Here is a 182,462-nt window from a genome sequence, read left to right on the forward strand (position 1 = left end):
AGACCGCTGACGGCCGCAAGATCCTGTCGCGTCGCCGCGCCAAGGGCCGCAAAGTCCTCAGCGCTTGATTGCGTTGCCGCCCCGTGCGGCAGATGCAAATCCGATCGTGAGCAGCACCGACCCGCGCAAGCGATTTCCTCGCTCTGCGCGGGTTCGTACGCGTGCCGAATATACAACGGTCTTCAACGGCGCCCGCCGTGTATCCGACCCATTGATGACACTGCACTGGCTGAAAGGGGATATCCCTGCCCGGCTGGGCTTGGCCGTGTCGCGCAAGGTCGATACGCGGTCGGTGGGCCGCAACCGTATCAAGCGTGTGCTGCGTGATGCCACACGTCACCTCCGGGCAGACATGGCCGGGGGCGATTACGTCGTGGTCGCCCGCTCGGCGGCCAAGCTTGCCGGCAACCGGCAGATCCGTGAGGCGTTCGTGCGCCTGCTCCGCCGCGCCGGTGCATTGCCCGCCGTGGTCGCTGACGGCACAATGCCGCCGCGCGAGGGCAACGAACCCTCTTCTTCCTTGAACGCGCCGGGCTCCCCGCCTGGTCGAGCCGAGCCTGCCTGCTGATGAACCAGACCCGTGTATTCCTGATTTTCGCCTGGCTGATGGTGGCGGTGCTGCTGTGGATGGAGTGGGGCCGCGAGAAGAACGCGCCGGATCCGGCCACCGTCGCCACGACCCAGCCGGCGGTGCCGGCCGCCAACGATGCCGACCTGACCCCGCCGTCGGCCGGCAACGTGCCGCAGGCTTCCGTTCCGGGCCAGCCGACGGATGCGGCTGCGCCGACACCCGCCATGGAAGCGGCCACCGCCGCAACGCGCGTCACCGTCACCACCGACGTGCTGAAGCTGGCGCTCGATGGCCGCAGCGTGCTCGACGCCGATCTGCTGCAGTTCCCGCAGACCAAGGCCGCCGGCAGCCCGCCGGTGCAGCTGCTGACCGAGGAAAAGGCGCATCCGTACAGCGCCACCAGCGGTTGGGTAGGCCAGGCCGGTTCTGCCGCGCCTGGCGCCAACGGCTTCCAGCCGGTGCAGGCAGCGCGGGAATACACCTTGGCCGATGGCCAGAGCGAACTGCAGGTTCCGTTCGTCTGGAACGGCCCGGACGGCATCAGCATCCACCGCACCTATACCTTCAAGCGCGGCGACTATGCCATCGGCGTGAAGGATGAAGTGGTCAATGCCGGCGCCACGCCGTGGCAGGGCTATGTGTTCCGCAAGCTCGACCGCGTGCCGGCGATCCTCAGCCGCAGCATGACCAACCCGGATTCCTTCAGCTTCAACGGCGCCACCTGGTACGACAACGACAAGAAGTACCAGCGCCGCGCGTTCGCCGATTACCTGAAGGACGGCAACCTCAACCAGACCGTCAGCGGCGGCTGGGTGGCGATGCTGCAGCACCACTTCTTCACCGCGTGGATTCCGCAGGCCGACCAGGCCTCGTTGTACCTGCTTTCGCAGAACGGTCCGCGCAACGTCATCGAAGCGCGCGGCCCGGGCTTCACCGTGGCCCCGGGTCAGAAGGTGAGCACGCAGGCGCGCCTGTGGGTCGGTCCGAAGCTGGTCAACCAGATCGCCAAGGAAGACGTGCCCGGCCTGGAGCGCGTGGTCGACTACAGCCGCTTCACGCCGATGGCCATCATCGGCCAGGGCCTGTTCTGGGTGATGAACCAGGTCCACAAGCTGGTCGGCAACTGGGGCTGGTCGATCATCGGCCTGGTGATCCTGCTCAAGCTGGCGCTGTTCCCGCTGGCCAACGCGCAGTACAAGTCGCAGGCCAAGATGCGCAGGTTCCAGCCGCGCATCGCCCAGCTCAAGGAACGTTATGGCGACGACCGCCAGAAGTTCCAGACCGCGATGATGGAGCTGTACAAGAAGGAAAAGATCAACCCGATGGGCGGCTGCCTGCCGCTGCTGATCCAGATGCCGATCTTCTTCGCCCTGTACTGGGTGCTGGTGGAATCGGTGGAACTGCGCCAGGCGCCGTGGTTCGCGTGGATCCAGGACCTGACCGCGCGCGATCCGTACTTCATCCTGCCGGTGCTCAACGTGGCCATCATGTGGTTCACGCAGAAGCTGACGCCGGCGCCGGGCATGGACCCGATGCAGCAGAAGATGATGCAGTTCATGCCGCTGGTGTTCGGCGTGATGATGGCCTTCATGCCGTCCGGCCTGGTCCTGTACTGGGTGGTCAATGGCGGCCTGAGCCTGGTCCAGCAGTGGTGGATGACCAAGAAGCACGGCGAGCCCACGCCGCCGGCCAAGGCCGAAGCCAAGTAAGCGCGAAAGCCCGCCGCAAGGCGGGCTTTTCGTATGTCTGCTGCCGCTGGCCCGTAGGAGCGCACTTCAGTGCGCGATGAGACTCCACCGGGAAAGCCCATCGCGCACTGAAGTGCGCTCCTACGGGGGTTCTGTGGATTGCCGGCAACCCAGCGGTACGGGCTCCGCTCCACTAGAATCTTCCGGCCTCCGCCATCTTCGCCTGCCATGTCCCGTCTTCCTGCAATGCGCGGTTTCCTGCTGCCGATCACCCTGGCCGCACTGCTGGCAGGCTGTGGCGACAAACAGGCCGACCCGCAGCAGCCGGGCGCGATGGCATCAGGGCTGGCGACGGCCACGGCGGACGATGCCGCCGCGGCACCCTTGCTGGCGGCACTGCGGAAGCAGCTCGACGGCCACCGCCGCATCATCGTGCTGCTGGCCGACGAGGACGCGCAGAATGCGCGTGACCGCGCCACCTCCACCCGCATCGGCCAGCAACTCTTCCATGACGGCCTGGAGCAGCGCGACGCCATCGCCGCGCAGTTCGATGCGCTGCTGCGCACGGCCAGCCCGCAGCGCTTCGCCACGCTGGGCGCGGTGCTGGACTACATCGAATCGGCGCCGGACCTGTTCGATGCCGACCGCCTGGCCTTCCGTGAGGTACTGCGCGACCTGCACGGGCGCGTCGGCGCCGACTCCTCGCTGCCGGCGGTGAAGCTGCACCAGCGCATCGGCGAGGACCTGGAGGCGCTCGACGAGATCGAGCGCAACTACAACCAGGAAATCACCCGCATCTTCAGTCGCTTCGAGCGCACCCGCGCCATCGCGCTCAAGCGCGAGAAGTGGGAGGATTACGTCGCCCATCTGCGCGGGCAGTACGACCGCGAGGCGATCCTGCGCGACCAGGGCGTGATCGAACCCTATCCGATGTCGATGAAGGACAGCGAGCGCGAGATCTTCGGCCGCGACCTGCCGGCCAAGACCGTGGTGCTGACCTTCGACGACGGCCCGCACAAGGCCTATACCGACGAGATCACCGCCATCCTCAAGCGCTACGACGTGCCGGGGGTGTTCTTCGAGGTCGGCCGCAACATCGGCACGGTCGGCGCCGACGGCAAGGTCGCGCTGGGCGCGATGGCCGGCATCAGCCGCCAGCTGATGGCCGATGGCTATGCGGTGGGCAACCACAGCCTCACCCACGCGCAGCTCTCGCGCACCAGCGGCGACGCGCTGCGCGAGCAGGTGTTGGGCACCGACACGCTGCTGCGCCAGGTCGGCGACAAGCGGGCGCCGCTGTTCCGCTTCCCGTATGGCGCGCGCAATGCCGAAGGCCTGCAGCTGCTCGGCGAAGCCGGATTGAAGTCGATCATGTGGAACATCGATTCGATGGACTGGGCCGATCCGGTGCCGGAGTCCATCGTGCAGCGCGTGCTCGACCAGGTGCAGAAGGAGCAGCGCGGCATCATCCTGTTCCACGATATCCACGACCGCGCGGTGAAGGCGCTGCCGCAGATCCTGGACCGGCTGATCGCCGAGGGCTACCAGTTCGCCGGCTGGAACGGCCGCGATTTCTCCGTCAGCCGCGCGCGCAGGGATGCCGCCAACGACGCCACCGTCACCACCGGCTATGAGAAGTCGTGGGCCATCGTCATCGGCATCGACGACTACGCGAAGTGGCCGAAGCTCGAGTACGCCAGCCGCGATGCGCAGTCCATCGCCGACACCCTGACCGGCCAGTTCGGCTTCCCGTCCTCGCAGGTGATCGTGCTGAAGAACCGCGACGCCACGCGCAACAACATCCTGGCCGCGTTCCATGACCGGCTGGCCGATGGCCGCACGCAGAAGAACGACCGCGTGTTCGTGTTCTTCGCCGGCCACGGCGCCACCCGCCAGCTCGCTTCCGGGCGCGACCTCGGCTACATCATCCCGGTGGATTCGGACCCGAGGGAATTCGCCACCGACGCCATCGCCATGACCGACGTGCAGAACATCGCCGAGAGCCTGCAGGCCAAGCACGTGCTGTTCGTGATGGATGCCTGCTACAGCGGCCTGGGCCTGACCCGTGGCGGCGCTTCGTCCTCCTCGTTCCTGCGCGAGAACGCGCGCCGCACGGCGCGGCAGATGCTCACCGCCGGCGGCGCCGACCAGCAGGTGGCCGACAGCGGCCCCAATGGCCATTCGGTGTTCACCTGGGTGCTGCTGCAGGCGCTGTCCGGCAAGGGCGACCTCAATGGCGATGGCCTGATCACAGGCACCGAACTGGCGGCCTACGTCGCGCCGGCGGTGTCGGCGGTGTCGCGGCAGACGCCGGCGTTCGGCAGCCTGCCCGGTTCGCAGGGCGGCGAGTTCGTGTTCCAGGTACCGGACAGCCAGGAGTTCCTCAACGCCGATACCACCCAGCTCTCGGCCGACGCCATCGCGCTCAACAGCCGCGTCGATGCGGCGCAGGGCGGCAACGAGGCCGCGGTGAAGGTCGCCAATCTGCAGGGCGGCAGCAATACGCTGGTGGTGCCGGCGGCGGTGCCGACCTCCGACCGCCAGCGCGCCCAGCAGGCCAACGACCGAGGCCTGCAGCTGTACCGCGAGAAACGCTACGACGAGGCGGTGGCGCAGTTCACCGAAGCGTTGAAGCTGCGCCCGGATTTCGCCCAGGCCGCCAACAATCTCGGCTTCGTCTACTACCGCCAGCAACGCTACCTGGAAGCGGCGCGCTGGCTGGAGAACACGCTGAAAATCGATCCCTCGCGCGCGGTGGCCTACCTCAACCTCGGCGACGCCTGGTTCCACGCCGGCGACAAGGCCAGGGCGAAGCAGGCCTACACCACCTACCTGGAACTGCAGCCGCAGGGCAGTGGCGCCGCGCAGGCGCGCGCGCAGCTGCAGAAGCTGTAAGCGATGAACGCGACCGCCACTGCCGCCAGCGACACCATCATCGCCATCGCCAGCGGCGCCGCTGCCGGCGGTGTCGGCATCCTGCGTCTTTCAGGCCCACTGTCGGCGTCCATCGCCCGTGGACTCGGCTGCCCGGCGCTGCGGCCACGCCATGCCCACTACGTGCGGTTCCGCGATGCGGCGGGCGAGGTGATCGACGACGGCATCGCGTTGTACTTCCCCGGCCCGCGCAGCTTCACCGGCGAGGAGGTGGTGGAACTGCAGGGCCATGGCAGCCCGGTGGTACTGCGCCAGCTGCTGGCCCGCTGCATCGAACTCGGCGCGCGGCAGGCGCGGGCCGGCGAGTTCAGCGAGCGCGCCTTCCTCAACGGCAAGCTCGACCTGGCCCAGGCCGAAGCCATCGCCGACCTGATCGCCGCCGGCGACGTGCGTGCCGCCCGCGCTGCCCGCCGCTCGCTCGACGGCGTGTTCTCGCGCCGCGTGGAGGAGGTGGCCGAGCAACTGGTACGGCTGCGCATCCACGTCGAGGCCGCCATCGACTTCGCCGACGAACCGCTGGATACGCTGGGCGGCGCGCAGGTACGCGCCGGCGTGGAGCAGGCGCGTGGATCGCTCGCACGCCTGCGCGCCGATGCCGAGCGCGGCCGCAAACTGCGCGACGGCCTGCACGCCGTGCTGATCGGCCCGCCCAATGCAGGCAAGAGTTCGCTGCTCAACGCGCTGGCCGGCAGCGAGCGCGCCATCGTCACCGATATCGCCGGCACCACCCGCGACACCCTGCGCGAAACCATCCGCATCGATGGCCTGGAGCTGGAGCTGGTCGATACCGCCGGCCTGCGCGAAGGCGGCGACGCCATCGAACGCGAGGGCATGCGTCGCGCCCGCGAGGAAATGCAGCGCGCCGACCTGGCCATCGTGGTGCTGGACGCGCGCGACCCGGAAGCCGGTCGGCAGGCAATCGGCGACGCCGCGGCGCAGGCCGCGCGGCAGCTGTGGATATTCAACAAGTGCGACCTGCTGCCGCAGTGGCCGCAGCAGCTGGACGAAGACGCGATCGCGATCTCCGCCGCCAACGGGCAGGGCCTGGAACACCTGCACGCGCGCCTGCGCGAACTCGCCGGCGACGGTGCCGGCGAAGGCCAGCAGGGCGAATTCTCCGCGCGCCTGCGCCATGTGCAGGCCATCGTCCGCGCTGCCGAGCACCTCGACGCCGCCGATGCGCAGCTGCACCACGACCAGCTGGAACTGGCCGCCGAGGAACTGCGTCTGGCGCACGACGCACTGGGCGAAATCACCGGACGCATGACCGCCGACGACCTGCTAGGCCGCATCTTCTCCAGCTTCTGCATCGGCAAGTGACCGGCCGCCGGCATTGAACCGTTCATCCCGCGCCGGTTAGTCTTCGCCCCTGTCGCCACGATGGCGGCCCCGAAGGAGTCCGGTCCAATGCGCCATTGATGCCCGCCCTGCCAGCACGCGCTGGTGAGGCCTCGCGAAGTCCCGCTGCCGCCGGCAGCCGGGTGATCCGGGCATGGATGGAATGCAATGACCACGACTCCCTTCCTGACGCTTGAGAGCGTCTCCTGGCAGCTGCCCGATGGCAGGCTGTTGTTTTCCGATCTGGACGAAACCTTCGACATGCGGCCGACCGGGCTGGTCGGGCGCAACGGCGTGGGCAAGAGCGTGCTGGCGCGGCTGCTGGCCGGCCGCGTGGCGCCCACGCGCGGGCGCTGCCTGCGTTCGGGCCCGGTGGCATGGCTGCCGCAGCAGATCGACACCCCGCCCGGCGCCAGCGTCGCCGACCTCGCCGGCCTGGGCGATGCGCTGGCAGCCCTGCACCGCATTGAACAGGGCAGCAGCGATATCGCCGATTTCGAGGCACTGGGCGAACGCTGGCAGCTGCGCGAACACCTGCAGGCCGAACTGGAGCGGATGCATCTGCACGGCGTATCGGCCGACACGCCGGTGCACCGGCTCAGCGGTGGCCAGCGCATGCGCGTGGCCCTGGCCGGCGCGTTCCTGTCCGACGCCGATTTCCTGGTGCTGGACGAGCCCAGCAACCATCTCGACGCACAAGGCCGGCAACTGCTGCGCGAACAGCTGCGGCGCTGGCCGCGCGGCCTGCTGGTGGTCAGCCACGACCGCGAACTGCTGGGCGACATGCAGCGCATCGTCGAACTGTCCCCGCTCGGCCTGCGCAGCCATGGCGGCAACTACGATTTCTACGCGGCGCGCAGCAGCGAGGAACGGCGCCTGGCAGCGGAAACCCTGCAGCAGCGTCGCCACGAACGCCGCCAGGGCGAACAGGCCCTGCGCCAGCAGCAGGAACAACGCGAGCACCGCGCCGCCCGCGGCAACCGGCAGGCCGCGCATGCCAACCAGGCGCCGATCCTGCTGGGCCGGCAGAAGCAGCGGGCGCAGGCCAGCGCCGGCAAGGCGCATCTGCAACAGCTGCAGCAGCGCGAACGACTGGACGAGCAGGTACGGCAGGCGGCAGCGGAGGTCGAAGCGGCCGCTCCCGTGGTGCTGCTGCCCGTTGCCGGCACCGGCGGCGCGCCCGAGCGCGTGGCGGTACTGGAGGACGTGCTGCTCCCCTTCGTCGATGGCGCTCTTGCCAGGGTCGATCTGCTGCTGCGGCGGGGCGAGCGGCTGGCGCTTACCGGCCGCAACGGTAGCGGCAAGTCGGTGCTGCTCAAAGTGCTGGCCGGGCGGCTGCAACCCCTGCAGGGAGCGGTGCAGGTGAACGCGCCGCACGCCTGGCTGGACCAGCACCTGGCCCTGCCCGTAGCCGCGGCTCCGGCGATGGCCCAGCTGCGTCATGCCAATCCGTCGATGGCCGAGGCCGGACTGCGCACCCGCCTGGCGTTGTTGGGCCTGGATGCCGGGCATGCGCAGCAGCCGGTGGAGGCGCTCAGCGGCGGCGAGCGGATGAAGCTGGCGCTCGCCTGCGCCCTGTATGCGCAATCGCCGGCGCAGCTGCTGCTGCTGGACGAGCCGGCAAACCACCTCGACCTGGATGCGATGCAGGCGCTGGAAACGATGCTGCGCGACTGGCCCGGCACGCTGCTGGTGGCCGCGCACGACGAGGCGTTCCTGCAGGGCATCGGCATCACCGGCCGCCTGCATGCCGGCGCCGAGGGCTGGCAACGGCTGCCACCCTGACGATGCATAGGAGCGCACTTCAGTGCGCGATGGCGCTTTCCCGGCAAGGCCCTGTCGCGCACTGAAGTGCGCTCCTACCGGAGCCTGTCCCATGCCGGTCATATGCGCGCCGCACACTCCCGCTTCTTTCGAAGGCGGAAGCAGGAGCGGGCAGTGTTCGGCAGAACGGTGATGGGTGTGGTGGCGGGCCTGTGCATGGCATCCTCGACGGCGATGGCCGCCGTTCCCGCCCCGCCGTTCGCGCATGTCCCGGTGTACGCGCACCGTGGCGCCAGCGCATTGCTGCCCGAGCACACGCTGGCGGCCTATGCGCAGGCCATCGTCGATGGCGCCGACTACATCGAGCCGGACCTGGTGATGACCCGCGACGGGGTGATGGTGGCGCGCCACGAGAACGAGATCGGCGGCACCACCGACGTTGCCGCGCACCCGGAGTTCGCCGCGCGCCGTACCACCAAAGTGATCGACGGCAAACGCATCGAGGGCTGGTTCACCGAGGATTTCACCCTTGCCGAACTGAAGACCCTGCATGCGCGCGAACGCCTGCCGGAGCTGCGCGGCACCGCCTTCGACGGCGAATTCCGCATCGCCACGCTGGACGAGATCGTCGAATTCCTGGTGCAGCAGGCGCGGCGCAGCGGGCGCGGCATCGGCCTGGCACCGGAGATCAAGCACGGCAGCTACTTCCGCGGCATCGGCCTGCCGATGGAGGAGCGCCTGCTCGATACCCTGCGCGGCAATCCCTACACCAACGTCGCGCCGATCCTGGTGCAGTCGTTCGAGACCGCCAACCTGCGCCAGCTGCGCGCGCGCATCGGCAGGCAGTCGAACATCCGCCTGCTGCAGCTGCTGGACGAAGCCAAGGCCATGCCCGCCGACGTGGCGCTGGCCGGCGGCAACCTGACCTATGCGCGGATGATGACGCCGGCCGGACTGCGCGAGATCGCCGGCTATGCCGACGCGGTCGGCGTCGAACGCCGCGCCCTGGTGCCGGTGGATGCGCAGGGCCGGCTGGCCGCGCCCACGCCGCTGATCGCCGACGCGCATGCCGCCGGCCTGCAGGTGGTGGCCTATACCTTCCGCCCGGAAAATCCCTTCCTGCCCGCGGCCCTGCGCCAGGGAGCGGCGAACGCGCGCAATCCGCAGGGCTCGGTCGCCGAGATCCGCGCCTATCTGCAGGCCGGGGTCGATGCGTTCTTCACCGACGATCCGGCACTGGGCCGACGTGCGGTGGATGGCGGAGATGCGGTGCCCTGATTCCGCCCGCGCTTGCCGCGGGGGTGCGCCAGCGACGAACATCGCCTCCATGAAAGGAGCGATGCTGATCGGCTACAGGTACGAGGAACACGGCGACATCCTGCGCATCCATTCGGCGAACCGGCTGTTGCAGGCCTTGCTGCTGCTGTTCCTGCTGGGGGGCGTTGTGATGCCGCTGCTGCTGCGGGGCGAGCTGGCGGGCAGGAGCGGGGCCGACATGCCGGTCGCGCTGTTGGCATTGATGGTCCTGCCGGCGCTCGGCATGGCCTGCGCCTGGTACTTTCCCGTCCGCGAAACGCTGGAGCTGGACAGGGCAGGCAGGCGGGCGCGGCGCTGCCGTCGCAACCTCTTCGGCGGCCGGGCCCGGCTGGAGGAGGCCTTCGTGCTGGAAAACGGTGACCGACTGCAGCTGCAACGCGCCGGCGCGGCGCCAGCGCCGATCCGGTTGTGGCTGCTCGGCCGCGATGGCGACGCGCACCGGCTCAGCTTCGAGACGGTCGCGGTGCGTCCGGACAGCGCGATGACCGAGGCGTGGCTGCGGCGGATCGCCGCGCATCTGCAACTGGAATTGCCGGGCGAAATTGCCGCATCACCGCCAATGTCGCCACGGCAAGCCCGCTCCCGGCCTTCGCCGCCCGCTCCTGCCGCGGCCACGCATGGCACCCTGCGCGACGATGCCGATGCGATCGCACCGGGCATCCGCGCCGTGCTGGCGCTGCTGGGTTGCTTCCTGGCCGCGCTCGAAGCCAGCCAGGCCTTCGCGCTGCTGCGCGCGGTACTCAGCGGCACCCTGCACGGCAGCTTCTGGCGCGGGCGAACCCAGGCCTATCACTGGGATGGGCAGCCGTGGTCGTTCCTGCTGCAGATGTCGGTGGGGGTGGGCGAAATCCTGGTCGTCGGCCTGCTGGCCTGGGGCTGCCTGCGGCTGGCGCTGGCCGGACGGCTGCGCCAGCTGCCGGACCTGCCGGGGAAATGATACGGGCGACCCCGTCGTCCGCGACTCATCCGTCGCGGCGCGGGTGCGGCCGTAGCTGCACCACCACCTCATAATCGCGGCCTTCGCGCGGCTGCCACAGCACCGGCACCTGGCCGGGCGAGGGCGGCTCCAGCTCGGCATCGGCCAGCGGTGCGGCGTCGTCCTCCTCGTCCTCGTCCTCCCAGCTGTAGCGCTTGCGCGGCGCCAGCGGATCGGCGTGGCGGAACAGCAGGGCGGCGATCACGCCGGCCGCGGCGCCGCCCATGTGCGACTGCCACGACACGCCTGGCTCATGCGGCAGCACGGTCATCACCATGCCGCCGTAGAACAGCACGCCGATCATGCCGGCGGCGATGGCCGCGCGGTCGCGGCGCAGCAGGCCCAGCCCCAGCACCAGGAACATCAGGCCGTGGGTGACGCCGCTGGCGCCGAGGTGATGGCTGCCGGGCTCGCCCAGCATCCACGCACCGATGCCCGAACCCAGCCACAGCAGGGGCAGGGCGCGCAGCGTCGCCTTCGGGTAGACGCCGCCGGCCAGGGTGCCCAGGATCAGCAGCGCCGCCGCGTTGGCGCCCAGGTGTTCGATGGAACCGTGCAGCAGCGGTGCGCCGAGCAGGCCCAGCAGGCCGGCGATGTCGTGCGGGCCCACCGCCCACGGGCGCCAGTCCCAGCCGGTCTGCTGCAGGGCGAACACCGCCACCAGCAGCAGCACGAAGCCCAGGCTCAGGTTGAAGGCACGCAGCACGCGGCGGCGGTCGCTGCGGTCGGTGGCCGGCGTATCGCCGGTGTCGGGCGTGTTGGAAGTGTCCATGGCTATCGGGATTGCGGCGCCCCGCGGTGAATGCAAGGGCGCCGCTTCGGGAAGCCGGTGTACCACCGGCGGGACAATCACGGTGGGGTGGATTCCACCTCAGGCCTTGTGCCTGTCCCTGGGGGGCAGCTTCAGGCTCAGCGCCATCGTCACCACCAGGATCGCCGCGACCACGCCCAGCGACACCGGCACCGGGATCTTGAACACATCGATCAGCAGCATCTTGGCGCCGATGAAGCCCAGGATCACCGCCAGACCGTACGGCAGCAGGTGGAAGCGGTCGGCCATGCCGGCGAGCAGGAAGAACATCGCGCGCAGGCCCAGCACCGCGAACACGTTCGAGGTCAGCACGACGAACGGGTCGGTGGTGATGGCGAAGATCGCCGGGATCGAGTCCACCGCGAAGATCACGTCGGTCACCGCGATCAGGATCAGCACCACGAACATCGGGGTGAACCAGCGCACGCCGTCCTTTTCGGCGAGCAGGCGGTTGCCGTTGTACTCGTGGGTGATGCGCAGGTGCCTGCGCATGAATTTCAGCGCTGGATTGTCGTCCAGGCTCGGTTCCTGGCCGGCGGCGAACCACATCTTCCAGCCGGTGAACAGCAGGAACGCGCCGAACACGTAGAGCAGCCAGTGGAACTGGCTGACCAGCACGGTACCGGCGAAGATCATGACCGTACGCAGCGCGATGGCGCCCAGGATGCCGATGATCAGCACGCGCTGGCGCTGCGTCTCGGGCACTGCGAAGTAGCCCATGATCAGCAGGAACACGAAGATGTTGTCGACCGCCAGCGCCTTCTCGATCAGGTAGCCGGTCAGGAACTGCAGGCCGATCTCATTGGCCACCGCGGTGCCGGCGGTCTCGTTCAGGTAGTACCAGAGGCCGGCATTGAAGGCCAGGGCCAGGGCGACCCAGCCGATCGACCACAGCAGGGCCTCCTTGAAGGTCACCTTGTGCGGGCCGCCATGGCGCATCAGCACCAGGTCGATCAACAGGGCGGCGATGACGACGGCGATGAAGCCGCCCCAAAGCCAGGGATTACCGATTGTCTGGATCATGGGATGTTCCGGTCATGTGGAAGTTCTGGGGACCGCAGGGGCCAGGAACTGGACACGGAATCGGGGGAGACCGGGGACAGAGCTTCGCCATTGCGGCGAAGGTCTTGCTCACAGTTCCGTCGGCCGGAACTGCCGTTGCACCGGAGCCTTGCGGCTCGAACTGACGGCGACAACGTCTGGGAGCTACTCCCCTTCAGGCCCGGATAGTGCGGCCTGGCGCCTTTGCCGTCAATGAACGCGCGGCGGCGGCGGGCCGGCGCCCGCTACAATGGCGCCCATGAATACCCCCCTTCCCGTCGTACGCCTGAAGAACGCGTGGCGCTCCAGCCACCCGTGGATTTTCCAGAAGCTGGTCGAAAAGCCCGTCGCCAAGCCCAAGCCCGGCACCATCGTCGATGTGGTCGGCGTGGACGGGGAGTGGATCGGCCGCGGCTTCTACAACGGCCATTCGCGCATCGCCGTGCGCATCCTGGAAACCCGCCAGGACGTGGACGTGGACCAGGCCTGGTTCACCCGCAGGATCGCCGAGGCGGTGTCGCTGCGCCGCGATGTGCTGAAGCTGGACGCGGTGTCCGACGCCTGGCGCGTGGTGCACAGCGAGGGCGACGGCCTGTCCGGCCTGGTGGTGGACCGCTACGGCGACCTGATCGTGGTCGAGTTCTTCGCCGCGGGCATGTTCCGTCACCGCGAATGGATCTACGAGGCGCTGCGCACCCAGTTCCCGGGCTGCCGCTTCCACAGCTTCGCCGACGAGCACGTGCAGAAGCAGGAGAGCTTCGACTTCCACGGCAACACCACCACCGAACCGGAGGTCATCACCGAGTACGGGGTGAAATTCCGGGCCGACCCGGCCGGCGCGCACAAGACCGGTTTCTTCGCCGACCAGCGCGAGAACCGGCAGTGGCTGAGCCAGCAGGTCGAGGGCAAGAGCGTGCTCGACCTGTGCTGCAACACCGGCGGTTTCGCGGTCTACGCGGCCGCGCGCGGCGCCAGCGAGGTGCTGGGCGTGGACATCGACCAGGACGTGATCCAGATCGCCAAGGGCAACGCGCGGCTCAACAACGCCAAGCCGAAGTTCGTGCAGGCCGACATCTTCCCGTGGCTGCGCGATGCCGCCAACCGCGGCGAGCAGTACGACGTGGTGATCCTGGACCCGGCCAAGATGACCCGCGACCGCGACCAGGTCATCAACGCGCTGAAGAAGTACCTGGACATGAACAAGCTGGCGCTGGGCGTGGTCAAGCCCGGTGGCCTGTTCGCCACGTTCTCCTGCACGGGGCTGGTGTCCGAAGAGCAGTTCCTGGACATGCTGCGCCGCGCCGCGTTCTATTCCGGCCGCACGATCCAGATCCTGAAGGTGGCCGGCGCCGGCCCGGACCACCCGTTCATGGCGCACGTGCAGGAATCGCGCTACCTCAAGGCCGTGTTCTGCCGCGTTGTGGACTGAGCGGAGCGTTCCAGGGGAGCGGCAACGGCCGCCCCCATAGCGTGCGGATCGGGAGCCATGCCCGGCGGCTATGGCCTTGGCAACGGCGGGTACTACCGGTCCGAGCCGCGGTGGCGGTATGGTCGTGGACTTTCCCGATTCCGAGGCCCGCATGTCGCTGCGTCGTCTGTCCCTGCTGCTCGCCCTGGCGCTGGGCGCGCCGCTGTCCGCCCAGGCCGTCGACTTCACCCAGGCCGAACTGGCCCGCGCCAAGGCGCTGCAACAGCGTCTGCTGACCCTGGACAGCCACCTCGACACCCCGGCCAACTTCGCCCGGCCCGGTTTCGACATCCTGCATCGCCACGACCACAACGCGCTGTCGCAGGTGGACTACCCGCGCATGCTGGACGGTGCGCTCGACGGCGGCTTCTGGGCGATCTACACCGACCAGGGCGACCGCAGCGCCGCCGCGCACCTGGCCGAGCGCGACCACGGCCTGATGCGGCTGATGGAGATCCGCGAGATGCTGGCCGCGCACCCGGACAGGTTCCAGCTGGCGCTCACCGCCGACGATGCGGCGCGGATCAAGGCCGCCGGCAAGCGCGTGGTCTACATCAGCATGGAGAACGGCAGCCCGCTGGTGGCCGACCCGTCGCTGCTGGGCTTCTACCAGAAGGCCGGCCTGCGGCTGCTGTCCACCGTGCACTTCGCCAACAACGAGTTCGCTGATTCGGCCACCGATCCCAAGGGCGCGGAGTGGAAGGGCCTGAGCCCGGCCGGCAAGGCGCTGGTCCAGGAAGCGGTGCGGCTGGGCATCGTGATCGACCAGTCGCATGCCTCCGACGCGGTGTTCGACGACCTGGCGGCGATGCTGCCGGTGCCGTTCATCCTCTCGCACAGCGCGTCAAAGGCGGTGTTCGACCACCCGCGCAATCTCGACGACGCGCGCCTGCGCCAGCTCGCCGCCAAGGGCGGGGTGATCCAGGTCAACGCCTATGGCGGCTACCTCGTCGACGAGACCCCAAGCGATGAGCGCAAGCAGGCCGAGGAAGCGCTCGAGAAGCAGCTGGGCGGCTGGGACGACATGCCGATCGAGAAAGGCGTGGAACTGGCGCGGGCGATGGCCGAGCTGGACAAGCGCCTGCCGCGCCGTCGGGCGACGCTGGACGACTTCTTCGTCCACTTCGGCCACATCCTCGACGTGGTCGGCCCCGACCACGTCGGCATCGGCATGGACTGGGACGGCGGCGGCGGCCTGCCGGGCATGGCCGACATCACCGACCTGCCCAAGATCACCGCCTGGCTGCAGCACCGCGGCCTGAGCGAGGCGCAGATCGCCAACATCTGGAGCGGCAACGTGCTGCGGGTGATGCGCCAGGCGCAGGACTACACGGCGAAGAACGGCGCGAAATAAACCCGCAGGAGCGCACCTTGGTGCGCGATGGGGCTCTACCGGGGAAGCCTCTCGCCCAACAAGGTGCGCTCCTACGAGAGGCGCCTCACTTCGGCAGGGTCAGCCGGTAGACCAGCACCCGGTTGTCGTTGTCCAGCGGCGAATCGCAGGCTTCGCCCTGCATCACGCAGCGACGGGCGATGAAATCGTTGTCGTTGCCGACCAGCAGCAGCCAGTCGTCGGGATGCGCCGGGTCGAGCGCCGGCAGCAGGTCCATCGCCTCCCACTTTTCCGACAGCCGTCGCGGATCGTCCTCGGCGATGCCTTCCAGACGCAGGCCGGCGCGTGCCAGCTGCGCCGGGTCCAGCAGGTTCAGCAGTTCGCTCCAGCGTGCCGGCACGATGTCCGGCCTGAGCGCGGTGGCGGCCGGGTCGGCCAGTACGCTTGTGGTGCCGGTTTCGTAGGTGGTGCCGGCCAGGTTGCTGGCGCCGCGGGTATCCACCAGCAGCACGCTCTTGAACACCGGCGCGGCCGCATTGCCGCCCAGGCCGTTGCCATCGCGCGCCAGCAGCAGGAAACGGTGGTCGTCCAATGCGCGCAGTTCGCTCTGTGCGGCGGTGCGGTCGGCCTTGCCGCCATCGCCGGCGAGGGCGTAGGCCGGCAGCTGCACGACATGGTGGCTGATGGGGTGCGTCGGCACCGGCTCGCGGGAAACGTCGTAGACCAGCACACGGGTATTGATGCGGCCACTGGCGTCGCCCCTGGCGCTGTCCTGCACCAGCGCGCTCTGCAGGGCGACGAACAGGCGCGTGCCGTCCGGCGACAGCGCCATGCCTTCCACACCCTGGTTGTTGCGGCGGCCGCTGTGCGGCGCCTTGAGCGAGCCGAAGTACGGCTTGCCGTCGCGCATCGGCCGCAGCGCTGGCGGCGGCACCAGTACGCCCTGCAGGCGGCCGCTGGCATCGAAGTAGTAGACGTGTGCGGCGTACTCGTCGCCGACGTAGAAATGCCCGTCGGCGGTGAACTGCAGCGATTCGGCGTCCAGCGCGATCCTGCCGGCGCCGATGGCGCCTTCGCGCGGTACCGGCAGGGTGATGCCGTGACGGACCGCCACGCCATCGTCCGGGTCGGCGCCGGTGAATGGCTGGCCATCGGCATCGCGTAGTTCCAGCCCGCCATCCACCGCCAGCGTCACCTGCCCCATGGCATCGGCAGTGGCCGGCGCGATGCTCATGCGTAACCGTTCCAGCCGCGCCGGGTAGTCATGGAACAGCCCGGCCTCGGGATCGTTGCGACCACGGTCGGGCAGGGTCCACAGCACGCCTTCGTAGCCGCCGTCGGCGGTGCGCCGCCAACTGCCCGGCGCCAGCGCGAACGAGGAGAACGAACCCAGCGTATCGCCGAGGAAATCGACCGTCGCCGCCGGCAGCATGCCGGCCGCGACCAGGCCGTGGTCGATGTAGCGCCGGCCGTCGATCTCATGCGTGCGCGGCGGGGCATCCGCGACCCGATGCGGCGTGGTCCAGGCCACGCCACCGCCCAGTGCGGTGGCGAGCAGCGCGGTGGCGAGCAGGTTCATCGCAGGTGTCTCCGGCTCAGAAACGCGCGTCCAGCGACAGGAACGCCTGTCGGGGCGCCGAGGCATGGAACACGTACAGCTTGCCGGCCGGGTCGGTCGGGGCGAACACGCTCGAATCCAGGTTGCTGGCGTAGCGCTTGCCGGTCAGGTTGGTCACGTTGAACGACACCTTGAACTTCTGCAACACGCCGAGCTGGCCGAAGTCGTAGCCGGCACCGGCGTCGAACACGGTGAAGCCGCCGAAACCCTGGTCGTTGGTGTAGGTGTAGTAGCGCTTGCCGGTGTACTTGCCGCGCAGGTCCAGCGACCACGGGCCGCTGTGCCATTTCAGTTCGCTGGCGAGCAGGGTCTTGGGCGTATCGGTCTGGGTCTTGCCCTTGGTCGGCACCACCACGCCGTTCTGCATGTAGTCCGAGCCGTAGGTGGAATCGTTGAACGAGGCCGAGTTGTACCAGCTCAGGTGCGCGGTCGGAGTCCACAGCACGGTCAGTTCGGCGCCGCGGCTGTCCACGCTGCCGACGTTGTAGAAGCGGTTGCCGCACTCCGGACCCACCGGCTGGCGCGAGTCGCAGGGGTTGTATTGCAGCAGGCGGTTGTCGAAGCGCACGTCGTAGCCGGCCAGTGACAGCTGCACGCTGTCGCCGATCCAGCGGTAGCCCAGTTCGAAGGTGCGCGACTGCTCGGGCTTGAGTGCGGCCTGGCTGTCCCAGGTGGCCTGGCTCACCGCCTGCGGGCCGAGCTTGAAGCCGCCCTGGAACATGGCGATGTTCCGCGCGTAGCTGGCGAACAGTTCCTGGCGCGGATCGAGCTGGAAGTACACGCCGGCGCTGGGCAGGAACGCATCGCGCGCGCGCAGGTTGCCGGTGGCGAACTGGTTGTTGGAGGTCGGCGGGATGGGGGTCTTGGCGATACCGGGCAGGGCGCGTGCGCGCGACTGCGCGTTGACCGCCTTGAAGCCGCCCTCCAGGCGCAGCCGGTCCTCGAGCAGGTGCACGGTGTCCTGCAGATGGAACTGGCGGGTCTTCCACTCGGTTTCCTGGGCGAACACGCCCACGTCCGGCTGGCCCTTGGCCAGCCCGCTGAAATCACGCGGGCCATCCACCGCGCTCTGGTAGCGCGAGGCACTGCTGGTGTTCTCTTCGTACCAGCCGCCGGCCTGCAGGTGGTGCGCGCCCAGCTGCCATTCCACGCCGACGGTGCCGCCGCGGCGGTCGATGCTGTACAGCGTGTTGCGGAAGATGATCGGCAGCTCCTGCGCGGTGCCCTTGTTCGACCATGCGCCGCTGTTCCAGTTGTGGCCCTCGCCATCGTCCTGGTGGCGGTAGCCGAGTACGCGCAGGGTCAGTGTGTCGGTCGGGAAGAACTCGCCGGACAGGTAGTACAGGTCGTCGTTGCGCAGGATCTGGCCGGCGGTGAAGGCGCCATCGGCATCGGTATCCGGGCCGCTGGCGTCGCAGCGCGCGGCCACGTAGGTGCCCTTGTTGCAGTAGGCCTTGGCCACGGCCCTGGCCCAGTCCGGCGCGTAGCCGCCCCAGTCCCAGCCCAAGCCGCGCGCCATGCTGTCCTTGGACAGGTAGAAGTAGTTGGCCTGGGTGGTGCGCGAGGCATCGGCGAAGCCGGTCAGGCGCATCCACGGGGTCTCGTACACCGCCTTGGTGTTGAACTGGCGGGTGGACGAATCGTTGTAGGCGGTCTGGTCGTTCCACAGGTCCGAACCGGCGTTCATGCCCGACACGTACATCGAGAAGCCGTTGTACTCGCCGGTGTCGAAACGGGCGAAGCTGCGGCGGTTGGCATCGCTGCCGAAGGTCTGCACCACGCGCCCGCCCATCTCCTTCAGCGGGGCGTTGGAGAAATAGGCGATGGCGCCGCCGAGGTTGCTGGTGGACGGCGTGGACAGGTTGCCGATGCCCTGCGCCAGTTCGACCATGCCCAGGTTCTCGGAGAGCAGCGCGCGGTTGATGCTCAGGCCGTTGTAGTTGTTGTAGGCGCTGTCGCCCAGCGGCACGCCGTCCAGGGTGTGGCCGAGCTTGGTGCCGGTGAAGCCGCGCAGGCTCACGGTCATCGACTGCTCGTTGGTGCCCAGCGCGTCGGTGGACTGCGCGTTCACGCCCGGCAGCAGGTTCAGCACCTTCTGCGGGCTGGTGCCCGGCGGCAGGACGGTCAGGTTCTCCGGGGTGATGCGCTGCACCTGGCGCAATTCGCCGCTGCCGATCACGGATACCGCGTCCAGTTCGGTGGCCGAGGCGGGCGCGGCGGTGTCGTCGGCGTATGCGGAAGAAGCCATCGCCATGGCGACGGCCAGGGCAAGCAGGGAATGATTCATCGGGATCGGAGCCTGTCGTGAGGGACAGGCCGTCCCCAAGGTGTCGGCCCGTCCACGGATCGTGGGAGGAACGCGCCAGACGCAAGGGACCGGAACTACGGCGATGCGGCCCCGGCATCATCGTCGCGGCCGGCAGTCTTCCAGCAGGTGATGACAGGCGTATTGCGGAGCGCATTCATCGCCGTCGTTGCGGCGGCGATGCGGTGGATGAGGGCGCGGATCAGGACGGGAGCGCGACGCCCAGTGCGGCGAGCATCGCCGCGACCCGTGCGCGGATGTCGTCGCGCACGCCGCGGTACTGCTCCGGCGCCATGTCGCGCGGGTCGGGCAGGGCCCAGTCCGCGCGCTGGCGGGCAAGGATGAGAGGGCAGGCATCGCCGCAGCCCATGGTCGCCACGAAGTCGAATTCGACGCCTGGTAGCTCATCCAGCGATATGGACGCGTGTGCGGCGAGGTCGTACCCCAGTTCGGCCATCGCAGCGATGGCCCTGGGATTGATGACGCCGGAGGGGCGCGAACCGGCGCGGCAGGCCTCCACGGCCGCGCCTGCGGGCAGGCGCGCGAAGGCTTCGGCCATCGGGCTGCGGTTGGAGTTCTCCGCGCAGACGAAGAGAACCCGCTTCACCGGCGCGGGCATGTCGCCCGCGTCAGGCCGCGCGCTTGCCCAGCACCGCGTTGCGGCGGCTGTACAGCACGTAGACCACCAGGCCGAACACGTTCCACAGCGCGAACCACACCTGGGTGCGCGTGGGCAGGCTGAAGAACAGGTAGATGCAGCCCAGGATCGCGACCGGGCCGACCACCCAGGCCAGCGGCGTGCGGAACGTGCGCGCGCGTCCCGGCTCGCGCTTGCGCAGCACCAGCAGGCACAGGCCGACCGCGGTGAACGCGGCCAGCGTGCCGGCATTGGCCAGTGCGGCGATCTCGTCCAGGCGCGCCACGCCGGCCAGCGCCGCCACCAGCACCGCGGTGAACAGGGTGATGGTCACCGGCGTGCCGGTGCGCTTGTTCACCAGCGACAGCCCGCGCGGCAGCAGGCCGTCGCGCGACATCACGAAGAAGATGCGGCTCTGCCCGTAGAAGAACGCCAGCAGCACGGTCGGCAGGGCGATGATGGCGACGATGCCGATCACCAGCGCGGCGGTGCCGTGGCCCAGTTCGCGCATGATCAGCGCCAGCGGCTCGGCGCTCTTGCCGAACACGGTGTAGCTCATCGCGCCGACCGCGGCCAGCGCCACCAGCAGGTAGATGATGGTGCAGCCGACCATCGAGCCGACGATGCCGATTGACAGGTCGCGCTTGGGATTCTTGGTTTCCTCGGCGGCGGTGGAGATCGCATCGAAGCCGTAGAAGGCGAAGAAGATGATCGCCGCGGCCGCCATCACCCCGCGCTCCACGCCATCGGCGCTGACCGACTTGGGGAAGCCGTAGGGCATGAACGGCTGCAGGTTGGCCGGGTCGAACGCCGGCAGCGCCACCGCCACGAAGATCGCCAGCGCGATCAGCTTGAACACCACCAGTACCGCGTTGACCGTGGCGCTCTCGCGGGTGCCGGCGATCAGCATGCCGGCGACCAGGAAGGTGATGACGATGGCCGGCACGTTGAGGAAACCGCCTTCCACGTGCGGGCCGGCGGAAAGCGCATGCGGCAGCACCACGTTCCAGCCGAACGAGGTGTGCAGCCACTCCAGGAAGCCGGTGAAATAGCCCGACCAGCCTACCGCCACGGTGCTGACCACCAGCGAGTACTCCAGGATCAGGCTCCAGCCCACCACCCAGGCGATGGTCTCGCCCAGCGCGCTGTAGCTGTAGGTATAGGCGCTGCCGGCGGCCGGCATCATCGTCGACAGTTCGGCGTAGGCCAGCGCCGCGCAGGCGCAGACGATGCCGGCGACGATGAAGGAGATCAGAACCGCCGGGCCGGCCTTGTCCGCACCCACGCCGATCAGGGTGTAGATGCCGGTGCCGACGATGGCGCCGATGCCCAGCGCGACCAGATGGGGCCAGCTCAGCGTGGGGATAAGCCGGCGGCCTTCCTCGTGCTGGGTGAGCTGATCGATGGATTTGCGCCGGAGCCAGGACTGCATGCGGACCTCACGGTTCGTAGGTATTCGGGAAAGTAGCCGAGTTTCGCCGAACGCAGCGCAGCAAAGCCAGAAATTCCCGCTGCTTTCATGGGGTTTGGCGATGGGCGGTAGCCGGGATGACGGATTTGGCACAAATCAGCGCGGCCGCGTGACCAGTCCCTGCGGCTGCGATGGCGCGTGGTGTTCCTGGTGGAGCGGTGCGATGCCGATCAATGCGCGCGGCGCGGGTGCGCCAGCAGGTACTCGCGCAGGGCCAAGGCCTGGTTGTGTTCGGTGTCGCGCGCGCCATACACCAGGGTCACCGGCCCGGCCGCCAACGCGTCGCGCAGCGGCGCCAACAACTGCGGCTGTGCGGCCAGCTCCCGCCAGTAGCGTTGCCGGAATTCATCCCAGCGCTCGGCGCGGTGGTCGAACCATTGCCGCAGTTCATTGCTGGGCGCGGCTTCCTTGAGCCACTCCGCCTGCAGCTGCTCATGGCTGACGCCGCGCGGCCACAGACGATCGACCAGGAAACGCTGGCCGTCGTCGGCCGTGGCGGGTTCATAGGCGCGCTTGCAATGGATGAGCATGCCGACCTCCGCAGCGCCGGAGTGTTTCAGCCCTCCAGCCCCAGCCGTATCCCGAACGCGATCAAGCATACGCCCACCGCGCGCCGCAGCCACACGCCCACGCGCGGGTAACCGGCCAGGCGGCGGGCGATGAACTGGCCGCCGAAGATCAGCACCGAGCACCAGCCCACGCTCAGCACGGCGATCAACACCGCCATCAACCCCAGGGTCAGCGCGCCACGCTGCGTGGCCGGGTCGATGAACAGCGGGAAGAAGGCCATGTAGAACAGGATCGCCTTGGGATTGAGCACGCCCACCAGCAGGGCCTGCCGGAACCAGCGCCTGCCCTGTTGCAGAGGCGCGGCGGGACTGCCGGTTGCCGGCTCTCGCAGCAGCTGCACCCCGACCCAGACCAGATAGGCGGCGCCGACATAGCGCAGCCCGGCGAACAGCAGCGGGTGCGCCTTCAGCAGCGCGGCCACGCCGGTGGCGGCGATGGCGATCAGGATCTGGTCGCCCAGCATCAGCCCGGCCAGCGTCGCGTAGCCGGCGCGCACGCCGCCGCGCGCGGTGGCGGTGAGCAGGGTGAAGGTGCCCGGACCGGGCAGCATCAGGAACAGGATGACGGCCACCACGAAGGTGCCCAGGTCGTTGATGCCCATCCACGGCATGGCGATCGTTCCGTCCGGCTCAGCGCGCGCGCTGCAGCGCCAGGCGCTGCTTCACCGCGGCGATCAGCGCCGGCAGGTCGTCATGGCGCGGCACGCCGTAGCGGTCGCCGGTGATGTCCAGGTTGCCCTTGCGCCAGTAGCCGGCCGGCGCGGCTACCAGCAGCTTGCCCGAGCGCGCATACAGGCCGAATTCCAGCAGGGTGACCGGGCTCTGCGTGCCGGGTGCGAAGTACATCAGCACGATGTCGGCCTGCTCCAGCGCCGCCAGTTCCCATTCCACCTGGCGGCGGAACTCCGGCTCGCCGGCCTCGGCGCGCCAGGCCGGGTTCCAGTCGGCGCGGCGTGGGTTGAGCAGCAGCACATCCTCGCCGGCCAGCGCCTGCTGCACCTGCTGTTGCCAGTCGCCGGCCTTGCCCATCTCGATGCTGCCGGCCAGGAACACCCTGGGTCGGGAATCGCCTTGGGGAATGGCGGCGGGCGAGGTGATGGTCTGCGAACCCGCCGCGGCGAACGGCGACAGCAGCAACAGGCAGGACAGCAGCAACGGCTTCATGGCGTGGCGGACAGCGTGGGGACGCACATGATCGCAGAAGCGGCGCAGCCGTTGAGACGCACGGGGCTACACTTCGCCTCATGCAAACCGAAACCCTGATCCTGGCCGGCCTGCTGCTGGTCGTCATCGCGCTGCAACTGGCGCTGCTGCTCCGTCGTGCCGGCAATGCCGCACTGGAAAACGCGCTGCGCGAGGAGCAGCGCAACGGCCGTGGCGAGCTGCGCGAACAGCTGGAAGGCATGTCGCGCCAGCAGGACGCCCGCATGGACGGCTTCAGCCGCAACCTCACCGATCTGTCCACTCGCACCGACCAGCGCCTGGACCTGCTGCGCGACAGCCTCACCGACGATGCGCGCAAGGGCCGCGAGGAAAACGCCCATGCCCGCCAGCAGATGGCGCAGCTGCTGGACGCGCGCCTGCAGGACGTGCGCGGGCAGCTCGACGCCTTCGGCCAGCAGCAGCAGGCGCGCATGGAACTTTTCGCCAAGCAGCTGGCGGCGCTGCAGCAGGCGCTGCTGGAGGAAACGCGCAATGGGCGCCAGGAGAGCGGTGATGCGCAGCAGCGCTTCGGCGAGATGCTGGGCCAGCGCCTGGCCGAGCTGACCCAGCGCAACGAACAGCGCATCGCCGAGATGCGGCAGACGCTGGAGGCGCGGCTGAAGGACCTGCAGGACGGCAACGACGGCAAGCTCGAACTGATGCGCCAGACCGTGGACGAGAAGCTGCAGAGCACGCTCAACACGCGCCTGGACTCGTCCTTCAAGCTGGTCTCCGAGCGGCTGGAGCAGGTGCAGCGCGGGCTGGGCGAGATGCAGCAGCTGGCCACCGGCGTCGGCGACCTCAAGCGCGTGCTGAGCAACGTCAAGAACCGCGGCGGCTGGGGCGAGGTGCAGCTGGACAACATCCTCGAGCAGACACTCACCGCCGAACAGTACGCGCGCGGCGTGAAGCTGCGCCCGGACGGCAACGAGATGGTGGACTTCGCCGTGCGCCTGCCCGGCCGCGGCGGCGACGATGCGCCGGTATGGCTGCCCATCGATTCCAAGTTCCCGCGCGAGGACTACGAGCGCCTGCTCGACGCGCAGGAAGCCGGCGACCAGGAGGCGGTGCGCGCCAGCGGCAACCAGCTCGAACGCGCGCTGCGCGTGCAGGCCCGGTCGATCTGCGACAAATACATCGTGCCGCCGCACACCACCGATTTCGCGGTGATGTTCCTGCCCACCGAAGGGCTGTACGCCGAGGCGATCCGCCGCCCGGGGCTGGTGGACGTCATGCAGCGCGAGCACCGCGTGGTCATCGCCGGTCCCACCACGGTCACTGCCCTGCTCAACAGCCTGCAGATGGGCTTCCGCACCCTGGCCATCGAACAGCGCTCGTCGGAAGTGTGGAGCCTGCTCGGCGCGGTGAAGGGCGAATTCGGCAAATTCGCAGGCATCCTCGAGAAGGCCGAGAAGCAGATCAACACCGTCGGCAAGAGCCTGGGCGACGCCAGCCGCAAGACGCGCACCATCGAACGCAAGCTGCGTGGCGTTGAATCGCTGTCCGCCGACGCTTCGCAGGCGCTGCTCGGCGACCTCGGCGGCGATGACGAGGGCGAGGAACAAGCTATCGAGTCCGGCGACGCCTGACCGGCGCGATGCCGGTTTATGCTGGCGCTCCATTCCCCCTCAGGAACCACCATGACTGCTTCCATGCGCGACATCCCCCTGACCACCATCGACGGCGCTCCGGCCTCGCTCGGCGACCATGCCGGCAAGGTGCTGCTGGTGGTCAACGTCGCCTCCAAGTGCGGCCTCACCCCGCAGTACGAAGGGCTGGAGAAGCTCTACCGCGAAAAGAAGGACGCTGGCCTGGAGGTGCTGGGCTTCCCGGCCAACAACTTCAACGGCCAGGAGCCGGGCAGCGAGGACGAGATCCGGCAGTTCTGCTCGCTTACCTACGATGTCAGCTTCCCGATGTTCTCCAAGATCAGCGTTGCCGGTGCCGATGTGCACCCGCTGTACCAGCAGCTGATCGCCGCGCAGCCGGCCGCCACCGGCGAAGGCCTGATGCGCGAGAAGCTGGTCGGCTTCGGCATCGAGCCCAATCCTGCCCCGGGCATCCTGTGGAACTTCGAGAAATTCCTGGTCGGCAAGGACGGGCAGGTGATCGGCCGGTTCTCGCCGGACACCACGGCCGACGACGCCGGTCTGCGTGCGGCGATCGACGCCGCGTTGGCGGCCTGAGACCCGCGGCGGGTAGAGGTCGAGAATGAAAACCGCTGCTGCCTCGCGGCAGCGGCCGGTTCAAGGGCCCCACATCGGGCAACGGACAGAGAGGTGATCGCAGGATGGCGACAGGCAATTCCGGTGGATTCGCGGTTGGTTGGTTCACGCTGGCGCTCATCAATGCCGGCCTTGCCCAGGGCAAGGGACGCAGCGGCATGAACTGGGGACTGTTGTCGCTGCTGCTGGGGCCGCTCGCGACCTTTCTGCTGGTGGTGCAGAAACCAGGGCGTGCGGACGGCAGTTGAAGTCCCTCCGATTGCCGGTGTGAAACGAAGAAGCCCGGGTTTCCCCGGGCTTCTTCGTGCAGGACTACCGCGCTCAACGCCCCCAGTCGGGCATCGGCATCGCATCGACCGGGATGGTGGTCTGCTCGTCGTCCTCGTGGCGGCGATGGTCGCGGCGCAGGTCCTTCTCGATCTGGTAGTTGCGGCGCTGCAGCCAGGCATCGCGGGTCAGCGCGTACTCGTCCACCGCGCTGTCGCGGATGTCGTCCAGCGACAGCAGCTGCACGCGGGTGTCGACCAGCTGCAGGCCCTGCAGGCCGATGCGCAGCTTGTCCATCTCGATGCGCCGCAGCGGCGACAGCGGCGTGTCGCCGGCCAGGCCGAACACGTCGCGCACGGTGCGCGGGCCGAAGAACGGCAGTTCCACGTAGCGCGACTGGCGCCAGCCCCAGGTACCCAGGGTCTGCCCGAAGTCCTCGCTGCGGCGCGGCACCATCGCCTTGCTGGCCGGGTCGAACAGGCCGCCGATGCCGAGGGTGGAGTTCATCAGGAAGCGGCCCAGGGTGTCCCACGCGTCGTCGGCATGGCCCTGCAGCAGCTGGTTGACCATGGTCAGCGGCGAGCGCAGGTTGCTGAAGAAGTTGCTCACCCCGGTGCGCGCCACGCGCGGGACCACGTGCACGTAGGCGGTGGCCAGCGGACGGGCGATACCGCGGTCCACCGCCAGGTTGAAGCGGTGCATCTGGCGGTTGTACTTCTCCCACGGATCGTAGGCCGGCGCCTTGCCGTCGCCCGTGCCGGCGTCGGCGGTCGGGCCGCCGTACAGCGCGGCGAAGTCGTCTTCGGCGTCGGTGGGCGCGGCGCTGGTGGCGGTGCCGGCGTCCGTTGCCTGCACCGGCGCGGGCGTTGCGGTGGCCGCGTTGCCGACAACCTGCGGCGCTTCCTGTACGGACGCGGCGGGAACGGGCTCCTGCGTGGTCGCGGGCTGTTCGGCGGCGACGCTGACGCTGGCAGGCGGCGCGGTCGCGCGCACGGGTTTGCCGGCGCAGGCGCCAAGCAGGAGCGCGGCGGCCAGGAGCGGGAGGGTGCGGAGGAGGTTCATGTCAGCGTTCCGCCGAGGAGGCGTTGAAATCCAGGTCCGGCGTCAACCGGTAGGCCGCGCGCAGTTCGTCCAGACCCGCGGGCGCGCCGGCGATGGTAACGCCGCCATTGCTACGCATGCGTGCAGACAGTTCGGCCAGCAGCGCCACGCCGGCGCTGTCCACGCGCTCGACGGCATGCAGGTCGAGCCGGCGCAGCCGGCCCGCCTGGCGGACCAGCTGCGGCCACAGCGCTACCGCCGCGGCGCGGTCGAGCGTGCCGGCCAGGTGCAGCGCGTCGCCTTCGACGCGCGCGGTGGCGTCACTTGCCACGGGGTGCCGGGCCAGCGCTGGCCTGCATGCTGCCGCTGCGCAGTTCGGCCGCCACGTCCTTGATCGACTTCTGGCGCAGCGGGGCGTCGAACTGGTTCTTGAAGGTCTGTACGTAGGAGATGCCTTCGATCATCACGTCGAAGATCTTCCACTGGCCACCGACGTCGCGCATCAGGTATTCGACCGGGGTCGGTTCGTTGCCGGCGCGCACCAGTTCGGTGGATACCTTCACGCCGCGGTTGCCCGGCAGTGCGGCCTCGCCCTTGTAGCGGAAGCTCGGCTTGCCCTGGATGTCGAGCAGGGTCGAGCCGTAGCGCGCCATCAGGTTGTCGGCCATCGCATCGGCGAACAGCTTCACGTCGGCGTCCGAAGCGCCGCGGCCGTGCACGCCGAGCACCAGGCGGGCGGCATAGTCGCGGTCGAAGCCGCGGCTCAGTTCGCTGTCGATGAAGCTGCGCAGCGCGGCCGGGTTGGCGCGGAACTCGGCGCGGCGGGTTTCCAGCGCGGACAGGATGCGCGAGCTGGCGTCCAGTACGGTGCGCGCGGCGGCCGAAGGCTGCGCGGCGGTGGCCGCCGGGCGCGCCTGCGCCATGGCCAGCGACGGGGCCGCGGCCAGCAGGGCCGAGGCGAGCACGGTGGTGAGCAGACGGGTCTTCATGATTACTGTTCTTCCTTGTTGGGCGTTTCGTGGGTGCCCGGGGCGGGCGCGGAGGCGTTGTTGCCGCCGCCGCTGAACATGTATTTGCCGACCAGCTGGATCAGGTCCACCGCCGGCTGGGTGAACACGATCTCGTCGCCGGACTTGAGTACGTCCGGATCGCCGCCAGGCTGCAGGCCGATGTAGCTCTCGCCCAGCAGGCCGCTGGTGAAGATGCCGGCCGAGGTGTCGGCAGGCAGGTCCTTGAACTTGCCGTCCAGCGACAGGGTGACGATGGAGTCGTATTTAACGGGGTCCAGCTGAATATCGGCCACTTGGCCGATGGTCACCCCGCCTACCTTCACTGGCGCCTGCTTGCGCAGTTGGCCGATCTGGCTGAAACGCGCCTTGAGCACGTAGTCGCCGCCGCCCATGCCGAAGCGCTGGTTGGTGGAAGCCACCGCCAATACCAGCAGCGAGGCCAGCGCCAGCAGCAGGAAGGCGCCGACGGAGAATTCGAGTCGAGGTCCACGGATGGCCATGTTGATTCCTTACTTGAACATCAAGGCAGAGAGCACGAAGTTGAACATCAGCACCAGCAGGGAGGCGTTCACCACCGCGCGGGTGGTCGCCACCGAGGTGCCTTCGATGGTGGGTTCGGCGTTGAAGCCGACGTAGGCCGCGACCAGCGCCGCGGTGCCGCCGAAGATCGCCGACTTGAGCAGGGCCACGGCGAAGTCGTCCCAGAAATCGACGCTGCCGCGCAGCCCGGACCAGAACGTGCCGTTGTCCTGGCCCAGCACCTGCACGGCCTCGAACCAGCCGCCGGTGATGGCCAGCGAGCAGAAGACGCCGGTCAGCAGCGGCACGGTCAGCACCGCCGCCCAGAAGCGCGGCGCCACTGCCTTGGCCACCGGGTCGATGGCCATCAGTTCCAGCGCCTTGATCTGGTCGGTGGCGCGCATCAGGCCCAGCTCGGCGGCGATGGAGCTGCCGGCGCGGCCGATGAACAGCAGCGCGGTCAGCACCGGCGCCAGTTCGCGGTACAGCGACAGGCCGAGCAGGGTGGACAGCGCATCGGCGGCGCCGAACGTGGTCAGCGTGCGGTAGCCCTGCAGGGTCAGCACCAGGCCGACGAAGGCGCCGCCCACGGCGATGATCGGCAGCGAGCGCGCGCCGATCTTGTAGATCTCGCGGGTCAGCTCGGCGAGGAAGTCGCGGGTCGGCAGCGAGCCGCGCAGCACCGTCAGCGAGAACAGGCCGGCGCGGCCCAGCGAGCGGATCGAGGAAGCGAACGGCATCAGGCAACCCTCGCGCGCGGGGCGGCATCGAACGGGATCGGGCCATCGGGCTGGCCGTGCAGGAACTGCCGCACCAGCGGGTCGGTGCTGGCCTGCAGCTGTTCCGGCGTGCCGGAGAACACGATGCCTTCGTTGGCGATGACCAGTGCCTGGTCGCAGATCGGCAGGGTCTCGTGCACGTGGTGGCTGACGATGATGCTGGTCAGGCCGAGGCTGTCGTTCAGGCGCTTGATCAGGCTCATGATCACGCCCGAGGCGATCGGGTCCAGCCCGGTCAGCGGCTCGTCGTAGATCATCAGCGGCGGGTCCAGCGCCAGCGCGCGGGCCAGCGCCACGCGCCGCGCCATGCCGCCGGACAGCTCGCGCGGCCACGCGTCGGCTGCGGCCAGCAGGCCAACCGCGTGCAGCTTCATCCGCACCAGCCGCTGCAGCACCGGCTCCGGCAGGCGCGTATGGGTGCGCAGCGGCAGGGCGACGTTCTCGGCGACGGTGAGGTCGGTCAGCAGGCCGTTGCCCTGCAGCAGCACGCCGACGTTCCTGCGCATCTCCAGCAGCGCGCGGCTGCCGTGCGGGATGTCATTGCCGAACAGGCGCACGTGACCGGCGACCGGGCGCAGCTCGCCGGTCAACGCCGCCAGCAGCGTTGACTTGCCGGTGCCCGAGGGGCCGAGCACGGCGGTGATGCTGCCGCGCGGCACGTCCAGCGAAACGTCGCGCAGGATCGTGCGCCCGCCGCGGTCGATGCGGACGTCGGACAACTGCACCAGGGGCGTCCGGGGAGGGGACATGGCGGCCTTTAACGGAAAACCAACGTGGCAGGATTATCGGGTCCGGCTGAACAAAAGAGAACTGGACCGTGCAGTATTGTCGCCGGGCGGGCTCCGCGCGTCAGTGCCCATGGGCGGAACGCCCAGTCTCCTGCACGGCGTTGCCGCGCCAGGACCGCCGGTAAACGGCCCTGCTCCGGCACAATGGCGTGGCCATGCCTGATGCCGCCGCGGACTTCCGCCTCTACCACTCCAACGCGCTGGACGTGCTCGCCTCGCTGCTGGCCCACGCGCTGCGGGAGCCCGCGCCGGGGCGGCCGCTGCTGGCCGCCGATACGGTGCTGATCCCGCAGGTGGCGATGCGGCGCTGGCTGCAGTCCACGCTCGCGGCCGAGTACGGCATCGCCGCCAACCTGGAGTTCCTCACCCCCGGTGAGTTCGTCGCGCGCGCGCTGAAGGAAAACGTGCCCGGCGAGCAGGACGACCTCGGCGCCGCTGGCCTGCACTGGCGGCTGTATGCGGCGCTGACCGACGAGGCGTTGATGCGGCTGCCGGCGATGGCGGGGCTGCGGTCGTATTTGAACGGGAACGATGTCGATCGCGACGACCCTCTGCGCGCATGGTCACTGGCCGCCGAGCTGGGCGGCGTGTTCGAGAAGTACCAGGCCTGGCGCCGCGACTGGCTGCTGCGCTGGGAGGCCGGCGCCGATGCCGACGACCCGCAGGCCATCCTCTGGCGCCGCATCGCCGGCGGCCACCAGCACCGCGCGCGCCGCATCAACGACTACCTGGCGCGCTTCGAGGGCGCCGGCCAGCCGCTGCCGCGTGGCCTGCCGTCGCGGCTTTTCGCTTTCGCCGCGCTCAACGTTTCGCCCGACGTGCTGCGGGTGATCGCCACCCAGGCACGGGTCGGCACGCTGCACTTCTATCTGCCGACGCCGACGCGGGCCTGGTGGGGCGACCTGCAGACCCTGTCCGAACGGCTGCGTGGCGGCGTGGACGACCCGTTCGGCAGTGCCGCCGGCGAGAACCCGCTGCTGCAGGCCTGGGGCGCGGCCGGGCGCGACTTCATGGCGGTGCTGGGTAGTTACGAGGTGGTGCATCCGTCCGGCGAGATCGCCGCCTATGCCGACCCGGAACAGCGCACCGGCAGGACGCTGGACGAAGGCGGCCTGCGCGACAGCCTGCTGCACCGCCTGCAGGCCGACCTGTTCCACCGCCGCGCGCTGCCGCCGGCGCCGCTGCGCCCGGCGCTGCGGCTGGACGACCCCAGCGTGCAGATCCACGCCTGCCATACCCGCCTGCGCGAGATGCAGGTACTGCACGACCAGCTGCGCGCGCTGCTGGACGACCCGCGCTTCGACCCGCCGCTGCAGCCGCGCGAGATCGCGGTGCTGGCGCCGGACATCGACCCCTACGTGCCGTACCTGGAATCGGTGTTCGGCGGCCGCGGCGCCGGCGAGGGCCATATCCCGTGGGCCCTGGCCGACGCCAGCCCGCTGCAGGGCGAGCCGCTGGCCGAAGTGTTCGTGCAGTTGCTGGGGCTGCCGGTGTCGCGCTTCGGCCTCAACGAGATCCTCGACCTGCTCGCCAGCCCGCCGCTGGCTGCCGCTGCCGGGCTGGACGCGGCCGCGTTCGAGCGCCTGCACGGCTGGCTGCAGGCCGCCGGCGCGCGCTGGGGGCTGGATGCCGCGCATCGCGGCCAGCACCAGGCGCCGGCCGACGACGCCTGCACCTGGCAGTTCGCGCTGGACCGGCTGCTGCTCGGCCATGCCAGCGGCAGCGACGACGACCTGGCCGGCGTCGCGCCGTGGCCGGAACTGGAAGGCAGCGCGCTGGCCGCGCTCGATGCGCTGATCCGCCTGCTGCGGGTACTCGCCCGCCATCAGAAGACGCTGGCCGAAGCGCTCGCTCCGGCACAGTGGCGCGAACGCCTGCTCGGCCTGCTGGACGCGCTGCTGCCGGAAACCCCGGCCGAACCTTCCACCCAGCGTGCGCTGGACCGCCTGCGCAAACTCATCAACGAATTTGCCGGGGATGCGGACAAGGCCGGCTTCGATGCGGCCGTGCCCGCCGAGGTGGTGCGCGCGCATTTCGCGGCGGCGCTGTCCGAGGCCGACACCCGTGCGCCGCTGCTCACCGGCGGCGTCAGCTTCGGCCGCATGGTGCCGATGCGGCTGCTGCCGTTCCGGGCGATCTGCGTGCTGGGCCTGGACGATGGCGATTTCCCGCGCCGCGACCCGGCTGCAGGCCTGAGCCGGCTCACCGCCGAACTCGGCACCACGCGCCGCCGCCATGGCGACCGCTCGCTGCGCGAGGACGACCGCTTCCTGTTCCTGCAGCTGCTCGCCTCGGCGCAGGACGTGTTCTACCTGAGTTACCTCGGCGCCGATGCGCGCGACGGCAGCGTGCGCGAGCCCTCGGTGCTGGTCAGCGAACTGATCGACGCGGTGGCCGCCTGCCACGCCGATCCGGTGGCCGCGCGCAAGGCCATCGTCGTGCGGCATCCGCTGCAGCCCTTCGCCCCGGCCGCGTTCGGCGGCGACGGCGAGCCGCGCCGTTTCAGCTATCGCCGCCAGTGGCACCCGGCGGCGGGCGCGGTGGGCGGCCAGCGCCAGCCACTGGCACCCTGGTCGGTTGGCGCGGTTGCCGCGCCGTTGCCGGAAGTCCTGCAGGAACCAGCCTTGTCGCTGGATGCGCTGCGTCGCTTCCTGGCCGACCCGGCCGGGCAGTTCCTGGAACAGCGGCTGGGCCTGCGCCTCGGCGGCGAGATCGAGGCCAGCGACGACGTCGAACCGCTGGTGCTGCCGGAACGCGGCCGCGAGCATTCCTCGCTGCAGCAGCAGGTGCTCGCCGCGCTGCTGGAGGGCCGCGGGCAGGGCCTGTACGAGCGCCTGCGCGCGCGCGCGCTGCTGCCGTCCGGCGCGCTCGGCCGGCAGCAGTTCGAGCAGCTGCTGGGGCGCATCCGGCCCTGTGCGGAGACGTTCGCGCACTGGTACGACGGCGCGCCGCTGCAGTCGCAGCGGCTGGAAGTCACGATCGACGGCACCACCGTGCACGGGCGTGTCGCGCAGATTCATCCACAGGGCCTGCCGCGCCTGCAGGCCGGTGCTCCGGGCGTGGCCTGGGTGCTGCGCAGCGGGCTGGACTGGCTGCTGGCCAATGCCGCCGGCATGCAGCAGCCGTTGCTGCAGTTCATTGACGGCGGCGATGGCGGCTTCGGCCCGCATGCCCTGCCGGCACTGCCCGCCGCGCAGGCGAAAGATGCCTTGAAAGCCTTGCTGCAACTGCGTTCGCAGGGACTGCAGGCGCCGCTGCCGTTCGCCCCCTATACCGGCTGGGCGATCTACAACGCAGATCCGGACAAGCGCGAAAAGGCCGCGCGCGAAAAGTGGCACGGCAGCGAACGCAGCTGGGGCGAGCGCGATGGCGAGGCCCTGCAACTGGCCCTGCGGGGCGCCGATCCGTTCGCCGATGCGGCCACTACCAACAGATTTATCCACAACAGCCTGTTGATATTCACCGCGCTGCGCGAGGGCCGCGTACTGGCCGAAACCGAGGTGCAGGCATGAACGCCGCCGTGCCCGCGACCGACCCGTATCTCGACCTGCCGCTGGACGGCCTGCGCCTGATCGAGGCCAGCGCCGGCACCGGCAAGACCTTCACCCTGGCCACCCTGTTCACCCGGCTGGTGGTCGAACAGGGCCTGCGGATGGGCCAGATCCTGGCCGTCACGTTCACCGACGCGGCGACGCAGGAACTGCGCAAGCGCATCCGCGAGCGCCTGGACCTGGCCGCGCGGCTGGCGGACGCCGCGCCGGCCGAAGGCGACAGCCCGGAAGCCGCGCTGACCCGCGCCATCCTGCAGCGCCACCTGCAACACGGCGCGGAAACCGCCACGCAGCTGGCCCGGCGCCTGCGCATCGCCGCGGAGGAAGCCGATCTGGCGGCGATCTTCACCATCCACGGTTTCTGCACCCGCGTACTGGGCGAGCACGCGCTGGAGAGCGGCCACAGCTTCGCCGCGCCGGAACTGCTGACCAATACCCGCCAGCTGCATGCCGGACTGGCCGCCGACCTGTGGCGCCTGCATGCCGGCCGCGGCGAGTCGCTGGAAGCCTTGCTGGGCCTGTGGAAAACCCCCGAGGCGCTGGCGGTCGACCTGCCGGTGCTGGTCGCCGACCTGCCGCTGCTGCCGGCGCGGCCGCAGGCACCGCTGGAAGATGCCCGTCCACTGCGCGATGCGGCCGCCCTGCGCCTGGCCGAAGGCCTGGCCATGCAGGGCGAGGCCTACCTGCAGCAGCTGCGCGCCGCACTGGAGGGCGGCGTGCTCAACAAGGCCAGCTACAAGGCCGACTGGATCGAGCCCCTGTTCCAGCACCTGCTGCACTGGGCCCGCCATCCCGATCCGACCGCCGCGCTGGACGAGCGGCTGGAGCGCCTCACCCTCGACGCGCTCACCGCCAAAACCCTCAAGGCCAAGGCCGGCAGCACCCCGGTATCGCCACTGCAACCGCTGATCGCCGACTACGTGCAGGCGCTGGCGCGTTTCCACGAATGGCGCCGGCAGCAGTCCATTGCATTGCTGCACCGGCTGCGCTTTGAGGCCCGCCAACGCCTGGCGCGGCACAAGCAGCAGTACCGGGTGCAGACCTACGACGACCTGATCGACGGCGTGCACGCCGCGCTCGACGGCGAAGGGGGCGCCACGCTGGCAGGACGGCTGCGCGCGCAATACCGTTTCGCCCTGGTGGACGAATTCCAGGACACCGATCCGCGCCAATGGGACATCTTCCGCCGCGTGTTCGCCGAGCCGGCGGAGCACGCGGCGCTGTTCCTGATCGGCGATCCCAAGCAGGCCATCTATGGTTTCCGCGGCGGCGACGTGCACACCTACCTGCAGGCCCGCGACCGCGCCGCCGAGGCGCCGCGGCTCGCGCACAACTTCCGCTCGCGACCGGCGCTGCTGCGCGCGATCGACGCGCTGTACGCCAACGCCGGCGAACAGGCCTTCCTCGACCCGCGCATCCGCTTCGAGCCGGTGGAACCCGGCAGCAAGCGCAGCGACGCCGACTACCTGCTCGATGGCGCCCCGGCCCCGGCGCTGACCCTGCACCTCATCGGTGCCGACGACGAGGGCAAGCCGCTCAAGGCCGACGACTCGCGCCACGCCGCCACCCTGGCCTGCGTGGCCGACATCCACCGCGTGCTGTCCGCCGCACGCGAGGGCAGGGCGCTGGTCGATGGCCACTCGGTGCGTCCGGGCGACATCGCCGTACTGGTGCGCTCGCATCGCGAAGCCACGCGCATCCAGCAGGCGTTGGCGATGGTCGGCATCCCGGCGGTCGCGGCCGGCAAGCACAGCCTGTTCTCCACCACCGAGGCGCACGAACTGCGCCTGCTGCTGCTGGCGCTGCTGCAACCGGCCGACGAAGGCCGCCTGCGCGCGGCGCTGGCCACCGTGCTGCTGGGCGAAAGCGCCGCCGCCATCGCCGCGATGGAGCATGAAGGCGAACGCCAGCGTCGGCACCAGGAGCGCCTGCTGCAATGGCGCGAGCGCTGGCAGCGCGGCGGCGTGCTGGCGATGCTGTCGGACCTGTGCGCCGGACAGGCCGAACGCCTGCTGGCGCTGGTCGATGGCGAGCGCCGCCTGACCAATTACCTGCAGCTGGGCGAACTGCTGCAGGAAGCCGGCACCCGCAGCATCGGCCTGCATGGCCTGCTCGACTGGCTGCAGGCGCGCATCGCCCATGCCGACGATGGTGACGAGAGCCAGCTGCTGCGCCTGGAATCGGACGCGCACCGGGTGCAGGTCATCACCCTGCACAAGAGCAAGGGCCTGGAATACCCGCTGGTCTACCTGCCCTTCGTCGGCATCGATGGTGGCGCACCCGGCACCGACGCGCACCGGATCGTGCACGACGGCGCGCGGCGCGTGCTGCACTGGAAGATCGACAAGGACGCTGAGGACTGGAAGGCCGTCGGCCAGCAGGCTGCCGCCGAGGACGCGGCCGAGACCGCTCGCCTGCTCTACGTCGGCCTGACCCGCGCCGAGCACGCGCTGTGGATCGCCGGCGGCGCGCTGGCCGGGCTGCCCGGCCAGCGGCTGGGGCCGATGCTCGGCGACATGACGCGTCTGGCCGCGCACGCCGACATCCGCATCGTCGAAGACGGCGTGGACGCGCTGCCGGCACGGCTGCCGCCCGGGCGCGAACAGGCCTTGCCGCCGGTACGCGACGTGCGCCGCACGCTGGCGCAGGACTGGTGGGTCTACAGCTTCACCCAGCTCGCCCATGCCGAGGCCGGCCACGACACCTCGGCCGCCGCCACGCAGGACAATGGCGGCGCCGCAGACGAACCGGTGCAGGCCGAAGAAGACGCCGTGCAGGATACCGCCGCGGCGCAGGAGGCCTTCGATCCGCGCTTCGCCGGCAGCCGTTTCGGCAACGTGCTGCACGCCGCGCTGGAGAACACCGGTTTCGGCGCCTGGGGCGGCTGGCGGCCCGGCGACGGCGCGCCCGAAGGGCAGGCCGACGTGATCGCCACGGCGCTGCGCGCCGAAGGTTATGCCGGGGCCGACATCGACGACGGCGTGGCCCTGCTCACCGCGCTGGTCGGCCAGACCCTGACCGTGACCCTGCCCGAAGGCGGTGCGCTGCATTCGCTGGACGCCGGTGAGCGCCGCGCCGAAATCGAGTTCCACTTCGCCATGCAGCCCACCGCGGTGCCGGCACTGCTGCGCGTGCTGCATGCGCACGGCGTGGTGCGCGGCCGCCACGGTTTCGGCGCGCGCGGCCGCCTGGAAGGGCTGATGACCGGCAAGATCGACCTGACCTACCTGCGCGACGGCCGCTGGTACGTGCTCGACTACAAATCCAACCGCCTGCCCGGCTACGCCCCGGCGCAGCTGGAAGCGGCCATGCGCCACAGCGAATACGACCTGCAGGCGCTGATCTACACCGTGGCGCTGCACCGCTGGCTGCGCTTCCGCCTTGGCGACGGCTACGACTACGCACGTGATTTCGGCGGCATCCGCTACCTGTTCTGCCGAGGCCTGGACGCGACCCGCACGCCGTCGCCCGGCCTGTACGCGCATTGCTTCGCGCCGGAACTGGTGCACGCGGTGGACGCGCTGTTCGCCGGTGGCGATGAAGGGCACGCCGCCATGCTGGCGCGCCTGGGAGGCCGGGCATGAGCCTGCTGGCCGCACTCAACAAGGCCGGCGCGCTGCGCGCGCTCGACCATGCGCTGGCGCAGAGCCTGCGCCGCCTCGACCCGGAAACGCCCGACACCGTACTCGCGGCTGCCGCGCTGGCGTCGCTGGCGGTGGCGCAGGGTCATGCCGGTTTCGACCCGACCCAACCCGCGCGTTTGATCGAAGCCCCGCTCCCTTGGCCCGAGCCGCAGGCGTGGATCGCGCAGCTGCAGGCCTCGCGCTGGGTAGCCGCCCCCGACGACGACAGCCTTGAAGCCACCCAGGCGCCGCTGGCCTGGGAACACGGCCTGCTGTACCTGCGCCGCTACCGCGAGTACGAGCGGCGGCTGGCGCAGGGCCTGCGGCGCATCGGCCAGGCGCCGTTGGACGCAGGCGATCCGGTGGCGCTGGCGCCGTTGTTCGCGCAGCTGTTTCCCGGCAATGCGGACGCCGCGCCACGCACGGCGTCCATGCAGGGCGATCTGTTCGGACAGGCGCCCGCCACTGCAGCCGCGGATGCTTCCGTCGCCGGCGACCAGCAGGCCCGTGCCGCCGCGCTGGCCCTGCGCCACGCGCTGCTGCTGGTCACCGGCGGGCCGGGTACCGGCAAGACCACCACCATCGCGCGCCTGCTGGTGCTGCTGGCCGCGCAGGCCCAGGCTGCCGGCCGCGCGCCGCCGCGCGTGGCGCTGGCCGCGCCCACTGGCCGCGCCGCCGAGCGCATGGCCGAAAGCCTGCGCAACGCCGTGCAGAAGCTGCCGCAGCTGGGCGTGGACGCCACGCTGTGCGCGCAGCTGCCGACCGCCGGCACCACCCTGCATCGCCTGCTGGGCGTGATCCCGGATTCGCCGCGTTTCCGCCACCACGCCGACAACCCGCTGCCATACGACACAATCGTGGTCGACGAGGCGTCGATGATCGACCTGCCGCTGATGGCCAAGCTGGTCGAGGCGGTGGCCAGCGGCACCCGGCTGGTGCTGCTCGGCGACCCGGACCAGTTGCCGTCGGTGGAAGCCGGCGACGTGCTCGGCGCCATCCTGCGCGCCGCTGGCGACGGCACGCGCATCGCGCCCGACGATGCGCAGGCATTGCAGGCGCTGCTGGGCGGGCTGCCGGCGGAAACCATCGCCGCATCGACGACCGGCTTCGCCGGCACCCGCGTGCAGTTGCAGCGCGGCTACCGGCAGAGCGAGGCGCTGCAGCTGGCGCCGCTGGCCGCGGCGATGCGCGAGGGCGACACCCCGCGCGCGCTGTCGCTGCTGCGGGACGGGCAGCTGCCCGGCGTGCATTTCCACGAGAACGAGGACGACCCGCTGCAGGCCTGGCGCGAACCGCTGCAGCGCTACTGGGAAGCCCTGGCCGCCGCGCAGACCCCGGTGCAGGCGCTTGCCCTGGCCGGCCGCCTGCGCCTGCTCACCGCCGTGCGCGAAGGCCCGCAGGGCGCACGCGGGCTCAACGCACGCATCGAGGAGCTGCTCGGCGGCACGACCCCGCGCGGCGGTACACCGGCGCATTTCCACGGCCGCCTGCTGCTGGTCACCGAGAACAGCTACCGCCACCGCCTGTTCAACGGCGATGTCGGCATCTGCCTGCGGCAAGAAGACGGCGGCGCGCGTGGCATCACCGCCTGGTTCCCCGGCGACGACCCCGACGATCCGCGCCCGTTCCATCCGGCGGCCCTGCCTGCGCACGAAAGCGCCTTCGCCATGACCGTGCACAAGGCGCAGGGCTCGGAGTTCGACGAGGTCTGGCTGCAGCTGCCGCGCCGCGACAACCGCGTGCTCAGCCGCGAGCTGCTCTACACCGGCATCACCCGCGCCCGCCACGCCCTGCACGTGGCCGGTGACGCGGCGGTGATCGACGCCGCGCTGTCGCGCCATGCCAGCCGCTGGTCGGGCCTGGCGCAGCGGCTGGGCCAAGCATGGGAATAGTGCCAGCTGTGCTCTGCATGACCGGCGATCAGTACTCTTGTCGATAAGTAGCACAAATGTGCTACTTTGGTCCGGAATCAGCGATCCAACGGAGCAGCTCATGAGCACCACCACCATCCGCCTGCCTGACGAGCTGAAGGCCCGTGTCGCCGAGGTGGCGAAAGAAGCCGGCATAACGCCGCATGGCTTCATCCTGGAAGCGATAGCCGAGAAAGCGGCGCTGGCCGAACGTCGCGCCGACTTCGAAGCCGAGGCGGAACGACGCCATGCCGGCATCGCCGCGTCGGGACAAACCATCCCCTGGGACGAGATGCGCAGCTATCTGGAGCGTCGGGTGACGGGCCAGGCCGCCCGGCGCCCCGCTGCCCGCAAGCTGGCGAAATAGCGGTGACGCGGATCGAACTTGCGCCAGAGGTCGGGGAGGATTTCGAACGCATCCTCCTGCATCTCGAGCAGTACGATGCCGGACAACGCATGGCCCGGCTTGGCGGCATCATCGAAGCCCTCAACGTGCTGGAAAGCAGCCCCCTGATCGGCCGCCCCTGTGGCGAGGACATGCGCGAGCTGGTGATTGGCAGGGATGCACGCGGATACGTGGCGTTGTACCGGTATGTTGCCGGCATCGACACCGTGTTCGTCCTTGCCATCAGGGCGCAGCGCGAGGCCGGGTACCTGCGCTGATCCGCGGCGAGTCCAGAGGGTCTTCAGCCTGCTGGCTCCTACCGCCCCATGTATTGCTCGGCATAAAAGCCGCGCACGAAACCGTCGATCTCCTCCGCGCTCATGCCGTCCCCCTGCTTGCGGGCGGCGGCCACGGCCTCGCGGTACTGCGCGGTCTGTCTGAACGCCTGGAACTTCCGTTCGCGCCAGGCGCCGAACTGGTCGGCATCCATCGACAGTGCCTCGACCACCCGGCCCTGGGCGATGCGGTAGACGCGATAGTGCGCATAGGTGGAGGCGTAGCCCATGTGCACGTAGTCGACCAGGCGCCCGTCGGGGACGATCAGCGCGCCGCTGTACCAGGTGGCGGCCGCCGGCCCTCCTTGTGGAAAGAGTTTGTCCAGCAGGTCGACGCTGCTCGATTCCCCGCTCTGGCGGTCGTACAGGCGCACCTCGATCTTGCGCAGCAGCAGCCGGTCGCCGTCGATCGCCCAGTGCGCCACGTAGCCGCGCCAGTTGGCGCTGCTGCGCGCGACGTTCTCCGGCAGGAAATCGGGGCGGTCGCGCAGCTGGCTTTCCAGTGGATTAGTGTTGAGCGCGTACTCGCGGCCTTCGATGAGGATGCGGTCCGCTACCTGCGCGGTCGCCCCCGCGGTTCCGGCCAGCACCAGCAGCAGGCCCGCCAGCAGCACGCGCATCGCCAGGTCCATCGCTTTCTCCGTGGTCATCGTCATCGTCGAAGTTACCGGTCTGCGTCCGCACCTGTCGCCCACGGCGCGCGTTCGAGGCCCGCGGCCAGGTAGTCGATCAGCGCCTGCACGCGCGCCGGGCGGCGCAGGCCGGGCGGGGTGACGATGTGCAGCGCGATCGGCTCCACCTGCCAGTCGTCCATCGCCGTTTCCAGGCGGCCGGCGCGCAGGTCTTCCCAGACCATGAACTCCGGTTGCAGCGCCAGCCCGAGGCCCTCGCGCAGGGCCGTGGCGAACATCTCGGCGTTGTTGGCCTGCAGCTGGCGCGGCACGGTCTGCGCGAACTCGCCATGGCGGCTGTGGCGGAAGCGCCAGCTGTTGCCGCCGCGGGCATGGCTGTACTGGAAGCCGCGATGGCGGCCGAGGTCGCGCGGATGCTTCGGCCTGCCGTGTTCGGCGAAATAGGCCGGCGCACCCACCAGCAGGATGCGCACCTGGCACAGGCGCCGCGCGCGCAGACTGGAGTCGGCCAGGGTGGAAATGCGCAGCGCCATGTCGAAGCGCTCGGCCACCAGGTCCACCTGCGCGTCGCTGAGCTGGATGTCCAGTTCCACGTCCGGGTGCTGGCGCATGAACGCCGGCAGCAGCGGCGCCAGCTGCGCCACGCCGAACGACATCGGCGCGGCCACCCGTACCAGCCCGCGCAGCGTGGTCGAGCGGTCGGCGACCTCGGCTTCCACTGCCTCGCCCTCGTCGAGGATGCGTGCGGCACGTTCCAGCGCCGCTTCGCCGGCCCCGGTCAGCGACATGCGCCGGGAGGTGCGATGGAAGAGCGTGGTGCCGATCCGCGTTTCCAGCCGGGTGATGGCCTTGGACACGGTGGCCTGCGACAGCCCCAGTGCTTCGGCGGCGCGGGCGAAGGAACCGGCCTCGGCGACCTTGGCGAAGATGGCCCAGGCTTCCAGATCGGGCAGTTGGCTCATGGCGGTGGCCGCAGGGGGACAGGGGAGATCATTGCACAAACGGAAAGGATGTCTTTTCAATCCTTCCATTCCGGATGGGAAAGTGCAGGCCTAGACTGGCCCCCATCGCAACCACCCATGCAGGAGAACGCCATGATCGAGCGTCGCCCGTTTGCAAGCCTTGGCGGAGCCAACCACGGTTGGCTGGATGCCAAGCACCACTTTTCCTTCGCCGAGTACCACGATCCGGCACGCGTCCACTGGGGCGCGCTGCGGGTCTGGAACGACGACACCATCCAGGCGGGTACCGGCTTTCCACCGCACCCGCACGCCGACATGGAGATCGTCACCTATGTCCGCGAAGGCGCCATCAGCCACCAGGACAACCAGGGCAACAAGGGCCGTACCGAGGCCGGCGACGTGCAGGTGATGAGCGCCGGCACCGGCATCCGCCATGCCGAATACAACATGGAACCGGGCGTGACCCGCATCTTCCAGATCTGGATCATTCCCGACGAGCGCGGCGGTGCGCCGGCATGGGGCACCAAGCCCTTCCCCAAGGGCGAGCGCTCAGGCCGTTTCATCGCCCTGGCCAGCGGTATCCCGGGTGACGAGGACGCCCTGCCGATCCGTGCCGATGCCCGCGTGCTGGGCGCGTCTCTGAAGGCTGGCGAGAGCACCGAGTACCACTTCAGCGACACCACCCGCCACGGCTACCTGGTGCCCAACACCGGCAAGGTGGAAGTGAACGGCGTGCTGCTTGATGCCCGCGACGGCGCCGCCATCGCCGGCGAGGGCAGCATCACCGTCCGCGCGCTGGAAGATGCCGAACTGGTGCTGGTGGATACCGCCGCCTGAGCGGCTGGACCGGCTGAAGAGTGAATGACGCAAAGGCGCGGGCGACCGCGCCTTTGTGCCGTGCGGACGGGATGGGACAGGAGCGGCGCAGGTGGCGATGCGACCACGACGGCAGGACCGTGGTCGCCGTTTCCGCCGGCGCGATGGCCGGGTATCCACCCGACACGACGCATGAAATACGGATGGGCCATCTGCATCGATTCGCGAAACCGGGGTAGAGGCCACCCTGCGCCTGCGTGCATGGACTGCACGCAGCGCAAGGGCCGGAAAGAAGCGGACGGCCCTTGCGCCGATATCCGCGCGAATACGACGCGGCATGCGCGGCGGCTCCGGATTGCCGGCATGCCCCGCGCTCACCGCCACGGCACTGCTATCGTGGCCGCATGCGCGACTTCCTCTACTACTCGTCCCTGCTTCTGCTCGGGTTCGCCTGGTACCGGTTCGGACAGAAGCAGCTCCGGAAAGAACCCTTCGACGAGAACGGCGCGCCCACCCAGGGGCTGGTCGGGCCGATAGGTTTCCTGATGACCGCGGGCGTGGCCGGCTATGCCCTGTTCGCCGTCATGCGTGCACTGGTACGCGGCGAAGTACCCTGCGTCGGCAAGGGTTGCGCCGGGCAGCTGTATACCCTGGCCGCCCACGCAGGCGCGTACTGGGCCAACCTCTTCTTCCTGGTGTGGCTCGTGCTGGCGTTGGGCTATGCGCTGTACGTGACCCTGAAGATCTGGTTCCGCCGATGATCCAACGCGTGCCAGGGGCCGCCCGTTCCGCCTGGTGATGCTGTCGCGCGGGCCTGTGGTTGGCGCCGGCACACCCGGGATCGGGCCCCCGGCCACGAAGGCGCCTGGAATGGCGGCGCCCGTGGTCCATGCCTAAACTGCGTACCTTGCCAACCGGGAACATCCGTCATGCAGGCGAAGGGCGAGTTCGACATCACGCGTGTTCCGCAGGAATCACTGGACGCCGGGGGCGGCGCGGTCGTCGGCCATGTCCGTTTCGACAAACGCTTCCACGGGCCGCTGGATGCCACCAGCGTGGTGCACATGCTGGCGATGATGTCGCCGGTGTCCGGTTCCGGCGCCTATGTCGCGCTCGAACGCGTCGAGGGCACGCTCGATGGCCGCCGCGGCAGCTTCCATGCCCAGCACAACGGCGTCATGGACCGCGGAACACCCCGCCTCGACCTCACCGTGGTGCCCGACAGCGGCACCGATGAACTGGCGGGCCTGCATGGCCGCATCGCCATCGACATCGTCGACGGCAGGCACCACTACACCTTCGATTACGGTTTTCGCGAGGATTGAGGCGGAAGCCGAGCCGCCTGCGCAGGAGCGCAGGTAGGAGCGCACTTCAGTGCGCGAAGGGGCTTTGCCGGTAGAGTCCTTCGCGCACTGAAGTGCGCTCCTGTGGCAGATGGATCATTGCGGCTTCCTGCGCCGGGGACTGCGCGCCGGCTTGCGGGCGGCGACCGCGCCATCGGCGTCATTGCCGCCGGCCACGCCGCCGCCGAGCTGCTCCAGCCACGACAGCGCGTCGGTGTAGGCGACGAAGTGCTGCAGGTAGTCGGGGCAGACCTCGCGCATCAAGGCCATCGCGCGGTAGGTGAGCACGCTCGAATGCAGCGGGCCGGCATCCTCGGGCAGACCATCCACGCATTGGCGCAGCAGGCCGTCGATGCGGATGCGGGTCCACAGCTGTTGGAATTCGTCCAGCACCGGCATCGGCGCGGCGATATCGGCAGCGGGTGTCCCGCCGCTGGTTTCGTCAACCAGAACCGCGGTGGCGGGCTGCACGGACGCATCCAGCCGCGGCGTATTGCCGAACTGGTCCAGCAGCTGCTTCAGCGGCGTGCCGCCGGCGCTGCGCGATGATGCCTTTGCGGGTGTGCGGGGCGGCAGCGCGGCATAGGCGTCCGCCAGTTCGTGCAGGCGTGCTTCCAGGCGTTGCCGTACCGCGCCATCGTGGCGCGCCGCACGCTGCGCCAGCGCGCTCATCAGCGCGAAGCGCAGCGGGTCGATGCGGTCGGCGCCCTGCTGGCGCCAGGCGTCGAGCCGCGCATGGACGCTGGCGGCCTCAGTGGGCATCGGCCTTGCCGCCGGGCTTTTCGTTGGGCTTGTGGCGCGGGATCGGCGCGATCTCCACGCGGCGGTTCCTGGCGCGGCCGGCATCGTCGTCGTTGGAGCTCACCGGCTGCTCGGCGCCGAACGCGGCGGCGAATACCGATGACGACGGCACGCCGTCGGCGATCAGGGTGCGGGTGACGGTGAGCGCGCGCGCCGCCGACAGCTCCAGGTTGTCGGCAAAGCGGGCGTTGGCCGCGCGCACCGGCTGGTTGTCGGTGAAGCCACTGACCATCAGGATTTCGTCGCGCGCGGACAGGTAGTCGCGCAGCGGCCCGGCAATGCTCTGCAGCAGCTCGCGGCCCTCCGGCTGCAGCTGGTCGGAGTTGAGCGCGAACAGCACGCTGCCACTGATGCCGATGCGGCCGTCGATCACGGTCACGCGGCCGGCGGCCAACGGCGCGGCCAGCGCCTGTTCCAGCGTCTTCAGCCGCGCGGCTTCGGCCTGGCGCTGCTTCACTTCCTCGTCCAGGCGGTTGTGCAGCAGCAGCTGGATGCCGATGACGCTGGCCAGGATCAGCACGAACGCGCCCAGCAGCACCGACATCAGGTCGCCGAACGCGGCCCAGGTGGTGGCGCTGGATTCGGCGTCGAACTCGATCTCGTCGCTCATGCGCCGGCGGCCCTGTCGCGCGCGCCGGCCAGCTGCTGCAGCTCGCCGATGATCTGCTTCTGCGACAGCATGCTCAGCTCGATCACCTCGCGCGCCTGCGCCACGTAGTAGGCGAGCTGCTCATCGCTGCGCGCCAGCGATTTCTCCAGCGCCGATTCGATGCCCTGCAGGCGTTCGTTCAAGCTCTCGGTGGACTGGCCGAACGACTGCACCGCGCCGCCGAACGCCTCGCCCAGGCTCGCCACTTCCAGCGCGCTGCCGGTGACGTGCGCGGCGGCGCTGTCGAGCTTGCCGGCCTCGCCCTCGACCTGCGCGCTGAAGCGGTTGCCGACGCGCTCCAGCAGTTCGGCCGAGGTGGAGACCAGCGCGTCGATGGCGCCGCGCTGTTCGGTCGAGGCGTGGTTGACCGCATCGAGCAGGGTCTGCACGGTTTCCAGCAGGCGGCCGCGCTCTTCCAGGGTGGCGGTGTCGCGCACCATGCTGTCGGACAGCTTCTGGCGCAGCTCGGCGACCACTTCGGCGGCGGCTCGCGGCGCCTCGGAGGCGGTGGCGACCAGCCGCGAGATCTCGGCCAGGGTGTCGCGCGCCTGTGCCTGTGCCTGCGCGTGGATCGCCTGCGTGGTCTGCGCCAGCGTGTCGCACACCTGCTGCTGCTGCGCGGCCACCTGCGCGCTGTTCTGCTCCCAGCGCTGGCCGAACTCGCCGGTCAGCTGGGCGAAGGCGTCGCGCCACTGCGCCAGGCGCTCGGCGTCGCGCGTCTGCAAGGCATCCTGCAGTTCGCCGTGCGAATGCTGCAGGGCGTCGATCATCGCGTCGCTGCGCTGGGCGAAGGCCGAGGCCGCTTCGGTCAGCGCCTGCGCGTTGCCGGCGATGCCGTCCAGCGCGCCGCCGGCGGCCGCCTGCAGCTGGGCCGAGACCTCGCCGGCGGTGCGGGCCAGCGCGTCGCAGACCTGTTGCTGCTGCTGCGCGACCTGCGTGCCGTTGCGCTGCCAGCTTTCGTCCAGCGTGGCGAGCATTGCCGCCAGCGACTGCGACCACTGCGCCAGCCGCTGTTCGTCGCGTGCGGCCAGCGCCGACTGCAGGTCGCCGTGCGACTGCTGCAGGGCATCGACCAGGGTGCGCGCGTGCTGGTCGAAGCTGGCCGAGGCGGCGACCAGCGCCAGCTCGTTGCGCTGGGCCAGTGCTTCGTGCGTTTCGCGCTGGCGGGCCAGCGCGCTGTTCCAGGCATCGGCGGTGCGGGCGGTGCTGTCCTCCAGCCGCGCCGCCACGCCATCGACCAGTGCGCCAGAGCGCTGCTCGAAGGTGCTGGCGAACTGCTGCAGTGCCTGCTGCAGGCCGTCGGCCAGCGCGGTATTGCCACGCTGCTGTTCGGCGACGGCGGCGTTCCAGCTGTCGCGGGCGGCGCTGGCCGCGCCCTGCACGGCGCTGTCCAGACCGTCGAGCTGCGTGCGCACCGCCTGCTCGATGGCCGCATGCAGTTGCTCGGATTTCCCGGCCAGCCCGGCCATGGTGGTGTCCACCACCGGCTGCAGGGCGGCGCCGACGGCGTTGGCCTGCTGGGCGATGCCCTCGCGCAGCGCCTGCTGCAGCGAGGCGGCCAGCTGCGTCCATGCCGCTTCGCTGCGCTGGTGGAATTCCTGCTGGCTGGATTGCAGGCGTTCGCCGGCATCGTGTTGCTGGCGTTCCAGCGTCCCGGCCAGGGCCTGCAGGCGCTCGACCAGCACCGGCATCAGCGCGTTCTGTTCCTGCAGCAGGCGGAAGGTTTCGCGCTGCTGCACCGATGGCGACAGATGCCCCAGCTGTGCGGCGATGCCCGCATCCAGCTGCTGCACCACCTGCGTGCGCTCGCGCCGCAGCAGCGCGGAGAGAAGGCCCAGCGCCGCCGAGGTGGCGACGCCGGCGATCGAGGTGCCGAAGGCGAAGCTCAGACCCTTGACCGGCGCGGCCAGCGAACTGCGGATGGCGTCCAGGTCGCTGGCGCTTTCCAGCGCCAGGCCGGTGCCGCGCAGGGTCGCCATCATGCCGAGCAGGGTGCCGAGCATGCCCAGCAGCACCAGCAGGCCAACCAGATAGGGCGTCAGCGCGGGCGCGGGCAGGCCGATGCGCTCGCCGGCGATGCGCAGGCGCACGCCATTGCGCAGGCCCGGCTGCAGCCGCGACAGCCAGCCATCGAGGTTGGCGGCGGCTTCGTCCAGCGAGGGCAGCGCCTGTACCAGCGTGGCGGTGGCCTGCCGGTAGCGCAGCAGCTCGAAGGCGCCGGCCAGGTAGCAGGTGGCGATCAGCGCGGCGACGGCGGCGGCCAGCGGGTGGCTGCCGAGGTAGCCGATGCCGATCCAGCACACGGCCAGCAGGCCGGCAAGGAAGACGACGGGGGCGATGAGGTTTCTGGACATGGAGGTGCGGTTACCGGGTGCGCAGCGCGGCGAGCAGGCCGTCGATGGGGTGGAAGCGGACTTCCAGTTCGGCCAGCAGCGCGGTGCGCATGTCCTGGCGGAACCGTGCCAGCCAGGGGCCGGTGGTGGGAGCCGCGGGGGTGTCGTCCGGTGCGTCGGCGCCGGTGGGATCGTTGGTGTTCGGGGCGCCGGCATCGCGCAGGCGCTGGTAGTGCAGGCCGAGCAGGCCGGGGACCACGGCCAGCAGCGCCTGTTCGCGCGGGCTGAGCGTGGCCTCCATCACCGCATCGACCTCGGCCAGCCGCGCCTTGGTGGGCGATTGCAGCGCCAGCATGTCGCGCAGGCGGCCGCGCAGCAGGCCGGTGGCCGCCTGCATCGCGCGCTGCGCGGCCAGGCAGTGCTGGCGGTAGGGCAGGTAGCCGGGATCGATGCCGGCGGCGCTGGCATCCTTGCGCCTGGGCGCGGACAGGTCGATGTCGGCGTCGATGGTGTCCAGCAGCGTCTGCCGCAGGCGCGCGCATTCGGCGTCCTGGGCGTCGTCGAAACCGGCGCCGGCCTCGGCCTCGGGCAGGCGGTTGTCCAGCGCGCGCGACAGGGTGATGGCGCGGTTCCAGTCGAACCACTGCGCCAGCCGCTCGGTCAGCACCGGCGGCGTGCGCGGGAGGTCGGCGTCGCCGAAGCGGGCCAGCAGGCGAATGAACGCCGGGCCCAGCACGGGCGCCCGTGTGGAAGCTTTCGCCATGGTCCTGACCGGAAAATCGGGCATTTTACATGGCAGGGCAGGGGGCGCCCCCTCCTCCGCATTCATGTCCGGCAGCCGCGGGGACAGGCACGGCGCCCTTCAGCGCGCGTGGCGCTTGAGCAGTTCCAGCAGTACTTCGGCCTCGGCAGCCCGCCTGTCGGGATCCTTTTCGGCGACGACATGGTCGCTGAGGTGGCCGGCCATCACCTCCAGCATCAGTCCGTGCATGGCGCCCTTGGCGGCGGCGATCTGCACCAGCACCGCGTCGCAGTCGTCGCCGGCCTCCAGCGCCTGTTCCAGCGCGGCCACCTGGCCGGCGATGCGGCGGACCCGGGTGAGCAGCTTCTTCCTGTCGCGCTGGATATGTGCCATGCCTCGGATCGTATACCCTATGGGGGTATATGAGAAGGCTGCCACGATGAATCTTGAAGTCCTTGCCCGGTCCCGCCAGCACAGCCACGCCTTCAGCGAAGGCAACCCGATGGCGGAGAAGAACACCCGCCGCGCCATGATCCTGACCGTGCTGATGATGGGGGTAGAGATCGCCGGCGGCTGGTGGTTCAACTCGATGGCGGTGCTGGCCGATGGCTGGCACATGAGCTCGCATGCGCTGGCGCTGGGGCTGGCCGCGTTCGCCTACGCCTGCGCGCGGCGCTACCGCGACGATCCACGCTTCGCCTTCGGCACCTGGAAGATCGAAATCCTGGCCGGCTACACCAGCGCGATCCTGCTGCTGGGCGTGGCCGCGATCATGGCCTTCGAATCAATCGCGCGCGTGTTCAGGCCCAGCCCCATCCACTACCCGCAGGCCATCGCCATCGCCGTGGTGGGGCTGGCGGTGAACCTGCTGTGCGCCTGGTGGCTGCGCGACCAGCACGACCATCACCACGGTCACGGTCACGGTCATGGGCATCACCACGACCACGGTCATCACCATCACGACCTCAACCAGCGCTCGGCCTATCTGCACGTGCTGGCCGATGCGGCCACCTCGGTGCTGGCGATCATCGCCCTGCTCGGCGGCCTCTACTTCAACGCGTCCTGGCTGGATCCGCTGATGGGCATCGTCGGTGCCGTGCTGGTGTCGTTGTGGGCCTGGGGCCTGATCCGGCAGACCGGCCGTGTGCTGCTGGACGCGGAGATGGACGCGCCGGTGGTGGCCGAGATCCGCGAAGCGGTCGAGCAGGGCGAGGTGCCGGCCCGCATCAGCGACCTGCACGTCTGGCAGGTCGGCCGTGGCCGCTTCGCCTGTTCGATGGAAGTGGTGACGGTGCCGGGCGTGGACGCCGAGGTGTTCCATCGCGCGCTGTCGATCCACGAGGAGATCGTGCACGTCACCGTGGAGGTGCGCAGTTCAGGCCAGTGACGGCAACGGTGCTCAGATGATGCGCAGCGTGATCGCCTTGAGCACCGCGCGGGTGCGGTCGCGGGTGTCCAGCTTGTCGAGGATGGCCGAGACGTAGTTCTTCACCGTGCCTTCGGCCAGGAACAGGCTGCCGGCGATCTCGCGGTTGCTGTAGCCGCCGGCCATCAGCCGCAGCACGGCTACTTCCTTCTGGCTGAACAGCTCCTTGGGCGCGTCGTCGGCGTGGTAGCGATAGCGCTGCCGCACCGCGTCGGTGCTGACCGGCTGCAGCAGGGTCTGGCCGGCGACGATGCGCACGATGGCATCGCGCAGGTCCTCCGGCGCGGCGTCCTTGAGCAGGAACCCCTGCGCGCCGGCTTCGGCGGCGCGCAGCAGCAGGTCGCTCTCGTCGAAGGTGGTCAGGAACAGGCAGGGCGTGGTGTCGCCGCGCCCGCGCAGCGCCTGCAATGCCTGGATGCCGTCCATGCCGGGCATGCGGATGTCGGAGACGATCAGCTGCACCGGCTGCTGCTGCAGCTGCGCCAGCAGGGCTTCGCCGCTGTCGGCCTCGAACGCGATCTCGATGCCCTGCTGCTGCAGCAGGGCGCGCAGGCCGGCGCGGATCAGTGCCTGGTCGTCGACCAGCGCGATGCTCGGAGCGCCGCTCATGCCGCGAACTCCGCCTGGATGTGCAGTGCACCGGACGCGCTGCGCTGCAGCTGCAGCCTGCCGCCGTGCTCGGCGACACGTTCGCGCATGCCGGTCAGGCCGTTGCCTTCGCGCAGTCCGCCGCGCAGGCGGCCATCGTCCTGCATGTCCAGCAGCAGGTATCCATCCTTCCGCCGCAGGGCGACGTGCAGTACCTGCGCATCGCCGTGGCGCGCGCTGTTGGTCAGGGCTTCCTGCACGCAGCGCAGCAGGGCCTCGGCCACGGCGGTGTCGCGGACGTGCACGTTGTCGTCCAGCTGCAGGTGCAGCCGTGGTCGCGGCAGGGGCGCGGCCAGCGCGTGCAGGGCGGTGGCGATGTCCAGTTCGCCGCTGTCGCGCAGCGACTGCACCACCGCGCGTATGTCGCCGAGCAGCTCGGCGGAAAGCTGTTCGCACAACGCCAGCCCGGCCGGTGCGTCGGCACGTCCTGCCAGCGCGCGCAGCTGCAGGCGCAGCGCGGTGAGTTTGTGCCCGGCGACATCGTGCAGGTCGCGCGACAGCCGCAGGCGCTCGGCGTCGCGCGAGCTTTCCGCGAGCAGCGCGCGGGTGGCGAGCAGGTCGGCATTGACCAGCGCCAGCCGGTCGCGGGCCTGCTCGGCGCTGCGCGCGTAGTGCGTGGTGAGCATGGCGAAAGCCTGGAAACCGGCGAAGATCATCACCACCACGCCGGCATGCTCGTTGACCCCGCGCAGCACGGCGTACATGCCCAGGTTCAAGGCGAAAACAGCCAGCAGGGCGATGCGCAGCGGCCAGGTGGCGGCGACCTGCGCGGCCAGCATCACCAGCAGCGCCGGCGCCACGCCGCTGTAGTGGGCCAGCCGCACCAGCGCCAGCGCCGCGACGGCTTCGGCCAGCAGCAGTGCCGCCCGCTGCCACGACGCCTGCGGCAGTGCCGTTGCCACCAGGAAGGCGGCCAGGAACAGCAGGGCACAGCCCCAGCGCCATGGCAGCAACGCGGCGTCGCCGTAGGACAGGGTGAAGGCCACGGCGTACCAGGTGAGCAGGCCGGCCAGGTTGAGGGGATGAAGTAGTCCGCGCCAGCGCGACTGCGAGCCGATTTCCATGCGCGCATGCTGGTGGCGCGCGGCGTCGCCGGCAAGGGGGCCGACGCAGAAAGTGACTTCCGGCAGGGTCCGAGAGTGACCGCCGCGACTGCCGCGGCCAGCGCCGTTCCGCGAACCTGTGCACAGGCCGCCGCATTCCGCCGGCCGTCACCGGAGGGAGCGTCATGCCTGGATACGCGTTGTTCGTCGCACTGCACATACTGGCTGGCGCGATCGCGCTGGCTGGATTCTGGTCGGCGGCGTTGATGAAGAAGGGTTCGCCGCGCCACCGTGCGCTGGGCAAGGTGTACCTGGTGGCGATGGCGGCGATCGTGGCTACTGCGCTGCCGATCACCGTGCAGTACGCCTTCTTCCGCCAGCAGCCGTTGTCGGCGCTGTTCCTGGCCTACCTGATGGCCATCACCGCCAATGCCACCTGGCTGGCGTGGCGCGCGGTCACCGACAAGCGCGACTGGAAGCGGCTGGTAACGCGCATCGGCTGGAAACTGGCGCTGTGGCCGATGGTGCTGCTGGCGCTGGCCACGCTGGTGGTGGGCGTCCGCCAGGGCCAGATGCTGTTCCTGGGCTTCTCGATGATCGGCCTGTGGGCGGGCTGGCGCATGGCGAAGTTCGCCCGCCGCGGCCCGTCGCGCCCGGACTGGGCGCTGCGCCAGCACTACCAGTCCATGCTGGGCGCGGGCATCGCCACCCACGTCGCCTTCCTCGGCATCGGCATGCGCCCGGTGTGGCAGTGGCTGCAGGCGCACGCCACGGTGCCGCCGCTGCTGGTCGAACTGTTCCCGTGGACGGCGCCGGTGGTGGTCGCGGTGGTCGTCGGCATCCGCCTGGACCGCAGGTACGGTGGCCGGCGGGCGGTGCGGAACACGGCGGCCAGGCCGGCGCAGTGAGCTGCGCCCGCGGACCGCACGAATGAAGAAGCCGCCCGAGGGCGGCTTCTTCGTTTCTACTTCCGGCGATGCGGTGGCTCAGACGTCGCCGCCGTCGGCCCAGCCTTCGCCGCTGCCGCGCTGGAACACCCGGTCGCCGTCCTGCACGTCGCCGGCCGGCAAATGCGCCTGCTCGGCCAGCCGCGCGTAGATCGGGGTGAAGTCCGGCTCGGTCGCCGCCATCAGCTGCTCGAAGCTGTCGATGACGAAGTAGGTCTTCTGGAAGGTGTCGATGCGGTAGCGGGTGCGCATGATCCGCTCCAGGTCGAAGCCGATCCGGTTCGGTGCCCCCGATTCCAGCGAGTACAGCGATTCGCCCTTGGACGAGACGATGCCGGCGCCATAGATGCGCAGGCCCTCGGCGGTGTCGATCAGGCCGAACTCCACCGTGTACCAGTACAGGCGGGTGAGGTTCTGCAGCGCGTCCGGGCCGATGGCGTGTGCCTTGACGCCGCCGCGGCCGTAGGCGGCCATGTAGTCGGCGAACACCGGGTTCATCAGCAGCGGGACATGGCCGAACAGGTCGTGGAACAGGTCCGGCTCGGCGATGTAGTCGATCTGGTCGGGGCGGCGGATCCACCACGTCACCGGGAAGCGCCGGTTGGCCAGGTGCTCGAAGAAGTCCAGTTCCGGCAGCAGGCCTTCCACACCGACCAGGGTCCAGCCGGTGGCCGCACCCAGTACCTCGTTGAGCTGGTCGAAGCGCGGGATCATGTGCTCGCTCATGCCCATCTCGTCCTGGGCATCGAGGAATTCCCGGCACGCGCGGCCGACCAGCAGTTCGCGCTGGCGCCGGTACAGCGTGCTCCAGGTGGCGTGGTCGTCGGCGCTGTAGCCGTCCCACGGCTGCTCCACCACGGCGGTGGTATAGACCGGCACGTATCCCTTGTCGGTCTGTTGGTGCTCTACGCGGCGCGGGGACGTGTCCATGGCGGTGTTCCGGGAAGTCGATCACCCGGATGGTAGAAAGCTGGCCGCGCAACAGGTGTGCGAAATTGCGCCGGACGCATGACATGGCGCAACATTGTTGCGTTGATTCGATGTTGCGAGGCAACAAAATGAATGCCATCTCCCTCGATCGCACGGATCTGCGCCTGCTGGCGGAAATCCAGCAGCACGGCCGCGCCACCAATGCCGAACTGGCCACGCGGGTGAACCTGTCGCCTTCGGCCTGCCTGCGCCGCGTGCAGCGGCTGGAAGCCGAAGGCGTGATCGCCGGTTACGGCGCGCGCCTGGAACCGCGCGCCATCGGCCTGGGTCTGCAGGCCTTCGTGCGCGTGCAGCTGTCCAAGCACGGACAGGCGGCGATCGGCCATTTCGTCGAGGCGGTGCAGCTGTGGGACGAGGTGGTGGCCTGCCATGCGCTCACCGGCGACATGGACTACCTGCTGCACATCTATGTGCGCGACCTGGACCACTTTTCCGCGTTCCTGCTGGACAAGCTGCTCGACGCCGCCGGCGTGGCCGACGTCAATTCCAGCTTCGTGCTGCGCACGGTCAAGGAGTTCCGTGCGCTGCCGCTGTCGCAGCTCGGACGCGGTTGATGCCGCCCGGCGCGGAAGCGGGCGGGGCAGCCGCCTATTGGATCAGGATGCGATCGACGCCGGCTTGATCCGCATCATGGTGGCCGTGGGAGCGGGCGCGGAGGATGGCGCCACCCCACACGAGAGCCCGCCATGTCGATCCGCCTCCTCCATGCCCTGCCGCTGTTGTTGGCCGCTGCCCCGGCGTTGGCGGCCGATACCGGCGGCACGCCACTGCTGGACCTGCGTTACCGCTACGAGCATGCCGGGCAGGACGGTTTCGCCCGCGACGCCGATGCGCATACCCTGCGCGCGCGGCTGGGCTACCGCACCGCGCGCTGGCATGGCTGGTCGGCGCTGGGCGAGGTCGATGGCGTGGCGCATCTGGACGGCGAGCGCTTCAACGACACCCGCAACGGCCGCACCCGGTACCCGACGGTGGCCGACCCGGATTACGTCGAGATCAACCAGGCGCTGCTGCGCTACGACGCCTCGCGCGGCAACGTGCAGTTCGGGCGGCAGCGCATCAACCTCGACAACCAGCGTTTCGTCGGCGGCGTGGGCTGGCGCCAGAACGAGCAGACCTACGACGGCGCGATGGCCGAGTTCAGGCCGGATGCACGGTGGAAACTGACCTATGCCTACGTCGGCAACATCAACACCGTGTTCGGCCCGGACGAACCGCCCGCCCCCAGCCTCACCGCGCCGGCCAACATCCACGGCGACAGCCACCTGCTGCAGGCGCGGTTCGCGCCCGGTGCGGCGCTGGCGCTGACCGGCTACCACTACCGGCTGGATCTGGAGAACGTGGCGGTCACGGCGGGCGCGCCGCGCGGCACGCTGTCCAGCAACACCACCGGCCTGCGCCTGCAGGGCAGCCACGACGCCTTCGGTTACGTGCTGGAACATGCGCGGCAGGTCGATGGCAGCGGCAACCCGTGGTCGCTGGACAGCCGCTACTGGCTGGGCGAGGCCAGCCATGCCGCCGGAAACGTGAAGAGCACGCTCGGCTATGAAGTGCTCGGCGCCGGCCACGGCAGTCCCGGCAACCGCGCCTTCCAGACGCCGCTGGCGACCAAGCACGCGTTCCAGGGCTGGGCCGACCAGTTCCTGACCACCCCGGCCGACGGCCTGCGCGATGCCTATGCGGGCGTGGCGCTGCCGCTGGCCGGCGGCAAGGCGCAGGCGTGGTACCACGACTTCCGCAGCGACCGCGGCAGTCATCGCTACGGGCGCGAGTTCGACCTGTCGTGGGAGCGCGCCATCCCGCAGCTGAAAGGCCTGAGCGTGCTGCTCAAGGCCGCGCGCTACCGCAGCAGCGATGAGCTGCGCACGCGCGATGCCGACAAATTCTGGGTGCAGCTGCAGTACACCCGATCGTAGATGTCGCCTTGCGCGCTGCCCTCCACCTGCAGGGAGGCAACGCCTTGGCCGGATGAAACGCCGGTCGCCGGCTCAGCGCGCCGGCGCGGCGCAATCGCCTTCCTTGCCGCGCAGCTTGTCCAGCCGCGAGCGGCCGTCCAGGCAACGCTGGTAGGCCTCGGCCGCCGCGGCGCCGGCACGCGCATCGGCGTCGCGCGCGCTGGTCGCGTGCGCCTGCTGCAGGCGGGCGATGCCGGCGCGGATCTGCGGCATCGCCGCCATCGCCGCCTTCTCGCCTTCGAGGATGGCGCGGCCGCGCTGTTCGAAATCGGCCGCACCGATGTCCAGCACCTGCGGGCGGATCACCACGTCGGCGCGCGCCAGCTCCTGCTCGCCCAGGCGCTGGCCCATGATGGCGATGGACTGGTTCACCGTGCCCAGCAGGCTGCCCGGGCGCTGGCCGCTGGCCTTGCTGGAGATGTCCACGGCGATGACGAACTCGGCGCCGAGCTGGCGCGCGGCGTCCACCGGCACCGGGCTGACCACGCCGCCGTCGACGAAGGTCTTGCCGCCGATGCTGACCGGTTCGAACACGCCCGGCACCGAACTGGATGCGCGCACCGCCTGGCCGACGTTGCCGCGCACGAACACCGCGCGCTCGCCGGTCTCCAGCTGGGTGGCGACCGCCGCGAACGGCTTTTTCAGCTGCTCGGCCGGCTTGTTGCCGACCTGCGCGTTGACGTAGTCCTGCAGCTTCTGGCCCTGGATCAGGCCGCCGGAGAACAGGCGCACGTCGCGGATGCTGGCCTGGTCCAGCGACACCGCCTTCTGCTGCATGTCGAAGGCGTTCATGCCGCTGGCGTACAGCGCGCCGACCACGCTGCCGGCGCTGGTGCCGGACACCACCACAGGCTCGAAACCGTTGGCCTCCAGCATCTTGATCACGCCGATATGGGCGAAGCCCTTGGCCGCGCCGCCGCCCAGGGCCACGCCGATCTTCACCGGCTTGGCCGGCGTGCCCGGCACCGCCGGCCGTGCCGGTGCGGTCGGTCGCGTGTTCTCGCCACCGCAGGCAGCCAGCAGGCCAAACAGCGACAGGGACAGCAGCAGGCGGGCGTTGCGCGGCTTCATGATGAATGGGTATGCGGGAAAGGGCGCAAGCATAGCGGCAACCGGCCAAACCGCGGGCCAACGGCCGCGGTCGCGATCAGAACCGGTTGTCCCCGTCCAGGATGCGCCCCAGCCCGCCCAGCACCGAGCCTTCGCCGCGGCTCTGGCCGCCGCCCTGCGGTGCGGCCGCGTACATGCGCCCGGCCAGGCGCGAGAACGGCAGCGACTGCAGCCATACCTTGCCGGGGCCGGTGAGGGTGGCCAGGAACACGCCCTCGCCGCCGAAGAACATGCTCTTCAGGCCAGCCACGCGGCGCACGTCCATGTCCACGCCAGCGTGGTAGGCGACAACGCAACCGGTGTCCACGTCGATGCGTTCGCCGGCGGCCAGTTCGCGCTCCACCACGCAGCCGCCGGCATGCACGAACACCCAGCCGTCGCCCTCGAGTTTCTGCATGATGAAGCCCTCGCCGCCGAACAGGCCGGTCATCACCTTGCGCTGGAAATGCACGCCGACCTGCACGCCGCGCGCGCCGGCCAGGAAGCTGTCCTTCTGGCAGATCAGCTGGCCGCCATGCTCGTCGAGCTTCATCGGCAGCACGGTGCCGGGGTAGGGCGCGGCGAAGGCGACCTTGGCCTTGCCCTGGCCGGCATGCGTGTAGAGCGTGGCGAACAGGCTCTCGCCGGTGATGACGCGCTTGCCGGCCGCCAGCAGCTTGTCCATGAGCCCGGCCCCCTGGCCTTCGTGGCGGCCGTCGCCGAACACGGTCTCCATCCGTACCGCCGCGTCCTTGAACATGAGCGCGCCGGCCTCGGCGATGGCGCTCTCGCCGGGGTCCAGCTCGATCTCCACGAACTGCATCTCATGGCCGACGATGCGGAAGTCGATGTCGTCGGCGCGGTTGCGGCGGCCGCCCACCGGCGGCGGCATGGGCGGCGGCGCCGCCTGGCCGCCGAACTCGGGCAGCGACGCGGCCGGCTGCCAGCCCTGCATGCCCTCGCGCCAGGCCAGGGCGTCGCGGTGCAGCTGCGCGTGGCGGCGTGCCGCCTCGTCGTCCAGCGGACCGATGCGGTCGGGTTGTCCGGGGGTGTGGAAGTACCACTGGCTCATCGGCGTGCCTGGCTGGGAAAGAGCCGCCAGTCTATGCGGTGTCGGCGGCGCGCGACGCACGCACCGGCGGTCGTTCCGCACGCCGCCGGCGGGGTGCGGAAGGCCGGCATTCCCATTCATTTTTTTCCTTCGATCTGCCGCTAAAGCGGCGACTGCCAATGCCGATAGTTTTCGCACCGCGAGGAAGGGCTGGAGGCCATGCCGCGCAGTTCTTGGCAATGCCGCCATGCTCGGGTGGCTGCCGCAAGGCAGCCATGAAGGAACCACCCCTCCGCCCCGGGAAAGCGGAGCGGTGGCGACGGAATGAGTCAGGGCGTTCACTCATTCAAGGGGAACTTCCATGTCGATCAAAACGCTGTTCATCAGCCTGTTCGCCGTCACCCTGGTCATCCTCGGCCTGGTGTTCGCTTCCATCTTCGAGGTCAAGGCCACCGCGGCCCAGCTCAAGGCGGCCCAGCAGTCCCGTTACGATTCCTATCTGCTGGCCGACGAGCTCCGGCAGAGTTCGGACGACCTCACCCGGCTCGCGCGCATCTATGTCGTCACCGGCGACGAGCGCAACGAGCAGGCGTATGACGATATCGTCGCCGTCCGCAACGGCAGCAAGGCGCGCGCGGACGGCCAGGCCATCCCCCTGCAGAAGCTGATGGAGAAGGCCGGCTTCACCACCGCCGAATTCGCCAAGCTAAAGCAGGCCGGTGACCTGTCCAACGAGCTGGCCAAGGTTGAAAACGCGGCCATGCACATGGTCAAGGGCCAGTACGACGACGGCAACGGCGGCTTCACCCGGGAAGGCGAGCCCGACCTGGAACGCGCGCGCACCCTGATGCACGACCAGGATTACGAGGCCACCAAGGCCGCGATCATGAAGCCGATCGGCGAATTCTTCGTGCTGCTGGACCAGCGCACCGAAGGCCAGGTGCTGGCGGCGGAGAAGGCCAACGGCCTGTGGACCGGCATCGCGGTGGCCTCGATCGTGGCCGCCCTGGTGGTGCTGCTGGGCGCCCTGCTGTTCGCCTTCAGGCGCATCATCGGCCAGCTCGGCGGCGAGCCGCAGGACGTGGTCAAGGCGGTGGAGCGCATCGCCAATGGCGACCTGCAGACCGCCATCGTGCTGCGCCCGGGCGACACCTCCAGCCTGGTGCATTCGCTGCGTGCCATGCAGGGCAGCCTGAAGTCCATCGTGGCCGACATCCAGTCCATGGCCGAGGCGGCGGTGCGCCGCGGCGACTTCAGCGTCAAGATGGACAGCGCCGGCCGCACCGGTTTCATGAAGGACATCGCCGGCCTGCTCAACGAACTGTCCGACGTGACCGAAGCCGGCCTGCAGGACATCGGCCGCGTGTCCGGCGCGTTGTCGGCCGGCGACCTCTCGCAGAAGATCGGGCAGGACTACCCGGGCCTGTTCGGCCACACCGCCAGCGCCGTCAACCACACGGTCGCGGTACTGGCCGCCCTGGTCGATGAGATACGCACCCTGGCCGACAGCGCCGGGCAGGGCGATTTCAGCCGCCGCATCGGGCTGGATGGCAAGAAGGGCTTCGGCCAGGAGATCGGCCGCCTGCTCAACCAGCTGTCCGTCACCACCGATGCCGGGCTGCGCGATGTCCTGCGGGTCGCCCAGGCGCTGGCCCAGGGCGACCTGACCCAGCGCATCGACGCCGAGTACCCGGGCCTGTTCGGCCAGGTGCGCACCGGCATGAACGCCACTGTCGCCAACCTGCACCGCCTGGTCCAGCAGATCAAGGACGACGCCGACCAGATCGGACTGGCCACCACCGAGATCGCCAACGGCAACCAGGACCTGTCCGCGCGCACCGAAACCCTGGCGGCCAACCTGGAAGAGACCGCCGCCAGCATGGAAGAGCTGACCTCCACCGTGCGCGACAACGAACTGCGCGTGGCCCGCGCCGGCGACATCACCCACTCCGCCACCGACGTGGCCGCCCGCGGTGGCGAGATCGTCAAGGCGTCGATCGTCACCATGGACGAGATCGCACAGAGCTCGCGGCAGGTCGCCGAGATCATCAGCGTCATCGACGGCATCGCCTTCCAGACCAACATCCTGGCGCTCAACGCCGCGGTGGAGGCGGCGCGCGCCAGCGAGCACGGCCGCGGCTTCGCGGTGGTGGCGTCGGAGGTGCGCAGCCTGGCGCAGCGCTCGGCCGAGGCGGCCAAGGACATCAAGAACCTGATCACCGACGCGGTGGCCAAGGCGGAGAACGGCACCGAGCGCGTGCACCGGGTCGGCGATGCGATGGACGAGATCGTCACCGGCATCGGTGGCGTGACCGCGATCATGTCCGAGATCCTGCTGGCCAGTCGCGAGCAGAGCAGCGGCATCAGCCAGGTCGCGCAGTCCACCACGCAGATGGACGAAGTAACCCAGAGCAATGCGGCGCTGGTGGAGGAGGTGGCGGCGGCGGCGACCTCGCTGCGCGACCGCGCGCAGAGCCTGCTGCAGTCGGTGTCGGTGTTCAACCTCGGCGGCAGCCTGCGGCTGGCCGCCTGACTCGCCGGGGCGCGGGGGCTGCGGTACCCACGTAGATGCGGGGCTTGCCCCGCATCTGGCTTCACCGGTAAAGCCCGTGGGGTGCTTTCCAGCGCAGGAGCGCACTTCAGTGCGCGATGGGGCTTTCCCACCAATCCCGCACAGGTCGCGCGGGCTGTTGCAGAAGGATCTGCATGCAGGCCCCATCGCGCACCAGGGTGCGCTCCTACGGGTTTTCGCCGTGTTGGTGCAGCGCCTTGTGCAGCACGTCCAGCAGCTGGCCGTCGTCCAGCCGGTGCTCCCAGTACATGATCCCGCCGAGCTTGTTGCGCCTGACGTATCCGGCCTTGATCGCCAGCGACTGCGGATCGTCGTAGGTGATCATCTGCCGCTCGGTGGGGTTCCACAGCCACGGCACCTGCGCCTGCGCGTCCCAGTGGCGTTCCCAGCCGGGCGCGCCGAGGCGGGTCTGCACGATCTCGCTCCAGGTGATGAAGCCGCCATCGCTGGCGAACCTGCGGTACAGGCCGCTATCGACCGGCTCCACGTCGCCGAAGCGGCGTCCGTAGAACGGTACGCCGACATTGATCTTGTCCGCCGGCACGCCGGCGTCGAGGAAGTAGCGCACGGCGCCCTCGGTGGTGCGTTCGTCCGCCGGCGCCAGCGCCGAGCGCGCCAGCCCGCTCTGGTGGCCGGTGGTCGGGGTCAGGCTGCCGTGGAAGTCGTAGGTCATCAGGTTGATCCAGTCCAGCGACCGGGCGATGCGCGGCAGTTCCAGGCCCTCGGCGAACCGGCCCTCGGCCGCGGCGATGGTCAGCAGGTAGTGGCGCTTGCCGCCTTCGCGGTCCAGGCGTGCGCGCAGCGCTTCCAGCAGCAGGGTGAAGTTGCGGCGGTCGTCCGGGCTGTGGCTGATGTCGGCGTCGCCCAGGGTCGGGTATTCCCAGTCGATGTCCAGGCCGTCGAGGTCGAAGCGCCGCAGCAGGGCTACGCCGCTGTCGATGAAGCGCGCACGCGCCGCCGCGGTGGCGGCGGCCTCGGAGAAATTGCCGGCGCCCCAGCCGCCGACGGACAGCACGATCTTCAGCGCGGGGTTGTCGGCACGGTGGGCGACGAGCGCATGCAGGTTGGCCGGGTCGACCTTGTCGGGCAGGTAGACGCTGCCGTCCGGCGCGACCCTGGCGAAGGCGAAGTTGACCACGTCCAGCTGCGCGGCCGGCAGCCGCAGTGGCGCCGGGCCGTCGGTCACATAGCCGATCAGGCGGAAGGGCTGCGCTTGCGCGGCGGCAGCGAAGGCGAGCAGCGCGGTCGCCAGCAGGGCGCGCAGGCGGCGGTGTGGTGCGGACATGGATTGAAGGCCCCCGGCAGGAAAGAGTGCCCAACTCTAGCCGCAATGGTGGGCGCTGCCGCGCGAGATAACGCCTGAAACCGGTGCAGGCGTGCACGGCAGGAGCACGCTGGAATGTGCTCCTGCGGTACGGATCAGCGCGCTTCGGACAGGTCGGTTGCCAGCACGGCGTCTTCGGCGGCGCAGTCGCGCGGCACCGGCAACGCCTGCGCGCGCGCGGCGGCGATCTCACGCCGCGCCGCGTCCAGGTCGGCGCGGAATTCGGCGTTGTCGTGCAGGCGCGCCACGGCGGCCGCACCCATCGCCTGGCCCTGCTGCACGTCGCTGTACCAGTGCACGTTGCATACCAGCCGGCTGTGGCCGTAGTTGCGGCCGCGTTCGAGCAGCGCGGTGGCGCGTTCCGGGGCGATCTCCGACAGGATCAGCGCCCATGCCCAGCCGATGGCGGTGTGGCCCGACGGATAGGAGCCGCTGCCGCGCAGGTGCGGTTCGTCGTCGGGCGTGCAGGTCGGCTGGCCGTTGACCATGAACGGGCGCGGCCGCTGGTAATGATTCTTGGCGGCGCGGGTCGCCGCACTGGCGTCGATCAGGCTGCGCTGCAACAGGCGGTACAGGGCCGGCGTGTGTCCGCTGTCGACCGGCACCCCGAGCGCGCAGCTGAATTGCCCGGCGCCGGTGGGGAAGCGCAGGTCGGCATCGGCGTGGGCCTGGCGGAAGCGCGCGCTGTCGCGCAGCGCGATGGCCTGGCGGGCGACGGCTTCATCCAGAGCGGCCCAGGCCGAACCCGGCGCCGGTGGCGGCGGGCTCAGCGCCAGGCTGTCGGGAATCGCGGCGCCCTGCAGGTAGCCGGTCGGCGCGGGCGCGGGGATCTCGCCATGGCCGGGGGCGACCGGCGCGGGCGTGCTGGCGCAGGCGCCGAGCGCGGCGGCCAGGACGAAGGCCGCGCCCAAGCGCAGCGGAAACGGGGAACGGGACATCGCGCAGGCATGGATCGGCGGAACAGGCCGGCATCATCGCACCGATGCCGCCGCCTACCTATACGGCGCGGGCCCAGGCGGTCAGCCGGCCGTCTTCTTCCTGTACGTCGATCGGGCCGCCGAACACCTCCGACAGCGGGCCGGCGCGCAGCAGTTCGCCGCGCACACCGTCGGCGAAGATGCGCCCGCCCTTCATCAGCACCACCCGCTGGATTTCCGGGATCACCTCCTCGATGTGGTGGGTGACCAGCACCAAGGTGATGCCCTGCCCGGCGAGATGACGCATGGTGTCGATCAGGTGCTGGCGCGAGATCAGGTCCAGCCCGGTGGACGGCTCGTCCAGCAGCAGTGCGCGCGGCTGATTCACCAGCGCGCGGGCGATCAGCACGCGGCGGGTCTCGCCGGCGGACAGCTCGGCATAGCTGCGGCCCAGCAGCGACGAGGCGCGGGCCAGCTCCAGCGCGTGGCGTGCCCGCTCGCGCATGCTGTCGGTGACATCGCGGTGCGCCGGCACCACGTAGCTGGCGAAAAAACCCGAGATCACCGCGTCTTCCACACCCAGCCCGGGCATGTCGGACAGATTGCTGGACAGGTCGCCGGTGACGATGCCCAGCTGCGAGCGCAGCCGGTCCACCTGCCAGCGGGTCTGGCCCAGCACCTTGACCGGCACATGACCGTCGGCGCGCGCCAGCGGGTACAGCTCGCGCGTGATCAGCTTGATGAAGGAGGACTTGCCGCAGCCGTTGGGGCCGAGGATGGCGGTGTGCTGGCCCTGTTCGATGCACAGGTCGAGCTCGTGCAGGACCCGGACCTGGCCGCGGATGACGCAGGCATGGTCCAGTTCGATCAGGGGGGCCGCGATGGCGGCGGGGGCGGTGGACATCATTCAGGCAAGGTCGGCGGTGGCGGGGCAGCTGAAGGATTGGACCAAAGTTGACGCCCAAGGTGATGAAGTTTGCCGCGGCAGGCCCCATCATGTGTATCCACGGTTTCATCCGTCACCGAAACAGCCTGGAGTTCCGCGATGTCCGACACCCTCCTCGACTTCCTCACCGGCGGCGTCGCCGGCCTGGGCTGGTGGGGCATGCTGGCGGTGCTGCTGGTGTTCACCCAGCTCACCATCTTCGCGGTGACCCTGTACCTGCACCGCAGCCAGGCGCATCGCGGCGTGGACTTCCATCCGCTGGTCTCGCATTTCTTCCGCTTCTGGACCTGGCTGACCACCTCGATGATCACCCGCGAGTGGGTGGCCATCCACCGCAAGCACCACGCCAAGGTGGAAACCGACGAAGACCCGCACAGCCCGGTGACCAAGGGCATCGGCCGCGTGTTCTGGCGCGGCGTGGAGCTGTACCGCGAAGCGCGCACGATGCGCGCGGACATCGAGCAGTACGGCCGCGGCGCACCGGAGGACTGGATCGAGCGCCACCTCTATACCCCGCATGCCAACCTCGGCCCGGTGGTGCTGTTCGCGGTGAACTTCGTGCTGTTCGGCCTGCCGGGCATCGCCCTGTGGGCGATCCAGATGGCATGGATCCCGTTCTGGGCCGCCGGCGTGGTCAATGGCCTGGGCCACTGGTGGGGCTACCGCAACTTCGAATCGGCCGACACCTCGACCAACCTGACGCCGTGGGCGTTCTGGATCGGCGGCGAGGAGCTGCACAACAACCATCACGCCTTCCCCAGCTCGGCGCGCTTCTCCATGCGCCGCTGGGAGTTCGACATCGGCTGGCAGGCGATCCGCCTGCTGCAGATGCTGGGCCTGGCCAAGGTGCTGCGCGTGGCGCCGACCATGGACATCCGCCCCAACATCGCCGTGCCCGACGCCGACACGCTCAAGGCGCTGCTCTCGCACCGTTTCCAGGCGATGACCGACTACCAGCGCAACGTGTTCGCCCCGGCCCTGCGCGAGGAAGCCGCCGCCGCCGGCGCCAAGCTGCGCAAGCTGCTGCCGCGGCGCATGCGCAAGGGTCTGGTCAACGACGGCCGCTGGCTCAAGCCGGACTGCCGCGAACAGCTGCAGCAGTGGGTGAGCCAGCGCCCCAACATCCAGGTGCTGGTCGAGCATCGCGCGCGCCTGGCTGCGTTGCTGGAAGCGCGCACCCACGACGCCGCCGAACGCCTCCGGCACCTGCAGCAGTGGTGCCATGAAGCCGAAGCCAGCGGCGTGGCCGCCCTGCAGGCCTATGCGGCGCGGCTGAAGGGTTATTCGCTCAGCGCGGCATGACCGGCCGCGCATCCGGTTCCGCCCATGGACGCCGCCTCGTGCGGCGTCTGTCGTTCCTGCTGGCGGCGATGCTGCCGTTGGCCGCCCCGGCGCAGGTACAGGACACCCGCGACTACCTGCAGCGCATGGACCTGGATGGCGACGGCCGGATCGGCCCGGACGAATACCTGCAATGGATGCTCTATGCCTTCGACCGCATGGACCGCAACGGCAACGGCGTGCTGGAGCCGGAAGAACAACCCGGTGGCCGCGGCAGGCCGATCGCCCGCGAACAGCAGAAGCAGGTGATCCTCGAGCGCTTCCACAAGCAGGACGCCGATGGCGATGGCTACCTCAGCGCGCGCGAGTTGATGGCACCGCCGCGCTGACTACGCTTCACCAGCTGTAGATGCGGAGGCAGCCGCACCGGGAAAGCCCGAGTACAGAGCACACCCGCCATGTGTCTGGAGGAAAGCCCCCTGAGTCAGGGGGCGCGCCGAAGGCGCGGGGGTGTGGCAAGCGAAAGACGGTGCCCACGGTTTGCAGCGCAAATCGTGGGGCGTCAGCGCGAAGCGCTGGCGTGTCTCCCCTGAGTCAGGGGGCGCGCCGAAGGCGCGGGGGTGTGGCAAGCGAAAGACGGGGCCCACGGTTTGCAGCGCAAATCGTGGGGCGTCAGCGCGAAGCGCTGGCGTGTCCCCGCACTACAATCGCCCCATGCCAGAACTCCCCGAAGTAGAAACCACCCGCCGCGGCCTGGAGCCCCATCTGCAGGGGCGTCGCATCCATGGCGTGATCCTGCGCCGGCCGGACCTGCGCTGGCCGATCCCGCCGGAGATCGAGCGGGAGCTGCCCGGCCAGCGCATCGCCGCGATCCGCCGCCGTGCCAAATACCTGCTGCTGGATACCGATGCCGGCAGTGCGCTGCTGCACCTGGGCATGTCCGGCAGCCTGCGCGTGCTGCCCGGCGATACGCCGGTGCGCGCGCACGACCACGTGGACATCAGCCTCGAGGACGGGCGCCTGCTGCGCTTCAACGACCCGCGCCGGTTCGGATGCCTGCTGTGGCAGGCACCGGGCGAGATCCACGAACTGCTGCGCGGGCTCGGTCCCGAGCCGCTGGACGCGGCATTCGACGGCGACTACCTGTTCGCGCGCAGCCGCGGCCGCAGCGCGTCGGTCAAAACCTTCCTGATGGACCAGGGCATCGTCGTCGGCGTCGGCAACATCTATGCCGCCGAAAGCCTGTTCATGGCCGGCATCAATCCGCTGCGCGAGGCCGGCAAGGTGTCGCGCGAGCGCTATCAGCGCCTGGCCACGGCGGTGAAGGACATTCTCGGCCACGCCATCACCCGCGGCGGCACCACCCTGCGCGACTTCATCAGCCCCGATGGCGCGCCCGGCTATTTCGAGCAGGAACTGTCGGTGTACGGCCGCGAAGGCGAGGCCTGCGTGCGCTGCGGGCGCGCGCTGCGCCATGCCAGCATCGGCCAGCGCGCCACCGTCTGGTGCAGCCACTGCCAGCGGTGACGGATGCGGGTGGGCCTGGCCGGTGAGGAGGCCTCGGCTTTCACCTGCGGCTTACCTCCGTTCACCCGCGCCTGCCTATCATCCGCACACCCCTTTCCGGACGAACGCATGGATCGACGCGACTTCCTCCAGCGCGCCTCGCTGGCCCTGGCCGCCTTCGGCCTGCCGGCGTTGCCGGCCTGCGCCGCCGCGGACCGGCAGCTCGGCCTGCGCCGTATCGGCCAGCCGCAGCCGTTCGACTTCGCCGCGCTGAAGGGACAGGCGCGCGCGCTGGCGCAGGCGCCGTACCGCAGCCACAAGCGCAGCCTGCCGCCGGAAGTGGAAGCGTTGGACTGGGACCAGTACCAGTCCATCCGCTATCGCCAGGACCATGCGCTGTGGGCCGACCAGCCCGGGAAATTCCAGGCAAAGTTCTTCCACCTCGGCCTGTACTTCCACACGCCGGTACGCATGTTCGATGTGGTCGACGGCAAGGCGCAGGAACTGGCCTATGACGCTGCCGCATTCGATTACGGCAAGAGCGGCATCCATGGCGGCCGCCTGCCGGCGGACCTGGGTTTCGCCGGCTTCCGCCTCAACACCCGCACCGATACCGACCGCGACTTCGCCGCGTTCCTCGGCGCCAGCTATTTCCGCGCGGTGGGCAAGGAAGGCCAGTACGGCCAGTCCGCGCGCGGCCTGGCGATCGATACCGGCATGGGCAAACCGGAGGAGTTTCCGGATTTCATCGCCTATTACCTTGAACAGCCCAAGGGCGACTCCAACACGCTGGTCGTCTACGGCCTGCTCGACTCGCCCAGTGTGGCCGGCGCCTACCGCTTCGCCATCACCAACGGCGACGTGCTGCTGATGGACATCGACAGCGCGCTGTATCCGCGCGCGGAAATCGAGCGGCTCGGCATCGCGCCGTGCACCAGCATGTACCAGGTGGGCGAGAACGACCGCCGCATGGACTGGGACTGGCGTCCCGAGATCCACGACACCGATGGCCTGTCGATGTGGAACGGCGCCGGCGAATGGATCTGGCGCCCGCTGTGCAACCCGGCGCAGCTGCGCTTCAACATGTTCGTGGACGACAACCCGCGCGGCTTCGGCCTGCTGCAGCGCGACCGCGACTTCGACCACTACCAGGACGACGGCGTGTTCTACGAGAAGCGCCCGTGCCTGTGGGTGGAACCGAAGGGGCAGTGGGGCGAGGGTTCGGTGCAACTGGTGGAGATTCCTACCGTCGATGAGACTTTCGACAACATCGTCGCGTTCTGGAACCCGAAACGGAAGCCGCAGCCGGGGCAGGAACTGCTGGTCGGCTACCGGCTGTACTGGGGCGCGCAACCGCCGGCGCGTCCGCCGCTGGCGCATTGCGTCGCCAGCCGCACCGGCCTGGGCGGGGTGATCGGCAAGAAGCGCGAGTATTTTTCCTGGCGCTTCGCGGTGGACTTCGAAGGCGGCGAACTGGCCAACCTGATCGACAAGGCCGAGGTCGAGGCCGTGGTGGAAACCAGCCGCGGCCGCGTGGAGATCGTCTCCGCCCGCCCGCTGCGCGAGATCCACGGCTACCGCGCGATGTTCGATCTGGTGCCGCCCGACGACAGTACCCAGCAGATCGACATCCGCCTGTACCTGCGCAGCGGCGGCGAAACCCTCACCGAGACCTGGCTGTACCAGTACAGCCCGCCGCCGGTGGAGCAGCGCACGCTGTATTGATGCCTCCCGCCGGGAGGGCGGAATGGTTCCAGCAGACATGCACACGGCGTGGCGGCGTGCTGCGTCGCAGCGGATCGACCCGCGCCGCGTGGAGCGGACGTGGGGCGACGGATGCATCGGCAAACATCCGTTGACAGCGTTGCCGGATCACGACTAAAACGGCCGATGGTCCGTGCCGCCGGGGATGGCGTGCATGGAACAGGGGGCCATGCACGGGGAAACTCCCCGTACGGGGCGTGGGGGAGCGGGCGCGGCGCGCACGCAGTGACGACGACAACCAGGACCGGAACGCCATGACGCAGAAAACCCGCTGGTCGCAGTTCGGTGTGCTCATCACGGTGTTCTTCTTCTGGGGCTTCGTCGCCGCCAGCAACGACATCCTGATCCCGGTCTTCCAGAAGGCCTTCGATCTCAGCCACACCCAGAGCCAGCTGGTGTCGTTCGCGTTCTACATCGCCTACACCGTCGGCTCGCTCGCCTACTTCGGCATATCCAGGCTCGCCGGCCAGGACCTGCTGAACCGCATCGGCTACCGCAACGGCATCTGCGTGGGCCTGCTGGTCTCCGCGCTGGGCACCCTGCTGTTCTATCCGGCGGCCAACAGCGGCTCGTTCGTGCTGATGCTGTCGGGCCTGTTCATCGTCGGCCTGGGCTTTTCGCTGCAGCAGATCGCGGCCAATCCGCTGGCCATCGTGATGGGCAATCCGGCCACCGGCGCGCAGCGCCTGACCATGGCCGGTGGCGTCAACAACTTCGGCACCACCATCGGCCCGCTGCTGGTCAGCGTGGCGATCTTCGGCAGCGTGGCCAGCGGCAATACCGAGGCCAGCATCGAAAGCGTCAAGATGCCCTATCTGGTGCTGGGCGTGGCATTCGTGCTGGTGGCGCTGTTCCTGAAGTTCTCCTCGGTGCCCAACCACATCGATCTCGAGGACGTGGCGCGCAGCGAAGCGCAGGATGCCGGCAAGCTGTCGCACAAGGCTTCGGCGTTCGCCTATCCGCAGCTGCTGCTGGGCATGGTCGCGATCTTCCTCTACGTCGGCGTGGAGGTTTCCACCGGCGCGCACCTGCCGGCCTACATGCGCGAGCACCTGGGCGTGGACACCTCCGCGGTCGCGCCCTATGTATCGCTGTACTGGGCCAGCCTGATGATCGGCCGCTGGACCGGCGCGGCCGGCGCGTTCGAGATCGGTTCCGGCGCGAAGAAGATGCTGATGCTGGTCCTGCCGTTCGTCGCCTTCGGCGTGTTCCTCGCGGTGAACGCGGCGCTGCGCCATGAGGTGGCGCAGTTCTACGGCTATGCCGGAGTGATCGTGCTGATGATCGTGGCGACCCTGCTCAGCCGCGGCAACCCGGCGCGGATGCTGCTGTACTTCGCGCTGTGCGGCATCGCCGCGCTGCTGGTGGGCATGGCCAGCGACGGCAATACCAGCGCCATGGCCTTCATCAGTTCGGGCCTGTTCTGCAGCACGATGTGGCCCTGCGTGTTCGCACTGGCCATCGCCGGGCTCGGCCGCCACACCAACCAGGGCAGCAGCCTGCTGATCATGATGATCATGGGCGGCGCGCTGGTGCCGCTGCTGCAGGGCGTGCTGGCCGATACCGCCGGCATCCACATGAGCTTCTGGGTGGGCGTGGTCTGCTTCGCCTATCTGGCGTTCTACGCGCTGCGCTCGGCCAGGATCCTGCGCCGGCAGGGTATCGACCTGGACAGGTTGGCGGCCGAAGGCGGGCACTGAGCCGTTCCGCGGTACTCGAGAGGAAGGCCCGGCATGCCGGGCCTTCCGCGTTTCAGGGATGCGGCGTCGTTCCGCCTGGACGCCCCCGCGAAGCACGCCAACGGCCCGGCGTCATGCCGGTCAGGTCGCGGAAGCCGCGGTTGAAATGGGCCTGGTCGGCGAAGCCCGAATCCAGCGCGATCCGGGCCAGCGGGCTGTCTTCCGACATGCCGGCAAGCGCCTTCAGCAGCCGGCTGCGCATGCGGAATTCCACGGCGGTGGTGCCGAAAGCCTGGCGGAATCCGCGGCTGATGGTTTCCGGCCGAAGCCCTGCGCGTTCGGCCCATTCCTTGAGGCCCAGGTCCGGGTCGCGCCGCAGGTCCGCGGCCAACCGGTCCGGCCAGTCGTCCGCGGTCATGGCCGACGGTCGCAGTCCGGCCCCGAGCAGCGTCGATGCCCGGTGGATGTCCCGTTCGGCCAGCCGGGCGATGGCATCGGCATCGTCGACGCTTCCCAGCGGCGAGGCGATGGCACCGGTCCATGGCAGGACGAGGACTTCGGCGCCGCCGCGGGCGACGGTGTTGAGGTGCGATTCGTAGGGCCCGTGCAGGATGACGTCGCCCGCGGCGACACGCATGCGGCCGCGATCGCCGGCCTCGATGTAGCTGCCGCTGAGCACCAGCGCGGCGAAACCGCAGTCGTGGCGATGGCGGCCCAGCGTCTCGCCGGGGCGATGTCGCAGGCGTCCGGCGATCGTTCCGACGGTGCATTCACAGGCCATCCGCGCATGGTGGGAGCCCGCACGGGCCAGGTCAATCGTGTTCAAGCGCGCACGGGGACGGGCGATTAACGTGCCCGGACCCAGGCAATGGTCCGTCGTCCCGATGCTTTCCCGCGCCCGCGCATGCCCCCGTGGATCGACGCCCCGCGCCGTCGTCGCACGGCGATGGTTCCTCGCTTCGCTCCTGTTGTTGTCGATGTCCCCGGTGGGGGCGGCCGGGCAGGCGCCGTCACAGATGAGGCTGGAGGTCGATGCACGCGAAGCCCTGGCCGGCACCCAGCATGCGCACCTCCTCGTTCCGGTCCACCCCGGTCCGCTGGCGCTCGCCTATCCCAAGTGGTTGCCGGGAGAGCACCGGGCCAGCGGTCCGATCACCCAACTGGTCAACCTGCGGATGGAGGCTGGCGGCAGGCCGCTCGCCTGGCAGCGCGATCCGCTCGATCCCTTCGTCTTCCGGGTGGAAGTGCCCGCCGGCGCCGACAGCCTCGATGTCCATTTCGACTATCTGTCGCCCTCGACGCCGTTCGGCAACGGCTTCGGCAAGGCCCCCAACATGACCCCGCATCTGCAATGGGTGCTGTTCAACCACCTGCTGCTGTATCCGGCCGATGCCCGCGCCGGGGAACTGCAGGTCCAGGCCAGCGTGAGGCTGCCTCCGGGATGGAAGGCCGACGGCGCGCTGCCGGCGCGGATGCAGCGCGACGGAGCATTGTCGTTGCCACCCGTGAGCCTGGCCCGGCTTGTCGATTCGCCGATGCTGGCCGGGCAGTTCCTGCACTCCCTGCCGTTGCCGGGCGCAAGCGGCAGGACCGCGCGCATCAGCATCGCCGCCGACAGCCCGGCCGATGCGCGGATCGAGGTGCCGATGGAGGATGCGCTGCAGCGCCTGGTCGACGAGACATTCCATCTGTTCGGCCAGGATGATTTTCCGGGCAACGGCTACGCATGGCTGGTTTCGCTCAGCGACCTGCTGACGCACGACGGGCTGGAGCACCTGGAGTCCGCCGACGTCCGTGCTGCGTCCGGCTTCTTCCGCGACGCGCGCCAGCGCGTGCAATGGAGCGTGCTGTCGCACGAGTTCTTCCATGCATGGAACGGCAAGGCGGTGCGCCCGGCGGAGCAGGTGGGCCGCAATTTCCAGCAGCCCATGCGCGACGGACTGCTGTGGTTCTACGAAGGATTGACCCGCTATTACGGCGACGTGGTCCTGCCGGTCCGCAGCGGCCTGGCGACGCCGGAACAGGCGAGGAATTACCTGGCCTACGTGGCCGCGCAGATCGGCCAGGAACGGCCCGGTCGCGCCTGGCGCAGCCTGGCCGATACTGCCGTCGCCACGCCCGCCTATGGCGAAGCGCCGCTGGAAGGCACCGCGATCCGCCGCGGCAGCGACTACTACAACGAAATGCTGCTGGTCTGGCTGGAGGCCGATCTGCTGATCCGCCAGCGCAGCCATGGCCGACGCTCGCTGGACGATTTCTGTCGCCGGTTCTTCGCAGGCGCGTCGGTCGCCGGCAGCCCGCGGACCTATGTGCGGGAGGACATCGTGCGGTCGCTGCGCGCGGTGGAGGACCTGGACTGGGAGCAGTTCCTGCGGACGCGCATCGACGGGATCCGCCCCGAACCACCGCTGGAAGGCCTGTCTGCAAGCGGTTGGAACGTGGCCTACGACGATCGCCCCAATCCCTTCATCGACGATGTCGAGGCGACGAACGCGTCCTACGATTTCATGACCTCGCTGGGCCTGCGGGTGGATGCCGAAGGCAAGGTGCAGGATGTGCTGCCGGGTTCGCCGGCGGCGTCGCTCCGGATCGGCGCCGGCATGCGCATCACGCGGATCGGCACGGGGCCATGGTCGCTCGCGGCGCTGCGCGATGGCCTGCGCCTGTCGCAGGCGGTGCCGATCGAACTGCAGGTGACGTACGGCGACGTGGTGCGCACGTTGCCGGTTCCCTGGCAGGGCGGGCTGCGGGTTCCGCATCTGCACCGGGATCGGTCGCGCCCGGACCTGCTTGCGCGCGTGCTGGCCGCGCAGGCGCCGTCGCCCGTTACCCGCTCCCGTTCGATTGAGGAAAGACCATCGCCATGACGCTTTCGATGAACAGACGTTCCTTCCTGGCCCAGGCCGTCGCGGCCTCGGCCGCGGGAGCGATGCCCATGGCGATCGCGGCCAGTCCGAAGGCGCCGGCGGATGCGCCGGCCAAGAACGGTGGACTGGATGCACTGATCCGCGACGAGCGCGCGGGAATCGCGGCGGCCATGGCCGCGCACGACATACCGGCCGTGGCGGTCTGCCTGCTCCACGGCGGGCGGACGGCATGGATCGAAGGCTTCGGCACCACCGGCGGGAGCGCTCCGGTACCGGTCGACGAGCGGACGATCTTCAGCATCCAGTCCACGTCCAAGAACTTCACTGCCGTGGGCGTGCTGCTCGCCGTCCAGGAAGGCCTGCTGGACCTGGATGCGCCGGTCACGCGCTACCTGCCTGGCTTTTCGGTGCGCAGCCGCTTCGAGGCGCGGCCGCAGGAGCGGATGACGCTGCGGATGCTGTTGAGCCACCGGGCCGGCTTCACCCACGAGGCGCCCGTCGGCAACAACTACGAAGCGGATTCCCCCGGCTTCCAGGCGCATGTGGACAGCATTTCCGATACCTGGCTGCGCTGTCCCGTCGGCGAGCGCTACCGCTACTCGAACCTGGGCTACGACCTGGCCGCGTCGATCCTGCAGGAGCGGACCGGCATGTCCTATCCGGAATGGCTGCGCAGGAAGCTGTTCGTCCCGCTGGGAATGGGCGACAGCACCGCCGCCGCGGACGATTACACGGTGCGGCGCAACCGTGCGCTGGGCCATGAAGCCGGCCATGACCGCGTGCCTGCGGTGACGCCGCTGGTGGCTTCCGGCGGCGTCTACACCAGCGCACGCGACATGGCCGCGTACGCGGCCTTCCTGCTGGGCCGCGGAAAGCGGGCGGACGCGGCCCTGCTGGATCCGCGCCTCTGGGAAGAAATGCACGGATTCGGCCTTGGCGGCGACTACGGCCTGGGCGTGATCCGCGCCGAACTGCGCCATGGGCAGACACCGCTGCGGATGTACAGCCACCAGGGTGGCGGATTCGGGTTCGGCTGCGTATTCGCCTATTGCCCCGAAGCCGACCTGGCCTGGACCGCGATGTTCAACCGCCCGGTATCGGCGCCTTACCGCTTCGGCAGGCGCCTGCTCGACGGCGCACTGTCGTTGCGGTTCGGCGCGCGGCAGCCACGCCTGTCAGCGCGGGACATCGCACCGATCCGCCCGACGGCCGCACTGCAGCGGCAACTGATCGGCAGCTACGTGGGACGGAACGTGAAGGCGGACATCCGCCTGCAGCCCGACGGCCTGGTGTTCGATGGCGAAGGCAACCAGACCCATGGGCCGCTGCTCGCCGTTTCACCTGACGATTTCCTTGTGCCCGCGGCCGATGGAGAACTGGCCGCCTACCGCTTCCATGCCGCCACCTCTGACCTGCCCGCGCACCTGGAGTGCTTCGAGGGCGAAGCCAGCCTGGATTTCAACGAAGGCCCGGAGGATCCGGAAGGGCCGGATGCCGGCCACTGGAAGCGCTTCGAAGGGCGCTACCGGATCTTCCAGTGGGGACGCCCGGCCCTCGACGTGAAGGTCGAACGGCGGCGCGGCTACCTGTACATCAACGGCATCCGCCTGGTGGTGGAGACGGAGCGCGGGCTGTTCTTCGCCAGCGACGGCGAGGCCGTTGATTTCCGGCTGGAAACACCGACCTGGCGCAGCCTTCGCCTTCAACGGCTGGCGAAGGGCGACGCCTGAGGTTTCTTTCGTTGCCGGCAGGGTGGGGTCCAGCCATCGCCTGCGGCTCGCGGCCATTGGCGGGGACCATCCGCCCCAAGGGGGGCGGGCCTCAGAGCGGCAGCGGCGCCTGCATCGGCTCGATGCGGCCCTCGCCGCGGGTGATCTTCTTGAACTCGGCGCGGCTGACCGACACATAGCGGTCGTTGCCGCCGATCTCCACCTGCGGTCCGTCCTGCACGGCGAAGCCGTTCTCGTCCACGCGCACGGTCATCGTCGCCTTCTTGCCGCTGTGGCAGATGGTCTTGATCTCCTGCATCTCATCGGCCCAGGCCAGCAGGTACTGGCTGCCCTCGAACAGTTCGCCGCGGAAATCGGTGCGCAGGCCGTAGCACAGCACCGGGATGCGCAGCTGGTCGACCACCTCGCTCAGCTGCCACACCTGGGCCTTGGTCAGGAACTGCGCCTCGTCCACCAGCACGCAGCCCAGCCGCCCATGTGCGGTCATGTCGCGTTCGACCAGCTGCTGCAGGTCGGTGTCGTGTTCAAAAGCGGTGGCCTCGGCCTGCAACCCGATCCGCGAGGCGACCACGCCGCTGCCGGCGCGGTGGTCCAGGCGCGGGGTCAGGATCGCCACCCGCATGCCGCGCTCGCGGTAGTTGTGCGCCGACTGCAGCAGGGTGGTGGTCTTCCCGGCGTTCATCGCCGAGTAGTAGAAGTAGAGCTTGGCCATGGGGCTAGGGCTGGGAACCAGTGAATGGGAACGAGGAACGAGTGAAGGCAACGGTGGGCCCTGAGGGGTGACAGAATACCCGCCGCCGGTCTGCTTCGGCTTTCTCCCGTTCCTCGTTCCCATTCACTAGTTCCTAGATGCTGGACTCCCTCAACCCCCCCCAACGCGCGGCGGTGCTGCACACCGAAGGCCCCCTGCTGGTGCTGGCAGGCGCCGGCAGCGGCAAGACCCGCGTGATCGTGGAGAAGATCGCCCATCTGATCGGCAGCGGCCGCTACAGCGCCCGCCGCATCGCCGCGATCACCTTCACCAACAAGTCGGCCAAGGAGATGCGCGAGCGCGTGGGCAAGCGGCTGCGCGGCGGGCAGGCCGAGGAGGTGACCATCTGCACCTTCCATGCGCTGGGGCTGAAGTTCATGCAGATCGAGCACGCCGCGGTGGGCCTGAAGCGCGGTTTCTCGATCTTCGACGCCGACGACGCGGCGGCGCAGGTCAAGGACCTGCTCGGCGGCAGCAATGCCAAGCCCGACGACATCGAGGACATGAAGAACCTGATCTCGCGCGCCAAGAATGCCGGCCTGTCGCCGGAGCAGGCGATGCGCGCGGCGCGCAGCAACCGCGAGAAGGACGCGGCGATGGTCTACGAGCTGTACCAGGCGCGGCTGACCGCTTTCAACGCGGTCGATTTCGACGACCTGATCCGCCTGCCGGTGCAGGTGCTGGAAGAGAACCCGGACATCGCAATGGCCTGGCGCGAACGCATCGGCTACCTGCTGGTGGACGAATGCCAGGACACCAACGACGCGCAGTACCGCCTGCTCAAGCAGCTGGCCGGGCCGGCCGGCAACTTCACCTGCGTGGGCGATGACGACCAGTCGATCTACGCCTGGCGCGGCGCCAACCCGGAAAACCTGCAGAACATGGCGGTGGAATATCCGGCGCTGCAGATCGTCAAGCTGGAGCAGAACTACCGCTGCTCCAACCGTGTGCTGCGCGCGGCGAACGCGCTGATCGCGCACAACCCGCACGAACACCTGAAGACGCTGTGGTCCGACCAGGCCGATGGCGAGCGCATCCGCGTGTGGGAGTGCCGCAACAGCGAGCACGAGGCGGAGAAGGTGGCCGCCGAGATCCAGTTCATCGCCACCAGCCGGCGCGTGCCGTGGAGCGATTTCTGCATCCTGTTCCGTGGCAACTTCCAGAGCCGGCCGCTGGAGAAGGCGATGCAGCTGGTCGGCGTGCCTTACCACCTGACCGGCGGCACGGTGTTCCTGGAGCGGCAGGAAGTGAAGGACACCCTGGCCTGGCTGAGGCTGCTGGTGAACCCGGACGACGACACCGCGTTCATGCGTGCGGTGCAGGCGCCCAAGCGCGATGTCGGTGCCGGAACCCTGGCCAAGCTGGCCGAACTCGCGTCGGAAAAGGGCATGTCGATGGCGCAGGCCGCCGAGGCGATGGGCGCGCTGGCGCAGCTGCCGCCGCGCGCGGCCAACAGCCTGAGCCGGTTCACCGACATCCTGCGCGCGCTGCGCATGGACATGCGGCAGATGTCCTCCGGCGACCTGGTGCGGCGCGTGTCCAGGGACTCGGGGATGCTGGCCGAACTGCGCCACCAGGCCAAGGACACCGCCGGCTACGAACGCCGTGCCGGCAATCTGGAAGAGCTGGCCTCGTGGTTCGAGAACGGCCCGCGCGGCGCCAGCGCCGCCGACATGGCCGCGCAGCTGGCGCTGATCTCGCGCAACGACAGGGACGATGGCGGCAACCAGGTGCGGATGATGACCCTGCACGCCTCCAAGGGCCTGGAGTTCCCGTATGTGTTCATCGTCGGCTGCGAGGATGGCGTGCTGCCGCACCAGGTCAGCCTCGACGAAGGCACGCTGCAGGAAGAGCGCCGCCTGCTGTACGTGGGCATCACCCGCGCCAAGATCCAGCTGTGGATGAGCTACAGCCGCCTGACCCGCAAGTTCGGCGAGCACGTGCGGCTCAAGCCCAGCCGCTTCTTCGAAGAGCTGCCGGCGGCCGAGATCCAGCGCGATGGCGCCGACCCGGTGGCCGACGCGGCGAACAAGCAGGAGCGTGCGAAGGCCGGGCTGGCGGCGATCCAGGCGCTGTTCGACTAGGCGCCATCCCGCGCTTGCGCATGGCCGCGACCGGAGCGACGCTGCAGGGCAACGACCGGGGATATGGGCAGGCGATGCTGATCGAAACCGAACGACTGCGGTTGCGCCTGCTGCGCGATGACGACGGTGATGCCGCGGCGATGCTGGAGCTGCTCAACGAGCCGGGATTCCACCGCTACATCGGCGACCGCGGCATCCGCACGCTGGAGCAGGCGCGCGATTGCGTCCGCGACGGGCCGATGGTGAGCTACGAACGGCATGGCTATGGCATGTACGCGGTCGAGCGGCGCAGCGACGGCGCCTGGCTGGGCAATGCCGGGCTGGTACACCGCGCCGCGCTGCCGCATGCGGATGTCGGCTATGCCCTGCTGGAACGCCATGCCGGTCACGGCTATGCGCTGGAGGCTGCGCGTGCGGTGCTGCGCCATGCGCGGGACACGCTGGGGCTGGGCACACTGTGCGCGATCGTGACGCCAGGCAACGATCGCTCGATCGCGTTGCTGGAAAAGCTCGGCTTCCGGGCTGGCGGCACGACCCGGTTGCCGGGCAAGGACGAGGAACTGCTGTTGTTCTTCAACGAGCCCGACGAGCGCGGCTGAGGGGCGGAAGCTCTACCGGGATGGCCCCGGGCGGGGCATTGCCCCGCTCTACGGGGCAGCCGGATTCTGTAGCGCCGGACAGTGCCCGGCGCTGGCTTTCCCGATGGAGCCCATGCGGGGCAAGCCCCGCATCTGCGGTTGAATGCGCAGGCTCAATCGTTCGGTGAGGCCTGCAGCCGGGCCAGCTGTTCCTGCAGTGCCGCCACGGCGACCTCCAGCTGCTGTACGCGCTCTTCCAGCGCACCGTTGTCCGCGGCCGTGGCGGCGGGCGCACGGTACTGCGCGGCCAGTGCGTCCACGTCCACCGGGCCGCCGAGCAGGTGCATGTAGCGGTCCTCGCGCTGGCCGGCGGCGCGCGGCAGCTGCACCGCCAGGCCGCGCTGGATCAGGCGCCCGAGCTGGTGGCGCAGGTCCTCGGCGTCGGCGAACTTCGCCATCCGCTCGCCGCGCGTGGCCAGCTCGCCAGCGGTCTGCGGGCCGCGCAGCAGCAACAGGCCAAGCAGCGCGACCTGCTGGCGCGGCAGGTCCAGCTTGCCGCCGAGCAGGTGCTCGTAGCGTTCGGCACGCGCGGAGAAGTGCTGGCGCGCCAGCCCCATCGCCTCCAGCTGGCGCATCGCGTGCTGCACGGTACCGGCGTCCAGGTTCATCACCGGGTCGCGCGCGGTCTTCTGGTTGGCGGCGGTCTGGGCGGCGTTGACGGTCAGCGGGTAGGTCTCGGGCGTGGTCGCTTCCTTCTCGACCAGGCAGCCGAGCACCCGCATCTGCGCGGCGTCGAGTACCGGAACGGGCGGAAGGGCGGGGGTATCGGTCATCGTCTGCGTCATTGTCGGCATCGGGTCGCGCGAGGGGGCGCAAGCATAGCCGAGAGGGAAAGAAGGCCGGGCCCGGGCCGGGTTCGCCCGGACCGGCTCCGGGGCCCGGCCTTGTCCATCGGGGCGGGCCGGGCGGGGAGCCGGTAAACTTGCCCGGTTTTCGCTCTATCCGGTAGCCGTGCCCATGTCCCGAATCCCGAACTCCTTCCTGCTCGCCGGCGCGCTGTTGTCGCTGGCCGCCTGCAGCACGTCCCGGCCCCTGGTCCACGGCGAACCCGCCGTACCTGTCCCGGTCGCCGTGGCGTCGGTGGCGGTTGCCGCCGAGGGCGCCAACGACAACCTCAACGCCGTGCTGTGGGTGCAGCGTTCGCAGGAATACCGCGCCAACTCCCTGCAGACCTGGCGTGCCGCCGCAGCGCAGCTGGACCGCGCCCTGGCCGACCGGTCGTGGACCGCGCTGCTGCCGGAAGAAGGCGGCAGCCACCAGTCGGCCAGGCTGAAGCCGGCGGTGGTGGTGGACGTGGACGAGACCGTGCTGGACAACTCGCCCTACCAGGCGCGGCTGGTGCGCAATGGCGGCAGCTACGATGACGCCACCTGGGACGCCTGGGTGTCCGAAGGCAAGGCCGGCGCGGTGCCGGGCGCGGTGGAATTCGCCCAGGCCGCCGCGGCCAAGGGCGTGACCATGATCTACATCACCAACCGCACCGAGCACATGCGGGACGTCACCCTGGCCAACCTGCGCCGGCTCGGCTTCCCGGTGGCCGGCAACGACGTCTACCTGGGCCTGGACAAGTACGTGCCGGGCTGCGAGCAGGAAGGCAGCGAGAAGGCCTGCCGCCGCCAGCTGGTGGCGCAGCAGTACCGCGTGCTGATGCAGTTCGGTGACCAGCTCAGCGACTTCGTCGCGATCGGCGTCAATACCCAGGCCGGCCGCGACGCGCTGCTGCAGGCCCACCAGGGCTGGTTCGGCCAGCGCTGGTGGATGCTGTCCAACCCGACCTACGGCGGCTGGGAGCCGGCGCAGTTCAACAACGCCTGGTCGCTGCCCGAATCCGAGCGCCGCGACGCCAAGCGCGCCGCGCTGGACGTCTCCCAATGAGCCGCGGCCCGCTGCCGCTGCGCACCGACGAGCGCCTGATCTTCGCGCTGGACGTGCCGGGGCGCGCCGAGGCCATCGACTGGGTGGAGCGGCTCGGTGACGCCGTGTCGTTCTACAAGATCGGCATGGAGCTGCTGGCCTCGGGCGAGTACTTCGCGGTGCTCGACGAACTGGCCAGGCGCGACAAACGCGTGTTCGTCGATCTGAAGTTCTTCGACATTCCGGCCACCATTGCTGGCGTCATCCGCCGCCTGTCGCAGTGGCCGGTGAGCTACTGCACGATCCATGGCTGGCACCCGGCGATGATGGAAGCCGCCGCTGCTGCCAACACGTCGGACATGCGCCTGCTGGCGGTGACCGTGCTGACCTCGATGGGCCGCCCCGACCTGGCGCAGATGGGCATCGACCGCGAGCCGGTGGACGTGGTGGTCGAGCGTGCGCTGGCCGCGCAGCGTGCCGGCATCGACGGCGTGATCGCGTCCGGCCAGGAAGCCGCGCCGATCCGCGCCGCCACCGGCGCCGGATTCTCCATCGTCTGCCCGGGCATCCGTCCCGGCGGCCCGGTCGGCGACGACCAGCAGCGCACGGTCGGCGTGGCGCAGGCGTTCAACGATGGCGCCGACGCCATCGTCGTCGGCCGCCCGATCCGGCTGGCGCCGGATCCACGTGCGGCGGCACAGGCCATGCAGCACGAAATCGCAGATTTCTTCAATTGAAAATCAATTACTTACATTGATATTCATGAAGTATTGCATTAACTGAAGTGGGCGCGTAGGCTGTGCGCGTCCCGGCCATGCCGGCGATGTGTCACATGTCCCCGGCCCAGCCGGTTTGAGGAGGTTCGCCACCGGCAACGGGGCGGCCTCTTTTTTTATGCCCGGAAGCCGGGAAGCCGTTTCCACCCCCCGCTTGCCGCTGTCACCGGACAGGCCGCAAGATGCGACCGCCCCGGGGGAGGACCAACGACGCCATGCCACGCCGTTCATCTCACAGCCGTTCGCTTCTGGTGTTCCTGTCCCTGTGCGCCGTCGCCGTGCTCGCCACCGGCTGCCGGCGATCACAGGAACCCCTGCCGGGTGCCGCCACGGAACCGGCCGCGGCCGTGCGCCAGCTGGTCCAGCACCTGCACGACAACGACCTGGCCGGCTATGCCCGTGCGGCGGTGCCGCCGGCGCAGTACGCGGAACTGGAGACGGCCTGGGCCCAGGGCCACAGTCGCTGGCCGCTGGACGAGCTGCCCCTGCACGACAAGCTGCCGGCGCTGCTGGCCACGCTCTCGGCCGCCGACGCGGAAACCCGGCTGCAACGCGCGTTCAAGGCGCAGATCGCCGGGCAGACCGCCAGCGTGCGCCAGGCCGCGCACTCGCTGGGCCTGTTCGGCGAGCAGTACATCAGCCACCAGGGCGACTACAGCGACGACGAGCGCGCCCACTACGTGCAGCTGGTCAAGGCGCTCAGCGCCTGGGCGCAGGCCGCGCCGCTGTCCGATCCCAAGCTGGCCCGCACGACCATCGCCACCCTGACCACCGCCGCGCGCGCCACCGGGCTGGACAGCGACGCCGCCCTGCAGGAAGCGGGCATGACCGGCAGCCTGCAGCGGCTGTCGCCGTTCGCTGCGGCCACCAAACAGGTGCTGGCCGGCTACGGGTTGTCGCTGGACGACAGCGTCGCGCAGTTGCGTACCGGCCTGGCCAGCCAGGATGGCGACCGCGCTGTCGTCCACGTGCAATACCCGTTGGCCGGCAGGGAGATCGACCTGCAGGTGGCGCTGGAGCGCCGCCAGGGACGCTGGTACCTGGCCCGCACCCTGGCCGAAGCGGACGCGGTGCTGGCGGCCGCGCGCGCCGCCACGCCGGCGCCGGAGGAAAGCGCGGCTGCTCCGCCGGATGCCGGTGATGACACCGGGGACAGCCCGGCGGCGGCGGCTAAGCCATAATGTCGCCGATGTCGAAACAGAATTCCCGGCCCGAACAGGGCGAACTCCTGCCGTCGGGCGAGGCCAGCGCCCCGGCCGCCGCCCCCCTGCCGCCGACTCCGGCTGGCCGGCCGCCCGTGCGCCAGGGCCGTCGCCCGCTGTGGGCGCGCCTGCTCGGCCGGCTGATCGAGCCGTGGTTGGGCCTGAAGATCGAGCCCGAACAGCTGCAGCACGACCCGGCGCAGCCGGTGGTCTATGTGCTGGAGGACTATGGCCTGTCCAACGCGCTGATCCTGGACAAGGCCTGCCGCGACGCCGGCCTGCCGTCGCCGCTGGTGCCGCTGGCCGGCGACCCGACCGGCCGCAAGCGTGCCTATGTCGCGCTGTCCCGGCGCTCGAGCAACAACGCGCTGATCCCCGAACAGCGCGGCGCCCGCACCCATTCCGATTCGCTGGCCCGGCTGCTGCAGGCGCACCGCGCCAACCTGGCGCTGGACGTGCAACTGGTGCCGGTGTCGATCTTCGTCGGCCGCGCCCCGGACAAGCAGAGCGGCTGGTTCGCCGTGCTGTTCTCGGAAAACTGGGCGCTGGTCGGCCGCTTCCGCCGCCTGCTGGCGGTGCTGCTCAACGGCCGCGACAGCATCGTGCGCTTCGCCGCGCCGATTTCGCTGCGCGAGACGGTGGAGGAAGGACTGGAGCCGGAGCGCACGGTGCGCAAGCTGCAGCGCGTGCTGCGCGCGCACTTCCGTCGCATCCGCGAATCGATCATCGGTCCGGACCTGTCCACCCGCCGCCTGCTGGTGGACAAGGTGCTGGAAGCGGACACGGTGCGCGAGGCCATCGCGGTCCAGGCCAAGCGCGACAATTCCAAGACCACCGACGCCTGGAAGAAGGCGCAGGCCTATGCCTGGGAGATCGCCGCCGACTACTCCACCCCGGTGGTGCGTTCGGCCAGCTTCCTGCTCAGCCATGTCTGGAACCGCATCTACGCGGGCGTGCTGGTCCACCACCTGGACAAGTTCAAGGAAGCCGCGCCCGGCCACGAAATCGTCTACGTGCCCAGCCACCGCAGCCACATGGACTACCTGCTGCTGAGCTACCTGCTGTACGACCGCGGCATCGTGCCGCCGCACATCTTCGCCGGCATCAACCTCAACCTGCCGGTGGTCGGCACCCTGCTGCGCAAGGGCGGCGCGTTCTTCGCGCGGCGCAGTTTCCGCGGCAATCCGCTGTACTCGGCGGTGTTCTCCGAATACATGGCGCAGCTGGTCTCCGGCGGCTACTCCATCGAGTACTTCGTCGAAGGCGGGCGCTCGCGTACCGGCCGCCTGTTGCAGCCCAAGGGCGGCGTGATCTCGATGACCCTGCGCGCCTTCCTGCGCCAGCCGCGCAAGCCGGTGCTGTTCCAGCCCATCTACATCGGCTACGAGAAGCTGATGGAGGGCAACAGCTACCTGGACGAACTGTCCGGCCGGCCGAAGGAGAAGGAATCGATCTGGGCGCTGCTGTGGGGCATCCCCAAGGTGCTCAAGCAGAACTACGGCCAGGTGGTGGTGAACTTCGGCGAGCCGATCGCGTTGAACGACGTGCTGGCCGAGCATGCGCCCGAATGGGACGGCCAACCGGTGCCCGAGGACGAGAAGCCGACGTGGCTGATGAAGACGGTCGACGCGCTGGCGCAGAACATCAACGTGCACGTCAATGCCGCCGCCGACGTCAACCCGATCAATCTGCTGGCCTTGGCGCTGTTGTCCACGCCCAAGCACGCGATGGGCGAGGCCGACCTGATCGCGCAGATCGAGCTGTGCAAGAAGCTGCTGGTCGAGATGCCTTACTCGGACCGGGTGACGGTCACCCCGCACTCGCCCGAGCGCATCATCGCCCACGCCGAGGAGATCAACGTCCTCACCCGCGTCAAGCATCCGCTGGGCGACGTGCTCAGCGTCAGCGGCGACACCGCGGTACTGCTGAGCTATTTCCGCAACAACGTGCTGCACCTGTTCACCGCGTCCTCGTGGGTGGCGTGCTGCTTCCAGAACAACCGCCGCATGAGCCGCGCCGGCCTGCTGCGGCTTGGCCGCGGGCTGTACCCGTTCCTGCAGCAGGAGCTGTTCCTGCCGTGGAGCGAGGACGAGTTCGCCGCGCGCATCGAGCAGACCATCAACGTCTTCGTGCGCGAAGGCCTGCTGCAGCAGGTGGGCGAGGACGAGGGCGGCATGCTCGCGCGCAGCACCGGCCAGACCGACGAGGTATTCCGCCTGCGCGCCATCGGCCACTCGCTGCAACAGGCGTTCGAGCGCTACTACATCGCCATCTCGGTGCTGGTGAAGAACGGCCCCGGCGTGCTCGGCGCGGCCGAGCTGGAGAGCCTGTGCCAGCAGGCCGCGCAGCGCCTGAGCCTGCTCTACGCCCCGGCCGCGCCGGAGTTCTTCGACAAGACCCTGTTCCGCGGCTTCATCCAGAAGATGCGCGAACTGCGCCTGGTCTGGCCGGACGAGAACAGCAAGCTGCTGTTCGACGAGCGCCTCGATGCCTGGGCCAAGGACGCCAAGTTCATCCTCGGCCGCGAACTGCGCCACACCATCGAGCGCGTGAGCCCGGAGGCGGTGAAGCCGGAGGAGCCGGCGGCGGGCTGATTCCGGGTGATGGAGGCCTACTGGAACCAGGAAAAATTCGAAGGCCTTGAGGCCATCGCCGCGCAGGCCGAAGGCCTGCCGTACCTGCAGGCTTTCGCACGCAGTTGCCGGCTCAAGGCATCGGGCCTGCGCAAGCAAGCCCAGGCGGCGCTGGACGAGTTCATCGCCGAAGCACTCGCTTTGGAACCCGCCAACCGCAGGCAACTGGTCGAATGGCTGCTGGATACCCAGCGCCGCCACCCGCAGGTGCATAACCTCATTCCGCATCCGCTGGCCAAGCGGTTGATGGAGCCGGCGCTGGCCGAATGGCTGCGCGAAGCGCCGGGCGATGCGGCCGTCCATCGCTGGCTGGGCATCCTGCGCAAGGATCGCGCCGCGCTGCGCGCCGCCGTTGCGCTGGATGCAGAGGAACGACTCGCGCGCATTTACCTGTTGCGCAACCTCATCGACAGTGTGGCTTTCGCCACCCATCACCTGCCGGAGGGTGAACTGCTGTACGAAACCGCCTTCGTACAGGGCTGCTTGAATGAAGCCGCGCAACTGCTGGAACAGCTTCCCGATGACGAAGAAAAAATGTTCCTCGCCCGGGTATTTGCGCAGCAGCGTCAACTGGTCGAGGACTTCCTCAGCTGGAGCGGGCAACCGGAAGGGGCCACCTTCGAGCAGTGGTGCGAGCACCGGCAGCGTGATTACACGTGGGGCGTGTATTACGGCTTTGATTAGACCGCAGGCTACGGGTGGGGAGCCGGAGCTGGCACCGTTTCCGGGTCGGTGATGGGCTGGCAGGTGCCACGGACGAGATCTTCGCCACCATTTTCATGGATTACCTGGCGCTCTTCGAACTGTCCGGTTGAACGGTCGTAGCTGAAGTACCGCGTCATAGTCAGCAGCTCGCCACCTTCCGAATACAGGTGCGAAACCTGCGTGTAGCGATCACCATCGAACTGCAAGGGCGTTGGCGTGCGTTGCTGCTCCCACAGATGCGGTTGCCAGTGCCGGCTCTCGCCTGCATGCAGATGCTTGATGTCGCTCCAGAACCACATGCGATGGCCGGCCATCTTGATGACCCAACCGCTGCGTACCTGCTTGCCGGTACCGCCCAGTCCTACCGTGCTGCATTCCAGCACCAGCGGCGGCTCCGGCGGCGGCAGATCGCAGCGACCGCTCTCTGCTTCGCACCACGGCCATTCGCGCTCATCCGCAATGGCGTCCAGTTGCCCGTAAACCGGCACACCGTTTGCTCGGAAAAAGCCTTCCATGAAGCGTGTCGCCTTCAGCGCGTTGTAATCGTGCCAGGCATTCGGGCCGGGCATTGGCCGCACGCCCGGCGCGGTGCAGTTCAGCGTAAAGCGCAGCGGCGTGCCTGCGCCCAGCGTGCCACGGAATTCCCGCAGCACGCTTGCCTCTACCTCACAGTTTCCCAACGTCTGCCGGCGTAGCAGCGTCACCTGCTCCACCCGCACCTGCAGGTGATGCGGCGCCTGCTCGCGTGCCTGCTGGTAATACTCCGGTGCCAGCGCCGCGTGTGCGGTGGGTACGGCCAATGCCGTCATTACCGCCAACAGATTCCTGCGCTTCATGTGCATTTTCCGTTACCCGGTTCGTATTCAACCTTGCCGGTGGCCAGCTCCACGCGCAGGTTGCCGTCGTCGTAGGTATCCACCAGCAGCACGCTGTCATCCCAATTCAACTGCGGCTTGCGGCAGCGCCACCATGTGGAAGATACCGATTGCGGTGCCTTGCCGGCGGTCTCCGCGCCCAACAGTCGCTCAAGGGTGAACTCCAAGCGGGGTTTGCCATCCGCCGCATAGACGGCAAGCACCGTGCCGCGCCCTACTCCAGCCCATTCGTCCAGCGTCACCAACTCACTCCGGCCCGTCAGCAATACCAATACCGGTGCCAACCGATTGCGCAGCTTGAATTGCACCGTGCGGGTGTATTGGCCTTTGCCCGTGTCAAAGGAGTACAGCGCCACCTCCGGCTGCTTGCCCTCGCTGAAACTGCCGGGCGTCACCCGCGCCAGCGCCCGGCCATCCGTGCTGCTCACCACCTGCAGCTTGGGCCGTGCCCACGAATCAGCGTGGCTCAAGCCGGGCAGGGCTAGCAACAAGCCCGTTAGCAGCGAACGGAAAAAGAAGGAGTAGAAAGCCATGAAGATGCTCCTGTGGTAACGAATGCGACCAGCGGGGGCAGCGGGTGGCGGTAGCTGTAAGGCCCCTCTCCCACCGGGGTGAGAAGGCACGGCTTGCGCGCCACTGGTGCGCGTGTCTTGGAACGCCCGCGCCGCTGGCGTGGGCCGGGGAGCGGAACTCGGGTGAACGCAGCTAGTGAAGCCGGAATCACCATCCGCACCAGCAATCAACGCTCAAGATCCTCCAGCGGCTCCCCCAGCCACGCCTCGCAACGCCCCCGGAACTCCAGCATCAACCGTTTGCCACCATCCGGCACATGCTTGCCATCGACGATGCGGCGGTGGTATTTGCCGCTGCGAACCTCCAGCGTTTCCACTCGCCGATAGACCCCGCCGTTGCGCTGGTCGGTGGCGGTATAGGTCAACACATGACGCTGCGGCCCAAACCGGCATTCCCAACGCTCCACCTGATACGCGCTTTGCAACTGCCGGCCACACAGCGGCGGTCCCCATGCGTTTCCTCCCATTCCCGCCAACTCTCGCCGGGGGAAACCTGCATCCAATCGGGGCCGTTGTATTCCATTTCGCAGCGCAAGGTTTGGGCAGTGGCGTGCGGCATCACGAGAAAAAGCAGCATGCCGGCAGTGGTGGTGAATCGGGTTGGCATCGAGCCTCGGTTGGAAGTGTCTCTGGAGCCGTTACCTCTCTCATTTCAAAATCCAGTCCCGGACGTGCTATCGCAACTGGTTCGCAAGAATTCCATGGCGAAGGCAATGCGCGTGGCTAGGGCTTCGGATGCAAAATGGAAGCGGAGTGCGGGGTTGATTCCCCTGATGGTTACATAAGATCCATCTTGCTCGATTTCCGCGGCTTTGCCCCATTCAATTTGGAAGGGGGCTTGCGGAATGTGGTTGAATCGAATCGTCCGGTAATCTTTTCCGCTGGCGTCTGGGTATATGGTGCTGGTCGAACGGGTAGGGGCGTTTACTTGTGTGGTGCAGCGTGTCAGTGCTGCCATCAATGTCAGTTTGTATGCGTCGATCACATACGTGCTTTCCCTGAAGTCAGAGCAGCGATGTTCGCTGGCATCGAGTCCCGTAGATGTGTATTGCCTGTGATATCTGCAGTAAGAAGACTGGACATTTATTTCATTCCACTCGCTGTTTCCTGTCCCGATCGTGAAAATGGTGGAGCCTTGCTCGGAGACCTTTTGCAGGAATAGCTGTGCGCCCTCAACGGTCTGCTCTTGGGCATGCGTTGGAAACGATGCCGTTGCAAGAAGTGATGCAGCAAGAAGGTGGGTGTATGTTTTCATGGGACTCAGTGATTGATGGTTATGTGGTGCTGATGCTGGGTGCTGGAGTTACTGGGCGCTGCCTCTTCCTGATTTGCTGGGGCATTTGACGACGGGTTCAGTGCAGACATAATTGGCGGTGCATCCCCAGCTGTCGAAGGGTTTTCCAGATATAACGCCAATGACACGGGCTGATCTGCATTGCATGCTTCCGCTAATGGTATAACCTCCTTGGGAGCATGCACGTCTTATGTCACCAAGCAGCCTTTCTTCTGCTGCTTTTCGTGTTTCTATGGGAAGGCCGGGGCCGAATCCTTCTTGGCCTCGCTTTTGTTCGGTTTTGCACTGTTTGTCTGCTGGTGTGCCGGCAGCAGGTGTGCCGAGGGAGTTGCTGGCTGGCACCATGCCATTACCCCTGCGCGCAGCATCCGCCCGCTCGCGCATCTCCACCAGCCGCCGCGCCTCGGCTTCACGATGGCTGCCGAGGCGCTGGGTTTCGTGGGCGATTTCGGCTTGCTTCCGTTCGGCTGCCAACTTCTCCCGCCGGGCCCTTTCTTCACGCTCGCGCTTTTCCTGCTCGGCACGAGCAATATCCGCGGCACTAGGGGCTTTGCAGTAATGGTCTCCGTCGATCCAGCAGCTTTTCATCTGCACGCCGTTTGGCAAATAATGACATGGTGCGCTGATTATGAGTCCGGCATTTGGATTCGGAGGCGGTGTGGGCTTTTCTCTATACCCGCAGATTTCGTCACTTGCTATGCATCGCGGATACTCCTCTCCATTTGGGCATTTGACGAAGCGGATTGCCTGCGTGTAAGCGGTGTTGCTGATCGATGAAAATACCAGGATCAGAAAAATATTTGACATTCCATGATTTTTCTCGAATATTTTTTTCATGCATCGAGATGTCATTTCGATTTTCCCTTCTCCTGATCAGATGCAGGCCCGCTTGAATTTCCTCCACTCTTCTTGCTGGGTGAAGTTTCCATCTGGTTGTTTTCGCGGTTCTCCCCCGGTGCGCTGGGGGATTCGACTTTCATGTTGACAATGGCTTTGAACAGATCGACATATTTATCGGCCATGATCTCCGGTTCGTTGAAGAGCGCTTCGTTCAGGCGATAGGTCAAGTGACGTTTTATGTCGCTTTCCGCGGCCAGCGTGACTTGCAGCAAGGTGGTGCTGGCATCAATCTGCCCTCCCGGTTTTCCGGTGGAGTTCGCATCAAGCTTCAACAGGAATTTCAGCGATTCGGCCATGTCCGGGGGCGGTTCGGCCAGAATGCGGGGGCGTGACCAGCCACGCATCAACATTCGGATTTCCTTCTCTAGAACCTCGATCTCACCGATAAGGAGAGATGGTTCGTGTTCACCGGGCTTTCCAGCGGGACGAATCGCCAAAGCACGCCTCTTTTCTGCCAATTGCTTGCGCAGCGATGTGAGCTTGTCGTAATGAGCATCCGGAATATTTGGATTGGTTTCGAAGAAGACAGTGGAGGCGCGCAGCGTTGCCGGATAGGACATGCTGTACAGCTCCGCGTCCGCCGCGTTGTGTGGCGAAAAGAGCACGCGCTTCTGTGGCAGGGTGCCGCACCCGGTCGCGGTGATAACCAATGCAATGACGGCCATGAAGCGAGTAACACCCATAGACGTATCCTCAGTTCGTTTTTGTGATGCGCGGGTACCCAGAAGTGCAGCCGATCCCTTCATGGGAAAGCTGCCGCCACCGTGTTGCTTGCCACAGTTGACCGCACCCACAAAACCCAAAGACACTCCCAGCCGGGGCTTGACAACAGGGGGAAGGCCTTGGATCAGGGACGTCGGTTGGCGGCGGTGCTGGAGCCGCTGTATGCGGCTGCGCTGCAGCCGGAGCGCATGGCCGAGTTCAGCGCGGCGCTGTGCGCGGCCACCGGCAGCCATACAGGGGCGGTGATGGTGCACGACAGTGGGCATGGCCGTGGCCGGCTGGACCTGCTGTTCGGGGCCGATCCGGCGGAGGCGGCGGTCTACGAGACGGAGTACGCCGCGGACAATCTCTGGATGCTGCGCGCCCAGCACCGCATGGTGGCGGGCGGCTTCATGGACAGCGATACGGTGGCTACCCGCGCCGAGCTCAAGCGCACCCGCTACTACAACGAATACCTGCGGCGGGGCGATGTGGAGCAGTCGCTGGCGTTATGCGCCAAGGCCGATGCCGAGGGCGTCGTTGTCGCGACCCTGTGCCGTTCGGGTCGTCTGCCACCCTATACCGCGCAGCATCTGGCACTGGTACGCCAGGTGGCGCCGCACTGGGCCAACGCCTATGCGATCCAGCGTCGGCTGAGCCGGCTGGAGCGGCAGGTCGAAACGCTGGAGACGGCGGTGGAGCTTGCGCCGCTGGCAATGGCGATGCTGGATGGAACCCTGCGCGTGAGCCGGATGAATCCGGTGGCCGAGCAGTTGTTCCGGCAGGGACAGGTGGTGCGTTTGAACCAGGGGCGACCGGAGGCGCTGGTCGATGCCCCGCTGCTGCGGCAGGTATTGCAGGAAGCGGTGCTGGGCCAGCATGTGGATGGCCGCCAGGTGCGTCATGCGGGCAAGGCGATGGTGAAGGACGCGAGTGGTCGCAGCGCCCTGGTCGCATCGGTCCATCCGTTGGCGGCGGCGGGCCAGGCGGACGGCCAGGCGGCGGTGCTGTTTCTGCAGCCCTTGGGGGCGGGCAGGGCGTTGGCCACCGATCTGCGCCAGCTCTTCGGCCTGACGACCGCCGAGGCCACGCTGGCCTGCGCACTGCACCAGCATGCCGACCTGGTCTTGGCCGCGCAGGAATGCGGTATCGCGCTTTCCACCGCGCAGACCCGCATCAAGCTGATGTACGACAAGACCGGCGAACGGGGGCTGCCGGCGTTGATGCGCCTGCTGGCGGCGGTAGCGCGGGTGGGCGAATGAGGCACGTGCGATCGCGGATGACACGGCCCGCATCGGGGGAGGCCTGCCATGTTTGACAGGCGCACGCTGGGCGAACTGCTGGAGCCGTTGTATGCCTCGGTGCTGGACTTCTCCGCGCTGGACACCTTCAACCGGCGATTGGCGGAAGCGACGGACAGCCACATCACAGGTGTGCTGATCCACGACGTGGCTGCCGGCCGGGGAAGTGTCAGCCGCATGCATGGTGTCGATACCCGGCTGATGGACACCTTGCTGCCCGAGCTGGACTTGAATGACGATCCGATGATGCAGCGCGTAACGCCGCAACTGGGTACTGGCAAGATACTCAACACCGAGGATTTCCTGCCCCGTGCCGAATTCCAGCGCAGCGATTTCTACAACGCCTACTACCGCAGGCTCGGCATCGTGCAGCAGGTGGCGTCGGTGGGGCTGTTCGATGGCGCCAATTCGGTAACGCTCTCGCTGTGCCACGGCGACCAGAAACGGAAATATGACGAGGCCGAGCTCGGCCTGCTGCGGGCGCTGACGCCGCACTGGATCAATGTCTACGCGATGCTGCGGCGCATGCACGGGCTGGAGCGGCAGGTGGAGACCCTGGAGCAGGCCATGGCGCTTTCGCCGGTGGCGATGTTCGTGCTGGGCGAGGATCTGCGCATCGTACGCGGCAATGCCGCGGGCGAGGCCCTGCTGCATGGCGGCCTGCTGAGGTGGGAGGCGGGCACTCTGGCCGCAAGAGGCGCGGCCGGCCTGGAACTGCATGGCCTGCTGCAGCGCGCGCTGCGCGGCAACGGCCGGCTGCTCGGTGGAGATGTGGAAAGACTTGTCCTGCGCGACACCGACGAACACCATGGCCTGATACTGACTGCGCACCGGCTGGTGGAATGGTCGCCACGGGAACAGGGCGCGTTGCTGGTGTTCGTGCGCGAGGTCCGGCGCGCGCCGCCATCGCTGAAGTCGGTGCTGCAGACCCTGTTCGGCCTGACCGAAGCGGAAGCGCGCCTGGCATTGTCTCTCTACCGCAATGCCGATGCCGCGCTGGCCGCCAGGGAGTGCGGCATCACGTCGGGAACGGCGCAGGGCCGGCTGAAAATGATCTACGACAAGACCGGCGAACGTGGGCAGGCGAGCCTGGTGCGGCTGGTGGCGGCGGTGGCTGGCACCTGCGGCGGATGATCCGCGGCGTTCCGGCGTCGCGCCAACGCGGATGGGCCGAAGCGCACCGCGCATGCGCCTTGCCGGCGCCGTTTCAGGCCGGCTCGTCCGGAATCAGCATGCTTTCCAGCCGGGCGATGCAGTCCTTGAGTTGCAGCTTGCGCTTCTTCAGGCGCTTGGCTTCCAGGTCGTCGTCCGGATTGGCCGCCAGCTTGGCGATGCGCTCGTCCAGGCTGCGATGTTCGGCCCGCAGTTCGGCGGTGCGCTGGCTGATCTCGGCGGGCGTCATGGCGGTCTCCATGGACATCGAGCATACAGGCTGCCGGGGCAGGCGCGAGGGCGCGCCGCCATGCCGGTAGAATGCCCACGATGAGTGCCGTCATTCCCCTTCCCGATCCCGCGCCGCGCGCACGCGATCCGCGCGTGGCCGAGCGCGAGCACCACAAGCTCGCCAAGCGCCTGCGCCGCCAGGTGGGCGAGGCCATCGCCGACTTCGGCATGATTGAGGCCGGCGACAAGGTCATGGTCTGCCTGTCCGGCGGCAAGGACAGCTACACCCTGCTGGACATCCTGCTGCAGCTGCAGAAGAAGGCGCCGGTGCCGTTCGAACTGGTGGCGGTGAACCTGGACCAGAAGCAGCCTGGTTTTCCCGGGCACATCCTGCCGGAGTACCTGGCAGGGCTGGGCGTGCCGTTCCACATCATCGAGCAGGACACTTATTCGGTGGTCAGCCGGGTGATCCCGGAAGGCAAGACCATGTGTTCGCTGTGCTCGCGCATGCGCCGCGGCGCGCTGTACCAATACGCCGAGCAGAACGGCTTCACCAAGATCGCGCTGGGTCACCACCGCGACGACATGGTGGCCACGTTCTTCATGAACCTGTTCCACCACGCCAAGATCTCCGGCATGCCGCCCAAGCTGCGCAGCGACGACGGCAGGCACGTGGTGATCCGCCCGCTGGCCTACGTGCGCGAAAGCGACATCATCGACTACGCGGCGGCGCGCCAGTTCCCGATCATCCCGTGCAACCTGTGCGGCAGCCAGGAGAACCTGCAGCGCAGGCAGGTCGGGCTGATGATGAAGCAGTGGGAGAAGGAGCACCCCGGCCGCATCGAGCAGGTCTCGCGCGCCATGGGCGACATCCGCCCCTCGCAGATGGCCGATCCGAACCTGTTCGATTTCCTGGCGCTGGGCCGCCGCGACGGCGCGCCGCTGCCCGATGCGCATGCCTGGCTGGCCGGCGGCGAGAAGCAGGAAGAACCAGAAGCCCCTCTCCCACCGGGAGAGGGGTGAGGGCGATGGAGTCCTGATGCCTCCGGCATCAATGGTTTCGTCCACCCCTCATCCGCCCTTCGGGCACCTTCTCCCGGCGGGAGAATGGAAAAACCCGCACCCCCTTTCACAGTTTCCGGATCCCCGATGTTTTTCAAGAATCTCACCCTGTTCCGCTTCCCCACCTCCGTCGATTTTTCCGAAGTCGATACCCTGCTGCCGCATGTCGTGCTCAAGCCGGTCGGCGCGCTGGAAATGAGCTCGCGCGGCTTCATCTCGCCGTTCGGGCGCGAGGAGAAGGCGCAGTTTTCGCACCGCATCGGCGATGCGCTGTGGCTCACCGTCGGCGGCGAGGAGAAGATCCTGCCCGGCGCGGTGGTCAACGACCTGCTGGCGCGAAAGCTCGAGGAAATCGAGGAGAAGGAAGGCCGCAAGCCGGGCGGACGCGAACGCAAGCGGTTGAAGGACGATCTGCTGCATGAACTGCTGCCGCGCGCCTTCGTCAAGAGCTCGCGCACCGACGCCTTCCTCGACCTGCAGCACGGCTACGTCGCGGTGGACAGTTCCAGCCGCAAGACCGGCGAGAACGTGATGAGCGACATCCGCGGCATGCTCGGCAGCTTCCCGGCGATGCCGCTGAACGCCGAAGTCGCGCCGCGCGCGATCCTGACCGCGTGGATCGCCGGCGAGCCGCTGCCCGAAGGCCTGAGCCTGGGCGAAGAGTGCGAGATGAAGGACCCGGTGGAAGGCGGCGCGGTGGTCAAGTGCCAGCACCAGGAACTGCGTTGCGATGAGATCGACAAGCACCTGGACGCCGGCAAGCAGGTCACCAAGCTGGCGCTGGTGTTCGAGGACAACCTGTCCTTCGTGCTCGGCGACGACCTGATCGTGCGCAAGCTCAAGTTCCTCGATGGCGCGCTGGACCAGCTCGAGCACATCGACGAGGAAGGCCGCCGCGCCGAGCTCGACGCGCGTTTCGCCCTGCAGAGCGGCGAGATCCGGCGCCTGTTCCTGCTGCTGGAGCAGGCGTTCAAGCTGAGCAAGGCCGACAGCTGAACAGGCAAACCACCTACCTGCCCGGCGACCGGGCAGGGACTATGCTGGACGCATGGCCAACCTGTTCCGCCGCCTGATCGCACCCGCCGCGCCCACCATCCAGCGCGACACGGTGCGGCTGCGCCTGGACGATGCCGAGATCGACGTGCTGCGCGTGCGCGACCCGCGCGCGCGCCGGCTCAAGCTCAGCGTCGATGAACGCGGTGCGCGGCTGACGCTGCCGCTGCGCGCCAGCCTGGTGTCCGGCGAGCGTTTCCTGCAGGCCAACCGGCAATGGCTGCAGCAGCAGCTGGCACGTTTCGACGGCGATGGCCTGCTGGCGCCGGCACTGTCGTTGCGCGAACCCGGCCTGCTGCCGCTGCGCGGTGCGCTGCTACCGGTACGCTGGCAGGAGGGCCGCTTCACCCGCATCGAGGTGGATGCCGGAGGCGCCTGCATCCAGCTGCCGGCACGGGCCGGCGACGCCTCGCTGCGCCGCGTGCTGCGCGAGTTCTACGAAGCACAGATGCGTGCCGACGTCGGGCGCTGGTTGCCGGCCTACCTGCCGGGGCTGCCGCGCGCGCCTGCGCGGCTGCGGTTGAAGGTGATGTCCTCGCAGTGGGGCTCTCTGGCGCCGGACGGCTCGATGGCGCTGGACCTGGCCTTGGCGCTGGCGCGGCCCCCGGCATTCGAATACGTGCTGGTCCACGAGTTGTGCCATCTGATGCAGGCCAACCATTCGCCGGAATTCTGGGCCGAGGTGGAAGCGCGCTTCCCGCATTGGCGGCAGGAGCGCGACTACCTGCGCGAGGACGGCCGTCGGCTCAAGGCGAGCCTGCGGCAGCTGCTCGGCAGCCCGTAGGAGCGGCTTCAGCCGCGACGGGCTTTCCCGGCAAAGTCCTATCGCGGCTGAAGCCGCTCCCACAAAAGAGTGGCATCGGCGGGGGGCTTGCGGGTGCTGCAGGGGAGGGTACGGTCGCGGATCACGGCCGCTACCGCTATCGCGTCGGGCCGATCCCATGTACGAGGCGGCCATGCGGCAGCTTTACCGCAAACGGCAGGAGCAGCTTCAGCTGCGGAGGAGATGCCCCGGGAAGGCTTCATCGCGGCTGAAGCCGCTCCTGCCAAAGCCGATAGCAGCGGGAATGCCTGCCCGGTGCTACAGGCAGCGGATGAAGTCGCGGACCACCGCCGCCACCGCTTCGGGCTGGTCCATGTGCAGGTGATGATGGCCGGGCAGGGTATGCAGTCGGCCATGCGGCAGCAGCGCCGCGCGCTGGCTGCGTTCTGGTTCGGGGAAATAGGCCTGCGCCGGCGTTGCGTAGATCACCTGCGCCGGACATTGGATGGCGGCGAGCACGTCGCGCACCTGGTCTTCGGTCATGCGCACGGCAGTGGGCAGCATCAGTCGCGGATCGCTGCGCCAGCTCCAGCCGCCTTCGACCGGCCGCACGCCGCGTTCGACCAGCAGGCGCGCCGAGGCCTCGTCGAGCTGGTTGGCCAGCATGCGTGCGCGTACCGGCGCGGCCAGGTCGGCGAACACGCGCAGCTGCTTGTCGCCGAGCGCAGCCAGTGCCGCCACGTGCGCGCGCAGGCGGTCGACGGTTTCCTCCGCCGGGGCGGCGAGTCCGCCGAGCGCCTCGATGGCGACCAGCGCCTGCGCCCGCTGCGGTACCACCGCCGCCGCCAGGCTGGCGATGGCCGCGCCCATCGAATGGCCCAGCAGCACGCAGCGCTCCCAGCCCAGCGCATCCATGATCGCCAGCACCTGCACGATCGCCTGTGGCGTGGTGTAGGCCGCATCGGCGGGCAGGTGGTCGCTCAGGCCGTGGCCGGGCAGGTCGACCAGCGCCCAGTCCAGTTCCGGCAGCTGCGCCGCCAGCGGAACGAAGCTGGCCGCGTTGTCGAGCCAGCCGTGCAGGGCCAGCACCGGCAGTCCTCCGCGGGTGCCGGTGCGGAGCCCGGCGATCCGCAGGCCGCCCGCATCCATCTCGAACGGCATGGTCATGCGATCTGCGCGGCGGCCAGCGCGGCCAGCGCGCGGGCGTGGGCGGGCGTGTCGTTCAGGCAGGGGATGTAGCGCATGCTGGCGCCGCGTTCGGCGACGGTGGCGGTGAAGCCCATCGCCACTTCCTCCAGCGTTTCCAGGCAGTCGGTGGCGAAGCCGGGGCAGACCACGTCGAGTGTCTTCGCGCCGGCCTCGGCCAGCGCCCACAGTGTGGGTTCGGCATAGGGCTGCAGCCAGCGCTCGCGGCCGAAGCGCGACTGGTAGGCCAGCTGCCAATCGCCGTCGCCCAGCTCCAGCGCCGTGGCGATCGCGCGCGCACTGGCCTCGCAGCGCTGCGGATACGGATCGCCGGCATCGGCCAGCCGCTGCGGGATGCCATGGAAGGAGAACACCAGCCTGTCGCCGCGGCCGTGCCTGTGCCAGTAGTCGCGGATCGAATCCGCCACCGCGGCCACCCACAGCGGGTCGTCGGCGTAGTCGCGGATGGTGCGGACTTCCACGTCGCGGTGACGTGCCTGCCACTGCTGCACCCTGTCCTCGACCGAGGCGGTGGTGGTGGTCGAATACTGTGGGTACAGCGGCAGCACCACGATGCGCGTGGCGCCCGCGGCGGTCAGCGCGTCCAGGGCCGGCTGCAGTGCCGGCTGGCCGTAACGCATGGCCTCGCGTACCTGCCAGTGCGGCAGTTCGCGGGCGATGTTCGCGGTCAGGCGGCGGGTGTGGACCGCCAGCGGCGAGCCCTCCGGCAGCCAGACCTGCGCGTACTTGTGCGCCGAGCGGCCGCCGCGCAGCGGCAGGATCAGCCCGTGCAGGAGCGGCTTCCACAGCAGGGGCGGGATCGAGACCACGCGCGGGTCGCCGAGGAACTCGGCCAGATAGCGACGTACCGCCGGGGCGGTGGGTGTCTCGGGCGTGCCTAGGTTTACCGCGAGCAGCGCGGTGTTGGGGGCGTCGGACATGCGCGCATTGTGGCTGAAGTGCAGGAGCGAGTGGAGGGGGCGGGAGCAGGGGACAGGCAGGGAAGGAGAAGCGGATGAAGGCAGGAGCCAGGGGCGGGCCCTCATCGCCGCGTGGGCGTGATTGCTTTGCATCCCATCACGGGAAGGCGAAAGCCGGCGAGGTGACCGGACATGCTCCATTGAAGAGCGTCGGGCTGTTGGAGAGCACCCGCGCCCGCGTGGAAGGAGCCCAGTGGCTGACGAATCGCGGACGAATCAAGGTGGACCGGCGAATCGAGGCGGACGGTCGTCCTTCTTTCGTTCCTCGCCCGTTCATCGCCCCACTTCCAATCTCGGCACCTTGCCGTATCTTTCCGTGCATCGACCTGTGGAGTCCGCCATGCGCCGCCTGCCGTATCTCGCCCTGCTGCTGTCCGCCAGCCTGTTGTCCGCCACTGCCGTGGCCGGGCCGCAGGAGGACCAGCGCGCCCGCAATGCCGTGCGCGTGCTGGGCGAAATCCAGGAAATTCCCGAACAGGCCATTCCCGACAAGCTGCTCGACGAGGGCCGCGCGATCATCGTCATCCCCGACACGATCAAGGCCGGCCTGGTGATCGGCGGCCGTCGGGGCCATGGCCTGATGTCGGTCAAGACCGCGGACGGCAGCTGGTCCAACCCGGTGTTCGTCAAGCTCACCGGCGGCAGCATCGGCTTCCAGGCCGGCGTGCAGTCCTCCGACGTGATCCTGGTGTTCCGCAACAACCGCAGCCTGGACAATATCGTCAACGGCAAGTTCACTCTGGGCGCCGATGCCGGCGTGGCTGCCGGCCCGGTCGGGCGCAGTGCCGCCGCCGCCACCGATGGCCAGCTCAAGGCCGAGATCTGGTCGTGGTCGCGCGCGCGCGGCCTGTTCGCCGGCGTGGCGCTGGATGGCGCGGTGCTGTCCATCGACGATGCCGCCAACCTCGACGCCTACGGCCAGGGCACCACGCCGCGGATGATCCTGGAGGGCCGCCTGAATGCGGCGCCGTCCAGCGACGTGGTCGCCTTCCGCGACCGCCTGGAGGAATCCACCTACGCCGCGCGCGAGAAGCGCGGCACCCAGGGCAGCGCCGCGCCGGTAGCCTCGTCGGCGCCGCGCGCGCAGGCGGTCACCGTGTCCGGCAACGCGCAGCAGGGCGCCGAGGCCACCACCCAGCCGCTGCAGCCGGCCACCGCCGAGCCCGCGCCGCAGCAGGGTTTCCAGCCGGTATCCGAAGGCGAGATCCGCACTGAGTCGCTGGACGGCAACAACTGACCTTCGGCACGGGCGTCCGGCAGGGCCGGGTGCGCTATGCTCATCGGCCTCCACACCGAATAACGCGAGCGGATCATGGGCAGTTTCAGCATCTGGCATTGGTTGATCGTGCTGGTCATCGTCGTGCTGGTGTTCGGCACCAAGCGGCTGACGAGTGGCGCCAAGGATCTGGGTAGCGCGGTCAAGGAATTCAAGAAAGGCATGCGCGAGGAAGACACCCCGCCGGCACGCCTGAACGACGAGTCGCGCGAGCGCGAATCCAGCCGCGACACGCAGGCCGAGCACGACCGCGAAGCGCGCTGATCCACGGGTTCCAGGCGTGTTCGATATCGGCTTCGGCGAACTGCTGCTGATCGCGGTGGTGGCGCTGGTGGTGCTGGGCCCGGAACGGCTGCCCAAGGCGGCGCGTTTTGCCGGGCTGTGGGTGCGCCGTGCCCGCAACCAATGGGATTCGGTCAAGCAGGAGCTTGAGCGCGAGCTGCAGGCCGAAGAGCTGCAGCGCAACCTGCGCAGCGTGCGCCAGTCGGTGCAGCAGACCGGACACGAACTGCAGGACGGCGCCACGCAGCTGCAGGGCGAGGTGGATGCGCTGCGCCGCGAGGTCGATGCGCCGGCCGTGCCTGTGCCGGCGGCCAGCGATGCCGAAACGGCACCGGAAGCCCTGCCGGCACCGGCCGCCGATGCGGCCGGGCTGCAGGAAGCGCCGGTGCCGGAACAGCGGGAACGCGCGCCATGAGCGACGACTTCAACGAGAGCCCGTTGATCGAGCACCTGATCGAGCTGCGCGCGCGCCTGGTGCGCGGCCTGCTGGGGCTGGGCGTGGTGCTGTTGGCCCTGCTGCCGTTCGCGCGCACGCTCTACAACCACCTGGCAACGCCGCTGGTCTCGCAGCTGCCCGCCGGGCAGACGATGATCGCGACCAACCCGGCCGGCGCGTTCTTCGCCCCGCTCAAGCTGACCTTCTTCACTGCCGTGTTCATCGCCGTGCCCTGGCTGCTGTACCAGGCTTGGGCATTCGTGGCGCCGGGCCTGTACGCGCGCGAGAAACGCCTGGCCCTGCCGCTGCTGGGGTCGGCCGTGGCGCTGTTCTACATCGGCTGCGCGTTCGCCTACTTCCTGGTGCTGCCGGCGGTGTTCCATTTCCTGACCACCTTCCGCCCGGATGTCATCGCGATCACCCCGGACGCCACAGCCTATCTGGACTTCGTGCTGGCGATCTTCTTCGCCTTCGGCGCCAGCTTCGAGCTGCCGGTGGCAATGGTGATCCTGGTGCTGCTGGGCTGGGTGACGCCGCAGCAGCTGCGCGAGGGGCGCGGCTATGCCATCGTCGGCATCTTCGTGCTGGCGGCGGTGCTGACCCCGCCGGACGTGGTCTCGCAGCTGATGCTGGCCATCCCGATGTGCGTACTCTACGAACTGGGCATCCACGCCGCGCGCTGGCTGCTGCCGCGCGACCGTGAAAGGGACGTCACGTCCTGACCCGCATCATGAACGGGGTATGCCGGAAAACTCCGGCTACCTTTGACGTCCACTGAAGTCCGAAGCGCCACCGGGGGCGGTGGCCAGGCTGCATCCGGGGGGAGCCGAGTGAGCGACAGGAAGGAACGCTGGATCAACAATGTGCCGCTGCTGGGCAAGATGCTGGCGGCATTCGGGCTGGTGTTCCTGTGCTTCCTGGCCACCAGCGTGGTCAGCTACCGTACCTCTGGGCAGGACGATGAAGCGCGCAGGCGCGAAGGCCGCCAGATCGAGGTGATCCGCCACGTCGAGGAAGCCATCCAGGCGGTGCGCCTGCAGCAGCTGGCGATCCGCGACCACCTGCTCGGCGACGGCGACCAGGCCCTGCAGACCCTGCGTGCGCAGCGCGAGCGCCGCGACCAGGCGCTGGCCGCGGCACTGAAGGTGGGCAGCGACATCCAGAACGAGCGTCTCCGCCGCGCCTCGGTGCAGGCCGCCGCCTGGGATGCGCAGGTGCAGGCCGGCCTGGTACCGGGTGCGGCACCACAGGAAGGTGGCGACTCCCTGGCGGCCGCGCGGCGGCAGTTCCATGCGGTCAGCACCGGCCAGGGCGATGCGCTGGCGGTCGACCTGGCCGAGATCTACAACATCGAGGTCAACACCCTGCTCGAAGAGCGCGGCGCGATGAGCGACTGGATCGCCCGCGCGCATGGCATCTCGCTGGTCCTGCTGGTGGCCGGGCTGCTGATCATCGTCGGTGCGCTGTGGATGCTCTCGCGCCTGGTGGTATCGCCGATCAACCGCCTCACCGGGAAGATGACGCGCCTGGCCGACGGCGACCTGGACGTGGACATCAACGGCCTGGAGCGCGGCGACGAGATCGGCGCGATCGCCCGCGCGCTGGAAGTATTCCGCCGCAACTCGCTGGCCTCGCGCGAGGCCAACTGGGTCAAGCTCAGCGTCGGCGAGGTCGGTGCCGCGCTGCAGTCGGCGCAGAATCCCGGCGACTATGCGCAGGCGCTGGTGTCGGAGATCGCCCCGCGCATCGGCGCCGGCATCGGCGTGCTGTTCCTGTGGGACGAGGATGCCGGCGAACTGCGCCTGCAGGGCAGCTATGGCTTCCAGCGGCGCAAGCACCTGGGCCTGCGCTATGGCCTGGGCGATGGCCTGATCGGGCAGGCGGCGCTGGAGCGCAAGCGCATCGGCGTGCAGCAGGTGCCGGACGAATTCTTCGGCATCCATTCGGCGCTGGGCGAGGCGCAGCCGCGGCACCTGGTCGCGGTGCCGCTGCTGCTGAAGGAGCGCCTGCTGGGCGTGTTCGAGTTCGGTGCGTTCCAGCATTTCACCCCGAGCCAGGAAGCCTTCATCGACGCCGTGCTGCCGACCGTGGCGCTGGGCCTGGACAACATCCGCCGCGCCGAGGAGACACAGCAGCTGCTGGAGCACACCCGCGCACAGGCCGAGGAACTGCAGCGCTCGCAGGTGGCGTTGCAGGCGCAGGAAGAAGAGCTGCGCGCCACCAACGAGGAACTGCAGGGCAAGACCGTCGAGCTGGAGGAGCAGGCGCAGCGGCTGTCCGCTTCGGAAGAGGAACTGCGCGTGCAGGCCGAGGAACTGCAGGCGTCCAACGAGGAGCTGCGGCAGAAGACCGAGGTGCTCAACGAACAGAAGGACGTGCTGCAGGTGCTGCAGCGCGAGACCGAGTTCAAGGCGCAGGAGCTGGCGCGCGCCAGCCAGTACAAGACCGATTTCCTGGCCAACATGTCGCATGAGCTGCGCACGCCGCTCAACAGCCTGCTGATCCTGTCCAAGGAGCTGGCCGAGAACGAGAGCGGCCATCTCGACGCCGAGGAAGTGGAAGCGGCGGCGGTCATCCACGATTCCGGTTCCAACCTGCTGCGCCTGATCAACGACATCCTCGACCTGTCCAAGATCGAAGCCGGCAAGATGGACGTGCACCGCGAGGAGGTGCGCGTGGACGCCATCACCCGCGAGGTGACGCGCCACTTCCGCCACATGGCGATGGAGAGCCGGCTCGAGTTCGCCATCGACGTCGATCCGCAGGTGCCCGAGGCGCTGGTGACCGACCGCTCCAAGCTGCAGCAGATCCTCAACAACCTGCTCGGCAATGCCTTCAAATTCACCCGGGAGGGCAAGGTCACGCTGCGCCTGTCCATGGCCGACGAGGCGCTGCTGGCCCGTACCGGCGCATCCGCCGGCCGCGCGCACGTGGCGCTGGCGGTGCAGGACACCGGTATCGGCATTCCCAGCGAACGCCTGGATTCGATCTTCGAGGCATTCGAGCAGGTCGATTCCAGCACCAGCCGCCACTACGGCGGCAGCGGGCTGGGTCTGGCCATCGCGCGCCGCCTGGCGCAGCTGCTGGACGGCCACCTGGTGGTGGACAGCGAGCCGGGCAAGGGCAGCAGCTTCGCGCTGGTGCTGCCGTTGCTGGCATTGCCGGCGGGCGGCGGCAGCCAGGCCGCGCCGCAGGTGGATCGGGCAGCGCGGACGCCGCCGGCGCGGACGATCGCCGCACCGCTGATCGACTGGATACCCGACGACCGCCACGCCGTCGCGGCTGGCGACACCGTCATCCTCACCATCGAGGACGACCCCGCGTTCGCGCGCATCCTGGTCGACCTGATCCGCCGCAAGGGCCACCGCGCGCTGGCCGCGGCCGACGGCGAGAGCGGCCTGGAGCTGGCGCGCCGCTACCGTCCCACCGGCATCCTGCTCGACGTGATGCTGCCGGGCATGGATGGCTGGTCGGTGATGCAGCATCTCAAGCACGACCCGGTGACCGCGGCGATCCCGGTGCACTTCATCTCCGCGGTGGATGAAGCCGCCAAGGGCGTGGCGCTGGGTGCGGTCGGCTACCTGACCAAGCCGGTGGACCGCAAGGCGCTGATCGCCGCGTTCGACCACCTGCTCGAAGTCGCCGGCAAGATCGTGCGCAAGCTGCTGCTGGTCGACGACGACGATGATTCGCGCCTGGCGCTGACCCGGCTGCTGCAGGCCGACAACGTCGAGATCGACCAGGTCGCCTCCGGCGAGGAAGCGCTGGAGCGCATCGCCACCCACAGCTACGACTGCATCGTGCTGGACCTGAACCTGGGCGGCATTTCCGGCATCGAGTTCCTGGAGCGGGCGGTCAACCTGGTGGCGGTGCCGCCGGTGGTGATCTATTCGGCGCAGGAACTCAGCCGCGAGGAAAGCCTGAAGCTGCGCCAGTACACCGACAGCATCGTGATCAAGGGCAAGCGCTCGCCCGAGCGCCTGCTCGACGAGGTCAGCCTGTTCCTGCACAGCATCGGCTCGCGCGGCGCCAACGCCACGCCGTCGGACGACACGCAGCTGGGCGGGCGCAAGCTGCTGCTGGTCGACGACGACATGCGCAACCTGTTCGCGCTGTCCAAGTCGCTGCGCGCGCGCGGCATGAACGTGGTCCTGGCCCAGGACGGCTACAAGGCGCTGCAGCAGCTGCAGGAGAACGGTGACATCGAGCTGGTGCTGATGGACATCATGATGCCCGGCATGGACGGCTACGAGACCACCCGCGAGATCCGTCGCCAGCCGCAGTGGGCCGAACTGCCGATCATCGCGGTGACTGCCAAGGCCATGCACGGCGACCGCGACAAATGCCTGGAAGCCGGCGCCAACGACTACCTGACCAAGCCGGTGGACCTGGACAAGCTGTTGTCGATGATCCGCGTATGGCTGCAGAAATAGGGCCCGGCGCCGGCCGCGAGGACATCGACGACATCGAGGTGGACGCCTTCGTCCAGGCGATGGCGCGGCGCCACGGCTACGATTTCAGCGGTTACGCACCGTCCTCGCTGAAGCGGCGGGTGCTGCAGCTGGTGCAGGCCCTGGACGTGGCACACGTCGGCGACCTGACCGCGCGCGTGCTGCGCGACGACGCGATGGTGCCGCAGGTGATCGCGCGGCTGTCGGTGCCGGTGTCGGAGATGTTCCGCAACCCAGCGGTGTTCCGGAAGCTGCGCGACGAAGTGTTCCCGGTGCTCGCTTCCTACCCGCACATCAACATCTGGCAGGCTGGCTGCGCGCACGGGCAGGAGGTGTACTCGCTGGCGATCCTGCTCAAGGAAGCCGGCCTGTACGAGCGCTGCCAGATCTACGCCACCGATTTCAGCGACGAGGCGCTTGCGCGGGCGCAGGAAGGCATCTTCCCGATCCGCGATGCGCGCCTGTATTCGGAGAACTACCTGGCCGCCGGCGGTCGCCACACGCTGTCGGACTACTACCACGCCCGCTACGACTTCATGAAGCTCGACGAGCGGCTGAAGGAGCGGGTGACCTTCGCCAACCACAACCTGGTCTGCGATGGGGTGTTCTGCGAGGCGCAGCTGATCCTGTGCCGCAACGTGCTGATCTATTTCTCCGACACGCTGCAGGATCGCGTGCTCGGCCTGTTCCGCGACAGTCTGTCGCGCGGCGGCTTCCTGTGCCTGGGCAACCGCGAATCGATCCGCTTCGCGCCGAGCGCGCGCGGGTTCGTGCCGCTCGATGCCGAGCTGCGGCTGTACCGCAACACGGGAGCGACGCCATGAGCGCGCAGTCATCGCCGCTGGCGGTCGTGGTCGGCTGTTCGGCCGGCGGCCTGGCGGCGCTGCACCTGCTGCTCGGCGGCCTGTCGCGGCCGTTGCCGGTGCCGATGGTGCTGGTCTGCCACAGCGGTTCGGAAGACATGCGGCTGTTCTGCGAGCTGCTGGCCGGACGCAGCGGCCTGCCGGTGCGCGAGGCCGAGGAACGGCAGCTGCCGCAGCCCGGGCAGGTGTACGTGGCGCCGTCCGGTTACCACCTGCTGGTCGAACACGACGGCCGCTTCGCGCTCAGCGTCGATCCGCGCGTCGCGTTTTCGCGCCCATCGATCGACGTGCTGTTCGAATCGGCGGCCGAGGCCTGGCACGACCGCCTGCTTGCGGTGCTGCTCACCGGCGCCAATTCCGACGGCGCGCACGGCTGCCGGCGGATACGCGGACTCGGTGGGCGCGTAATCGTGGAAGACCCGCGTACGGCGCAGGTCCCGACCATGCCCGCGGCCGCGCTCGAACTGGCCGGCGCCGACCATTGCCTGCCGTTGGCCGACATTCCTCCCTTGCTGGAAACGCTATGCCCATGACCAAGCCGGCTGCCCCGCAGCGCCCGAAGATCCTGGCGGTCGACGACAACCCCGCCAACCTGCTGGTGATCCGCCGCGTGCTGGCCAAGCTCGACGTCGAGGTGGTCGAGGCCGCGTCCGGCAACGATGCGCTCAAGGCCACGCTGGATGCGGAGTTCGCGCTGGTCCTGCTGGACGTATACATGCCCGACATCAACGGCTTCGAGGTGGCGGAGATCCTGTCGCAGGAGGAAGGCACGCGGCAGACGCCGATCATCTTCGTCACCGCGACCTACGCCGACGACGTTCACCGGCTCAAGGGCTATGGCTTCGGCGCAGTGGACTACATGGCCAAGCCGCTGGACGCGACCATCCTGCTGTCCAAGGTGCAGGTGTTCCTGGAGCTGTACCGGCACCGGGTGGCCCTGCGCGATGCGCTGCGCGAGCTGTCCGAGCGCAACCGCCAGCTGGAACTCGAGGTCGAGCAGCGTCGGCAGATGGAGCAGGAAATGCGCCATCTGGCCATGCACGACATGCTCACCGGCCTGCCCAACCGCGCGCTGTTCATGGACCGCCTGGAGAACGCGCACCATCGCGCGGTCCGCAACGAGGGCATGTTCGCCCTTGTCTACGTCGACGTGGACGGCTTCAAGGGCGTGAACGATACCTGGGGCCACGCCGCGGGCGATGCCCTGCTGGTGGAACTGGCGCGCCGGCTGCGCGGCTCGCTGCGCGAGAACGACACCGTCGCGCGGCTGGGCGGCGACGAGTTCGCGCTGGTGCTGGAAGACCTGGAGGACGTGGACGCGGCCAGGCGCCGGCTGGAGGACGTGCGGCTCTGCCTGCAGGCGCCGATGGCCTACACCGGCGATGGCGGCGAAGTGCGCCTGTCCATCGCCGCCAGCATCGGCCTGGCCACCTACCCGGCCGATGGTGCGGAAGTGGGGGCACTGCTGCATGCCGCCGACCAGGCGATGTACCTGGTCAAGCGCGCCCGCGACCGCTGAGCCGCGGCAGGTGGAAGCCGGTCAGGCTTCCAGCACGTGGCCGCCGCCGATCGGCGGCGGCACCGCCCCGGCCGGGCCGAGCATCTGCTTCCAGGCCGCATATACCGCGCCGGCGAACACCGGCATCAGCACCGCCATCAGCAGCAGCTGCGCCACCGCCATGGCCACGGTCTGGCCGGCGATCAGGCCGACGATCACCGCCAGGATCATCACCGCGAAATAGATCGCGAAGATGGCGATGAAGGCCAGCACGAAGAACACCAGCATCGCCGGCAGGTTGCGCAGGCTCGAGCGCAGGCTGCGGCGCAGCGCGTGCCAGCCGCCGATGCGCTGGAACATCACCTGCGGCGGCATCACGAACAGCGCCAGGGTGAGCGCGGCGAAGGCGGCCAGCATCAGCAGCAGCCACAGCAGGATGCGGCCGGCTGGCAGCGTCGCCACCAGCGCCTCGATCTGCGCCGGGTCCGGCTGCGCGCCGGACTGGCTCAGCTCGTTGATCCGCAGCATCACCTCGGACAGCCGCTGCAGGCCGTCGGTGCCGACCAGCACCAGCAGCAGCGTGCCCAGCAGCAATGCCGCCACCAGTTGCGGCAGCAGCGCCACCAGCAGGTGCGGCGCGCGGCCTTCGCGCACGCCTTCGAGCAGGTGCGACGGACGCGCCTGGCGGTTCTGGTCGACTTCGCGCACGGCCCACAGCAGGCCGCCCATGAACAGCGGCCCGGCCAGCAGCAGCAGGAACTGCACCAGCGTACCCAGCGCGGGCACCAGCAGGGACAGCGACAGCACCAGCGAAGTGCCTACGCCCCACAGGATGCCCAGCGAGCCCAGCGCCAGCGGCGCGCGCCTGAGCAGGCCGAAGCCGGCCAGCAGCCATTCCGCGCCGGCGGAGGCCGGCACCTTGCGAATATCGCCCATTGCAGTTCCGAGAAGGGGGAGCGCCGGCACGGTGCCGGCGTGGGCGGATTATCGCCCGAACCCGGGTGACGGGCGAGTCGCGCCACGGGATCGTGCATTCCACCGCCCGGCGTGGTGCGGGGGTTCCCGGCGTCGTCGGCGCTATACCGCGCGGGCGTGGCGCACGAAACGGCGCAGCAGCTGGCGGGCCTGCGGCGCGGCGCTGACCTGGCGCGAGACGGTGCGCGCGCAGCCGCCGTGGCGGGCGATGCAGTCGGCGCGGGCCTGCACATAGCCGCGCATGTGGTGGGTGGCGAATTCGGGGTGGAACTGCAGGCCCCAGGCGTTGTCGCCCCAGCGGAAGGCGTGGCACTGGTCCTGTGCCGAGCGTGCCAGCACGGTGGCGCCTTCGGGTGCGCGCAGCACGGTCTGCAGGTGGGTGGCCTGCGCCGGGAAGCTGGCCGGCAGGCCGGCGAACAGCGGGTCGGCGGCGGCGGCGGGGTCCAGTTCCAGGCGGATGGTGCCGGATTCGCGTCCGGCCGGGTTGTAGTCCACCTGCCCGCCGAGCGCGTGCGCCAGCAGCTGGTGGCCGTAGCAGATGCCCAGCAGCGGCATGCCGCCATGGGCGGCTTCGCGCAGCCAGTCGGCGCTGCGTTCGCTCCACTCGGCGCGGTCGGTGACGAAGGCGGCCGAACCGGTGACGATCGTGGCGGCGAAGCCTTCGCGCGATGGCAGGCGCTCGCCGTGCTCGACATTGACCACCACGGTCTGCACTTCCTCCAGCCCCGCGGCGACGCGGATCCAGTGCGGGAAGCGGCCGTAGCGGCGCAGGGTCGGGAACGGTTGCCCGGTTTCGATGATGAGGAACGGCGAGGACTTCATTCCGCTGGAGGCAGGACCGACAGGACTTCCTCGATTGTAGTCAGCCCCTGCGCCACCTTTTCAAGCCCGGTGCGGCGCAGCGTACGCAGTCCTTCGGCGTGCGCGGCGCGGCTGAAACCGGCCAGGTCCATGTCCGCGCGGATCAGCGAACGCAGCTGCGGGCCCAGCGGCAGCAGCTCGTACAGGCCGACCCGGCCCATGTAGCCGGTGCGCCGGCACTCCAGGCAACCGACCGGCGCACAGGCGTGGATGGCATCAGGTAATGCCTCATTGCCATCACGCAGCGGCGCCCAGTCGGCGTCCTCGAGCACGTCGGCGCGCTTGCAGTGCGGGCACAGGGTGCGCACCAGGCGCTGCGCCAGTACGCCGTTGACGGTGGAGGCGATCAGGTAGTGCGGTACGCCCAGGTCGAGCAGGCGGGTGATGGCCGAGGGCGCGTCGTTGGTGTGCAGCGTGGACAGCACCAGGTGGCCGGTCAGCGAGGCCTGCACCGCCATCTGCGCGGTCTCCAGGTCGCGGATCTCGCCGATCATGATGATGTCCGGGTCCTGGCGCAGCAGGGTGCGCACGCCGCTGGCGAAGTCCAGGTCGATGTTGGTCTGGACCTGCATCTGGTTGAACTCGGGCGCGATCATCTCGATCGGGTCCTCCACCGTGCACACGTTCACGTCCGGCGTGGCCAGCCGCTTGAGCGTGGAGTACAGGGTGGTGGTCTTGCCCGAACCGGTCGGGCCGGTGACCAGCACGATGCCGTGCGGACGCGCGACCAGTTCGTTCCAGCCGGCCGCTTCCTCCGGGCTGAAGCCCAGCTGCTCGATGCTCTTGAACGCCGCGTCCGGGTCGAAGATGCGCATCACGCACTTCTCGCCGAAGGCGGTGGGCATGGTCGACAGGCGCATCTCCACCTCGCGGCCGCCCGGCGAGCGGGTCTTGATGCGGCCGTCCTGCGGGCGCCGGCGTTCGGCCAGGTCCATGCGCCCGAGCACCTTGATGCGGCTGACCACGGCGGTCATCACCGTCGGCGGCAGCTCGAACACCTTGTGCAGCACGCCGTCGATGCGGAACCGCACCCGGCCCATGTCGCGGCGCGGCTCCAGGTGGATGTCGCTGGCGCGCTGCTCGTAGGCGTACTGCAGCAGCCAGTCGACGATGCTGACCACATGGTGGTCGTCGGCGTTGACGTCGCCGGCGCGGCCCAGCTCCACCAGCTGCTCGAAGCTGGGCAGGCTGCTGCCGTCGCCGCGCGCGTCGCCGCGGGCATTGCGCACCGAGCGGGTGACGCCGAAGAACTCCATCGAGTAGCGGTGCAGGTCCAGCGGGTTGACCAGCGCGATCTCGACCCGGCGCCGGGTCAGGTGCTGCAGGTCGGGTATCCAGTCGCGCGCCATCGGTTCGCTGGTGGCCACCAGCACCCGCTCGCCGTCCATCGCCAGCGGCAGGATGCGGTGGCGCCGCGCATAGGCGTGCGATACCACGGCGGTGGCGTTGGCCACGTCCACGCGGGTAGGGTCGATGCGCAGGTGGCGGACCCCGGTGCGGACGGCCAGCCATTCGGTCAGCCGCTCCAGCCCGAGCTCGCCGGATGCGGGTGGCGCCGCGACCAGTTTGAGGTTGGCCAGCAGCACCAGCGGATGCACCTCGCTGGCGTTGCGCGCGCCCTGCGCGGAGAAGCGGATGCGCTCCTGGTCGTGCGCGGCCACCAGGCCGTCGCCCAGCAAGGCGGCGGCGATGTTGGAAAACTGCAGCCGACCAGGGGCGATGGCCACCGGCGGGGGCGGGGTCGGAGCGCTCTGCGCGGCCTGCTGTTCCACCTGAAACTCCTTGCTGGCGCGGCCGCCGCGCGGTCGCTCGCTATACTAGCGCACCCATCCGTACGGCCCAGGCAGCATGTCCGCGACTCCCACCGTTCCCATCACTTTCCAGGGCCTGATCCAGACCCTCAACGATTACTGGGCGAAGCAGGGCTGCGTGCTGATCCAGCCGCTGGACCTGGAAGTGGGCGCCGGCACCTTCCATCCGGCCACCTTCCTGCGCTCGATCGGCCCGGAAAGCTGGAACGCCGCCTACGTGCAGCCCAGCCGGCGTCCCACCGATGGCCGCTACGGCGAGAACCCCAACCGCCTGCAGCGCTACTACCAGTACCAGGTGGCGATGAAGCCGAGCCCGGACAACATCCAGCAGCTGTACCTGGATTCGCTCAAGGCGCTGGGCATCGACCCGCTGGTGCACGACCTGCGCTTCGTCGAGGACAACTGGGAATCGCCGACCCTCGGCGCCTGGGGCCTGGGCTGGGAGGTCTGGCTCAACGGCATGGAAGTCACCCAGTTCACCTACTTCCAGCAGGCCGGCGGCCTGGAGTGCCGTCCGGTGCTCGGCGAGATCACCTACGGCCTGGAGCGGCTGTGCATGTACCTGCAGAACTGCGACAACGTCTACGACCTGGTCTGGACCTACGGTCCGGACGGCAAGCCGGTCACCTATGGCGATGTCTACCACCAGAACGAGGTGGAGCAGAGCACCTACAACTTCGAGCATGCCGACGTGGAAGAGATGTTCCACCGCTTCGACGCCTGCGAGAAGGAAGCGCAGAAGCTGGTCGAGGCGGGCCTGCCGCTGCCGGCCTATGAGCAGGTCTGCAAGGCCAGCCATTCGTTCAACCTGCTCGACGCGCGCCGCGCCATCTCGGTGACCGAGCGCCAGCGCTATATCCTGCGCGTGCGCACGCTGGCAATGGCCGTGGCCAAGCTGTACGAGGTCAAGCGCCTCGAAGCCGTGGCCGCCAGGGAGGTGCAGGCATGAGCATGCAGCCGCTGCTGATCGAACTGGGCGTGGAAGAGCTGCCGGTCAAGGCGCTGCCGGGCCTGGCGCAGGCGTTCTTCGATGGCGTGATCGACGGGCTGGCCAAGCGCGGCATCGCCTTCGAGCGCGACGACGCCAAGCCGCTGTCCACCCCGCGCCGCCTGGCCGTGCTGCTGCCGGGCGTGGAAACCGAACAGCCCGAGCAGCACTCGGAAGTGTTCGGCCCGTATCTCAACATCGCGCTGGACGCCAATGGCGAGCCCACCAAGGCGCTGCAGGGCTTCGCCGCCAAGGCCGGCATCGACTGGACCGCGCTGGAGCGCACCACCGACGCCAAGGGCGAGCGCTTCGTGCTGCGTTCGGTGACCCCGGGCGCGAAGACCGCCACGCTGCTGCCGGAGATCCTGCGCGAGGCCATCGCCGCGATGCCGATCCCCAAGCCGATGCGCTGGGGCGCGCACGAGTACGCCTTTGCCCGCCCGGTGCACTGGCTGGTGCTGCTGCATGGCAACGACGTCGTCGATGCCGGACTGCTCGGCCTGACGTCCGACCGCTTCAGCCGCGGCCACCGCTTCATGGCCGACAAGCAGGTATGGCTGAGCAACCCGAACGACTATGTCGAATCGCTGAAGGCCGCCCACGTGCTGGTCGACCCGGATGCGCGCCGCGAGCGCATCGTGCACGAGGTCAATGCCGCCGCCGCGCAGGCAGGCGGCGTGGCGCGCATCACCGACGACAACCTCGAGCAGGTGGTCAACCTGGTCGAATGGCCGTCGGCGGTGCTGTGCAGCTTCGAGCGCGAGTTCCTGGCGGTGCCGCAGGAAGCGCTGATCGAGACGATGGAGATCAACCAGAAATTCTTCCCGGTGCTGGACGCCGCCGGCAAGCTCACCGAGAAGTTCATCGGCATCGCCAACATCGAATCGAAGGACGTGGCCGAAGTCGCCAAGGGCTACGAGCGCGTGATCCGCCCGCGTTTCAGTGATGCCAAGTTCTTCTTCGACGAGGATCTCAAGCAGGGTCTGGCCGCGATGGGCGAGGGCCTGAAGGGCGTCACCTACCAGGCCAAGCTGGGCACGGTGGCCGACAAGGTGCAACGCGTCAGCGCGCTGGCGCAGATCATCGCGCCGCAGGTGGGTGCCGACCCGGTGCAGGCCAGGCGTGCCGCCGAGCTGGCCAAGAACGACCTGCAGTCGCGCATGGTCAACGAGTTCCCGGAACTGCAGGGCATCGCCGGCCGCCACTACGCCGTGGCCGGCGGCGAATCGCCCGCCGTGGCGCTGGCCATCGACGAGGCCTATCAGCCGCGTTTCGCGGCCGACGACATCGCGTTGTCGCCGCTGGGCAAGGTGCTGGCGATCGCCGAGCGCCTGGACACGCTGGCCGGCGGCTTCGCCGCAGGCCTGAAGCCGACCGGCAACAAGGATCCGTTCGCGCTGCGGCGCAATGCGCTGGGCCTGGCGCGCACGATCATCGAGTCTGGCTTCGACCTGGATCTGCCGGCGTTGCTGGCCGCGACCAACGCCGGTCTGGCCGGGCGTAACGTCCAGGCGGACGCGGGTGAGCTGTACGACTTCATCATCGACCGCCTGCGCGGCTATTACAGCGACAAGGGCGTGCCGGCCACGCACTTCAACGCCGTGGCCGAACTGAAGCCGGCCTCGCTGTACGACTTCGACCGCCGCATCGACGCCATCGGCACCTTCGCCCAACTGCCGGAAGCCGAGGCGCTGGCCGCGGCCAACAAGCGCATCCGCAACATCCTGCGCAAGGCCGAGGGTGACATCCCGGGCATGATCGACCCGGCGCTGCTGCGCGAACCGGCCGAGAGCGAACTGGCCGAAGCCGTCGCCGCCGCCATCGACGACACCAACGTCGCGCTGGCGCAGAAGGATTACGTCAGCGTGCTCGGCCGTCTCGCCCGCCTGCGCCCGCAGGTCGATGCGTTCTTCGACGGTGTCATGGTCAACGCCGAAGACCCGGCCCTGCGCGGCAACCGCCTCGCGCTGCTGCGCACCCTGGGCGACCGCCTGGGCGGCGTCGCCGCCATCGAGCATCTGTCCGGCTGAGGCATGGACGCCGCCGCCTCCTGGCAGTCCGCACAGGCCGCACTGGCCCAGCGCGACATGCCGGGCGCGCGGCGTCACCTGCAGGCGCTGCTGCAGCTGCAGCCCGGGCACCGCTATGCCCGGGTGCTGCTGGCCGGTACCGTGCTGGCGCAGGGCCATGTGCGCGAAGCGGTGGCGCAGCTGCGCGCGGCCGCTGACGGCGAGCATGCCGACCCGGCCCTGCTGTACCGCATCGCCCAGGGCCTGCTGCGGGTGGGCGACAGCCGCGGCGTGGCGGCGCTGATGCGAGAGGCCTGCATCGCGCGCTGCGCCGATCCGGCCCTGCTGGCCTCGCTGGCGCATGTACATCAATCGCTCGGATTGCATGCCCAGGCGCTGGAGCTGATGCAACGCGCGGCCAGGGCGGGTTTCGACACTCCGGATTTCCGGTACTTCCTCGGCGTGCAGCTGCAGTTCAATGGCGACCTCGATGGCGCCGAGCAGGCGCTGGTGCGCTGCCTGGATTCGCGTCCCGGCTATGGCCGCGCCGCGTTGACCCTTGCGCGGCTGCGTCGCCAGCGGCCCGGCGCGAACCACGTCGATGCGCTGCGCCGGCAACTGGCGTCGGCACCGGCAGACGGCGAGGACAGCGCGGCGCTGTGGTTCGCGCTGTACAAGGAGCTGGAAGACCTGGGCGAGGACGCGACGGCCTGGGACGCCCTGCAACGCGGCAATGCGGTGATGCGGCGACGCATGCGGCACGACGCCGATGCCGACGAAGCCCTGCACCATGCGATGGCGCGACTGGCGGAGGACGGCGCTTTCGCCCCCGCACCGGGCGGGGAGGCCGATGGCGGCGCGCAACCGATCTTCATCGTCGGCATGCCGCGCTCGGGCACCACCGTGCTCGAACGCATGCTGGGCAATCATTCGCAGGTCGCCGCGGTGGGGGAACTGGGCGATTTCGCGCAGCAGCTGCGCTGGGCCGCCGATCTTTCCGGACGCGCGCTGCTGGACCCGCCGCTGCTGCAGGCGCTGCCGGCGCTGGACCATGCGCAGGTGGGGCGCGGTTACCTGGAGCAGACGCGCTGGCGCATCGGAAGCGAGCGCCGCTTCATCGACAAGCTGCCGCCGAACTACCTGCTGGCCGGGCCTATGGCGCGCGCGCTGCCGCAGGCGCTGATCGTGTACGTGCGCCGCGACCCGATGGCGGTGTGCTTTTCCAACTACCGCGCGATGTTCGGCGATTCCTACGGCTACAGCTACGACCTGGATTCCCTGGCGCGGCACCACCGCGCGCATGCCGGCCTGATGGCGGCATGGCGCGAACACCTGCCGCAGCGGGTGCTGGAAATCGATTACGAAACGATGGTGTGCGCGCCGGAAACGGTGGTCGCGCAGGTGCTGCTGCGCTGCGGGCTGTCCGTGGAGCCGGGTGCCAGCGACCTGACCCGCAACGAGGCGGCATCCTCCACGCTCAGCAGCGTGCAGGTGCGCGAACCGCTGCATGCGCGCAATGTCGACGAATGGCGCCGGTACGCGGCGCAGCTGGAACCCATGCGCGGAAAACTGCAGGCCATGGAGCCGCCTTCCCGGTGAGGGGGAGCGGCGGTGGCCGCTCCCCCTGCGTGGCGGAGTCGCCGCCGGTCAGTGCCTGCCGCCGAAGCGCCAGTCCATTTCCAGCATGAACGAGCGCCCATATCCGTTGTAGTTGAAGATGTTGTAGTACGGATAGGAGGTGTAGGTGCGGTCGCGCGGCGGCCGCTGGTTGGTCAGGTTGTTGGCGGTGAAGGTGAGCGAGACGTCCGGGGTGACCGAGTAGTCGAAGGTCAGGTTGTAGGTCGTCCACGCGCCGACCCGGCCGGCGTTCTCGGCCGCATAGCCGTCGGTGGAATCCTGCGCGGCGAAATTGGGCGTGCGCCCGTAGCGGATGCCGTACAGCGTGGTAGTCCAGTCACCGATCTGCCAGCCCAGGGTGCCGCTGAAGATGTTCTTGAACTCGGACGAATAGTACGGGTCGCTCAGCAGGTCGATCGTCGGGTCCTCCGGATACTGCTGGCTCTCGTGCTTCAGGGTGACGTTGTAGCGTGCGCCCAGCATGAAGCTGCCCCAGTTGTCGGTGCGCCAGCGGTAGTCGAGGTTGGTGGTGATGCCGCTGACGTCTTCCTTGGAGACGTTGATCGGGTTGATGCTGATGGTGTTGACCTGGTTGGGCTGCGGCGCGTTCGCGCCAGCGCGGCCGATGCGCGCCAGCGCGTCCACGCAGGTGGGCGAGGTGATGTCCAGCTGGCCCAGGCGGCAGGCCGATTCGTTGCGCATCAGCATGTCCACGTCCAGGTCGGACACCTTGTTGTCGATCTTGATGCGGTAATAGTCGGCGCTGATGGTGAAGTCGGCGCTGGGCGACCACACCAAGCCGCCGCCCCAGGACTTGGCGGTGATCGATTTCAGGTCGGGATTGCCCTTGCGCGAGCCCTTGACCTGTTCGGAGTTGTATTTGCACTGGGCCATCGGCTTGCCGGGGTCTTCGGTGGCGCAGCGGTAGTAGTCCGGCACGAAGGTATAGAAGCCGCTGTCGCCGGCGAACACATAGGCCATGTCCGGGGCCTTGAACGCGGTGGCGTAGTTGGCGCGCAGCAGAAGCGAATCGATCGGGCGGAACTCCAGCCCGGCCTTCCAGGTGGCGCGCGAATCGCTGCCGGCGCCCTTGTTTTTGTAGTCGTCGTAGCGACCGGAAAGATTGGCCGTCAACTTGCTGAAGATCGGCACGCGGAACTCAACGGCCGCTGCCCAGTTGTCGCGCTTGCCATGGCCCTGGGTGCCGCTCAGGCCCCAGAATTCGTCGTTGACCACGCGCGGATCGGTCGGGTTGTCCCAGGACTGCTGCCCGGCCTGCAGCACGCCGGCGAAACCCAGGCCACCGGCCGGCAGTTCGAACAGCGACGTATTGGTGAACTGCAGGTTCACGTTCTGCGTCCAGGTCTTGGACTTGGTGTGGATCTCGCCCTGGAAGCTGCGGTACTGCGCGGGCGTGAGCGCCTGGTAGAACGCCGCATCGTTGGGCTCGTAGATCGGATAGCCGTAGTAGTCGCCCAGCTGCGGGCCGAGGAACTGCTCGCGGAAGAAGTCCTCGACCTTGTCCTTCAGCGGCCACCACTGGCGGCTGTCGATCGTGTACTGCGAACGCGCGTAGTAGGCGTTGTAGTCCCAGGTGGACTGGCCGATGGGGCCTTTGACGCCGAAAGCGAAGTTGTACGAGTCGGCGGTCTGGCGCTCGTTGTTGAAGTTGAGCCCGCCGGTTTCCTCCGGCGAGAAGATGTGCTGGTAGCTCTCCAGGTCGCCGGTCAGGTTGTTGTAGATATAGCCGCTGGTGTCGATCGACGGCTGCCAGAAGCGCGAGCCGGAGTTGCTCTCGTTCTTGGTGCGGTTCACCAGCAGGGTGGCGTAGAGGTCGGCGTTGTCGTTGAAGGCGTAGTTCAGGTTGGCGTAGCCCGAAGCGCTGCGTTCCTTGTTGAGGATCGACGAATAGCCCGGTTCGTAGCGGCTGCCGCAATAGTTGCCGCGCCCCGGCCGGGTGTCGTAGGTCGTGGTGCCGCGGAACAGGCCCGACAGCGGCGCGCAGGCGTCCGCGCCCGGATCGATGTAGGTGCCGTCGCTGGCATTGTGGACGAAGGTGCGGCTGCCGTAGCGCGCGGCCGGATCGGGGTTGTCGTTGGTGGAGTCGAAGTCCTTGCGGTTGAACCCATAGATCGGGTCCTGGTTGCTCAGTTGCAGGCCCCAGGTCAGGTCCAGCTTGTCGAAGCTGTGGCCGCCGGTCAGCTGGAAGCGCTGGTTGCCGCCGCCGCCGCCGTTGTAGCCGCCCATGCGGAAGCTCATCTGGGTGCCGTCGAGCTGCTTCTTGAGGATGATGTTGACCACGCCGGCGATGGCGCTGGAGCCGTAGATGGACGACTGGTTGCCGGGGGCGATGTCGATGCGTTCGACCATCGCGGTGGGGATGCTGGCCAGGTCGACGAAGTTGCTCTGGCCGTTGTAGAGCAGCGGGTAGTCGGCCATGGGGCGGCCGTCGATCAGCACCAGGGTGAAGCCGGGGTCGAGGCCGAGCAGGCTGATGGGTTTGGCCGCCGGAGTGAAGCCGCCGGAGAACTGGCTGTCCTGTACCGCACCGGTGGCCAGCGGCTGCGAGCGCAGGACTTCGTACACGTCCTTGAAGCCCTGCTTCTGGATGTCCTGCGCGCTGATGGAGGTGACCGGGGTGGCCGTCTCGATCTGCACCTGCGGGATCAGCGAACCGGTGACGGTGATGCGGTCGAGGGTCTCGACGTTCTTCTTGCCGCCGGTGTCGTCGGACTGGGCGAAGGACAGCGGGGAATAGGCGGTGATGGCCGCGCAGACGGCGGCGCTCAGCAGCTGGCGTTTCATTGGATGGATTCCTGGGTCGCGGCGGATGGGCGATGGAACCCAGTCGGACCGGTCGCTCTTCCAGGAGCGGATTCGTTCGCGGCGCTGCCGCAACGACGCATGCATGACCGGAGGGGCTGGATGCGTTCACGATAATTTAACCGTCGAAGTGAAACCGCCGTGATGATTCCGGCCTTCACGAGCGACCGGTATGCTGTCGCGATGCTGCCCAAGAACCTCGCATTTCTCATTTTTCTGGCCACGTTCGCCGCCGTTCCCCTCGCCCATGCCCGCGGCACGATCGAAAAAGTGCAGATCAAGGGCCTGGACAAGGACGACGATGCGGCCATCATCGAGAACATCGAGGTTTCGCTGTCGCTGTACGACACCATCGGCAAGGTGCAGGGCGAGTCGCGGCTGGAGTACCTGCTGTCGCAGGCCGAGCGGCAGACCCGGCAGGCGCTGGAACCGTTCGGCTACTACAACCCGGCCATCACCGTGGAGGCGCCGCGCGAGGGCGATACGGTGCAGGTGGTGATCCAGGTGGAGAAGGGCGAGCCGGTGCGGGTGCGCCAGTCGGAGGTGGTCATCACCGGCCCGGCCGCGCGCGACCGCTACCTGCAGCAGGACCTGGAGGACTTCGAGCCGCGCGAGGGCGAGCCGTTCGACCACAGCACCTACGAGGCCAGCAAGGTCGTCATCACCCGGCGCCTGTCCGAACGCGGTTACTTCGACTCGGATTTCACGCAGCGCAAGGTCGAGGTCACCCGCGCCGAAAACGCGGCCGACATCTTCCTGAGCTGGGACAGCGGTCGCCGCTACAACATGGGCCGCATCCGCTTCAACCAGGACTATTTCCGCCCGGGGCTGTTCGACCCGCTGGTGTACTGGGAGGAGGGCAGCTACTGGCATGAAGGCAAGCTCGACCGCCTGCGCGAATCGCTGACCAAGCTGGACTACTTCAGCACCATCGACATCCAGCCGCACCCGGACGACGCCTATGGCGACGGCGAGGTGCCGGTGGACGTGAACCTCACCCTGGCCAAGCGCACCATCTACACCGCCGGCCTGAGCTACGGCAGCGAGAGTGGCCCGGGTGTGCGCGGCGGCGTGGAGCGGCGCTACGTCAACAGCCGCGGCCACAAGCTCAACACGCAGCTGGACTACGCGCAGAAGCGCAAGAGCCTGATCACCAGCTACCGGATACCCGCATTCCGCTGGCTCGACGGCTGGTACACCTTCGCCGTCAGCGCCTACGACGAGCAGACGCGCTACATCGACATGCGCAACTTCAAGCTCATCGCCAGCCGCAGCGGCGAGATCAACGAGCACTGGACCGCCATCGCCTCGGTCAACGCGCTGCGCGAACGCTGGCGCTACAGCTCCGGCGACCAGTTCACCGACGCGGTCTACCAGTATTCGACGCTGGTGTATCCGCAATTGACCGCCGATTACGTGGACGTGGACGACAAGGCCTTCCCGCGCCGCGGCTTCAGCGGCAACGCCACGTTGCGCGGCGGCATCGAGGGTGCCGGTTCGGACACCAGCTTCGTCCAGGCTGATGCCACGCTGCGCTGGTACATGCCGCTGGGCGACAGCGACCGCCTGATCCTGCGCGGCCAGGCCGGCACCACCTGGACCAGCGACCTGGTGGCGATGCCGCCGAGCCTGCGCTATTTCGCCGGTGGCGACCGCTCGATCCGCGGCTATGCCTGGCGCGAGGTCGGGCCGCGCACACCGGCCCCGGACAAATACGCGCTCGGGGCCAAGCACCTGGTGGTCGGCTCGGCCGAGTACGAGCACTACTTCGGCGGCGGTCCCTGGGGCGCGGCGGTGTTCGTGGATACCGGCAGCGCCTTCGACAACACCATCGACCTGCATACCGGCGTCGGCTTCGGCGTGCGCTGGAAATCGCCGGTCGGGCCGGTGCGCATCGACATCGCCCATGGCCTGAACCACCCCGATTCGCAGTTCCAGCTGTACCTGAACATCGGAGCCGACCTGTGAGCCGCCGCCCCGATCCCGCCGCGTCCGGCGACATCACCCCCGAGGAACGCGAAGCGCGCATCGCCGAACTGCGCGCGCGGCGCCGGGCGCGCATGCGCACGCTGGCGATCCGCAGCGGCATCGGCATCGGCGCACTCGTGGTGCTGTCCGTGCTGGCGCTGTACTGGCTGCTGCAGACCGTGGCCGGGCGCGACGTGCTGCTGGCGCAGGTGGTGGCGCGGCTGCCGGCCAATTCGTCGCTGACCTGGAGCAGGGTCGAGGGCCCGCTGGCCGGGCCGCTGGTGCTGCACGACCTGGATTTCCGCTACGAGGACATCCACTTCAGTGCCGAGCAGGCCTATCTGGACCCGGACATCCGCCCGCTGCTGGGGCGCAAGCTGCGCCTGGACCTGCTGCGGATCAACAACGCGCAGCTGGAGCTGGGGCCGTCGGAAGACAAGCCGTTCGAGCTGCCGCGTTGGCCCGACGTGCTGCCGGCCATCGAGCTGCCACTGGCGCTGCAGGCCGACACCATCGAAATCGATGGCCTGCGCATCGTCCAGCAGGATGCGCCGCCGATCGATATCACCCGCATCCGCGGCGGCCTGGAGGCCGCCGATGGCGAGTTCCGCGCCACCCGGCTGCAGGTCGCCAGCAACCTGGGCGATTTCCGCATCGACGGCCACTATCTGCCGCGCCGCGATTACCGCACCGACCTCACCGTGCGCGCGCTGATGCCGGCGCGGCCGGGCCAGCCGCGCGCCCGCCTGGGCCTGGTCGCGCGCGGCGACCTTGCGCACATGGAAGTGGCGCTGGCCGGCTCCGCGCCGAAGCCGCTGCATGCCAGCCTGGTGCTCGACGGCCGCACCGACCCGGTATGGAATGTGGCCGCGCGCAGCGAGGAGCTCGACCTCGGCCAGCTGGTGCCCGCGCAGTATCTGGCGCAGGCGCCCGCGCCGCTGGCGCTGGATTTCACCGCCCGCGGGCGCGGCGGCAACGCGCAGCTGCGCGGCCGCGTACGCCAGGGCGACCAGGAACTGGTGCTGGCGCCCTCCAGCATCGGCATCGACAACCAGGTGCTGACCGTTTCGCCGCTGGTGGCCGAGGCCTTCGGCGGCAGCGTACGCCTGCAGGGCAGCGCCGATTTCAGCGATACGCAGAACCCCGGTTTCCGTTTCGCGGTGGTGGCCAGCCAGCTGACCTGGACGCCCGCGCCCGATCCGGCGGCGCCGGATGCCACGCCGGTGCCGATGCACCTGAAGGAGGCGCGCCTGGGCGTGGCCGGCAACCTGAAGAACTGGGCGGCGATCGGCAAGGCGGAGGTCGCGCGCGAGGCGCAGGACGCCAGCCTCGATTTCGACGTGCGCGGCAGCGACCAGCAGGCGCGCATCGAGAAGCTCAAGGCGACAACGCCCGGCGGTTCGCTCGATCTCACCGGCTTTGCGGCGTGGGAGCCAGCGCTGTCGTGGGACGTGGACGCCCGGTTGGCCAGCTTCGATCCAGGCTATTTCCTGCCGGGCTGGGAAGGCAACCTGTCCGGCACGCTGGCCTCCACCGGCAAGCAACTGCCGCCACCGGCCGGTACCGACGACCTGCGTGTCGAAGCCACGCTTGATGTGCCGCAGCTGCGCGGCCGCCTGCGCGGGCGCAGCGTCGATGCGCGGGCCAGAGTGGCCCTGCAGGGCACCCAGGGCGAAGGCGATGTGCGGCTGGCATTGGGCGACAGCCATATCGAGGCCAAGGGCAAGGTCGGCGACCGCCTGGACGTGGACGCAAAGCTGCAGCCGCTGCACCTGTCCGACCTGCTGCCCGGCGCCAGCGGCAGCCTGGCCGGCAGCGTGCAGGTGCGCGGCACGCCGGCGCAGCCGGACATCAGCGCCGACCTGCGTGGCGACGGCCTGCAATGGGACGACTGGAAGGCCGGCCAGGTCAGCATCAATGGCCGCCTGCCCTGGCGCGGCGACACCGGCGCGCTGCAGGTGCAGGCCAGCGCGGTGCAGGCGGGCATGCTGCTCGATCGCCTGCGCGTGGACGCGCGTGGCAGCCTGCAGGACCTGCGTTTGGACGCGGACGCCCGCAACGACCTTGGCGCGCTGGCGCTGTCCGGCAGCGTGCGCCAGGCCGGGCAGGCATGGCGCGGCGAACTGGCGACGCTGCGGGTGGCACCGGTCAAGGGCGCGCCGTGGCAACTGCGGCAGCCGGCCGCGTTCGCCGTGCAGGGCGGCAACTTCACCCTGGGCGATACCTGCCTCGGCTCGGAAACCGGCGGCGCGCTGTGCGCCGGCGCGGAGTGGCCGCGCGAAGGCGTGCGCCTGCGTGGCGACGCGCTGCCGCTGGCGCTTGTGCAGCCGTGGCTGCCGCTGAACGAGGGCCGACGCATGTACCTGCGCGGCGAGCTCACCCTCGACGGCCAGCTGCGCCCGCGCGGCAAGGCCTGGGAGGGCAGTTTCAAGATCGCCTCGACCGAAGGCGGCATCCGCCTGGGCGACAACACCCGCGGCGAACTGGTGCGCTACGACCATTTCTCGGTCAACGTGGACATGCAGCCCGGTGGCATCAACGGCTACCTCGGCGTTGGTTTCCAGGGCGACGGCTTCGTCGATGCGAAAGTGCGTACCGGCTGGGAGCCGAATGCCGCGCTCGACGGCGAGCTGTACCTGAACATGTCGCGGCTGTACTGGATGGAGTTGTTCTCGCCCGACCTGGTGCGGCCGAAGGGGCTGGTCGAAGGCCATGTCAGCCTGCGCGGCACGCGTGCGCAGCCATCGCTCGGCGGCGAGGCGAAGCTCAGCGATTTCACCGGCGAGTTCCCCGCGCTGGGCCTGACCCTGAGCGAGGGCAAGGGCAGCTTCACCGCCCAGCCCGACGGCTCGGCGCGCATCGCCGCCGAAGTCAGGACCGGCGGCGAAGGCGCGCTGCGGGTGGATGGCGGCCTGTCATGGTTCGGCGACGCGCAGCCGCTGCGGCTGCACATCGGCGGCGACAAGGTACTGGTGTCCAACACCAGCGAACTGCGCGTGGTGGCCAATCCCGATCTCGACTTCACCCTGGCCGGCACCGCCATGGAACTGCGCGGCAGCGTGCACGTACCCGAGGCGGCGATCGACCTGGAGCGCCTGGACCGCGGTACCTCGGTATCCGAGGACGTGGTGGTGCTCGACCCGGTCGATCCGGAGGAATCGCGTTCCTCGCCGCTGGACATGGACCTGGCGGTGAGCCTCGGCGACAAGGTGAAGATGAGCGGTTTCGGCCTGAAGGGCGCGCTGACCGGCAAGATGCAGGTGCGCGCGCGTCCCGGCCGCGAAATGACCGCCAACGGCGGGCTGGAAGTCAGCGGCCGCTACAAGGCCTACGGCCAGGACCTGACCATCACCCAAGGCCAGCTGCTGTGGAACCACGGCGTGGTCTCCGACCCGCGCATCAACATCCGCGCCCAGCGCGGCATCGGCGAGGTCACCGCCGGCATCGTCGTCACCGGACGCGCGCAGCAGCCGCGCGTGGACGTGTGGTCCGACCCGGCGATGTCGCAGTCCGAAGCGCTCTCCTACCTCGTGCTCGGCCGCAGCCTGAGCATGGCCAGCAGCGACCAGGCGCAGCAGGTCAACGCCGCCTCGGCGGCGCTGTCGGCCGGCAGCGGCCTGCTCGCCGCGCAGGTCGGTGCCAAGCTCGGCCTGGACGACGCCGGCGTCAGCCAGTCGCGCGCGCTGGGTGGCGCGGTGATCGGCGTGGGCAAGTTCATCACGCCCAAGCTCTATGTCGGCTACGGCGTATCGCTGATCGGCAGCGGCTCGGTGCTCACGCTGAAATACCTGCTGCGCCGTGGCTTCGACATCGAAGTCGAATCCAGCACCGTGGAGAACCGCGGTTCGGTGAACTGGCGCAAGGAGAAATAGCAGGCACCGGGGCCGGAGGATCGACCCGGCGACCGGCGTGCTTTCACGTTTCGCCGGGAGCGATGGCCTGCGGCCCGCGGTGGGTCCGTAGGAGCGCACTTCAGTGCGCGATGGGCTCTACCGGGAAAGCTCCATCGCGCACTGAAGTGCGCTCCTACGGGGTGCTCCTGTGGTGGTGGACGCCGCACGTGGTCATGGGGCGGGCGCAACCGGTCGCGCTACGGCGTGCCGTCGGCCGGCAGCGCCGAGACGACCGCGCCACGCAGCAGCGGTTTGCCATCGACCACATCGGTCCACACCAGGCGCGCGCCGCCGTGGTCGGCGAGCAGGCGTGGAAAGCCGGTGGCGCGCCCGCGCCCATGCAGCGTCGCCACCTGCAGGCGGCCGAGTTCGCGTTCCAGCGTGGGGCTGTAGCGGGCAAGCCACAGAGACTGCGCATGACCGTCCTCGCGCAGCCAGGCCAGCCAGAGGCCATCGGCGTCGGCGGCTACCTGCACCCGGCCCTGCACCTCGCTGCCACGGTCCGGCTCCAGCGGCGTGCCGAAGGTGGCACCGCCATCGGCGCTGTAGGCAAGCCGCAGCAGTGGTTCGCCCCGCGGCGCGGTGTACCACGCTACCCAGACATCGTCGCCGCGCGCGGTTACTGCCGGACCGTTCACCGGGCAGGCCGGCATGGTCCAGTTGTCGGCATGCACGCGCTGCGCCGGTTGCCAGCCGCTGGCGGTGCGGCGACGCAGATGGATGTCGCGGATCTCGTTGGCGTCGCGGCCGCGATACACCAGCAACGTGCCGTTGCCCGCCACGCTGGCGCTGGTCTGGCAGCAGTCGCAGGTCATCGCGTCCAGCTCCTGCTCGTCGTGCCTGCGCAGTTGGGTGTCGAAGCGCGCGCTGCGCAGGGTCATCGCACCGCCACCGTGTTTGGCGTGGTCGGCGCTGCCGGCGGTATGGCGCCCGTCCAGCCAGGCGATGCCGATGCCATCGGTGCCTTGCGGCCACAGCGAGACGAAGCCGTGCTCGGTGGCGGTGCCGTCATCGTGCACAGTGATCGGCGCCGACCACTGCAGGCCATCGGCCGAGCGCGCCAGTTGCACGTCGTAGGCGTACGGGGTGCCGGCCGAGCGATGCAGCCATTGCGCCCACAGCGCGCCATCGGTGCTGACGGCCAGGTGCGGCGTGTCGGCCCAGTTCACGAACCAGTCGTCGCCGCGCGCGATCTGCCGTGCCGGCTGCCATTGACCGGCGGAAAAGCGCGCATAGCGCAGTTGGTGGCCCCCCGCATCGGGCGACAGCCATGACAGCAGCATGGCGCCGTCGGGTGCGGCCACCAGATCCGGCTGCGCGGCGGTCGCATCGGCCGGCAGACGCCACGGTTCGGCCCGCAACCGCAGCGTCGGGCCGGCGGTCGGGGTGGTGGCGGTGCGCTCATCGCCGGAACAGGCTCCGAGCAGCATGCACGCCAGTACGAGGGAAGCAGGGAAGAGGCGCATCCACGCAGGATAGCGGCATCGTGACCGTTGGCGGTTGCCCGCCCAACGGGGCGCGGCTACTGTCGGCGGCTGTTCTGCAATCCGCTGGAGTTCCGATGAAACGCACACCGCTTGCCGCCGCCATGGCGCTGGGCATGAGCCTGGCTGCCGCCGCCAATGCCAACGAGGGCATGTGGATGCCCACACAGCTGCCTGGGCTGGCGAAGACGCTGAAGGAGGCGGGTTTCAGGGGCGATCCATCGGCGCTGGCCGACGTCACCGCGCCGCCGTTGAGCGCGGTGGTGCGGGTGGGCGGCGGCACCGGCTCGTTCGTCTCCGGCGACGGCCTGCTGCTGACCAACCACCATGTCGCCTACGGGGTGATCCAGTACAACGCCAGCAAGGAACGCGACTACATCAACGATGGTTTCATCGCGCAGGGCCGCGACGACGAGCGTGCGGCCAATCCGGATTACCGGGTGCTGGTGACAGTGGGCTTCGACAAGGTCACCGACGACGTGCTGAAGGATGCGCGCGGCAAGACCGGCCGCGCCTACTACGATGCCGTGGAGAACGCACGCAAGCGCATCGTCGCCGACTGCGAGGCCGAGGGCGGCGTGCGCTGCTCGGTAGCCAACATGTACTACGGCAGCGATTTCTACCGCATCCGCCAGCTGGAGCTGACCGACATCCGCCTGGTCTACGCGCCTCCGCGCGCGATCGGCAACTACGGCGACGAGATCGACAACTTCATGTGGCCGCGCCACACCGGCGATTTCGCCCTGTTGCGTGCCTACGTCGGCAAGGATGGCAAGCCGGCGCCGTACAGCAGGGACAACGTGCCGTATCACCCGCCAGCGCACCTGAAGATGGCGCTGGACGGCCCGAAGGAGGGCGATTACGCGATGCTTGCCGGTTACCCGGGCATCACCTACCGCCTGCGCACCGCCGCCGAGTTCGCCAACCAGATCGACACCGTGCTGCCGCGCCGCGTGGACGTGTTCCAGCAGCTGATCGACCTCATCGAGGCGCAGGGCAAGAACGATGCCGATGCGCGCACCCGCTACGCATCGCAGCTGCAGTCGCTGAAGAACAACCGCAAGCGCGCCGCCGGCGAACTGGAAGGCCTGCTGCGCAGCGACGCCAAGGCCCAGCGCGCGCAGGACGAACAGGCGATGCTTGCCGCCGCCGATGGCAAGTACAAGGCGGACATCGACGCCCTGTTCGCCTCACTGGCCGCCGACCGCGAAGTGGGCGCCAGCGAGTTCCTGGTGACGCTGATCTCCAGCCAGACCCAGTTGCTGCGCTCGGCGATGCTGCTGGAGCGCCTGCGCATCGAATCGGCCAAGCCCGACGCCGAGCGCGAGAGCGGTTACCAGCAGCGCGACCAGGCGCTGATCGAGGGCGTGCTCAAGCAGGTGCAGCGCCGCTACGAGCCGGCCGTCGAGAAGGCCATCCTCACCGCACTGCTCACGCGTTACCAGCAGCTGCCGGATGGCCAGCGCGATGCGCACTACGACAACCTGTTCGGGCGCACGCCGGCCGAGCTGGCCCGGCACCTGGACGCGCTGTACGCGGACACGAAGCTGGGCGAGGAGGCGCAGCGCCTGTCGCGCTTCGAATCCGCGCGCAAGGGCGGATTCATCGAGGGCGATCCGCTGGTATCGGTCGCCTCGGCATTGGTGATGGCGCAGCTCAGCGCCGAACGCGAAAGCAAGGAGCGTGAAGGCGAGCAGCTGCGCCTGCGTCCGTCCTACATGCAGGCGCTGTTCGCCTGGCGCGCGAAGCAGGGCCGTGCCGTGTACCCGGACGCGAACAGCACGCTGCGCATCAGCTACGGCAGGGTCGAGGCATTGCACCCACGCGATGCGGTGAGCTATTCGCCGGTGACCACCGTGGCCGGCATCGTCGAGAAGAACACCAACGTGGTGCCGTTCGACGCGCCCAAACCGCTGCTGGCGGCCATCGCCAAGGGCGACTTCGGCAGCACCGCCGATCCGGCGCTGAAGACGCAGACGGTCAACTTCCTGACCAACCTGGACACCACCGGTGGCAATTCCGGCTCGCCGGTGCTCAATGCCAAGGGCGAGCTGATCGGCCTGAACTTCGATTCCAACTGGGAATCGGTGAGCGCCAGCTGGTGGTTCGACCCGCGCTACAAGCGCGCCGTGCATGTGGACATGCGCTACCTGCGCTGGCTGCTGGCCAAGGTCTACCCGGCGCCGGCGCTGCTGGCGGAAATGGGCCTGCCGCAGGAATGACACCTGCCGGGCGGGCGTGCCCGCCCGGTTGCCGATGCAACCCGATGGCGTGCCGGCCGTCACGGATCTGGTCGAACGCGTCACGGTATGCGTCGTGCTGACCCATCGCGCACCTCCACGCCCAAGCGGCGTGGGGCGCCACTGGATAGAATGTCCTGGCGAACAGGGCGGGACAGGTCTTGGGGAAGCATCGATGGAGATGGATCGGGAACCGCCGGCGGCCGAGGCCGGGTGCCGGCTGGACGGCATACGGATATGGGTCGTGGAAGATGACCCCGAGTGGCGCGCGATGGTGGTCGACGAACTCGAGTACCACGGCGCCGGCGTGCGCGGCATCGACAGCGTGGAGGCGCTCTACCGCGAACTGGCGGTGGACCGCTGCGACATCCTCGTGCTGGACGTCGGCCTGCCGGGCGAGGACGGATTGAGCGCCACCGGCCACCTGCGGCGGATGGATGGCATGGGCATCGTGCTGGTCACCGGGCGCAGCGGCACCGCCGACATGGCGCATGGGCTCTCGCTCGGCGCCGATGTCTACCTGCCCAAGCCGCTCGAACTGCCGGTACTGGTCGCCGCGCTGCACAGCCTGCACCGGCGCATGTCGCAGTCCTTGCCGGTCGCCCCGGCGGGGGCTGTCGCCGAAGAGGCCGTCGCCGCATGGAGCCTGCGCTCGGACGGCTGGGACCTGCATGCGCCGAACGGCAAGGCGCTGACCCTTACCGTGGCCGAGCGTGGCTTCCTGCGCGAACTGTTCTCCGTTCCTGGCGAAGCGGTCGACCGTGAGCGGCTGATCGCCGCGGTCACCGACCAGCCCTGGGACTTCGACCCGCACCGGCTGGAGGTGCTGGTGCACCGCCTGCGTGCCCGGGTGCGCAATGCCACCGGGGCCATGCTGCCGGTGCGCGCCCTGCGCGGCATGGGCTACATGCTGGTATCCGACCAGATCGCCGTCGCCTGACGGAAAACCGGCAGCGTCACTTCCCCCGGCCCCGTCCGCCAACCGGCACGGATGCGGGGAAAGGGCGATCCCGACTGCGGATTTCTGCTGTCGTTGCGCGCTGTCCGTGAGTCGTTGAGAGCAATGGAGATTTTCTGATACTGCCGGCTTGCCGGCAGCTGCCGAGAATCCAACCCGGACGTCGAGGCCGCGCATCCTGTGGCCGGCGTGCATGGGGATCGGCATTGGAAACGAAACAGGAACTGCCGCCGGCGGAAGCGGCGCGCCCGTTGCAGGGGATACGCATCTGGGTGGTCGAAGACGATCCCGAGTGGCGCACTCTGATGGTCGACGAGCTTGAGCTGCACGGCGCGATGGTCCGCGGCATCGGCAGCGTCGAGGCCCTGTATCGCGAACTGGCGGTGGATTCCTGCGACATCGTCGTGCTCGACGTCGTGCTACCCGGTGAGGATGGACTCAGCGCGACCAGTCATCTGCGCCGCATCGGCGACATGGGCATCGTGCTGGTCACCGGGCGCGGCAGCGCCGCCGACATGGCGCATGGCCTGTCAGCGGGAGCCGACTGCTATCTGACCAAGCCGCTGGAGCTGCCGGTACTGGTGGCGGCCCTGTACAGCCTGCACCGGCGCATGGTCGCCCGCGTTGGTGCCGCACGCCGCGAGGCGCCGGAGCCGGCAGAGGCACCCGCGCCGGACGCCGGCAACGGCTGGAGCCTGCGTGCCGGCGGCTGGGAACTGTGGTCGCCGAACGGTCATTCGATGGCCTTGTCCGCGGCCGAGCGCGCTTTGCTGCACGAACTGTTTTCAACGCCCGGTACGCCCGTAGGCCGCGAGCGGCTGATCGCCGCGCTGACGCCCACACCGTGGGATTTCGATCCGCATCGGCTGGAGGTGCTGGTGCACCGCCTGCGCTCCCGCGTCCGCAGCGCCACCCATCTCGCCCTGCCGGTCCGTGCGTTGCGCGGGGCGGGCTACCTGCTGGTCCCTGCGCAGTCCTGACCTGTGTTCCCCCTGCGGGACAAGCCATCGCCAGGATGGTTTGTGATTTTTTGTGAGCGAGTGTCAGGGACTGCTACTGCCTTGGTTTCGCCACCTGTCGAGAATGCCGCCCGAATGCCCTGAAAGGGCGTTCCGCGCCTACCGGAATGGCAGGCGCCGACAACACGCAGGGCCCGGTCTTCCAAGGAGGCCGGGTGGGGCGCAACAGCAGCAAGGCAGGGGAAAACCCGTGTACCAATCACACGATCAGGCCGATCGCGCGATGTTCTCGCGCACGCATGCAAACGGATTTGCCACCCGCGCGATGAGGATCGCCGGCCTGTTGGCCGTGATCGGGTTCATGGCGCCGGCCGCGCAGGCCGCAGTGACCGCGACGCAGGTGACCACCGCGCCGGACATCGGCATCGGCCAGGACGTGAACGTCACTGTCAACTGGACGCGCACCAGCGCGGGCGGCGACACCGTGACCGTGGTCATCCCGGCCCAGTTGCAGGCAGATCCGCCCGCACCCCCGGCCGGCTGCGCCTACACCGCACCGAACATGGTGTGTTCGACGACCGCCGGCAGCAGCGGCACGGTGACCTTCCCGGTCCGCGGCGTGACCGCCGGCGGCTTCAACCTGACCGCCACCGGCACCTCGGGTCCGCCGGCGGCCTTCTCCGGCAACGTGCGCAACGCCGGCGACCTCACGGTGGGCAAGGCCCTGACCAATCCGGCTTCCGGCAATCCGTTGACCGGCGCTGACAGTACTTTCCGCCTTTCGCCGAACATCGCCGGTGGCGGCAACGACGTGCCGGTTGGCGGCAGCATCGTCATCACCGACAACCTGCCGGGCAACGCCACGACGGGCTTTGTGGTGAATGCTGGTGGAATCACCTTCGGCGGGCCGCTGGTGCCGGCCTGCACCACCGTCGCCAACGCCAACAGCAGCCGCACGCTGACCTGTACCTATACCGCGGCGGCCACGCCCATCACCGCCGCCGACCTCAACAACAGCTGGATCAATGTCACCGGCCGCACGCTGAGCTATGGCAGCTTCACCAACACCGCCGCCATCAGCTCGGGCAACACGCTCTACATCGATCTGGTCAGCGGCAACAACCTCGCCTCGCTCGCCTACGGCACCGAACCGGCCACCGATCTGGCCGCGGTCATCACCACCACGATCAGCGGCAGTTCGGCCTCGCCGTCGGGGGGGCTGAGCCCCCAGACCATCACCCTGCGGGTGAACAACAACGGCCCGATGACCGCAGGCAGCGGCATTACCGTGGAAACCGTGGTACCCAGCGGCTTCACGCTGGGAGCCCTGCCGGCCGGCTGCAGTTCCGCGGCCGGCAGCCTGACCATTTCCCCGCCGGTCAGCGGCGGTACCGTAACCGGCACCTGGTCCGGTACCAAGATCAGCTGCTTGACCACCGCTCCCCTGGCCAGTGGCGGCAATGCCCAGTTCCCCATCCCCGTGACCCTGGACAACGTGCGCCGGACCGGTGAGTACTTGCCGATCGTGGTGACCCCGGCGCCGGGTGAGGACGATGGTGTGCCGGCCAACAACAGCGCCACCCGCCAGTACTGGATGACGCCGTCTGCGGCGGACCTGGGCCTGAGCAAGAGCAAGCCCACCAAGGTCGAGCCCGGACATGTCAGCACCACGATCCTGACCGTCACCAACCGCGGTCCGGACCCGGTCACCTGGAGCGCCGCCCAGCCGCTGCGCGTGGTGGACTGGCTCGACCCGCGCGAGATCACCAATGCCTCGGTCACGGCCAACAACGGCTGGACGTGTGCGCTCACCCCGGGATCGCCGCGGTCCGATGGCCAGTACCCCACCTTGACCACGCAGGTGTCCTGCGAGCTCGGCGCGCCTGGCGGCAGCATGGCCGTCGGCGATTCGCGTACCTTCAGCTTCAACCATACCGTGGCCGATGCCGCCACCCTGGGGCCGAATCCGGTGACGTTGACCAACGTCGCCTGTACCGGCAGCGAAGTGCTGCGCCTGCTGGGGCTGGACGAGAGCAATGGCCCGCAGCCGGCCGACCCTGACGACGCCGCCGGCCCGGGCGGGATCGGCGAAAACAACCAGACTGGCCAGGACTGCCGGGCCGTCAATGGCATCGGCACCACGGTGGTGGCGGGCGAGGCCCGTGTCGGCATCCGCAAAGAGTCCTCGGTCGATGGCAGCACGTGGTCCGACGATGTCGCCAATGCCCCGACCCTGCTCGCCGGCGACAACGACATGCAGTGGCGGATGACCATCACCACGCCGACCACGGCCGCCAATCCGGCGCAGAAGGTCATCCCGAACCTGCAGGTGAAGGACACGTATTACGGGCTGATGCGGGCCACCGCGGCGGTGCCCAATTACGTCACGCCCACCATCAACGTCAGTTACGACCTCTCGGGTGCGCCGGGCGCGACGCTGGGTTCCGGCTGTTCCACCACCATTTCCGGCAACCCCTCTTCCTGGGGCTATGGCGGCGGTCCGGCCACCAACAACACCGCCAACACCTACGAACAGATCTGCAACCTCACCGACGTGCCGGCGGGCGCGACCATCGTCGTCACGACGACGCTGCGGCGACCGCTGGGCGTGGTCGCCGCCAACCGCTGGCTGGACAACACCGCCACGCTGGACTCGACCAGCGCCTTCCTGGAGGACCTGTCCGGCGGCAACGTGCTCAGCGACAGCGCGCGCGTGGTGGTGGAGCACCGTGCCGACGTGGCCATGACCAGCAAGACGGTGACGACCTCGATCCCGGCCAGCGGTGGCAACAACCCGATGGCGTCGGTGGGTGAGACGGTGCTGTTCACCCTTACCGCGCGCAACCAGGGCCAGGACGATATCGCCGCCGGCAACTTCCGCATCACCGACACCCTGTTCACCGGCGCGGCGACGTTGGCCGTGCCGGCGTTCGAGGTGCTGGCCGTGACCGCCGCCAACCCGGCGAAGATGAACTGCGCGGCCAGCAACCTGGCCAATGGCACCATCTCCTGCGTCAACGCCCAGCCGATCATCCGGCATGAGGTGCAGACCATCACCGTGAGCGCGCGCGTCAAGAAGCCGCCGAGCTATACCGGTACGCTGGGCGACAAGCTCTACGCGGACGTGACCAACACGGCGCGCGTCTACCTGGACAACATGTGCGAATACCGCGCCGAGACCGGCAGCGGCCTTGGCGGCGGTGCCAACGACTCCACCGCCTGCAACGACGGCAGCTACGGCGACGGCCTGCCGGGCGCGCGCGGCAACAACGAGAAGAGCGCGGTGTTCGACGTGACCGTGCCCTCGTTCGACCTGCAGCAGGGCAAGGTGCCGGTGTTCCCGGCCGGGCAGAGCGAGTTCCGCGCCGGCGACGACCTGCGCTACCGCTTCAGCGTCCGCAACGCCGGTCCGTCGATCGCCGAAAACATCGAGATGACCGATGCGCTGACCGTGCCGGCCGGCTTTACCTTGGCGCTGCAGGGCACGCCGCAGAACATGAACGCTGGCGCGGCAAGCGCCGGCTATACCCTGGCCAGCAAGGCCATTGCCTGCACCCAGGCATCGCCGAACACCGATACCGTGTGCACCTTCGGCACGCTGGACGTGAACGAAGAGGTCAATTTCGAGCTGGTGTTCCACCCCACCGGCACGGCCGCCATTCCGGTGATCTTCGGCAATGCCGTCCACGTCTGCGCCGATGAGACCAACAGCTACGAATCCTCCGGCAAGTGCACGGCCGACCCGCTCCAGGCCGGCAACAACCTGGCCGCGATCAACAACGTGCTGTTCCCCAGCACCGACCTGGAAGTGGTGAGCAAGACCGCCATGGTCTCGCCGGTCGATGTCGGGCAGGCCGTGCCATGGCAGATCGTGCTGCGCAACAACGGCATTTCCACCTCCACCCAGATGCGCGTGGTGGATACGCTGCCATCTGGCTTCGAATGGATCGCCACCACCGCGCCGAGCGTCGGGACCGCCACCGGCGGCGCCACGCTGGCCGCGGCGGGCGGCAACCTGGCGGCGCAGCCCGGCGTGCCTGCGCCGGACGCGGCTGATGTCTGCTACGTCTCCAACGGCGTCGCCAGCGTCACCACCGCCACCCCGATCCAGCAGGTCACCTGCCACGTCAACGGCAATTTCCCGGCGGGTAGCGGTTACACCCTGACCCTGCATGCCCGGCCGAAGGTCGGCGTGTTCGCCGGGCCGTGGCTCACCGACGTGGACAACCACGCCGCCGTTCAGCCGGGCAAGGACGCGGCCAACGAGGACCTGGCCAAGGACAGCAACCCGAACAACAACGAACAGGACGGCCCGGTGCAGGTGCGCAACGCCAGCATCGCCGGCCGCGTGTTCCTGGACCAGAACAACAACGGCGACACCGATGCCGGCGATACCGGTCTGACGGGCGTGAGCGTGCGCCTGACCGGCACCGATGTGTACGGCAATGTCATCAACGTGACCGTCACCACCGACGCCAACGGCGACTACGCGTTCAATGGCCTGGCTCCGTCCGATGCCGCCGGCTACACCATCAGCCAGGACCAGAGCACGGTGTCCGGTGGCTACAACAACGGCATGCCGCAGCCCAACAGCGCACGCACCGTGCGCAACGGCGCCAGCACCGGCGTGACCGCGAAGGGCACGGCCAGCATCGCAGCCGGCGGCGGCGTCATCAGCGGCGTCGTGCTCGGCAGCGGCGGCCAGGGCGTGCAGTTCGACTTCCCGGAAGTCACGCTGTACACGCTGTCCGGCTATGTGTTCCTGGACAAGAACGTCAACGATGTGCGCGACCCTGTCACGGATGACCCCATCACAGGCGCCGCGCTGGAACTGCTGGAGCTGGTCGGCGGCAACTACGTGGCCGTCGTCGGCCCGACCGGTACAGCGTTCACCGACGCCGATGGCTTCTACAAGTTCGTGGGCCTGGATCCGGCCAAGACCTACGCCGTGCGCGAGGTGCTTCCGACCGGCCACCTGAACCGTCCCAGCGCGGTGAAGCCTGGCACCTGCGGTGGCGGTGGCTGTGTCGCCGGTACCGCACAGACCGGCGTGTCCGGCGATGCGGCGACCACCGACCGCATCAGCGGCATCCGCCTGACCGGCAACGGCGAGAACTACAACTTCGGCGAGCAGGAAGGTGCCGAGATCCATGGCAAGGTGTTCATGGATTACGACAACGACGGCGTGCAGAACGGCAGCGATGCCGGCATAGGCGGGCAGACCATCGAACTGCGCGACGCCGGCGGCGCGGTGGTCGCAACGACGACCACGGCCAACGACGGCAGGTTCTCGTTCACCCAGCTGATGCCGGGCACCTACACCCTGCACCAGCCGAACCAGCCGGCGGGTACCGCCAACGGCATCACCACCGAAGGCAAGGTCGGCGGCATCGCCATGGGCACCGCGACGGGCGTGAACACCACCCCGTCGCAGATCACCGGCATCACCGTGGCCCCGGGCCAGAAGTCGCTGGACAACCTGTTCGCCGAGATCCCGACCCGCAGCACCATCGCCGGCCGGGTGTGGATGGACAACAACGACAACGGCGTGATCAACGCCGGCGAACAGGGCATTGCCGGCATCACGGTCGTACTGACCGGCACCGACGTCAATGGCAACGCGGTCACCCGCACCACCACCACCGGCAACGACGGCAGCTACCTGTTCGCCGATCTGCCGGCGGGCACCTATGCGGTGACCGAGCCGAACCAGCCGCCGATGACGCTGAATGGCCGGACGGTAGCGGGCAACATCGGTGGCGTGCCGATGGCGGGCGCCACGGCGACCAACAAGGCCACCACGCCGTCGGCGATCGGCAACATCGTGCTGGGCGAGAACCAGCATTCGGTGCAGAACAACTTCGGCGAGATCCCGATGAACGGCTCCATCGCCGGCACGGTGTGGCTGGACCGCGACAACGATGGGGTCATCGGCGCGGATGAAACCGGCATCGCCGGCGTGACCGTGCGCCTGACCGGCACCGACAGCATGGGCAATCCGGTGGACGTGGAGGTGCAGACCGACGCGCAGGGCAATTACCTGTTCGATGGCCTCGCCCCGGGCACCTATACGGTGACCGAACCGACCCAGCCCGCCGGCACCCTGAGCGGCAAGACCATTCCTGGCAGTGCCGGTGGCACCGCAACCCCGCCGACGACCGTGCCGTCGGTGATCGGCGGCATCGTGCTTGGGCCGAACGGAAGTTCGGTGAACAACAACTTCGGCGAGATTCCGCCGGCCTCCATCGCCGGCCGTGTCTACAACGACGACAACGACAACGGCCAGGTGGATACGGGCGAGACCGGCATCCCGGACCAGGAGATCGTGCTGGAAGGCACCGATGACCTGGGCAACCCGGTGCGGGTGACGACGACCACCGACGGCGACGGCCGTTACACGTTCCCGAACCTGCGTCCGGGCCGCTACAAGGTGACCCAGCCGAACCAGCCGCCGCAGACGGAAAGCGGCAAGACCACGGCCGGCAGTACCGGCGGCACCGCCACGCCGAAGGAGACTGCGCCGTCGTCGATCAGCGGCATCCAACTGCCCTCGGGCACGCAGTCGGCGGAGAACAACTTCGGCGAGATCAACACCAACCTGCCGGACCTGCGGGTAAGCAAGTCGCTGACGCCGGCGACGCTGGTCACGGGCACGACGGCCACTTACAGCATCGTGGTGCGCAATGCGGGCAAGGCCGACACCCGCGGCGAGTACGAGGTGCGCGACCGTCTGCCGCAGGGCGTGACCCTGGTAGAGGCGCCGACGGGCGAGGGCTGGACCTGTACGGGTGCGGCCGGCGAGACCGGCTTCGTCTGCCGCAGCGCGGCGGTGCTGGCTGCCGGGCAGACCTCGCAGGCGGTCATCCGCGCGGCGGTACGCGTGAGCGCCGACGCCCAGGCGGGCACCGTCAACAACGCGGTGCTGGTGAGCGGTGGCGGTGAGCCGGGTGCGCGCCAGCCCAACGAAGAAGAAAGGAAGGCGCTGGAAGAAGGCGGCGACGTGGGGATCCTGCCGGTGTGCGAGGCGGACGTGATCCACAACGCCTGCCGCCTGCCGAGCGAACTGGTGAAGGCGTGGCCGGACGTGGTGGTCAGCAAGTCGGCCGATACCGAGGTGTTCACCGTCGGCCAGAAGGCCAACTATGTGATCCGCGTGCGCAATATCGGCGAGCGCGCCACCGATGCCGAGTATGTGGTGAGCGACAACCTGCCGGCCGGCATCGTGCTGTCGGGCCTGCCCGCCGGCGACGGCTGGACCTGTACGGGTACCGTGGGCGAGCGTCGCTTCCAGTGCGCCAGCCCGCGCGAACTGGCTGCCGGTGCGACCCATCCGGGCGCGATCAAGGTGCCGGTGGACGTGCTGCCGGCGGCGCTGGAGCAGGGCACCGTGAACAACGCGGTGGCCGTGTCCGGCGGCGGCGAGAATCCGGAGCGCAAGCCGACCGACGAGCAGTGGAAGCAGTTCGAGGAGAACCCGGGCGAGCTGGAGGTCTGCGATCCGCAGATCAGCCAGAACCTGTGCCGGGTGCCGAACGAAGTGCAGGAGGCGATCGAAGAGGCACGGCTGGTCATCAGCAAGCGCGGCGACAAGTCGATGGCCGAAATCGGCGACATGGTGCTGTACACGATCGAGGTACGCCATGTGTCCGGTACCGCGCCGCGGATGGTGAACCTGGTGGACGTGCTGCCGCGCGGCTTCACCTATATCGATGGTACCGCCCGTGTCGATGGCCGCATGATCGCCGAACCGCTGGGCCGTCCGGGTCCGCGCCTGGGCTTCGGGCTCGGCCCGATCAACGCCGGCGGCCAGCTGGTGCTGACCTACCGCGTACGCATCGGCGTGGGCGCCCTGCAGGGTGACGGCATCAACCGCGCCCAGGCGCATGGCTGCCTGAGCAATGCCGGCTGCATCGATCCGAACGGCTTGTCGCCACTGCCCGGCTCGGTGCCCTCCAACCACGCCGAGTACCGCGTGCGCGTCACCGGCGGCGTGTTCACCGATGAGGCCTGCGTACTGGGCAAGGTGTTCGTGGACTGCAACAACAACCACGTGCAGGACCGCGAAGAGCTGGGCATCCCGGGGGTGCGCCTGTACTTCAACGACGGCACCTGGCTGATCTCCGACTCGGAGGGCAAGTACAGCTACTGCGGCCTGTCGCCGAACAGCCACACGCTGAAGGTCGATCCGTCGACCCTGCCGGTCGGCTCGCGCCTGACCACCAGCAGCAACCGCAACCTGGGCGATGCCGACAGCCTGTTCCTGGACCTGAAGAACGGTGAGCTGCACCGCGCCGACTTCATCGAGGGCAGCTGCTCCAACCCGGTGCTGGAGCAGGTCAAGGCCCGCCGTACCCAGGGCGAGGTGCGCGCACCGGAGAGCGAGCCGGGCCAGTCGCAGCTGCGTTTCGAAAGCAAGCCCGTCCGTGCGCCGCAGCAGGCCACGGACTCGGCCAACCAGAGACCGATCGTGGAACCCAGACCCAACCCGCCCGCCGCATCGGCTTCGCAGGAGGTGCAGCCATGAGCCGCCGTTCCGTGCGCGCGATGCCGCGCCTGAGCCTGCTGGCCTGCGCGCTGGCCACGGCCGCAACGCCGGCCCTGGCCCAGAACGTGGGCAGCAGCACCCGTTTCACCCCGGTGCTGGGCGATGCCTCGACCCTGTATCCGCGCTCGCCGGCGAGCGTGGACGCGCCGCCGGAAGTGGTCGCCGCCCGTTCGGGCACGCTGGACTACAGCCTCAACGGCGGCGTGGATCTGGTCCGCGTCGACGTCGATCGTGATGGCGTGCCCGCCGACGGGCAGACGCCGGTGCATGTGCGCGTGCAGCTGCTCGACGGGCAGGGCAAGCCGCTGTCCGGTACCTCCTACGCCACCATCGAGAACAGCGGTGGCCGCATCCGCCTGCCGGGCTCGCGTACCGACGAGTTCGGCCCCGGCGCCGCCGATGCCGACAAGGTCACCCCCGGCGTGCAGCTGGTGGTGCGCGATGGCGTGGCCGAGTTCGACCTGCTGGCCCCGCACGAGCCGCAGGACGTGGTGCTGCGCATCACCGCCGGCGGCCAGACCGCCGAGGGCGTGATCGGTTTCCTGCCGGAAATGCGCGAGCTGCTGGCCACCGGCCTGATCGAAGGCGTGGTCAACTTCCGCAACAAATCCAACGCCGGGCTGATCTCGCCGGTGCAGCACCACGATGCCTTCGACCGCGACATCCGTCGCTGGGAAAAACAGTTCAACAACGGCAAGGCCAATGCCGCCGCGCGCACCGCGTTCTTCGTCAAGGGCCGGATCAAGGGCGAGTACCTGCTCACCGCCGCCTACGACTCGGACAAGGACGTGCGCGGCCGCCTGCTGCGCGACATCCAGCCGGAAGAGTTCTACCCGGTGTATGGCGATTCGTCGCTGCGCGGCTTCGACGCGCGCTCGGCCGAACGCCTGTACGTGCGCATCGACAACAAGCGCAGCTACCTGCTGTACGGCGACTTCCAGACCGGCGACACGCTGGCCACGAGTACCGGCATCGGCGGCAGCGGGCCGATCCCGCAGCGCAGCCTGAGCACCTACAACCGCACCGCCACTGGTCTGGGCTGGCACTTCGAGAGCGAGCGCGCACGCGGCAATGTCTTCGCCATCGAGGATTCGCTGCGCCAGGTCATCGAGGAGTTCCGCAGCCAGGGCAGCGGCCCGTACGCGCTGCGCAACAACACGGTGCTGGAAGGCAGCGAGCGCGTCGAGGTGATCGTGCGCGACCGCAACCAGCCCACCCGCATCGTCTCGGTCCGCCCCTTGGCCAGGCTCGTCGACTACAGCTTCGAACCGTTCTCCGGGCGCATCCTGCTCAACCAGTTCATGCCGTCCTTCGACAGCGACCTCAACCCGGTGTCGCTGCGCATCACCTATGAACTGGACCAGCAGACCGAGAAGTTCTGGGTGTTCGGCGCCGACGGCCAGTTCAAGCTGACCGAGCGGCTGGAAGTGGGTGCGTCGGCGGTGGAAGACCGCAACCCCTATGCCGAGTTCCGCATGGGCAGCGTCAACGCCGGTTACCGCTTCGGCGAGAACACCATGCTGGTCGCCGAGTTCGCGCGCACCCGCAGCGAGGTCAACACCAGCTCGCTCAACCAGATCACCTCGCAGGGCCTGAAGGACGTGGTGGGCGAGGTCGAGGGCGATGCCTGGCGCGTCGAGTTCGCGCATGACGGCGACAAGTTCGATGCGCGCCTGTTTGCGGCGCGCACCGACCCCGAGTTCAACAACCCGGCCTCGCCGCTGTACGGCGGCCGTGGCGAGTACAACGCGCGGCTGAGCTACGCGGTCGGCCCGCGCCTGGAGCTGTATGTCGAGGGCCTGCGCAGCGAGGACCGCAATCCCGATGGCGGCAAGCGCGATGCCGGCGGCGCCGGCGTGCGCGTGGGCGCCACCGAGCGGCTGACCCTGGACTTCGGCCTGCGCAGCATCCGCGAGACCATTGGCGTGACTTCGCCGTGGTCGATGGGTTCGCCGTTCGGCCAGGCCGGCGGCCTGACCGGCGGTTTCGCTACCGGCATGGGCGGCGGTGCGCTGGGTTACGGCCAGCAGGCGCTGGACCCGGCCACCGGATTGATGGTCATCAACGGTTCGTCCTCGGGCAGCCCGATCACCAGCGACCTGCCGGTCGGCACGAAACTGGAATCGGACAGCGCCCGCATCGGCCTGGGCTACCGCTTCAGCGAGAAGTTCAGCGGTGGTGCAGAGCTCGAACAGAGCGTCAGCGGCGAGGACCGCCATCGCGTCGCCGCCGGCGTGGATTACCAGGTGTTCGAGCGCAGCCGCCTGTACGGCCGCTACGAGAGGCAGACCGGCCTGACCAGCGCCTATGGCATCACCACCACCGACCGGCAGGCCGATGCGCTGGTGTTTGGCGTGGACAGCAGCTACCTGCGCGACACCCAGGCGTTCAGCGAATACCGGCTGCGCGATGCGATCAGCGGCCGCGACGTGCAGGCCGCCTCCGGCATCCGCAACAACTGGGATATCCGCGAAGGCCTGCGCCTGAGCAGCTCGGCCGAACGGGTCAACGTGATCGCCGGCGATACCGGCGACAGCACCGGCCTGGCGCTGGCGCTGGACTACAGCGCCAACCCGCTGTGGCGCGGCGCGGTGCGCGTGGAGCACCGCATCTCCGAGGACGTGGCGCATACCGAGGCCAACGAGGCGTTCGACACCACGCTGCTGCAGTTCATGGTGGCGCGCAAGCTGAGCCGCGACTGGACCCTGCTGGGCCGCAACTACCTGCTGGCAACCAACTACAAGGAACGCGGCGACGTCCTGCAGGACCGCTTCCAGCTGGGCCTGGCCTACCGCGACACCGACCGCAACCGGGTCAACGCGCTGATGCGCTACGAGTACAAGCTCGAACGCGACGAAAGCGGGCTGACCCTGCTCGACGGCCAGGTGGTCAACGGCACCAGCCAGGACGTGCGCACCCGCGCCCACATCGTCTCCTCGCATGCCGACTGGCATCCGTCGCGGCCGTGGTGGCTGACCGGGCGCGTGGCCGGCAAGTGGCAGCGCGACCAGTTCGCCTACGGCGACGGCGCGCGCGTCAACAGCAGCTTCCGCGCGATGCTGTTCTCCGGCCGCATCGTCTACGACATCACCGAGAACTGGGACATCGGCGTGCTCGGCTCCACCTTCCGTGGCCAGTCCGGCGCCAACCAGTACGCCTACGGCGTGGAAGTGGGCCGCCTGCTGCGGCAGAACCTGTGGCTGTCGGCCGGTTACAACTGGACCGGCTTCGAAGGCGACCGCGACCTCAACGGCTACGAGTACACCCAGCAGGGCCTGTTCCTGCGCCTGCGCTTCAAGTTCGATGAAGATCTTTTCCGCCGTGACCCGGTGCGCTACCGCGACCCGGCCCGCTGAGGACGACCCGATGAAATCTCCGCATACCCGTTCCACCCTGTCCCGCGCGCTGCTGTCCGCCGCCCTCCTGTCCGCCGTGGCCGGCACCGCCGGCGCCCAGCAGACCCGGCTCAACCCGCAGGAAAAGCGCATCACCGACGAAGCCATCCATGCCGACCTGCAGGGCTACGAAGCCACGCAGGGCCGCATCCAGGCGCTCAACGACGCCGGCCGCCCGGTGCGCGACTACCACCTGTCCAAGGCGCAGTGCTGGCTGGACGTGTCCTTCCACGAATACACCCGCAACGACCGCAGCGCGTTCCCGCAGGAAGCGCTGACCGAGTCTGAGAAGCTGATCGTGGATATGGAGAACGGCGTTTCGCCGATTCCCACCGACACCGCGCTGGTCAACAACGCCAAGTACCTGCGCGACGACCTGTGGCAGCGCCTGAAGGCGATCCACGGCACGCCGGGCTTCAGCTGCGCGCAGCAGGCCGTGGCCTGCGGCGAGGTCGAGCTGGTCCACGCCGGCAACGAGTTCAACCAGCAGCAGTGGCGCCACTCCAAGCCCTACATCCAGATCGCCGAGGACCTGGTCAACGATGCCGAGGCGCTGGCGCGCCAGTGCGGCGTGGCGTCCGATGCCGCCCCGGCGCCCACCCCTGGCCCGCTGATCGCCAACGTGCTGTTCGAGTTCGACCGCGATGGCCGCAAGGACATCCGCACCTACTCGCTGGAGAGCATCGACCGCGCGCTGGCCACCATCGCCGGCGAGAAGCGCGAACTGGCCGAGGTCACCCTGGTCGGCCACGCCGACCGCATGCAGGGCAGGGGCTTCGACTACAACCAGGGCCTGTCGCAGCGCCGTGCGCAGACCGTGCGCGAGCTGCTGATCGGTCGCGGCATCGACCCGGACAGGATCCGCTACGAATACCGCGGCGATACCCAGCAGGTGCAGCAGTGCGACGGCGTCAAGCCGCGCGCGGCGCTGCTGGAATGCCTGCTGCCGAACCGCCGTGTCGAAGTGCGCTTCGAACTGGCGAAGTAAACATCGCCGCGTGGAGGGAAACCGGGGTCGGAGCCGGGTTTCCTTCCGCAACGTCGGCGGGCTTGAGGTTCAAGGCAGGTGCGAAACCCGACTCTGACCCCGGTTTCCCTCGCGCGATGGCGGTGGCGCGGCGCCATCGCGCGGAGGCGCCCAGGACATCGGGCGGCCGCCGCCGATCACGACCCAGCCCTGTGCCAGCGCATGCTCCGGATCGCGCAGGACGCTGTAGACATCCACGTTGCGGCCTTCGGCCAGACCCCACAGCCCGGCCCAGGTGCCCAGGCCGCTGCGCCGTGCCACCTGCAGGGCGCGGCTGGTCACGCGCAGGGTATCGGCATGGCGCGCGGGGGTACCCGGAAACAACGGATGCGGCGCCACGCCTGCCGAGAGGCTGGGCGTGAGGCACTGGCCCGGCGCGACATCCACCTGCAGCCGCTCGATGCAGCGGCACAGGTGCCCGGCCAGCGCGAACGCGGCGGCCTGCGAGGTATTGGCGCGGATCACTACGAAGGTGGCGCCGCCCCAGCGCGCGACATGGTCGTGCTGGTCGCTGTTGCGCACCAGTTCCCCGGCCACCGCGCGCAGCAGCACGTCGCCCGCGGCGTGGCCGTGCTGGTCGTTGAGCGCCTTGAAGCCGTCGATTTCCAGCAGCAGCACCGCGTGGCGCTCCTCGCGGGCGGACACTGACATGGCCGCATCGAGCAGGCGTTCGGCCTCGCGCCGGTTCGGCAGCCCGGTGAGCGCGTCGGTGGTGCCGAGTTCGCGCAGGCGCAGCTGCTGGCGGCGCATGCGCAGGTACAGAGCGCCGCCGCCCAGCAGCAGGATCGCCGCCGCGGCCAGCGCGGCGTTGCGCAGCAGGCGGTCGCGGCTGGCCTCCTGGGTGGCGTTGAAGCGGATCGGCTCCAGCGCCTGTTCGGCCCTGGCCTGCAGCCTGGCCAGGCGGTTGAGGCTGTCGCCCTTCATCCGCGCCTGGTCGATCTGCCGGGCCTGGCGCAGGTAATCGCGCGCCTGCGTGGGATCGCCCAGCGCCATGCTGATCTCCGCCAGCAGGTCGAGGCTGTCGCGGATGCCTTCCGGGAACCGGCCGGGCTCGGCCACCGCCAGGGCAAGCTCGCCGAGGCGGCGCGCCTCTTCGGGCTGCTGCTGCTCCAGGTTGATCCGTGCCAGCCGCTGCAGGGTGACGATCTGCCCCAGCGGATCGTTGTGCTCCTGCCAGGGCAGGATCTCGAGGAACTGCGCCTTGGCCGCGTCCAGCCGGCCGGTAGCGTGCTGCACCTCGGCGCGGTGGCCGCGGATGCGATACAGCATCACGTCCTGGTTGGACAGGCGGTTGGCGATGGATTCGGTGCGGGCGAAGGCCCGTTCCGCTTCGTCATAGCGCTTCAGCTGCAGCAGCGTGTAACCGTAGTTGTAATGGAGCATCACGTCCTGCGGCAGCGGCGGCCGGCGCAGGTGGTCGGACAGCGTGATCGCCTGCTGCTGGTAGTGCAGCGCGCCTTCGGGGTCGTCCATCTGCTCGGCGCGGATCAGGGCGATGCCGGTCAACGCGGTGATCTGGCTGCCCACGTCGCCTTCGGCGATGCCGCGTTCGAGCATCGATTCGAGCAGTTGCAGGCCTTCCTGGGTGTGGCCGTTCCGTTGCAGGAGGGTCGCGGCCATCTGCAGTGCGCGGTTGCGCTCGATCGCCGGCAGTCCCGGCGTCTTCAGCAGCTCCTGCAGCCTCGCCGCCGATTCCAGGCTGCCATCGCCCTGGCCCAGCAGCTGCCGGGCGAAGCCGCGGCAACCTTCCGCACCGATCTCGACCACCGACGGCAGTGCCGGCATGGCCAGCAGTTTTCCGGCCATCGCCAGGGCGTCGCGCGGATCGCCGTGCACCGTCGTATGGCAGCGCATCACCTGGTCCATCAGGCGTGCGTCGGCATCGGCAGCCTGGGCGTGGGCGGGACCGGCCAGGACGGTTGCCAGCGCCGCACAGGGCAGCAGGCAGCGGAATCGAACGACACGAAGCGGAAAAGGCATGGCCTCAGGTGTTTCCTGGCGAAGGAGAGTCCGTCCGGGAGGCGGCGGCGGCGCGGGAACGTCCGGCAACGGATGGCCGGTAATATAGCCGCACTCCCTTCATGCCGTACGACGCACCGCGCCGGCGGCGTTGTACGCGATACCGGCGGCACGCATCAGTCGTCCGGGCGCTCGTGGATCGGCCTGCCACCGGCCAGGAGCCGCTGGTGCCGGCGCGTGCGCAGGTACAGACCGGCCACGCCCACCAGCAGCAGCCCCGCGGTGGCGAGCGCGATGTCGCGCAGCAGGCGGTCACGGTTGGCTTCCTGCAACGCGTTGACGCGCTCAGGCGCCAGCGCCTGCGCGGCCCTGGCCTGCATCCGGGCGAGACGGGCGAGGCTCTCCGTCGACATCCTCGACTGTCCGGACTGGCGTGCCTGGCGCTGGTAGTCCTGCGCTTTCTCCTTATCGCCCAGGGCCAGGCTGATCTCGGCCAGCAGTTCCAGCCTGTCGCGCTGGCCCGACGGGAACCTGCCGGCCTCGGCTACCGCCAGCGCCTGCTCGGCCAGGCCCCGTGCCTGTTCCGGCGCGCCCTGCTGCAGGGCGATGCGCGCCAGATGCTGCAGGGTAGTGACCCGGCTCAACGGGTTGTTGCGTTCCTGCCACTGCAGCACGGCAAGGAGCTCGGCCTTGGCGGCTTCCAGATGACCGCGGGCGCGCAGTATTTCGGCGCGGTCGCTGCGGATGCGGTGCAGCAGTACTTCCTGGCCGGACAGGCGCCTGGCGATGTCCTCGGCGCGGTCGAATGCCTCGCTGGCTTCGGCGTAGCGCTCGACCTGCAGCAGGGTGTAGCCATGGTTGTAGTTGAGCGTCACGTCCTGTGGCCGCGGCGGGCGTGGCAGGTGGCGGGCCAGGGCCAGCGCCTGCCGCTGGTAGTGCAGCGCCCCTTCCGGGTCGTCCAGCTGTTCGGCATGGACCAGCGCGATATGGCCCAGCGCGAAGATCTGGCCGCCGATATCGCCCTCGGCGATGTCGCGTTCCTGCAGGGATTCGAGGATCTGCATGCCCTCGTCGGTCCGCCCATTGCGCAGCAGCAGGAAGGCGGTTCGCCGCTGCACCGGCGCGTACTCGGCGAGCGGCAGCCCGGGTGTCCGCAGCAGCGCCAGCAGCTGCGTGATCGCCTGCCTGCTTTCCTCGTTGCGGCCGAGCTGGTGCAGGGCGACGGTGCGGCAGCTGACCGCGTCTATCTTCACCGCCAGCGGCAGCGCCGGCAGGGCCAGCAGGCGATCGGCCAGAATGAGGGCATCGCGGGGCGCGTCGTAGACCAGTGGCAGGCAGCGCGCCACTTCTTCCATCAGGCGTACATCGCCCTCGGTTGCCTGCGCGGGACCTGCCATGCCCAGTACCAGCAGCAGGCACAGGGGCAGGCATCGGGGAATGTGGAACAGGTGCATGTCTTTCCAGCGGCGGGGAATGCCCGGGTCCACACTACCGCGTGGGCGCCTCGACAACGGATGGTCCGTAATATAGCGGCGACCTTCCATGTATCGCGCGGCAACCCGCCGCGCGGGGGATCCAGCCCGATGTCTTCCCGACCTTCCCGGCCCGAGGATGCGGCCGAGCCGCTGCAGGGCGCGCCTGCCGCCGTCCGCCGGTGGATGCCGCCCGTGGTCGATGCCACCGAGGCACGCGCCGTGGCGATGCTGCTGCGCCTGCTGCTGGCAGTGGCCGGCTACCAGCTGCTGACCCTGCTGTGGAGTCCGCCCTCCGCCGGCCTGTTGGGACAGGCGCTGACCGTGTGCGGCATGCTGACCTGCCTGGCGTCGCTGGAACTGCTGCGCCGGCGGCAGTTGTACCTGTCCGTCGTGGTGTTCGTGCTGCTCAACCTGGTGCTGACCTCGGTGGCCTACGGCTACTGGGGCCTGCGCGCGCAGATGCAGGGGCAGCTGCTGCAGCTGTTGCCGGTGCTGCTGGCTGGCGCGCTGCTGGGCCGACGCGCGCTGTGGCTGGCGACGGGCTGGCTGGGCGGGTTGCTGGCGCTGGGGGCGTGGCTGGATGCGGCGGCCGGCTTCTACCTGCCCGTGCGCGTGGAACTGGCGCTGCGCGACCTGGCACTGGCCGCGTTCGGCACGACGATGGCGGCTTTCGTGCTGGACCAGTCGCTGTCCTCGCTGCGCGACAACCTGCGCATCGCGCAGCGGCGCGGCACCGACCTGGCGCGCAAACGCGACGAACTGCAGCTGGAGATGCACGAGAAGGAACGCTCGCGCGAGCAGCTGGTGCACGCACTGAAGATCGAGAACGTCGGCCGCCTGGCCAGCGGCGTCGCGCACGACTTCAACCATCTGCTGGCGCTGATCATGGGCTATGCCGGCAAGGGCCGTCGCAGCGACGATCCGGTCGAGCTGAAGGCGGCCCTGCAGGGCGTGGAATCGGCGGCGCGGCGTGCGGGCGCGGTCACCCGCCGCCTGCTGGACTTCAGCCGCCAGGACGTGGCGCGGCCGCAGCTGCTGGATGCGGCGCGGGCCATCGCGGCGATGGAGCCGATGCTGCGCCAGCTGTTCGACGCGCGCGTGGCGTTCGTGCTGGATACCGGCGGTGTGCGCTGCCAGATCCACTTCGATCCGGCGCAGCTGGAACTGGTGCTGCTGAGCCTGGCGGCCAATGCGCAGCAGGCCATGCCCGACGGCGGTACCTTCCGCCTCGCGCTGTCCTGCCTGGAGCCGGGCAACGAACTGCGCGTGGAGGTGAGCGACAGCGGCCACGGCATGAGTGAAGAAGTACGTCAGCGCTGCCTGGAGCCGTTCTTCACCACCAAGCCCAGCGGTCAGGGCACCGGCCTGGGCCTGGCGGTGGCGGCCAATCTGATCAAGGCCGCCGACGGCCGGATCGTCGTGGACAGCGCCCCCGGCGCCGGCACCTGCTTCCACCTGTGGCTGCCGGCGCGGCCGTTGCCCGAAGCGCCGCGCCAGCCGGAAGTCGGCGTGACGATACCGTACTGATCCACACGCGCTGCCGTCGCGACGGCAGCGGCTACACTGCGGCACGGTCCGTCCGGAAACTCGTCCTTGGTCTCAAGCTGGATCCTGCTGCTGGTCTCGCTCGGCTATGCCGCGCTGCTGTTCGGCGTGGCGTGGTGGGGCGACCATCGGCCGATGTATCCGGACCGGCCCTGGCTGCGGCCGGTGGTCTATAGCCTGGCGCTGGCGGTGTACTGCTCGTCGTGGACGTTCTACGGCGCGGTCGGCACCGCGGTGCGCTACGGCATCGGCTACCTGCCGATCTACCTGGGGCCGCTGCTGCTGCTGTTGTTCGGTTGGCGCATCATCGAACGGCTGGCGCTGATCGCGCGCAGCGAGAACGTCGTCTCCATCGCCGACTTCATTTCCTCCCGCTACGGTCGCTCGCGGCGACTGGCCGCGCTGGTGGCACTGATCGCGCTGATCGGCGTGGTGCCGTACCTGGCGCTGCAGTACAAGGCGGTGGCGATGAGCCTGCAGGTGCTCACCGGCGACAGCGGCGGCGGTGGCGTGCTGACCGATCCGGCGCTGTACGTGGCGCTGCTGATGGCGCTGTTCGCCACCCTGTTCGGCACCCGCCAGGTGGATGCCACCGAGCACCACCACGGCATGATGCTGGCCATCGCGCTGGAATCGATGATCAAGCTGCTGGCGATGGTGGCGGTGGGTGTGTTCGCCTATGTATGGCTGTCCGACCGCGGCACCGCGGTGGTGGCGTCGGCGCGCACGCTGTTCGAGGGCACGCCGCCGGTGGGCTTCGTCTCGCAGACCCTGCTCAGCTTCCTGGCGTTGATCTGCCTGCCGCGCCAGTTCCACGTGGCGGTGGTTGAATGCGGCGATGTCGGCGACGTGCGCCGCGCGCGCTGGCTGTTCGGCGGCTACCTGGTGCTGATCTCGCTGATGATCGTGCCCATCGCGGTGGCCGGCAACGCGCTGCTCGGCAGCGGCCGCGTGGCCGACGACGCGCTGGTGCTGGCGCTGCCGATGAGCGGCGGCAATACCGCGCTGGCGCTGGTCGCCTACGTCGGCGGTTTCTCCGCCGCGACCGGCATGGTGATCGTGTCCTCGATCGCGCTGGCGACGATGATCAGCAACGACCTGGTCATGCCCCTGCTGCTGCGCCGCAGTGGCGACCACCGCGAAGCGGCCGATGTCGCCTCGCGCGTGCTGTGGATCCGCCGCCTTGCGATCCTGCTGCTGGCGCTGGTGGCCTATGGCTACTACCGCGGCAGCAACAACGACACCATGCTCGCCACCTACGGGCTGATGGCCTTCGCCGCGGTGGCGCAGTTCGCGCCCGGGCTGATCGGCGGCCTGTACTGGCGCGGCGCCAGCCGCCGCGGTGTCGGCGCCGGCATGGCGGTGGGCTTCGGCGTGTGGATATACACGCTGCTGCTGCCGGCGCTCAGCCATGGCGGCTGGCTGGACGTGGCGCTGGTCGAGCACGGGCCGTTCGGCATCGGCTGGCTGCGGCCCGAACAGCTGTTCGGCCTGCGCGGCTGGGATCCGCTCACCCATGGCACGTTTTGGTCGCTGCTGCTCAACGCCGCGACCATGCTGCTGGTGTCGATGCGCTGGCGCCCGGGCGTGGCCGAGCGGCTGCGCGTGGCACCGTTCCTGGAGCCGTATGCGCGGCGCCCGGCGGTGGCAGGCGACTGGCCGGCGCACGTCAAGGTGCGCGACCTGCTGGCGCTGGCCACGCGTGTGGTCGGCGACCTGCGCGCGCGGCGCGCGTTCGCCGAGCAGGCGCAGGCGCTGCAGCGCGAACTGCAGCCCGCCGCCGCCGCCGACCGCGCCTGGGTGCAGTTCACCGAGCGCCTGCTGGCCGCCTCGATCGGCGCCGCGTCGGCACGCCTGCTGCTGACCAGCCTGCTGCGCGGCTCGGGCATGGACCTGGGCGAAGTGGTGGCGGTGCTGGACGAAGCGGGGCAGGAGCTGCGCTTCAACCGCGAGATCCTCTCCACCACGCTGGAAAACATCAGTGCCGGGGTCAGCGTGGTCGATCCGGACATGCGCCTGACCGCGTGGAACCGCCGCTACCAGCAGATGTTCGGTTATCCCGACGGCATGCTCTACGTCGGCCGCCCGGTCGCCGACCTGATCCGCTACAACGCCGAGCGCGGCGAACTGGGCGAGGGCGACATCGAGGTGCAGATCAACCGCCGCATCGGCCACATGCGCGCGGGCACGCCGCACGTGTTCGAGCGCACCGGCGCCGACGGCAAGGTGATCGAGCTGCGCGGCCAGGCGCTGCCAGGCGGCGGTTATGTCACCAGCTACAACGACATCACCGACTTCAAGCGCGCCGAGCAGGCGCTGCTGGAAGCCAACGAGACCCTGGAGCAGCGCGTGGCCGAGCGCTCGCAGGCGGCCGAGGCGGCGCAGCAGTCCAAGACCCGCTTCCTGGCCGCGATCAGCCACGACGTGCTGCAGCCGCTCAACGCCGCGCGCCTGTTCGCCTCGGCGCTGCGCGATGGCCTGCAGGAAGGCGACGAACAGCGGCACCTGGCCGAGCGCGTGGACGCCTCGCTGCGCGCTGCCGAGGAACTGCTCGACGGCCTGCTCGACGTGTCGCGGCTGGACGCCGGCGGCCTGCGCCCGACCGTCACCGACTTCGACGCCGCGCTACTGGTACGCGAACTGGCCGCGCAGTACACGCCGGTGGCGGCCGGGCGCGGCCTGCGCCTGCATGTGTTCGCGCGCCAGGCGTGGGTGCGCAGCGATCGCCGCCTGCTGCGCCGCGTGCTGCAGAACTTCATGGCCAACGCGCTGCGCTACACCCGCAGCGGGCGCATCGTGCTGGCGCTGCGCGTGCGCGGCGGGCAGGTCGAACTGCAGGTATGGGATACCGGCCCCGGCATCCCCGAACACCACATGCAGCAGATCTTCAAGGAATTCCACCGCTACCAGCAGCCGTTCGACTGGGGCGAGCAGGGCCTGGGCCTGGGCCTGTCGATCTGCCAGCGCATCTCGCGCCTGCTCGGCCACGGCCTGGACGCGCGCAGCCAGCCCGGCCGCGGCAGCATGTTCTCCATCACCCTGCCGCGCGTACCGACACCGGCGGTGGCGCCGCCGCCGCGCGCCACGCCGGCGTTCGGCGGCGACGAGGCGCTGGCCGGCCTGCGCGTGCTGTGCGTGGACAACGACCAGGAAATCCTCGACGGCATGCGCGCGCTGCTCGGCCGCTGGAAGGTGCGGGTGATCGCTGCCAGCACGGTGGACATGGCGCTGGAGAAGATCGCCGAACGACCGGACGTGATGCTGGTGGACTACCACCTGCACGACCGCATGGACGGCCTCGATGCGCTGGTCGCGCTGCGCGAGGCAGCGGGCCGCCCGCTGCCCGGCGCGCTGCTCACCGCCGATGGCCGCGACGAACTGAAGCGGCTGGCGCGCGAGCGCGGCTACCGGGTGTTGACCAAGCCGGTGAAACCGGCCTCGCTGCGCGCCTTCCTCACCGCCTGGCGATAAGAGCCTGCGGGAAGCCGGTTGCGCCGGCGATTGCCGTCCACGTCGCGTTCCGTAGATGCGGGGGGTGATTGCCCGTGCCGATGGGCCAATGCCTTGCAGGAACGGCGCATGTAGGAGCGCACTTCAGTGCGCGACGGGGGCTTTCCCGGTAGAGCCTCGTCGCGCACTGAAGTGCGCTCCTACAGGGGGCCTCACGCCGCGCCGTGCAGGTGTTCGTACAGGATGCTGGCGCCGATGACGATCAGGATCACGCCGCCGACGATCTCCGCGCGCTTGCCGACCAGGGCGCCGAGCACGCGGCCGAGCATGATGCCCAGGGTGACCATGACCAGGGTGCACAGGCCGATGACCAGCGCGACCACGCCGATGTGCACGTCCAGGAAGGCCAGGCTCACGCCGACCGCCGCCGCGTCGATGCTGGTGGCCAGTCCGGTGGCGGCCAGCGTCCAGAAACGGTGGTGGCGGTTGTCGTCGGCGTCCTGGGTTTCCTCGTCCGTATCCGGGCGCAGGCCGGCCACGATCATGTGCACGCCCAGCGCGCCGAGCAGCACGAAGGCGATCCAGTGGTCGAAGGCTTCCACGTACTGCGACGTGGCGCGGCCCAGCAGCCAGCCCAGCAGCGGGGTGATGGCCTCGATCGCGCCGAAGATCAGGCCGGCGCGCAGTGCGTCGGGCAGGCGCGGACGGCGCATCGCCGCGCCCTTGCCGATCGCGGCGGCGAAGGCGTCGGTGGACATGGCGAAGCCGACGAGAAGGATGGAGAGAGGGGACATCGGGTTTTCCTGGTCGGGCGGAGACGGACGGCATACGGCGCGCCCAACCTGACGTTGCGCGGCATGCCGTTGGTCTCGCCAACCGTGGAACCGGTCGCACGCGCCACGACGCAATGGTCGAGTGTGTTGACGCGTGCGCTTCCAGATGCTGGAAGCAGGCTACTCCCCAAGGGAGCGCGGATTCTAGCACGGCGCCGTAGGCACGCAGGCGCCGCGCTGACATGCCCCTGTCATCGCCGGCTGGCTTCATGTGCGCCGCACCGGCAGCCGGCGCATGCCCATGCGCGGAAAGCGCTAAAGAACCGGCAGGTCCGGCCGATCCAGAGGCGTCCCCACGCCCGGAGTCATGCAATGAAGTTCCCGCTTGGAATCGCCCAGAAGCTGCGGCTGAGCCTGTTGGCCCTGATCGTCGGCCTGGTCGTCATCGGCTCGGCCTATGCCTGGCTCAGCGCCGGCATGCGTGCCGCCGACCAGCGCCTGCAACGCTACCAGCAGGAAGCGGCGCGGCTGGAGAACCTGGCCCGCGCTTTCGCCGAGACGCGGCGCGCGCAGGCCGAGTATGCCATGTCGTTCTCGACCGCCGCCGGGCAGGCCTTCGGCAAGGCGCGCGGGCAGCTGGACGAGGCATTGGCGCTGGCGCCGGCGCCGGGCGCCGCCCCCTGGCCGGCGGAGCTGACGGCAACGCTGCGCTCCTACCTCGAATCGGCGCAGTTGCTGGACGAGCGCATCGGCGAGCTTGGCCATGATGCCGACAGCGGCATGCAGGGCGAGCTGCGCGAAGCGGTGCACACGGTGGAGAACCTGATCGGCGACTACCGCGAGCCGGAGCTGCAGGTGTCGATGCTGAGCATGCGCCGCCACGAGAAGGACTTCATCCTGCGCCGCGAACAGAAATACGCCGATGAGTTGAGTGCGCAGGCGATGCCGTTCGAACTGCTGCTGCAGCGCGCGCGCATGCCCGAGAGCGTGCGCGCGCAGGTGCGCGAAGCGATGCAGCGCTACCAGGGCGCGTTCCTGTCCTATGCAGCGGCGCGCTTCGGCGTGGACAGCGAGACCCAGGCGCTGGACGACCATGCCGCGCAGGTGGATCCGGTGATCCAGCAACTGCAGCGTGACCAGCGCAGCGCGTTGCAGGAACAGCGCGCCGGGCAGGCGTCCGCACGGACCTGGATGAACGCGACCTTCGCCGCCACCGTGCTCCTCGTCGGCCTGTTGCTGGTCACGCTGCTGGTGCTGCTGCTGCGCGCCATCGACCGGCCGCTGGCCGATGCCGCCGCGTTCGCCCGCGCCATCGCCGACGACCATCTCGACGGCACCCTGGTGGTACGCAACCGCGACGACGAGATTGGCCGCCTCGCCACCGCGCTGATGCAGATGCAGGCCAGCCTGCGCGAGCGCATCGCCGCCGAGCGCGTTGCCGCGCTGGCCAACCAGCGCGTGCGCCAGGCATTGGACGTGGCCCGCGCCGCGGTGCTGGTGACCGATGCCGAAGGCCGCGTGGTCTACGCCAACGACGCCCTGCTGCAGACCTTCGCGCAGGCTGGCGTCGGGACGCCGATAGGCACCGGCGTGGACGCGGCCGCGCTCGGCGCCGACGTGGCCGCGGTGCTGGCCGAGGCCGAGCGTGGCCATACGGTCGATGCCGAAGTGGAACTGGGCAATACCGGTTTCCTGCTGCGCGCCAGCCCGGTGCTGGAGCAGGAGCGGGTGCTTGGCCTGGTGATGGAATGGCAGGACCGCCGCCTGGAACGGGTGATTGCACATGAGGTAGCCGCGGTGGTGGCCGCTGCCGCCGCGGGCGACCTGGAAGGGCGCATCGAACTGGCCGACAAGCAGGGCTTCGTGCGCGAGCTGGCCGGGCGCATCAACGCGCTGCTGGACAGCGTGCAGTCGCAGGTCGGCGACGCCACCCGCGTCATCGGCCACTTCGCCCGCGGCGACCTGAGCGCGCGCATGCGCGGCGACGGCAACGGCATCTACGCGCGGCTGCGGCAGGGGCTGGAGGTGGCGATGCGCCAGGTCGGCGCCATCGTGTCCAGAATCCAGCAGTCGGCCGGCAGCGTGCAGGCGGCGGTGGACGACATGGCCAGCGGTACCCGCGACCTGTCCGGCCAGGTCCAGCAGCAGGTGGACGATGTGCACGACGCATTGGAGCGCGTCCGTTCGGTGGCCGGCGAGGCCCGCGAAAACGCCGGCAGTGCGCGCGAGAGCGCGGAAATCTCCGAGGCCGCCAGTGTCGCCGCCGAGCGCGGGCGCGAGGCCACCACGGCCGCGGTGACCGGCATGGAGCGGCTGCGCGCGTCCTCGCGCCATATCCGCGAGATCGTCGCCACGGTGGACAGCCTGTCGTTCCAGACCAACCTGCTGGCGCTCAACGCGGCGGTGGAAGCGGCGCGCGCCGGCAGCCATGGCCGCGGTTTCGCGGTGGTCGCCGGCGAGGTGCGCCAGCTGGCGCAGCGTTCGGCCGAGGCCTCGCAGCAGATCCGCGCGCTGGTGGACGCCTCGCTGCAGCAGGTCGAGGCCGGTGCGCGCCTGGTCGACAGCAGCGGCGAGGCGATGCAGGACATCGGCGGGCGCGTGCAGCAGGTGGTGACGGCGATGGCGCGCATCGACGCGGCCTCGGCGCGCCAGGTCAGCGCGGTGGACGACGTCGAGCGGCTGCTGCGGCGTATCGGCGAGGGAACGCGACAGAGCGGCAATGTCGCCCATGCGTCCTCGCAGGCGGCGATGGCGATGCGCGAACAGGCGCAGGAACTGGCGGCGACGGCGGAGACGTTCGTGCTGGGCGGCAACGACACGCCGCGGCAATCGCACGCGGCCTGAATCCCGTTCCCGCTTGCGGAGCGGCGCTCCGGCGCTCCGCATGGGGCGGACCGGCGCGGCTCAGTCCTCTTCCGGCGGCAGCACGATGCTGTCGTCGTCGATGGCCAGCTTGCCGGCCATCAGCACCGCCTGGGTGCGGTTGGTGACGCCGAGCTTGCGCAGGATCGCGGTGACATGCGCCTTGATGGTGGCCTCGGATACGTTCAGGTCGTAGGCGATCTGCTTGTTGAGGCGGCCGGCGCCGAGCATCTGCAGCACGCGGAACTGCTGCGGGGTCAGCTCGCGCAGGCGCTGGCCGACCTCGCGTTCCTCGTGGTCGGTGGGCGGCACGTTGTGGGCCTCGGCCGGCGCCCAGCGCTCGCCATCGAGGATGGTGCCCAGCGCGTGGCCGATGGTGTCCGAATCGGCCGACTTGGGAATGAAGCCGAACGCGCCATGGTCGAGCGCGCGCCGCATCACCGTCGGCTCCTCGCGCGCGGACACCACCACGATGGGCAGCTGCGGATGCAGCGAGCGCAGGTGCACCAGCGCGTTGAAGCCCTGCGCGCCGGGCATGTTCAGGTCCATCAGCACCAGGTCGGCGTCGGGATGCTGCTCGGCCAGCGCGTACAGCGCCTCGACGCTGTCGGCCTCCAGCAGCTGCACGCCGGGAATCACCCGCTGCACCGCCCCGCGCAGCGCTTCGCGGAACAGCGGGTGGTCGTCGGCGATCAGGAGGGTAGGCATGGGGCAAGGAAACCAGTGGAGGGGAACGAGTGGAAGCAAGGCCGGGCTGGAGCCCGAGTGGAGAGGCAAACGAGCGCGGTCATGCCGCATTCTCTCGTTCCTCTCCACTCGTTCCCGGCGTCACCGCACCTTGCGTTCTTCCACCAGCGAGGCCACCACCGACGGATCGGCCAGGGTCGAGGTGTCGCCGAGCTGGTCCGGCGCGTTCTCGGCGATCTTGCGCAGGATGCGGCGCATGATCTTGCCCGAGCGGGTCTTGGGCAGGCCCGGCGCCCACTGCAGGTGGTCGGGGGTGGCGGTGGGGCCGATGACCTTGCGCACCCAGGCGATCAGTTCCTTCTGCAGTTCGTCGCTGGGCTGTTCCTCGGCCACGAGGGTGACGTAGGCGTAGATGCCCTGGCCCTTGATGTCATGCGGGAAGCCGACGACCGCGGCCTCGGCCACCTTCGGATGCAGCACCAGCGCGCTCTCCACTTCCGCCGTGCCGATGCGGTGGCCGGAGACGTTGATCACGTCGTCGACGCGGCCGGTGATCCAGTAATAGCCGTCCTCGTCGCGGCGGCAGCCGTCGCCGCTGAAGTAGTAGCCCGGATAGGTGCGGAAATAGGTGTCGATGAAGCGCTGGTGGTCGCCGTAGACGGTGCGCATCTGCCCCGGCCACGAGTCGCACATCACCAGGTTGCCTTCGGCCGCGCCCTGGAGGATCTCGCCTTCGGCGCTGACCAGCGCCGGCTGCACGCCGAAGAACGGCAGCGTGGCCGAGCCGGGCTTGAGGTCGATGGCGCCGGGCAGCGGCGATATCAGGATGCCGCCGGTCTCGGTCTGCCACCAGGTGTCCACGACCGGGCAGCGCGCATCGCCGACCACGTCGTGGTACCAGCGCCAGGCTTCGGGGTTGATCGGTTCGCCGACGCTGCCGAGCAGGCGCAGGCTCCTGCGCGAGGTGCGCTTGACCGGCTCCTCGCCCTCGCGCATCAGTGCGCGGATCGCGGTGGGCGCGGTGTAGAAGATCGTGACCTGGTGCTTGTCGATCACCTCCCAGAAGCGCGAGACGTTCGGGTAATTCGGCACGCCCTCGAACATCACCGAAGTGGCACCGTTGGCCAGCGGGCCATAGACGATGTAGCTGTGGCCGGTGACCCAGCCCACGTCGGCGGTGCACCAGTAGACGTCGTCCTCGCGCAGGTCGAACACCGCTTCATGCGTGTAGGCCGAGAACAGCAGGTAGCCGGCGCTGGTGTGCAGCACGCCCTTGGGTTTGCCGGTGGAACCGGAGGTATAGAGGATGAACAGCGGATCCTCGGCGTTCATGCGCTCCGGCTCGCACTGCGCCGGCTGCGAATCGACCACGTCGTGGAACCAGCGGTCGCGCGGGGCCTGCATGTCCACCGGCGAGCCGGTATGGCGTACCACCAGCACGGTTTCCACGGTGTTGGTGCCGGGCAGCTTGAGCGCGGCGTCGACGTTGGCCTTCAGCGGCACCTTCTTGCCACCGCGCAGGCCCTCGTCGGCGGTGATGATCAGCTTGCTGCCGCAGTCGCCGACGCGGTCGGCGATGGAGTTGGCGGCGAAGCCGCCGAACACCACCGAGTGGATCGCGCCGATGCGCGCGCAGGCCAGCATCGCCACCGCGGCGTCGACGATCATCGGCAGGTAGATGGTGACGCGGTCGCCCTTCTTTACGCCGAGGTTGCGCAGCGCGTTGCCGAGCTTGCACACGCGCTCGTGCAGTTCGCGGTAGGTGACCTTCTGCGCGGGGGCGTCGGGGCTGTCCGGCTCGAACAGCAGCGCGGTCTTGTCGCCGCGGGTGGCCAGCTGGCGGTCCAGGCAGTTCACGCTGACGTTGAGCTCGCCGTCCTCGAACCACTTGATGCGGAAGTCGTCCAGCTGGTAGCTGACGTTCTTTACCCGGGTCGGCTTGACGTACCAGTCCAGGCGCTCGGCGGCCTTGCCCCAGAACGCGTCGGGGTTCTCCACCGATTCGCGGTACAGCTGCTGGTACGTGGTCTTGTCGATCCGCGCCCTGGCGGCGAACGCGGGATCGACGGGATAGAGATCAGCCATGGCAACACCCTCACCTTTGCATTTGTAACCAATGGAGGAGCCGCATCCTGCGACGCGGCCGGGACTTCCCAAGTGTGCCGCATCGCCCCAGTCGCGCGCTGCCCCCGGTGTTAGACGATGGTCGAATACCCCGCCGCTTTCGACTAATGGCGAATAGCCGCCCGCGGCGAAGGCCGCGCACCCTGCCGCTGACCGTGCGACCGACGCGGCCGTCAACGCCAGCCGGAGAGAGGCAGACCTGATGAACAGACACGTGTTGAAACGAGCGGGCAATCCGTTCCCCGCGACGGGAGCGATGGTGCGCCGGCCTCTTGCCGCCGCGCTGTTCGTGGCGCTGCTGGCGCCGGGCATGGCCTTTGCCGGCACCGCGAAGGAGAAGGCGCTGGAAGCGCGCGTCGCCGAACTGGAGCGGCAGGTGCAGCTGCTGCTGTCCACCCAGCAGCAACAGCAGGGCGCCATCGCGCAGGCGCAGGGCGAGGTGCAGCAGGTGCGCGCCGTGCAGGCAGCGGCAGCCGCCGCGCCGGCCGCGCCGGCGGTGCCGGCCGGCAAGCAGCCGATCCAGGTGACCAGCATCACCCCGGGCGCCGCGCCGGGCACCACCTTCAAGTTCGGCGGCTTCATCAAGGCCGACTTCCTCGCCACCCGCACCGGCGATGGCCAGCTCGCCGACGACGCCACCGGCCGCGCGCTGTACCTGCCGGGACAGACCCCGGTGCACGGTGCCGGCGGCTCGGGCAAGGCCTCGAGCGTGGACTACAACGCCCACGCCAAGTTCTCGCGCTTCAACCTGGGCGTGGACCACGTGGCCGAGAACGGCGACAAGGCCGGCGCGATGGTGGAGATGGACTTCTTCGGCAACGCGCTGGGCAACCAGACCGCCACCAACACCTATGGCGTCACCCTGCGCCACGCCTACATGTACTGGAACAACTGGCTGGCCGGCCAGACCTGGTCCAACTTCATGGACGCGGCCTCCATTCCCGAGGCGGTGGACTTCGTCGGCCCGACCGACGGCGTGATCTTCGTGCGCCAGGCGCAGGTGCGCTACACGAAAGGCGGCTTCAGCGCCTCGCTGGAGAATCCGGAAACCACCCTGGTCGGCGCCACCAGCTCCGACCGCGGCGCGCTGCCCGACCTGACCGTGCGCTACGGCTGGAAGGGAGACTGGGGCACCTTCGGCGTGGCCGGCCTGCTGCGCCAGCTGAAGGTGGACAACCAGTCCACCGGCGCGCACGCCACCGCCACCGGCGGCGGGCTGACCCTGGGCGGCAAGTGGGTGATGGGCGACAGCGATGCGCTGCACTACCAGCTCACCGGCGGCCAGGGCATCGCCCGCTACATCGGCCTGGGCATCACCGGCGACAGCGCCTGGGACGCGGTGCGCGACGAGCTCGACCCGACCGGCGTGATCGCCGGCTACGTCGGCTGGCGCCATGCCTTCACCCCGAAGCTGCGCACCAACCTGATCTACGCGCGCAGCGATTACGACAACGACGCCTCGATCACCGGTCCGCTGGTGACAAAGAGCGTGCAGTCGATCCGCGGCAACGTGTTCTACACGCCGATGCCCAAGGTCGATATCGGCGCCGAGCTGATGTACGGCGTGCGCGAGATCGAGGACGGCCGCAAGGGCGACATCAGCCGCGTGCAGTTCACCACCAAGTACAGCTTCTGAGCATCCGGCATCGGCGTCGCGACGGCGCCGGTGCCATCGCGGCAAAGGCAGTACGCACCATCTCCCTGCCCCCACGGGGAGCACTCATGCCCGCACCGGCGTGCACCGCGCGCCCGCGTCCGTATTCCCGAAATCTGGAGAATCCCGATGAATGCTTCCATCGATCCCCGTGTTGAGCGGATCGCTTCCCACCCGGCGTACCAGCGGCTGCGACAGTCGCGCAACCGGCTGGGCTGGATCCTGACCGTCCTGATGCTGCTGGCCTATTACGGCTACATCGGCCTGATCGCTTTCGACAAGGCGTTCCTCGCCACCCCGCTGGGCGAGGGCCGCATCACCACCATCGGCATCCCGATCGCGCTGGGGCTGATGGTGTTCACCATCCTGATCACCGGCTTCTACGTGCGTCGCGCCAACAAGGAATTCGACCAGCTGACCCAGCAGATCGTGGAGGACGCGCAATGACCCGTCCGTTCCTGCGCTCCGGCGCGTTCATCGCCCTGCTGGCCGCCAGCGGCGCGGCCCTGGCGGCCGGCGGCGACATCGGCCAGACCGTGCGCCAGCCCACCAACTGGACGGCGATCATCATGTTCGCCGCATTCGTGCTCGCTACCCTGGGCATCACCAAATGGGCGGCCGCGCGCACCCGCTCGGCATCGGACTTCTACACCGCCGGCGGCGGCATTACCGGCTTCCAGAACGGCCTGGCGATCGCCGGCGACTACATGTCGGCGGCCTCGTTCCTGGGCATCACCGCGGCGGTGATGGCCAACGGCTACGACGGCCTGATCTACGCCATCGGCTTCCTGGTCGGCTGGCCGATCCTGACCTTCCTGATGGCCGAACGCCTGCGCAACCTCGGCCGTTTCACCTTCGCCGACGTGGCTGGCTACCGCTTCGCGCAGAAGCCTATCCGCCTGTTCGCCGCCTCCGGCACGCTGGTGGTGGTGCTGTTCTACCTGATCGCGCAGATGGTCGGCGCCGGTGCGCTGATCAAGCTGCTGTTCGGCCTGGACTACTGGATCGCGGTGGTGCTGGTCGGCGTGCTGATGATGGTCTACGTGCTGTTCGGCGGCATGACCGCCACCACCTGGGTGCAGATCATCAAGGCCTGCCTGCTGCTGTGCGGCGTGACCTTCATGGCGCTGATGGTGATGTGGCATTTCAACTTCAGCTTCGAGGCGCTGTTCTCCGAAGCGGTCCGGGTCAAGACCCAGATCGCCGCCAACGGCGGAAAGAACGCGGAGGAGGCGGCCAGCGCGGGCCTGTCGATCATGGGGCCGGGCGGCTTCGTCAAGGACCCGATCTCGGCGATCTCCTTCGGCATGGCGCTGATGTTCGGCACCGCTGGCCTGCCGCACATCCTGATGCGCTTCTTCACCGTTCCCGACGCCAAACAGGCGCGCAAGTCGGTGTTCTGGGCCACCACCTGGATCGGCTACTTCTACATCCTGATCTTCATCATCGGCTTCGGCGCCATCGCCCTGGTGCTGACCAACCCCGAGTACGCGGACCCGGTCACCGGCACCATCCAGGGCGGGCCGAACATGGCCGCAGTGCTGGTCGGCAAGGCGGTGGGCGGCAACCTGTTCATGGGCTTCATCTCGGCGGTCGCCTTCGCCACCATCCTGGCGGTGGTCGCCGGCCTGACCCTGTCCGGCGCCTCGGCGGTGTCGCACGACCTGTACGCGACGATGATCAAGAAGGGCAATCCGCCGGCGGGTTCGGAGCTGCGCGTCTCGCGCATCACCACCGTGGTGCTGGGCGTGATCGCGGTGCTGCTGGGTATCGCCTTCGAGAAGCAGAACGTGGCCTTCATGGTGTCGCTGGCCTTCGCCATCGCCGCCTCGGCCAACTTCCCGGTGCTGATCCTGTCGCTGCTGTGGAAGAACTGCACCACCCGCGGCGCGGTGATCGGCGGCTTCCTCGGCCTGGCCTCGTCGCTGGTGCTGACCCTGCTGTCGCCGTCGGTATGGGTGGACACGCTGGGCAACCCGGCCGGCAGCGCGCCGTTCCCGTACACCAGCCCGGCGCTGTTCTCGGTGACCATCGCCTTTGTCGGCATCTGGCTGTTCTCGGTGCTGGACAACAGCGCACGCGCCAAGGCCGAGCGTGCGGCCTACCCGGCGCAGCAGGTACGTGCCGAGACCGGCATCGGCGCAAGCAGGGCCGCCGAGCACTGACCGCGGCCTGACAGGAAGTACGCGGAGGCCGCCCGGCGCCGGGCGGCCTTCGTCGTTTCCGGGGTTGTCGCGCGGAACGGCCATGCCGTTACCATGCCGCTCGCACCTTCGCATCCGTTCCGTTGCAAGAGGATCTTCCATGACCGTTGCCGTCCGTCGTTCCCTGCCTCCCCGCCTGCGGGCCTCCGTGCTGGCCTCGGCCGTGCTGCTGGGCAGCCTGTGCGCCACGCCGCTGCTGGCTCACGCGCGGCCGGCGCAAGCGCAGGCGGCCGCATTGCAGGCCGAGGCCGAGCGTTTGGCGGCGCAGCTGCCGGGCGACGTCGGTGCGGCGCTGGTGCACCTGGAAAGCGGCCGCGCGGTCTACGTCAACGCCGACCGGCCGTTGCCGATGGCCAGCACCATGAAGGTGCCGGTGGCGGTGCACATCCTCAAGCTGGTGGACGAGGGCAAGCTGGGCCTGCAGCAGCAGGTGCTGCTGGGGCCGGACGACATCTACCCGGACATGGGCGGCCCGATGGATACCCATCTGAGCGCCGGTTCGGCCATCACCATCCGCGACCTGCTGCACATGATGATCACGGTCAGCGACAACAACGCCACCGACATCCTGATCCGCACCGGCGGCGGCCCCGAGGCGGTGCAGCAGCGCATGCGCGCGCTCGGCGTCGACGGCCTGCGCGTGGACCGCTACATCTGGGAACTGCTGGCCAACTACTACGGCAACAGCGCCTCGCATGCGCAGCCGCTGGGGCCGGCCGCCTATGGCGAGCTGTCCCGAAGCGAACGCAGCGAGGCGCAGCGGCGCACGAACATGGACGCCTGGAACGCCGACCCGCGCGACACCAGCAGCGCCCGCGCCATGGCGCAGTTGCTGCAGCGCACCTGGAAGGGCGAGCTCCTGTCATCGGAATCGACCCGCGTGCTGCAGCAGATCATGCTCGATACCCGCACCGGCAACGCGCGCCTGCGCGGCATGCTGCCCAGCGGCACGCCGGTGGCGCACAAGACCGGCACGGTCGGCGACGTGATCAACGACGTCGGCGTGATCGAACTGCCGAACGGGCGCGGCCATGTCGTGACCGCGGTGTTCATCAAGTCGCGCGCCTCGACCGAAGCGCGCGATGCGGCCATCGCCCAGCTGGCACGCGCCGCGCACGACTACTACCTGTTCGTGCCCTGAGCGGAAACCCCGGTTTCCCGCTTCAGCCGGGCCGGCGCACCGGCTCGGCCGCGTCGGCCGGCTCGCCGCCGTCGAACACGTCTTCCAGGTTGCGGTACTCGCTGGGGGTCATGCCGACGGTGGCCTTGAACTGGCGCGCGAACGCGCTCTGGTCGCTGAAGCCGCAGCGCTGGCCGATGCCGGCGATGCTGCCGGCCTCGCGCAGCAGGCGCATGGCCATCTCGATGCGCAGCTTGATCAGGTACTGCTGCGGGGTGAGCTGGAACACGTGGCGGAAGTGCCGCTCCAGCTGCGCCAGCGACATGCCGGCCAGCTCCGCCAGCTGCGGCGCGCGCAGGTTGGATTCGAAGTGTTCCTGCATGTGCGCCACCACCCGGTCGAGCTGGGCGAAGGCCGAGTGGCGGCTGTTGGGCTTGCCGAGGTCGCGCGAGACACCCATCAGCCCGCTGATCTCGCCATCGCGGAACAGCGGGCGCTTGACGGTCAGGCACCAGCCGGGGCGGCGGTTCGGATACAGGTGCACTTCCAGGCGGTCGGCGATGGGGTCGCCGGCCAGCACCTGCCGGTCCTGCAGCAGGTAGCGGTTGCCCAGCGGCGGCGGAAACACTTCCAGCGGCGAGCGGCCGATGACGTCACCGCGCTTCTTGCGGCCCAGCCGCTGCACCAGGGTGAGGTTGCAGTGCGTGTAGCGCCCCTCGCGGTCCTTCACGAAGAACACGGTATCCGGCAGCGCATCGAACAGATGCTGCACTTCGCTTGAGGAATGCTGTGCGTCCATGGGCGTCGTCTTCGCGTTGGCGGTCGTCGGCGTGGCGTGCGGCCGATGCTAGCGCATGCTCCGGGGCCGTGTCGCAGCGTTTCCGGGGTTGTGCCGAATTCCGCATGAGGGTGCCGAAAGCGCTGCTATTCGGCCCTGCGGCGGCGGTGGGAGCATGTCTGCATGCACCGGATAGACATCATCGATTCGCATACCGCCGGCGAACCCACCCGGGTCGTGCTCGGCGGCTTTCCCGACCTCGGCGGCGGCAGCCTGCAGCAGCGCCGCGATCGCCTGGTGCGGGATTTCGACCATTGGCGCGCGGCGCTGGCCTGCGAGCCGCGCGGCTCGGACACGATGGTGGGCGCGCTGCTGCTGCCGGCCGAAGACCGGTCCGCCTGCACCGGGGTGATCTTCTTCAACAATGTCGGCTGCCTGGGCATGTGTGGCCATGGCACCATCGGCGTGGTGCGCACCCTGGCCGAACTGGGCCGCATCCAGCCGGGCCGGCACCGCATCGAGACGCCGGTGGGCACGGTGGGCGTGGAACTGTTCGACGATGGCCGCGTGGCGGTGGACAACGTCGAAAGCTGGCGCCACCTGCACGATGTCGCAGTCGACGTGCCCGGCCACGGCGTGGTGCATGGCGACGTGGCCTGGGGTGGCAACTGGTTCTTCATCACCGCGCAGGCGCCCTGCGCGCTGACCCTGGCCAACCAGCGCGAGCTGACCGCCTATACCGAGGCGATCCGCCTGGCGCTGGAGCGCGACGGCATCGCGGGTGCCGACGGTGCCATCGACCATATCGAGGTCAATGCGAGCGCACCGGACGGCAGCGGCATCGCGCGCAACTTCGTGCTGTGCCCGGGTCTGGCCTACGACCGTTCGCCCTGCGGCACCGGCACCAGCGCCAAGCTGGCCTGCCTGGCCGCCGACGGCAAACTGGCCGAAGGCGTGAACTGGATGCAGCAGGGCATCCTCGGCAGCGCGTTCGAGGCTTCGTATCGCCACGGCGAACGCGGCATCCTGCCGCGGATCGTGGGCCAGGCCTGGATCACCGCCCGCGCGACCCTGCTGATCGACGACGCCGATCCGTTCGCCTGGGGCATCGGCAGCCAGGCATCGTGAGCGGGCACAGCCGTCATGACCTGATCGTCATCGGTGCCGGCATCGTCGGCGCTGCCTGCGCCGAGGCCGCGGTCGCCGCCGGCCTGCGCGTGGCGGTGGTCGAAAGCGGCGCGATCGGCGGTGGCGCCAGCGCCGCGGCGATGGGCCACCTGGTGGCGATGGATGGCGACCCGCACGAACTGGCGCTGTGCGTGTACTCGCTGGGGCTGTGGCAGCGCTGGGCATCGTGGCCGGAGAGCGAGCACCAGCGCTGCGGCACGCTGTGGGTGGCGCGCGAGGAAGCGGAGCTGGAGGGCGTCGGTGCGCGCGTCGAAGCGCTGGCGGCGATGGGCGTGCGCGCCGAGGCGGTCGATGCGAGCGGCCTGTATGCGCTGGAGCCTGCGCTTGCCGCCGGCATGAAGGGCGGCATGCGCGTGGCGGACGACGCGGTGGTGTATCCGCCGCGCGTGGCCTGGCGCCTGATCGAAGAGGCACGTGGCGCCGGCGCGCAGCTGTTCGCCGGCACGCGCGCCGAATGCCTGGTCGATGGCGGCATGCGCCTGGCCGATGGCCGCGTGCTGCACGGACCGGTGCTGGTGGCCACGGGCGTGGCCCTGCCGGAGCTGCTGCCGGAACTGCCGATGCGCGCGCGCAAGGGACAACTGGTGATCACCGAGCGCCATCCGCCGCTGCTGCGCCACCAGCTGATCGAAATGGGCTACGCCGCCGCCGCACACGGTGCGGACGCGGCCAGCGTGTCGTTCAACGTGCAGCCGCGGCCCAATGGCCAGTTGCTGATCGGTTCCTCGCGCGAATACGACGCTACCGGTACGGACATCTCGTTGCCCTTGCTGCGGCGCATGCTGCAGCGGGCCACCGCCTTCGTGCCGGCGCTGCGCGAGGTGCGCGCGCTGCGCAGCTGGTGCGGCTTCCGCCCGGCCACCGCCGATGGCCTGCCGTATCTCGGCCCGGTGCCGGGCCGCCGCGACGTATGGGTGGCCGCCGGTCACGAGGGCCTGGGGATCACCGCCGCGCCGGGCAGCGCGCGGCTGGTGATCGACGCCCTGCTCGGGCGCACGCCGGCCCTGCCGCTGACGCCCTACCTGCCGGAACGCGTGATGCGGGGTGAGGCATGAACAACATCGAGCTGAGCGTCGATGGCGTGCAGGTGGAAGTACCCGATGGCGCGAGCGTGGCCGCCGCGGTCGCGCGCCGCGGACCGGTCTTCCGCCGTTCGGCCAGCGGCCAGCCGCGGGCGCCGCTGTGCGGCATGGGCGTGTGCTTCGAATGCCGGGTCAGCATCGACGGCGTGGCGCAGCTGCGCGCCTGCATGGTGCTGGCGCGCGCGGGCATGCGCGTGGAGACGCAGTCATGAAGCAGCGGCGTTTCGACCTGCTGGTGGTGGGCGCGGGGCCGGCCGGCCTGGCCGCCGCGCATGCCGCGGCCCGGCGCGGGGCGAAGGTCGGGCTGGTGGACGCGCAACCGCGCGCCGGCGGCCAGGTATGGCGGCACGACCTGCGGTTCGGCGCGCCGGCGGCGGCGCGCGCGCAGATCGAGGGTCTCGGCTCGGCCGGCATCGAATGGCTGGCCGGTCATGAAGTGGTTCTGGCCGACGACCACGCCGTGGTCGCCAACCATGCCGACGGCGCGGTGGCGCTGCACTGGCGCAAGCTGGTGATCGCCACCGGCGCGCGCGAACTGATGCTGCCGTTCCCCGGCTGGACCCTGCCGGGCGTGACCGGTGCCGGCGGCCTGCAGGCGCTGGCCAAACAGGGCTGGCCGGTGGCCGGCAAGCGCGTGGTCGTGGCCGGCACTGGTCCGCTGCTGCTGGCGGCGGCGGCGACGCTGCGCCGTCATGGCGCGCGGGTGCTCGGCATCCACGAACAGGTGGGCAGGGATGTGCTGCACGCTTTCGCGCGCCGGCTGTGGCGCTGGCCGGCGCGGCTGACGCAGGCGGTGGAACTGCGTGCCCGTCTCGCCGGCATCCCGTGGCATGCCGGCAGCGTGGTGCTGGCGACACAGGGCGAGGATGTGTTGCGCGCGGTCGAAGTGGACCGCGGCAACGGCCGCGAGTGGATCGAATGCGACCAGCTTGCGGTTGGCTGGGGACTGGTGCCGAACGTCGAACTGGCGCGCCTGCTGGGCTGCGAACTGGATGCCGCCGCCGTGCATCCGGTGGTGCGCGCCGATGCGCGCCTGCGCAGCAGCGATCCCGACATCCATGCCGCCGGCGAGGCGCTCGGTATCGGCGGACGCGACTGTGCGCGTGTCGAGGGTGCGATGGCGGCCTGTTTCGCGCTCGGCGACGAACGCGGTGGCGAAGCACTGCGCACCCGCCGCGACCGCGAGCGCGCCTATGCCGTCCTGCTGCACGAGCATTTCGCACCCGGCACGCGCGCCCGCGCGCTGGCCATGCCCGACACCCTGGCCTGCCGCTGCGAGGACGTGCCGATGTCCGCGGTGCATGCGCACGTCGACCCGCGCCAGCTGCGGCTGGTCACGCGCTGCGGCATGGGCGCCTGCCAGGGCCGTGTCTGCGGCGCCGCGCTGCGCGAACTGCGGCTGGCCTCGCCGTCCCTCTCCCCCACCGCCGTACGGCCGCCGCTGACTCCGGTCGCGCTGGCCGCACTGGCCGATGTTCCTTCCGACGAACCCGAACAAGGTATAGACAGATGAGCAATGCAGGTTTCTGGCGCGGCGTGCTGCCGGCCATCACCACGCCCTTCACCGCCAGCGGCGAGGTCGACCACGTCTTCCTGGCCGAACACGCCAGACGCATGCTCGCCGCCGGCTGCAGTGGCATCGTGCCGCTGGGCTCGCTGGGCGAGAGCGCCACGCTCACCTTCGACGAGAAGATCGCCATCGTGCGCACCCTGGTCGCGGCCGTGGAAGGGCGCGTGCCGGTGGTGGCGGGCATCGCCGCGCTGTCCACCGCCGAGGGCGTGGCGCTGGTGCAGGCGGTCAAGGCCGCCGGCGCCGGCGGCGTGATGGTGCTGCCGCCGTACGTGTATTCCAGCGATGCGCACGAGATGGGCGCCTACATCCGCGCCATCCTCGCCGCCACCGACCTGCCGGCGCTGCTCTACAACAACCCCATCGCCTACCGCACCGACTTCACCCCGGCGCAGATCGCGCAGTTCGCGGCGGAATTCCCGCACGTACAGGCGGTCAAGGAATCCTCCGGCGACGTGCGCCGCCTGGCCGCGATCCGCGAGCTGATCGGCGACCGCCTGGTGCTGCTGGTCGGCGTCGACGACCTGATCGTCGAAGGCATCGCGATGGGCGCCGAAGGCTGGATCGCCGGCACCGTCAACGCCTTCCCGGAAGAGGCGGTGCAGCTGTTCGAGCAGGCGCGCACAGGCGGTTACGCGGCCGCGCGCGACCTGTACGAATGGTCGCTGCCGCTGCTGCGCATGGATACGGTTCCCAAGTTCGTGCAGCTGATCAAGCTGATGCAGGAGCGCGCCGGCCTGGGCAGCGAGCGCGTGCGCGGGCCGCGATTGGTGGTGGAGGGTGCCGAGCGCGAACAGGCGCTGGCGCTGATCGACCACGCCATCGCTACCCGGAAGCGCTGACGTGGACACGGTCGCGCCCCTGCTCATCGCCGGCCGCTGGCAGGCCGCTCAGGACGGCACGGAGACCTTCCGTGCGTTCGATCCGGCCAGCGGCGACGCCATCGGGCCGGCGTTCCCGCGCAGCGGCGCGACCGACGTGGAACAGGCGCTGGCTGCCGCCAGCGCCGCCGCACCGCGGCTGGCCGCCACCGACCCGGAACGCATCGCCGCCTTCCTCGACGCCTATGCGGACGCGCTGGAAGCCGACGCCGACACGCTGGTGCAGCTGGCGCAGGCGGAAACCGCGCTGCCGGCCTCGCCGCGGCTGCGCGGCAACGAACTGCCGCGCACCTGCAACCAGCTGCGCCAGACCGCCGCCGCCGCGCGCGGCCGCAGTTGGACGCAGCCGGTGATCGACACCGCCGCCGGCCTGCGCTCGCACCACGCGCCACTGGGCAAGCCGGTGCTGGTGTTCGGGCCGAACAACTTTCCGTTCGCCTTCAATGCCGTGTCCGGCGGCGACTTCGCCGCCGCCATCGCCGCGCGCAATCCGGTGATCGCCAAGGCGCATCCCGCGCATCCGGCCACCAGCCAGCGCCTTGCCGGCCACGCGCAGCGCGCCGCCGAGGCCGCCGGCCTGCCGCCGGCCTCGGTGCAGCTGCTGTACGACGTCGAGCCGGCGCTGGGCCTGGCCCTGGCCGGCGATGCGCGGCTGGGCGCGGTCGCCTTCACCGGCAGCCGCGCGGCGGGCCTGGCCTTGAAGCAGGCCGCCGACGCTGCCGGCACTCCCTTCTTCGGCGAGCTGTCCAGCCTCAACCCGGTGTTCCTGCTGCCCGGTGCGCTGGCCGAGCGCGGGCCGGCACTGGCCGAGGAGTTCAGCGGCTCGTGCCTGCTCGGCAGCGGCCAGTTCTGTACCAACCCGGGGCTGGTGATCGTGCCGGAAGGCGCGGCCGGCGATGCCTTCGTCGCCGACGTGCAGGCGCGCTTCGCCGCGGCCGCTCCGTTGCTGCTGCTGTCGCAGGGTGTGCTGGCATCGCTGCGGCATGCGATCACGGCGCTGCGCGAGGCCGGCGCGCAACTGCTCTGTGGCGGCGGTGCCGGCGATGCGGGCTACCGCCACGCGCCGACCCTGCTGACGGTGGGGGCGGAGGACTTCCTCGCCGCTCCGCGGCGCTTCCAGGCCGAGGCTTTCGGCCCCTGCAGCCTGCTGGTGCGCGCGGCCGACGCCGCCCAGATGCGGGCGATCGCCTCGGTGCTGGAGGGCCAGCTCACCGGCACGCTGTACCGCGCCGCCGATGGCAGCGACGATGCCGCGTGGCAGCCGCTCGCCGCCGCACTGCGCCCGCGCGTGGGTCGCCTGATCGCCAATCGCATGCCCACCGGCGTGCTGGTCAGCCCGGCGCAGCAGCACGGTGGTCCGTTCCCGGCATCGACCCAGCCCGGTTTCACCGCGGTCGGCCTGCCGGCGTCGATCCTGCGCTTCACCGCGCTGCAGGCGTACGACAATGTGCCCGATGCGCTGCTGCCGCCCGAACTGCGTGACCGCAACCCGGGTGGCCTGCCGCGCTGGATCGACCAGCATTGCACCACCGCGGATATCGGAGCCACCCCATGAACACGCAGATCGGACACCTCACCCTGGAACAGGCGCGCGCGCAGTTGGCGCCGTGGCCGCACCGCGCCGCACCCATCGGCGATGCCGAACACGCGCAACGGCTGGAACGCGCGCGCGGCCTGATGCGCGCGCAGGGCGTGGACGCGCTGCTGGTCACCGCCGGCACTTCGCTGCGCTGGTTCGCGGGCGTGCCGTGGGGCGGCAGCGAGCGGCTGGTGGCGATGCTGCTCACGCTGGAAGGCGAGCCGCTGGTGGTCTGCCCGGTGTTCGAGGAAGGCTCGCTGGACGCGGTGCTGCGCATCCCCGCCGGCAAGCGCCTGTGGGAAGAACACGAGGACCCGCATGCATTGGTGGCCCAGGCCATGGCCGAACGCGGCGCGCGCACGCTGGCGCTGGACCCGGAAGCGCCGTATCGCGTGCAGGTGGGCCTGGCCGCGCATCTCGGTGCGGCCGCCATCACCTCGGCCACGGCGATCATCGACGGCTGCCGCATGTGCAAGTCGCCCGCCGAGCTGGCGCTGATGCAGCAGGCCTGCGACATGACCCTGCAGGTGCAGCGGCTGGCCGCCGGCATCGCCCGCGAGGGCATCGGCACCGACGAGATCGTGCGCTTCATCGACGAGGCCCACCGCGCGCTCGGCGCCGATGGCGGTTCGACCTTCTGCATCGTGCAGTTCGGCCATGCCACCGCATTCCCGCACGGCATTCCCGGCGTGCAGCACCTGCGCCGCGGCGAACTGGTGCTGATCGACACCGGCTGCAGCGTTCAGGGCTACAACTCCGACGTCACCCGTACCTGGATCTTCGGCGAAGCCGATCCCGAGCAGCAGCGCATCTGGAACCTGGAGCGCGCCGCGCAGCAGGCCGCGTTCGACGCGGTGCGCCCCGGCGTGACCTGCGAAGCGGTGGACCAGGCTGCGCGCGACGTGCTGGAAGCGGCCGGGCTCGGGCCGGACTACCGCCTGCCCGGCCTGCCGCACCGCACCGGCCACGGCTGCGGGCTGGCGATCCACGAGGCGCCGTACCTGGTGCGCGGCAACCGCCTGCCGCTGGCGCCGGGCATGTGCTGCAGCAACGAACCGATGATCGTGGTGCCGGGCCGCTTCGGCGTGCGCCTGGAAGACCATTTCCATGTCACCGCCGACGGCGCGCAGTGGTTCACCCCACCGTCCGTCGCCATCGACCAGCCATTCGCCTGACCACGCGCAAGGGGAGAACGACCGCATGCCTCGATCCAGGACCGTCCATCGCCACCTTCGTGGCTGGCTGCTCGCACTGGCCTGCGCCAGCCTGCCGGCCTTCGCGCAGGATACGGCGCCGCCGGTGCCGGATGAAGCGGCGTTCGCGCGCTCGCTGCAGTTGCGTGAGCAGTGGATGTACCTGACCAAGGGGCTGGCCGGCCCGGCGACCTGGATCGACGGCGAACGCTACCGCTACCGTCGCACCGCGCCGGGCGGTTTCGAGTTCGTGGTGCGCCAGGTGGGGCAGGCGCAGGCAGAGCCCGCCTTCGACCAGGCGCGGCTGGCCACGGCGCTGGCGCCGCTGCTAGGCCGTGGCGTGGACGGCCGGCGGCTGCCGTTCTCCGACTACGAAATCGACAAGGACGGCAAGGCGCTGCGCGCCTGGATGGACAACGGCTGGGTGCGCTGCGAACTGGGCGGCGAATACCGCTGCGCGCGCTGGAGCGCCCCCGGCCCGTCGCCGCGGCCGCGCGGCTGGGGCGTGGTGCGCGATCTTTCGGTGGCGGCCGACGACACGCCGCAGCGTTCGCCGGACGGCCGCATGGAAGCCTTCGTGCGCGACGGCAGCGTGCTGCTGCGCACCCTGGCCGACGGCACCAGCAAAGCGTTGGCGCGCGATGGCGCCGACACCGATTTCTACGACCCGGAAAGCATCGTCTGGTCGCCGGATTCCAGCCGTTTCATGGTGCTGCGGGTGAAGCCGGGCGACGCGCGCCGGGTAACGCGGGTGGAAACCTCGCCGCGCGACCAGGTGCAGCCGCGCGTGCGCACCCAGCTGTATCCCAAGCCCGGCGATGCGGTCGACATCGACCGCCCGGTGATCTTCGAGGTCGCCAGCGGCCGTCGCATCGACGTGCCGACCGCGCTGTTCGCCAACCCCTACGAAATCAGCGCGCCGCAGTTCCGCGCCCATGGCCGCACGCTGGCGTTCCGCTACACCGAACGTGGCTTCCAGCGGGTACGGCTGATCGAGGTGGACGCGCACACCGGCGCGGCGCGCAGCGTGGTGGAAGAGCGCAGCGACACCTTCGTCAACAGCTGGTGGCAACGCGCCGATTTCCATGACGTGGGCGGGCGTGGCGGGCGGATCGTGTGGATGTCCGAGCGCGACGGCTGGAACCACCTGTACATGGTGGACGGCCGCAGCGGCGGCCTGCGCCAGCTCACCCGCGGGCCGTGGGTGGTGCGGCAGATCGTCAAGGTGGACGAACAGCGTGGCCAGATCTGGTTCGCCGCCAACGGCCGCGAGCCGGGCGACCCGTACCTGCAGCACTTCTACCGCGTCGACTTCGACGGCGGCAACCTGGTCCACATGACCCCGGGCGAAGGCTGGCACGAACTGAGCCTGGCGCCGGACATGGCGCACTACGTCGATACCTGGTCGCGGCTGGACCAACCCAACGTCACCGAACTGCGCGATGCGCGCGACGGCCGCCTGCTGGACACGCTCGAACACGGCGACGCCAGCGCGCTGTTCGCCGCCGGCTACCGCGCCCCGGAGACCTTCAGCGCTCCCGGCCGTGACGGAAAGACGCCGATCTGGGGGCTGGTGGTGCGGCCCACGCACTACGATCCGTCGCGCCGGTACCCGGTGATCGAAAGCATCTACGCCGGCCCGCACGATTCGCACGTGCAGAAGAAGTTCTGGCCGTTCGATTCGCAGTCCAGCAACGAGCGCCTGATCGGCGCGCAGGCGCTGGCCGACCTGGGCTTCATTGTCGTGCAGATCGACGGCATGGGCACGATGAACCGCTCCAAGGCCTTCCACGATGTGGCCTGGAAGAACCTGGGCGATGCCGGCTTCCCCGACCGCATCGCCTGGCACCGGGCGATGGCCGCGCGCGATCCCTCCTACGACATCAGCGGCGGCGTGGGCGTCTACGGCGCCTCGGCTGGAGGCCAGAACGCGCTCAACGCGCTGGAGTTCCACCCGGAGTTCTACACCGTGGCGGTGGCCTACAACGGTTGCTACGACAACCGCATGGACAAGCTCAGCTGGAACGAGCAGTGGATGGGCTGGCCGGTGGACGGCAGCTACGCGCGCGCCTCCGGGGTGGACAACGCGCACCGGCTGCGCGGCCGGCTGCTGCTGATCGTCGGCGAGCAGGACGAGAACGTCGACCCGGCCTCGACCTACCAGGTGGCCGACGCGCTGATCCGCGCCGGCAAGGACTTCGACCTGCTCACCGTGCCCGGCACCGGCCACGGCGTGGGCCGCTCGCAGGAGCCGGTCGACTACATCCAGCGCCGCAAGTTCGACTTCTTCGTGCGCCACCTGCTGAAGCGGCCGACGCCGGACTGGAATACCCGCGCCGCACCCTGATACGGGCAGGCCACCGCGATGCCGGTGTTGAGCCAAGGGCCGCCCCGCAGGGGGCGGCCCTTGGCGTTTCCGCCCCTGACGGCCGCGTGGCTCAAGGCCATGCCGGGCCAGCCGATAACGCCGTACAACCCGTGAACCGGCGGGACCACCACGGCCTCGGGTAGGGGCGGTTGGCGGAAATCGGCCCGATGCAAATCTGCGTGATTGGATCTGGCCGCTTTCAACGGTAGGGGTATCGAAGGGTTCATTTCACGGGCGGGGCGCTGCATGCGGCCCTCCCTTCATGCAGGGCTGACGGGGGCGTATGAGCGACAGGAATGGGGTGCCGGAAGGTGGCCCGGAGGGGGAAAGGCATGCCCTCTGCGGCGCGGCCCGTGCGCCCACGCCGGCAATGCCTGCCGCGTCACGCCCGGCCCGTTGGCCCCGCACCGCCTCTACGCCTGTGCATTGCCTTGCGGGGCAATTCCCTGCAAGGCGCGGGCTCCGTTTTTTTCATGAAACCGGCAGCCGGGGCCAACCCGGGCGGTTCATCTCCCCGCGTTGCTGAAGGGCCGCCATGTCACTTGCCACCTCGTACACCGTTGAATCGCCCAGCCTTGCCCCGCAAGCGCTGGTGCCATCGCCTCCGAATGGAAACCTCGCCATGACGCTCATTTCCCGCCTCAAGACCCGCTCGTTCCGCTTCCTGCTGGGCCTGTGGTCTGTCGGGTGCCTGCTGCTGGCGCTGGCCGCGCCGGCCCAGGCGGCGGCGCCCACGTTTGTGAGTGCCGAAACTTCCAACGATGGCATGAGGATCTTCGTGACGTGGTCGCAGGATTTCAATTACAGCGCTTCTGGCATCGAGTTCACCGTCAAGGTGAATGGGAGTAGCGCTGGGTATTCAGTCTCGTCGGCAACTCGGGCCGTTGGCCGGACAGTGATCCTGTATCTCCCCCAGGCTATCGTGGGGGGCGCCACGGTGACCTTGGACTATGCCGGCGGGACCGTCTCCGATTACGAGAGCGGCGAACCGGCTGCCAGTTTTGCCAATAAGTCAGTCACCAACAATGCGCCGCTGCCGGACACCACCCCGCCCACGGTCGCCAGCGTTGTGCTGGTCGGCACCCCGGCGGCCGGCGCCACCTCGGTGAGTTTCACCGTGACCTTCAGCGAGCCGGTGACGGGCGTTGACGCCGGTGATTTCACTCTGACGAAGACCGGCGACGCGACCGGCGTGGTTACGGTAAGCGGCAGTGGCGCCATGTATACCGTCACCGTCAACAGCATTACCGGCAATGGCACCTTGAAGCTGGATGTAAAAAACAGCGGCACCGGCATTGCCGATGCCGCCAGCAACCCTCTGAGCGGCGGGTACATCGGCGGCCCGACGCACACCGTGACACAGATGCCCACGCTCACCAGCGTTTCACCCAACGCCGGGCCGACGGCAGGCGGTACCACGGTGATCATCACTGGCACCGGCTTCAGCGCGGCCAATCCGACGGGTGCGGTGAAGTTCGGCACCACCAACGCCACCTATTCCATCAACAGCAACACCCAGATCACGGCCACATCGCCGGCGAACGCCGCGGGCACCTATGATGTCACCGTCACCACGCCCGGTGGCACCAGCGCCACCAGCGCGAGCGATCAGTACACCTATGTTGCGCCGCCGGTCTCCAGTGCGTTCACGGCACCGCCGGTCGTCTACAACGCCACCGGCGCGACGTTCAGCGTTGCCGGCCATGCCACCAATGCCCCGACCAGCCATGCCGTCGGTTCGGCCACCACCGCGCAGGGGGGCTCGGTGTCGATCAACGCGGCGGGGCTGGTGACGTACTCCGCACCGATCGGCTTCCGCGGCAATGACAGCTTCACGTTCACTGCGAGCAATGCGGGCGGTACCTCCACTCCGGCGACGGTCACCGTGCCGGTCAGCAACCCGGTGCTGTCCTCGACATTGATCGGCAACGGAACACGGGGCGTCGCGCTGTCGGGCCTGCAGATCAGTACTTCCGGCGGCAGGGCGCCCTACAGCTGCTCGACCGCGTTGGCCACCGGCGCTCTGCCGGCGGGTACGCAACTCAATGCCGACTGCACGATCAGCGGCACGCCGGGGGCAAGCGGCACCTTCAACTTCACCGCCACCGTGACCGACAGCTCGCTCGGTACCGGACCCTTCACGCAGGTGACCGGTGCGCTGTCGCTGACGATCGCGGGGCCGGTACTGACCCTGTCGCCGGCGGCAGGGGCGTTGCCGGGTGGCACCGCCGGTGTCGCCTATTCGCAGTCCTTCACCGCCGGTGGCGGCACCGCGGCTTACAGCTACGCGCGGACCGCCGGGACGCTGCCGCCAGGCTTGACCCTGTCGGGCGGCACGCTGTCGGGCACGCCGACCGCCGCCGGCATCTTCAACTTCGACATCACGGCGACCGACAGCTCGAGCCCGGGCAGCGGCGGTCCCTACACCCGGCCCCAGTCTTACAGCGTCACTGTGGCCCAGGGAAGCCAGGCGATCACGTTCAACCCGTTGCCCGACGCCTCGCTCAGTGCCTCGCCGCTGACCCTGTCGGCCACGGCATCCTCGGGCCTGACGGTCGGCTTCGCCTCGACCACGACGGGAGTCTGCTCGGTTGCCGGTACTTCGGTCACCCTGTTGCAGACGGGCAGCTGTTCGATCACCGCCAGCCAGGCCGGCGATGCCACCTGGAGCTCCGCGACCGATGTCGTGCAGAGCTTCACGGTGACGCCGGCGAACCTGGCGATCAGCTCCGGCGCGGCCTCGGGGCTGATCGTGGGTGGCAGCTACAGCCAAAGCAATACGGCAACGGGCGGCATCGCGCCCTATACCTATGCCTTGCAGGCGGGCGCGTTCGCACCGGGCACCTCGCTCGATGCCTCGACCGGTCTGGTTTCGGGCACGCCCACTACCGCGGGCAGCTTCTCCTATCAGCTCAGGGTGTCCGACAGCCAGGCCCCGTCGGTCATGGCGGCAGGTGCGATCGTCAACGTGACGATCGCCAAGGGTCAGCAGACGCTCGCCTTCACCTCGACCCCGCCGGGCCCGGCGCAGGTCGGGGGCGCATCCTACAGCGTGGTCGCGACAGCGAGTTCCGGGCTGGATCCGACCCTTTCGCTGGATGGCGGCAGCAGCGGCTGCACGCTTTCCGGTGGCGCGGTGACCTTTACCGGCGTCGGCACCTGCCTGATCAACGCCAACCAGACCGGCGATACCAACTGGAACGCGGCGGCGCAGATCCAGCAGAGCATCGCCATCGGTGCGGCCGACCGTATCGTGGCTTCGATCGATTTCCAGCCCGGCTCGATCGGCGTGGGTGCGGCTGGCCAGGTGACGATCACGTTCACCAACCCGAACGCATCGAGCAGCCCCGCCTTCGATGCGGTGCTCACCTCGCCGTCGCTGGTCACGCGGATGGCCGGTGCGTCCGGCGGGTCGTGTTCGATCGGCTCGGAGTCGGCTCCGACCTCGAGCACCGTCCAGTTCGGCAACATCGTCGTGCCACCGGGCAGCTGCACCATTACGCTTGGTTACAGCGGGGCCGTCACGGGGTCGACTTCGGGGTTTGTGCTGGACGGGTTCACGCCAAGCGGGTATACGGCCACGCCGTCGACCAGCGGCAACGGTTTCGCCGTCGTCCCGACGGTCACCGCCATCTCGCCGAACGCCGGTCCGGTCAGCCAGATGGTGACGGTCAGCGGTACCGGCTTCAGCACCACCCCGGGCAACAATACCGTGACCTTCGGCAGCGCCGGCAACGGCACGGTCACGGCGGCGTCGGCGACCTCGCTGACGGTCACCACGCCGGGCATCGGCAGCGGCCCGGTCACCGTGACGGTCGCGGTCAACGGCCAGACGAGCATCGGCAACGTCATCTACACCTTCATCGACAAGCCGGTGGCAGCGGACAAGACCGGCGTGGCCGTGCCGTACGGGAGTACCGGCATGGCGATCGATCTCTCCGATTCGATCACCGGCATGTACCACAGCATCGCGGTCGGCACCGCGGCGGCACATGGCACGACGAGCGTGGCCGGCAACGTGGTGACCTACACGCCGACGACCGGCTACTTCGGTACGGACAGCTTCACTTACACCGCCACGGGCGTGGGTGGTACGTCCAACGTCGCCACGGTGAGCCTGACCGTCACCACCCCGGCCGCGCCGGTCGCGGCGGACCGCAGCGGCGTGGCGGTGCCGTACGGGAGCAGCGGCAAGGCGATTGATCTGTCGGCTTCCATCAGCGGCGTGCATACCAGTCTTGCGGTTGCCGTCGGCCCGACGCATGGCACGGTGAGCGTCACCGGCAACGTGGTGACCTACACGCCGACGGCGGGCTACGCCGGCGCGGACAGCTTCACCTGGACCGCCACCGGTCCCGGTGGCACCTCGGCTCCGGCCAGGGTGAGCGTGACGGTGGCGCAGGGCGCGCAGGTCATCACCTTCGCCAACCCGGGCGCGCAGGCATTCGGCACCACGCCGACGCTGGCGGCGTCGGTGGACTCGGGCCTGCCGCTGCGGTTTGTTTCGTCCACGCCGGCGGTGTGTGCGGTCACCAGCGCGGGCGTGCTCGGCTTCGCCAGCGCCGGCACCTGTACGGTGACGGTGCACCAGGACGGCGATGCCAGCCACAAGGCCGCGTCGCTGACGCAGTCGTTCAGCGTCACCGCGCTGGCGCCGGCCGCGCCGGTGCCGGGCGAGGTGACCGTGGTCGGCTCGGGCGAGGTGGAGGTGCACTTCACCCCGTCGCCCGCCACCGGCGAGACCATCACCTACACGGTCACCGCGCAGCCGGGCGGCATCACCGCCACCGGCACCGGTTCGCCGATCACGGTGCGCGGGCTGACCGATGGGGTGAGCTACACCTTCACCGTGGCCGCCTCCGGCCAGGCCGGCGGCGGCAGCACGCCGTCGGCGCCGTCGGCCCCGGTGGTGCCGCAGGTACTGCAGACGGTGATCTTCGAGGAGATCGGCCCGCGGCGCTTCGACCAGGTGCCGGTGCTGTCGGCGCGTGCCGACTCCGGCCTGCCGGTGACGTTCGCCTCGCAGACGCAGGACGTGTGCACGGTCACGACCGAGGGCCAGCTGGCCTTCGTGCAGGCCGGCAGCTGCACCCTGGTGGTGGCGCAGGCCGGCGATGCCACCCATCGCCCGGCCTCGGCCACGCGCACGTTCCGGATCGAGCCGGTGCCGCCGGGCGTGCCGGCGATCCAGACGCTGACGCCGGTGGCACCGGGCCAGGTCAGCGTGGCGTTCACGCCGCCGGTGTCCACGGGTGGTGCGCATATCGACGGTTACCGGGTCACCGCCACGCCGCAGGCCAGCGCGGCACCGGCGGCCCGCACGATGAGCCTGCGCGCGGCGGCCACGCCGGGCGTGGTCACGGCCACCGGCAGCGGCTCGCCGATCCTGGTGCAGGGGCTGGCTGACGGGGTGAGCTACGTGTTCACCGTGGCCGCCTACAACCTGGCCGGCGAAGGCGAGCCGGACAGCGCCACCGAACTGGTGGCGGCCCCGAGCCTGAGCTGGATCGGCGACCTGCAGAAGATGTACGGCCAGGCCGATTTCGAGCTGCCGCTGCCGCAGAGCACCAGCCCCGGTGCGTTCACCTTCGCCAGCAGCAACCCGGCGGTGGCCACGGTCAGCGGCCGCACCGTGACCCTGGTGGGCGAAGGCAGCACCACGCTGACCGCGACCCAGGCGGCGACCCCCAACTACCTCACCGGCATGGTGGCGGTCACGCTGGTGGTCAGCCCACGTCCGGACCCGACGCTGGACGCGCAGGTCAGCGGTGGCATCCAGGCCCAGGCCGACGCCAGCGTGCGCTTTGCCCAGGTGCAGGGCGACAACATCCGCGACCGCCTGCGGCAGGTGCGCAGCGGGCACAACGCCAGCAACGTCAACCTTGCGCTGGCCTATGCCGGCAGCCAGGGCGTGCCGGGGCTGACGATGCCGGTGGGCCGCGTGGCCGAGGCCGCGTTGCCCACCCTGCCGGAAGGCTGGGGCCTGTGGCTGGCCGGTACGGCGACCTTCGGCAAGACCGGGCGCAATGGCCGCGCCGGCGGCGGTTTCGACTTCAACACCGGCGGCCTCACCCTGGGCGCGGACCGGGCGGTGGGCGAGAACGTGCTGCTGGGCCTGGCCGGCAGCTGGGGCAGGCAGGGCACGGACTTCGACGGCACCCCGTCCAAGGTGGATGCCGACCAGCGCTCGCTGGCGGTGTATGGCCTGTGGCGCATGGGTGAGCACCTGTTCGTGGACGGCCTGCTGGCCAACGGCCAACTGGACTTCGACCTGGTCCGCTGGAGCGAACTGGCCAACACCAGCGCCCATGCCACGCGCGCGGGCGAGCAGTGGTTCGGGGCGCTGACCTTCGGTTACGAACACCGCAGCGCCTCGGGCCTGAGCCTGACCGGCTATGGCCGCTACGACGGCCACCGCGCCACGCTGGACGGCTACCGCGAGCGCGGGCTGGAGGCCTACGACCTGGTCTATGGCCGGCAGCGGGTGGGCAACAGCGCGTTGGCGGTGGGGCTGGAGGGCAGCCTGGCGTTCAAGGGCGAGCGGCTGAGCTGGCGCCCGCACTGGCGCATCGAGTACCGCGGTGCGCTGGAGAACCGCGGCGACGTGTCGGTGAACTACGTGCAGCGCCCGCGTGACGCCGATTACGTGCTGGCCATGCGCAGCTACAACGACGACATGCTCTCCATCGGTGCGGGCATGGACCTGCAACTGGACAGCGGTTGGATGTTCTCGCTGCTGCTGGGCCGGGAGCAGGGCCGCAACGCGATGCGCAGCACCAGCATCGGGCTGCAGGTGCGCTATGGGCAGCAGGGAACGCAGGCGCCGATGTACGGGGAGAACGGCGATGCGTTCAACGTCGACATGACCGGCGATACGCGTCGTTGCCGTGGAGCGGCCCAGCCTTGTGCGACGCGGGGCAACGCGATGGGTGGCATCCGGCCCTGAGCGGGGCGACCGCGCCGGCGATGCCGGCGCGGTTCCATGCAGGCGTGCCGGCGGCGGAACCGGCGTGGAGCGGCGTTTCCGTCCACCGGTGCCCATGAAAAGAAACAGCCACCGCGACATACGGCGTCACGGTGGCTGTCGCACCGGGCTCATGCCCGGGTCGTTGCTCAGAGCCTGTATTCGACGGTCATGAAGTACTCGGCGCCGGCCGGGTTGTACTTGCTGATGTCCGCATAAGGCCACCACTTCTCCGATGCGTGGCGCCAGGGCTTCTTGTCCAGCACGTTGACCACGGCCAGGTTGAACGAGAGCGCGTCGGTGGCGCGGTAGCCCAGCGACAGGTTCACCGTGGTCCACGGCTTGAAACGCTCGTACCCGTCGGCCCAGCGTACCGGCGAGGAGCCGAGCCGGTTGATGTGCACGTAACTGGATACGCGCTTGTAGTCCCAGCCCAGGGTCATGTTGGAGCGGGTGCGGAACTCGTTGTTCCACTGCCGGTCGCGGATGTTCTCGACCTCGTCCTCGGGCAGGTAGCGGCTGAGCGTCTTGAGGATGTGGGTATAGCCGATGCGCGCGGAGAAACGGCCCCAGTGGTCGGTCGGCAGGCTGGAGTTCCAGGTCATGTCCACGCCGTCCTGGCGGTACATGCCGGTGTTGAACGGGCTGGTGATGACCGACTGCACGCCGTCGCCGCGGCCGCCGCGCTGCACGCGCGACAGCATGGTCTGGCACTTGGGCGAGTTGGCGTCCACGTCCACGCCCTGGATGTCGTAGCCCAGTGCGCATTCGGCGGCGTAGCGCAGCACCGCGTCGGCGCCGATGACGCCGACCTGGTCGTTCAGTTCGACGCTGTACCAGTCCAGGCTGAAGGAATGGTTGTTGCCGAGCTGGGCGACCAGGCCGATGGTGTCGCTGGAACCCTTCTCCTCGCGCAGGGCCGGATCGCCCTCGGAGTACTGGCGGATCGAGCCGGTGCCGTACTTCTCGCCGCAGCCCTGCCAGCTCGCGCCGCGCGCGAGCTTCTCGCCCTCCACGCAGGCCAGGTAGTCCACGCCGCTGGTGTAGGACGAACTGCGTTCGGCGAACATCACGTGCATGTCCGGCGCGCGGAACGAAGTTGCACGGGAAGCGCGCACCAGCAGCCAGTCCGACGGACGCCAGCTCAGGCCGGCCTGCCAGGTGAAGGCGCCGCCGACATCGGAAGCGTCGTCGTAGTAGTCATAGCGCGCGGCCAGCTTCGCGTCCCACTGGCCAAAGCCGGAGCCGGCGGCCAGCAGCGGCACCGAGAATTCCGTGCCCAGCGCGTAGTGGTTGCGCTTGCCTTGGCCGCGGATGCCGCTCCAGCCGTAGATCTCGCCATCGACGGTGGGCTGGTCGGTGATGAAGCGGTAGGTATCGCGATTGGCTTCGGCCACGGCGGCGAAGGCCAGCGGCCCGGCCGGCAGTTCGAACAGCGAACCGGACAGGTCGGCGGTGAATGCCTGCGAGGTGGAGCGGCCGTCGCCGACCGAGGTGTACATCGCGTCGTGGAACTGGTCCGGGGTGAGCGTGCCGAAGAAATCCAGGTCGCCATCCGGCAGCAGGTTGCCGTCGAGCCGGTCCTTGCCGACCCGCACCCAGCGGCTGCCGGACCAGGGGAACGACCAGTCGCGGCCCTGCTGGCCGAACAGCAGCGAGAGCATGGCCTGGTCGTTGAAGCGGTCCACGCTGTCGCGGTAGTGGTAGCGGCCGTAGTTGTAGTTCAGGCTGTAGTCCAGCTTGCCCACGGTGCCGCGGATGCCGGCGATGAAGACGTCGTTGTCTTCCTTGAACGACTGGTTGCTGCCGGTGAACTCGGAGTTGCGGAAAGTGCGGTAGATATGCCGCCATGCCGTCGCGTCGGGCACCGGCGCCTGCATGTCCTCGACCACTTCATAGTCCACAGCGAAGCCGTAGCGGTACAGGCCGGCATCGGCGCGCGAGCGGGTGGAAAGCGCGGTGGCGTACAGCTCATGATCGCCGAGGCGATGGCTGAGGTTGAGGAAGCCGAACAGGCGCTTGCGACCGTTGCGCACGGTGTAGCTGTCGAAATCGTTGTCGCCGCAGTATTTTTCGCTGCCTTCGCCGGCCCAGCCGGGGCGCGCGGCCTTGTAGCCCAGGCTGCCACAGCGGTCGCCGATGTCGAGCAGGTCCCAGCCGGTGTCGCGGTCCCAGAACGACATCACCTGGGTCGGTTCGCGGTAGTCGGGGTCGGGCGAGCGCTCGGGCGAGTCGAACCAGCTGCGCTGGTCGCCGCGGATGGGCCAGCGCTTGTCCCATTCCAGCCCGGCGCTGATGCGGGTGTCGCCGAACTCGAAACCGGTGGTGACCGTGGCGCGCTCGGAGCGGCCGCCGCCATGCACGGTGTCGCCGTGGCGCCAGGACACGGTGGTGCCTTCGATCCTGTCCTTGAGGATGACGTTGACCACGCCGGCCACTGCGTCCGAACCGTAGATGGCCGACGCACCGCTGGTCAGGATCTCGACGCGGTCCACCGCCGAGGTCGGGATCATCGCCAGGTTGGTGACGTTGCCGCTGATGCCGCCGGAGGGCTTGGGCAGCACCGGGATGCGGCGGCCGTTGAGCAGCACCAGCGTGTAGCCGGGGCCGAAGCCGCGCAGGTTCAACGCCTGCGCATTGGCGTTGAAGTTGTTGGTGCTTTCCTCGCCGACGAAGATGCCGGTGTTCACCGACAGGTTCGACAGCGCGTCGTAGACGTTGGCGAAGCCCTGATGCTCCAGGTCCTGCGCGGTGACCACCAGCACCGGATCGATGCCTTCGATCTCGGTGCGCTTGATGCGCGAGCCGGTGACTTCCACCTTGTCCAGCGACGTGGTGGTGTCGCTTTTTGCCTCCTGCGCCATTGCCAGCGACGGCAGCAGCGCCGTGACGATGGCGCTGGCGATGATGCTGCGTTTCCGTGTAACCCTCATATCCCCTCCCCGAAGTGTGTCGGCCGCGCACGCGTCGCGCATGCCACGGCAGCAAAGGACGCAATGGCGCCTCTGCCATGGTCTTGAGAGCGGGGTATCTGCCGATAGCACGAAACGCGGGCGACCGATGCGGAACTCCGCATAGCGGCCGCGGGGGAAATCGGGCCTGGAAACCCGGGTGGAATCGGGTCCGCGCCCACCCGCATGGCGTCAGCCGGCGGATACGCAGGCGGAACGCGGGACTCTCGAGTCGACCGCAAAAAAAAGCGACCGGGCCATGACGGCGCGGTCGCGGCGATACCGGAGGGAGGGAGAGAGCAACCGGTAACGGAACCTGTGGCGGGTCAGTAGGCCGCGGTCGGCAGCGGCTGGGCCAGAGCAGCCGCGCTGGCGTCGCAATCGGCTGGCGGCGCGCCGTTGCGTGCGCGCGCTGCCGCCAGTTCCGCGCGCGCGGCGTCCATGTCGTGGCGGAACTGCGGATCGGCATGCAGGCGCGCGACCACCGCCGAACCCATGAAGCGCCCGGACAGCACGTCGCTGTGCCAGTGTACGTTGCACACCAGCCGGCTTTCGCCGTAGCTGCGGCCGCGGGCAAGGATGGCGTCGCTGCGGTCCGGCGCCAGCTCGGCCAGGATCAGCGCCCATGCCCAGCCGATGGAGGTATGGCCCGACGGATACGAGCCGTTCTCCGCCAGCCCGGCTTCCTTGTCCGGCGTGCAGGTGGATTCGCCGTTGACCATGAACGGCCGCGTGCGGTTGTAGCGGTGCTTGGCGGCATCGCTGACCACCGCCGCGTCGGTGCGGGTGCGGCGCAGCAGGCCGTACAGGCGCGGCGTGCGGGTTTCGTCGATGCGGGTGCCGATGGCGCAGGCGAAGATCGACGCGGCCTCGGGAAACTGCAGGTTGGCGTCGGCGATGGCCTGCTGCCAGCGTGGCGTGCCGCGCAGGGCACGGGCCTGGTTGACCTGCTCGTCCAGCGCGAACGCGGCCGAACCCGGCGCGGGCGGCGGCGGCAGCAGGGCGATGCTGTCCGGCAGCTGCTCCGTCTCCAGATAGCCGCGGGCGACACCCGGGCGGATCTCGGGAACCGCATGGCGCGCGGCCGGCGTGGCGCAGGCGCTGGCCAGCAGGCACAGGCCGGCGGCGAGCAGGAGTGGGAGCGGGGTACGCATCGGGGTCATGGCGGGCCTCAGGCGAGTCGAGTGGCGATGTTCTGCCGCAGGGTGTGCAGATCCCTGGCGAAGGCATCGATGCCGCTGGCCAGCTTCTCGGTCGCCATCGGGTCGGCGGCCATGTCGGCGTTGAACTTCGCTTCATCGATCGCAGCGACGTTGACCGCTTCGGCCGGCTGCGGCGAGAGCCTGCGCGGCAGCTCGCCCATGTCGGCGTCGAGCTTTTCCAGCAGGTCCGGCGAGATGGTCAGGCGGTCGCAGCCGGCCAGCGCCTCGATCTGTGCGGTCGAGCGGAACGAGGCGCCCATCACCACGGTGGACGAGCCGCGGCGCTTGAAC

Annotated in this window: 136 protein-coding genes and 1 riboswitch (1 of these 137 cut by a window edge); of the genes, 80 read left to right on the forward strand and 56 right to left on the reverse strand. The window is 69.3% G+C overall.

Going from position 1 to position 182,462, the window contains the following annotated elements; all coding sequences use genetic code 11:
* The 8 genes from rpmH to AC1DGW_RS11185 form a co-directional block, all read left to right on the forward strand.
* Positions 1-68: the final stretch of a 50S ribosomal protein L34 gene (gene rpmH, locus AC1DGW_RS11150; protein WP_006404565.1), read on the forward strand. Its footprint begins 73 nt before the window's first position; the window shows 68 of its 141 coding nt (coding positions 74-141); its start codon lies beyond the left edge, outside the window; its stop codon occupies positions 66-68.
* 38 nt (positions 69-106) lie between these two features.
* The gene (rnpA, locus tag AC1DGW_RS11155) at positions 107-568 is read left to right on the forward strand and encodes a ribonuclease P protein component (RefSeq protein WP_478022820.1); all 462 of its coding nucleotides are present in this window, start codon (positions 107-109) and stop codon (positions 566-568) included.
* Positions 568-2,280, forward strand: a complete 1,713-nt coding sequence (gene yidC, locus AC1DGW_RS11160) for a membrane protein insertase YidC (protein WP_478022823.1) — start codon at positions 568-570, stop codon at positions 2,278-2,280. The genes rnpA and yidC overlap by 1 nt, the downstream gene beginning before the upstream one ends.
* A 207-nt stretch (positions 2,281-2,487) precedes the next feature.
* Positions 2,488-5,154: a polysaccharide deacetylase family protein gene (locus tag AC1DGW_RS11165; RefSeq protein ID WP_478022826.1), complete on the forward strand. Its 2,667-nt coding sequence runs from the start codon at positions 2,488-2,490 to the stop codon at positions 5,152-5,154.
* 3 nt (positions 5,155-5,157) lie between these two features.
* Positions 5,158-6,513: a tRNA uridine-5-carboxymethylaminomethyl(34) synthesis GTPase MnmE gene (mnmE, locus tag AC1DGW_RS11170; RefSeq protein WP_478022829.1), complete on the forward strand. Its 1,356-nt coding sequence runs from the start codon at positions 5,158-5,160 to the stop codon at positions 6,511-6,513.
* Between the two features lie 186 nt (positions 6,514-6,699).
* Complete coding sequence (locus tag AC1DGW_RS11175; RefSeq protein ID WP_478022832.1) at positions 6,700-8,316, forward strand: ABC-F family ATP-binding cassette domain-containing protein; 1,617 nt, start codon at positions 6,700-6,702, stop codon at positions 8,314-8,316.
* Positions 8,317-8,487: 171 nt separating this feature from the next.
* On the forward strand, positions 8,488-9,573 hold the full coding sequence (locus tag AC1DGW_RS11180; RefSeq protein WP_478023097.1) for a glycerophosphodiester phosphodiesterase: 1,086 nt from the start codon (positions 8,488-8,490) through the stop codon (positions 9,571-9,573).
* Positions 9,506-10,549, forward strand: a complete 1,044-nt coding sequence (locus AC1DGW_RS11185) for a hypothetical protein (RefSeq protein WP_478022834.1) — start codon at positions 9,506-9,508, stop codon at positions 10,547-10,549. The genes AC1DGW_RS11180 and AC1DGW_RS11185 overlap by 68 nt, the downstream gene beginning before the upstream one ends.
* A 25-nt stretch (positions 10,550-10,574) precedes the next feature.
* Here the strand turns inward: AC1DGW_RS11185 and AC1DGW_RS11190 are convergent, their stop codons facing one another.
* Both AC1DGW_RS11190 and AC1DGW_RS11195 read right to left on the reverse strand, forming a co-directional pair.
* Positions 10,575-11,360, reverse strand: a complete 786-nt coding sequence (locus AC1DGW_RS11190) for a rhomboid family intramembrane serine protease (RefSeq protein WP_478022836.1) — start codon at positions 11,358-11,360, stop codon at positions 10,575-10,577.
* Positions 11,361-11,459: 99 nt separating this feature from the next.
* Entirely contained in the window at positions 11,460-12,419 is a 960-nt protein-coding gene (locus AC1DGW_RS11195) for a TerC family protein (RefSeq protein WP_478023099.1), read from the reverse strand.
* 280 nt (positions 12,420-12,699) lie between these two features.
* Here AC1DGW_RS11195 and AC1DGW_RS11200 point away from each other — a divergent pair, with 280 nt between their 5' ends.
* Both AC1DGW_RS11200 and AC1DGW_RS11205 read left to right on the forward strand, forming a co-directional pair.
* Positions 12,700-13,869, forward strand: coding sequence for a class I SAM-dependent rRNA methyltransferase (locus AC1DGW_RS11200; RefSeq protein ID WP_478022838.1), 1,170 nt, complete (start codon positions 12,700-12,702; stop codon positions 13,867-13,869).
* A 151-nt stretch (positions 13,870-14,020) separates the two neighbouring features.
* A complete protein-coding gene (locus AC1DGW_RS11205) occupies positions 14,021-15,262 on the forward strand; it encodes a dipeptidase (protein WP_478022840.1) in 1,242 nt (413 codons plus the stop codon).
* Between the two features lie 85 nt (positions 15,263-15,347).
* Here AC1DGW_RS11205 and AC1DGW_RS11210 read toward each other — a convergent pair whose 3' ends face one another.
* The 7 genes from AC1DGW_RS11210 to AC1DGW_RS11240 all read right to left on the reverse strand — a co-directional run bounded on the left by AC1DGW_RS11210 (position 15,348) and on the right by AC1DGW_RS11240 (position 23,005).
* Entirely contained in the window at positions 15,348-16,820 is a 1,473-nt protein-coding gene (locus tag AC1DGW_RS11210) for an esterase-like activity of phytase family protein (RefSeq protein WP_478022843.1), read from the reverse strand.
* A gap of 16 nt (positions 16,821-16,836) precedes the next feature.
* The gene (locus AC1DGW_RS11215) at positions 16,837-19,152 is read right to left on the reverse strand and encodes a TonB-dependent receptor (RefSeq protein WP_478023101.1); all 2,316 of its coding nucleotides are present in this window, start codon (positions 19,150-19,152) and stop codon (positions 16,837-16,839) included.
* A 214-nt stretch (positions 19,153-19,366) separates the two neighbouring features.
* Positions 19,367-19,771: an arsenate reductase ArsC gene (locus AC1DGW_RS11220; protein WP_478022846.1), complete on the reverse strand. Its 405-nt coding sequence runs from the start codon at positions 19,769-19,771 to the stop codon at positions 19,367-19,369.
* A gap of 22 nt (positions 19,772-19,793) precedes the next feature.
* Positions 19,794-21,233: an amino acid permease gene (locus AC1DGW_RS11225; RefSeq protein ID WP_478022848.1), complete on the reverse strand. Its 1,440-nt coding sequence runs from the start codon at positions 21,231-21,233 to the stop codon at positions 19,794-19,796.
* 209 nt (positions 21,234-21,442) lie between these two features.
* Positions 21,443-21,802: a DUF488 domain-containing protein gene (locus tag AC1DGW_RS11230; protein WP_478022850.1), complete on the reverse strand. Its 360-nt coding sequence runs from the start codon at positions 21,800-21,802 to the stop codon at positions 21,443-21,445.
* Between the two features lie 26 nt (positions 21,803-21,828).
* Complete coding sequence (gene leuE, locus AC1DGW_RS11235; protein ID WP_478022852.1) at positions 21,829-22,452, reverse strand: leucine efflux protein LeuE; 624 nt, start codon at positions 22,450-22,452, stop codon at positions 21,829-21,831.
* Positions 22,453-22,471: 19 nt separating this feature from the next.
* A complete protein-coding gene (locus AC1DGW_RS11240; RefSeq protein WP_478022854.1) occupies positions 22,472-23,005 on the reverse strand; it encodes a nucleoside 2-deoxyribosyltransferase domain-containing protein in 534 nt (177 codons plus the stop codon).
* 80 nt (positions 23,006-23,085) lie between these two features.
* Between AC1DGW_RS11240 and AC1DGW_RS11245 the strand changes: the two genes are divergently transcribed.
* From AC1DGW_RS11245 to AC1DGW_RS11255, 3 genes are all read left to right on the forward strand, one after another.
* Positions 23,086-24,633, forward strand: coding sequence for a DNA recombination protein RmuC (locus tag AC1DGW_RS11245; protein WP_478022856.1), 1,548 nt, complete (start codon positions 23,086-23,088; stop codon positions 24,631-24,633).
* A 51-nt stretch (positions 24,634-24,684) separates the two neighbouring features.
* A complete protein-coding gene (locus tag AC1DGW_RS11250) occupies positions 24,685-25,230 on the forward strand; it encodes a glutathione peroxidase (RefSeq protein ID WP_478022858.1) in 546 nt (181 codons plus the stop codon).
* Between the two features lie 104 nt (positions 25,231-25,334).
* A complete protein-coding gene (locus AC1DGW_RS11255; protein ID WP_478022860.1) occupies positions 25,335-25,517 on the forward strand; it encodes a hypothetical protein in 183 nt (60 codons plus the stop codon).
* Positions 25,518-25,590: 73 nt separating this feature from the next.
* On the opposite strand, the gene AC1DGW_RS11260 is transcribed toward AC1DGW_RS11255, so the two are convergent.
* Genes AC1DGW_RS11260 through AC1DGW_RS11285 form a run of 6 tightly spaced genes read right to left on the reverse strand, consistent with a single transcriptional unit; the run spans position 25,591 to position 29,634 of the window.
* Positions 25,591-26,598, reverse strand: coding sequence for an MlaA family lipoprotein (locus AC1DGW_RS11260; RefSeq protein WP_478022862.1), 1,008 nt, complete (start codon positions 26,596-26,598; stop codon positions 25,591-25,593).
* Position 26,599: 1 nt separating this feature from the next.
* Positions 26,600-26,908, reverse strand: coding sequence for an STAS domain-containing protein (locus tag AC1DGW_RS11265; protein ID WP_478022864.1), 309 nt, complete (start codon positions 26,906-26,908; stop codon positions 26,600-26,602).
* Positions 26,898-27,566 carry an MlaC/ttg2D family ABC transporter substrate-binding protein gene (locus AC1DGW_RS11270; protein ID WP_478022866.1) on the reverse strand — a complete coding sequence of 223 codons (669 nt, stop codon included), beginning with the start codon at positions 27,564-27,566 and terminating at the stop codon, positions 26,898-26,900. The genes AC1DGW_RS11265 and AC1DGW_RS11270 overlap by 11 nt, the downstream gene beginning before the upstream one ends.
* A 2-nt stretch (positions 27,567-27,568) precedes the next feature.
* A complete protein-coding gene (gene mlaD / locus AC1DGW_RS11275; RefSeq protein WP_478022868.1) occupies positions 27,569-28,087 on the reverse strand; it encodes an outer membrane lipid asymmetry maintenance protein MlaD in 519 nt (172 codons plus the stop codon).
* 9 nt (positions 28,088-28,096) lie between these two features.
* Positions 28,097-28,846, reverse strand: coding sequence for an MlaE family lipid ABC transporter permease subunit (locus tag AC1DGW_RS11280; RefSeq protein ID WP_478022870.1), 750 nt, complete (start codon positions 28,844-28,846; stop codon positions 28,097-28,099).
* Complete coding sequence (locus AC1DGW_RS11285; RefSeq protein WP_478022872.1) at positions 28,846-29,634, reverse strand: ABC transporter ATP-binding protein; 789 nt, start codon at positions 29,632-29,634, stop codon at positions 28,846-28,848. Before AC1DGW_RS11285 ends, AC1DGW_RS11280 begins: the two co-directional genes overlap by 1 nt.
* A 194-nt stretch (positions 29,635-29,828) precedes the next feature.
* Here AC1DGW_RS11285 and recC point away from each other — a divergent pair, with 194 nt between their 5' ends.
* From recC to AC1DGW_RS11310, 5 genes are all read left to right on the forward strand, one after another.
* Entirely contained in the window at positions 29,829-33,185 is a 3,357-nt protein-coding gene (gene recC, locus AC1DGW_RS11290; protein WP_478022874.1) for an exodeoxyribonuclease V subunit gamma, read from the forward strand.
* Positions 33,182-36,808, forward strand: coding sequence for a UvrD-helicase domain-containing protein (locus AC1DGW_RS11295; protein WP_478022876.1), 3,627 nt, complete (start codon positions 33,182-33,184; stop codon positions 36,806-36,808). Before recC ends, AC1DGW_RS11295 begins: the two co-directional genes overlap by 4 nt.
* Positions 36,805-38,739, forward strand: coding sequence for an exodeoxyribonuclease V subunit alpha (recD, locus tag AC1DGW_RS11300; protein ID WP_478022878.1), 1,935 nt, complete (start codon positions 36,805-36,807; stop codon positions 38,737-38,739). Before AC1DGW_RS11295 ends, recD begins: the two co-directional genes overlap by 4 nt.
* 100 nt (positions 38,740-38,839) lie before the next feature.
* Positions 38,840-39,124 (forward strand): CopG family transcriptional regulator, encoded by a 285-nt coding sequence (locus tag AC1DGW_RS11305; protein ID WP_478022880.1) that lies wholly within the window; start codon positions 38,840-38,842, stop codon positions 39,122-39,124.
* 2 nt (positions 39,125-39,126) lie between these two features.
* A complete protein-coding gene (locus AC1DGW_RS11310; protein ID WP_478022882.1) occupies positions 39,127-39,420 on the forward strand; it encodes a type II toxin-antitoxin system RelE/ParE family toxin in 294 nt (97 codons plus the stop codon).
* 38 nt (positions 39,421-39,458) lie between these two features.
* On the opposite strand, the gene AC1DGW_RS11315 is transcribed toward AC1DGW_RS11310, so the two are convergent.
* Positions 39,459-40,133, reverse strand: a complete 675-nt coding sequence (locus tag AC1DGW_RS11315; RefSeq protein WP_478022884.1) for a hypothetical protein — start codon at positions 40,131-40,133, stop codon at positions 39,459-39,461.
* An 8-nt stretch (positions 40,134-40,141) separates the two neighbouring features.
* Positions 40,142-41,071, reverse strand: coding sequence for a LysR family transcriptional regulator (locus AC1DGW_RS11320; RefSeq protein ID WP_478022886.1), 930 nt, complete (start codon positions 41,069-41,071; stop codon positions 40,142-40,144).
* Positions 41,072-41,203: 132 nt separating this feature from the next.
* Between AC1DGW_RS11320 and AC1DGW_RS11325 the strand changes: the two genes are divergently transcribed.
* From AC1DGW_RS11325 to AC1DGW_RS11335, 3 genes are all read left to right on the forward strand, one after another.
* Positions 41,204-41,908: a pirin family protein gene (locus tag AC1DGW_RS11325; protein WP_478022888.1), complete on the forward strand. Its 705-nt coding sequence runs from the start codon at positions 41,204-41,206 to the stop codon at positions 41,906-41,908.
* Positions 41,909-42,291: 383 nt separating this feature from the next.
* Positions 42,292-42,648 (forward strand): hypothetical protein, encoded by a 357-nt coding sequence (locus tag AC1DGW_RS11330; protein ID WP_478022891.1) that lies wholly within the window; start codon positions 42,292-42,294, stop codon positions 42,646-42,648.
* A 168-nt stretch (positions 42,649-42,816) separates the two neighbouring features.
* Entirely contained in the window at positions 42,817-43,212 is a 396-nt protein-coding gene (locus AC1DGW_RS11335) for a DUF3224 domain-containing protein (RefSeq protein ID WP_478022893.1), read from the forward strand.
* A gap of 114 nt (positions 43,213-43,326) precedes the next feature.
* Here the strand turns inward: AC1DGW_RS11335 and AC1DGW_RS11340 are convergent, their stop codons facing one another.
* The 5 genes from AC1DGW_RS11340 to AC1DGW_RS11360 all read right to left on the reverse strand — a co-directional run bounded on the left by AC1DGW_RS11340 (position 43,327) and on the right by AC1DGW_RS11360 (position 48,148).
* The gene (locus AC1DGW_RS11340; protein WP_478022895.1) at positions 43,327-43,992 is read right to left on the reverse strand and encodes a DUF2894 domain-containing protein; all 666 of its coding nucleotides are present in this window, start codon (positions 43,990-43,992) and stop codon (positions 43,327-43,329) included.
* Entirely contained in the window at positions 43,982-44,641 is a 660-nt protein-coding gene (locus tag AC1DGW_RS11345; RefSeq protein WP_478022899.1) for an OmpA family protein, read from the reverse strand. Before AC1DGW_RS11345 ends, AC1DGW_RS11340 begins: the two co-directional genes overlap by 11 nt.
* Positions 44,638-47,034, reverse strand: coding sequence for a DUF802 domain-containing protein (locus AC1DGW_RS11350; protein ID WP_478022903.1), 2,397 nt, complete (start codon positions 47,032-47,034; stop codon positions 44,638-44,640). Before AC1DGW_RS11350 ends, AC1DGW_RS11345 begins: the two co-directional genes overlap by 4 nt.
* A 10-nt stretch (positions 47,035-47,044) precedes the next feature.
* Positions 47,045-47,776, reverse strand: coding sequence for a DUF3348 domain-containing protein (locus tag AC1DGW_RS11355; protein ID WP_478022905.1), 732 nt, complete (start codon positions 47,774-47,776; stop codon positions 47,045-47,047).
* Between the two features lie 99 nt (positions 47,777-47,875).
* Entirely contained in the window at positions 47,876-48,148 is a 273-nt protein-coding gene (locus AC1DGW_RS11360) for a metal/formaldehyde-sensitive transcriptional repressor (RefSeq protein WP_478022907.1), read from the reverse strand.
* Positions 48,149-48,194: 46 nt separating this feature from the next.
* On the opposite strand from AC1DGW_RS11360, the gene dmeF reads away from it, so the two are divergent.
* On the forward strand, positions 48,195-49,142 hold the full coding sequence (gene dmeF / locus AC1DGW_RS11365) for a CDF family Co(II)/Ni(II) efflux transporter DmeF (protein ID WP_478022909.1): 948 nt from the start codon (positions 48,195-48,197) through the stop codon (positions 49,140-49,142).
* Positions 49,143-49,154: 12 nt separating this feature from the next.
* Here dmeF and AC1DGW_RS11370 read toward each other — a convergent pair whose 3' ends face one another.
* Positions 49,155-49,790, reverse strand: coding sequence for a response regulator (locus AC1DGW_RS11370; protein WP_478022911.1), 636 nt, complete (start codon positions 49,788-49,790; stop codon positions 49,155-49,157).
* A complete protein-coding gene (locus AC1DGW_RS11375) occupies positions 49,787-50,893 on the reverse strand; it encodes a sensor histidine kinase (protein ID WP_478022913.1) in 1,107 nt (368 codons plus the stop codon). The genes AC1DGW_RS11370 and AC1DGW_RS11375 overlap by 4 nt, the downstream gene beginning before the upstream one ends.
* A 164-nt stretch (positions 50,894-51,057) precedes the next feature.
* On the opposite strand from AC1DGW_RS11375, the gene AC1DGW_RS11380 reads away from it, so the two are divergent.
* Positions 51,058-51,780 (forward strand): hypothetical protein, encoded by a 723-nt coding sequence (locus tag AC1DGW_RS11380; RefSeq protein ID WP_478022915.1) that lies wholly within the window; start codon positions 51,058-51,060, stop codon positions 51,778-51,780.
* A 78-nt stretch (positions 51,781-51,858) separates the two neighbouring features.
* Here AC1DGW_RS11380 and phhA read toward each other — a convergent pair whose 3' ends face one another.
* Positions 51,859-52,749 carry a phenylalanine 4-monooxygenase gene (gene phhA, locus AC1DGW_RS11385; protein ID WP_478022917.1) on the reverse strand — a complete coding sequence of 297 codons (891 nt, stop codon included), beginning with the start codon at positions 52,747-52,749 and terminating at the stop codon, positions 51,859-51,861.
* A gap of 128 nt (positions 52,750-52,877) precedes the next feature.
* Here phhA and AC1DGW_RS11390 point away from each other — a divergent pair, with 128 nt between their 5' ends.
* Positions 52,878-53,363 (forward strand): Lrp/AsnC family transcriptional regulator, encoded by a 486-nt coding sequence (locus AC1DGW_RS11390; protein WP_478022919.1) that lies wholly within the window; start codon positions 52,878-52,880, stop codon positions 53,361-53,363.
* Between the two features lie 132 nt (positions 53,364-53,495).
* Positions 53,496-54,725 (forward strand): alginate export family protein, encoded by a 1,230-nt coding sequence (locus AC1DGW_RS11395; RefSeq protein ID WP_478022921.1) that lies wholly within the window; start codon positions 53,496-53,498, stop codon positions 54,723-54,725.
* Positions 54,726-54,797: 72 nt separating this feature from the next.
* Here AC1DGW_RS11395 and AC1DGW_RS11400 read toward each other — a convergent pair whose 3' ends face one another.
* Positions 54,798-55,835 (reverse strand): patatin-like phospholipase family protein, encoded by a 1,038-nt coding sequence (locus tag AC1DGW_RS11400; RefSeq protein WP_478022923.1) that lies wholly within the window; start codon positions 55,833-55,835, stop codon positions 54,798-54,800.
* Between the two features lie 76 nt (positions 55,836-55,911).
* Entirely contained in the window at positions 55,912-56,925 is a 1,014-nt protein-coding gene (locus tag AC1DGW_RS11405) for a TIGR00266 family protein (RefSeq protein WP_478022925.1), read from the reverse strand.
* 340 nt (positions 56,926-57,265) lie between these two features.
* Here AC1DGW_RS11405 and AC1DGW_RS11410 point away from each other — a divergent pair, with 340 nt between their 5' ends.
* On the forward strand, positions 57,266-59,437 hold the full coding sequence (locus AC1DGW_RS11410; protein WP_478022928.1) for a methyl-accepting chemotaxis protein: 2,172 nt from the start codon (positions 57,266-57,268) through the stop codon (positions 59,435-59,437).
* Positions 59,438-59,642: 205 nt separating this feature from the next.
* On the opposite strand, the gene AC1DGW_RS11415 is transcribed toward AC1DGW_RS11410, so the two are convergent.
* The 3 genes from AC1DGW_RS11415 to AC1DGW_RS11425 form a co-directional block, all read right to left on the reverse strand.
* On the reverse strand, positions 59,643-60,761 hold the full coding sequence (locus AC1DGW_RS11415; RefSeq protein ID WP_478022930.1) for a glycoside hydrolase family 18 protein: 1,119 nt from the start codon (positions 60,759-60,761) through the stop codon (positions 59,643-59,645).
* A gap of 134 nt (positions 60,762-60,895) precedes the next feature.
* A complete protein-coding gene (locus AC1DGW_RS11420) occupies positions 60,896-61,738 on the reverse strand; it encodes an acid phosphatase (protein WP_478022933.1) in 843 nt (280 codons plus the stop codon).
* A gap of 58 nt (positions 61,739-61,796) precedes the next feature.
* Positions 61,797-62,621, reverse strand: a complete 825-nt coding sequence (locus AC1DGW_RS11425; RefSeq protein ID WP_478022936.1) for an ABC transporter ATP-binding protein — start codon at positions 62,619-62,621, stop codon at positions 61,797-61,799.
* 141 nt (positions 62,622-62,762) lie between these two features.
* Between AC1DGW_RS11425 and AC1DGW_RS11430 the strand changes: the two genes are divergently transcribed.
* The 5 genes from AC1DGW_RS11430 (at position 62,763) to AC1DGW_RS11450 (ending at position 68,914) form a co-directional block, all read left to right on the forward strand.
* Complete coding sequence (locus tag AC1DGW_RS11430; RefSeq protein WP_478022938.1) at positions 62,763-63,965, forward strand: DesA family fatty acid desaturase; 1,203 nt, start codon at positions 62,763-62,765, stop codon at positions 63,963-63,965.
* A complete protein-coding gene (locus AC1DGW_RS11435; RefSeq protein ID WP_478022940.1) occupies positions 63,962-64,333 on the forward strand; it encodes an EF-hand domain-containing protein in 372 nt (123 codons plus the stop codon). Before AC1DGW_RS11430 ends, AC1DGW_RS11435 begins: the two co-directional genes overlap by 4 nt.
* Positions 64,334-64,658: 325 nt before the next feature.
* A complete protein-coding gene (mutM, locus tag AC1DGW_RS11440) occupies positions 64,659-65,471 on the forward strand; it encodes a bifunctional DNA-formamidopyrimidine glycosylase/DNA-(apurinic or apyrimidinic site) lyase (RefSeq protein WP_478022942.1) in 813 nt (270 codons plus the stop codon).
* 108 nt (positions 65,472-65,579) lie between these two features.
* The gene (locus tag AC1DGW_RS11445; RefSeq protein WP_478022944.1) at positions 65,580-67,175 is read left to right on the forward strand and encodes an OpgD/OpgG family glucan biosynthesis protein; all 1,596 of its coding nucleotides are present in this window, start codon (positions 65,580-65,582) and stop codon (positions 67,173-67,175) included.
* Between the two features lie 293 nt (positions 67,176-67,468).
* Entirely contained in the window at positions 67,469-68,914 is a 1,446-nt protein-coding gene (locus AC1DGW_RS11450; RefSeq protein ID WP_478022946.1) for an MFS transporter, read from the forward strand.
* 52 nt (positions 68,915-68,966) lie between these two features.
* On the opposite strand, the gene AC1DGW_RS11455 is transcribed toward AC1DGW_RS11450, so the two are convergent.
* Complete coding sequence (locus AC1DGW_RS11455; protein ID WP_478022948.1) at positions 68,967-69,950, reverse strand: helix-turn-helix domain-containing protein; 984 nt, start codon at positions 69,948-69,950, stop codon at positions 68,967-68,969.
* On the opposite strand from AC1DGW_RS11455, the gene AC1DGW_RS11460 reads away from it, so the two are divergent.
* Positions 69,910-71,760 carry a M61 family metallopeptidase gene (locus AC1DGW_RS11460; RefSeq protein WP_478022950.1) on the forward strand — a complete coding sequence of 617 codons (1,851 nt, stop codon included), beginning with the start codon at positions 69,910-69,912 and terminating at the stop codon, positions 71,758-71,760. The two genes, AC1DGW_RS11455 and AC1DGW_RS11460, sit on opposite strands and share 41 nt — an antisense overlap.
* An 8-nt stretch (positions 71,761-71,768) precedes the next feature.
* A complete protein-coding gene (locus tag AC1DGW_RS11465; protein WP_478022952.1) occupies positions 71,769-73,490 on the forward strand; it encodes a serine hydrolase domain-containing protein in 1,722 nt (573 codons plus the stop codon).
* 91 nt (positions 73,491-73,581) lie between these two features.
* Here the strand turns inward: AC1DGW_RS11465 and AC1DGW_RS11470 are convergent, their stop codons facing one another.
* The gene (locus AC1DGW_RS11470) at positions 73,582-74,202 is read right to left on the reverse strand and encodes a thymidine kinase (RefSeq protein WP_478022954.1); all 621 of its coding nucleotides are present in this window, start codon (positions 74,200-74,202) and stop codon (positions 73,582-73,584) included.
* A gap of 140 nt (positions 74,203-74,342) precedes the next feature.
* Here AC1DGW_RS11470 and AC1DGW_RS11475 point away from each other — a divergent pair, with 140 nt between their 5' ends.
* Complete coding sequence (locus tag AC1DGW_RS11475) at positions 74,343-76,325, forward strand: UvrD-helicase domain-containing protein (RefSeq protein ID WP_478023104.1); 1,983 nt, start codon at positions 74,343-74,345, stop codon at positions 76,323-76,325.
* 20 nt (positions 76,326-76,345) lie between these two features.
* A complete protein-coding gene (locus AC1DGW_RS11480; RefSeq protein WP_478022956.1) occupies positions 76,346-76,924 on the forward strand; it encodes a GNAT family N-acetyltransferase in 579 nt (192 codons plus the stop codon).
* A 152-nt stretch (positions 76,925-77,076) separates the two neighbouring features.
* Here AC1DGW_RS11480 and AC1DGW_RS11485 read toward each other — a convergent pair whose 3' ends face one another.
* A complete protein-coding gene (locus AC1DGW_RS11485; RefSeq protein ID WP_478022958.1) occupies positions 77,077-77,736 on the reverse strand; it encodes a YceH family protein in 660 nt (219 codons plus the stop codon).
* Positions 77,737-77,920: 184 nt separating this feature from the next.
* Here AC1DGW_RS11485 and AC1DGW_RS11490 point away from each other — a divergent pair, with 184 nt between their 5' ends.
* The 5 genes from AC1DGW_RS11490 (at position 77,921) to AC1DGW_RS11510 (ending at position 84,112) form a co-directional block, all read left to right on the forward strand.
* Positions 77,921-78,838, forward strand: a complete 918-nt coding sequence (locus AC1DGW_RS11490) for a 5'-nucleotidase, lipoprotein e(P4) family (RefSeq protein ID WP_478022960.1) — start codon at positions 77,921-77,923, stop codon at positions 78,836-78,838.
* Positions 78,835-79,554, forward strand: coding sequence for an orotidine-5'-phosphate decarboxylase (gene pyrF / locus AC1DGW_RS11495; RefSeq protein ID WP_478022962.1), 720 nt, complete (start codon positions 78,835-78,837; stop codon positions 79,552-79,554). The genes AC1DGW_RS11490 and pyrF overlap by 4 nt, the downstream gene beginning before the upstream one ends.
* 254 nt (positions 79,555-79,808) lie before the next feature.
* A complete protein-coding gene (locus AC1DGW_RS11500; protein ID WP_478022964.1) occupies positions 79,809-80,774 on the forward strand; it encodes a hypothetical protein in 966 nt (321 codons plus the stop codon).
* Positions 80,774-83,389 (forward strand): glycerol-3-phosphate 1-O-acyltransferase PlsB, encoded by a 2,616-nt coding sequence (plsB, locus tag AC1DGW_RS11505; RefSeq protein WP_478022966.1) that lies wholly within the window; start codon positions 80,774-80,776, stop codon positions 83,387-83,389. The genes AC1DGW_RS11500 and plsB overlap by 1 nt, the downstream gene beginning before the upstream one ends.
* A 9-nt stretch (positions 83,390-83,398) precedes the next feature.
* A complete protein-coding gene (locus AC1DGW_RS11510; RefSeq protein WP_478022968.1) occupies positions 83,399-84,112 on the forward strand; it encodes a hypothetical protein in 714 nt (237 codons plus the stop codon).
* Between the two features lie 8 nt (positions 84,113-84,120).
* On the opposite strand, the gene AC1DGW_RS11515 is transcribed toward AC1DGW_RS11510, so the two are convergent.
* From AC1DGW_RS11515 to AC1DGW_RS11540, 6 genes are all read right to left on the reverse strand, one after another.
* A complete protein-coding gene (locus AC1DGW_RS11515) occupies positions 84,121-84,969 on the reverse strand; it encodes a hypothetical protein (protein WP_478022970.1) in 849 nt (282 codons plus the stop codon).
* Positions 84,966-85,541: a hypothetical protein gene (locus tag AC1DGW_RS11520; RefSeq protein ID WP_478022973.1), complete on the reverse strand. Its 576-nt coding sequence runs from the start codon at positions 85,539-85,541 to the stop codon at positions 84,966-84,968. The genes AC1DGW_RS11515 and AC1DGW_RS11520 overlap by 4 nt, the downstream gene beginning before the upstream one ends.
* A 206-nt stretch (positions 85,542-85,747) precedes the next feature.
* Positions 85,748-85,945, reverse strand: a complete 198-nt coding sequence (locus tag AC1DGW_RS11525; RefSeq protein ID WP_478022975.1) for a hypothetical protein — start codon at positions 85,943-85,945, stop codon at positions 85,748-85,750.
* 287 nt (positions 85,946-86,232) lie between these two features.
* On the reverse strand, positions 86,233-86,835 hold the full coding sequence (locus tag AC1DGW_RS11530) for a hypothetical protein (RefSeq protein ID WP_478022978.1): 603 nt from the start codon (positions 86,833-86,835) through the stop codon (positions 86,233-86,235).
* Positions 86,836-86,883: 48 nt separating this feature from the next.
* A complete protein-coding gene (locus tag AC1DGW_RS11535) occupies positions 86,884-87,711 on the reverse strand; it encodes a hypothetical protein (protein WP_478022981.1) in 828 nt (275 codons plus the stop codon).
* Positions 87,712-87,722: 11 nt separating this feature from the next.
* Complete coding sequence (locus AC1DGW_RS11540) at positions 87,723-88,457, reverse strand: hypothetical protein (RefSeq protein WP_478022983.1); 735 nt, start codon at positions 88,455-88,457, stop codon at positions 87,723-87,725.
* Positions 88,458-88,616: 159 nt separating this feature from the next.
* Here AC1DGW_RS11540 and AC1DGW_RS11545 point away from each other — a divergent pair, with 159 nt between their 5' ends.
* A complete protein-coding gene (locus AC1DGW_RS11545; RefSeq protein ID WP_478022985.1) occupies positions 88,617-89,738 on the forward strand; it encodes a nitrogen regulation protein NR(II) in 1,122 nt (373 codons plus the stop codon).
* A 48-nt stretch (positions 89,739-89,786) separates the two neighbouring features.
* Complete coding sequence (locus AC1DGW_RS11550) at positions 89,787-90,911, forward strand: helix-turn-helix transcriptional regulator (RefSeq protein WP_478022987.1); 1,125 nt, start codon at positions 89,787-89,789, stop codon at positions 90,909-90,911.
* A gap of 73 nt (positions 90,912-90,984) precedes the next feature.
* Here the strand turns inward: AC1DGW_RS11550 and AC1DGW_RS11555 are convergent, their stop codons facing one another.
* Positions 90,985-91,179 carry a YdcH family protein gene (locus AC1DGW_RS11555; RefSeq protein WP_478022989.1) on the reverse strand — a complete coding sequence of 65 codons (195 nt, stop codon included), beginning with the start codon at positions 91,177-91,179 and terminating at the stop codon, positions 90,985-90,987.
* A gap of 71 nt (positions 91,180-91,250) precedes the next feature.
* Here AC1DGW_RS11555 and ttcA point away from each other — a divergent pair, with 71 nt between their 5' ends.
* The 3 genes from ttcA to AC1DGW_RS11570 all read left to right on the forward strand — a co-directional run bounded on the left by ttcA (position 91,251) and on the right by AC1DGW_RS11570 (position 94,059).
* On the forward strand, positions 91,251-92,183 hold the full coding sequence (gene ttcA / locus AC1DGW_RS11560; RefSeq protein WP_478022991.1) for a tRNA 2-thiocytidine(32) synthetase TtcA: 933 nt from the start codon (positions 91,251-91,253) through the stop codon (positions 92,181-92,183).
* Positions 92,184-92,309: 126 nt separating this feature from the next.
* On the forward strand, positions 92,310-93,218 hold the full coding sequence (locus AC1DGW_RS11565; RefSeq protein ID WP_478022993.1) for a recombination-associated protein RdgC: 909 nt from the start codon (positions 92,310-92,312) through the stop codon (positions 93,216-93,218).
* A 52-nt stretch (positions 93,219-93,270) separates the two neighbouring features.
* Complete coding sequence (locus AC1DGW_RS11570) at positions 93,271-94,059, forward strand: M48 family metallopeptidase (RefSeq protein ID WP_478022995.1); 789 nt, start codon at positions 93,271-93,273, stop codon at positions 94,057-94,059.
* 297 nt (positions 94,060-94,356) lie between these two features.
* Here the strand turns inward: AC1DGW_RS11570 and AC1DGW_RS11575 are convergent, their stop codons facing one another.
* Positions 94,357-95,205, reverse strand: a complete 849-nt coding sequence (locus tag AC1DGW_RS11575) for an alpha/beta fold hydrolase (RefSeq protein WP_478022997.1) — start codon at positions 95,203-95,205, stop codon at positions 94,357-94,359.
* Positions 95,202-96,164, reverse strand: a complete 963-nt coding sequence (gene hemH, locus AC1DGW_RS11580; protein ID WP_478022999.1) for a ferrochelatase — start codon at positions 96,162-96,164, stop codon at positions 95,202-95,204. The genes AC1DGW_RS11575 and hemH overlap by 4 nt, the downstream gene beginning before the upstream one ends.
* A 379-nt stretch (positions 96,165-96,543) precedes the next feature.
* Between hemH and AC1DGW_RS11585 the strand changes: the two genes are divergently transcribed.
* From AC1DGW_RS11585 to AC1DGW_RS11620, 8 genes are all read left to right on the forward strand, one after another.
* Positions 96,544-97,440 carry a lipid-binding SYLF domain-containing protein gene (locus AC1DGW_RS11585; protein ID WP_478023001.1) on the forward strand — a complete coding sequence of 299 codons (897 nt, stop codon included), beginning with the start codon at positions 96,544-96,546 and terminating at the stop codon, positions 97,438-97,440.
* A 75-nt stretch (positions 97,441-97,515) separates the two neighbouring features.
* Positions 97,516-97,743: a Sec-independent protein translocase subunit TatA gene (gene tatA, locus AC1DGW_RS11590; RefSeq protein ID WP_478023003.1), complete on the forward strand. Its 228-nt coding sequence runs from the start codon at positions 97,516-97,518 to the stop codon at positions 97,741-97,743.
* Between the two features lie 16 nt (positions 97,744-97,759).
* On the forward strand, positions 97,760-98,176 hold the full coding sequence (tatB, locus tag AC1DGW_RS11595) for a Sec-independent protein translocase protein TatB (RefSeq protein ID WP_478023005.1): 417 nt from the start codon (positions 97,760-97,762) through the stop codon (positions 98,174-98,176).
* The gene (gene tatC, locus AC1DGW_RS11600; protein WP_478023007.1) at positions 98,173-98,919 is read left to right on the forward strand and encodes a twin-arginine translocase subunit TatC; all 747 of its coding nucleotides are present in this window, start codon (positions 98,173-98,175) and stop codon (positions 98,917-98,919) included. Before tatB ends, tatC begins: the two co-directional genes overlap by 4 nt.
* Before the next feature lie 108 nt (positions 98,920-99,027).
* Positions 99,028-102,630, forward strand: coding sequence for a hybrid sensor histidine kinase/response regulator (locus tag AC1DGW_RS11605; RefSeq protein ID WP_478023009.1), 3,603 nt, complete (start codon positions 99,028-99,030; stop codon positions 102,628-102,630).
* Entirely contained in the window at positions 102,615-103,472 is an 858-nt protein-coding gene (locus AC1DGW_RS11610) for a CheR family methyltransferase (RefSeq protein WP_478023011.1), read from the forward strand. The genes AC1DGW_RS11605 and AC1DGW_RS11610 overlap by 16 nt, the downstream gene beginning before the upstream one ends.
* On the forward strand, positions 103,469-104,044 hold the full coding sequence (locus AC1DGW_RS11615; protein ID WP_478023013.1) for a chemotaxis protein CheB: 576 nt from the start codon (positions 103,469-103,471) through the stop codon (positions 104,042-104,044). The genes AC1DGW_RS11610 and AC1DGW_RS11615 overlap by 4 nt, the downstream gene beginning before the upstream one ends.
* Positions 104,041-105,030: a diguanylate cyclase domain-containing protein gene (locus AC1DGW_RS11620; protein WP_478023015.1), complete on the forward strand. Its 990-nt coding sequence runs from the start codon at positions 104,041-104,043 to the stop codon at positions 105,028-105,030. The genes AC1DGW_RS11615 and AC1DGW_RS11620 overlap by 4 nt, the downstream gene beginning before the upstream one ends.
* A gap of 21 nt (positions 105,031-105,051) precedes the next feature.
* Here AC1DGW_RS11620 and AC1DGW_RS11625 read toward each other — a convergent pair whose 3' ends face one another.
* From AC1DGW_RS11625 to AC1DGW_RS11635, 3 genes are all read right to left on the reverse strand, one after another.
* Positions 105,052-105,945 (reverse strand): BPSS1780 family membrane protein, encoded by an 894-nt coding sequence (locus AC1DGW_RS11625; RefSeq protein ID WP_478023017.1) that lies wholly within the window; start codon positions 105,943-105,945, stop codon positions 105,052-105,054.
* A gap of 141 nt (positions 105,946-106,086) precedes the next feature.
* Complete coding sequence (locus AC1DGW_RS11630) at positions 106,087-106,806, reverse strand: glutamine amidotransferase (protein WP_478023020.1); 720 nt, start codon at positions 106,804-106,806, stop codon at positions 106,087-106,089.
* Complete coding sequence (locus AC1DGW_RS11635) at positions 106,803-108,572, reverse strand: GspE/PulE family protein (RefSeq protein WP_478023106.1); 1,770 nt, start codon at positions 108,570-108,572, stop codon at positions 106,803-106,805. Before AC1DGW_RS11635 ends, AC1DGW_RS11630 begins: the two co-directional genes overlap by 4 nt.
* Positions 108,573-108,693: 121 nt before the next feature.
* On the opposite strand from AC1DGW_RS11635, the gene glyQ reads away from it, so the two are divergent.
* Genes glyQ through AC1DGW_RS11650 form a run of 3 tightly spaced genes read left to right on the forward strand, consistent with a single transcriptional unit; the run spans position 108,694 to position 113,252 of the window.
* The gene (gene glyQ / locus AC1DGW_RS11640) at positions 108,694-109,605 is read left to right on the forward strand and encodes a glycine--tRNA ligase subunit alpha (protein WP_478023022.1); all 912 of its coding nucleotides are present in this window, start codon (positions 108,694-108,696) and stop codon (positions 109,603-109,605) included.
* The gene (glyS, locus tag AC1DGW_RS11645; RefSeq protein ID WP_478023024.1) at positions 109,602-111,674 is read left to right on the forward strand and encodes a glycine--tRNA ligase subunit beta; all 2,073 of its coding nucleotides are present in this window, start codon (positions 109,602-109,604) and stop codon (positions 111,672-111,674) included. The genes glyQ and glyS overlap by 4 nt, the downstream gene beginning before the upstream one ends.
* Positions 111,675-111,677: 3 nt before the next feature.
* On the forward strand, positions 111,678-113,252 hold the full coding sequence (locus AC1DGW_RS11650) for a tetratricopeptide repeat-containing sulfotransferase family protein (protein WP_478023026.1): 1,575 nt from the start codon (positions 111,678-111,680) through the stop codon (positions 113,250-113,252).
* Positions 113,253-113,300: 48 nt separating this feature from the next.
* Here AC1DGW_RS11650 and AC1DGW_RS11655 read toward each other — a convergent pair whose 3' ends face one another.
* Positions 113,301-116,075: a TonB-dependent receptor gene (locus tag AC1DGW_RS11655; RefSeq protein WP_478023028.1), complete on the reverse strand. Its 2,775-nt coding sequence runs from the start codon at positions 116,073-116,075 to the stop codon at positions 113,301-113,303.
* A gap of 201 nt (positions 116,076-116,276) precedes the next feature.
* Here AC1DGW_RS11655 and AC1DGW_RS11660 point away from each other — a divergent pair, with 201 nt between their 5' ends.
* Together AC1DGW_RS11660 and AC1DGW_RS11665 are read left to right on the forward strand one after the other, a co-directional pair.
* Entirely contained in the window at positions 116,277-118,061 is a 1,785-nt protein-coding gene (locus AC1DGW_RS11660) for an autotransporter assembly complex protein TamA (protein WP_478023030.1), read from the forward strand.
* Between the two features lie 92 nt (positions 118,062-118,153).
* Positions 118,154-121,933: a translocation/assembly module TamB domain-containing protein gene (locus tag AC1DGW_RS11665; protein ID WP_478023108.1), complete on the forward strand. Its 3,780-nt coding sequence runs from the start codon at positions 118,154-118,156 to the stop codon at positions 121,931-121,933.
* Positions 121,934-122,151: 218 nt separating this feature from the next.
* Here the strand turns inward: AC1DGW_RS11665 and AC1DGW_RS11670 are convergent, their stop codons facing one another.
* On the reverse strand, positions 122,152-123,384 hold the full coding sequence (locus AC1DGW_RS11670) for a sialidase family protein (protein ID WP_478023031.1): 1,233 nt from the start codon (positions 123,382-123,384) through the stop codon (positions 122,152-122,154).
* A 131-nt stretch (positions 123,385-123,515) separates the two neighbouring features.
* Here AC1DGW_RS11670 and AC1DGW_RS11675 point away from each other — a divergent pair, with 131 nt between their 5' ends.
* The 6 genes from AC1DGW_RS11675 (at position 123,516) to AC1DGW_RS11700 (ending at position 140,523) form a co-directional block, all read left to right on the forward strand.
* On the forward strand, positions 123,516-125,660 hold the full coding sequence (locus AC1DGW_RS11675; protein WP_478023033.1) for a S46 family peptidase: 2,145 nt from the start codon (positions 123,516-123,518) through the stop codon (positions 125,658-125,660).
* A gap of 262 nt (positions 125,661-125,922) precedes the next feature.
* The gene (locus tag AC1DGW_RS11680) at positions 125,923-126,618 is read left to right on the forward strand and encodes a response regulator transcription factor (protein WP_478023035.1); all 696 of its coding nucleotides are present in this window, start codon (positions 125,923-125,925) and stop codon (positions 126,616-126,618) included.
* Between the two features lie 224 nt (positions 126,619-126,842).
* Positions 126,843-127,616: a response regulator transcription factor gene (locus AC1DGW_RS11685; RefSeq protein ID WP_478023037.1), complete on the forward strand. Its 774-nt coding sequence runs from the start codon at positions 126,843-126,845 to the stop codon at positions 127,614-127,616.
* A gap of 328 nt (positions 127,617-127,944) precedes the next feature.
* Complete coding sequence (locus tag AC1DGW_RS11690) at positions 127,945-136,119, forward strand: SdrD B-like domain-containing protein (RefSeq protein ID WP_478023110.1); 8,175 nt, start codon at positions 127,945-127,947, stop codon at positions 136,117-136,119.
* A complete protein-coding gene (locus AC1DGW_RS11695; RefSeq protein ID WP_478023039.1) occupies positions 136,116-139,496 on the forward strand; it encodes a hypothetical protein in 3,381 nt (1,126 codons plus the stop codon). Before AC1DGW_RS11690 ends, AC1DGW_RS11695 begins: the two co-directional genes overlap by 4 nt.
* A gap of 10 nt (positions 139,497-139,506) precedes the next feature.
* Positions 139,507-140,523 carry an OmpA family protein gene (locus tag AC1DGW_RS11700; RefSeq protein ID WP_478023041.1) on the forward strand — a complete coding sequence of 339 codons (1,017 nt, stop codon included), beginning with the start codon at positions 139,507-139,509 and terminating at the stop codon, positions 140,521-140,523.
* Between the two features lie 69 nt (positions 140,524-140,592).
* Here the strand turns inward: AC1DGW_RS11700 and AC1DGW_RS11705 are convergent, their stop codons facing one another.
* The gene (locus AC1DGW_RS11705; RefSeq protein ID WP_478023043.1) at positions 140,593-142,542 is read right to left on the reverse strand and encodes a GGDEF domain-containing protein; all 1,950 of its coding nucleotides are present in this window, start codon (positions 142,540-142,542) and stop codon (positions 140,593-140,595) included.
* Positions 142,543-142,697: 155 nt separating this feature from the next.
* Positions 142,698-143,975: a hypothetical protein gene (locus AC1DGW_RS11710; RefSeq protein ID WP_478023045.1), complete on the reverse strand. Its 1,278-nt coding sequence runs from the start codon at positions 143,973-143,975 to the stop codon at positions 142,698-142,700.
* Between the two features lie 129 nt (positions 143,976-144,104).
* On the opposite strand from AC1DGW_RS11710, the gene AC1DGW_RS11715 reads away from it, so the two are divergent.
* Entirely contained in the window at positions 144,105-145,523 is a 1,419-nt protein-coding gene (locus tag AC1DGW_RS11715; protein WP_478023047.1) for a sensor histidine kinase, read from the forward strand.
* Positions 145,524-145,589: 66 nt separating this feature from the next.
* Positions 145,590-149,012, forward strand: a complete 3,423-nt coding sequence (locus AC1DGW_RS11720) for a NahK/ErcS family hybrid sensor histidine kinase/response regulator (RefSeq protein ID WP_478023049.1) — start codon at positions 145,590-145,592, stop codon at positions 149,010-149,012.
* A 191-nt stretch (positions 149,013-149,203) separates the two neighbouring features.
* Here the strand turns inward: AC1DGW_RS11720 and mntP are convergent, their stop codons facing one another.
* Positions 149,204-149,785 (reverse strand): manganese efflux pump MntP, encoded by a 582-nt coding sequence (gene mntP, locus AC1DGW_RS11725; protein WP_478023051.1) that lies wholly within the window; start codon positions 149,783-149,785, stop codon positions 149,204-149,206.
* Positions 149,786-149,794: 9 nt separating this feature from the next.
* Positions 149,795-149,960: riboswitch (yybP-ykoY riboswitch) on the reverse strand.
* Between the two features lie 176 nt (positions 149,961-150,136).
* Here mntP and AC1DGW_RS11730 point away from each other — a divergent pair.
* Positions 150,137-152,608, forward strand: coding sequence for a methyl-accepting chemotaxis protein (locus AC1DGW_RS11730; protein WP_478023053.1), 2,472 nt, complete (start codon positions 150,137-150,139; stop codon positions 152,606-152,608).
* Positions 152,609-152,668: 60 nt separating this feature from the next.
* On the opposite strand, the gene AC1DGW_RS11735 is transcribed toward AC1DGW_RS11730, so the two are convergent.
* Both AC1DGW_RS11735 and acs read right to left on the reverse strand, forming a co-directional pair.
* Positions 152,669-153,334 carry a response regulator transcription factor gene (locus tag AC1DGW_RS11735; protein WP_054668422.1) on the reverse strand — a complete coding sequence of 222 codons (666 nt, stop codon included), beginning with the start codon at positions 153,332-153,334 and terminating at the stop codon, positions 152,669-152,671.
* Positions 153,335-153,454: 120 nt separating this feature from the next.
* A complete protein-coding gene (acs, locus tag AC1DGW_RS11740) occupies positions 153,455-155,398 on the reverse strand; it encodes an acetate--CoA ligase (RefSeq protein WP_478023056.1) in 1,944 nt (647 codons plus the stop codon).
* Positions 155,399-155,639: 241 nt separating this feature from the next.
* On the opposite strand from acs, the gene AC1DGW_RS11745 reads away from it, so the two are divergent.
* The 4 genes from AC1DGW_RS11745 (at position 155,640) to bla (ending at position 160,436) form a co-directional block, all read left to right on the forward strand.
* Positions 155,640-157,073, forward strand: coding sequence for a DcaP family trimeric outer membrane transporter (locus AC1DGW_RS11745; protein WP_478023058.1), 1,434 nt, complete (start codon positions 155,640-155,642; stop codon positions 157,071-157,073).
* 147 nt (positions 157,074-157,220) lie between these two features.
* A complete protein-coding gene (locus tag AC1DGW_RS11750) occupies positions 157,221-157,538 on the forward strand; it encodes a DUF485 domain-containing protein (protein ID WP_478023060.1) in 318 nt (105 codons plus the stop codon).
* The gene (locus tag AC1DGW_RS11755; protein ID WP_478023062.1) at positions 157,535-159,256 is read left to right on the forward strand and encodes a cation acetate symporter; all 1,722 of its coding nucleotides are present in this window, start codon (positions 157,535-157,537) and stop codon (positions 159,254-159,256) included. The genes AC1DGW_RS11750 and AC1DGW_RS11755 overlap by 4 nt, the downstream gene beginning before the upstream one ends.
* A gap of 139 nt (positions 159,257-159,395) precedes the next feature.
* Positions 159,396-160,436, forward strand: a complete 1,041-nt coding sequence (gene bla / locus AC1DGW_RS11760) for a class A beta-lactamase (protein WP_478023065.1) — start codon at positions 159,396-159,398, stop codon at positions 160,434-160,436.
* Positions 160,437-160,458: 22 nt separating this feature from the next.
* Here bla and AC1DGW_RS11765 read toward each other — a convergent pair whose 3' ends face one another.
* Entirely contained in the window at positions 160,459-161,214 is a 756-nt protein-coding gene (locus AC1DGW_RS11765; protein WP_478023067.1) for a PAS domain-containing protein, read from the reverse strand.
* 162 nt (positions 161,215-161,376) lie between these two features.
* Between AC1DGW_RS11765 and AC1DGW_RS11770 the strand changes: the two genes are divergently transcribed.
* The 9 genes from AC1DGW_RS11770 to AC1DGW_RS11810 all read left to right on the forward strand — a co-directional run bounded on the left by AC1DGW_RS11770 (position 161,377) and on the right by AC1DGW_RS11810 (position 178,000).
* Positions 161,377-162,321 carry a proline racemase family protein gene (locus AC1DGW_RS11770; protein ID WP_478023069.1) on the forward strand — a complete coding sequence of 315 codons (945 nt, stop codon included), beginning with the start codon at positions 161,377-161,379 and terminating at the stop codon, positions 162,319-162,321.
* Positions 162,315-163,436 (forward strand): NAD(P)/FAD-dependent oxidoreductase, encoded by a 1,122-nt coding sequence (locus AC1DGW_RS11775; RefSeq protein WP_478023112.1) that lies wholly within the window; start codon positions 162,315-162,317, stop codon positions 163,434-163,436. Before AC1DGW_RS11770 ends, AC1DGW_RS11775 begins: the two co-directional genes overlap by 7 nt.
* The gene (locus AC1DGW_RS11780) at positions 163,433-163,675 is read left to right on the forward strand and encodes a (2Fe-2S)-binding protein (RefSeq protein ID WP_478023071.1); all 243 of its coding nucleotides are present in this window, start codon (positions 163,433-163,435) and stop codon (positions 163,673-163,675) included. Before AC1DGW_RS11775 ends, AC1DGW_RS11780 begins: the two co-directional genes overlap by 4 nt.
* Positions 163,672-164,976, forward strand: a complete 1,305-nt coding sequence (locus AC1DGW_RS11785; RefSeq protein ID WP_478023074.1) for an FAD-dependent oxidoreductase — start codon at positions 163,672-163,674, stop codon at positions 164,974-164,976. The genes AC1DGW_RS11780 and AC1DGW_RS11785 overlap by 4 nt, the downstream gene beginning before the upstream one ends.
* Complete coding sequence (locus AC1DGW_RS11790; protein ID WP_478023076.1) at positions 164,973-165,875, forward strand: dihydrodipicolinate synthase family protein; 903 nt, start codon at positions 164,973-164,975, stop codon at positions 165,873-165,875. Before AC1DGW_RS11785 ends, AC1DGW_RS11790 begins: the two co-directional genes overlap by 4 nt.
* Before the next feature lies 1 nt (position 165,876).
* Positions 165,877-167,469, forward strand: a complete 1,593-nt coding sequence (locus tag AC1DGW_RS11795; protein WP_478023078.1) for an aldehyde dehydrogenase family protein — start codon at positions 165,877-165,879, stop codon at positions 167,467-167,469.
* Entirely contained in the window at positions 167,466-168,668 is a 1,203-nt protein-coding gene (locus tag AC1DGW_RS11800; protein WP_478023080.1) for a M24 family metallopeptidase, read from the forward strand. Before AC1DGW_RS11795 ends, AC1DGW_RS11800 begins: the two co-directional genes overlap by 4 nt.
* 25 nt (positions 168,669-168,693) lie before the next feature.
* Positions 168,694-171,033 (forward strand): S9 family peptidase, encoded by a 2,340-nt coding sequence (locus AC1DGW_RS11805; protein ID WP_478023083.1) that lies wholly within the window; start codon positions 168,694-168,696, stop codon positions 171,031-171,033.
* 643 nt (positions 171,034-171,676) lie between these two features.
* Positions 171,677-178,000 (forward strand): autotransporter domain-containing protein, encoded by a 6,324-nt coding sequence (locus AC1DGW_RS11810; protein WP_478023085.1) that lies wholly within the window; start codon positions 171,677-171,679, stop codon positions 177,998-178,000.
* 167 nt (positions 178,001-178,167) lie between these two features.
* On the opposite strand, the gene AC1DGW_RS11815 is transcribed toward AC1DGW_RS11810, so the two are convergent.
* From AC1DGW_RS11815 to AC1DGW_RS11825, 3 genes are all read right to left on the reverse strand, one after another.
* Positions 178,168-180,951: a TonB-dependent receptor domain-containing protein gene (locus AC1DGW_RS11815; protein WP_478023087.1), complete on the reverse strand. Its 2,784-nt coding sequence runs from the start codon at positions 180,949-180,951 to the stop codon at positions 178,168-178,170.
* 344 nt (positions 180,952-181,295) lie between these two features.
* Complete coding sequence (locus tag AC1DGW_RS11820) at positions 181,296-182,132, reverse strand: acid phosphatase (protein ID WP_478023089.1); 837 nt, start codon at positions 182,130-182,132, stop codon at positions 181,296-181,298.
* Positions 182,133-182,140: 8 nt separating this feature from the next.
* A partial coding sequence (locus AC1DGW_RS11825) for a transaldolase family protein (protein WP_478023091.1) occupies positions 182,141-182,462 on the reverse strand: 322 nt, incomplete at its 5' end.

This window comes from Stenotrophomonas sp. 05N423 (genome assembly GCF_056397145.1).

Bases quoted from the DNA above. Each gene is read 5' to 3' on its own strand.
- yidC (WP_478022823.1), top strand. From the start codon at position 568: ATGAACCAGACCCGTGTATTCCTGATTTTCGCCTGGCTGATGGTGGCG.
- AC1DGW_RS11165 (WP_478022826.1), top strand. From the start codon at position 2,488: ATGTCCCGTCTTCCTGCAATGCGCGGTTTCCTGCTGCCGATCACCCTG.
- mnmE (WP_478022829.1), top strand. From the start codon at position 5,158: ATGAACGCGACCGCCACTGCCGCCAGCGACACCATCATCGCCATCGCC.
- AC1DGW_RS11175 (WP_478022832.1), top strand. From the start codon at position 6,700: ATGACCACGACTCCCTTCCTGACGCTTGAGAGCGTCTCCTGGCAGCTG.
- AC1DGW_RS11180 (WP_478023097.1), top strand. From the start codon at position 8,488: ATGGGTGTGGTGGCGGGCCTGTGCATGGCATCCTCGACGGCGATGGCC.
- AC1DGW_RS11185 (WP_478022834.1), top strand. From the start codon at position 9,506: ATGCGTTCTTCACCGACGATCCGGCACTGGGCCGACGTGCGGTGGATG.
- AC1DGW_RS11190 (WP_478022836.1), bottom strand. From the start codon at position 11,360: ATGGACACTTCCAACACGCCCGACACCGGCGATACGCCGGCCACCGAC.
- AC1DGW_RS11200 (WP_478022838.1), top strand. From the start codon at position 12,700: ATGAATACCCCCCTTCCCGTCGTACGCCTGAAGAACGCGTGGCGCTCC.
- AC1DGW_RS11205 (WP_478022840.1), top strand. From the start codon at position 14,021: ATGTCGCTGCGTCGTCTGTCCCTGCTGCTCGCCCTGGCGCTGGGCGCG.
- AC1DGW_RS11210 (WP_478022843.1), bottom strand. From the start codon at position 16,820: ATGAACCTGCTCGCCACCGCGCTGCTCGCCACCGCACTGGGCGGTGGC.
- AC1DGW_RS11225 (WP_478022848.1), bottom strand. From the start codon at position 21,233: ATGCAGTCCTGGCTCCGGCGCAAATCCATCGATCAGCTCACCCAGCAC.
- AC1DGW_RS11230 (WP_478022850.1), bottom strand. From the start codon at position 21,802: ATGCTCATCCATTGCAAGCGCGCCTATGAACCCGCCACGGCCGACGAC.
- leuE (WP_478022852.1), bottom strand. From the start codon at position 22,452: ATGCCGTGGATGGGCATCAACGACCTGGGCACCTTCGTGGTGGCCGTC.
- AC1DGW_RS11240 (WP_478022854.1), bottom strand. From the start codon at position 23,005: ATGAAGCCGTTGCTGCTGTCCTGCCTGTTGCTGCTGTCGCCGTTCGCC.
- AC1DGW_RS11245 (WP_478022856.1), top strand. From the start codon at position 23,086: ATGCAAACCGAAACCCTGATCCTGGCCGGCCTGCTGCTGGTCGTCATC.
- AC1DGW_RS11250 (WP_478022858.1), top strand. From the start codon at position 24,685: ATGACTGCTTCCATGCGCGACATCCCCCTGACCACCATCGACGGCGCT.
- AC1DGW_RS11255 (WP_478022860.1), top strand. From the start codon at position 25,335: ATGGCGACAGGCAATTCCGGTGGATTCGCGGTTGGTTGGTTCACGCTG.
- AC1DGW_RS11260 (WP_478022862.1), bottom strand. From the start codon at position 26,598: ATGAACCTCCTCCGCACCCTCCCGCTCCTGGCCGCCGCGCTCCTGCTT.
- AC1DGW_RS11270 (WP_478022866.1), bottom strand. From the start codon at position 27,566: ATGAAGACCCGTCTGCTCACCACCGTGCTCGCCTCGGCCCTGCTGGCC.
- mlaD (WP_478022868.1), bottom strand. From the start codon at position 28,087: ATGGCCATCCGTGGACCTCGACTCGAATTCTCCGTCGGCGCCTTCCTG.
- AC1DGW_RS11280 (WP_478022870.1), bottom strand. From the start codon at position 28,846: ATGCCGTTCGCTTCCTCGATCCGCTCGCTGGGCCGCGCCGGCCTGTTC.
- AC1DGW_RS11285 (WP_478022872.1), bottom strand. From the start codon at position 29,634: ATGTCCCCTCCCCGGACGCCCCTGGTGCAGTTGTCCGACGTCCGCATC.
- recC (WP_478022874.1), top strand. From the start codon at position 29,829: ATGCCTGATGCCGCCGCGGACTTCCGCCTCTACCACTCCAACGCGCTG.
- AC1DGW_RS11295 (WP_478022876.1), top strand. From the start codon at position 33,182: ATGAACGCCGCCGTGCCCGCGACCGACCCGTATCTCGACCTGCCGCTG.
- recD (WP_478022878.1), top strand. From the start codon at position 36,805: ATGAGCCTGCTGGCCGCACTCAACAAGGCCGGCGCGCTGCGCGCGCTC.
- AC1DGW_RS11305 (WP_478022880.1), top strand. From the start codon at position 38,840: ATGAGCACCACCACCATCCGCCTGCCTGACGAGCTGAAGGCCCGTGTC.
- AC1DGW_RS11315 (WP_478022884.1), bottom strand. From the start codon at position 40,133: ATGACGATGACCACGGAGAAAGCGATGGACCTGGCGATGCGCGTGCTG.
- AC1DGW_RS11320 (WP_478022886.1), bottom strand. From the start codon at position 41,071: ATGAGCCAACTGCCCGATCTGGAAGCCTGGGCCATCTTCGCCAAGGTC.
- AC1DGW_RS11325 (WP_478022888.1), top strand. From the start codon at position 41,204: ATGATCGAGCGTCGCCCGTTTGCAAGCCTTGGCGGAGCCAACCACGGT.
- AC1DGW_RS11330 (WP_478022891.1), top strand. From the start codon at position 42,292: ATGCGCGACTTCCTCTACTACTCGTCCCTGCTTCTGCTCGGGTTCGCC.
- AC1DGW_RS11335 (WP_478022893.1), top strand. From the start codon at position 42,817: ATGCAGGCGAAGGGCGAGTTCGACATCACGCGTGTTCCGCAGGAATCA.
- AC1DGW_RS11340 (WP_478022895.1), bottom strand. From the start codon at position 43,992: ATGCCCACTGAGGCCGCCAGCGTCCATGCGCGGCTCGACGCCTGGCGC.
- AC1DGW_RS11345 (WP_478022899.1), bottom strand. From the start codon at position 44,641: ATGAGCGACGAGATCGAGTTCGACGCCGAATCCAGCGCCACCACCTGG.
- AC1DGW_RS11350 (WP_478022903.1), bottom strand. From the start codon at position 47,034: ATGTCCAGAAACCTCATCGCCCCCGTCGTCTTCCTTGCCGGCCTGCTG.
- AC1DGW_RS11355 (WP_478022905.1), bottom strand. From the start codon at position 47,776: ATGGCGAAAGCTTCCACACGGGCGCCCGTGCTGGGCCCGGCGTTCATT.
- AC1DGW_RS11360 (WP_478022907.1), bottom strand. From the start codon at position 48,148: ATGGCACATATCCAGCGCGACAGGAAGAAGCTGCTCACCCGGGTCCGC.
- dmeF (WP_478022909.1), top strand. From the start codon at position 48,195: ATGAATCTTGAAGTCCTTGCCCGGTCCCGCCAGCACAGCCACGCCTTC.
- AC1DGW_RS11370 (WP_478022911.1), bottom strand. From the start codon at position 49,790: ATGAGCGGCGCTCCGAGCATCGCGCTGGTCGACGACCAGGCACTGATC.
- AC1DGW_RS11375 (WP_478022913.1), bottom strand. From the start codon at position 50,893: ATGGAAATCGGCTCGCAGTCGCGCTGGCGCGGACTACTTCATCCCCTC.
- AC1DGW_RS11380 (WP_478022915.1), top strand. From the start codon at position 51,058: ATGCCTGGATACGCGTTGTTCGTCGCACTGCACATACTGGCTGGCGCG.
- phhA (WP_478022917.1), bottom strand. From the start codon at position 52,749: ATGGACACGTCCCCGCGCCGCGTAGAGCACCAACAGACCGACAAGGGA.
- AC1DGW_RS11390 (WP_478022919.1), top strand. From the start codon at position 52,878: ATGAATGCCATCTCCCTCGATCGCACGGATCTGCGCCTGCTGGCGGAA.
- AC1DGW_RS11395 (WP_478022921.1), top strand. From the start codon at position 53,496: ATGTCGATCCGCCTCCTCCATGCCCTGCCGCTGTTGTTGGCCGCTGCC.
- AC1DGW_RS11400 (WP_478022923.1), bottom strand. From the start codon at position 55,835: ATGAAGCCGCGCAACGCCCGCCTGCTGCTGTCCCTGTCGCTGTTTGGC.
- AC1DGW_RS11405 (WP_478022925.1), bottom strand. From the start codon at position 56,925: ATGAGCCAGTGGTACTTCCACACCCCCGGACAACCCGACCGCATCGGT.
- AC1DGW_RS11410 (WP_478022928.1), top strand. From the start codon at position 57,266: ATGTCGATCAAAACGCTGTTCATCAGCCTGTTCGCCGTCACCCTGGTC.
- AC1DGW_RS11415 (WP_478022930.1), bottom strand. From the start codon at position 60,761: ATGTCCGCACCACACCGCCGCCTGCGCGCCCTGCTGGCGACCGCGCTG.
- AC1DGW_RS11420 (WP_478022933.1), bottom strand. From the start codon at position 61,738: ATGTCCCGTTCCCCGTTTCCGCTGCGCTTGGGCGCGGCCTTCGTCCTG.
- AC1DGW_RS11425 (WP_478022936.1), bottom strand. From the start codon at position 62,621: ATGTCCACCGCCCCCGCCGCCATCGCGGCCCCCCTGATCGAACTGGAC.
- AC1DGW_RS11430 (WP_478022938.1), top strand. From the start codon at position 62,763: ATGTCCGACACCCTCCTCGACTTCCTCACCGGCGGCGTCGCCGGCCTG.
- AC1DGW_RS11435 (WP_478022940.1), top strand. From the start codon at position 63,962: ATGACCGGCCGCGCATCCGGTTCCGCCCATGGACGCCGCCTCGTGCGG.
- mutM (WP_478022942.1), top strand. From the start codon at position 64,659: ATGCCAGAACTCCCCGAAGTAGAAACCACCCGCCGCGGCCTGGAGCCC.
- AC1DGW_RS11445 (WP_478022944.1), top strand. From the start codon at position 65,580: ATGGATCGACGCGACTTCCTCCAGCGCGCCTCGCTGGCCCTGGCCGCC.
- AC1DGW_RS11450 (WP_478022946.1), top strand. From the start codon at position 67,469: ATGACGCAGAAAACCCGCTGGTCGCAGTTCGGTGTGCTCATCACGGTG.
- AC1DGW_RS11460 (WP_478022950.1), top strand. From the start codon at position 69,910: ATGAGGCTGGAGGTCGATGCACGCGAAGCCCTGGCCGGCACCCAGCAT.
- AC1DGW_RS11465 (WP_478022952.1), top strand. From the start codon at position 71,769: ATGAACAGACGTTCCTTCCTGGCCCAGGCCGTCGCGGCCTCGGCCGCG.
- AC1DGW_RS11470 (WP_478022954.1), bottom strand. From the start codon at position 74,202: ATGGCCAAGCTCTACTTCTACTACTCGGCGATGAACGCCGGGAAGACC.
- AC1DGW_RS11480 (WP_478022956.1), top strand. From the start codon at position 76,346: ATGGCCGCGACCGGAGCGACGCTGCAGGGCAACGACCGGGGATATGGG.
- AC1DGW_RS11485 (WP_478022958.1), bottom strand. From the start codon at position 77,736: ATGACCGATACCCCCGCCCTTCCGCCCGTTCCGGTACTCGACGCCGCG.
- AC1DGW_RS11490 (WP_478022960.1), top strand. From the start codon at position 77,921: ATGTCCCGAATCCCGAACTCCTTCCTGCTCGCCGGCGCGCTGTTGTCG.
- pyrF (WP_478022962.1), top strand. From the start codon at position 78,835: ATGAGCCGCGGCCCGCTGCCGCTGCGCACCGACGAGCGCCTGATCTTC.
- AC1DGW_RS11500 (WP_478022964.1), top strand. From the start codon at position 79,809: ATGCCACGCCGTTCATCTCACAGCCGTTCGCTTCTGGTGTTCCTGTCC.
- plsB (WP_478022966.1), top strand. From the start codon at position 80,774: ATGTCGCCGATGTCGAAACAGAATTCCCGGCCCGAACAGGGCGAACTC.
- AC1DGW_RS11510 (WP_478022968.1), top strand. From the start codon at position 83,399: ATGGAGGCCTACTGGAACCAGGAAAAATTCGAAGGCCTTGAGGCCATC.
- AC1DGW_RS11515 (WP_478022970.1), bottom strand. From the start codon at position 84,969: ATGAAGCGCAGGAATCTGTTGGCGGTAATGACGGCATTGGCCGTACCC.
- AC1DGW_RS11520 (WP_478022973.1), bottom strand. From the start codon at position 85,541: ATGGCTTTCTACTCCTTCTTTTTCCGTTCGCTGCTAACGGGCTTGTTG.
- AC1DGW_RS11530 (WP_478022978.1), bottom strand. From the start codon at position 86,835: ATGAAAACATACACCCACCTTCTTGCTGCATCACTTCTTGCAACGGCA.
- AC1DGW_RS11535 (WP_478022981.1), bottom strand. From the start codon at position 87,711: ATGAAAAAAATATTCGAGAAAAATCATGGAATGTCAAATATTTTTCTG.
- AC1DGW_RS11540 (WP_478022983.1), bottom strand. From the start codon at position 88,457: ATGGGTGTTACTCGCTTCATGGCCGTCATTGCATTGGTTATCACCGCG.
- AC1DGW_RS11550 (WP_478022987.1), top strand. From the start codon at position 89,787: ATGTTTGACAGGCGCACGCTGGGCGAACTGCTGGAGCCGTTGTATGCC.
- AC1DGW_RS11555 (WP_478022989.1), bottom strand. From the start codon at position 91,179: ATGACGCCCGCCGAGATCAGCCAGCGCACCGCCGAACTGCGGGCCGAA.
- ttcA (WP_478022991.1), top strand. From the start codon at position 91,251: ATGCCCACGATGAGTGCCGTCATTCCCCTTCCCGATCCCGCGCCGCGC.
- AC1DGW_RS11565 (WP_478022993.1), top strand. From the start codon at position 92,310: ATGTTTTTCAAGAATCTCACCCTGTTCCGCTTCCCCACCTCCGTCGAT.
- AC1DGW_RS11570 (WP_478022995.1), top strand. From the start codon at position 93,271: ATGGCCAACCTGTTCCGCCGCCTGATCGCACCCGCCGCGCCCACCATC.
- AC1DGW_RS11575 (WP_478022997.1), bottom strand. From the start codon at position 95,205: ATGACCATGCCGTTCGAGATGGATGCGGGCGGCCTGCGGATCGCCGGG.
- hemH (WP_478022999.1), bottom strand. From the start codon at position 96,164: ATGTCCGACGCCCCCAACACCGCGCTGCTCGCGGTAAACCTAGGCACG.
- AC1DGW_RS11585 (WP_478023001.1), top strand. From the start codon at position 96,544: ATGCGCCGCCTGCCGTATCTCGCCCTGCTGCTGTCCGCCAGCCTGTTG.
- tatA (WP_478023003.1), top strand. From the start codon at position 97,516: ATGGGCAGTTTCAGCATCTGGCATTGGTTGATCGTGCTGGTCATCGTC.
- tatC (WP_478023007.1), top strand. From the start codon at position 98,173: ATGAGCGACGACTTCAACGAGAGCCCGTTGATCGAGCACCTGATCGAG.
- AC1DGW_RS11610 (WP_478023011.1), top strand. From the start codon at position 102,615: ATGGCTGCAGAAATAGGGCCCGGCGCCGGCCGCGAGGACATCGACGAC.
- AC1DGW_RS11615 (WP_478023013.1), top strand. From the start codon at position 103,469: ATGAGCGCGCAGTCATCGCCGCTGGCGGTCGTGGTCGGCTGTTCGGCC.
- AC1DGW_RS11620 (WP_478023015.1), top strand. From the start codon at position 104,041: ATGACCAAGCCGGCTGCCCCGCAGCGCCCGAAGATCCTGGCGGTCGAC.
- AC1DGW_RS11625 (WP_478023017.1), bottom strand. From the start codon at position 105,945: ATGGGCGATATTCGCAAGGTGCCGGCCTCCGCCGGCGCGGAATGGCTG.
- AC1DGW_RS11630 (WP_478023020.1), bottom strand. From the start codon at position 106,806: ATGAAGTCCTCGCCGTTCCTCATCATCGAAACCGGGCAACCGTTCCCG.
- glyQ (WP_478023022.1), top strand. From the start codon at position 108,694: ATGTCCGCGACTCCCACCGTTCCCATCACTTTCCAGGGCCTGATCCAG.
- glyS (WP_478023024.1), top strand. From the start codon at position 109,602: ATGAGCATGCAGCCGCTGCTGATCGAACTGGGCGTGGAAGAGCTGCCG.
- AC1DGW_RS11650 (WP_478023026.1), top strand. From the start codon at position 111,678: ATGGACGCCGCCGCCTCCTGGCAGTCCGCACAGGCCGCACTGGCCCAG.
- AC1DGW_RS11655 (WP_478023028.1), bottom strand. From the start codon at position 116,075: ATGAAACGCCAGCTGCTGAGCGCCGCCGTCTGCGCGGCCATCACCGCC.
- AC1DGW_RS11660 (WP_478023030.1), top strand. From the start codon at position 116,277: ATGCTGCCCAAGAACCTCGCATTTCTCATTTTTCTGGCCACGTTCGCC.
- AC1DGW_RS11665 (WP_478023108.1), top strand. From the start codon at position 118,154: ATGCGCACGCTGGCGATCCGCAGCGGCATCGGCATCGGCGCACTCGTG.
- AC1DGW_RS11670 (WP_478023031.1), bottom strand. From the start codon at position 123,384: ATGCTGCTCGGAGCCTGTTCCGGCGATGAGCGCACCGCCACCACCCCG.
- AC1DGW_RS11675 (WP_478023033.1), top strand. From the start codon at position 123,516: ATGAAACGCACACCGCTTGCCGCCGCCATGGCGCTGGGCATGAGCCTG.
- AC1DGW_RS11695 (WP_478023039.1), top strand. From the start codon at position 136,116: ATGAGCCGCCGTTCCGTGCGCGCGATGCCGCGCCTGAGCCTGCTGGCC.
- AC1DGW_RS11700 (WP_478023041.1), top strand. From the start codon at position 139,507: ATGAAATCTCCGCATACCCGTTCCACCCTGTCCCGCGCGCTGCTGTCC.
- AC1DGW_RS11705 (WP_478023043.1), bottom strand. From the start codon at position 142,542: ATGCCTTTTCCGCTTCGTGTCGTTCGATTCCGCTGCCTGCTGCCCTGT.
- AC1DGW_RS11710 (WP_478023045.1), bottom strand. From the start codon at position 143,975: ATGCACCTGTTCCACATTCCCCGATGCCTGCCCCTGTGCCTGCTGCTG.
- AC1DGW_RS11715 (WP_478023047.1), top strand. From the start codon at position 144,105: ATGTCTTCCCGACCTTCCCGGCCCGAGGATGCGGCCGAGCCGCTGCAG.
- mntP (WP_478023051.1), bottom strand. From the start codon at position 149,785: ATGTCCCCTCTCTCCATCCTTCTCGTCGGCTTCGCCATGTCCACCGAC.
- AC1DGW_RS11730 (WP_478023053.1), top strand. From the start codon at position 150,137: ATGAAGTTCCCGCTTGGAATCGCCCAGAAGCTGCGGCTGAGCCTGTTG.
- AC1DGW_RS11735 (WP_054668422.1), bottom strand. From the start codon at position 153,334: ATGCCTACCCTCCTGATCGCCGACGACCACCCGCTGTTCCGCGAAGCG.
- acs (WP_478023056.1), bottom strand. From the start codon at position 155,398: ATGGCTGATCTCTATCCCGTCGATCCCGCGTTCGCCGCCAGGGCGCGG.
- AC1DGW_RS11745 (WP_478023058.1), top strand. From the start codon at position 155,640: ATGAACAGACACGTGTTGAAACGAGCGGGCAATCCGTTCCCCGCGACG.
- AC1DGW_RS11750 (WP_478023060.1), top strand. From the start codon at position 157,221: ATGAATGCTTCCATCGATCCCCGTGTTGAGCGGATCGCTTCCCACCCG.
- AC1DGW_RS11755 (WP_478023062.1), top strand. From the start codon at position 157,535: ATGACCCGTCCGTTCCTGCGCTCCGGCGCGTTCATCGCCCTGCTGGCC.
- bla (WP_478023065.1), top strand. From the start codon at position 159,396: ATGACCGTTGCCGTCCGTCGTTCCCTGCCTCCCCGCCTGCGGGCCTCC.
- AC1DGW_RS11765 (WP_478023067.1), bottom strand. From the start codon at position 161,214: ATGGACGCACAGCATTCCTCAAGCGAAGTGCAGCATCTGTTCGATGCG.
- AC1DGW_RS11770 (WP_478023069.1), top strand. From the start codon at position 161,377: ATGCACCGGATAGACATCATCGATTCGCATACCGCCGGCGAACCCACC.
- AC1DGW_RS11780 (WP_478023071.1), top strand. From the start codon at position 163,433: ATGAACAACATCGAGCTGAGCGTCGATGGCGTGCAGGTGGAAGTACCC.
- AC1DGW_RS11785 (WP_478023074.1), top strand. From the start codon at position 163,672: ATGAAGCAGCGGCGTTTCGACCTGCTGGTGGTGGGCGCGGGGCCGGCC.
- AC1DGW_RS11790 (WP_478023076.1), top strand. From the start codon at position 164,973: ATGAGCAATGCAGGTTTCTGGCGCGGCGTGCTGCCGGCCATCACCACG.
- AC1DGW_RS11800 (WP_478023080.1), top strand. From the start codon at position 167,466: ATGAACACGCAGATCGGACACCTCACCCTGGAACAGGCGCGCGCGCAG.
- AC1DGW_RS11805 (WP_478023083.1), top strand. From the start codon at position 168,694: ATGCCTCGATCCAGGACCGTCCATCGCCACCTTCGTGGCTGGCTGCTC.
- AC1DGW_RS11810 (WP_478023085.1), top strand. From the start codon at position 171,677: ATGACGCTCATTTCCCGCCTCAAGACCCGCTCGTTCCGCTTCCTGCTG.
- AC1DGW_RS11815 (WP_478023087.1), bottom strand. From the start codon at position 180,951: ATGAGGGTTACACGGAAACGCAGCATCATCGCCAGCGCCATCGTCACG.
- AC1DGW_RS11820 (WP_478023089.1), bottom strand. From the start codon at position 182,132: ATGACCCCGATGCGTACCCCGCTCCCACTCCTGCTCGCCGCCGGCCTG.